The sequence below is a fragment of the Streptomyces sp. NPDC050161 genome (assembly GCF_044460025.1).
In the GTDB taxonomy this organism is placed as follows: domain Bacteria; phylum Actinomycetota; class Actinomycetes; order Streptomycetales; family Streptomycetaceae; genus Streptomyces.
In genome coordinates this window covers 227,361-442,917 of record NZ_JBITJM010000006.1, presented here as the reverse complement: position 1 = coordinate 442,917, position 215,557 = coordinate 227,361, and the positions used below count along the sequence as shown (strand labels likewise).

Here is a 215,557-nt window from a genome sequence, read left to right as displayed (position 1 = left end):
ACGCTACGAGCGCAAGGCTGACCACTTCCTCGCCTTCACCAGCATCGCCTGCACCCTCATCTGCTACCGCAGACTCGCCAAATGAGATGACTTCTTAGAGGTCGTAGTAAAGCTCGAACTCGTGCGGGTGCGGGCGCAGCTGGATCGGGGCGATTTCGTTGGTGCGCTTGTAGTCGATCCAGGTTTCGATCAGGTCGGACGTGAAGACGCCGCCCTGCTGGAGGTACTCGTTGTCGGCCTCAAGGGCGTCCAGGACGGCCGGGAGGGAGGTCGGGACCTGGGCGACGCCCGCGTGCTCCTCGGGGGCCAGCTCGTAGAGGTCCTTGTCGATCGGCTCGGCCGGCTCGATCTTGTTCTTGACGCCGTCCAGGCCCGCCAGGAGGAGTGCGGAGAACGCCAGGTAGGGGTTGGAGGACGGGTCGGGGGCGCGGAACTCGACGCGCTTGGCCTTCGGGTTGGAGCCCGTGATCGGGATGCGCATGGCCGCCGAGCGGTTGCGCTGCGAGTAGACCAGGTTGACCGGGGCCTCGAAGCCGGGGACCAGGCGGTGGTAGGAGTTCACCGTCGGGTTGGTGAAGGCCAGCAGCGACGGGGCGTGCTTGAGGATGCCGCCGATGTAGTAGCGGGCGGTGTCCGAGAGGCCCGCGTAGCCCTGCTCGTCGTAGAAGAGCGGGGTGCCGCCCTGCCACAGCGACTGGTGGACGTGCATGCCGGAGCCGTTGTCGCCGAAGATCGGCTTGGGCATGAAGGTCGCGGACTTGCCGTTGCGCCAGGCGACGTTCTTCACGATGTACTTGAAGAGCATCAGGTCGTCGGCCGCGGCGAGCAGCGTGTTGAACTTGTAGTTGATCTCCGCTTGGCCGCCGGTGCCGACCTCGTGGTGCTGGCGCTCGATCTGGAGGCCGGCCGCCTCCAGCTCAAGGGACATCTCGGCGCGCAGGTCGGCGTGGTGGTCGACCGGCGGGACGGGGAAGTAGCCGCCCTTGTAACGGACCTTGTAGCCGCGGTTGTTGTCCTCGGAGCCGGTGTTCCAGGCGCCGGACTCGGCGTCGATGTGGTAGAAGGACTGGTTCGCCGACGTCTCGAAGCGCACGGAGTCGAAGACGTAGAACTCGGCCTCGGGGCCGAAGTAGGCGGTGTCGGCGATGCCGGTGGAGGCGAGGTACGCCTCGGCCTTCTTGGCGATGTTGCGCGGGTCGCGGCTGTACTGCTCACCGGTGATCGGGTCGTGGATGAAGAAGTTGATGTTCACGGTCTTGTCGCGGCGGAACGGGTCCAGCCGGGCCGTCGACAGGTCGGCGCGCAGCGACATGTCGGACTCGTGGATCGCCTGGAAGCCGCGGATCGAGGAGCCGTCGAAGGCCAGCTCCTCGTTCGGGTCGAACGCCTTCGCCGGGATCGTGACGTGCTGCATCACACCGGGCAGGTCGCAGAACCGGACATCGATGAACTTGACGTCCTCATCCGCGATGTACTTCTTTACCTCGTCGGCGTTCTCGAACATCCCAACTCCTCCTAGCCCGGTCACCGGTCGGCGGACGCGGGGTTGCTACGCGGAGCGCGACCATGTGCGGTGGCGCGCTTGCCCGACCATAGGCAGGCGTGATTTCTCCAGCATGACCCATTTGTTTCGCTGAGGTTAACCGGCGCGCGGCCCTCCGCACCTCCTGGTGTGCCCTGGTGAGCGCCGTTTTCCGGCGGTTCAGGCGCCCCGCGGGGAATCGAACGTATGCGGTCGCAGTACCGTGGTCGGGTGGACAACAGGCAAGCAATCGGATCGTGGATCTCCGGGCCCCGCGCGGCGGCAGAGGACATGGGCGTCGAGTTCGGTCACCGCGGAGCGCAACTGGGGCTGCCGGCGGAAGGCCCCGGCTCGATCGCCCGGCCGGGACGCCGCTTCGTCGCCCTCTTCATCGACTGGGCGCTGTGCATGGTCATCGCGTACGGCCTGCTCAGCGGCGGCCGGGCGCAGTCGGCGAGCAACTGGGCGCTGGTGGTCTTCGCCGTGCTGAGCGTGCTGACCGTCGGCACCGTCGGCTTCACGCCGGGCAAGCGACTGCTCGGCCTGCGGGTGGTGGCCGAGGGCGGCGGACGGCTCTCGCTGCCCCGGGTGGTGCTGCGCACCGTCCTGCTCGTGATCGTCATCCCCGCCGTCATCTGGGACCGCGACGGCCGCGGGCTGCACGACCGGCTCGCGCGGGCGGTGCAGGTCAGGATCTGAGCAGGGAGGCCAGGGTCGGAGCAGGCCAGGGTCGGAGCACGTCAGGATCTGATCAGGTCAGGATCTGAGCCCTGGTGCGGATCCCGACGCCCCGCAGATACGAAGCGCCCCGGAGCCGTGGCTCCGGGGCGTTGTGGTCGGTCGGGGCGCGTCGGGCGGCCCGGCCGGTCAGCGCATCTTGCCGCCGCCCTTGGGCATCCGCATGCCCTTGGGCATCGGGCCCTTCGGCACCGGCATGTTGCTCATCAGGTCGCCGAGCGCGCGCAGCCGGTCGTTCACGGCCGTCACCTGGGCGCCGGGCAGTACCCGCGGCAGCTTCATGAGCGTCGTACGGACCTTCTTCAGCGGCACCTGGCCCTCGCCGTCGCCCACCACGATGTCGTGGACGGGGGCGTCCGCGACGGTGCGCGCCATCCGCTTCTTCTCCGCGGCCAGCAGCCCGCGCAACCGGTTCGGGTTGCCCTCGCCGACCAGGACGATGCCGGCCTTGCCGACCGCCCGGTGGACGACGTCCTGGCTGCGGTTCATCGCCACCGCGGGGGTGACCGTCCAGCCGCGGCCGACGTTCTCCAGCACCGCGGCAGCCGCGCCCGGCTGGCCCTCCATCTGCCCGAAGGCAGCCCGCTCGGCGCGGCGTCCGAAGACGATCGCCATCGCGAGGAAGGCCAGTACGAAGCCCAGGATGCCCGCGTACACGGGGTGGCCGATCGCGAAGCCGATGGCAAGGAGTACGCCGAATACGACGATGCCCACGCCAGCGACGACAAGACCGACCTTGGAGTCGACCCGACGGGTCATCTTGTAGGTCTGAGCGATCTGCTTCAGTCGCCCGGGGTTGCCGGCGCCGGCAGCGCCGTCTGAGTTTGCCTTCCTCGCCATACAAGGAAGTTTACGTGGCCTGCGGGCGGCGGGTCGCCGCGGCCTCCAGTACGTGCTGGGCTTCCTGCCGGTCGCTGGCCCGGCGGCGGTCCTCCAGGACGGATGTCCAGGCGTTCCGGCGGGCGGTGCGCTGTCCGCCGCCGAGCAGCAGCGCCTCGACGGCACGGAGCGCTCCGGTGACGGAGGGGACGGAATGTGCGGTGGCGCGGAGCGGCGCGGCCTGCATGGTGATGGATCTCCCTCGGGAGTGCGGCTGGGGTGCGGGAGCGGTAGGTCCGGACGCGGGGCGTGCCTCCATCGTCACCGAAGGGTGTTTCCAACGGGTGACCTGCCGGTCAAACACGACGAAACGTTGACGCGGCCCGCGCGCCCCCTGCCTGGGGGAGTGCGGGCCGCGTCCTCCCAGCATGTGCCAGGTTTCCCACGTTGGCGCGCCGAGCGGCTCAGACCGCCTGAGTGGACGCCTCGACCTCGCGCCGCTCGATCGCCTGCTGGTATAGGCGTCCCGCACGGTAGGAGGAGCGGACCAGCGGCCCGGACATCACACCGGCGTAGCCGATCTCGTCGGCCTCCTGCTTCAACTCCACGAACTCGGCGGGCTTGACCCAGCGGTCCACGGGGTGGTGGCGCGGCGTCGGCCGCAGGTACTGCGTGATCGTGATCAGCTCGCAGCCCGCGTCGTAGAGGTCCTGGAGCGCCTCGCTGATCTCCTCGCGGGTCTCGCCCATGCCCAGGATGAGGTTGGACTTGGTGACGAGTCCGGCCTCGCGGGACTTGGTGATGACCTCCAGCGAGCGCTCGTAACGGAAACCGGGACGGATGCGCTTGAAGATCCGCGGGACGGTCTCGACGTTGTGGGCGAGCACCTCGGGGCGCGAGGAGAAGACCTCGGCCAGCGCGTCGGGCATCGCGTTGAAGTCGGGGATCAGCAGCTCGACGCCGGTGTCCGGCATCAGGGCGTGGATCTGGCGGACGGTCTCCGCGTACAGCCACGCGCCGCCGTCCTCCAGGTCGTCGCGTGCGACGCCGGTGATCGTGGAGTACTTCAGCCCCATGGTCTGGACGGACTCGGCCACGCGGCGCGGCTCGTCACGGTCCAGGGGCTGCGGCTTGCCCGTGTCGATCAGGCAGAAGTCGCAGCGCCGGGTGCACTGCTCGCCGCCGATGAGGAACGTCGCCTCGCGGTCCTCCCAGCACTCGAAGATGTTGGGGCAGCCCGCCTCCTGGCAGACCGTGTGCAGGCCCTCGCTCTTGACCAGGCCCTGGAGATGGTTGTATTCGGGGCCCATCTTCGCCCTGGTCTTGATCCACTCGGGCTTGCGCTCGATGGGGGTCTGGCTGTTCCGGACCTCCAGGCGCAGCATCTTGCGTCCGTCGGGTGCGACAGCGGACACGTCGGCGCCCCTTTCTGCTATCGCGGCATTCGATTCAGCGGCGTACACCAGGGTACGCCCGGTAATTCGCACGTCGTTACGTGCGCCAACCCCGTATACGAGGCCGGCATTCCTGACGGCCGGGGTCAGGGCGCTTCTAGACCGCGCGGGGGAGCAGCTCGGCGCCCTCCAGGACGTCCCGCAGGTGCTTCTCGACGACGGGCAGCGCCTCGGCGATGGTGACCTCGCGGCCCAGCTCACCGGAGAGCGAGGCCACCCCGGCGTCCCGGATTCCGCACGGCACGATCTTGTCGAACGAGGTGTTGTCCGGGTTCACGTTCAGCGCGAAGCCGTGCATCGTGACGCCCTTGGCGACGCGGATGCCGATCGCGGCGAGCTTGCGGTCCTCGCGGCGCTGGCCGGCGTTGGACGGCGCGTACTCGGGGCCGTTGAGCCGCGGGTCGAACAGCTCGTCCGCGAGCCGCGGGTCGAAGTCCAGGTTCAGGCCGCCCAGGGCGGCGCGCTCCTCGACCGGGTCGCCGAGCACCCACACCCCGCTGCGGCCCTCGACGCGGGTGCCTTCGACGCCGAACTCGGCGCAGACCCGGATCAGGGCATCCTCCAGGCGGCGGACGTGCGCGACGACGTCGACCGGGCGCGGCAGCTTCTGGATCGGGTAGCCCACCAGCTGTCCCGGGCCGTGCCAGGTGATCTTCCCGCCGCGGTCCACGTCGATGACCGGGGTGCCGTCCAGGGGACGCTCGTCGTCGGACGTGCGGCGGCCCGCGGTGTAGACGGGCGGGTGCTCCAGCAGCAGGCAGGTGTCGGGCACTTCGTCGGCGAACCGGGCGGCGTGCACCCGGCGCTGTTCCTGCCAGGCCGACGTGTAGTCGACGGCGTCATCGCCGAAGCCCAGATGCACAAAGCGCAGCCCCTCGGGTGCGGGGGTCTCCCCCCGAGAGATCGCAGTCACGGCAGCTCCTCTTCGAAACCTCTGTTGCAGTGCGCTGCAACGTTTGATGCCACTTCGCGCCCATGCCACTGTACGGCCGCCCTCCGCGGCGGCCACAGGCGGCCGGGGCGGGCGGCCGGGGGCCCGGGGGAGCGGCGCTCCGCAACCGGTGAACGGGGCTTCCCCGGCCGGTGCGCGACCGGTGCGCGCCGCCGTGTGGAGCGCGGGCGCCCTGCTCACACGATCGGATGAACACGGGGCGCAAGCGGCGAGAACGGGGCCGAAGGCCGTTACATTCGCGCCGTTCCACAAGGGCGAGTGCGTGTGCCGGACAGGGTCAGCCGGGCCCGGCGGCCCGGCCCGAAAGGCAGGAGACCGGTAAAGCTGATGACGGAACGACCCCCGCACCGCACGCCCAACCGCCGGCTCGCCGCGCTCATCGCAGAGGCGGGCTTCTCCAACGCCGGACTCGCCAGACGCATCGATCAACTCGGCATCGAACACGGCCTCGACCTGCGCTACGACAAGACCTCGGTCACCCGCTGGCTGCGCGGACAGCAGCCCAGGGGCACCACCCCCGCGCTGATCGCCGAGGTGTTCACCCGGCGGCTCGGCCGCCGCCTCTCCACCCAGGACCTCGGCCTGGACGCCTGTGCGCCCGTGTACGCCGGGCTGGAGTTCGCGGCGACCCCCGCGGAGGCCGTGGACATCGTCAGCGGCCTGTGGCGCAAGGACTCCGGCAGCCACGCCGAGCTGCGCAAGATCGCCTTCACCCCCGCGGGCCTCGTGGTGCCCAGCCGCGACTGGCTCATCGGCCGCGCCGACGAACGGGTCGCCCGCGGCGACCCCGGCGCCGAAGGGCCGGGGCGGGTGCCGCTCCAGGGCCGGATCGCGGTGCCGCGCCAGCGCCGTACCGACCCGCTCGACCGGGCCCACGGCGCCAAGGTGACGGCGGGCGACATCGCCGCCCTGCGCTCGGTCGGCGACCTCTTCCGCGCCCTGGACCACGCCTACGGCGGCGGCCACGCCCGGCAGGCCCTGGTGCGTTACCTGGAGCACGAGGCGGAGCCGATGCTGCGCGGCAGTTACAGCGAGGCGGCGGGGCGCAGGCTGTTCGCCGCGGCTGCCGACCTGACCCGGCTGGCCGGCTGGACCTCGTACGACATCGCCGCGCACGGCCTGGCGCAGCGGTACTTCGTGCAGGCGCTGCGGCTGACGCAGGCGGCCGGTGACCGTGCCTACGGCTCCTACGTGCTGGTCACGATGAGCCGGCAGGCCGTCTATCTCGGGCACGGCAGGGAGGCGGTGCAGCTGGCGCGGGTGGCCCAGCAGGGGGTCGGCAGCAGCGCGCCGCCGGTGGTCCAGGCGCTGCTGCACGCGGCGGAGGCGCGCGGCCACGGCGTCCTGGGCGAGGTGCGCGCCTGCACGGCCGCGCTGGCCCGCGCGGAGCGGGCCCTGGAGAGCGCGCGGCCCGGCGACGAGACGCCGTACTGGGCCCGGTTCTTCGACGAGGCGCAGCTGGCCGACGAGTTGGCGCACTGCCACCGCGATCTCCAGCAGTACCGCGCCGCGTCCCAGCACGCCGAGCGCTCCCTCCAGCTGCGGGCGACCGGCTTCGCCCGCAGCCGGCTGTTCTGCCGGGTGGTGCTGGCGACCGCGCGGCTGGGCCTGGGCGAACTGGACCAGGCGTGCGTCCTCGGCGCCGAAGCCGCCCACCAGGCATCCGAGATGCGGTCCGTGCGGGCCCACGAATACGTCAGGGACTTTGAACGCCGGCTGGAGCCGTACCGCGACGCCGCCGCGGTACGGGGCTACCGCGACCGGGTGGCGGCCCTGGGGTGAGGGCGCACCCCGGGGGCCGCGCCGCGGGCGGGCGGCCCCGGCCGGTCTCAGGCCGCGGTGCGCAGCGTGGCGGGTTCGGCGAGTGCGGGCAGGTCGAAGTCCTGGAGCAGCGCGCGGGCGGCGCGGCGGCCCGAGTGCAGCGCGCCCTGGAGCGTGCTGATGTCGCGGTGGTCGCCGCAGACGTAGAGCCCGGCCAGCACCCGCACCGGCCGTTCCGTGTCGTGCGGCGCGGGCATCGCGGGCACCGCGTACGGGTCATGACGCGCGGTCAGCAGCTGCCACTCGTCGGTTCCGGCGCCGTGCACCCGGGCCAGCTGCGGCCGTACCGCCCTGTCCAGCGCGGACGCCGGGAGCGCGGCGGCGGCGCCCAGTACCACCGTCGTGACCAGCGTGCGTCCGGCGGGCGCACGCGAGGGGTCGACGGCGCCGGCCGCGTAACTCCAGGCGACGGGGCCTTCCGTGGTCAGGATCAGCGGCGTCTCGCGCGGGGCGGCGGGGCGCGGGCCCAGGCCGGCGGGTGCGGTGTGGTGCAGCACGGCCGCCGGGTGGAACGGCGGCACCCGCAGTCCCGGAAGCAGCCCGGCGGCCTCCCGCGCCCCGGTCGCCACCAGCACCGCACGGCAGGGGACCGGGCCGTGCTCCGCCGTGGTGACCGCGGTGGTGGAGACGGAGGTGACGCGGACGGAGGTGCGGACGGTGCCGGGCGGCAGGCCGGCGGCGAGCGCGTCGGGGAGTGCGCCGGCGCCGCCGGCCGGCAGACACAGCCGCCCCTCGGCGAACGCCCGCAGCGCCGGCAGCGCGCCGCGGCTTGAGTCGCTCAGCCGCGGGTCGCCCAGCAGCGCGCCCAACAGCGGGCGCAGGAACGCGTCGTGGGCGCGCGGCGGGAAGACCGGGCGGCTCGCCAGGGCGTCGGCCACCGGACGGTCGGGCGCCGTGCGGTCGCCGTGCCGGTCGGTACGGCGGTCGGGGGAGCGGTCCAGGTGCCGGTCGGCGCGTGACAGGGCGCGCGCTGCCGCCAGTGCGCCCCTTGTGCTTCGGAGGGCGCTGACCCGCTGCGCCCGGCGGCCGTTGTGCAGGCCGAGCCACGGCGCGAACCGGCAGAGCGCCAGGCCCTCGAGGCCGGGTGTCCTGAGCAGTCCCGGTGTCGCGATCAGCGGCCGGCCGCCGTGGTCGAGACGGAACCCGTCGAGGGCGTCGGTCGCCGACCTGCCGCCGGTCCGCGAGGCGGCCTCCAGCACCGTGACGGAGAGCCCGGCGGCGGTCAGGTGGCGGGCGGCGGCCAGTCCGGACGGACCGGCCCCCACGATGACGACGTCCACGGTCGATGCGGTGCGCAGCACGTGCCCTCCCGGAGTCGGCCCCGTCGCCGGCGGCACCGTACCGGTGCCCGGCGCCACCGTGGTGATGCCCGGTGCCGGCGCGGGGGATGCCGAATGATGTGTGCGTGCACGGTAGGGACGGCATCGGGCATGCGGACAGGGTCGTGCGGGGGCGCGTCGGTGCGGCCCGCGCACCGTCCGGCCACCCGGCCCGGCTGACGGACCGTCAAGCAGCCCTGACGGCCGCCTCGATCCCCGGGTCGGTGAAGCGGAAGCCGCTCTCCAGGAGGCGTCGCGGGATCACCCGCTGGCTCCCCAGGACGTCCCCGGCGAATTCACCGAGCGCGAGGCGCAGCGCGGGCGCGGGCACCGGGAACGGCGTCGGACGGTGCAGCACCCGCCCCATCACGGCGGTGACCTCGCGGTTGGTGACCGGCTCCGGCGCGGTGAGGTTGACCGGACCGGTCAGCGCCTCGGTGTCGATGAGGTGGCGCAGCGCGGCGATGTGGTCCCGGAGGGAGATGAAGCTCCAGTACTGGCTGCCGTCCCCGAGCCGCCCGCCCAGCCCCAGCCGGAACAGCGGGAACAGCCGCCCCCACGCGCCGCCTGACCGGGCCACGACCAGGCCGGTGCGGGCGAAGACGGTCCTGATGCCGGCGTCGCGGGCCGCGGTCGCCGCGCCCTCCCAGTCGACGCAGACCGACGGCAGGAAGCCCGCGCCGGGCGGCGCCGACTCATCGGTGCGCCGGTCGCCGGTGTCGCCGTAGTAGCCGATCGCGCTGCCGGACACGAAGACCCGCGGCGGGACGTCCAGAGAGGCGACGGCCTCGGCGACGGCGGCGGTGCCCAGCACCCGGCTGTCGCGGATCTCACGCTTGTAGGCGGCGGTCCAGCGGTGGTCGCCCACCCCCGCCCCCGCCAGGTGCACCACCGCGTCGCAGCCTGCCAGGCCCGCCGCGTCCACCTCCTGGCGCAGGGGATCCCAGCGCACCTCGTCATCGGCCGCGGGCGGGCGCCGCACCAGGCGGACGACGCCGTGCCCGTCCGCGCGCAGCGACCGTACGAGAGCTGTGCCGATGAGACCGGTCGAGCCGGTGATCGCGATCCGCATGGGGCCATACTGCCCGCAGCGCGGCCGGGAGGCGCGGCGGCGGAACGGGGGGCCCTACGCGCGGAAGCGTTCCCACAGCTGCGGGAAGCGCTCCGCCAGAGCCGCGTCGTCGTCGAAGTCGAGGTAGTCGCCCAGGGGTTCGCGCGGCGCGGGGGTCAGCCCGAGGTCGGGCAGTGCGGCGCCGGTCAGTTGCTCGTACGCCTCGTCGGCGGCGTAGCCCAGCTCCTCCGCGTCGCCGTCGGACTCCTCGTCGAACGGGCCCACCAGGGAGGCGAGCTGGTCGGGATCGTGCAGCGCGCCCTCGAACACCTCGCGGCCCTGGCCGATCAGCCAGCAGCGGAAGTAGTCGAAGGCGTCGTCGCTCGCGCCGTCCAGCATCATGGCGGCGGCGGCCCACAGGTCCCACGTGTAGGCGCGGTTGTAGCGGGCCTCGAAGTGGCGGGCGAAGTCCACGACGGCGTCCGGGTCGAGCCCCAGCAGCCGTTCGGTCAGCTCGTCCGCCTGTTCCTCGGGGTCGGCATCGGCGGCCTCGCGGGAGGTGTCGATCAGCTCCCAGAACTTCGTCTCGTCCATCACCGCTCCATGATCGGCCCTGGCGGCCCGCCCTGCACGTGGAATGCCCCGGATGCGGCCCTCTTCTGCCCGGGAATGATCACCCGCGGGTGTGACCGGTGCAAGAATCAGTCGTTGGAAGGCTGGCATCATCGGCACCTTCTCCTTCCTCGTCGGTAGATCCCCCCACCCCCTGAAGGACGCTTCCAGGCCATGCCCATGGATGAACGAACCCGGGCCGATGTCGAACGGGCCGAGGCGGCCATCGTCGAGCACTACCCGCGGCTGGTGCGCCTGGCGTACCTCGTGCTGCCGCCGTCGATGGGCCGCCACCGCCGCGTGCTGACCGCGCACGGACTGGTCCAGCGGGCGCTGCCCACGGGCCGCGGCAGGCCGCAACGCGTACTGCCCGGACAGCGCGCGCCGCAGGCCGAAGGGGGCTACCCGCTGGTGCGGCTGCGCGTCGTGCAGCTCGCGCTCGCCCAGGAGCGGCAGCCGCGCCGCTGGTCAGCGGTGCCGTTCGTCTGGGGGCTGCGGCTCTTCCCCCGGGCCGGCGGCGCCGACGAACTCGCCCTGGACCAGGCACTGTCCGCGCTGACCGCGCCGGAGCGTGCCGCCGTCGGGCTGTGGCATCTGGAAGACATGGACGAGGACGACGTCGTCGCGGTGCTGGACGCCGCGGGCGTCGAGGACCCGGGCGCCGCCCAGCGGGCCGCGGTGGCGCTGGACCGCGAGTCGGGTCCGGCGACCGCGACGCTGCTGGACTCCGGCGAGTTCGACCCCTGCACGCTCCAGACCCGGCCCACCGACCTGCTGCGCCGCAGGCAGCTGACGCGGGCGGCGATGGCCGTCGCCGTGGTGCTCGCGGTGAGCGGGGCGGCGCTCGGGGTCGTCGTCGGCGGCGGATCGGACGGCGGGCGGCGGGGCCGGGCCACGACGGTGGCGCAGCAGGCGCTGGACCCGGACCGGCTGCTGCGCACGCCCAACGACGCCTGGGCCGACACCTCCCGGGTCGACTTCACCGCCTGGTCGCCGCGCGGCAGCGACACCGGCGACCGGGAACTGCTGCGGCGGGCGCTGCGGGTCTGGGCGGAACCCGGCCACGACGTGCACGTCACGGCGTCGGCCGGCACCTCGACCCGGCCGCCGGACCAGCCGCCGCGGCTGCTGTACGCGGGCATGATCGACGACGTCATGGTGGTGGTACTCCACGACGGCGAGCGCCTGGTGCGCTACGCCGAGCCTGCGAACGCCCCGGCCTCGCTGGAGTTCGCGCGGGTCGACAGCGCCGATCTGACGACCGGCGGCGCGCTGGTCATCGGGCGCGGCGACGGCTGGATGCGCTTTCTGATCGCCCCGTGGGTCACCGACGCCACCACACGGGACCTGCTGACGCCGAAGGCCCCCGCGAAGCCGCTGCACGTGGCGCCGGACGGGGTCACCGACCGGGTGCCGACACCGCCGACGGGTGCTTCGTGCGGACAGTGGCCGGTGGCGCAATTCCATTCGTCGGAACGGGTGGTTGAGCGCCACAACTTCCTCATGACCGACCTCGGCGATCTCGCGCCGGTGCACCTCACCTACCTGCCGTCGCCCGCCGCCGGCCACCCGGCGGACGCTCCCGTCGAGGCGACCGGCGCCCCCGCCCTGCAGAACTGGGCGCATTCCGCCTGCTCCCTGCGGGAGTTGCGGGGCGCGGGCGTACGGTCGGTGGACAACTGGGTGTATGCGCAGCAGTCCCTTCCCGAGCACGGCGGTCGCGCCACCTGGGTGTGCAGCCGCGCCGACACCTGGCAGGGCCCCGGCCGCGTCACCGTGCAGTTCCAGCCACCGGCCGCCCGGCCCGCCGATCCCGTACGGATCGTCGGCAGGGCCCGGGACACCGCCGCCTGCAGCCGGTACGGCCGGCAGGTCGTCGGCGACACCCGCTGGCGGGCGAAGTCGGGCACCTGGTACCTCCTGGCCGCCGGCAGCCACGGTATCCAGGGACTCGACGTCACCGGCGCGGTACGCCACGGGGCGGCCGGCGCCACCCTCGCCGTACGGGCCCCGCAGGACGCGCCCGCCCGGGTGGCGGCCCGGCTGCCGGACGGCGGGATGCTGCACGCGTTCCGGCCGTGACGGGAGGCGTGACGGGGGCGTGACGGGGGCGTGACGGGGCCGGGGCGGTGGTGCCGCCGGGCCGCGGACCTGCGCCGGGCGCCGCCGCGGAGGAATCCGCCGTCGAAACCCGACAGAAGGTGTCGGGATTGGCTGTCACCGTCGCTGTGTACCTCTCACACACCGACGGCGAAGGAGTGGCAGCGATGACGGCAGCGGCCGATGTGACGGAACGGTCCCCGCAGGGCGAACTGGCGGGACGGGTGGCGCTGGTGGCCGGGGCCACCAGGGGCGCGGGGCGGGCGATGGCGGTGGAACTGGGCCGGGCCGGTGCGCTGGTGTACGTCACCGGGCGGACGACCCGGGACCGGGCCAGCGAGGTCGGCCGGCCCACGGAGACCATCGAGGAGACCGCGGAGCTGGTCACCGCAGCGGGCGAGGCGGCCCGTAGGGCCTCGATCAAGGGTGGTGGTGGGCGACGGGCGGGCGGCATCGGTATCGGTGTGCCGACCGACCACCTGGACCCGGCGCAGGTCAGGGCGCTGATCGAGCGGATCGACCGGGAGCAGGGGCGGCTGGACGTACTCGTCAACAGTGTCTGGGGCGGCGACCGGTTGATCGAGTTCGACACCAAGCTCTGGGACCTGGACCTGGACAACGGCCTGCGGATGTTCCGGCTGGGCATCGACACCCACATCATCACCAGCCATTACGCGCTGCCGCTGCTGATCCGGCGGCCCGGCGGCCTGGTGGTCGAGATGACCGACGGCACCGCCGTCTCGAACCGCAGGTACCGCGGCAGCCTCTGCTTCGACCTCACCAAGAACGCCCCGCACCGCATCGCCTTCGGCCTCGCCGCCGAGCTGAAGGAGTACGGCGGCACCGCGGTCTCGCTCACCCCCGGCTTTCTGCGGTCCGAGGAGATGCTGGACCACTTCGGGGTGACGGAGGCGACCTGGCGCGACGCGGTGGCCGAGGAACCGCACTTCGCCATCGCCGAGTCACCGGCCCTTGTCGCCCGCGCCGTACGCGCGCTGGCCGCCGACCCCGACGTGCGGCGCTGGACCGGTCAGTCGCTCTCCAGCGGCCAGTTGGCGCGCGCCTACGACTTCACCGACGCCGACGGCTCCCGGCCCGACTGCGACGGCTACTTCGAGGACGTCGTCTTCGGCGGGAAGGACGCGACCGCGGAGGACTACCGGTGACCGGTGGTGGTGACCCGTGACGGTGACCGGTGACGGTGCCGCCGGTCAGGAGTACAGCGCGGCTGTCCGCCGGGCCGCCGCCGCGAACCGGTCGCGCAGCGCCGCGGGGGCCAGCACCTCGGCCTCCGGGCCCAGCGCCAGCAGCTGCGCGTAGGCGACCTCGGCGTCCTCCACGGCCAGGGTGACGGTCCGCAGCCCCTGCCCGTCCGGCTCCCCGGCCGCGGCGACCGCCTCCCGGGCGGCGGCGGGCTCGGTGACGTACGGGAGTTGGCGTATGCCGCGCTCCGACAGACGGAGCACCACCTCCGCCCGCAGGATCGAGCGCTTGAACTGCTCGGCCCGCTCCTCCCAGAAGGCGGGCAGGTCGAAGGCGGTGTCACGGGTGAAGGGCGCGCCGTCCGCCGCCACGGCCGTGAAGCGGTCCACGCGGTAGACGCGGAACGCCGGGGCGGCCCCCGGATCCGCGGGCCCTTCGCCGGACGGCGGCAGGGCGCGGGCCGCCAGATACCAGACCCCCGCCTTCAGCACGAGGCCGTACGGCTCCAGCTCCCGCGTCACCTCCTTGTCCTTGCGGAGGTAGCGGGCGGTGATCCGGCGGTCGTCCCACACCGCGTCGGCGACGGCCGGCAGCAGGGCCGGCGGCTCCGGCTCCTGATACCAGGCGGGCGCGTCCAGATGGAAGCGCTGCGCGGCGCCCGCCGCGGCGTCACGCAGCTCGGGCAGCAGGGCGGCGGAGACCTTCAGCCGGGCGGCGGACGCGGCGTCCGACAGGCCCATCTCGCGCAGTGCGGAGGGGACTCCGGACAGGAAGAGCGCCCCCGCCTCGCTGCGGCCGAGGCCCGTCAGGCGGGTGCGGTAGCCGCCTATCAGGCGGTAGCCGCCACTGCGGCCACGGTCGGCGTAGACGGGCACCCCGGCCTCGGAGAGTGACAGGACGTCCCGCGCGACCGTGCGCTCGGACACCTCCAGCTCCTGCGCCAGCTCGGCGGCCGTCATCGACACCCGCGACTGGAGCAGCAACACCATCTTGATCAGCCGTGCAGCACGCATGTCCTCATCATGCCGGGCACCACTGACAACGGCCCGGCGGCAGCCAACACCGGGCAGGGGCCGGGAAGTTGAACGGCCCCGCCGGGACGCCACCTCGAAGGCGGCGTCCCGGCGGGGCCGGTGGGGTTCCCGTGCGAAGATCCCGGGCGCGGTGGTGATCTCCGCACGGGAGCCGGGTGAGCGGCCCGGCGCGGCGCCGTGGGGCGCGCGCCGCGGACACGCTCGGATCGGGCGGGCGGCTCCCGGTGTCGGCCGGGGCCGCCCACAGCTCACAGGCCGTAGCGCTGCCTGGCCTCCTTGACGGTCTCCGGCTTGACCTCGCCGCGGCGGGCCAGCGCGGCCAGCGCCTGGACGACCACCGACTGCGGGTCGACACCGAAGTGCCGGCGGGCCGCGTCACGGGTGTCGGACAGGCCGAAACCGTCGGTCCCGATGGAGACCCAGTCCTGCTCGACCCACGGCGCGATCTGGTCGGGGACCGCCCGCATCCAGTCGCTGACCGCCACGACCGGGCCGGGCGCACCGGCGAGCGCGCGGGTCACGTACGGCACCCGGTCCTCGCCGTTCAGCCGGGCCTCGTCGCAGGCCAGCGCGTCGCGGCGGAGCTCCGTCCAGGACGGCGCCGACCAGACGGCGGCGGCGACGCCCCAGTCGGCGGCCAGCAGCTGCTGCGCCTCCAGGGCCCAGTGGATCGCGGTGCCGGACGCCAGCAGCTGCATCTTCGGGCTGTCGGCGGCCGGGCTCGCGGCCTCCTGGTAGCGGTAGAGGCCGCGCAGGATGCTCTCCTCGTCCACGCCCGCGGGCATGGCCGGCTGCACCTTGGTCTCGTTGTAGACCGTCAGGTAGTAGAAGACGTCCTCGGGGTTCTCGCCGTACATCCGGCGCAGACCCTCCTTGACGATCACCGCCACCTCGTACGCGAACGCCGGGTCGTAGGAGAGCGCCGCCGGGTTCGTCGAGGCGATCAGGTGCGAGTGGCCGTCCGCGTGCTGGAGGCCCTCGCCCGTCATCGTCGTACGGCCCGCGGTGGCGCCGATGACGAAGCCGCGGCCCAACTGGTCGGCGAGCGCCCAGAATTGGTCGGCGGTGCGCTGCCAGCCGAACATCGAGTAGAAGATGTAGAACGGGATCATCGGCTCGCCGTGCGTCGCGTACGACGTCGCGGCGGCGGTGAAGTCGGCCAGCGAACCGGCCTCGGTGATCCCCTCGTTGAGGATCTGGCCGTCCGTGGCTTCCTTGTACCAGAGGAGCTGGTCGCGGTCGACGGGGTCGTACGTCGCGCCCTTGGGGGAGTAGAGCCCCGCCGTCGGGAAGAGCGACTCCATGCCGAAGGTGCGGGCCTCGTCGGGGACGATCGGCACCCAGCGCCTGCCGGTCTCCTTGTCCCGCATCAGGTCCTTGACCAGCCGGACGAACGCCATGGTGGTGGCGATCTCCTGGCTGCCCGAGCCCTTCTTCAGCGCGTCGAAGATCTTGTCGGCGGGCATCGGCAGCGGCTTGGCCGCCACCGTGCGGGCCGGCGCGGGACCGTCCAGGGCCGCCCGGCGCTCGCGCAGGTAGACCATCTCGGGGGAGTCGTCGGCGGGACGCCAGTACGGGACGAGGTCGCCTTCCAGGGCGCTGTCCGGGATCGGCAGCTCCAGGAGGTCGCGCATGGTGCGGAACTCCTGCATGGTCAGCTTCTTCATCTGGTGGTTGGCGTTACGCGACTCGAAGCCCGTGCCGAGGGTGTGGCCCTTGACGGTCTGCGCCAGGATGACGGTCGGCGCGCCCTTGTGCTCGACGGCGGCCCGGTAGGCGGCGTACACCTTGCGCGGCTCGTGACCGGCGCGTGAGGTCTGGAACAGCTCCAGCAGCGTCGCGTCGGAGAGCGAGTCGCCCAGCGCGCGCAGCGAGGGCTCGGCGCCGAAGAAGTGCTCGCGGAGGTAGGCGGCGTCGCGGGTCGCGTAGGTCTGGAACTGCGCGTCGGGCGTCTCCCGCAGCCGGCGCAGCAGCGCGCCGTCCGTGTCGAGGGCGAAGATCTCGTCCCACGCCTGGCCCCACAGGGCCTTGACGACGTTCCAGCCCGCCGCGCGGAACTGGGACTCCAGCTCCTGCACGATCTTGTAGTTCGGGCGGACCGGGCCGTCCAGGCGCTGGAGGTTGCAGTTGATGACGAAGGTGAGGTTGTCCAGGCCCTCGCGGCCGGCCAGCGCCAGTGCGGCGGTCGACTCGGGCTCGTCCATCTCGCCGTCACCCAGGAACGCCCATACGTGGGAGTTCGCGGTGTCCTTGATGCCGCGGTGCTTCAGGTAGTGGTTGAAGCGCGCCTGGTAGATGGCGGAGAGCGGGCCCAGGCCCATGGAGACGGTGGGGAACTCCCACAGCCAGGGCAGGCGGCGCGGGTGCGGGTACGAGGGCAGGCCCTCGCCGCCGGCCTCCTGGCGGAAGTGGTCCAGCTGCTCCTCGGTCAGACGGCCTTCGAGGAAGGCGCGGGCGTAGATGCCGGGGGAGGCGTGGCCCTGGATGTAGAGCTGGTCGCCGCTGCCGTCCCCCTCCTTGCCGCGGAAGAAGTGCTGGAAGCCGGTCTCGTAGAGCCAGGCGGCCGACGCGAAGGTGGCGATGTGGCCGCCGAGTCCGAGCTTGGAGCCGCGGGTGACCATGGCGGCGGCGTTCCAGCGGTTCCAGGCGGTGATCCTGGCCTCCATCGCCTCGTCGCCCGGGAAGGCGGGCTCGGCGGAGGTCGGGATGGTGTTGGTGTAGTCCGTCTCCAGCGGTGCGAGGTGCGGAGCCGCGGTGTGCTCCAGGGCCCTTCGCATCAGGTACGCGGCACGCTGCGGGCCCGCTGCCTGGGTGACGGCATCGAGCGACTCGCGCCACTCGGCCGTCTCCTCCGGGTCGCGGTCCGGGAGCTGGTCGAGCTGGCTGTACGGCAGGCGCACGGGATCGGGCATGGGTGGCCCCTTTCCGGACAGAGAGGGAATGCGGGTTCGGCAGGCATTCGGCAGGCAGGGGTGTCGCGCCCCACCGAGCGACGATACGCCTCTGATCGATGATCGATCAACGCACTCCGGAGGTATCGCCCAAAGTCGGCACAGCGTGCCCGCGTGACGGGCACCGCGTGCCACGTGAAGGGGCGTCAGGCCCGCGACGGAACGCCCCCGGGACTCCCGCTCAGACCCGCGGGGCGCAGCTCAGTACGTGGGCCTTGAGCAGCGTGCCGATCTTCGGGTCGCGGCGCCGGAACGCGTCCACCAACTCCTGGTGGTCCTGCGCGTGCGACCGCGGCTCGGGGCTGAACCAGCGGATCGACAGCGTCGTCCACACCTCGATGCCCAGCGACTCCCAGGTGTGCAGCAGCACGGCGTTCCCGGCCGCCCGCACGATCTCCCGGTGGAAGGCCACGGTGTGTCTGACCTGCTCCTCCCCGTCGGCCGTCAGGTCCGCCTCGCGCAGGGCCGCCACCTCGCGCTCCAGCCGCGTGGTGTCCGCCGCCAGCCGCCCGGCCGCCAGCTCCGCCGCCACCTGCTCCAGGCCGGCCCGCACCGGGTAGCTCTCCTTCAGGTCGTCGGCGGTCAGATTCCGCACCCGTACGCCCTTGTTGGGCGCCGACTCGATCAGCTGGAGCGACTCCAGCTCGCGCAGCGCCTCGCGCACCGGCGTCTGGCTGACCTCCAGCTCCACCGCGATCCGCCGCTCCACGATCCGTTCGCCGGGCTGCCACCGGCCGCTGACGATCCCCTCAAGGATGTGCTCGCGGATCTGCTCGCGCAGCGAATGGACGACGGGCGGGGTCATGACGTGCTCCTCGCGGGTGGGGTGGTGACGGAGACGATACGGGGCGTGGCCACCGCCCGACCGGGTCCGCGGGCCCGATTCACACGTGGTTCTGCTCACTGCCGGTGCGTCCGGCACCCCGGACTGCCGCCTATTTCCGGGCATTTGACCCGTAAGGGCCGTCCCCGGTGCCGCCCTGCGCGGTCCCGGTACGCGAGTGGCCCCGCCCGGACGGATCCGGGCGGGGCCACTCGTGCGGTGCGCTGTCAGCGCGTCGTTCAGAGACCGATCTCGGTCTCGAACTCGGCGGCTTCCAGGATCTGCTTGACCGTGGTCAGGTAACGGGCGGCGTCCGCGCCGTCCACCAGACGGTGGTCGTAAGAGAGCGCCAGGTAGGTCATGTCCCGGATGGCGATGGTCTCGCCGAGGTCGGGGTGGTTGATGACCACGGGGCGCTTGACGGTGGCACCGATGCCCAGGATGCCGACCTGGTTCGGCGGCACGATGACCGTGTCGAACAGGGCGCCGCGCGAACCGGTGTTGGAGATGGTGAAGGTCGCGCCGGCCAGGTCGTCCGGGGTGATCTTGTTGGAGCGGACCTTGCCCGCCAGATCCGCGGTCTTCTTGGCGATACCGGCGATGTTGAGGTCGCCCGCGTCCTTGATGACCGGGGTCATCAGGCCCTTCTCCGCGTCCACCGCGATACCGATGTTCTCGGTGTCGAAGTAGGTGATCGTGCCCTCGTCCTCGTTGATCCGGGCGTTGACGACCGGGTGGGCCTTCAGCGCCTGGACGGCGGCCTTGACGAAGAACGGCATCGGCGAGAGCTTGACACCCTCGCGGGCGGCGAAGGCGTCCTTGGCCTTGTTGCGCATCCGCATGATCGCGGTGATGTCGACCTCGACGACCGAGGTGAGCTGCGCCTGGCTGTGCAGGGCCTTCATCATGTTGTCGCCGATGACCTTGCGCATCCGCGGCATCTTGACGGTCTGACCGCGCAGCGGGGAGACCTCGAGGGCGGGGGCCTTCGAGACGGCGGCGGCCGGGGCGGCCGGTGCCGGTGCGGCGGCCTTGGCGGCGGCTGCGGCCTCGATGACGTCCTGCTTGCGGACGCGGCCACCGACGCCGGTGCCCTTGACCGTGGCGAGGTTGACGCCGTTCTCCGCGGCGAGCTTGCGCACCAGCGGGGTGACGTACGCGCCGTCGCCCTCACCCGCGGCCGGAGCCGGGGTGACCGGGGCCGGCGCGGGGGCCGGAGCCGGTGCCGGTGCCGGTGCCGGGGCGGCCGGAGCAGCCGGGGCGGCCGGGGCGGCGGGCGCGGGCGCCGGAGCGGCCGGTGCCGGTGCCGGGGCGGGCTCGGGCTGGGCGGCCGGTGCCGGGGCGGCCGGGGCGACGGCGGGGGCCGCGGCCTGGTCCGCCGAACCGATGACGGCGAGCTTGGCGCCGACCTCGGCGGTCTCGTCCTCGCCGACCACGATCTCCAGCAGGGTGCCGGAGACCGGCGCCGGGATCTCGGTGTCGACCTTGTCGGTGGAGACCTCAAGGAGGGGCTCGTCGGCCGAGACCTCCTCGCCGACCTCCTTCAGCCAGCGGGTGACGGTGCCCTCGGTGACGCTCTCGCCGAGCGCGGGGAGCACGACGTCGGTGCCCTGGGCGCCGCCTGCGGGGGCGGCGGCAGGGGCCGGTGCCTCGGCCGCGGGGGCCGGGGCGGGCTCGGGCTGGGCGACCGGGGCCTCGGCGGCGGCCGGAGCCGGCGCCTCGGCGGGCGCGCCGCTGCCGTCGTCGATGAGGGCCAGCTCGGCGCCGACCTCCACGGTCTCGTCCTCGGCCACCTTGATGGAGGAGAGGATGCCGGCGGCCGGCGCGGGGATCTCGGTGTCGACCTTGTCGGTCGACACCTCGAGCAGCGGCTCGTCGGCCTCGACGCGTTCACCCTCGGCCTTGAGCCAGCGGGTGACGGTGCCCTCGGTGACGCTCTCGCCGAGCGCCGGAAGGGTTACGGAAACCGCCATGGTTTCTGTTGCTCCTAACGGATGGGGTTTCCCCTGCCCGAACGGTGTCGGGACGGCGGGGAAGTGCGGATGTGGTCGCGCCCGGGACTGGGGTCAGTCGTGGGAGTGGAGGGGCTTGCCGGCCAGGGCCAGGTGGGCCTCCCCGAGAGCCTCGTTCTGCGTCGGGTGGGCGTGCACGAGCTGCGCCACCTCGGCCGGCAGAGCCTCCCAGTTGTAGACCAGCTGGGCCTCACCGACCTGCTCGCCCATACGGTCACCGACCATGTGGACGCCGACCACGGCACCGTCCTTGACCTGGACGAGCTTGATCTCGCCCGTGGTCTTGAGGATCTTGCTCTTGCCGTTGCCCGCGAGGTTGTACTTGAGTGCGACGACCTTGTCGGCGCCGTACAGCTCCTTGGCCTTCGCCTCGGAGATGCCCACCGAGGCGACCTCGGGGTGGCAGTACGTCACGCGCGGCACGCCGTCGTAGTCGATCGGCACGGTCTTGAGACCGGCCAGCCGCTCCGCCACCAGCATGCCCTCGGCGAAGCCGACGTGCGCGAGCTGGAGGGTGGGAACGAGGTCACCGACGGCCGAGATGGTCGGCACGTTGGTCTGCATGTACTCGTCGACCAGGACGTAGCCGCGGTCCATCGCGACGCCCTGCTCCTCGTAGCCGAGGCCCGCGGAGACCGGCCCGCGGCCGATCGCGACCAGCAGCACCTCGGCCTCGAAGGTCTTGCCGTCGGCGAGGGTGACCTGCACGCCGTCGGCGGTGTACTCGGCCTTGTCGAAGAAGGTGCCGAGGTTGAACTTGATGCCGCGCTTGCGGAAGGCCCGCTCCAGCAGCTTGGAGCTGTTCTCGTCCTCGACCGGGACGAGGTGCTTGAGGCCCTCGATGATGGTCACGTCGGTGCCGAAGGACTTCCACGCCGAGGCGAACTCGACGCCGATGACGCCGCCGCCCAGGACGATCGCGGACTTCGGCACGCGGTCCAGCGTCAGCGCGTGGTCCGAGGAGATGATCCGGTTGCCGTCGATCTCCAGGCCCGGCAGCGACTTCGGCACGGAGCCGGTCGCCAGCAGGACGTGGCGGCCCTGCACACGCTGGCCGTTGACGTCGACGGAGGTCGGGGAGGAGAGCTTGCCCTCACCCTCGATGTAGGTCACCTTGCGCGAGGCGATCAGACCCTGGAGGCCCTTGTACAGGCCCGAGATGACCTCGTCCTTGTACTTGTGGACCGCCGCGATGTCGATGCCCTCGAAGGTGGCCTTGACACCGAACTGCTCGCTCTCGCGCGCCTGGTCGGCGATCTCGCCGGCGTGCAGCAGCGCCTTCGTGGGGATGCAGCCGTTGTGCAGGCAGGTACCGCCGACCTTGCCCTTCTCGATCAGGGCGACGTCCAGGCCCAGCTGCGCCCCGCGCAGGGCAGCGGCGTAACCGCCGCTACCGCCTCCGAGGATCACTAGGTCGAAAACGGTGCTGGCGTCGTTCGCCACGTCACGTCCTCCATGCATGGGTACGCCGGAGCCGGTCTCCGATGACCGGGCGGCGGCTGTGGTTCGGCCGCTTTTAACTTCGGCCCTGGGTAAGGGGGGCCCTGTCCTGCCAAGAACCCATCTTCGCACTTGTTCCACGAAGCTGGGACGGCGGGCCGGGCCAGGAGGCGCCCGACGGGCCGCCTTCCGGGGTTACTCGTGCGTAATGGCGTGCGGATTTCGTTGAGGGCGAACGCGGCCCCCGCGCACACCGGGGGCACACCGACGGCCCCGGGCGGTGCGCCCGGGGCCGTACGGACAAATCAGGCGAGCGGGACGGGTGCCCGTCAGCCGAGGTCGCCCGACGCGGTGCGCTCGGCCAGCCGCACCAGGGTGCGCACGGCGGAGCCGGTGCCGCCCTTGTGGGTGTAGCCGAACGGGGCGCCCTCGTGGAAGGCCGGGCCCGCGATGTCCAGGTGGGCCCAGGTGATGCCCTCGCCGACGAACTCCTTCAGGAAGAGTCCGGCGACCAGGCCGCCGCCCATCCGCTCGCCCATGTTGGCGATGTCGGCGACCGTGGAGTCCATGCCCTTGCGCAGCTCGGCGGGCATCGGCATCGGCCAGGACTGCTCGCCGACCTCTTCCGAGATCTCGTGGATCGTGGTACGGAACGCCTCGTCGTTGGCCATGATGCCGAAGGTGCGGTTGCCCAGCGCCAGCACCATCGCGCCGGTCAGCGTCGCGACGTCCACGATCGCGTCCGGCGACTCCTCCGACGCGCGGGTCAGCGCGTCGGCCAGCACCAGCCGGCCCTCGGCGTCGGTGTTGAGCACCTCGACCGTCTTGCCGCTGTACATGGTCAGCACGTCACCGGGGCGGACGGCGTTGCCCGACGGCATGTTCTCGGCGAGCGCCAGCCAGCCGGTGACGTTCACCTCCAGGCCGAGCCGGGCGGCGCAGGTCACCGTGGCGAAGACCGCGGCGGCGCCGCTCATGTCGCACTTCATGGTCTCGTTGTGGCCGGCCGGCTTGAGCGAGATGCCGCCCGAGTCGTAGGTGATGCCCTTGCCGACCAGTGCGAGGGTCTTGGCCGCCTTGGGGTGCGTGTAGGCGAGGCGCACCAGGCGCGGCGGGGCGTCCGCGCCCTGGCCGACACCGATCAGGCCGCCGTAGCCGCCCTTCTTGAGCGCCTTCTCGTCCAGCACCTCGATCTTGAGGCCGAACTCCTTGGCCGCGGCCTGCGCCTCGGCGGCGAAGGACTTCGGGTTGAGGTCGTTGGGCGCCATGTTGATCAGGTCGCGGGCGCGGTTGATCTCCGCGGCCAGCGCCTGGGCGCGCTCGGCGGCGGCCTTGAACTCCTTGTCGCGCGGCTTGCCGCCGATGAGCGCGATCTCCGCGAGCGGCGCCGACGCGCTGTCGCCGCCCTTCGCGGCCTTCGCGCCCTTCGCGCTCTTCTTCGCGCCGTTGGTGCGGTACGCGGTGAAGGCGTACGCGCCGAGCAGTGCGCCCTCGGCGACCGCGGCGGCGGCCTCGGCGTCCTCCAGGGGCAGCGCGAAGCCGGCCTTCTTGGTGCCGGTCAGTGCGCGGGCCGCGCTGCCCGCGGCGCGGCGCAGCGTTTCGTTGTCGTAGGCGTCGCCCTTGGCGGGCGCCGCGCCGAGGCCGACCGCGATCACGACCGGAGCCTTGAGGCCACCGGCTGCGGGCAGCTTGGTCACCTCGCCCTCGGCACCCGTCGCGCCGAGGGTCTCCAGGACGGCGGCGAGCTTGCCGCCGAACGCCTCGTCCACGGCTTCGGCGCCGGGGGCGGGCACGACGCTTTTGGCGCCCTTGGCCACTCCCACGACGACAGCATCCGCGCGCGCCGTTGCGGCGGAAGAAGTACTGAGGGTCAGTGCAGTCACGGTGATGAAAGTCCTGTTCCGTCCGGGGATCCGTTCGCGCTCGGGGCGCTGCTGCGGCCGAGCCTACGCTCGGCGGGCCCGCGAGGCGCCGGGTGCGGCCGGGCGGGAGCGGTGCGCCGAGGGGGTCGGGGCGGTGCCCGTGGGGCCCAACAGGGCGTCCGGGGCAGGGGAGTTGCGGTGATCCGTACGGATTTGCCACGGGGGTGGGAAGAGGAGGGTTCACCGGGTATCCACCCGGAATGAGACCCGTGCCACAAGGGGTGTCCGGGTGAGGCGGTGTCACCGTGCCTCCTGTGGCGGGCCGGTCGGCCCGGCGCAACCCGGAGTGGCCCCGCCCCCGGCCTGCTTCAGCCCAGCGCCAGGACGACCAGCGCCGTCAGCCCCGCGGTCTCCGCGAGCGCGCCGAACACGTCGCCCGTCACCCCGCCGAACCGCCGCAGGCAGTGCCGCAGCAGCAGCTCGGACGCGGTCAGCGCGAGCAGCGCCGCCACCCCCACGTGCACCGCGCCGTACGGCGAGGACAGTGCGCCGGCCGCCGCGCAGGCGGCGACCGCCAGCGCGGCGCACAGCAGCCCGGCGCGCACCGGTACGGTCCCGGCCACGACGGCGCCCAGGCCCTCGGGGCGGGCGGCCGGTACCCCCCGCCGGGACGCCAGGGTCAGCGCGCAGCGGGCGCAGACCCCGGCGACGGTGGCGGCCACGGCGCCCGGCACCCAGCCCGTCGCGTACAGCTCGGCCAGCGCGGCCACCTGGGCCAGCAGTGTGAACAGCAGCGTCAGGACGCCGAACGGGCCGATGTCGGACTGCTTCATGATGCGCAGCGCCTGCTCGGCGGGTTTCGCGCTGCCCAGTCCGTCGGCGGTGTCGGCGAGGCCGTCCAGGTGCAGTCCGCGGGTGAGTGCGGCGGGCACCGCGGCGCTGCCGACCGCGGCCAGCAGCGGCCCGCCGCCCAGCGCCAGCAGCACCCCGCCGAGTGCGGCGGACAGGAGTCCGGCCACCAGTCCGGCGAGCGGCGCGCAGAGCATCCCGCCGCGCGCGGTCGCCCGGTCCCAGCGGCGCACCCGCACCGGCAGCACCGTCAGCGTCCCGAAGGCGAAGCGCAGCGCGTCACCGGGCCCCGGGGCGGCGGGGGGTGCGGCGTCGGCGGCGGGGTCGGGCGCGTCGGTCATCGCGGCAGGCTATCCCGGCGCACCCGGCGGTAAATTGCCCAAACCCATCAATCGCGACATATGTGGAGCATGTGGCATGGGTCACTGGTGGTTCCGGAACATCGTCGAACCCGGGAAGCTGCCCCTGCTGCTGGCCCTCGCCGCGTTCGTGCTGACCTTCGCCGCCACCCGGGCCGTCACCCGCCTCATCCGCGCGGGGAAAGGGCCGTTCCGCAACGTCACCCCGGGCGGTGTGCACGTCCACCACGTCGTCCCCGGTGTCTGCCTGATGGTCGTCGGCGGCTTCACCGCCATCGCCGGCGGGCGGCAGGGCGTCGGCTCCGGGATCGCCGCCGTGCTGTTCGGCGCGGGCGCGGGGCTCGTCCTGGACGAGTTCGCGCTGATCCTGCACTTCGACGACGTCTACTGGACCGAGGAAGGCACCAAGAGCGTCGAGGTCGTCATCGTCACCGCCGCGCTGGTCGCCCTGATCCTCGGCGGCTTCCTGCCGTTCGGCGTCGACGAACTGGGGCCCGGCGAGGCCCGCGACCGGCTGAACGTCGTCCGCACCGTCGGCCTCAACTTCCTCCTCGCCCTCATCGCCCTCGCCAAGGGGAAGGTCAGGATGGCGGTCATCGGCGTGGTCGTGCCGTTCGTCGCGCTTGTCGGTGCCGTCCGGCTCGCCCGCCCCAACTCGCCCTGGGCCAGGCGCTGTTACCGCCGCCGCCCCCGGGCGCGGGCCCGCGCCGTGGTCCGCGCGCGGCGCCACGACCGGCGCTGGTCGGGACTGCGCCGCAAGGCCGAGCACCTCATCGGGGGTGCTCCGAGCCGCTGACGCACGGGGCGGGCGCCGCCGCGCGCCGCCGGTGGACCAGCTCCCACCCCGCGCACACCAGCAGCATCGCCGCCACCGCCGCGATGTGCTCCTTGCCCGCCAGGTTGTTCTTGATGAACAGCACCTCGCCGACCATCGCCACCACCACCGCCGCACACGTCACCCGCGCGCGGTAGCGCCAGCACACGAACACCGCGAGGCCCACCACGGCCGCCGAAGGACCCGTGTCGACCACCAGCGCCTCCCCGGGCGGCAGCCCGAGCGGATGGCCGGGCCCGAGGGCGATGCCGAGCCGCGCGTACAGCGTCCCGGCGAGCGTCGCCGTGTACGCGAGCGCCAGCGTCCAGCGCCGGCCCAGCGCGATCTCGGCGACGCCGAACACCACAAGCACCTGCGCGAGCGCGCCCCACACCGGCAGGTCGAGCGCCGGGACGAACAGCGACAGCGGGGTGCGCAACAGGGCCAGCCACAGCGGCGCTTCGGCGTACACCGCGCCCAGATCCTGCACCGGCCGATAGCCCCACGGCTGGTTCTGCACGAACTGGAGGACCAGCGTCAGCGCCACCGAGGCGAGCGTCAGCGGGATCGCCCGCAGCTTCCGCGCCGCCAGCGCCGCCCGCACACACCGCAGCAGCGGCCCCCACTCGGCGCGTACGGCGCGACGCAGGGCCGGCTCGCTCATCGGGTGCTCTCCAGGTGCTCACGGCCGCACCACTCCGGCAGGCCGGGCCGCCCGGGAAAGCCGCCGGCGCCGTCGCCGCGCCGCACGGTGCGCTGACCACCGAGCATGGACCGGGGCCCCGGGGACGGCCGGTATTTCGCCGGGGCGCGGAAGAGCGAATCGATGGCACACCACCGGGAGACGGAACGAAGCGGCACGCGCACCGGATGCGCCGCCGGGCCCGCGGGCCGCGCACCGCGTACCAAGACGCCGCCGCGCGCCACCGCGTTCACCCGCCGCCGCGTGACCTCCGCCTCGCCGAAGCCCCCGGCCCCGCCGTCCCCCGTACCCGTCCGGCGCACGCCGACCGCCCCCTCCGTGTCGTGGTCAGGAGGGGCGCAGCTCAGTCACGCACCGGCAGTTCCGCCGCCAGGTCCGCCGCCGCCCGCACCAGCGGCAGCGCCAGCAGGGCGCCGGTCCCCTCGCCCGCTGTGACGCCGTGATCGAGCAGCGGGTTGAGCGCGATCCGGTCCAGCGCCTTGGCCTGGGCCGGCTCCCCGCTGCGCTGCCCGGCCAGCCACCAGTCCGGCGAACGGAACGCCACCCGCTGCGCCACCAGGGCACACGCGGCCGAGACCACCCCGTCCAGGATCACCGGCGTACGGCGCACCGCGCTCTGGAGCAGGAAGCCGGTGATCGCGGTCAGGTCGGCGCCGCCGACGGTGGCCAGCAGCGCCAGCGGGTCGCCGAGCGCAGGACGGGCCCGGCGCAGCGCGTCCCGGATCGCGGCGCACTTGCGCATCCAGGCCAGGTCGTCGAGACCGGCCCCGCCGCGCCCGGTGACCACCGAGGCGTCCGTGCCGCACAGCGCGGCGATCAGGGTGCTCGCCGCGGTGGTGCCGCCGACGCTGAGATCGCCCAGCACCACCATGTCCGTACCGGCGTCCGCCTCCTCGTCGGCCACCGCCATGCCGGCCCGGAACGCGGCCTCGGCCTCCTCGGCCGTCAGCGCGTCCTCGGTGTCGATCCGGCCCGAGCCGCGGCGCACCCGGTGCCGGGTGACGTCCCCGGGCAGCTCGTCGGCGTCGCAGTCCACCGCCATGTCGATCACCCGCACCTGGACCCCGGCGCCACGGGCCAGCACGGCGGTCGCGCTCGCGCCCTCCAGCGTGGCCCGCACCAGGTCAGCGGTGCCGCCCGCGGGACGGCTCGACACCCCGAGACCGGCCACGCCGTGGTCGCCGGCGAACAGCAGCACCCGCGGCTGCCCGAGGGGCCGCACCGGTACCCGCTGCTGGGTGGCGGCCAGCCAGTCACCCAGCTCGTCGAGGCGGCCGAACGCCCCGGGCGGCACGGCCAGGCGCGCCCGCCGCTCCTCGGCGTCGCGGCGCGCACCGCCGTCGGGGCGCTCGATCAGGTGGGCGAAGTCATCGAGGTTCAGGGCGCTCATTGGGCGCAGATTACCGGCAACCGCCCGACGGCGAGCCGGCCGGCAAGGACGCAGCCGCACCGGAGCGGATCACGGGCCGCCGCGCGCACACCGGGCGGGCAGCTCGGACGCCACCGGGCACGCCCTACGCCCTGCCGAACCGCACCTCGCACACCAGGGGCGTCCACGACCGCAGCACCGGGAACCGCTGCCCGTACGCCCCGGCAGCGCCCGGCAGCGCGCCCCGCCCGCCCGGCAGCGGCAGCTCGCGCACCGCGGTGATCGCCGGGTGCAGCGCGGCGACCGCGGCCAGCTGACCGCGGTCCAGGCCCCAGCGCACCGGCGCGGGCCACCGGCCGCCGGACAGCGCGGTGCAGCGGCTGCTGAGGGTGGCCGCCCGGTGCGGCAGCGCGTCGAAGACCAGCGCGCCGCCCGGCAGTTGCCCGGCACACGCCGCCAGCAGCTCCCGCACCTCCTGCGGGGCCAGCCGCACCGGCAGCCCAGGAGCGGTCACGATCACCCCGCGCTCCGGTGCGCACACCGCGTCCAGCCAGCCGTTGCCGTGCTCGGGACGGACCACGGTGCGCCGTCTGGCACCGTCGGGCAGCAGCATCCGGCGCACCGCGGCGGTCCGCGGCGACAGCACCGAGAGCCACTGCAACCGCCCGTTGTCCAGGCGCCAGTAGCCGGTGCCGAGCCCCTCGCCCAGCGCCACCACGGTCGCTTCGGGGTGCCGCGCCACATAGGCCCGTACGGCCGCGTCGAAGCAGCGGGCGCGCGGGCCCGACCGCCTGACCCCCGGCGGGTCGACGGAGTCGGCGCGCCCCGCCCGGCCGAACGGGTCATCGGGGTCGGGGGCCCACCGGCCCGCGTCCGGGCGGGCCCGCAGCACGGTGCGGGACGGGGCACCGGGCGCGGCGGCGCGCCCGTCGGGCGATGCGGTTCCGGTCAGCTCGGATTCGGTCACGGCTCAAGAGCACCTGCAGCCGGGCCCCCGGGCAAGCGGACACGGGCCCCCGCGGCCCTCCGTCATCCGCGCAGCGCAAGCGGCTGGCCCGCGACGACCAGCAGCAGCTGCTCGCACTCGGCCCCGAACGCCGCGTTGAGCCGCCCCAGTTCGTCCCGGAACCTGCGGCCCGCCGCGGTCGCAGGCACCACACCGGAACCGACTTCGTTGCTGACCGCCACCACCGGCCTGCGGGTCGCCCGGACGGCCGCCACCAGCGCGTCCGTGCGCTCCCGCAGCGCCTGCCTGCCGGTCGCCTCCCACGTCGCGTCGTCCCAGGCCCCCACCTCGTCCATGACGTGCGTCAGCCACAGCGCCAGGCAGTCGATGAGCAGCGGCGACGAGTCGAAGACCCGCATCGCCCCGTCGTCGCCGCCCGACCCGGCGCGCCGTCCGGTGCCCGGCTCCCTGACGGGGCCGTGGAGGGGCCCGCCGGACGCGTCGCGCAGGCCGCCGTCGGTCAGCAGCGGCACCAGGTCGCAGGTCTCCGCGGTCCGCCAGCTGCCGGGGCGCCGCTCGCGGTGCAGCGACACCCGCTCCGCCCATTCCGCGTCCCCGTCACGGGTGCCGCCGGTCGCCACGTACAGCACGTCGGGAAAGGCCGCCAGGCGCCGCTCGGCCTCCGCCGACTTGCCGCTGCGCGCCCCGCCGAGCACCAGGGTGCGGCGCGGCAGATCGGGCACCGCGTGGTACTCGCCGACCAGCAGCGTCCCGCCGTCGGGCACCGCACGCGCGCCCGCGGCCGCCAGCCTGCGGTGCAGTTCGGGCCCCGGCGGCACGTCGTGGTCGAGATGCACGGCGACCACGTCCGTCGCCGCGTCCACCGCCCCGCTCGCCCGCAGCCTGGCCAGCGCGTCAGGGCGCCCCAGCACGTCCAGGAGCACCAGGTCGTACGGCCCGGGGCCGCCCATCGCCTCGTAACCGCCGCCCGCCGCCGTGCCGTTGCCGAGGCCCGCGGGCGCCGCGCCGGGCGGCAGGTACAGCAGCCGTTCACCGCCGCTCCCGGTGATCTCGTACCCGGTGCCGGGGATGTCCACGGCGACGGCCCGCACCCGGTGGCCGTCGAGCAGCGCCAGCTCCCGCCCGTCGGCGACCCGGCCCGGCTGCGGCAGCCCGGCCGGCACCTCCAGGACGGGACCGTCGTGCGGGTGCGAGAGCAGCACCTGCCGGACACCGGTGAGCGACCGGCCCGCGCGGGCGGCGGCGAAGGCCGGGCCCGGGGTCAGGTCGATGAGCAGCGCGCCGTCGATGAGCAGTGCCGTCGCCGCCCGCGCCGCATCGCCCACGGCGGTGGCGCAGGCCGCACACGGGCAGCCGGGGCGCGGCAGCCCCTGGGGGGCTCCGGTGCCGAGCAGAGTCAGTTCCACCCGCCGATTTTCCCCCGGCCCGGACGGGGCAGCGCGCCGGGGGACCTCTCGACACGGCCGTTAGGCTGCTGATCAGCACGACAGCACGGCACGGCGGGGCGCGCAGCGCACGGCCCGCCGTGGCCCAGGAACGTACTCGGTGGGATCCAGGAGGCGGACATGGCGTGGACGTGGCGGTTCGAGAAGGCGGACGGTACGCAGACGGCGCCCGCGGTGCAGCCGGAGGAATTCACGACGCAGGGGGACGCCGAATCCTGGGTCGGTGAGGAATGGAAGGCGCTGCTCGACGGCGGCGTGGACCAGGTCAGGCTCTTCGAGGACGACACGGAGGTCTACGCGGGGCCGATGAGCCTGCACGCCGACTAGCTCAGGTCCGCAGAAACGACGCAGAGACGACGGTGCCCGCAGGCCGGAAGGTCTGCGGGCACCGTGCGTTGTGGCGTGTGTGGTGGGGCGTCAGCCGCCCCGTACCCCGCACAGGTGCAGCTGCCCGGCGACCGCGCGGTACGGATCGGTGCGCCCGGCACGGTCCTCGGCGGCCAGCAGCAGCTCCCGCCTGCGGGCGGCGTCCGGGCCGCCCTGCGCCGGAACCTGCGCACCGTCCGGAGCACCGCCGAACACCCGCACGCCGTACCAGCTCTGCAACGGCGCCCCGATCCCGGCGAGCGTCGTGGTCAGCGCGTCCAGCCGGCCGGCCCGCGCGGGGGATTCGAGGGCCGCGAGCGCGGCGTTCCAGTCGCCCGCGAGACCGGGGCGCATCGCGGCTGCGTCGGCGTTCCGCACGACCAGGGACAGCAGCCCGCCGGGGGCCAGCACCCTGGCAAGTCCCGCCAGCAGCGCGTCCGGGTCCTTGGCGTCGCTCAGCACGCCGTGGCAGAGCACGACGTCGAACGACCCCGGCAGGAAGTGCACGCCGGTCTCCCGGCCGTCGGCCTCGACCAGACGCACGCGTTCGCGTATGCCGTCCGGCTCACCGGCCAGCACCGCACGGACCCGTGCCAGCGGCGCGGGGTCGGACTCCAGACCCGTGACGTGATGGCCCGCGCGGGCCAGCCGCAGCGCCTGGAAGCCGTCGCCGACACCGGCGTCAAGCACCCGCAGCCGCTGCCCCACGGGGAACCGCGCGGCGATCTGCTCCTCGACCTGCCGCGCGACCAGCTCCTGGCCCACGCCCCCCGGCACACCCGCGGGCGCGCCGGGCCGTTCGCCGACCTGTCCGACAGGCCGGGCCTCGGTCGCGGTCAGGGCCGCTCTCCGCGCTTGACCTGCGGCTTGGGCAGCCGCAGCCGGCGCATCTGGAGGGTGCGCATCACCGCGTACGCCTTGACGCCCTTGAGGTTCTCCTGGGGGAAGCGCTCCTGCAGCCGCTTGCCGAGCCGGATCCAGATGGTGATCGAGTCCAGCACGATCAGCACGATGATCACGAGCCAGAGCAGCAGTGCGATGTTCTGGATCTGCGGCACCCGCACCATGGTGAGCGCCAGGATGATCACGGCCATCGGCAGGAAGAACTCGGCGACGCACCAGCGCGAGTCGACGAAGTCACGGGCGAACCTGCGCACCGGGCCCTTGTCGCGGACGGGCAGATAGCGCTCGTCCCCACTGGCCATGGCCTCGCGCTGCTTGGCCATGTCGGCACGACGGGCATCTCGCTGGGCCTTCGACGCCTCCTTGCGGTTGGTCGGCGTCTGAGCGCGCGAGCGGCGCTGCGACTGGGCGTCGCTGCGCTTCGGCGTCGGGCGGCCTTTGGGGGCCTGCGGGTCGCGGGGCTGCTGGGGCTGGTCCGCGGTCACCTTGGCGGTCGCGGCCTGCTCATCCTTCGAACGGCTTCGGAACACAACACCCAAGGGTACGGGGTCGGCGGGCGAAGCCGACGGTCCGAGGGGCACGATCCGGCAACGGAGTCGCCCTGTTCCGGGTGCCGTACCGGGACAGAGCGGACCGGATGACGCCCCCCGGGGCACCTTCTACTCCCTGCGCCGGAGAGCCGATCGTCCTGGAGGAGGAGCGCATCCGGGTCCGAACAGTGCGGTAATGGAACCAGGGCCCGTAGTGTGGGGTCTGTAGGTGTGCTGGAGTCCAAGCCCGATGTAACTCGGTCAGAAGGGGGCGCGCGAGGCCCATGAGCGGTGTCATGAAGCGGATGGGGATGATCTTCCGCGCGAAGGCCAACAAGGCCCTGGACCGGGCCGAGGATCCGCGCGAGACCCTCGATTACTCGTACCAGAAGCAGCTGGAGCTGCTTCAGAAGGTACGCCGGGGCGTCGCCGACGTGGCGACCTCCCGCAAGCGCCTGGAGCTGCAGCTCAACCAGCTCCAGGGGCAGTCGTCCAAGCTGGAGGACCAGGGGCGCAAGGCCCTCGCGCTCGGCCGGGAGGACCTCGCCCGCGAGGCGCTGTCCCGCCGCAGCGCGCTGCAGCAGCAGGTCACGGACCTGGAGTCGCAGCACCAGACTCTCCAGGGCGAGGAGGAGAAGCTCACCCTCGCCGCGCAGCGGCTGCAGGCCAAGGTCGACGCCTTCCGTACGAAGAAGGAGACCATCAAGGCCACGTACACCGCGGCCCAGGCGCAGACCCGGATCGGCGAGGCGTTCTCCGGCATCTCCGAGGAGATGGGCGACGTCGGCATGGCCATCGAGCGCGCCGAGGACAAGACCGCGCAGATGCAGGCGCGGGCCGGCGCGATCGACGAACTGCTGGCGTCGGGCGCCCTGGACGACCCGACCGGCATGGCCAAGGACGACATCACCGCCGAACTGGACCGGCTCTCCGGCGGCAGCGACGTCGAGCTGGAACTCCAGCGGATGAAGGCCGAGCTGGCCGGCGGCCCGTCCGCGGGCAAGCAGGCCATCGAGGGCGGCCAGGGTGCCCAGGGGCAGCCCGCGCCGCAGCAGGACCAGCCGCGTTTCGACAAGCAGTGACCCGCACCTGCGGTTAGCCTCACAGCACCGCAGGACCGGACCGAGGGAGACCGTCGTGATCGTACGGATCATGGGGGAGGGCCAGGTGAAGCTGGACGACGCCCACTTCACCGAGCTGAACAAGCTGGACGACGAGCTGCTCGACGAGATGGAGAGCGGCGACGAGACCGGCTTCCGCACCACCTTGGCCGCACTGCTCGACGCGGTGCGCCGGCTGGGCACACCACTGCCCGACGACTCCCTGGAGCCGTCCGAGCTGATCCTGCCGGCTCCCGAGGCCACGCTCGACGAGGTCAGGGAAATGCTCAGCGACGACGGCCTCATCCCCGGCTGAACGGCCCGGCCCGCGACACGCAGGCAGGACCCCGCCGCCACTCCAGCGCACGGCGGACGGCGCCCCGGCTCCCTTACGGGACCGGGGCGCTACCGTTTGCTCTCGTGACCTCCCTCGACCCCGGCCGGGACGCGCGCCGCGCCGCCCGCCCGCGCCGGCACCGGACGCACCCGCTGGCGTTCGACGCCGCCGTGGCCGCCTGCGTCTTCGCGGCCATCCTGGTCGGCGCGGTGGCCGAGCTGCACCGCCCGAACGGCCCGCGCTTCGACCGCGAGCTGTCCCCGGCCACCGTCGTCCTCGCCGCGCTCGCCTGCCTCCCGCTGGTCGCCCGCCGCCGGTGGCCCCGCACGGTGCTCGCCGCGGTCGGTGTGGTGACCATCGTCCAGCTCGTCGGCCAGACGTCCGCACCGCGCGCGCCGGTCGTCGCAGCCGCCGTCGTCGCCCTGTTCACCCTCGCCGCGCGCACCGACCGCTCCACCACCTGGCGGCTCGGCGCCCTGACCGCCGTCGTGCTGACCGCGGCGGCGATGCTCTACGGGCCGCGCCCCTGGTACGCGCAGGAGAACCTCGCGATCTTCGCCTGGGCGGGCATGGCGGCAGCCGCGGGGGACGCGGTGCGCAGCCGCCGCGCCTACATCGACGCCATCCGTGAGCGCGCCGAACGCGCCGAGCGGACCCGCGAGGAGGAGGCCGGGCGCCGGGTCGCCGAGGAGCGGATGCGGATCGCCCGCGAACTGCACGATGTCGTCGCGCACCACATCGCGCTGGTCAACGTCCAGGCAGGCGTCGCGTCCCACGTCATGGACAGCCGCCCCGACCAGGCCAAACAGGCGCTGGCTCACGTCCGCGAGGCGTCCAGGTCGGCGCTCGACGAACTGCGCGCCACCGTCGGCCTGCTGCGCCAGTCCGACGACCCCACGGCCCCGACCGAGCCCGCGCCAGGACTCGGCGTCCTGGACCAGCTCATCGACGGATTCACCCGCGCAGGACTGCCCGTCGAGCTGGAGGCGCCGCAGACCTCCCAGGGGCTGCCCGCGTCCGTCGACCTCACCGCCTACCGCATCGTCCAGGAGGCGCTGACCAACGTCCGCAAGCACGCGGGCGACGGCGCGCGGGCGACCGTCCGCATCATCCGCACCGAGGCCACGCTGACGGTGACCGTGCTCGACGACGGCGCGGGGCGCCCCGCCGTGCCCCACCGGCGCCAGGAGCCCGGCACCGGGGAAGGCGACGGCGCGCCGCGGGAGAGCGGCGGCGGCCACGGTCTGATCGGGATGCGCGAGCGGGTCCACGCGCTGCGCGGCACGGTCGTGACCGGGCCGCGGGCCACCGGAGGTTTCCAGGTGCGGGCGACGCTTCCCCTGCACACCGCCCGTACGGGAGAGTCCACGACATGACGATCAAGGTGCTGCTCGCCGACGACCAGACGCTGCTGCGCAGCGCGTTCAAGGTGCTGGTCGACTCCGAACCCGACATGGAGGTGGTGGGCGAGGCGTCCGACGGCGCCCAGGCGTACGAGATGGCCCGCGCGAGCGCGCCCGACGTGGTCCTGATGGACATCCGGATGCCCGGGGTCGACGGTTTCGCCGCCACCCGCATGATCAGCGAGGACCCGCAGCTCACCGGCGTACGGGTGGTGATCCTGACGACGTTCGAGGTGGACGACTACGTCGTGCAGTCGCTGCGGGCGGGCGCCAGCGGCTTCCTCGGCAAGGGCGCCGAGCCCGACGAGCTGATCGCCGCGATCCGGATCGCGGCGGCCGGCGAGGCGCTGCTGTCACCGGCGGCGACCAAGGGCCTGATCGCCAAGTTCCTCGCGCAGGGCGGGAGTTCGGCCGACGACGGGCCGCCGGGCGCGGGCGCCGAGCGGCTGGCGAGCCTGACCGGCCGGGAGCGTGAGGTGCTGGCGCTGGTCGCGGGCGGTCTGTCCAACGACGAGATCGCCGAGCAGCTGGCGGTCAGCCCGCTGACGGTGAAGACCCATGTGAACCGCGCGATGGCCAAGCTCGGTGCCCGCGACCGGGCCCAGTTGGTGGTCATCGCGTATGAAACCGGACTTGTACGCCCACGGGTGCAGTGAGGGTGCGGACCCCGTACTCCGAACGCTGTACGCACCGGTGAGCGGAAACCGACCTGCGAGCGAGGAAAACCGGCCGGGCCATGGCCGAAGGTGTAGGTGGGCATCGCAGTGCCCGCCCGCCGCCGTTCTCAGAACAGAAGAGAGACCCCACCCATGGCCTGGCTGTCCCGACTCAGCCTCGTACAACGGGGCCTGATAGCCCTGATGGCGGTCGTCGCGATCGCCTTCGGCGCCATCGCGATCCCGCAGCTCAAGCAGCAGCTCCTGCCCTCCATCGATCTCCCCATGGTGTCCGTGATGGCGCCGTACCAGGGGGCTTCGCCCGACGTCGTCGAGAAGCAGGTGATCGAGCCGCTGGAGGACGGTATCCAGGCGGTCGACGGCCTCAAGGGCGTCACCTCGACGGCGAGCGAGGGCTCGGGCGTCGTGATGGCGCAGTTCGACTACGGCAACGACTCCAAGGCGCTGGTCGCCGACGTCCAGCAGGCCGTCAACCGGGCCCGCGCCAAGCTGCCCAAGGACGTCGACCCGCAGGTCGTGGCCGGTTCGACGGACGACCTCCCCACCGTCGTCCTCGCCGTGTCATCCGCCGACCAGGACCAGCAGACGCTCGCCGACAAGCTGGACCGCAGCGTCGTGCCCGACCTGAAGAACATCGACGGCGTCGGCCAGGTGTCGGTCAGCGGCGTCCAGGACCGCGTCGTCGCCGTCACCCCCGACGACAAGAAGCTCGCCGCGGCCGGACTGTCCGCGTCCGCGCTCGGGCAGGCGCTGGAGGCGGGCGGCACGTCGGTGCCCGCCGGCTCGTTCGCCGAGGACGGCAGGAACAAGACGGTCCAGGTCGGCGCGGGCTTCACCTCCGTCCAGCAGATCAAGGACCTGAGCGTCGCCCCGGCCCCCGCGGCCGGCGGCGCGGGCGCGGGTCACGCCGTCCGGCTCGGCGACGTGGCCACCGTCAAGCAGGAGTCGGCCACCCCGACCTCGCTGACCCGCACCAACGGCGAGCGCAGCCTGGCCGTTTCGGTGACGATGGACCAGGACGGCAGCGCCGTCGGCATCTCCGACGCGGTCAAGGACAAGCTCCCCAAGATCCGTCAGGATCTCGGCAAGGCGCAGGTCACGATCGTCTCCGATCAGGGCCCCGCGGTCTCCAAGTCGATCGAGTCGCTGACCACCGAGGGCCTGCTCGGCCTGATCATGGCCGTCGTCGTCATCCTGCTCTTCCTGCTCAGCCTGCGCTCGACGCTGGTGACCGCGGTCTCCATCCCGCTCTCGGTCGTCATCACGCTGATCGTGCTGTGGACCGGCGACCTCTCCCTCAACATGCTCACCCTCGGCGCGCTGACCATCGCGATCGGCCGCGTCGTGGACGACTCCATCGTCGTCCTGGAGAACATCAAGCGGCACCTGGGCTACGGCGAGGAGCGCCGCGAGGCCATCCTCGGCGCGGTCCGCGAGGTGTCCGGCGCGATCACCTCGTCCACTCTCACCACCGTCGCGGTGTTCCTCCCGATCGGTGTGGTCGGCGGCATGGTGGGCGCCCTGTTCGGCTCCTTCTCGCTGACCGTCGCGGTCGCCCTGCTGTCCTCGCTGCTGGTCTCCCTGACGGTCGTGCCGGTCCTGTCGTACTGGTTCCTGCGCACCCCGGAGATCCCCGAGGGCAGCGACCCGGAGCAACTCCGCCGCGAGGCCGAGGAGAAGGAGGCCCGCAGCGCGCTGCAGCGCCTGTACGTACCGGTGCTGCGCTTCGCCACCCGCCGCCGCGCCACCAGCGTGGTCATCGCCGTCGTCATCCTGCTCGGCACCCTCGGCATGGGTCCGCTGCTGAAGACCAACTTCCTCGACCAGGGCAGCCAGGACACCCTCAGCATCAAGCAGGAGCTGAAGCCGGGCACCAGCCTGGACGCGTCCGACGCGCAGGCCAAGAAGATCGAGAAGCTGCTGGCCGGCACGGACGCGGTCGAGGACTACCAGGTCACCGTCGGCTCCGCCGGAATCATGGCGGCGTTCGGCGGCGGCAGCGGCAGCAACCAGGCGACGTACCAGGTGAAGCTGGCCGACGACGCGGACTCCGACCAGGTCACCGACGAGCTGCGCACGGGTCTGGACAAGCTCGGCAAGGGCATCGGCGAGACCACCGTCACCGCGGGCGGCGGCTTCGGCAGCCAGGACCTGAGCGTGATCGTCAAGGCCGGTGACGCGGACGTGCTCAAGAAGGCCGCCGACCAGGTCAGGACCGCGGTGGCGGGCATCGACGACGTCACCGAGGTCCAGAGCGACCTCTCGCAGAGCGTGCCCCGGATCTCCGTCACCGCCAACGCCAAGGCGGCGGCGGCCGGTTACAGCCAGACCACGCTCGGCGCCGCCGTCGCCCAGGCCGTACAGGGCACCACCAGCGGCAAGGCGATCCTGGACAACACCGAGCGGGACGTCGTCATCAAGGCGGCCCACCCGGCCACCACACTCGCCGAGTTGAAGGCGCTGGACATCCCGACGCCGGGCGGCCCGGTCGAGCTGGGTGACATCGCCACCGTCAAGACGGTCCCCGGTCCCGTCAAGATGACCCGGATCGACGGCGCCCGCGCGGCGACGATCACCGCCAAGCCGGTCGGCGACAACACCGGAGCGGTCACCGCCGACCTCCAGAAGACGATCGGCGACCTGAAGCTGCCGCAGGGCGCGACCGCGGAGATCGGCGGCCTCTCGCAGGACCAGTCCGACGCCTTCTCCTCGCTGGGCCTGGCCATGCTGGCCGCCATCGCCATCGTCTTCATGCTGCTGGTGGGCACCTTCAGGTCCCTCGTCCAGCCGCTGATCCTGCTCGTCTCGATCCCCTTCGCGGCGACCGGCGCGATCGGCCTGCTGGTGGTCACCGGCACCCCGCTGGGTGTCCCGGCGATGATCGGCATGCTGATGCTGATCGGCATCGTCGTCACCAACGCCATCGTGCTGATCGACCTGATCAACCAGTACCGGGCCCAGGGGTACGGCGTCGTCGAAGCGGTCGTCGAGGGCGGCAGGCACCGGCTCCGGCCGATCCTGATGACGGCGCTCGCCACGATCATGGCGCTGCTGCCGATGGCCCTGTCCATCACCGGCGACGGAGGCTTCATCTCCCAGCCGCTCGCGGTGGTCGTGATCGGCGGCCTGATCACCTCCACCCTGCTCACCCTCCTCCTCGTCCCGACGCTCTACGCGGTCATCGAACTGCGCAAGGAACGCCGGGCGGCGAAGAAGGCGGCCAGGCACACCGGGAAGACCGGCACACCGGCCGCCGCGGAGGACGGCGACAGGACACCGGAGCCCGCCGGCGTCTGACCGGCGCCCCGCCGGAAGGAAGCACAGCCGGAAACGGCGCCCCCGCGAGCCGTCTCTTGCGGGGGCGTCGGGTGTCGGCAACCGGTGACTCGGCGCCCGTGACGGTGGAGTGCACCGGCTGACGGGACGCGAACGGGCCGCCGCTTCCCGCGAGTTGGGGGAAGCGGCGGCCCGTCGGGCGTCTACGGCAGCGCCAGCATCCGCTCCAGCGCCAGCTTCGCGAAGTGCTCGGTCTCCTTGTCGACCTCGATGCGGTTGACGACCTTGCCGTCCGCCAGCGACTCCAGGGCCCACACCAGGTGCGGCAGGTCGATGCGGTTCATCGTCGAGCAGAAGCAGACCGTTTTGTCGAGGAAGACGATCTCCTTGTCGTCGGCGGCGAACCGGTTCGCCAGGCGGCGGACGAGGTTCAGCTCGGTGCCGATGGCCCACTTCGAACCGGCCGGGGCGGCCTCCAGGGCCTGGATGATGTGCTCGGTCGACCCGACGTGGTCGGCCGCCGTCACGACCTCGTGCTTGCACTCGGGGTGGACGAGGACGTTGACCCCGGGGATGCGGGCCCGTACGTCCTCGACCGACTCCAGGGAGAACCGGCCGTGCACCGAGCAGTGGCCGCGCCACAGGATCATCCGGGCGTCCCGCAGCTGCTCGGCGGTGAGCCCGCCGTTCGGCTTGTGCGGGTTGTAGACGACGCAGTCCTCCAGGGACATCCCGAGGTCACGGACGGCGGTGTTGCGGCCGAGGTGCTGGTCGGGCAGGAACAGCACCTTGTTGTCCCGGCGTCCCCCCTGCTCGAAGGCCCAGTCCAGGGCCCGCTTGGCGTTGGACGAGGTGCAGATCGTGCCGCCGTGCCTGCCGGTGAACGCCTTGATGTCGGCCGACGAGTTCATGTACGAGACGGGCACGACCTGCTCGGCTATGCCGGCCTCGGTCAGCACGTCCCAGCACTCGGCGACCTGTTCGGCGCTCGCCATGTCGGCCATCGAGCAGCCGGCTGCCAGGTCGGGGAGTATCACCTGCTGGCCGTCGCCGGTGAGGATGTCGGCGGACTCGGCCATGAAGTGCACGCCGCAGAAGACGATGTACTCGGCGTCCGGCCGGGCGGCGGCGTCCCGCGCGAGCTTGAAGGAGTCGCCGGTCACGTCGGCGAACTCGATGACCTCGTCGCGCTGGTAGTGGTGACCGAGGATGAAGACCTTGTCCCCGAGCTTCGCCTTGGCGGCGCGGGCACGCTCGACGAGGCCGGGGTCGGACGGGGCCGGCAGGTCGCCGGGGCACTCCACGCCGCGCTCGCTCTTGGGGTCGGCCTCGCGGCCGAGGAGCAGCAGGGCCAGCGGGGTCGGCTGGACGTCCAGGGGCTGGGCGGTGGTCACGACACGCACCCTCTCTTTGTCTTCGGTGAGCACGGCGAGGTGGCCGCACCAGGGGAGCCGGCGCCTCGCACCGGGAACCTTTTCGTCTATTTGACGCTATCTATCATAGCCGCTTCACGTCACTTTGACGATGGGCATCGTGTCGATGTGACGCATCCGTGCGGGGCCGATTTCGGGACGCCGGCCGGGCTCCGCGCGCAGGTGTGCGAGCATGAAGAGGCAATGTCATGAGAGCCCTGCCGGCCGTGCCCGGGAGGTCCCTCGACACCACGCGCCCAGCCGGAATTAATCCGGGACGTCGCCGGTTGCAGTTGGTTGCATCCGTTGACAAGCGGTCCGTACAACCCGGGAGAGATGTAGATGAGCGTTCAGGACGAGAAGGCCGCCGTCAGTGACGGCATCATCCTGTCCGACGCGGCCGCGTCGAAGGTGAAGGGCCTGCTGGAGCAGGAGGGCCGTGACGACCTCGCGCTGCGCGTGGCCGTTCAGCCCGGAGGCTGCTCCGGCCTGCGATACCAGCTCTTCTTCGACGAGCGCTCGCTCGACGGCGACGTCGTCAAGGACTTCGACGGCGTCAAGGTCGTCACCGACCGGATGAGCGCCCCCTACCTCGGCGGTGCCTCCATCGACTTCGTCGACACCATCGAGAAGCAGGGCTTCACGATCGACAACCCCAACGCCAGCGGCTCCTGCGCCTGCGGCGACTCCTTCAGCTGAGGCTGCCGGACGTACGAAGGCGAAGGCGGCGCCCCTCGGAGCGAGGGAGCGCCGCCTTCGTCATGCCGGGCCGCCGTGGCCCCGGGGCTACTGGCTGGGCACCGACGTGCCGGTCGACACGTCGATCACCTTGCGCTCGCCCAGCGGCTTCTCCAGCGTCACCGTCTTCGTGAACTCCTTGGCGATCTTGACGCAGGCCTGTCCCGGCTTCTTGTCCTCGCCGACCACCTTGGTCCGCACCGCCGTCGCCGACTCCTCGGCCGACACCGAGTAATCGCTGCACACCCCGCCCCAGAAGTGCAGCGTCAGCTTCCGGCCGCCGTCCGAGACGCCGTACGCCTCCAGCGCCATCGCGCCGGGCTTCCCCGAGGGCCGGTGCGGCTGCCCGGGAGTCGCCGAAGGGCCGCCGTCCCGCTGCGCGAGATAGCGCGGCTGCACCGCGGGATGCGCGACCGTCGTCGACGCGTCGGGGCCCTGGCCCGCGCCCGGCTGCTCGACCCTGAACAGCCACGAAGGCACCAGCGCCTGCCCGCCGTCCACGTACTGCACGGCCAGCCCGAAGACCGCGCCGGTCACCTCGGACGGCTTCTGTGCCTTCGTCGGCGCCGGCTCGCACGGCGCGATCCCGTCGCCCGGCGTGCCCTTCTCCGTCTGCGGCGCCACACAGCCGCCCGGCCTGCCGCGCCCGTCACGGGAGTTGAGCCGCTCCAGCGTCTTGTCCGCACTCAGCACCGGATAGTCCGCACCCTTGACGGGATGCGCCAACTGCCCGCTGCCGCCCACCACTTGACCGTCCGAGCCGACCTGCAGATCGCTCTGCCACCCGTACGTCGGCAGCTTGCCGAGCACCGGGTCGGCGGTGACCATCCGCACCGCCCCGGACAGCCCGTGCGCGTCGAGCGCGGCGTTCTCCTGGCCCAGCGCCTTCAGCACCGGCCGCACCGCCTGCTTCGCCTTCTCCTGCGACACCGCGCCCTTGCCGCTGCCGTCGTCCTCGGTCGTCGCGTCCGGGCCGCCCCGGTAGGACGGACAGCCGGGCCGGCTCGACGGCGTACCCGAGCCGCCGTCCTGGCCGGATGTCCCCTCGGGGGAGGCGGGCAGCGCACAGTTCGTGCCGCCCGGGGTGCCGTACTGCGAGTACGTCCACGACCCCGCGCCGGTCTTGTTCACCTGGAGCACCGGGCTGCGCGCGTCCCGGGTCAGCCCGCCGACCTTCCAGGTGGTGCCTTCCGAACGGACCTTTCCGGCCACATCCAGGGCCTTCGCCAGCCGCTTCACCGCGTCCTGCTTGATCTGTCCCTTCGGGCGGTAGACCGGCGCCGCGTCCGGCCCGTCGGGCAGCTGGTGCACGGCGCGGTAGTTCGCGCCCTGCGGGTTGGGCTCACCTGCGGCGATACCGCCGCCGGTGTAGCCGTCGAGGGCGAGCGGCGGGGGCTCGCCCGGAGCCCCGGCGGGCGCGCCGGAACCGTCGCCGGAAGCGGACGACGCCCAGTACGCCGCCCCGCCGCCGGCCAGCAGCACCGCGGCGGCCATCGAGGCGGCCACCAACGGGGTGCGCCGCCTGCGCTCCTTGGGGTGTGCCGGATCGGGGGTGTCCTCGGTGTTCACCGCATCGCTCCTTCGGCTCCGCTGGACATCTGACGTGCCATCCTCCGTGAAGGGGGCACCGATGGGACGGAGCGGGGGTGCGGGCGGTTCCCCGCGGGTGCCGCCCGGCGGGCCGCACCCGGGGCCGGCCGGCGGGCCTGGTCAGTCGCCGTACTCGGACATGCCGTCGACCAGCGCGGCGGAGGCGGCGGACACCGTGATCCCGCGCAGATCCGACGCACGGCCTGCGGCCGGCGGGGTACGGTGCACGGCCTTCCAGTGCGGCGCCATCCGCGCGCAGTCGCCGCGCAGCTGGTCCAGCGACTCGGGGTCGGCGACGGACGGGCGCACAGGGGATGTGACGGCTTTCACAGTCTTGGTCATGGGGGAACCGTACGCATCACGCGGCCTGCGAAGAAAGCCCTACTATTGGGTAGTTTCGGCAGGTGGGAGCGGGGCGTGCCGACCGGGTAGCGTTGCTTCACGTCCGTCACGTCCATCCCGCATCCGCAGGAGCAGACCCGTCGTGCGTATCGCAGTCACCGGCTCCATCGCCACCGACCACCTGATGACCTTCCCCGGCCGCTTCGCCGACCAGCTGGTCGCCGATCAGCTGCACACGGTTTCCCTCTCCTTCCTCGTCGACCAGCTCGACGTCCGCCGCGGCGGCGTCGCCGCCAACATCTGCTTCGGCATGGGCCAGCTCGGCGCCGAGCCGATCCTGGTCGGCGCCGCGGGCAACGACTTCGACGAGTACCGCGCCTGGCTCGACCGCCACGGCGTCGACACCCGCTCGGTCCGCATCTCCGAGGTGCTGCACACCGCCCGCTTCGTGTGCACCACCGACGCCGACCACAACCAGATCGGCTCCTTCTACACCGGCGCGATGAGCGAGGCCAGGCTCATCGAGCTGCAGACCGTGGCCGAGCGGGTCGGCGGCCTCGACCTCGTCGTCATCGGCGCGGACGACCCCGAGGCGATGATCCGGCACACCGAGGAGTGCCGCAGCCGCGGCATCCCCTTCGGCGCCGACTTCTCCCAGCAGATCGCGCGCATGGACGGCCCCGCCATCCGCACCCTCATGGAGGGCGCCGCCTACCTCTTCTCGAACGAGTACGAGAAGGGCCTGATCGAGTCCAAGACCGGCTGGAGCGACGAGGAGATCCTCGCCAAGGTCGGCACCCGCGTCACCACCCTCGGCGCCAACGGCGTCCGCATCGAGCGGGCCGGCGAGCCCGCCATCGAGATCGGCACGCCCGAGGAGCACGCCAAGGCCGACCCGACCGGCGTGGGCGACGCCTTCCGCGCCGGCTTCCTGTCCGGCCTCGCCTGGGGCGTCGGCCCCGAGCGCGCCGCGCAGGTCGGCTGCATGCTGGCGACCCTGGTCATCGAGACCGTCGGCACCCAGGAGTACGAGCTGCACCGCAGCAACTTCATGGACCGCTTCACCAAGGCGTACGGCCACGAGGCCGCGGGCGAGATCCAGGCCCACCTGGTCTGACGGGCCACGCCCGCCCCGGGAGCGCGAGGTCAGACGCGGCGCCGCACCACATACGCGGCGCCGCGTTCCGCTTCCCGCTCGCCCACGAACTCCTGCTCGCGCATCGCGCACCACGCGGGAATGTCGAGCCGCGCCGCCTCGTCGTCGGACAGCACGGTGACCGTCGCGCCGACCGGCACCTCGCCGATCACCTTCGCCAGCTCGATGACCGGCAGCGGGCAGCGCTTGCCCAGCGCGTCGACGGTCCGGCCGCCCGCATCGGCCGCCTCACCCGCCCCGGCCGCCTCCGCCGCCCGCGCGGCCCCCGCGCCCGCCGGCACCCCCAGCCGCTCGCGCACCGCCCGCACCGCCCGCGGCAGCACCTCCAGGAACCGGTCCACGTCCGCGTCCCGCGTGCCGCGCGGCAGCGAGACGCGCACATTGCCCTCCGACAGCACCCCCATCGCCCGCAGCACATGGCTCGGCGTCAGCGTGCTGGACGTGCAGGACGACCCGGACGACACCGAGAAGCCCGCCCGGTCCAGCTCGTGCAGCAGGGCCTCCCCGTCGGCGTAGAGGCAGGAGAACGTGACGAGGTGCGGCAGCCGGCGGGCCGGATCGCCGACCACCTCGGTGTCCGGGACCAGCGCGGGCACCCGCCCGCGGATCCGGTCCACCAGACCGCGCAGCCGCGCCGCCTCACCGGCTTCCCCCGCGGCCCGCAACGCCCGCAGGGAGGCCGCGGCGGCGACCTGTGCGGGGATGTTCCCGAAGCCGGGCGCCCGGCCCGACTCCCGCTCGTCCAGGGGGCCCTGAGGCGAGAAACGGGTGCCCTTGCGGACCACCAGCAGGCCGACCCCGGGCGGGCCGCCCCACTTGTGGGCGCTCGCCGTCAGCACCGACCACGCGCCGGCCACCGGACCCCAGGGCAGCGACTGCGCCGCGTCCACCAGCAGCGGCACCCCGGACTCCCGGCACCGCTCCGCCACCTCGTCGACCGGCTGCTCCGTACCCACCTCGTGGTTGGCCGACTGGAGGCAGACCAGCGCCGCGTCAGGGCCCAGCGCGGCGGCGACATCCGCGGCGGCCACCCGCCCGGTACGGTCCACGGCGATCTCGGAGCGGCTGCCGCCCGCCGCCTCGTGGGCCTCGGCCGCGTGCAGCACGGAGGAGTGCTCGACGGCGGAGTGCAGCAGCCGCCGGCCGGCCCGCCGGCGGCCCGCCAGCGCGCCGGAGATGCCCGAATGCACCGCTTGCGTCCCCGAAGGGGTGAAAACCAGTTCGTCGGGCCGGCAGCCCACCGCCTCCGCCGCGGCCTCCCGCGCCGCGTCCAGGAGCAGCCGCGCCCGGCGCCCCTCGCGGTAGAGCCGGACGGGGTCGGCCCAGCCCTCGTCCAGCGAGGCGAGCAGCGCCTCACGGGCGACGGGGTGCAGCGGGGCGGAGGACGCGGCGTCGAAGTAGGGCACGTACGAGACGGTAGAGGACGGGCCGTCGTGCCGCGCCGCGCGCCGGAACCCCGGGCCTCCGGCGGCTGTCGGGCACGGCGTCAGATGCCGGGTGTGAACGGGCATTCGGCGGCCCGGCGGGCCCTTCGAAGGGCCCGCGACCACCCCTTCGGGGAGTGACGCGCCGCGTTGGGCACCCTCCCCGCGCGGCCCCAAATAGCGTCCAGTAGGGTTTGGTCCGCATAAACATCCAAACCCCTGCCCGTGCCAGGGCCGGCGACCGACCAGCGAGACGGCCGCAGCCGGTCTCGCGGGCGAGACTCTCGGGAAGGCGCTACGTGAGTCCCAACGGCTCCGACCGCTCGTCGCGGCGCCCGATGCGGCGGAAGCTGCCGCAGGTGCTTGCTGCGGGCCTGGTTCTGGCGACCGCAACTGGTTGCACATCAAAGGACTTCCCCCGCCTCGGCATGCCAACGCCCGTCACGGACGAGGCACCGCGGATCCTCTCTCTTTGGCAGGGCTCCTGGGCCGCCGCCCTCGCAACGGGCGTGCTGGTGTGGGGCCTCATCATTTGGAGCGTGATCTTCCACCGCCGCAGCAGGACCAAGGTGGAGGTCCCCGCACAGACGCGGTACAACATGCCGATCGAGGCGTTGTACACGATCGTTCCGTTCATCATCATCGCGGTGCTGTTCTACTTCACCGCACGTGATGAGAGCGCAATCCTCAAGACCTCCAAGAAGCCGGACCACGTCGTCAACGTCGTGGGCTTCCAGTGGAGCTGGGCGTTCAACTACATGGAGGACGTGGACGGCGACAAGTCGACCTCGAACCTCGACTCCAAGGCAGTCTCCGGCATCCCGGACAAGTGGAAGAAGAGCGTCCCGGCCGGTGCCGAAGGTGTCTACGACACCGGTACTCCGGGCGAGCGGAACCCGCAGACCGGCAACCCCGGCCCGACCCTGTGGCTGCCCAAGGGTGAGACGGTCCAGTTCATCCTGACCTCGCGTGACGTCATCCACTCCTTCTGGGTGGTGCCGTTCCTGATGAAGCAGGACGTTATTCCGGGCCACACCAATGTCTTCGAGGTGACTCCGAACAAGGAGGGCACCTTCATGGGCAAGTGCGCCGAACTCTGCGGCGTCGACCACTCCCGGATGCTCTTCAACGTCAAGGTCGTCTCCCCCGAGAAGTACCGGGAGCACTTGAAGGACCTGGCGAAGAAGGGCCAGACCGGTTACCTGCCGTCGGGCATCAAGCAGACGGATCACGCCAGGAACGCGGAGACCAAGAACCAGTGAGCATCCTCAACGAACCCCAGGGTGCCGCCGCCGATACGGCCCCGGCAGCACCGCCCGTACGCCAGAAGCAACCCGGCATCGCCGCGGTCAAGTGGCTCACCACCACCGACCACAAGACGATCGGGACGCTCTACCTGGTCACGTCGTTCGCGTTCTTCTGCATCGGCGGCCTGATGGCGCTCCTCATGCGCGCCGAGCTGGCCCGTCCCGGCACGCAGATCATGTCGAACGAGCAGTTCAACCAGGCGTTCACGATGCACGGCACGATCATGCTGCTGATGTTCGCGACGCCGCTGTTCGCCGGATTCACGAACTGGATCATGCCGCTGCAGATCGGCGCGCCCGACGTGGCGTTCCCGCGGCTGAACATGTTCGCGTACTGGCTCTACCTCTTCGGCTCGCTGATCGCGGTGGCCGGCTTCCTCACCCCGCAGGGTGCGGCGGACTTCGGCTGGTTCGCCTACTCGCCGCTCTCGGACGCGGTGCGTTCGCCCGGTGTCGGTGCCGACATGTGGATCATGGGCCTGGCCTTCTCCGGCTTCGGCACGATCCTCGGTTCGGTCAACTTCATCACCACGATCATCTGCATGCGCGCACCCGGCATGACGATGTTCCGCATGCCGATCTTCTGCTGGAACGTGCTGCTGACCGCCGTGCTGGTCCTGCTGGCCTTCCCGGTGCTCGCGGCTGCGCTGTTCGCCCTGGAGGCGGACCGTAAATTCGGGGCGCATGTATTCGATGCGTCAAACGGCGGCGCATTGCTCTGGCAGCACCTCTTCTGGTTCTTCGGCCATCCAGAGGTGTACATCATCGCGCTGCCGTTCTTCGGCATCATTTCCGAGGTCATTCCGGTCTTCTCCCGGAAGCCGATGTTCGGTTACATCGGTCTGATCGCGGCGACGATTTCGATCGCCGGCCTTTCGGTCACGGTCTGGGCGCACCACATGTATGTGACGGGCGGTGTACTCCTACCGTTCTTCTCCTTCATGACATTCCTCATCGCGGTACCGACCGGTGTGAAGTTCTTCAACTGGATCGGCACGATGTGGAAGGGCTCGCTGTCCTTCGAGACACCGATGCTGTGGGCGATCGGCTTCCTGATCACCTTCACCTTCGGCGGTCTGACCGGCGTCATCCTCGCGTCGCCCCCGATGGACTTCCACGTCTCGGACTCGTACTTCGTCGTGGCGCACTTCCACTACGTCATCTTCGGCACCGTCGTCTTCGCGATGTTCTCCGGATTCCACTTCTGGTGGCCGAAGTTCACCGGCAAGATGCTGGACGAGCGGCTCGGCAAGATCACGTTCTGGACGCTGTTCGTGGGCTTCCACGGCACCTTCCTCGTCCAGCACTGGCTGGGTGTCGAGGGCATGCCGCGGCGTTACGCGGACTACCTCGCGGCCGACGGCTTCACGACGCTGAACACCATCTCGACGATCAGCTCGTTCCTGCTGGGCCTGTCGATGCTGCCGTTCCTGTACAACGTCTGGAAGACGGCGAAGTACGGCAAGAAGATCGAGGTCGACGACCCCTGGGGCTACGGCCGTTCGCTGGAGTGGGCGACGTCCTGCCCGCCCCCGCGGCACAACTTCCTCACGCTGCCGCGCATCCGGTCCGAATCCCCGGCGTTCGACCTGCACCACCCGGAGATCGCCGCGCTCGACGCTCTCCAGAACGGCCACGGCTCGGCGGATGACAAGGCTCTCGCCGGCGGCAAGGAGGCTGGCAAGTGAAGATCCAGGGCAAGATGTTCATCTGGCTCTCCGTCTTCGTCCTCGCCATGGCGATCGTCTACGGCGTCTGGTCGAAGGAGCCGGCGGGCACCACCGCGCTGTTCCTCGCGTTCGGCCTGTGCATCATGATCGGCTACTACCTGGCCTTCACGGCCCGACGGGTGGACGCCGGAGCGCAGGACAACGAGAACGCCGAGGTCTCCGACGACGCGGGCGAACTGGGCTTCTTCAGCCCGCACAGCTGGCAGCCGCTCTCGCTGGCCGTCGGCGGTGCGCTCGCCTTCATGGGAGTCGTCTTCGGCTGGTGGCTGCTCTACTTCTCGGCCCCGGTGATCTTCATCGGCCTCTTCGGCTGGGTCTTCGAGTACTACCGCGGTGAGAACCGCACGCAGTAACCGCGGTTCACGCGCCGTATGGGGCGGGCCCGGACACCTCAACTGGTGTCCGGGCCCGCCTCGTTTGCAGTACTCCAGCGCGCTGCACCAGGGGATTCTTCATATTTTTGGTGCATGAGTCACAGACCTCGAACCCGGACGGTGCTGAGCTGCGGCCTCCTGCTCGTGCCCCTCGCGGTGAGCACCACCGCGTGCGGGGGCTCGTCGTCGGAACCGCTCTCCACCAAGCCCTACGACGCGGCCGACCAGATCTCGTCCAACACCCCGGACGGCAAGCAGAAAGCGGATCCCAACAAGCCGCTTGAGGTGTCCGTCAAGGGCGACGAGGCGCGCATCACGGACGTGACCGCCACCGACGCCTCCGGCCGCTCCATCCGCGGCGAACTCACCGCGGACGGCAAGCACTGGCGCACCACGGTGCCGCTGGCGGCCGGCACCCGCTACTCGGTGCGGGTCAGCACCGAGGACGAGGACGGCAACCCCGGTCTGAAGACCCTCGACGTCGAGACCAAGGGCGGCGGCAACCGGCTCCAGGTCACCTTCGGCCCGAAGAGCGGCGAGTACGGCGTCGGCCAGCCGGTCACCGCCGAGTTGAGCAAAGAGGTCAAGGACCCCAAGGCGCGCGCGGTCGTCGAGAGCGCCCTGAAGGTCGACTCCACGCCCCGCGTGCAGGGCTCCTGGCACTGGGTGGACGGCAAGACCCTCCACTTCCGCCCCCAGGAGTACTGGCCCGCGCACGCGAGCATCGCCGTGCACAGCAACCTGGAGGGCCTGAAGATCTCCAAGGGCCTCTACGGAGGGCCCGCCAAACCGGTGAAGCTCACCACCGGGGACAAGATCGTGGCGGTCACCGACGTGGCGACGCACCAACTGACGGTCGCGCGCAACGACAAGGAGATCAACACGATTCCGGTCACCACCGGAAAGCCCGGGTTCGACACCCGCAACGGCATCAAGGTGGTGCTCGGCAAGGAGAGCTTCGTCCGGATGACGAGCGGCAGCATCGGTATCCCGGACGGGAGTTCGGAGTCGTACGACCTGCCGGTCTACTGGGCGACCCGGGTCACCAACAGCGGCGAGTACGTGCACGCCGCGCCCTGGTCCGTCGGATCACAGGGCGCGGCCAACGTCAGCCACGGCTGCACGGGCATGTCCACGGGCGACGCCGAATGGTTCTTCAACGCCGTACGCGTCGGCGACATCGTCAAGGTCGTCAACAGCGGCGGCGCGGACATGGCGCCCTTCGGCAACGGCTTCGGCGACTGGAACATGCCCTGGCAGGAATGGCGGGACGGCAGCGCGCTGAAGAACCAGGCCACCGGCACCACAGGAGCCGCCGAGCAACAGCCGGAATCCGCCGATGCGGCCCGGCTGCGCCCGCAGGTCTGAGGGCGCCTCAGAAGGCCGCTCAGGCCCGCGTGAGGAGCCTTTCGCGCAGCAGCGCGGCCAGGGAGTCGGCGAACGCCACCGGGTCCACCGGATGGGTCACGGCGGCATCCGCGCGGCTCCAGGTGGCCAGCCAGGCGTCCTGCGGGCGCCCGATGAGCAGCAGCACCGGGGGGCAGCGGAAGATCTCGTCCTTGATCTGCCGGCAGACGCCCATGCCGCCGGCGGGCGCGGTCTCGCCGTCCAGCACGCACACGTCGATGCCGCCCGCGTCCAGGGCCGCGAGAACGGCCGGCTGGGTGGCGCACTCCAGGATCTCGACCTGCGGAACATCGGCTGCGGGCCGCCGGCCTGCGGCCAGCCTGACCTGCTCGCGGGTGGTGGCGTTGTCGCTGTAGACCAGCACCGTGGCAGTCGCCTGCATCGTTCCTCCACGCTTCGAAGCGGCACGGATCGGGGCGGCACCTGTGCATGGGGCGTCCCCACCGTAGGTAGGGCTCGGATGCTACTCCCGGAAGGGGCGTCCGCAGGAGGGTCCGAACCGGACCAAGATCTGCCCGATGCCCCGTCAGGACTGGTCGCAGCGCGTCCCGGGGATGCCGGAAGGGCCCGTGCTTCCCTCCTTCGGGCGACCGCGGGGACGGTCCGTACGAGCAGGGCATACGCCCTTGACACACCGAACGGCACCCCCCGGAGTGAGGGCGGGATAAGCGACCGACATAATGTCGGTCGTGGCGACAGCAACGACAGTAGAAACCGGGCACGCGCACCCGTCGGTCAATCGACCGAATCTCACCAGCGTCGGAACCATCATCTGGCTGAGTTCCGAGCTGATGTTCTTCGCGGCCCTCTTCGCGATGTACTTCACCCTTCGATCGGTGACCGGTGCCGAGTATTGGAAGGAAACCTCCGATGCGCTGAACCTTCCGTTCTCAGCGACGAACACGACGATCCTGGTGCTCAGCTCGCTGACCTGCCAGCTCGGCGTATTCGCGGCCGAGCGCGGCGATGTCAAGAAGCTCCGTACGTGGTTCGTGATCACCTTCATCATGGGTGCGATCTTCATCGGCGGTCAGGTCTTCGAGTACACCGAACTGGTCAAGGAAGAGGGCCTCTCGCTCTCCTCCGGCCCGTACGGCTCGGTGTTCTACCTGACCACCGGCTTCCACGGACTGCACGTGACGGGCGGTCTGATCGCCTTCCTGCTGGTCCTGGGCAGGACGTACGCGGCCAAGAGGTTCACCCACGAACAGGCCACCGCGGCCATCGTCGTGTCCTACTACTGGCACTTCGTCGATGTCGTCTGGATCGGCCTCTTCGCCACGATCTACCTGATCCGGTAACCGGTCCCGACCGGAACCGCAGTTCAGACAGACATAGCCAAGCATCGACGCAGAAGATCCTGACACCGGGGTAATCCGTGAAAAAGCTCTCCGCACGACGGCGCCATCCGCTGGCGGCGCTCGTCGTCCTACTCTTCGCGCTGGCGGTCACTGGGGGGCTGTACGCCGCGTTCGCGCCGGCGGACAAGGCTCAGGCCGATGACACCGCCCAGTCTCTTGCCATCAAGGAGGGCAAGAAGCTCTTCGCCGTGGGCTGTGCAAGCTGCCACGGCACCGGCGGTCAGGGCACCTCCGACGGCCCGAGCCTGGTCGGCGTGGGCGCCGCCGCCGTCGACTTCCAGGTGGGCACCGGCCGTATGCCGGCCCAGCAGCCCGGCGCTCAGGTGCCGCGGAAGAAGAACATCTACAACAACGCCGAGATCGACCAGCTCGCGGCTTATGTCGCGTCGCTGGGCGCCGGTCCCACCGTGCCGAGCAAGGACCAGTACAGCCCGGACGGTGCCGACGTCGGCAAGGGCGGTGAGCTGTTCCGCACGAACTGCGCGCAGTGCCACAACTTCACCGGTAAGGGCGGCGCCCTGACCAACGGTAAGTTCGCCCCGACGCTCGAGGGTGTGGACCCGAAGCACATCTACGAGGCCATGGAAACCGGCCCGCAGAACATGCCTTCCTTCGGCGACGGCTCGCTGTCGCAGGAGAACAAGAAGAACATCGTCGCGTACCTCGGCGCCGTCAACAGCGACAGCTCCGAGAGCCCCGGCGGCCTGGACCTCGGCGGTCTGGGGCCGGTCAGCGAGGGCCTCTTCGGTTACATCTTCGGCCTGGGCGCGCTGGTAGCGGTCGCCATCTGGGTCGCAGCCCGGACTACGAAGGCCAAGAAGTCATGAGTGAGACTGGACGACACGCAGACGTGCCAGAAGAAACCCTTCCGAGTGAGCGCCACGACGCTCACGGCGACGCGGTGGCCAAGGGGGAGAACCCCTTCGCCGACCCGGGGCTGCCGGCCCACGAGCACCGCGTCCAGGACATCGACGAGAAGGCCGCCCGGCGCTCCGAGCGCGTGGTCGCCTATCTCTTCCTGCTGTCCATGCTCGCGACGGTCGCGTTCATCGCGTCGTACGTGATCTTCCCGATCGACAAGATCGTCTACATCTGGCCGATCGGTCACATCAGCGCCCTGAACTTCTCTCTCGGTCTGACCCTGGGTGTGGCGCTGTTCTGCATCGGCGCCGGCGCGGTCCACTGGGCCCGCACGCTGATGTCGGACGAGGAGATCGCCGACGACCGGCACCCGATCGAGGCCGAGCCCGAGGTCAAGGCCAAGGTCCTGGCGGACTTCGCACAGGGTGCGAAGGAGTCGGGATTCGGCCGCCGCAAGCTGATCCGCAACACCATGTTCGGTGCGCTGGCCCTGGTGCCGCTCTCCGGCGTCGTGCTGCTGCGCGACCTCGGTCCGCTGCCCGAGAAGAAGCTGCGGACCACCGGCTGGAAGAAGGGCATCCGCCTCGTCAACCAGTCGACCAACCTCCCGCTGCGTCCTGAGGACATCGCGGTCGGTTCGCTCACCTTCGCCAAGCCCGAGGGCCTGGAGGAGGACAGCGAGGACTTCAACGAGAACATTGCCAAGGACGCCCTGATGCTCGTGCGGATCCAGCCGCAGAACATCAAGGACAAGCAGGAACTCGCCTGGTCGCACGAAGGCATCGTGGCGTACTCGAAGATCTGCACCCACGTGGGTTGCCCGATCAGCCTGTACGAGCAGCAGACGCACCACGTGCTGTGCCCGTGCCACCAGTCCACCTTCGACCTCTCTGACGGTGGTCGCGTGATCTTCGGTCCTGCCGGTCACGCCCTGCCGCAGCTGCACATCACGGTGAAGGACGGCTTCCTCGAGGCCGCACGCGACTTCGCGGAGCCCGTCGGCCCGAGCTTCTGGGAGCGCGGATGAGTAACGAGACGAGCGCGACCACCGCGCGTCGCGGCCAGGCGCCGCGGGGCGAGCGGATCGCCGACTGGGCCGACGGCCGGCTGGGTATCTACAGCCTCGCCAAGTCCAACATGCGCAAGATCTTCCCGGACCACTGGTCCTTCATGCTGGGTGAGATCTGCCTCTACAGCTTCATCATCATCATCCTGACCGGCGTCTACCTGACGCTGTTCTTCCACCCGAGCATGGCCGAGGTCACGTACCACGGTTCCTACGTGCCGATGCACGGGATCCGGATGACCCAGGCGTTCGAGTCGACCCTGGACATCAGCTTCGATGTCCGCGGTGGTCTGCTGATCCGGCAGATCCACCACTGGGCGGCCCTGATCTTCCTGGCCGGCATGATGGTCCACATGATGCGGGTGTTCTTCACCGGCGCCTTCCGCAAGCCGCGCGAGGTCAACTGGCTGTTCGGCTTCCTGCTGCTGGTGCTGGGCATGTTCACCGGCTTCACCGGCTACTCGCTCCCCGACGACCTGCTCTCCGGTACCGGTGTGCGGTTCATCGAGGGTGTCATCCTGGCGATGCCGCTGATCGGCTCGTACCTGCAGATGTTCATCTTCGGCGGGGAGTTCCCGGGGCACGACATCATCCCGAGGTTCTTCACGGTGCACGTGCTGCTGCTGCCGGGCATCATGCTCGGTCTGCTGGTGGCGCACCTGATCCTGGTCTTCTACCACAAGCACACGCAGTTCCCGGGTGCCGGCAAGACCAACAAGAACGTCGTCGGCATGCCGCTGCTGCCGGTCTACATGGCCAAGGCCGGAGGCTTCTTCTTCCTGGTCTTCGGTGTCATCTCGGTGATCGCCGCGATCGCGAGCATCAACCCGGTGTGGGCGATCGGTCCGTACCGTCCGGACCAGGTGTCCACCGGCGCCCAGCCCGACTGGTACATGGGCTTCGCCGAGGGTCTGGTGCGTGTCATGCCGGGCTGGGAGTGGAACTTCTGGGGCCACACCATCAACTTCGGTGTGCTGATCCCGATTCTGATCTTCCCGCTGGTCCTGGTCGCCATCGCGGTCTACCCGTTCGTCGAGTCCTGGGTGCGGGGTGACAAGCGTGAGCACCACATCCTGGACCGCCCGCGCAACGTCCCGACCCGTACCGGCTTCGGTGTCGCCTGGCTGATCGCGTACTTCGTGATGCTCATCGGCGGTGGCAACGACCTGTGGGCCACCCACTTCCACCTGTCGATCAACTCGATCACCTGGTTCGTCCGGATCGCGTTCTTCGTCGGTCCGGTGCTCGGCTTCATCGCCACCAAGCGGATCTGCATGGGTCTGCAGCGGCGTGACCGGGACAAGGTGCTGCACGGCCGCGAGTCGGGCATCATCAAGCGCCTGCCGCACGGTGAGTTCGTCGAGATCCACGAGCCGCTGGACCAGGAGCAGCTGCACGTGCTCACCCAGCACGAGCAGCCGACGCCGCTGGAGCTGGGCCCGGAGGTCGACGAGAACGGCGTCGAGCGCAAGGTGTCGCGGTCGAAGAAGCTGCGCGCCAAGCTCTCGAAGTCCTACTACAGCGAGGACAACGTCATCCCGAAGCCGACGGCAGAGGAGTACAAGGAGATCACCAGTGGCCACGGCCACCACTGATCACCACCACGCCGTGTGACACACGGCGGTAAGTGACGCCACCCAGAGGGCCCCGTCCGGCGATCGGACGGGGCCCTCCGGCATTCCGGCGGCTCGGTAGGGTTTGACCACAAGCAGGACACGAACCAGGAGTGTGGACCATGAACGTTGTGACCCCGGTCGGCGGCGACAGCGTGGCGGCCCGCACCTGGCCGGACGTACTGAACGCCCTGCTGGACGGCCGTGACCTCGCCGCCGACGACACCGCCTGGGCGATGGACCGGATCATGCGCGGCGAGGCCAGCGACGCGCAGATCGCCGGTTTCGCGGTGGCGCTGCGGGCCAAGGGGGAGACCGTCGCGGAGATCTCCGGGCTGGTGCGCGCGATGTACGACCACGCGCGGCTGATCGAGGTGCCGGGGCCGAGCGTGGACATCGTCGGCACCGGCGGTGACGGCGCCAAGACCGTCAACATCTCCACGATGTCGTCGATCGTGGTGGCCGGCACCGGCGTGAAGGTCGTCAAGCACGGCAACCGCGCGGCGTCGTCGGCGAGCGGCGCGTCCGACGTGCTGGAGAAGCTGGGTGTCGCGCTCGACCTGTCGCCGCGGCGGGTCGCCGAGGTGGCGAACGAAGCGGGCATCACGTTCTGCTTCGCGGTGAAGTTCCACCCGTCGCTGCGGCACGTGGCGCCCGCCCGGCGGGAGTTGGGCATCAGGACCACGTTCAACGTGCTGGGCCCGCTGACCAACCCCGCCAAGGTGCGGGCGCAGGCGACCGGTGTCGCGGACGCCCGGATGGCGCCGATCCTGGCCGGTGTACTGGCCGAGCGCGGCTCGTCCGCCCTGGTGTTCCGCGGCGACGACGGGCTCGACGAGCTGACGACGACGGCGACGTCCCGGGTGTGGATCGTCCGCAACGGCGCGGTGCGGGAGGTGGCCTTCGACCCGCGGGACGTCGGTATCCCGCTGGTGCCCGTGGCGGCGCTGCGCGGCGCCGACGCGTCGTACAACGCCGACGTGGCGCGGCGGCTGCTGGACGGGGAGCGCGGTCCGGTGCGGGAGGCGGTGCTGCTGAACGCCGCCGCCGCGCTGGTGGCGCTGGAGCTGACCGACGCGCCGCTGACCGAGCAGATCGGGGCGGCGATCGGCAGGGCCGCCGATTCGATCGACTCCGGTGCGGCCAAGCGGGCCCTGGAGCGCTGGGTGGCGGCCAGCAACGCCTGAGCGCGGCGCCGCAGTTGCGGCGTGCGGATGTGAGCCCGGCCCGGTTTGATCTCAAAAACTGGACCGGGCTTGCGCCGTACGGAGCGTGTGGCATGATTCTGCCCAGGTCACGAGTGACAGCGATATGGCCCCGGCCCGCTGTCCGGCAACCCTCCGTCCGTGGCGGGGTGCCCCGGGTGATGACCAGGCCGCAGTCAGCGAGGTCTGCGGCAAGCGCGGATCCCTCGCCAGGGATCCTGGTCTTCGAGGGAGATCTTCCGTGAACCAGCGAATGCGATAGGGCCCGAAGGCCCCTTTTCCGCTTTCTGCTTTTTCCTTTCACACTGCGTCGCCGCGCTGTCGTACGCCCGCACGCAGTGAATTCGCCTTTCTCTCACGGGAGTTCGCCATGCCTGTTTCCGCCGTTGCCGCCGACAGTTCCGTTTGTGCCCCGCTGGCCGTTCTGGGGCGAGATGTCCTGGTGCCGCTGGTCACCGGCGGCGAGGTCGACTACGCCGCGCTGGACTACGCGGCGAGCGCCCCGGCGCTCCAGCGGGTCTGGGACGACGTGGCGGGCTACGCGCCGTACTACGGCAGCGTGCACCGCGGCGCCGGGTACCTCTCGCAGCTCTCCACCGACCTGTTCGAGAACGCCCGCACCACGATCGGGGACTTCCTGGGGTGCCGCCCCGACGACCAGGTGGTCTTCACCCGGTCCACCACCGACTCGCTGAACCTGCTGGCCGCCGTACTGCCGCCGCACACCCGGGTGTTCGTCTTCGAGACCGAGCACCACGCGTCGCTGCTGCCCTGGGAGCAGTGCCCCGGCGCCGAGGTGACGTACCTCAACGCGCCGCGCACCCCGCAGCAGGCCGTCGACACACTGGAGACGGCCCTCGCCGAGCGCGAACCCCACGGCCCCGCCCTGGTCTGCGTGACCGGTGCCTCGAACGTGACCGGTGAGCTGTGGCCGGTGCGGGAGTTGGCCGCCGCCGCGCACGCACACGGCGCCCGGATCGTCCTGGACGCCGCGCAGTTGGCCCCGCACCACCCCGTCGACATCGCCGAACTCGACGTGGACTGGATCGCCTTCTCCGGACACAAGCTCTACGCGCCGTTCGGCTCGGGCGTGCTGGCCGGCCGCGCCGACTGGCTGCGGGATGCCGAGCCGTACCTGGCGGGCGGCGGCGCCAGCCGCAAGGTCGCGCGGCGTACGGACGGCGGCGTGGACGTCGAGTGGCACACCAGCGCGGCCCGGCACGAGGCCGGTTCGCCGAACGTCATCGGTGCCTACGCGATCGCCTCGGCCTGCCAGGCACTGACCGAGGCCGGATTCGACACCCTGGTCGCCCGCGAGCAGGAGCTGATCGCCCGGGTCACGGCGGGGCTGGCCGAGGTGCCCGAGGTCAGGGTGCTGTCGCTGTTCGGCGACGACGCCCCCCGGGTCGGCGTCCTCTCGTTCGTCGTCGACGGCTGGAACAGCTCGCACTTCGCTGCCGCACTGTCGGCCGAGTACGGCATCGGTGTGCGCGACGGCCTGTTCTGCGCGCACCCGCTGGTGCGCACCCTGCTGGGCGGCGAACCGGACGAGCCCGGCGAGTGCGGCGCCCCCGAGGCGGCCCCCGGCGAGCGCTCACTGAACGCCATCCGGGTCAGCTTCGGCGCCGGCACCCCCGACGAGCACATCGACCGCTTCGTACGGGCCGTGAAGGAACTGGTGACGGACGGCGCCCGCTGGAACTACCGCACGGAAGAAGGCCGTTGCGTCCCCGACGCAACCCGCTGAGGAGACAGAGGCGCGCCCAACCGACGACGCGCACCCCCCCATTCCCCCACACACATACGGGAGGGGCCGGACCGCAGGACGAAGTCCGGAGGTCCGGCCCCGCACCCGAACAGCCCCGCGCAGCGCCAACAGCCCGCCGCAGGCGCAACGGCGGAAATCCCCCACGGCGGGAAAGCCGGCAACGTGGGAAACAGCCCAGCGCAGCGCCTACGCGTCGAGCCCGATCGCGAACGCCGCCTCCAGGTCGTGCTGGGAGTACGTACGGAAGGCGATGTGGGTCTCCGTGGAGGCGACACCCGGCACCTTGCTGATCCGGCCGGGAATGACGTCGGCGAGGTCGTCGTGGGCGGCGACGCGGACCATGGCGATGAGGTCGTGGGCGCCCGTGACGGAGTAGACCTCGCTGACGCCTTCCAGCGCGGCGATCTTCTCGGCGATCTCCGGGATCTGGTCCACGCTGGTCTTGATGAGCACGATCGACGTGATCACTGCTGGCTCTCTCCCTCGGTCGCCGGTGCGTTCCCCCTGGTGGCCACCACACTAGCGCCCCGGTAGCGGCCCCACGCGTAGAGGAAGCCGAGGGCGAAGCCCACCACATGGGCGAGGTAGGCGACGCCGGGGCCGCTGGGGTCGCGCTGGGCCGCCAGCCACTGGAGCACGAACCAGAACAGCAGCACGATCCAGGCGGGGAAGCGCAGCGGCAGGAAGAAGAGGAACGGGAAGATGCTGGTCACCCGGGCCTTGGGGAAGAGGTAGAGGAAGGCGCCCAGCACGCCGGAGATCGAGCCGGACGCGCCGACCAGGGTCTGTCCCGACGTGGCGTGCGCGGCTGCGTAGCCGAGCAGGGCCAGGTAGCCGGTGCCGAGGTAGAAGACGGTGAACGGCAGCCGCCCCATCCGGGACTCGGCCATCCCGCCGAAGACGTAGAGGAAGAGGACGTTGCCGAGCAGGTGCAGCCAGCTGCCGTGCACGAACAGGGCGGTGAGCGGGGTGAGCAGGGCGTGCGGTGAGCCGCTCCACAGGTCGCGGGGGATCACGCCCCAGTGCGCGAAGTAGGCGGTCTGTGCCTGGAGCAGGGTGTCGCCGGTGCCGTAGAGGTGGTTGAGGCCCGAGGCGGGGCCGAGGGCGAAGAGCGCGCAGCACAGGCCGATCAGGACGTTCGTCATGCGGGAGAACACCGCGGTCAGGGAGCGTGCGGAGCGGAGCGCGCCGGCGGTCGCGGGCGGGTCCGACCGGGGCCTCGGGGGCCCGGGGGAGTGGGGTGGCGGGGGAGGCAGAGGCGGCGCCATCATGAAGCGATCATGACGTAATGCGGGCAATCGGGACAGACTGCCTCGCCGCACGGCACCTCCTGGACGGTGCCCGCACCGGCCCTTCATCAGGCCGTAGGGTTACGGGCAGTACTTTGCGTTCTTCCGCAGTCCGACGGCGCACCGCGTGAGCCCGCAGCTTCGGTCACCACGCTCGAACAGGAAAGAGGACGATCACGATGGCTGTTCCCGTGCCGACGGACGGAACCCGGTGGCGCTGCACCCTGTGCGGCAACCTCACGCGTTTCGATGTGACCCGCCGGTCGAAGGTCGTGGAGTACCTCCACCTCGACCTCGCCGGGGAGCCGAAGGTGGAGGAGCGCGAGGTGCTCAGTGAGAGCATCGAGTCCGTGCGCTGCCGCTGGTGCAACGCGGTCGACCAGATCGAGCTGGTGGACCGGCCGGGCGCGAGCACCTGAGATCGGAGCGAGACAGCCGTGGTGGAGCGTCCAGCAGGGGAGCCGGGGGCGGAGCACGATGACGCGCCCGGCCGGGCGGCCGAAGAGGCCCTCGACAGTCCGCTGCCCGAGGGCGTGAGGCGCCGTGTTGTGGCGCTCGCCGCGGACGCGTTCGGCGCCCTGACGGTGGCCGAACTCCCGCCGCCGCTGCGGCAGTACGCCCGTTTCACCCCCACCCGCCGGGCCAAGTTCGCCGGCAACGCGATGGCTGCCGCGCTGGAGAGTGACGCGGTGTTCCGGCAGCGGATCGCGGGCAAGGTCCGCGCGGCCCAGCCGGAGCTGGCCGGCGCCCTGGAGAACGGCACCCCGCCCGCCGCCGCCGACCCGCTGGACGTCGCCGCCGCGGCGTACGTGCTCCGCCCCGACGGCTGGGTCAAGCTCGTCGCCGCGGCCGGCGAGGAGGCCCAGCGGGCGCGCGCCGAGCGGGCCGGTGAAGAGGCCGACAGGGAACTGGTCAGGCTGCGCGACGAGCTGGCGCAGGCGCGTACGGATGCCCGCGCCGACGCCGAACGGGTGCGGGCCGACCTGGACGGGCTCCGCAAGGAGAACGAATCGCTCCAGCGCAAGCTGCGCAGCGCCCAGAGCGACGTCAAGCGCGGCGCCGCGACGGTGCGCAAGGCCGAGTCGGCGCTGGAGGCCGAACGCTCCCGGGCGGCTGCGGAGAAGACCGCGGCGGACAGCGAGGTGCGGCGGCTCAAGGCGCGCATCGCCGAGGCCGAGACGGCGCTGGAGACCAGCAGGCGGGCCGCCCGCGAGGGGCGCAGCACCGAGGACATGCGGGTGCGGCTGCTGCTCGACACCGTCCTGGACGCCGCCCAGGGGCTGCGCAGGGAGCTGGCGCTGCCGCCCGCCGACGTGCATCCGGCGGACACCGTCGACGCGGTCGCCCCCGGCCGGATGACGCCCAAGGACATCGCCACCCGCGCGCTGTCGGAGACCGATCCGGCACTGCTCGACCAGCTTCTGGCGCTGCCGCAGGCCCACTTGGTGGTCGACGGCTACAACGTCACCAAGACCGGCTATCCGACCATGCCGCTGGAGAAGCAGCGGCTGCGGCTGCTGGGCGGCCTCGCGGTGCTCGCCGCCCAGACCGGCGCGGAGATGACGTGCGTCTTCGACGGTGCGGAGCTGGCGGCGCCGGTGCTGCTGGCGCCGCCGCGCGGGGTGCGGGTGCTGTTCAGCAAACCGGGCGTGACGGCCGACGAGTTGATCCGTCAGCTGGTGAGGGCCGAACCGCCGGGCCGTCCGGTCGTCGTGGTCTCCACGGACCGGGAAGTGGCCGACGGGGTCGCGAAAGCCGGCGCGCGTCCGGTCGCATCGGCCCTGCTCCTCAAGCGACTTGCCAGGACCTGACGCGGCGGCGATATGTCCGTTGCTTCGTCTCTGGCTGTCAAATCCCCGCTACTGCCTGTGTGATGTTGGTAAAACCTCGGGCTGACGGACCGTTTTTTTCCCCTGAGGATTTGAAGCGATCACAACTCGGTCACTAAGGTCGGGCCTCGAACCTTCATGCAGTTGATCATCCAACCGGGATGAACAGTGAAGGAACCGCCGAGTCCGCGGCGTTCGCGCGGAGCCGGGGTCTCACCCCCCCACTTCCCGGTAGGCGGCTGGAGGAAGAAGGAGCTCGCCTTCGTGGCGTCCCACCGTCGACCCAAGCAGCCGAGCCGTATTCGTGTGACCGTGCTCACCGCGACCGCCGCCGCTGCCGTCGCCCTCTCGTCCCAGGCCGCCCAGGCCGCCCCCGAGCAGTCGAAGAAGGACGTGAAGTCCGAGGTCGACAAGCTCTACGAGCAGGCCGAGCAGGCCACCGAGAAGTACAACGGGGCCAAGGAAGACCAGGAGAAGCTCCAGAAGGAGGTCGCGGACCTCCAGGACAAGGTCGCCCGCGGCCAGGACGAGCTGAACCAGCTGCGCAAGGGCCTGGGCGCGGTCGCTTCCGGTCAGTACCGCAGCGGCAGCATCGACCCCTCGGTCCAGCTGTTCCTCTCCGGAGACCCGGACACCTACCTGGAGAAGGCGTCCACGCTCGACCAGTTGAGCGGCAAGCAGGCCGACCAGCTGAAGGTCATCGAGGACAAGCAGCGCCGCCTCGCGCAGGAGCGCGCGGAGGCCGCGAGCAAGATCCAGGACCTCGCCGACACCCGTAAGGCGCTCGGCGAGAAGAAGGACGAGATCAAGGGCAAGCTCGGCAAGGCCCAGGAGCTGCTGAACACCCTGACGGCCAAGGAGAAGGAAGCGCTCCAGGCCAAGGAGAACCGGGCCGACCGCAGCAACGACCGGGTCAACCTCGGTGACGACGCGCCCGCTTCGCAGCGGGGAGCCGCCGCCCTGGCCGCCGCCCAGTCGAAGATAGGCGCGCCGTACGTCTGGGGCGACACCGGACCGTCGTCCTTCGACTGCTCGGGTCTGACCTCCTGGGCGTACCAGCAGGCCGGCCAGTCGCTGCCGCGCACCTCGCAGGCGCAGGCCAACGCGGGCACCCGGATCGCATCGCAGAGCGCGCTCAAGCCGGGCGACCTGGTGCTCTTCTACGGCGACCTGCACCACATCGGCCTGTACGCGGGCAACGGCACGGTGCTGCACGCCCCCAAGCCGGGTGCGTCGGTGCGCTACGAATCGATCAACAACATGCCGTTCCAGTTCGGCGTGCGGCCCTGACACGGCCCAACCTGCCGCCCGAACGGGCGAATTGCGGTTCGCTCCGCTGACTTCCCGCCCCGCCGGTGACCTGCACAGTCACCGGCGGGGCGGCATTTTGCGTACCGGCAGGGGTTATTGGCCGCCGCGTAGTGGCCCGGTTACTGTCTGCCCTCGCAGCCGCCGGTCACGACCGTCCTCCCGGACGGCAGGGGCTGCACGGAAGGGAGTGCGGCCCGCGTGTCCCATCGCCGTACCTCGCAGCCAGGACCGCTCACCCGCGCACGGGCCGCCGCGCTGTCGGCCGTACTGGCGACCGCGGCGGCCACCCTCTCCGCGGCCCCCGCCACCGCCGACCCGACCGCTGGTCACCGTGCCGCAGCCGCCCGCGTCGACGCGCTCTACGCCCAGGCGGAGCGGGCCACCGAGAAGTACAACGGCGCCGACGAGCGGACCGATGAGCTGCGGGCACGGGCGGCGACCCTTCAGGACCGCACCGCCCGCGCGCAGGAGCGGGTCAACCGGCTGCGCGGCAAGGTCGGCGCGCTGGCCGCCGCCGACTACCGGGCCGGCGGCATCGACCCCACCCTCCGGCTGCTGCTCTCCGAACGCCCCGGCGCCTACCTGGAGAAGGCCGCCACCCTCGACCGGCTGCACCGCAGCAGGGCCGGCGAACTGCGCGCCCTGCTGGCCGCCCGCCGGGTCCTGGACCAGCACCGCAGCGAGACCGCGCACACCCTCGCCGAGCTGGCCGCGGGCCGCGAGGCGATGGCCCGCCACAAGCGGGAGGTCCAGCGCAAACTGGCCGCCGCCCGCCGGATGTTGCAGGACATGCCCACGGACGCCAGGACCGCCTACCGGTCGTCGCGGGACGACGGGCGGGCCGGGGTGGTCCCCGACACCGGCGGGGCCGTGGCGCCGTCGGGGCGGGCCGCGGCGGCCGTCCGGGCGGCGGTCGGCGCACTCGGCGCCCCGTACGTCTGGGGCGCCACCGGGCCCTCCTCGTTCGACTGCTCCGGCCTCACCCAATGGGCCTACGGCCGGGCGGGTGTCTCCATCCCGCGCACCTCGCAGGCCCAGCGGGGCGCCGGACGGCGGGTGCCGCTCGGTCAGGCGCGCCCCGGCGACCTCATCATCTACCGGTCGGACGCGAGCCACGTCGCGCTGTACGTCGGGGGCGGACAGGTCGTGCACGCCCCGCACCCCGGTGCGCCGGTGCGCTACGAGTCGGTGGGCATGATGCCGGTCACGTCCGTGGTGCGGCCCTGACCGGAGCCCCAGCGGTTTTGCCCCCGGGCGCCCGCGCATACGATCGGCCGCATGGCAGGTCAGCGAGGTGCGCGACACCCGTCACGGGCCCGGACGGCGGGCTGCGCCGTGCTGTTCATCGCGCTGCTCGCCTCGCTGGCCGGCTGTGCGGGCGGCGCGCCGCCGCAGTCCCGCCACCCTGACGTCCAGCGGATGCTCGCGGCTCGCGCGCGGGCCGTCGCGCAGCACGACGAGGCCGCCTTCCTCGCCTCCGTCGACCCGCGGCCCAGCGGCTACCGTGACCGTCAGCGCCGGATGTTCGGCAACCTCGCGGGGCTGCCGCTGACCGGCTGGCGCTACGAGCTGGTCGCCACCGACGCCTTCCCGCTGCCGCCCGGCGACGGCGAGCGGCTGGCGGCGAAGGTCGAGCTCAGCTACCGCCTCAAGGGCTACGACGCGGAGCCGGTCACCTCCGTGCAGTACCTCACGCTGACCCGGCGCGGCGGCGGCTGGCGGATCTCGTCGGACACCGACGCGACGGCCGCCGGGCACACCGGCACCCGCCAGCTGTGGGACCAGGGCCCGGTGCGGGTGGTCCGCGGCCGGCACAGCCTGGTGCTGGGCGGCGCGGCGGACCCGGACCGGCTGCGCGATCTGGCGAAGCGGGCGGACGCCGCGGTGCCGGCCGTCTCTTCGGCCTGGAAGGGGGCCTGGGCGGGGCAGGTCGTGGTGGAGGCCCCGGATTCCGTGGCGCAGATGGCGCAGCTGCTGGGCAGCGGCGACGCGTCCGGTTACACCGGCATCGCGGCGGTGACCACCGGCGAGGCGGGCGCGGCGGCCAAGGCGCCCGCGGACCGGGTGATCGTCAACCCGGACGCCTACGAGGAGTTGAACGATCTGGGGCGCGCGGTGGTGCTCACCCACGAGATCACCCATGTCGCCACGCGCACGGACACCACCGGATCGACGCCGCTGTGGCTCTCCGAAGGGTTCGCCGACTGGGTCGCCTACCGCGGCAAGGACCGCAGGGCCGGTATCGCGGCGCCGGAACTCTCCCGCGCGGTGGCGACCGGCCGGCCGCCGCAGCAGCTCCCCACCGACGCGGACTTCGGCTTCACCGGTGGCGCCGACCGGCTGGCGACCGCGTACGAGGGCGGCTGGCTGGCCTGCCGGATGATCGCCGACAAGTGGGGCGAGGCGAAGCTGCGGGCGTTCTACCGGGCGGCGGGACACAGCGCGGCCACCCCGGGCGGCAATGGCCCGGCGGCCCGCCCGGCGGCGCACCCGGCCGCCCCGCCGTCTTCCCGGGACGGCACCGACGACCACCGGCAGCCGGCCGGCCGCAGCACGCGCCTCGACCGGACGATGCGCGCCCAACTCGGCATCGGCATCACGGAGTTCACCCGGCGGTGGCGGGCCTACGTCAAGGGCGAGCTGAGCTGACCGGAGCGCGGTCGGCGGTGGCCTTCCCGGTGGGCCCGCCGTCCGCGCGGCGGGCGGCAGGGGGCGCCGCCGTCGCCCGCCACAGCCGTCGGCAGGCGAGCAGGCAGGCCGCGGCCAGCAGGCCGTTGCGGAGCAGCAGCACCGTCAGGCCCGTGCCGTCGCTCGCCACGACGTGGGCGAAGCCGAGCGGGAACTCCAGGAACGTGACACCGGTGGCGAGCAGGACGAGGACGGCGGGCAGGCCCTGCCGCCCCGCCCGCGCCGTCAGGCACACCGCGGCGAGCCCCACCAGCCACAGCAGGTACTGCGGGCTGAGCACGCGGCTGGTGGTGGTGAACAGCAGCACGGCGGTGAACGCGGCGTCGGCGCACAGGCCGGCGGTCAGCTCCCGCGCCCGCATCCGCCACCGCAGCAGCCAGCCGAACGCGGCGCAGGACAGCGCCAGAGCCACCGCGCTGACCTGCGGGACCAGCGGGCCGACGAACTCCATCGAGCCGTAGTTCAGCAGCACCCGGCCGCTCCAGCCGAACTGCCGGGCGACGTGGAGGACCAGGGCGCCGAGCGACTCGACCTCGGTGCCGCGGCCACGCTGGGCGCCGACGAAGGACAGGGCGCCCGGCGCGGCGGCCACGCAGCACACGGTCAGCGCCGCCGTGCCGAGCGCCGCGGCGCACCACAGCGCCCGCGCCCGCCCGCCGCGCACCGCGGCCCCGCACAGCAGCAGCGCGGGCCACACCTTCAGCAGCGTGCCGCACGCGATGAGGGCACCGGCCACCCGCGGCCTGCGCGCGGCGGCGAACAGGGCGGCGACCGCGACGGCGGTGACCATCAGGTCGTAGCGGGCGTACGCGGTCGGGCCCAGCAGCGCGACCCCGGCGATCCAGGCCCAGGCGCCGGCCGGCCGGTTGCCGGGACGCCGGGCCGCCCGCAGGAACAGCGCGAGGACGGCGGCGTCGACGGCGAGCAGCAGGACGAAGAAGGCGTGCGCGTAGCCGAGGAACGGCAGCAGGGCGGGGGAGAGGACGGCGAGGGCGGCGCCCGGCGGGTACTGCCAGGTGACGTCGTCCACCGGGAAGGTGCCGGTCCGCAGGACGTCGGACCAGCCCTGGTAGATCACCGACACATCACCGGTCACGTCGGGCCCCGGCACCACCAGCACCTTCAGGACGCACAGCAGCAGCACGGCACGGGTCGCCGCCCACACCGCGACGGGGAGCAGCACCGCCCGCGGGGTGCCGCGGGTGCTGCGGGATGTCATCGTCAACGCGTCCTTGCCGCCGGTCCTGCCCTTGCTGCCGTCTGCCCGGGGGCATCCCCGCATGATGCCGGACGGGTGCGGGCGCGGGCCGCCACCGGGCCGCCGCGCGAGCCGAGCCGGTACTGTCGGCGGCGGGCCCTCACGACCCGGCGGGCCCGCCGCCGAGACCGACGCCGAGAGACCAGCGTGCACAAGACCCTCATCGTCACCAACGACTTCCCGCCCCGCCCCGGCGGCATCCAGGCGTTCCTGCACAGCATGGCGCTGCGGCTCGACCCCACCCAGGTCGTCGTCTACGCCTCGACCTGGAAGCGCAGCAGGGAAGGCGTCGAGGCCACCGCGGCGTTCGACGCCGAGCAGCCGTTCCCGGTGATCCGCGACCGTACGACGATGCTGCTGCCGACGCCCCGGGTCACCCGGCGGGCCGTCGGCCTGCTGCAGGAGCACGGCTGCGGGTCGGTGTGGTTCGGTGCCGCCGCGCCGCTCGGTCTGATGGCGCCGGCGCTGCGGTCGGCGGGCGCCCGCCGGATCGTCGCGACCACGCACGGCCACGAGGCGGGCTGGGCGCAGCTGCCGGCCGCCCGGCAGCTGCTGCGCCGGATCGGCGAGGGCTGCGACACCCTCACCTACCTCGGCGAGTACACCAGGTCGCGGATCGCCGCCGCGCTCACCCCCGAAGCGGCCGGGCGGATGGCCCAACTCCCGCCCGGCGTCGACGAGAAGACCTTCCACCCCGGCTCCGGCGGCGACGAGGTACGGGCCAGGCTCGGGCTCACGGACCGGCCGGTCGTGGTGTGCGTCTCACGGCTCGTCCCGCGCAAGGGGCAGGACACCCTCATCGAGGCGATGCCCGCGATCCTGGCGGCGGTGCCGGACGCGGTGCTGCTGATCGTCGGCGGCGGCCCGTACGAGAAGGAGCTGCGGGCGCTGGCGGCGGCCAAGGGGGTGGCGGACGCGGTGCGCTGCACCGGCGCGGTGCCCTGGGATGAGCTGCCGGCCCACTACGGCGCAGGTGACGTCTTCGCGATGCCCTGCCGCACCCGGCGCGGCGGCCTCGACGTGGAGGGCCTGGGCATCGTCTACCTGGAGGCGTCCGCCACCGGTCTGCCCGTCGTCGCGGGCGACTCGGGCGGTGCGCCGGACGCGGTGCTGGACGGCGAGACCGGCTGGGTGGTGCCGGGCGGTTCCCCGGCTGCCGCCGCCGAGCGGATCGTGGCGCTGCTCGAAGATCCGGCGCTGCGCCGCAGGATGGGCGAGCGGGGCCGGGCCTGGGTGGAGGAGAAGTGGCGCTGGGACCTGCTCGCCGAGCGCCTCAAGGAGCTGCTGTAGGCCGCGGGCGGGGCGCTCACCGCGTCCCGCCCGTGCCCGACACCCTTGTCAGCCGCGGTAGATGGCCTCGATCTCCTCGGCGAACTCCTTCGCCACGACGCTGCGCTTGAGCTTCAGCGACGGCGTGACGTGCCCCGACTCCTCGGTGAACTGGGTCGGCAGGATACGGAACTTGCGCACCGATTCGGCCTTCGAGACCGCGGCGTTGCCGTCGTCCACCGCGCGCTGCACGGCGGCCAGCAGCTCGGGGTCGCCGGCGAGCGCGGCGGCGGTGGTGTCCTGCCGGCCGTGCTCCTCGGCCCAGCGGGGCAGGAACTCCTCGTCGAGGGTGATCAGCGCGCCGATGAACGGGCGGCCGTCGCCGACGACCATGCATTCGGCGATCAGCGCGTGCGACCTGATGCGGTCCTCGATGACCGCCGGGGCGACGTTCTTGCCGCCCGCGGTGACCAGTATTTCCTTCTTGCGCCCGGTGATGGCGAGGTAGCCGTCCTCGTCGAGGGTGCCGATGTCGCCGGTGTGGAACCAGCCGTCGGACAGCGCGTCGGCGGTCGCCGTCTCGTTGTTCCAGTACTCCGTGAACAGGTGCTCGCCGTGCAGCAGCACCTCGCCGTCGTCGGCGATCCGCACCACGGAGCCGGGCAGCGGCTGGCCGACGGTGCCGATCTTCTGGCGGTCCCACGGGTTGAACGCGGTGGCCGCGCAGGACTCCGTCAGGCCGTAGCCCTCCAGGGCGGTGAAGCCGATGCCGCGGTAGAAGTGGCCCAGGCGCTCGCCGAGCGGGGCGCCGCCGGAGATGGCGTGGGTGGCCCGGCCGCCGAGCACCGCGCGCAGCTTGCCGTAGACGAGGCGGTCGAAGAGCTTGTACTTCAGCTTCAGGCCGAACTTCGGGCCCGCCGCGGTGTCCAGGGCCCGGCTGTAGGCGATGGCGGTGTCCGCGGCCTTGTCGAAGATCTTGCCCTTGCCATCGGCCTGCGCCTTGGCGCGCGCCCCGTTGTAGACCTTCTCGAAGACCCGGGGGACGCCCAGGATCAGCGTCGGCCGGAAGGACGCCAGATCGTCGGTGAGGTGCTTGATGTCGGGGGCGTGGCCCAGCTTGATGGGGGCCATCACGGACGCCACCTGCACCAGCCGCCCGAAGACGTGCGCGACGGGCAGGAAGAGCAGCACCGATGACTCGCCGGTGGTGAACAGCGGGCGCAGCCGCTCGACGACGTTGCCGCACTCGGCGAAGAAGCTGCGGTGGCTGAGCACACAGCCCTTGGGACGGCCGGTGGTGCCGGACGTGTAGACGATGGTGGCGGGGGTGTCCGCGTCGGCGAGCGCGCTGCGTTCGTCGACCTCCTCGTCGGAGATGCCGTCCCCCGCGGCGTGCAGCCTGGCGATGGCGTCCCGCTCGATCTGCCAGATGTTCTCCAGTCCCGGCAGCCGGTCGCGCACCGACTCGACGGCGGCCTCGTGCGCCGGTGTCTCCACCAGGCAGGCCACCGCGCCGGAGTCGCCGAGAATCCACTGGATCTGCTCGGCGGAACTGGTCTCGTACACCGGGACGGTGATCGCTCCGGCGCTCCAGATGGCGAAGTCCAGCAGCGTCCACTCGTAGCGGGTGCGCGACATCAGGCCGATCCGGTCGCCTGGCCGGATGCCGGACGCCATCAGACCCTTGGCCGCGGCCCTGACCTCGTCGAGGAAGACGGTGGCCGTGACGTCCTGCCACCGGCCGTTCACCTTGCGCCCCATGACCGCAACATCCGGGTGCTGCGCGGCATTTCGGCGGATGAGATCCGTCAGATTGCCGTCTGCTGGGACCTCGTACAGGGCCGGAAGGCTGAACTCGCGCAAGACTGCTGCTCCTCATTGGCGCCGGTGCCACGACGCTGTGTGCTGCACCGGTTGCGGTCCATGATCAGGCAGGGGGCCTGGACTGCCCGGACGTTACCCACCGGTATTGCTGTTGGCATAGAGGGTTACGGCCAGATGTTCGATGCGTCACATGCCTGCGACACGCCATGGGACTGCTGCGCGCAGACTAGACCAGCGCTCCGGTGACCCGAAAGTAACCGCAGGTCCACGGGGCCCTGCCCGGAGCCCGTGACGACGACTTAGGCTGCGCCCATGCGACTGCATGTGGTCAGTGACGTACACGGGAACAGCCAGGACCTCGCCAGGGCGGGCGACGGCGCCGACGCGCTGATCTGTCTCGGGGACCTCGTCCTCTTCCTCGACTACGCCGACCACAGCCGCGGGATCTTCCCCGACCTCTTCGGCGCCGAGAACGCCGGCCGGCTGGTCGCCCTGCGCACCGCCCGCCGCTTCGACGAGGCCCGCGCGCTGGGGCGCCGCCTGTGGGGCGAACTGGACGCCGCCGGACACGACCGCGAGACGGTCATCGAAAGCGCGGTCCGCAAGCAGTACGCCGAACTCTTCGCCGCCTTCCCCACCCCCACCTACGCCACCTACGGGAACGTCGACATCCCGCGGCTGTGGCCCGAGTTCGCCCGCGAGGGCACCACCGTCCTGGACGGCCGGCGGATCGAGATCGGCGGCCGGGTCTTCGGCTTCGTCGGCGGCGGCCTGAGCACCCCCATGCGCACCCCCTACGAGATCTCCGACGAGGAGTACGCGGCGAAGATCGAGGCGGTCGGCGAGGTGGACGTGCTGTGCACCCACATCCCGCCCGACATCCCGGAACTCTGCTACGACACCGTCGCCCGCCGCTTCGAACGCGGCAGCTCCGCCCTGCTGCACGCCATCCGCACCACCCGGCCGCGGTACGCCCTCTTCGGCCACGTCCACCAGCCGCTGGCCCGCCGGGTCAGGATCGGCGGCACGGAATGCGTCAACGTCGGGCACTTCAACGCGACCGGCACGCCGTACGCGCTGGAGTGGTGAGCGCACGGGGCACCGTCCCGCGGCCCGCTGCTCGTGGGCCCGCTGGTGTCCGGCGGCCTTCCGCCGCGCGGTAGCCTTCAGCAGCACAGACACCGGGTTCGACGCGGGTCGGCGGGCCGGCGGGACCGGCAGGGATCGGCATGGAGGAGTCACGGCGATGGCCGAACACACCAGCTCTAGCATCACGATCGCGGCGGCACCCGCCGAGGTGATGGGAGTGATCGCCGACTTCGACCGCTACCCGCAGTGGACGGGTGAGGTCAAGGAAGCGGAAGTGCTGGCCAAGGACGACCACGGCCGCGCCGCGCAGGTGCGGCTGCTGCTCGACGCCGGCGCCATCAAGGACGACCACACCCTCGCCTACACCTGGACCGGCGACCACGAGGTCAGCTGGTCCCTGGTCAAGTCGCAGATGCTGCGGGCGCTCGACGGCTCCTACCGCCTCGCCGCGGTGGACGGCGGCGCGGGCACCGAAGTGACGTACCAGCTCACCGTCGACGTCAAGATCCCGATGCTCGGCATGATCAAGCGCAAGGCGGAGAAGGTCATCATCGACCGCGCGCTGGCCGGACTGAAGAAGCGCGTCGAGAGCGGCCCCGACGGCTCCGCGCCCGCCGACGAGGCCGAGAAGCACTGACCGTGCGCACCCTCCTCGTCACGGGACCGGGCGGCAGCGGTCGCAGCACCCTCGCGGCAGCCACCGCCCTGGCCGCCGCCCGGCGGGGAGCGCGGATCCTGCTGCTCACCACCGAGAGCAGCGCCCCGCAGACGGTGCTCGGCGCGCGGATCGCCGCCGACGCACCCACCGGGATCGCCCCCGGCCTCACGGCCCGCCGCATCGACCCGGGCGACCGCTTCCGGCAGGAGTTCCTCTCCTTCCAGGACCGCGCGGGCGCCGCCCTCGACCTGCTGGGCGCCGCCCCGCTCGACGAGGACGAACTCACCGAACTCCCCGGCTCGGAAGCCTTCGCGCTGCTGCACGCGCTGCGCACCGAGGCCGCGTCGGGCGCCTGGGACGCCGTCGTCGTCGACATGCCGCCCGCCGACGAAACGATCCGGCTGCTCGCACTGCCCGCCCAGGTACGCCGCTACCTGCGCCGCCTGCTGCCCCCCGAACGCCAGGCGGCCCGCGCCCTGCGCCCGGTACTCGCCCAGCTCGCCGGCGTCCCCATGCCGGCGCAGAAGCTCTACGAGGCCGCCGAACGCTGGGAGGCCGAACTCGCCGCCGTCCAGCGGGTGATCGACGCACCCGGCACGACCGTACGGCTGGTCACCGACGCGGGGCCGGTCGCCGCCGGCACCCTGCGCGCGGTGCGCGCGGGCCTCGCCCTGCACGGCCGCCGCACCGACGCCGTCCTCGTCAACCGGCTGCTGCCCACCGGCTCCGCCGACCCGTTCCTCGCCGGACTCTCCGGCAGCCAGCAGGACGCGCTCAAGGCGCTCCGCGAGGAGTTCCCCGACGTCCCCGTGCACGAGATCGGGCACCTGGGGCGCGACCCGCAGGGCATCGACGCCCTGGACGCGCTGGCCGGCGGGTGCGCCGACGGGACCTGGCAGATAGCCGGGGCGGCACCGCAGGACGCCGGGGGCGCGGCCGACCCGTGGGCCGTCGACGACCGGCTGGCCACCGAAGGACTGCTGGTCTGGCGGGTGCCGCTGCCCGGTGCGGCGCGCGAAGGGCTCGGCCTGGTGCGCCGCGGCGACGAGATCGTCGTCACCGTCGGCCGCCACCGCCGCATCCGCACCCTGCCGTCCGCGCTGCGCCGCTGCACCGTCTCGGGCGCCGGTCTGCGGGAGGGTGTCCTGGAGATCCGCTTCACCCCCGATCCCGCGCTCTGGCCCGTGAGCGACTGAACCGGGTACCCCCGTTCGGGTACCGTCGGATGTGAGTCCCGGCTGCCGCTGCGCCCCGCGCCGCCGCAGCCGCCCGCCGCAGGAGTCCACGGAGTTCACCATGAGTGATGCCACCGAGCGACCGGCCGACCGTACGGCCGGCCCCGACGCCGATGCCTGGGAGACGGCCTGCGCCGAAGACCTCGCCGCCGAGCAGGCCAGGCACCGCGCCGAGCACGGCCCGCAGCCCGGCAGCGCCGCCGATGAGCTGCGCAAGCTCGCCGAGGCGGTGACCGACAAGCTCGCCGGGATCCAGTTGCCCGGCGCCTTGGGCGGGATGGCCGCACAGGGCGCGGTCAACCAGCTGTTCAAGCAGGCGAAGGCCGCCGTCGAACCGGTCGTCGAGCGCCATCCCGACGTCTTCGACCACCTCGCGGCGGCCGGCTCCGAACTCCTCGCCGCCTACCGCTCGGCCGTCGAGGGCAGCGAGACCCGGTGGACCCGCGAGGACACCGCCGACCGCCCCGCGGGCACCGGCAGCGCAGGCACCGGACGCACCGACGACCCCCGCGACGACGACGGCCCGTCGGGCACCGAGCGGATCGATCTCGACTGACATCCGGGCCCCAGGTGCTCCGGTACGGTTGGACCCGGCGGGGTTCGAGCGAAAAACTGAGGGACACATGGGACTCACCATCGGCGTCGACATCGGCGGCACGAAGATCGCGGCCGGCGTGGTCGACGAAGAGGGCTCGATCCTGGAGACGTGCACGGTACCGACTCCGCAGGCCACCGACGAGCTGACCGAGGCCATCGCCGACGCGGTGCGCACGGTCGGCGCCGCCCACCCGATCGAGGCCGTCGGCATCGGCGCGGCGGGCTACGTCGACGAGAAGCGGGCCACGGTCCTCTTCGCGCCGAACATCGACTGGCGCCACGAACCGCTCAAGGACAAGGTCGAACAGCGCGTCGGCCTCCCCGTCGTCGTGGAGAACGACGCCAACGCCGCGGCCTGGGGCGAGTACCGCTTCGGCGCCGGCCAGGGCCACAGCGACGTCATCTGCATCACGCTCGGCACCGGCCTCGGCGGCGGCATCATCATCGGCAACAAGCTGCGCCGCGGACGCTTCGGCGTCGCCGCGGAGTTCGGCCACATCCGGGTCGTACCGGACGGCCTGCTGTGCGGCTGCGGCAGCCAGGGCTGCTGGGAGCAGTACGCATCGGGTCGCGCCCTGCTGCGCTACGCACGCCAGCGCGCCTTCGCCACCCCCGAGAACGCCGCGGTGCTGCTCGCGCTGGGCGACGGCACGTCCGCCGGCATCGAGGGCCGGCACATCAGCGAGGCGGCCCGGCAGGGCGACCCGGTCGCCATCGACTCGTTCCGCGAGCTGGCCCGCTGGGCCGGCGCGGGCCTCGCCGACCTCGCCTCGCTCTTCGACCCGTCGGCCTTCATCGTCGGCGGCGGCGTATCGGACGAGGGCGAGCTGGTGCTCGACCCGATCCGCAAGTCGTTCCGCCGCTGGCTGGTCGGCAACCAGTGGCGTCCGCACGCCCAGGTGCTCGCCGCCCAACTCGGCGGCAAGGCAGGTCTGGTGGGCGCCGCCGACCTGGCGCGCCAGGGCTGAGCGCCGCCGCCCGCCGCGCCCTGCGGGGATGCGGCGGGCGCTGTCCTATCGTGGCGGTGACGCCGCCGGCGAGAGGACCCGCATCCGTGATCGCGCTGCCCGATTCCCGTACCGAGCCGGACGGTTCGGCCGTCGTCCGGGTGCTCAGCTACAACGTCCGCTCGCTGCGTGACGACCGGGCGGCGCTGGCCCGGGTGATCCGCGCCTGCGCCCCCGACCTGGTGCTGGTCCAGGAGGCGCCGCGGTTCTTCCGCTGGCGCAAGGCCGCCGAGCGGCTGGCCAGGGCGAGCGGCCTGGTGTACGTCACCGGCGGCGCCACCACCGCGGGGCCGATGATCCTCTCCTCGCTGCGCGCCCGGGTCGAGCGCACCGACGACGTCCTGCTGCCCCGCACCCCCGGCCTGCACCAGCGGGGTCTGGCGACCGCGGTGGTACGGATCGGCGGGGCCAGGCTCGGCGTGCTCAGCTGCCATCTCAGCCTGGCGGCCGGGGAACGCCACACGCAGGCGGGGCTGCTGCTGGAGCAGCTGAAGCGGCTCGACGTGCCGTACGCGGTGGTGGCGGGCGACCTCAACGACCGGCCGCAGGGCCGGAGTTTCCGGCGTCTTGCGGGCGCGCTCACCGACGCGTGGGCGGCGCAGCCGTGGGGCGGGGAGTTCACGTCCACACCCCGCGACCCGCACCAGCGGATCGACGCGGTCTTCACCACCGACGGCATCGAGGTGCTGGGCTGCGGGGTGCCGCACGGCCTGCCGGGTGTGCGCGCCGCCGACCTCACGGCCGCCACCGACCACCTGCCGGTCCTCGCGGCGCTGCGGGTGCCGGCCGACGCGCCCTGAGCCGCGTCAGACCACCGCGCCGCTGCCCGGCGCCGGGCCGTCGTCGTCCTCGTCGTCGCTCTTCATCCGGGCCACGAGGGTGCCGAAGCCGCCGAGGAAACCGCCGACGCCCAGCACCGTGATCCACCACGTCATGGGCTGCTGGAAGAGCACCATCACGAGCAGCAGCAGCGGGCCGCCGAGCACCGCGAGCCAGGCGAACTTCGCGGTCACGTCGGCCTGCGGCAGCGGCGGCGGCTCGGGCGGTGTGAAGTGGCCTTCGTCGTTCTCGTCGAAGTCGTCGTCGGACGGCTGCCCGGCCTCCCAGTCGCGGGGGCCGACCCCCGGCGCGTAGACGACGAAGCTGCCGGGCGAGCCGCCGCCGGGCGCACCCGGGCCGCTGCGCGGACGCTCCTGGATCTCGCCGATGCCGTCGGGACGGGCGTCCGCGGCGGGCCGTTCACCGTCCGCTGCGGGCTTCGCCGGGTCGGGCCCGGTCGGGTCGGGCTTGGCCAGATCCGGCGCTCCGGTCCGGCCGGCCGGGTCGCCGCCGTCCTCGCCCGCGTGCCCTTCGTGGTCCGGATCGCGGGGCAGGTCCTCCCACCCCGGGATGCGCGGCTCCTCGCCGTACCCCGCCACGATCTCGGCCCAGGCGGCCTCTTCGTCCAGCGGATCCCGCGGATCGCGAGGGCTAGGCTCCGCCACGGCCCGCCGTCCTCTCGTCCGCCGCGTCCGTCAGCGCCTCCGGGGCCAGCCGGGAGATGAAGGCCGCGGTGTCGCGGAAGATCTGCTCGGCGTCGTGGTCGAGCGTGGCGACGTGGTAGCTGCGCTCCAGCAGCGTCTGGCGCACGTCGGTGGAGGAGACCCGGCCCAGGATGCGCTCCGAGTCGACGGGCGGCACGACGTGGTCCTGCGGGCTGGTCATCACCAGCAACGGCTGGGTGACCTGCGGGAGTTCGGCGTCCACCACCTGGAAGAAGCGGCGCAGCGAATGCGCGGCGTGCAGCGGCACCCGGTCGTAGCCGACCTCGGCGCCGCCCGGCCTGGCGATGTCGCTGGCCAGGCCCTTGGTGGTGCGGACGAGATGCCGCAGTACCGGCAGCAGCGGCGCCGCCGCGTCGTGCATCTTGTTGGCCGGGTTCACCACGACCACCCCGCTGATCGCGTCGCCGTGCCGGGCGGCGAGCCGCAGCGCCAGCGCGCCGCCCATCGACAGGCCGCAGACGAAGACCTTCGCGCAGCGCTCCCGCAGCGCCCGCAGCTCGCGGTCCACCTCCGCGTACCAGTCCTGCCACGTCGTGACCTGCATGTCCTGCCAGTGGGTGCCGTGACCGGGCAGCAGCGGCAGCGCGACGGTCAGCCCCCGGTCGGCCAGATACCCGGCCCAGGGACGGACGGACTGGGGGGAGCCGGTGAAGCCGTGACACACGAGGACGCCGACCTCTCCGCCGTCACGGCGGAACGGCTCGGCTCCGGGAAGGAGCGGCACCGGGGGACTCCGATCGGTAAAGGGGCCTGGCAGGTCACTTGCAGCGTACGCGGAGTGACGCCGTGCGGGTAGGCCGGAGTGCGGCGACGGGCACCACGGGGCGCCCGGGGCCGTCCGCGGTGCGGCTGCGGCAGGCCCGTTGCGGCGAGCCGGTCGCCGGGGGCAGGTTAAGGTCTTTGCGTCACACACAGGAGGCAGTCGGTTGATCTACGGCGCAATGAAGTTTTCCATCGGCGGCTCGCTCAAGCTCGCGTTCCGGCCCTGGGTGGAAGGCATCGAGAACATTCCCGCCGAGGGTCCGGCGATCCTCGCGAGCAACCACCTGTCCTTCTCGGACTCCTTCTTCCTGCCCGCGGTGCTCGACCGCAAGGTCACCTTCATCGCCAAGGCCGAGTACTTCACGTCCCCGGGTGTGAAGGGCAAGCTGACGGCCGCGTTCTTCAAGGGCGTGGGGCAGCTGCCGGTGGACCGTTCGGGTGGCCGGGGCGCGGGCGAGGCCGCCATCAAGAGCGGGATCGACGTGCTGGAGCGCGGTGAGCTGTTCGGCATCTACCCGGAGGGCACCCGCTCGCCCGACGGCCGGCTCTACCGCGGCAAGCCGGGCGGCCTGGCGCGGGTCGCGCTGGCGACCGGTGCGCCGGTGATCCCCGTCGCGATGATCGACACCGAGAAGGTGCAGCCCCCGGGCAAGGTCGTGCCGAAGATGATCCGTCCCGGCATCCGGATCGGCAAGCCGCTGGACTTCACGCGCTACCAGGGCATGGAGGGCGACCGCTTCATCCTGCGGTCGGTCACCGACGAAGTGATGTACGAGATCATGAAGTTGTCCGGCCAGGAGTACGTCGACATCTACGCGACGGCGGCCAAGCGACAGATCGCCGAGGCGGCCAAGGCGGCCGAGGCGAAGAAGAAGGCCGAGGCCGATCAGCCGGGCAGGGCCGGGCGCGACGGAACGGACGGCGAAGGCAAGGCCGGGGCCGGGGCGTAGCCGTGCCCGGCGAAGGGGTGGGGGCATGACCGACACCGACATGCGGACGGCGGGGCGCGGTGGCGCGCCGGACCGGAGCCGCGGCAAGCCGCCGCAGAAGCTGCGGATGTCGGTCGAACTCCCGCTGTGGCGGGCGCTGACCGGTTACCGCGTCCTGACGCTGATCTACACCCTGTGCCTGGTCGCCTCCCAGTACCGCGAGTACGAGCACCCGCTCGGCGCGGCCGGCTACATGGGGGCGCTCACCGTCTGGATGGCGCTGACCTGGCACCGGACGACCTCGGCCGAGCGCTGCACGCGGCCCTTCCTCCTCGCCGACCTGACCTTCGCGGTGGGCGGCATCCTGCTCACCATGCTGGTCGAGTCGCACGAGCGCATCATGGGCGGCGCGGCGACGCTGCCGTCCATCTGGACCGCGGGCGCCGTCCTGGGCTTCGCGATCAAGGGCGGCTGGCGCTGGGCGATGGCGGCGTCCAGCGCGGTGGCCGTCGCCAACCTCGTCGAACGCGAGGAATTCGCGGGCAACACCATCCACAACGTCGTCCTGGTCTGGGTGGCAAGCGTGGCGATCGGCTATGTCGTCGAGGTGGCCCGCGCCAGTGAGCGCACCCTCGCCCGCGCCCTCCAGATCGAGGCGGCGACCCGGGAGCGGGAGCGGCTGGCCCGCGACATCCACGACAGCGTCCTCCAGGTCCTGGCGATGGTGCAGCGGCGCGGCGCCGCGATCGGCGGTGAGGCCGCGGAGCTGGGCCGGATGGCGGGCGAACAGGAGGTCGCGCTGCGGACGTTGGTCTCCAGCGGCCTGGTGCCCGCGCCCCGTACGGAGGCGGCGGGTGCCCCCGTGGCGGTGCCGGCGCAGGATGGTGCGCAGGCGCGGTCGGGGGAGCCGTGCGACGTCCGCGCGCTGCTCGCGCCGTACGCGGGCCGTGGCGTCACCTTCTCCGAACCGGGCGCCCCGGTGGAGCTGCCGGCCGGCGCCGCCGCCGGTCTCGCGGCTGCTGTCGGTGCCGCGTTGGACAATGTCACGGTGCACGCGGGGGACGGGGCCCAGGCGTGGATCCTGGTGGAGGACGAGCCGGACGCGGTGATCGTGACGGTGCGCGACGACGGCCCCGGCATCCCCGAAGGCCGGCTCGCGGACGCCGAACGCGAGGGCAGGCTCGGGGTCGCCCTCTCGATCCGCGGGCGGCTCACGGAGCTGGGCGGCAGCGCCGCCTGGGTCTCGGTCCCCGGCCAGGGCACGGAAGTGGAGTTGACGGTTCCCAAGGGCGCTGCGTCCGAGGGCGACGACGGGGGAAGGCGGACACGTGAGTGAACAGACCGACCTGAAGGTGATGGTGGTCGACGACCACCCGATGTGGCGGGACGCGGTGGCGCGTGACCTGGCGGCGGCCGGGCTCGACGTGGTGGCCACGGCGGGGGACGGGCCCCAGGCGGTCCGCAGGGCGCAGGCGGCGGCGCCCGACGTGCTGGTCCTTGACCTCAACCTGCCGGGGCTGCCCGGCGTGCAGGTGTGCCGGAAGCTGGTCGGCGGCAATCCCGCGCTGCGGGTGCTGGTGCTCTCCGCGAGCGGCGAGCACGCCGATGTGCTGGAGGCGGTGAAGTCCGGCGCGACCGGCTATCTCCTCAAGTCGGCCAGTACGGAAGAGCTGTTGGACGCGGTACGGCGCACGGCCGCGGGCGAGCCGGTCTTCACGCCGGGACTCGCGGGCCTGGTCCTCGGCGAGTACCGCAGGCTGGCGACGGAGCCGGCGCCCGCGACGGATGACGAGCCGGGCGCACCGCGGCTGACGGAGCGGGAGACCGAGGTGCTGCGGCTGGTCGCCAAGGGCCTCTCGTACAAGCAGATCGCCGAACGGCTCGTCATCTCGCACCGCACGGTGCAGAACCACGTCCAGAACACCCTGGGCAAGCTCCAGTTGCACAACCGCGTCGAGCTGGTCAGATACGCGATAGAGCGCGGCCTCGACGAGGCGTGACCGCCCCGGGGCCGGACGGCCTTCGCGTCCACCGGGCGGCCCGTTCCGCTCGTACGGGTGAACGCTCCGCGTCAACTCCCCGACGGCGCAACGGAATCGGCATCCGCCCCATCCCGGAGTGACCCAGATCACCATTAGCGTGACCGGGTCGGCTCATTCACGGCCGTGCGCGGCCACTGACGGGATGTAGGTGAAGCAGCGATGCGGGTCGGAGTACTGACCGGCGGTGGCGACTGCCCCGGTCTGAACGCGGTGATCAGGGGTGCCGTCCGCAAGGGCACCCAGGAGTACGGATACGACTTCGTCGGCTTCCGGGACGGCTGGCGCGGACCGCTGGAGGGCGACACCGTGCCGCTGGACATCCCCGCGGTCCGCGGCATCCTCCCGCGCGGCGGCACGATCCTGGGCTCCTCGCGGACCAACCCCTTCCAGCGGGACGACGGCATCCGCCGGATCAAGGAGACGCTCGCCAAGGAGGAGGTGGACGCGCTGATCACGATCGGCGGCGAGGACACCCTCGGCGTCGCCGCCCGGCTCTCGGACGAGCACGGCATCCCGTGCGTCGGCGTCCCCAAGACGATCGACAACGACCTCTCGGCCACCGACTACACCTTCGGCTTCGACACCGCCGTGGGTGTCGCCACCGAGGCCATCGACCGGCTGCACACCACCGCCGAGTCCCACATGCGGGTGCTGGTCGTCGAGGTGATGGGCCGGCACGCCGGCTGGATCGCGCTGCACTCCGGTCTGGCCGGCGGCGCCAACGTCATCCTCATCCCCGAGCAGCGCTTCGACATCGAGCAGGTCTGCGGCTGGATCGAGTCCCGCTTCACGGTCCGCTACGCCCCGATCGTCGTCGTCGCCGAGGGGGCGATGCCCCAGGACGGCCAGATGGTGCTCAAGGACGGGAGCACCGACTCGTTCGGGCACGTCCGGCTGTCGGGTGTGGGGGAGTGGCTGGCCAAGGAGATCGAGCGGCGGACCGGCAAGGAGGCGCGCACCACCGTGCTCGGGCACACCCAGCGCGGCGGCACGCCCAGTGCCTTCGACCGCTGGCTGGCCACCCGCTTCGGGCTGCACGCCATCGACGCGGTGCGCGAGCGCGACTTCGGGAAGATGGTCGCGCTGCGCGGCACGGACATCGTGCGGGTGCCGATCGCGGAGGCGACGGCGCGGCTCAAGACCGTCGACCCGGCGCTCTACGCCGAGGCCGGGGTCTTCTTCGGCTGACCCGCGGGCGCCGGTGCCGTCCGCCGCCCGGACGGCACCGGCGCGCCCACAGCCGTATATTCGGCGTATCCGGGATGGTCCGGAACTTCTGCGCACGGAACGGGCCCATACGGCGAAAACGGCGGGAGGCGGACGTGGAGATCCTCGCATTCGGGGTGCAGGCCGACGAGCGGCCCCTGCTGGAGCGGGCGTTCGCCGGCCGGCACCAGCTCCGCAGCCTGGATGTCTTCCTCAACCGCGACACCGCGCCCATCGCCCGCGGCTACGAGATCGTCACGGCCAGTGTGAACGCCGCGCTGAACGCCGAAGTGCTGCAGACCCTCGCGGCCGGCGGCACGAAGATGATCAGCCAGCGCTCCACCGGCTACAACAACATCGACCTGGAGGCCGCGGCCGACCTCGGCATGACGATCGGCCGGGTCTCCTGCTACTCGCCCCACGCGGTCGCCGAATTCGCCTGGGCGCTCGCGCTGGCCGTCGAGCGCGGGATCGTCCGCGCCGTGGGCCGCACCCGCACCTTCGACTTCAGGCTGGACGGCCTGATGGGCCGCGACCTGCACGGCCGTACCGCCGGCGTGATCGGCACCGGCCGGATCGGCGAGGCGTTCACCCGCATCGCCCACGGCTTCGGCATGAACCTGCTGGGCTGGGACCTCGTCGAGAACCCGGCCTGCCGCGACCTCGGCATGCGCTACGTCGACCGGCGGCGCCTGTTCGCCGAGGCCGATCTGGTCTCGCTGCACGTCCCGCTCGTGGCGGACACCCGTCACCTCGTCGACGCGGACGCCCTGGCCGTGATGAAGGACGACGCGGTCCTGATCAACTCCAGCCGCGGCGGCCTGGTCGACACCGCCGCGCTGGTCGAGACCCTCAAGGACGGCCGGCTCTCCGGCGTCGGCCTGGACGTCTACGAGGAGGAGGCCGGGCTGTTCTTCTTCGACCGGTCGCTCGAAGTGGTCCGCGACGACACCCTGGCCCGCCTGATGACCTTCGGCAACGTCCTGGTCACCTCGCACCAGGCGTACTTCACCGCGGACGCGGTCGGCCAGATCGTCGACGCCACCGTCGCCAACGTCGAGGACTACCTGGCCGGCCGCACCGGCGAGAACCTGCTGGTCACACCAGGACAGCGGCCAGCAACTGCGCGGTGAGCGAGGCCCCGTCCAGCGTGAGCACCGACTCGGGGTGGAACTGCACCCCGGCGAACCCGGGCCCCCGCAGCGCGTGCACCTCGCCGCTCGCCGCGTCCCGGCTCACCTCGATGCGATGCATGGCCAGTTCGGCCGCCGCGGCCTCGTCGCAGCGGGCCGAGAAGGTGTTGTAGAAGCCGACCGTCTCCGGGCGCCCGAAGAAGTCGATGCGCTCCTGGGCGCCCTGGAACGGCACGTCCTTGCGCACGATCTCCAGGCCCAGCTCCGCCGCCAGCAGCTCGTGGCCGAGGCAGACGCCGAGGACGGGGCGGTCCGGAGCGCCCCGGTGCCCGGACACCAGGTCAGCGGTCAGCTTCCGCAGGAAGCGCATCTTCGGGTCGGCGGCGTCGGACGGGTCGCCCGGCCCCGGGCCCAGCACGACCGGGCCCCGGTGCGCCAGGGCAGCCGCGCGCAGCCCCGGCTCGTCGAAGCGGCGCACCGTCACCGTGAGACCCGAGGTGCGCAGCAGGTGCGCCAGCATCGAGGTGAAGGTGTCCTCGGCGTCGATGACCAGCGCGTGGCCGTGCAGCGCCGCGGTCGGCGCGGTGGTCTGCATCCGCAGCCAGAACGGCGCGAGGCCGGCCCTGCGGCGCTCCAGCGCGGCCTGCACCCGCGTGTCGTCGGCCAGCTGCGGCGCCCGCCCCGCGGCGGGCCGGTCCGGTGCCTGCCGGACGCCGAGCGCGGTGAGCACCCCGGCGGCCTTGGCGTGTGTCTCGGCGACCTCGCCGTACGGATCGGACGCGCGCACCAGCGTCGCCCCGACCGGTACCCGCAGCCGCCCGTCGGCCGCGATGTCCGCGGTCCTGATCAGGATCGGCGAGTCCAGCGTCTGCGCGCCGGTGGCGTCCCGCCCGATCAGCGCCAGGGCGCCCGCGTAGTAGCCGCGGCCCCGGCCGTCGGGGGCGACCGGTTCGTGGCGCGCGATGACCCGGCAGGCGTTCTGCACCGGCGACCCGGTGACGGTGGCCGCGAACATCGTCTCCCTGAGCACCTCGCGCACGTCCAGGGTGGTGCGACCGCGCAGTTCGTACTCGGTGTGCGCGAGGTGCGCCATCTCCTTGAGCCGCGGGCCGATCACCACGCCGCCCTTGTCGCCGACGGTGCACATCATCTTCAGCTCCTCGTCGACGACCATCGACAGCTCCTCCGCCTCCTTGCGGTCGCCGAGGAAGTCCAGGATGCCGTCGGCGGTGGGGCCACCGGCCGGGTAGCGGTACGTCCCGCTGATCGGATTCATCACGACGGTGCCGCCCACCCGCGCCCCGTCCGCCGCGCGCTCGCCCCGCTCGCCGGTCATCCTGACGTGCACCTCGGGGCTGGCCCCGACCAGCGTGCGCACCCCGGGCCTGTGCACGACGTACGTCCAGTACGCGCCCCGCTCGCCCGCCAGCAGCCGCCGGAACAGGGCCAGCGCGTCGGCGGCCGAGAAGCCCGCGATCTCGCCGTCGAACGTCCTGCGGATGACGAAGTTGGCGCCCTCGCCGTTGCCGATCTCGTCCCTGATCACCCGCCGGACGATCTCCGCGTACGCCGCGTCGTCCACGTCGAAGCCGCCGCCATCGACCCGCACCTCGTGCGCGGGCAGCGCGGCCAGCAGGTCGTCCAGGCCCATCTCGTGGCTCTCGCCGGGGCGCAGCACCGCCAGCGGGGTGCCGTCGTCGTGCACCTGGAAGCCGCGCTCGCGGATCTGCCGGAACGGGATCATCGCCAGCGCGTCGGTGACCGGCGCGCCCGCCGCCGGGGCCGCGCCGTCCGCGCCGAGCGGGATGTCGGCCAGCCGCTCGACCTCGACCACCTCGCCGATCAGCACCTCGACCGTGGCCCCCGACCGCCCCGGCGCCCGGCGGCGCAGCAGGGCGAACGGCGGGCAGTCGGGCGCCAGCAGCCGCCTGACGAGGGCCGCGGCGTCGTCGGGGGCGCCGCTCTCGGCGCGGTCGCCGCGTTCCTCGCGGGGCGTGTCACGGTGCATGTCGGGGGTTCCTTCCGGGTGGGAGGAACGGCCGGTGGAAACACCGAAGGCCGCCCCTCGGGCGGCCTTCGCGGAAATCGGGAGATGTACGCGCGTCTAGCGGGCCGCCGGATGAGCGGTCCACCACCAGTTCCTGGTCGTCGTGCGGGGCGCGTACATGCCGGGCACCCTACCCGACGCCTGGACGGACGCGGGACGGCGTTCCACGGTCCGGACGGGCGGCCCTACGGCAGCCGGTCGACGAACCCCGCGAGCGCCGCGTTGAACTCCTCGGGGCGCTCCAGGTTCGGCAGGTGCGCCGCCCCCTCGATGACGGTGAGCGTGGCGTCCGGGATGTGCCGGTACCAGCCCCGCGTCGCGTCGACCGGCGTGAAGGGGTCGTCGCGGCCTGCCACGACCAGGGCGGGGACGCCGAGCCGCGCCAACGACGCGGTGTGGTCCCGGCGTTCGGCCCGGCCGCGGAGCGCGGCTGCCGCACCCTCGGGCGGTGCGCCGCGCATCATCCGCAGGACGTGCCCCGCCACCTCGGGCAGCGCGGTGACGTTGTACGGCGCGACCATCGCATCCAGCACCTCGTCCGCGTAGCCGGCCATGCCCTCCCGCAGCAGCCGGTCGGCGAGCGCGTGCCGGCCGCGTTTGCCGGCCGCCGTCTCGGCGTACGGGGAGGTGGCGGCCAGCACGAGCCCGCGCAGCCGGCCGGGGAACAGCCGGGCGAACTCCATGGCGATCTGGCCGCCCATCGACAGGCCGCCGAGCACGATCCGCTCCCGGCCGAGGCCCAGCGCGTCGAGCAGCGCGGCGATGTCACGGGCGAAGGTCTCCAGCGTGGTGCGGCGCACCTCAGGGGCGCCGCCGTGCTCCCCGCCGGGCGCCACGTGCGAGGTGCCGTAGCCGCGCAGGTCGGGCGCGATCACCCACCGGCCGCTGCCCGGCGCGCCGAGCGACGCGAGCTGCGGCGCCCACATGGTGCGGTCGAAGGGGTGGCCGTGCACCAGCACCAGCGGGGCGCCGCTGCCCGCTTCCGCGTACCCCATGCCGATGTCGCCGACGATGGCCGTGCCCGGTGCGCTCCACACAACTCGCCTCGTTTTTCTGCTGGTTGGTGCCGTTCCCGTTGACATCACGATGCTAGGAAAGCCACACTCTCGGTGCAATAGCTGCATTGCACTCGGTGCAAAGTGGTGGATTGCTTCACGAGGATCACGGGCCGAGGAGCGTGCCGCCATGACCGCCGAGGAATACCAGCGCATCGCGGACACCGTCGCGGGCGCCATCGCCGCCGGCCGGCTGCGCCCCGGCGAGCGGCTGCCCACCCAGCGCGCCTTCGCCCGCACCCACCGCATCGCCCCCTCCACCGCCACCCGCGTCTACCGCGAACTGGCCCGCCGCGGCCTGACCGTCGGCGAGGTCGGCCGCGGCACCTACGTACGCGCCGCCCAGCACCCGCCGGGCCCCGCGCTCGCCGAACCGCAGGCCGCCGGCGCCGGCCACGTCAACCTCGAACTCAACTACCCCGCCGTCCCCGAGCAGTCCGCACTGCTGGCCGACGGACTCGCCCCGCTGCTGCGCCCCGACACCCTCGCCGCCGCGCTGCGCCCCTCGGCCCCTTCGGGCACCGCGGCGGCCCGCACCGCGGCGGCCGGCCTGCTCACCGGGCTCGGTCTGCGCCCCGACCCCGGCCACCTGCTGTTCCCCGGCAACGGCAGGCAGGCGCTGGCCGGCGCGCTCGCCACCCTGGTGCCGCCCGGCGCCCGCCTCGGCGTCGAAGCGCTCACCTACCCGATGATCAAGGGCATCGCGGCCCGGCTCGGCGTCACCCTCGTCCCGCTCGCCACCGACGAGAAGGGCCTGTGCCCCGACGCCGTACGGGCCGCCCACCGCACCGCCCCGCTCAAGGCCCTCTACGTCCAGCCGACCCTGCACAACCCGCTCGGCACGACGATGCCGCCCGCCCGCCGGGCGGAGCTGGCCGACGCCCTGGAGGACCTGGACATCTGGGCCGTCGAGGACGCGGTGTGGGCCTTCCTGCACAGCGCGGCACCGGGCGCCGGCCGGGCCGCGTCCGGCGGCGCCGCGCCCCGGCCGCTCGCCGCCCACGCGCCCGACCGCACCATCCTGGTCGACAGCCTCTCCAAGCGGCTCGCCCCCGGCCTGACCGTCGGCCTCGCGCTGGCGCCCCCGTCCCACACCGACCGGCTCGCCGCCGCGCTCCGCTCCGGCGGCTGGACCGCCACCGGCTTCGCGCTGGAGGCCGTCACCCGCTGGATGACGGACGGCAGCCTGGAGCGCATCGTCGCGGCCAAGCGCCGTGACGCGGCGGCCCGCCAGGCCCTGGCCGCCGAGCTGCTGGACGGCCAGGACGTGCGGGCCGATCCGCGCGCCTACTTCCTGTGGTGGCAGCTGCCGTCCCGGTGGCGGGCCGAGACGTTCCTGGCAGCCGCGGCCCGGCGGTCCATCGCGGTCACCCCGGCCGCCGCCTTCGCGGTCGCGGCCGAGGGCACCCAGGGCGCAGGACCCGCGCCGAACGCGGTACGGATCGCCCTGGCGGGCGCCACCTTCGACCAGCTCTCCCGGGCGCTGCCCGCCCTCGCGTCGATCGCCCGGGGCACGCCGGACGACACCCTGCCGGAGTGACCTGAACACCCCCGGACGGTGCCCGGATACCGAGTGGGCTGTGTCTCACAGTCCGGGCGGCGCCCGGAGCCCCTCCCGGAACCCCGTAATGTGGGCACTGTGACCGTGAACGCTGAAACCCATGCCGGTGGCAACACCTGGCGAGACCTGCCCGCGGCGCAGCAGCCTGACTGGCCGGACCAAAAGGCTCTGCGCGATGTGATCGCGGAGCTGGAGTCCTATCCGCCGCTCGTCTTCGCCGGCGAGTGCGACCAGCTGCGTGAACGCCTCGGCGCGGTCGCCCGTGGTGAGGCGTTCCTGCTCCAGGGCGGCGACTGCGCGGAGGCTTTCGACGCCGTATCCGCCGAGCACATCCGCAACAAGCTCAAGACGCTGCTCCAGATGGGCGCCGTGCTGACCTACGCCGGGTCCGTCCCGGTGGTCAAGGTCGGCCGGATCGCAGGCCAGTACAGCAAGCCGCGCTCCAAGCCGACCGAGACCCGCGACGGCGTGACGCTGCCGACCTACCGCGGCGACTCCGTCAACGGCTTCGAGTTCACCGAGGCGGCCCGCATCCCGGACCCCGAGCGCCTCAAGCGGATGTACCACGCGTCCGCCGCGACGCTGAACCTCGTGCGCGCCTTCACCACCGGCGGCTACGCCGACCTGCGCCAGGTGCACGCCTGGAACCAGGACTTCGTGAAGTCCTCGCCCTCCGGGCAGCGTTACGAGGCGCTGGCCCGCGAGATCGACCGCGCGATGAACTTCATGAACGCCTGCGGGGTGGACCCGGAGGAGTTCCGGACCGTCGAGTTCTACGCCTCCCACGAGGCGCTCGTCCTCGACTACGAGTCGGCGCTGACCCGCGTCGACTCCCGCACCGGCGACCTCTACGACGTCTCGGGCCACATGGTCTGGATCGGCGAGCGCACCCGTCAACTCGACGGCGCGCACCTGGAGTTCGCCTCCCGCATCCGCAACCCGATCGGCGTCAAGCTCGGCCCGACGACCACGGTGGACGACGCGCTCACGCTCATCGAGCGCCTCGACCCGGACCGCGAGCCCGGCCGGCTGACCTTCATCACCCGCATGGGAGCGGACAAGATCCGCGACAAGCTCCCCGAGCTGGTCGAGAAGGTCACCGCGTCCGGCGCGCAGGTCGTCTGGATCTCCGACCCGATGCACGGCAACACCTTCGAGGCGGCGTCGGGCCACAAGACCCGCCGCTTCGACGACGTGCTGGACGAGGTCAAGGGCTTCTTCGAGGTCCACAAGTCCCTCGGCACGCACCCGGGCGGCATCCACGTCGAGCTGACCGGTGACGACGTCACGGAGTGCGTGGGCGGCGGCGACGAGATCTTCGTCGACGATCTGCACCAGCGCTACGAGACCGCCTGCGACCCGCGGCTCAACCGCAGCCAGTCGCTGGACCTGGCCTTCCTGGTGGCGGAGATGTACCGCGATCAGTGAGACCGGCCGTCGTTGACGGCGAAAAACGCAGGTGGGGCGCGGATCACACGATCCGCGCCCCACGTCGTTGTGCAGCACCCGCGGCGGCAGGTAAGGTAAGGGTAACCTCACTCAAGATCAACGGGATCGACGAGTACGGCGCCACGGAGGTGAACCGCGTGTACGTATGCTCCTGCTTCGGCATCACCGAGCAGCAGGTCCGTGAGCACGCGGACACCGGCGCCTGCACGCCCCGCCAGATCGCCTCCGCCTGCAAGGCCGGCACCGACTGCGGCGGCTGCGTGCGCCGCATCCAGGCCCTGCTGGGCCGCGGTGCCTGCCCCCGCCGCGAGCTGATCGACAACGGCGCGGCCGAACCGCTGGTCGCCGAGCCGGGGCCGGTGCCGGTGCCGCTGGCGCCCCCGGCTCTCCCCGAGGCGGCCTAGGCTCCGGCCTTCCGGCGCCTCAGCTCGGCTGCTCGATCACCTGCGCGATGTACAGCGCCTCGCCGAGTTTCTCGACCAGTTCCAGCTGGGTGTCCAGATAGTCGATGTGATGCTCCTCGTCCGCGAGGATGTCCTCGAAGATATTGGCCGATGTGATGTCGCCCTTGGTGCGCATCATCTCGATTCCGCGCTTGAGGCGGTCGATGGCTTCCACCTCGACCTGCCGGTCCGCCTGGAACATCTCGGTGACGGTCTGGCCGATGCGTACATGGAACAGCCGCTGGTAGTTCGGCAGTCCTTCCAGGAAGAGAATGCGGTCCGTCAGGATCTCGGCATGCTTCATCTCGTCGAACGACTCGGACCTGGTGTACTTCGCGAGCTTCGGCCAGCCGAAGTTCTCCTGCATCTTCGCGTGCAGGAAGTACTGGTTGATCGCGGTCAGCTCGGCAGTCAGCTGCTCGTTGAGGAATTCGATGACCTCGGGGTCGCCCTGCATGGCAGCGGGCTCCTTCCGCGCGAGAACTGGGCAAGTGCCGCGCATCTTTGCACCGCCCGGAGCGTAACGTCCAGTAAGTACACACTTACTCCGCTATGCCCGATTGAGCCGTCTCCCTGGTCATCGGCACCCCTCCCCGTCTGACACCATGGAGGCATGGGTCAGCCGGAAAGCCGCGAAGCGGAGCATCCTCAGCTGCCCCCGGGGCAGCGACTGCAGCGGGGCTGGCCGGTGACGCACTACGGCCCGGTGCCCAAGTTCCGCCCCGAGCGCTGGGAGTTCCGCGCCTTCGGTGCCACGGCGGACGGTGACAAACACTGCTGGACGCATGAGGAATTCGCCGCGCTGCCCTATACGACGGTCGTCTCCGATATGCATTGCGTCACCAAATTCAGCATGCTCGGCGCCGAATGGGGCGGCGTACGGACACGGACGATCCTTGATCTCGCGCCGCCCGCGCCGGAGGTCACTCACGTCATGGTGTGGGCCGAATACGGATTCAGTTCGAACCTGCGCCTGGAAGACTTCGCCGCGGAGAATTGCCTCTTCGCCACCCACCGCTCGGGCGAACTCCTCACCGCAGAACACGGATTCCCGGTCCGGCTGATGGTCCCGCATCTGTACGCCTGGAAGGGCCCCAAGTGGGTCCGCGGCATCGAGTACATGACGGCGGACCGCCGCGGCTTCTGGGAGGAGCGCGGCTACCACAACCTCGGCGACCCCTGGCGGGAGCAGCGCTACTCCTACCAGGAGGAACCGGGCGACGGCCCCGAACTCTGATCCGGGCCCGACCCGGCACGGACCCGGGGCGGTCAGCCGCGCAGCTCCTTCAGCCGCGCCACATCCGCCGCATGCCCCTCCTTGCCACCGGGCGTCTCGATCACCAGCGGCACCCCGTCCGTCGCCGGATGCCGGAACAGCTCGGCGAACGGCTCGGCGCCGATGTGCCCGGCACCGATGTTCGCGTGCCGGTCCTTGTGCGCGCCGACCACGTCCTTGGAGTCGTTGGCGTGGATCAGCCGCAGCCGCCCCTCGCCGGTGACCTCCGTCAACTCGTCCAGCAGCGCCTTCATCCCGCCGGGCGCCGCCATGTCGTGCCCGGCGGCGAACGCATGGCAGGTGTCCAGGCACACACCGAGCTTCGGATGCCGGTCCAGCGCGTCGAAGTACGGGCCGAGATCCTCCGCCCGCGCGCACAGCGACGCGCCCTGGCCCGCCGTCGGCTCCAGCAGCAGCCACGGGTCGTCGTCGTGCGTCAGCTCGTCGAGCAGGGGCCGCATCCGCTCCCTGACCTGCGCGAGCGCCGTGCTGCGCGGACGCCCGCCGGTCGCCGATCCGGTGTGCACCACCACGCCGAGCGCGCCGATCTCCCGGCCGCGCCGCAGTGAATGCCGCAGCGATTCCACGGACTTGTCGACGGTCGCCTCGGTGTGCGAGCCGAAGTTGATCAGATAGGGCGCGTGTACGTACGCCGGGATGCCGTCCCGCGCGCAGCCGGCCCGGAACTCCTCGTCCTGCCCGGGGTTGCCGGGCGGCGTCGCCCAGCCGCGCGGATTGGCCACGAAGACCTGCACGCTCTCGCCGCCCAGCGCACGGGCGTACGGCAGGCCGACCTTGGCCAGGCCGCCGGCCACCGGCACATGGCCGCCGACCGGATTACGGGTACGGGCGGACGCGGCGCCCTGCGGGGACGGGGAAGTACTCACCCCACAAGAGTGCCAGGCGCCCGCGGCCCGCCGCCCCGGGGTCACCACCGCCCGGCTACAGCGCGCCCTTCAGACGGATGGTGACCGTGCTGCCCTTCGGCGCCTTCTTCCCGCCGTCGACCGACTGCGTGTCGACGGTGTCCTGCGGGAACAGGAACGGCTTCTTGACCTCGACGGCGAAGCCGAGATCCGTCAGCTGCTGCTTCGCGTCGTCGACGTTCTGGCCCGTGACGTCCGGAACCGTGATCATCTCCGGGCCCTGCGACAGGGTCAGCGTGACCGTCTCGCCCTTGCCCAGCTTGGCGCTGCCGGGGCCTGGCGACTGCCGTGCGATGGTGCCCTTGTCCTCGGGGGAGTGCACCGGGGCGTCCGCGAACTTCACGTCGAAGCCCGCCTTGCGCAGCTCCGTGACGGCCGCCTGCCGCTCGTCACCGGTCACGTCGGGGACGTCGAGTGCCGTGCCGCGGCTGACGGTCAGCGCCACCGCCGTGTCGGGCCGCCGCTTGCTGCCCGACTCCGGATCCGTGCGGATCACCGAGCCCTTGGCGACCTCGTCGCTGAACTCCTTGCGTTCGGTGCCGGGCACCAGACCCCGGTCCCGCAGCTTGCGCCGGGCGTCCGCGACCGGCGTGCCCGCCAGGTCGGGGACGGTGACGATGTCAGGGCCGCGCGAGACGGTGAGGGTGACCGTGCCCGTCCCGCGGATGCGCGCTCCGATGCCGGGCTCGGTGGCGATGATGTGGCCGCGCCGCACCGTGGAGCTGTAGTCGCGCCGCACCTTCACCCCCAGGCCCTCGTCCCGCAGCGTCCCGGTGGCCTTGGCCTGCGGCATGTCCAGCACCGCGGGCACGGTCGTGAACTGGCCGGAATTGATGTACCAGACGCCCGCGCCGACCCCGAGCGCGATCAGGACGGCCGCGACGAGGGCGGCGATCCTGCGCCGCGGGTCGGCGAAGGGCCCGCGGCGCACCGGCGGCGCGGGACGCAGCCGGGTGGTCCGCCCGTCCGGCGCGGCGGCGTCGGACGGCGGCACCTCCAGGACGCTGGTGCGGTTCAGCTCCGCGTCATCGGCGGTACCGGGCAGCGGCAGTTGGACGCCGGCCCGCGGCAGCACGCTCGTCCGCTCGGCGCCGTCACCGGCCGGTGCCTCCTTGGCCTGCGGCGGCACCGCGTCCAGCTGTGCGTCGGACAGCTCGCCGCGCGCCGTGCGGGCCGAGGAGAGCAGCGCCACCGCGTCCGGTGGCCGCAGCCGCGGGTCGCGGGCGGTGGCCTGCGCCACCAGGGCGTCCAACGGCGCGGCGAGCCCCGGGACGGCCTCGGACGGCGGGCGGACGTCCTCGTGCAGATGCTGGTAGAGGACCTGCGCCGCGGTGCCTCCGGTGTGCGGCTTGCCGCCGGTGAGCATTTCGTAGAGCACCACGCCGCAGGCGTAGACGTCCACGCACGCGTCGGACGTACCGTGCTCGATCTGCTCGGGGGCGAGGTAGGAGACGGTGCCGAGGACCGCGCCCGTGGCGTCGGTGGTGTGCGTGTCGACCGTCCGCACCAGGCCGAAGTCGGCGACCTTGACCCGGCCGTCGTCCCCGATCAGGACGTTCTCCGGCTTCATGTCGCGGTGCACGAGAGCGGCGCGGTGCGCGGCGCCCAGGGCGGCGAGGATCGGCTCCAGGATGTCCAGCGCGGCCCGCGGCTGGAGCGCGCCCCGCTCGCGCAGCACGTCGCGCAGCGTGCACCCGGCGACGTACTCCATGGCCAGATAGACGTACGTGCCGTCCGTCCCCTGGTCGAAGACGCCCACCACGTTCGGGTGCGAGAGCCGGGCGACCGACTTGGCCTCGCGGATGAACCGGTCGACGAACGCGTCGTCCACCGCGAGCGACGGGTGCATCACCTTCAGGGCGAGCACGCGGTCGAGCCGGGTGTCCATGGCCCGGTAGACCGTGGCCATACCGCCGGCGGCGATGCGCGCGTCGACGCGGTAGCGGCCGTCGAGCAACTGCCCGACCAGGGGGTCCTGAAGGGTCGTATCCACGGCAGACGAGTCTACGAGGACCCACCGACACGTCACACGTGCGGCGGCCTTCCCCGGCGTACTGAGGCCGAACGGTGACAGGAACGCGGGCGGCGGCGCCCGCGCCCCGCACGCGCTACCGGAACGCCGGCCGCTCCGGATCCAGCTCCGCCACCCCGTCCGCGGGCGAGGACGCCAGCGCGAAGTGCCGGCGCGGGATACGGCCCGCCCGGTACGCGAGCCGCCCGGCGTCGACCGCGTACCGCATCGCCCCGGCCATCAGCTCCGGCTCCTGGGCCCGGGTCACCGCGGACGCCAGCATCACCGCGGCGCAGCCCAGCTCCATGGCGAGGGCCGCGTCGGACGCGGTGCCCGCGCCCGCGTCCAGCACCACGGGCACCCCGGCCCGCTCGGTGATCAGCTGGAAGTTGTGCGGGTTGCGGATGCCGAGCCCGGAGCCGATCGGCGAGCCCAGCGGCATGATCGCGGCGCAGCCGACGTCCTCCAGCTTCCGGGCCAGCACCGGGTCGTCGTTCGTGTAGGGCAGCACCGTGAACCCGTCGTCCACCAGCGTCTCGGCGGCGTCCAGCAGCTCGATCGGGTCGGGCAGCAGGGTGCGCTCGTCGGCGACGACTTCGAGCTTGACCCAGTCCGTGCCGAGCGCCTCACGGGCGAGCCGCGCGGTGAGCACCGCCTCGCCCGCGGTGAAACAGCCCGCGGTGTTCGGCAGCACCCGGATCGCGTGCCGTTCCAGCACGGACAGCACCGAGCCCTGCACGGTCGGATCGAGCCGCCGCATGGCGACCGTCGTCAGCTCCGTCCCGGAGGCGAGCAGCGCCCGCTCCAGGACGTCCAGGCTGGGCGCGCCGCCGGTGCCCATGATCAGGCGGGAGGTGAAGGTGGTGCCTGCGAGGGTGAGGAGATCGTCGGCCATGGTCGGTTCAGCCTCCCTGGACTGCGGTGAGGACCTCGACGCGGTCGCCTTCGCCGAGCGGGGTGCGGGCCCACCGGGCGCGCGGCACCACGGTCTCGTTGACGGCGGCGGCCAAGCCGCCAGGCGCCCGGGACAACGTCGCCACCAGCAGGTCGAGCGTCAGCCCGCCCGGGATCTCGCGGACTTCTCCGTTGACGGTGACGGAAACGGGGGAGGCGTTCATACGGGCTGCTCCTGGGGGACGCGGGCCGCGGGGGCCGCAACGGGGGCGGCGTCGGTGAACCGCAGGGGGGAGAACGGGCGGGCCTCATCGGGCAGTTGCCCGCAGGTCAGCACCTCGGCCATGGCGTCCCCGGTGACGGGGGTCAGCAGGACGCCGTTGCGGAAGTGCCCGGTGGCCAGGAGGAGCCCTGGCAGCGAGGTCGGGCCGAGCAGCGGCGCGTTGTCCGGGGAGGTGGGACGCAGCCCCGCGCAGGTCTCGGCCAGTGGCAGTTCGGTGATGCCCGGCACCAACTCGTGGGCGTCCCGCAGCAGTTCGTACACGCCGCCCGCGGTGACGGTGGTGTCCCAGCCCAGCTCCTCGCTGGTGGCGCCGACGACCAGCTCGCCGTTCTCCCGCGGCACCAGGTAGAGGGGACCGCCGCGGACGACGGCCCGCACCGTGCGGGAGAGGAAGGCGGGGCTCCCCCGGGGGACGTCCGGCATCCGGAGCCGCAGCACCTGCCCCTTGACCGGGCGCACCGGCGGCAGCACCTCAGACGGCACCCCGGCCAGCCGGCCGCTGTGGCTGCCACCGGCCAGCACGACCCGGTCCGCGGCCGGCCGGCTGCCGTCCGCCAGTTCCGCGCCGACGGCCCGGCCCGCGGTGACCGTCAGCCGCTCGGCCCAGGTGTGGTGGAAGACCACCCCGGCCCGCGCACAGGCCGTCAGCAGCGCGCCCGCCAGCCGGCGCGGATCGACCTGATGATCGCCGTCCACCCGCAGGCCCCCGCGTACGCCGGGCGCCAGCATCGGCTCCAGGCGGCGGCACTCGCGCCCGGACAGCCACTCCGACTCCAGACCCGACCGGCGCTGGAGCGCGTGCAACTCCCGCAGATGGGCCCGGTCGTCGGCGTCCAGCGCCACCGCCAGGGTGCCGCAGGCGCGGTAGCCGACGGCCTGCCCGCTCGCCTCCTCCAGCTCCGCGACGAACCCCGGATAGCGCCGGGCGGACGCGAGGTTGAGGCCCAGCAGGGTCTGCTCCCCGTAGTGCAGCTCGGTGACGGCGGCCAGCATGCCGGCCGCGACCCGGGCGGCGCCGCCGCCCGGCTCCGGGTCGACGACGGCCGTGCGCAGCCCCCGTGCGGCGGCCCGCCAGGCGGTGACCAGGCCGATGATGCCGCCGCCGATGACGAGCACGTCGGGGTGCCGCCCGGCGTGCGGCGGCGGTCCGTGTGGTGCGGCGGACGGTGCGGAAGATGCATGCATGGGCGTCCAGCCCCTCCCTTCGCCGGCATGACCCGGATCAGGTTCGTACGGTCGGAGGCCGCCAGCCTCCCTCTCAGCCCGGTGCGTCCGGGCTCCCGCGAGTGCGTATGACCCTCACCCTAATACCCGCTGCCGACGCCCCGTAAGGGAGCGCCCCCGGCACGGCGGACGGCGCTTCCCGGGCCCCACCGGGCGTGACGCTGTGTCAGAGATCTCCTTGCGCGCTGCTGCGGGCGCCGTCGCGCGCCGTCCTAGAGTGATCGGGTGAGCGAGCAGAGCAAGTCCTCCCAGGACCCTGACCACACGCCGCGCGTCGTGATCGTCGGCGCGGGAATCGCGGGTGTGCAGACCGCTGTCGCGCTGCGCGAACAAGGCTGGCGCGGCGCGATCACGCTGTTCGGCGACGAACCGCACCAGCCCTACGACCGCCCGCCGCTGTCCAAGGCGGTCCTGCTCGGCAAGGCCGAAGGCGCCGCGTTCGACGTGGACTTCGCCTCCCTGGGCATCGAGCTGCACATCGGCCGCCCGGTCACCGCGCTGCGGCCCGAGGCGCACCTCGTCGAGACCGCAGAAGGCCAGGTCCGCTACGACCACGCCGTCCTCGCCACCGGCGCCGAGCCCCTCGCGCTGCCCGGCAGCGCGGGGCTGCCCCACGTCCACCTGCTGCGCACCCTCGACGACGCCGAGCGGCTGCGGCCCGTCCTCGCCGCCCGGCACGAGATCGTGGTCGTCGGCGCGGGCTGGATCGGCGCCGAGTTCGCGACCGCGGCGCGCGAGGCGGGCTGCGCGGTCACCGTCGTCGAGGCCGCCGACCGGCCGCTGGCCGGCGCGCTGCCCGCCGAGGTCGCCGCCCACATGGCGGGCTGGTACGCCGGATCCGGTGCCCGGCTGCGCACCGGCGCGCGGGTCGCCGCCGTCGAAGCGGGCACCGTCCTCCTCGCCGACGGCACCGCGCTGCCCGCCGACGCCGTGGTCGTCGGCATCGGCGCCCGCCCCGCGACCGGCTGGCTGGCCGGCTCCGGTGTCGCGCTCTCACCCGATGACGGCTCGGTGCTCGCCGACGACCGGCTGCGGACCTCGGCCCCGGACGTCCACGCGGTCGGCGACTGCGCCTCCTTCCCGTCGGCCCGTTACGGCCGCAGGCTCCTGATCCACCACTGGGACAACGCGCTCCAGGGCCCCCGTACGGTCGCGGGGAACATCACCGGCGGCCCGGCCGAAGGCGTGGTCTACGACCCGGTGCCGTACTTCTGGTCGGAGCAGTTCGGCCGGTTCGTGCAGTACGCGGGCCACCACGACCGCGCCGACGAACTCGTCTGGCGCGGCGATCCGGAGAGCGCCGCCTGGTCGGTGATCTGGCTGCGGAAGGAGACGGGCCCGGCGGAGGGGCGGCCGGACCGGGGCAGGCTGGTCGCGCTGCTCGCGGTCGGCCGCCCGCGCGATCTGGCGCAGGGCCGCAAGCTCATCGAGCGCGGCGCCGTCCTGGACCGCGCGCGGGCGGCCGACGCGTCCGTGCCCCTGAAGGCGGCGGCTCTCTGAGGCGTGCCGGACGGGCCGCGGCGGGGCGGGCGGAGGCGGGCGGGAGGCGGACGGACGCGGTCCGCGTGCCAGGACCGGCGTCACCCGCCGGTGTGGGTCTCGTCCCGTTGGCGATGCCCGGCTACCGGCTGTCAGTGCGAGGTGGCAGGCTTGTCCTGTGACCGAGATTGACGCAAACATCGATGGACTCGTCCCCGCCTGGCTCACCCTCCCCGACATCGCCGAAGCGTTCGGCGTCGAGGTGACACGTGTCCGGCAGCTGGTCAAGGAGGGCCAGCTGATCGCGGTGCGCCGCGGTGAGAACAGGGCACTGCACGTGCCGGCCGATTTCATTCAGGACGGCAAGGTCGTCAAGGGCCTGGTCGGCACCCTGACCCTCCTGCGGGACGACGGCTTCGCCGACGAGGAGATGCTGGAATGGCTCTTCACCCCGGATGAGACCCTGCCCGGTACGCCGGCGCAGGCGCTGCGCGAGAACCGCGGCACGGAGGTGAAGCGCCGGGCGCAGGCGCTCGCCGTGTGACGCGGCGGGCGGCGCCGACGGCAGGCCCGCCCGCGCCTGAGCAGCTGAATCCGTAACCGCAACCGAGGTGGCGTACGAGCCGGAGAGCCCGGCCCGTACGCCACCGCCCCGGGGGGAACCGCCCGATGACCACCGCGACGACCACCGCCCGCGCAGCCCTGTCCGGCGCCAGGCTCTACCTCTGCACGGACGCCCGCACCCGCCAGGGCGACCTCCCGCAGTTCCTGGACGCGGTGCTCGCCTCCGGCGTGGACATCGTCCAGCTCCGCGACAAGGGCATGGAGGCGGCCGACGAGCTGCGCCACCTGGAGGTCTTCGCCGACGCCTGCCGCCGGCACGGCAAGCTGCTCGCGGTCAACGACCGGGCCGACGTCGCCCACGCCGCGGGCTCCGAGGTGCTGCACCTCGGACAGGGCGACCTGCCCGTCCCCGCCGCCCGCGCGATCCTCGGCACGGACGTCCTGATCGGCCGCTCCACGCACGCCGAGGCCGAGGTGGACGCCGCCGTCGCCGAGCCCGGCGTCGACTACTTCTGCACCGGCCCGTGCTGGCCGACCCCCACCAAGCCGGGCCGCCACGCACCGGGCCTCGACCTGGTCCGTTACGCGGCGGCGCAGGCACCAGGGCGTCCCTGGTTCGCGATCGGCGGGATCGACGCCGGCAATCTGGACGAGGTCCTGGCGGCGGGCGCCCGCCGGGTCGTGGTGGTCCGCGCGATCACCGAGGCGGAGGATCCCGGCGCAGCCGCCGCGTCCCTCGCCAAGCGCATTCGCACCTGGGACGCCTGAGCGGACGCGGCAGCGGCCTCCTGTCCAACCCGTGGACAGGAAGGGCTCTAATCAGGCATAACGTCCGCATCGGTTGGTGCGCGACCCGCCGGTGGTTAACCTGCCCGTATGGCCCTAGGTACAGCTTCCACCAGGACTGATCGTGCACGGACCGTCCGCGACCTGCTGGCTTCCGGCAAGCGGTCGTATTCCTTCGAGTTCGCCGCCCCGAAGACGGAGAAGGGCGAGCGGACCCTGTGGAACGCCATTCGCCGCATCGAGGCCGTCGCCCCGACCTTCGTCTCCGTGACGTACGGCGCGGGCGGCACCTCCCGTGAAGGCACGGTCCGCGCCACCGAACGGATCGCCACCGACACCACTCTCACCCCGGTCGCCCACCTGACCGCGGTCAACCACTCCCTGGCCGATCTGCGCAACATCATCGGCCAGTACGCCGACGCCGGCATCCGCAACATGCTCGCGCTGCGCGGCGACCCGCCGGGCGACCCGATGGGCGAGTGGGTGCGCCACCCCGAGGGCGTCACCTACGCCGCCGAACTGGTCCGCCTGATCAAGGAGTCCGGCGACTTCTGCGTCGGCGTCGCCGCCTTCCCCGAGATGCACCCGCGGTCCGCGGACTGGGACCAGGACGTCGCGCACTTCGTCGACAAGTGCCGGGCGGGCGCGGACTTCGCCATCACCCAGATGTTCTTCTACCCGGAGGACTACCTGCGGCTGCGCGACCGGGTCGCCGCGGCCGGCTGCTCGACGCCGATCATTCCGGAGATCATGCCGGTCACGAACGTGCGCCAGATCGAGCGATTCGCGCAGCTCAGCAACGCGGCTTTCCCGCCCGAGCTCGCGAACCGCATCATGGCGGTCAAGGACGACCCGGCGGCTGTACGCTCCATTGGCATCGAGTACGCCACGGAACTGTGCGCGCGCTTGAGTGCCGAGGACGTGCCCGGGTTGCACTTCATCACCCTCAACCACTCCACGGCGACCCTGGAAATCTACGAAAATCTGGGGCTGCACCAGCGGCCTTGATCACGGTGGCCGCGGCGCGGCGGAAGAGGGGCGTACATGGGCTGGGCGGTCCTCTACATCGCATTCGGCTTCGTTGCCCTGTGGTTGCTCGGAGAGGTGCTGTTCCAGCACAAGGCCCGGCTGCGCTGGCGGTTGCTCGCCTTCACCGGCTTCCTCGGCGTGGCGATCGGCGTCATCATCCCGGCGGTGATCGTGATCGCGCTGGGCGCCATCGCCTTCGCCGTCGGGCAGACGTATGTGACGCTCTCCTTCCGCCGCGGCTTCACCACCGGCTGGTCGCTGCGCAAGCCGCGGGAGAACCGCCGGCGCAGGGCCAGGCCGGGCGGCACCACGCCACCGGCCGCCGAGCCGACCCTGGAGGTCTCCGGCCTCGAAGCGGTCCCCCTGCCCGACGCTCCCGACGACGGCGCCCCGGGCGACCCCGCACCCCACCAGCCCTACCCGCAGGGCCCGTACGGCGACTCCCAGGCCCCGTACGGCACCCAGGACACCTACGACAACCACGACGGCCACCAGGGCGCGTACGCCCCGCAGAGCGGCTACGGCGGCTACGACGGGCACGGCGGCTACGACGCCGGACAGGGCTACCCGTCCCAAGGCGGCTACCCGGAGCAGACGTTCGCCGGGCAGGGCAGCTTCGCCCAGGACGCGACCGCCGTCTATGCCCCGCAGCCGCTGCCCGACGAGACCGGCCAGTACGGCGTCTACAGCCCCGACGCGCGCACCGCGCCGCCCGGCTACGGCGCCTACGCCGCGGCCGACGGCCGGGGAGCCGCGGACCCCAACTCCTATGACCACGGCGGCGGTTACGGCACTCCGGACGGCTACGCCGATCCCTACGCCCCCTACGGCGACCACCAGGGGCAGGCGCCCTACCCCGACCCGTACACCGGAGCCCAGCAGTACCCGGCGTCGTACGAGCCCTACGAGCAGCACGACCCCTACGGCCCGCAGGGGTACGGCGCCCCGCCGTACGACGCCTCGGCGCAGGCGTACGGCGACACCCCGCCCGGCGGTGTGTGGGTGCCGCAGCAGCGCGACGGCCAGCCCCCGGCCGAGCAGCCGCCGTACCCGCCCCACCAACAGCAGGGCTACGACGGGCAGTACCGCTACTGACGGCCGCGCCCGGTCACTTCACCGCCGGGCGCCTCACGTCGAGCCCTGCCAGTCGTCGCCGTTGACGATCAGGCCGGCGACGATGGCACCCGACATCCCGGCGTGCGCGAGCCCGCCGCCCGGATGCGACCAGCCGCCGACCGCGTAAAGCCCCGGTATCCGCGTGCGGTTGGCGGGCCGCAGAAAGCGCCCTCCGGCGCCCGCCAGCGCCGGCCCCGGCACCAGGGCGTCCCCGGACGGCGGCAGCACCTCCCGCCACAGCACCCGCTCCCGCAGGCCCGGCACGGCGGCCTCGGCCAGCTCCGTCATCCGGTCGGCCACCGCCTCCGCACCGGCCGCCGCCCCGCCCTGGCCCGGCGGGGCGACCACGGCGGTCAGCGTCACCGCCTCATGGCCGTCATCGGGCCGGGACGCGGGATCGTCGGGGCGCAGGACCGTCACCGTCGGCCGCGCGGCGCCCGCCGCCCCGCCGTCGAAGACCGCCGCCAGCTCCGCCGCCCGGTCGTCGGTGTGCACCACCGTCCGGTGCGCGGCGTCCCCGGTCCTGGGCCCGCGCAGCGCGAGTGCCACCGTCATCCGGGCCGGGGCGCGCCCGGCCCCCGATCCGGTGGCGGCGTCGTCGGCGCCCCACGGCAGCCCGTCCCGCAGCATCGGCCCCAGCAGTGCGGGCGCGATCCCCGCGACCACGAAGTCCGCGCCGGCCACCCGGCCTTCGGCCAGTTCGACCCCCGCGGCCCGGCCGTCCTCCTCGACGATCCGGGTGACCTCGGCGCCGAAGGTGAACTCCACCTTGCGCTCGACGCAGCGCGCGTACAGGGCGTCCGCGAGCGCCCGTATCCCGCCGGACGGATACCAGCTCCCGAACGTCTGCTCCATGTAGGGCAGCACGGTGGCGCTCGCCGGTGCGCTGCGCGGGTCGTAGCCGTACGCCGTGGCATGGCTCTCCAGGAGCGCGATCAGCCGCGGATCGGCCAGCTCCCTGCGGGCGGCCTCGGCCAGGGTGGCGGTCGTCGGGCCCTTGCCCCGCCCGAACCACCCGCGCCGCCGCACCGCCGGATACGGATCGCGCCCGAGCGCCTGCCGATCCGCCCGCAGCGGCTCCTCCAGGAGCGGCCTGCGGGTGGCGTCCCAGGCTTCCCTGGCGCGGTTGACCAGCGCGCTCCAGCGCTCTCCCGCACCGGCGCCCAGCGCCCCGTCAAGTGCCGCGACCACCCCGGCCCGTGAAGCGTTCGGCAGTGACACCGCCGTGCCGTCGGCGAAGACATGACGGCTCGCCGGATCGACCTGCGTCAGCCCGACACAGCTCTCCAGCGGCTGCCGCCCGGTCTTGACGAACAGGTCGCGGTAGACCGCGGGCAGATGCAGCAGCTGGGGGCCGGTGTCGAACCCGAAGCCGTCCCGCTCGATACGCCGCACCGCGCCGCCGTACGTCGCGTCGCGCTCGAACACCGCCACCCGGTGGCCCGCGACGGCCAGCCGGGCAGCGGCTGCCATCGCGCCCATCCCGGCGCCGATCACCGCAATCCGTGCCATGCCTGCGACTTTATCCGGGCCCACTGACAACGCCCGAACCGCAGCCGCCCACGGCCGCCTCAGCGCGGTGCGGCTGCCGCCCCGCCCGTGGCCGCCGACCGTTTCTCCTCGCGCCGCAGGCGCCTGCGGCGCAGGTACCGGCGGATCCGCGACCAGAGGAGCACCACCAACGCGATACCGCCGGCCAGCAGCACACCGGCGATGACCGCCGCGGCCACCGGATGGAAGACGGCGAACGCGATGAGCCCGGCGACCCCCAGGTCCTCGACGAGGCTCAGCACGATGTTGCTCGCGGGCTCGGGCGAGGTGTTGACCGCGATCCGCGCCCCCGCCTTGACCAGGTGGCTCAGCAGCGCCGTGGAGCCGCCCACGGCGCCCGCCGCCAGCTCGGGCAGCGAGCCGTCGTGCCCGGCCAGCAGCGCCGCCACGACGGCGCCGGCGATCGGCCGGATGACGGTGTGGACCCCGTCCCAGACGGAGTCCACGTAGGGGATCTTGTCGGCGACGGCCTCGCAGAGGAACAGCACCCCGGCGACGATCAGCACATCGGGCCGCTGCAGCGCCGCGGGCACCTCATCGGTGACTCCGGTCGCGCCGAGCAGGCCGAAGAGCAGAACGACGGCGTAGGCGTTGATCCCGCTGGCCCAGCCACTGGTGAATACCAACGGAAGTACGGACACGCCGACGATCGTAGGACAGTGCTGGGGCCAGGTGCTCACGTGTGAGTACACGTACTCAGACGCCGAGATGAGTAGCTACGCGGATGGGCCGCGACCTGCCAGGACGACAAAGTAGAGATCACCGAAGGGACGCGGCGCCGCACCGCCGGCACGGGGCGGCGGTACGGCGCGGCATCCCGGACGTGACGGGGGAAGCACGGGGGAAAGTACGGGGGAGCACGGGGGAGCACGGGGGAAGCGCTGTCCTGGTCGGATCGATGGGGGAACGATCCGCGCCAGGGCAGCGCGCTTTTTTGTCGGCCCCTCCCGGCCGGGCAGGACCGCCGGGCCGTCACGAGGCGGCCGGACTCAGGCCGGGCGCCCGCTGATCCGCCCCTGGAGCAGCCGCGACAGCGCGGCGTGCACCTCGTCGATCGACCGGTCCGGCTGGTACGACTGCCAGTCGAGCGCCGCCACCAGCACCATGCCGAACAGCGCCGACGCGGTGAGCGGAACGTCGATCTCCTCGCTCAGCTCCCCACTGCCGACCGCCTCCCGCAGCACACCCTCCACCACCGCGACGGCCCGCTCCCGCACCACCATCAAGGTCGACTGCCAGGCACGGTTGGTGCGCCACAGTTCGGCCACGTAGAGCTGGGTGAGCGCCGGATAGCGGGAGATGAAGTCCAGGCCGGCCCTGATCATCGCGTCCAGGGCGTCGATCCTGGTACCGCCCCGGTCCGCCACCTCGTCGGCCGCCGCCTGCAACGAGGTCGCCAGCAGCTCGATGCCGTGCCGCAGCAGTTCCTCGAAGAGCACGTTCTTGCTCGCGAAGTTGTAGTAGACCGTGCCCTTCGCGACCCCGGCACGCTCGGCGATCTCGTCCACCGTGGTGGAGGAGAAGCCCTGTTCGGCGATGAGCGTGACCGCGGCTTCGAAGAGCTTGCGCCGAGTGGCGTCGCGGCGCGTGTGGGAGCTGTCCATGAGGGTGATTGTGCCGGTCCTGGCACGTGCCGCGCGCACAGGCTCAGCTCCGGACGCAGGGACGTGAGCACCGCCGCGCCGCCGCACCGACGACGGAACCGGTGCAGCCCTTCCACGGGACAACTCACCGGTGGATACGGGCGGATGACGCCGAAGAACCCGGGGCCCGTCCGCGCAGCCCCCGAGAGTGCCTGTCTGCCCCCTTTTCCCTGACCCTTCGATGGAAAGGGCAGGTCAGGGCCGTTTGTCAGTGGTGTCCCTCACGATGGGGTCAGACGGTTCCGAACCGGTTTGCGACGACAGGAGGTTCGTCATGGCAGCTCGTCCCCTCACGGGCAGCTCCGCTGCGTACGGTCCCCCGAGCGATGTCCACCCCGTCCTGCGGCGCGCGGCAGCTCCACCCGCCGCCCTGAACCTGCTCATCCAGGCCCAGCAGGGCCTCGCGGAGGCAGAAACCCTGGAAACCCCCAACGAGCGCTTCGCCGCCGCGCACCTCGCCGCACTGCGCACCGCGGCGGCCGTGCTGGCCGTCCGCGGCAGACCGGAGGCCACGCTCCGCCGCCGGCGGCGCATCCGCAGCGCATGGGAGGTGCTTCCGGAGGTCGCGCCCGAACTCACCGAGTGGAGCGCCCTGTTCGCCGCGGGCGCCGACCGCCGCGCCAAGGCCGAGGCAGGCATAACCGGCGCGGCCGGCCGCCGCGATGCCGACGACCTCATCCGCGACGCCGGAATGTTCCTGCGCCTGGTGGAACGGATGCTGCTGCTCCAGCCGTCCCTGCCACCCCAGCGGGCGGGATGACGGCAGCTTCGGGAACCCCCGATGGCCGCTGCCGCCTCCGGGCGATCACAGCCCGTCCGGAGGTGGCGGCGACCCGGGGTGACGTCGGGAGACGCCGCAGGCTGCGCAGGTCGTGGGACGCAATAGGGTGGTGGGCGCCTAGATGTTCATGCCCCCGCCGAGGAGCCACCCGCCGTGTCTGACCCGCTGCGCCCGCGCGCATCCCTTCGTACCGCCGTGGTCTGGGAGGTTCTCAAGGACGCCCTGGAGCGCCGGGCCGTGGCCGCCGGGCGCGAGGACCTGGACGTCCTCGACACCGGAGGCGGCACCGGCAACTTCGCCGTGCCGGTGGCCCGCCTCGGCCACCGCGTCACCGTCGTCGACCCGAGCCCCAACGCCCTGTTCGCCCTGGAACGCCGCGCCGCGGAGGCCGGCGTCGCCGACCGGGTGCGCGCGGTCCAGGGCGACGCGGGCGGCCTCTTCGACGTCGTCGACCGCGGCGGCTACGACGCCGTGCTGTGCCACGGCGTGCTGGAGTACGTCGACGACCCGGCGGAGGGGCTGCGGAACGTCGTCGCCGCACTGCGCCCGGCCGGCACCCTCAGCCTGCTCGCCGCCGGTCTCGGCGGCGCCGTCCTGGCGCGCGCCCTGGCCGGTCACTTCAACGAGGCCCGCCAGGCGCTCACCGACCCCTCGGGACGCTGGGGCGAGGGCGACCCGGTGCCCCGCAGGTTCACCGCGGAGCAGCTTTCCGGCCTGGTCACCGACGCGGGCCTGCACGTCGGCGCGGTGCACGGCGTACGGGTCTTCGCCGACCTGGTCCCCGGCGTACTCGTCGACACCGAGCCGGGTGCCATGGAGGCGCTGCTGAAGCTCGAAGCCGCCGCCGCGGAGCAGCCCGCGTTCCACTCCGTCGCCACCCAGCTGCACGTCCTCGCCGAGCGCGGCTGATTCTTCACGGTCCGGCCGACTGCCGGGCGCAGTCGGCCACCGGCCACCCGATCAGCCCCTTCGCCCCGTATGATCGAGGTACGACGTTCCGGCATGACGGATAGGCGGGTGGGGAATGCAGGCAGCATCACCACCGGCCGCCCTGGCGGCCCGGACAGTGGACTGGCGCAGAGGGGCGGGTTTCACGGGGGCGATTCCCTGCCTATCCTGAAAGGGTCGCACCCGGTCGCCCCCCGCGACCGACGAGTAGGAGGACTCCGTGCCGCTCTCGGAGCACGAGCAGCGCATGCTCGAGCAAATGGAGCGAGCGCTGTACGCCGAAGATCCCAAGTTCGCGACAGCGCTTGAAGGAAGCGGGCTGCGTACGTATACCCGGCGACGGGTCTACCAAGCGGTCGTGGGCTTCCTGGTGGGTATCGGCCTGCTCATGGCCGGCATGGTCGCGCAGCAGATCTGGATCAGCGTGGTGGGCTTCCTCGTGATGCTCGGATGCGCGGTGCTGGCCGTCACGGGATGGCGCAAGGCACCGAAGCCGGGTGAGCAGAAGTCCGGCGCGGCTCCGGGCAAAGCGGGCGGGGCCGCCGCGCGTCGGCAGGCCAGGGCACGGCGCTCGATGATGAACCGCATCGAGGACCGCTGGCAACGCCGAAGGGACGAGCAGGGCCACTGAGGCCCCCGCCTCAGCTGACCTTGCGTTTCCCTCTCGCCGAGTCCTTTTTGTCACGTTGCTTCTACGTTGCTTCTCGCTGCGCAAATCTTTCGCGCCCGCACGAACCGGATCGGTTCGTCGGAACTGCCCTCCGTGGACGGACTTGTCGTTCCGTCCACGGAGGGCAGTTCCGTTCAGGCCATTTGAAGGCGTCGACGTGAGCGCCCCGCCCGCCGACCGCACACACCGGCCGGCGCCGAGCAGAGCGCAGCCGTCCCGCCGCCGCGGCTGCCCCGGTGCCGTCGGTCTCCGCCGCGGGACCGGCCGGCAGGTCCGTTCGGATTGGCCGGCTGATCCGAACGGAACCCGCTAGGCCCCCCGTCCCCCCGGCCGCAGCGCTGCCGCCGCGCGTCGGGAGGCGGTCGCCGGGCGGCTGGTGGTGCAGCGGAGACGGAAGGCCGTCCAGCGGGCGGTGAGGGACCACAGCAGCCGGGCGGCTGAGCGGGGGACGAAACGGGCGCGTAGCCGCTGGGCGCGGGAGGCGCGGGCGTGCAGACCGGCGCGGACCAGCCGCACGTCCGCGGCCGGTGCCGGTACGGGGCGGGGGCGCGGGGCGTACAGGGACTCCTCGACCGCGGCGGCCATCCGGTGGGCGGCGTCCGCGGCCTCCGGCTCCAGCTCGCCGACGCGTGCCAGCCGGGTGGCCGTGCCGCGGGGCGTGAGGGCGCTGTCCGGCGGGATACCGAAGTCCCAGCCGGTGTCGATCAGCTCGCTCCAGGCCGCGAGGACGTCGGTACCGGCGCCCCCGCCGAGCCGGCGCGTACGCATCCGGGTCCGCCACAGCAGCGGGGTGGCGAGGAGCAGCAGGACCAGCAGGGCGGCGACCGTGAGGATCGCGACGGTCCAGGGGGAGGTGCCGCCGTCCGACGGGCCGCCGCCCGATTCCGCGGGCAGCGCCGCACAGCCGGTGGCCCCCTGCTGGGTGCCGGGGGCGCAGGTCGGATCCGCCGACGGGCGGTCCGACGGGGCGGCGGGATGCGAGGTCTCCGGGGCGGGGGCGGACGGGTCGTTGTCGCGCGGGTTGTCGGGAAGGGCGTAGTCGGGGACGCTGCCACGGCTCGGCGTCGGCTCGAAACGAGTCCATCCGGCGCCCTCGAAATACAGCTCGGGCCAGGCGTGCGCGTCCTTGAGGCCGACCGACGTCGTGCCGTCCGGCTGCCGGGTGCCCGGGGTGAAGCCGACCGCTACCCGGGACGGTATGCCCAGGGTGCGCGCCATCGCGGCCATCGAGAACGCGAAGTGGACGCAGAACCCCTCCTTCTGCTTCAGGAAGCGGGCGATGGCTTCGGAGCCGCTGCCCGCCCGGACCTCGGTGTTGTAGCTGAACCCACCGTCCAACGCGAACCAGTCCTGCAGCTTGACGGCCTTGTCGTACGGGGAGACCGCGTCCCGGGTCACCTGCCGGGCCGTCGTCCGTACCACGTCGGGCAGCGAAGCCGGGACCTTCGTGAACTCCTGCCGCAGCTTCGCGGGCGGCGGCGGGGCGGTGGCCAGCTGCTGGGCCGTCGGCCGCACCCGCAGGCTCTCCACCTGGTACTGGATGCCGCGGGTGGTCTGGCCGCGGTCCCCGACCAGGGTGCGGCCCTCCGGCTCGAAGCGCCACTGCCCGGAGATGTCGACGCGGGAGGCGGGGTAGGGGAGCGGCAGCCAGTTCTGGCCGTACCACTCGGCGGTCGATATCGAGGTGTTCACGCGGGTGGCGTCCACGTCGTCGGCAAGCCCCGGGGGCGGGGCAGCTCGTCCGGTACGTCCATGACCTTGCGCTCGGACGGTTTCCAGGCCGTGCCGTCGAACTGGTCGAGGGCCACGATCCGCAGATACATGTCGCGGGTGTCGCTCGCGGTGGTGCGGTAGTTGAGGACTTCCTTGTCCTCGGGCTGGTTCAGGCTGTTCTGCAGGGAGACGAGCGGGTTCACCGCCGAGATCGTGCCGCCCTTGTCGCCGGAGCCGTCGCCGCCGGACGGGCCGAGCAGCCCGCCGCCGAGCGAGGGCAGTGCGGCCGGCACGACCAGGGCGATGCCGAGTACCAGGGCCCCGATCCGGCGGCCGGTACGGACCGGGGCCAGGGCGGGGCCGCCGGCGCCGAAGCCGGGCACACCGAGGGGGGAACGGGCCGGGTCGGGGCCGCCGAACACCCGGCCCCACTGGGACAGCCGGTCGCGGCCCTCGGCGAGGAGGAGCAGCAGATAGCCGCCCGCCGCGACGAGGAACCACAGCCAGCCGGCGCCGTCCTGGGCCAGCCCGGCCGCCACCGAATACAGCGCCAGCAGCGGAAGCCCGGCGGGCGCCGCACTGCGGTAGGTGACCGCCAGCGCGTCCACCACCAGGCCGATGAGCAGGACGCCGCCGACCAGGAGCAGCCGGATGCCCGGCGTCACCGGGGCCGGGATGGCGTACCGGCCCACATCCCTGACACCGGACTCCACCAGCCGTACGACCTCCGCCACCGCGTCGGGGCCCGGCAGTACCCCGGCGATCGCCTGGTCGCGGGCGAACAGCAGGGTCAGCAGCAGCACGCCCACCGCGGCCTGCACCACGATGGTCAGCGGCCGGGCCAGCGGCACCCGGCGGGTCGCCGCCCCCACGCCCGTCACGAGCGCCAGCAGGGCCGCCGCCTGGATCATCCACGTGAACGGATCGACCAGCGGCAGCAGCGCACAGGACGCGCAGAGCGTCGCCACCGCCGCGCACAGCGCCAGCCGCGCCCGGCCGCTCATGCCCCGGCCCCGCTCCGCCGCAGGGCCCCGCTCCGCCCGCCGTACGCGGAGCCGTTCCCCCTGCCGTGCGCCCGTCGGCCGTACCCGAGGCCCGTGCGCCCGCTGCTTCCCCGCCTGTTCATGCTCCGCTCCCCGCCCCCGTTGCCGTGCCTGCCGTGCTGTGGTCGGCGGGGCCTGCCGGGGCCGCCGCTGCCGGGTCGTCCGGAGGTATGCCGCCCGTGCGGTTGGTGGAGCGCCACAGGTCGGGCAGGGCGGCGCCGGGGGTCACCGGGAGGGCCGTCCAGCCCGCCTCGCGGAGCAGCCGCAGGCGGTCGGCCAACGGCGCCTGGACGCCGGCGTGCCCGGACCCGGCAGGTCCCCGCGTCCACGCGTCGCCGTCCAGGACGAAGGCGACCGCCGCGCCGCTGCGCCGCCGCATCCGGGCGGCCACCGCCACCCCCTGTGCGTCCAGATCGCCGAAGAACCCGATGAGCAGCCCTTCCTGGCCGGCGCGCAGCGCCTCGTACGCCGGGGACAGGTCCTCCCCGTCGGAGTGCTCCACCATGGCGAGGGTGTCCAGGAGCAGACCGGTGTCGGCGGATTCCGCGCCGCCCGCGAAACCGCCGCTCCCCTCGGTGTGCGATACCGCCGGGCCCGTGTCGGTCAGCAGCCGGACGGAGAAGCCGCGCTCCATCAGATGCACGGCGGTGGAGGCGACGCCGGAGACCGCCCATTCGAACGCCGAATCGGGGCCGCTTCCCTGATGGACCGTCCGCCGGGTGTCGAGCAGGATCGTGCAGCGGGCCTTCTGCGGCTGCTCCTCACGGCGCACCATCAGCTCGCCGTGGCGCGCGGTGGACCGCCAGTGGACCCGGCGCAGGTCGTCGCCGTGGCGGTAGCCGCGCGGGATGACGTCGTCGTCGCCGGCCAGAGCAGGCGAGCGCTGCCTGCCGTCGCCGTACCCGGGGGTCTCGCCCGCCAGCCGGACCGGTGGCAGCGGCTCGGTGCGCGGCACCACGGTCAGGGTGTCCGACGTGCTGAAGGAACTGGTCAGCTCGCACATCCCGAACGGGTCGGAAAGCCGCAGCTGCAACGGGCCCAGGGGGTAGTGGCCGCGCAGGTCGGAGCGGACGCGGTAGGACACCTCGCGCCGGCCGCCTGCCTCCACCCGGTCCAGTACGAACCGGGGCCGCGGCCCCAGGACGTAGGGCACCCGGTCCTGGAGCATCAGCACGCCGGTGGGCAGCCGCGAGATGTTCTCGACGCGCAGCCCCACGCGGGTGGCGACGGCGGTGGGCACCCGGGCGGGGGCGAGCGTACGGCTGCCCGCGACGCGGTAGCGGGTGCGGTGCAGGACCACGACGCACACCAGCGGCAGCGCGGCCAGCAGCAGTCCCACGCGCAGCAGGTCCGCCTGCCCCAGGAGGTAGGAGCACACCGCGGCGGCGATACCGGCGGCCAGGAACGACCGGCCACGGGTCGTCAGGCCACCGAAGGCGGCCCGCAGACCGCCGGGCTCCGGTGTCCCCACGCCGCCCCCGCCGGACATCACAGTCCCCGGACGCCGGGCTGCCGGTCGCCGCCGTGTGGCCACGGCGTGGCCGACGGGGCGGCCGACGGGGTGGGGACCGGCGTGCGGTGCAGGATCTCCAGCACGATCTGTTCGGCAGTCCTGCGGTTCAGCTGCGCCTGGGAGCTGGGCAGCAGGCGGTGCGCGAGGACCGGCACGGCCAGCGACTGCACGTCGTCCGGCAGCGCGTACTCCCGCCCGGCCAGCGCCGCCGCCGCCTTCGCCGCGCGCAGCAGATGCAGCGTCGCCCGTGGCGAGGCGCCGAGCCGCAGCTCCGCGTGGCCGCGGGTGGCCGCCACCAGGTCGACGGCGTATCTCCGCACCGCATCGGCGACATGCACCGTCCGCACCGCGTCGATCAGGTCCACGACGTCCTGGGCGTCCGCCACCGGCCGGAGCGTGTCCAGCGGGGAGGCGCCGCCGTGTACGTCCAGCATCTGCAGTTCGGCGGCCGGGCTCGGGTAGCCGATGGACACCCGCGCCATGAAGCGGTCCCGCTGCGCCTCCGGGAGGGGGTAGGTGCCCTCCATCTCCATCGGGTTCTGGGTGGCCACCACCATGAAGGGACTGGGCAGTTCGTAGGTCTGCCCGTCCATCGTGACCTGCCGTTCCTCCATCGACTCCAGCAGCGCGGACTGGGTCTTGGGCGAGGCGCGGTTGATCTCGTCGCCGATCACGATCTGGGCGAAGATCGCGCCGGGCTTGAACTCGAAGTCGCGGCGCTGCTGGTCGAAGATGCTGACGCCGGTGATGTCGGACGGCAGCAGGTCCGGGGTGAACTGGATCCGCCGCACCGAGCAGTCGATGGACCGGGCCAGCGCCTTGGCCAGCATCGTCTTGCCGACACCGGGAACGTCCTCGATGAGCAGGTGCCCCTCGGCGAGCAGCACGGTCAGCGCGAGCCGTACGACCTCAGGCTTGCCCTCGATGACTTCCTCGACCGAACGGTGGACCCGCTCAGCTGTGGTGGTCAGATCAACGAGGCTCGCTCGCTCGTCATACGTCGTCACCGGCCCTCCTCGGCCCTTCCCCGCGCTCCGGTGAAGCGGGGGATACCCCTGTCAGGGCCGGCGCCCTCCGTACGGACCCGGCCCCACCCCGTATGCGGCGTCGTGCCGGCCAGGGCCGCGACGACGTCACTCAGGCATTCTCACCGCCGATCGCGCCTCACGTCATGGGCTGTGGATAACTGACGGCGATATGTCCCGACCCTCCCGGCTCTCCCCGTCGTTCCGGCCACCCGCGCCGTGCGAGTCGTCCGGAACGGCGGCACACCGGCACGGCCCGGGACAGGACACAGCCGGGTGCGGGGCACCGCCCCGCACCCGGCACTCCTGCGGAGGTCAGCGCTGCGGGTCGATCTCCCGCAGCAGACCGGTGGTGACGTCGAAGACAAAGCCGCGGACGTCGTCCTTGTGCAGCAGGAACGGCGAGGTACGCACCCGTTCCATGGACTGCCGCACGTCCTCGTCGAGGTCCTTGAACGCCTCGACGGCCCAGGTGGGCCGCTGCCCGACCTCGGCCGCCAGCTCGTGGCGGAAGTCCTCGGTGAGGCCCAGCAGACCGCAGCCGGTGTGGTGGATGAGCACCACCGAACGGGTGCCCAGGGCGCGCTGGCTGATGGTCAGGGACCGGATGATGTCGTCGGTGACCACGCCGCCCGCGTTGCGGATGGTGTGGCAGTCGCCGAGTTCGAGCCCCAGCGCGTCGTGGAGGTCGAGCCGGGCGTCCATGCAGGCCACCACGGCGACCTTGAGTACCGGCCGGGCGTCCATGCCGGGATCGGTGAAAGCGGCGGCGTAGTGGGCGTTTGCTTCGACGAGACGGTCGGTGACGGTGTCACCGGCAGGAACGGCGGAGCCGTCGGCGGACGGCGGCAGCGGCTGCGACGCAGATATGGACATGAAGTCACCGTAATAGGCGGCGCCCGATCCGGCTGCATGTAAGGGCGGGCATAGGGGACGACATTGGTCCTTGTGACGTAATCGACAGGAACCGTTACCGTGCCGCCGTCCGGGTGAGAGGCGGGCGGAAAAGCCGCCGCGGGACGCGCGGAACCGGTTGATTGACCGGGGCAGGCGGTGGACTAAAGTGGCGCGAAGTGGGAGGCGTGACGCTCTCCTTGGATCCCGGATCCCTCGCGTGCACCTCACACGTACGGCTCGGCCTCCTCCCGCTCCACCGGCCTTCCGACGCCACTTCCCCGTCGCCGGAGAGCCATTTCCCCTTCAGAGCGGGCGGGGACCAAGCGGTACGTGCGGCACATCCCCCGCCAGCGGCCGGGGAACCCCTCCTGCCGCTCACCCATCGGAAGGCATATGAGCGAGCGCAGCGAGCGAATCAGAATGAGGTGCGCCCTCTGCGGAAGCGGGCCCACCGAGCGAAGCGAGGTCGGCGCATGAGCAGCAACACGCGTCACGTGCCCGTCATGCTCAGGCGCTGCCTGGACATGCTCGCCCCCGCGCTCGCCGAACCCGGAGCGGTCGTCGTCGACTGCACGCTCGGCCTCGGAGGACACAGCGAGGCACTGCTGTCGACCTTTCCTTCGGCCCGGCTCGTCGCGCTCGACCGCGACACGTCGGCGCTGCGGCTCGCGGGGGAGCGGCTGGCCCCCTACGGCGAGCGCGCCACCTTGGTGCACGCGGTCTACGACGAACTTCCCGACGTCCTGGAACGCCTCGGGCTGCCGCGCGTCCAGGGTGTCCTCTTCGATCTCGGCGTCTCCTCCATGCAGCTCGACGAGGCCGACCGCGGCTTCGCCTACGCCCAGGACGCACCGCTGGACATGCGGATGGACCAGACGACCGGCATCAGCGCCGCCGACGTCCTCAACACCTACGCACCCGGTGAACTGGTCCGGATCCTGCGCTCCTACGGAGAGGAGAAGCAGGCCAAGCGGATCGTCGAGGCGGTCGTACGCGAGCGCGCCAAGGAGCCGTTCCGCAACAGCGCGCGGCTGGTCGAACTGATCCGTGACGCGCTGCCGCAGGCCGCCAAGCGGCACGGCGGCAACCCCGCCAAGCGCACGTTCCAGGCCCTGCGCATCGAGGTCAACGGCGAACTGGCCAGCGTGGAGCGGGCGGTGCCGGCCGCGGTGAAGGCACTGGCGGTCGGCGGGCGGATCGCCGTCCTCTCCTACCAGTCGCTGGAGGACCGGATCGTCAAGCAGGTCTTGGCGGCCGGCGCGGCCAACACCGCTCCGCCCGGCCTGCCGGTCGTGCCCGAGCAGTACCAGCCGCGCCTGAAGCTGCTGACCCGGGGCGCCGAACTGCCCACGGAGGAAGAGGTCGCCGAGAACCGCCGGGCGGCGCCGGCGCGGCTGCGCGGCGCCGAACGCATCCGCGAGGACATCGCGTGACCGCCCGGGGGCGTTCGCGCGGGGGGCGCTCACGCCTCTCGGCGCTGTTCCCCTCGGGCGGCTCAGCCGCCGCGCGCACGCCCTTCGTCCTCCTGGTCGTCGTCCTGCTCGGCTCCGGTCTGATCACCCTGCTGATGCTCAATTCGGCGCTCAACCAAGGGTCGTTCGAACTGAGCAAGCTGGAGAAGAAGACCGACGGGCTGACGGACGACCAGCAGGCACTCCAGCAGGAAGTGGACGCCAAATCCGCGCCGGGCGCGCTGGAGAGGCGCGCCCGGGAGCTGGGCATGGTCCCGGGCGGCAACCCGGCGTTCCTCAATCCGGACGGTACGGTCCGGGGCAAGCCGAGCGAGGCGACGGCCGAGCCGGAGCCGATGAGCGCACCCGCCACGCCGTCGCTCCCGGGGACGCAGGCCGCATCCGGCGTCCCCGTGTCGGCGGCCGTCTCCGGCTCGCCGCCGGCCACGCCGTCCCCAACGGCCGCGCCGTCCGTACCCGTCCCGTCCGCCTCGCCTGGCGCGCCCCGCCCGGCGGCCCCGCCCGTCCCGTCCGGCGCCGCGTCCCCGGGCGCCCCCGCCGTCCCCGCGACCGTCCCTTCCCCGACGACATCCGGCAGGTGAAACCCGTGACGTACGAGGCCGCTGCGCCCTACGACGCAGGCGTCCCCCGGCCGCCCGGCGCCCCGCAGGCGTCCGCGACCGCGTCCGCACCGCGTCCGGAGGGGGCGGCATGACGGGGCCGAAGGAACCGCGCCGCCGGGTGCCGCGGCCCGCGCAGCGCGGCCGGAGCGAAGGGCAGCGGCGGCCCGCCGCCCGCCCGTCCGGCAGGCCGGCGGCCGGGAAGGCGACGGCGCCGAAGGGCGGCAGGTCCGGCGCGTCGGGCAAGCCACCGGCGGCCCGCCGCCCCACGTCGGCGCCGCGCCCCGCCCGCCCCCGGCCCGCCGGCCCGATCCGGCTCGGCAGCCCCCGGCCCCGGCTCCGGCTGGTCGCCGTCGCGCTGACGCTGGTCATGCTGGTCTTCGCGGTGCGGCTGTTCCAGGTACAGGCCGTCGACGCCGCCGCGTACGCGGCCAGGGCCAACGTGAACCGCTACGTCCCGGTCAAGCTGGCCGCCGAGCGCGGCACCATCACCGACCGGAGCGGCGTGGACCTCGCCACCACCGTCGACGCGTACGACATCACCGCGGACCCGAGCCTGCTGGCGCCCGACAAGACCAAGATCGACGACGCGCCGCAGCAGGCCGCCGCGCTGCTCGCGCCGATCCTCGGCGAGGACCGGGCCGTCCTCGCCGGGAAGCTCGGCAAGTCCTCGTCCCGTTACGTCCTGCTCGCGCGCCAGCAGACCCCGCAGGTGTGGAAGCGGATCAAGGACCTGCGGGCGAGCCTCAACGCGAAGGCCGCCGCCGCGCCCAGGTCCGCGCCGCGCCCGAACGTCCTGGTCGGCATCTTCGCCGACCGGCACAGCAAGCGGATCTACCCGAACAACGAACTGGCGGCCGGCGTCCTCGGCTTCGTCAACAGCGAGGGCAAGGGCGCGGGCGGCCTGGAGGCCCGGCTCGACACGAAGCTCGCGGGCAAGGACGGCAAGCTCGTCTACGCCCAGTCCGGGGGCCGCCGGGTGCCGACGGCCGACGCCCAGGAACACCCCGCCGTCCCCGGCACCGACGTCCAGCTCACCCTCGACCGCGACATCCAGTGGGCCGCCCAGAAGGCCATCTCCGAACAGGTCACGAAGTCCAAGGCCGACCGCGGCTACGTCGTCGTCCAGGACACCAGGACGGGCAAGATCCTCGCGCTCGCCAACGCGCCCGGATTCGACCCCAACCACATCGCAGGGGCCGACCCGGCGGCGCTGGGCAACGCGGCGCTCACCGACGCCTTCGAACCGGGATCCACCAGCAAGCTGATGTCGATGGCCGCCGTCCTGGAGGAGGGCGCCGCGACCCCGGCGACCCGGGTCACCGTGCCCAACCGGCTGCACCGCGGCGACCGGCTCTTCTCCGACGACATCGACCACCCCACCTGGCACCTCACGCTCAACGGCGTGCTCGCCAAGTCCAGCAACATCGGGACCATCCTCGCCACGGGACAGCTCGGCAAGACCCAGCCCGAGGCCAACCGGGTGCTCCACTCCTACCTCCACAAGTTCGGCATCGGCCGGCCCACCGGACTCGGCTTCCCCGGGGAGACCGACGGCATCCTGGCCAAGCCCCAGGACTGGAACACCTCGCAGCAGTACACGATCCCGTTCGGCCAGGGTCTGTCGCTCAACGCCGTCCAGGCCGCTTCCGTCTACTCCACGATCGCGAACGGCGGCGAGCGCATCGCCCCCACCCTGGTCAGCGGCACCACGGGCCCCGACGGGCAGTACGTACCCGCGCCCACGCCGCAGAAGAACCGCGTGGTGAGCCCGAAGACCGCGGCGCAGCTCGCCACCATGCTCGAATCGGTGGTCGACGACGAGGCGGGCACCGGAGCCAAGGCGAAGATCGACGGGTACCGCGTCGGCGGTAAGACCGGCACGTCCAACCGGGTGGATCCGAAGACCGGCAGGTACCACGGCTACACCGCGTCCTTCGCCGGTTTCGCGCCCGCCGACAAGCCCCGTATCACCGTCTACTGCGCCGTGCAGAACCCCACCAAGGGGAGCTATTTCGGCGGCTCGGTCTGCGGCCCGATCTACCAGCAGGTCATGCAGTTCGCGCTGAAAACCCTGCAGGTCCCGCCGAGCGGCGCGAAGGCGCCGCGGCTGCCCGTCACCTTCACGCCAGGCGAATGAAATCGAGGCAACATCGCCGTGACGACCATCACCCCCCACGGGTCTCCGCACCCCGGCAACCGCCCCTGCGCACACCCCTCACTTCGCCTCAAAGCCGCCGAGCCCGGTACGCTCACCGCCGTGTCACATGCTGATCAGTCCCCCAACGCCCAGAAGGACGCACCCGGTAAATACCCGGGAGCGCCCCGCCCCGAGCAGGTCCGCCCCACCCCCCTGGCGGTACTCGCCGAGCAGCTGGGCACCCCGGCTCCGGCCTCCGGCGCGCATCCCGGTGCAGGCACCGGCTCCACCGGAGCGGCTGACGCCGCGCGGCCCGTTGTGGTCACCGGCATCACCCACGACTCCCGTGCGGTCCGCCCCGGTGACGTCTACGCCGCGCTGCCCGGTGCCCGTCTGCACGGTGCCGACTTCGTCGCGCAGGCCGCCGACCTCGGAGCCGCCGCGGTCCTGACCGACCCGTCGGGCGAGGAACGCGCCGCGGCGACCGGCCTCCCGGTGCTCGTCGTCGACGACCCGCGCTCCCGGATGGGCGCCCTGGCCGTCTCCATCTACGGGGCGCCGGGCGACGACCTCCTCCAGATCGGCATCACCGGCACCTCGGGGAAGACCACCACCGCCTACCTCATCGAGGGGGGCCTGCGCGCGGCGCTGTCCCGTGCGGACGGCGGCGGCCTGCCGACCGCGGCCAAGGGCGACGGCGGGCTGACCGGCCTGATCGGCACCGTCGAGACCCGCATCGGCGACGAGCGGATCAAGTCCGAGCGCACCACTCCCGAGGCCACCGAACTGCAGGCGCTGTTCGCCGTCATGCGCGAGCGCGACGTCCGCGCGGTCGCCATGGAGGTCTCCAGCCACGCCCTGATGCTCGGCCGGGTCGACGGCTGCGTCTTCGACGTCGCGATCTTCAACAACCTCAGCCCGGAGCACATGGAGTTCCACTCCGGCATGGAGGACTACTTCCAGGCCAAGGCCCGGCTGTTCACCAAGGCCCGCAGCCGCGCCGGCGTCGTCAACCTCGACGACGCGTACGGCAAGCGGCTGGCCGACGGCGAGTCCGAGGTCCCGGTGACCACCTTCTCCGCCGAGGGCCACCCCGACGCGGACTGGCGGGCCGCGGACGTCGAGGTCGGCACCCTCGGCTCGACGTTCACCGTCCTCGGCCCCAACGGCGAGCACCTGAAGGCCGCCTCGCCGATCGCCGGTCCTTTCAACGTCGCCAACGCGCTCGCCGCCATCACCTCGCTGGTCGTCGCCGGTGTCGACCCGCAGACCGCGGCCGACGGCGTCGCCGCGGTCCCCGGTGTCCCCGGCCGCCTGGAGCGCGTCGACGCGGGCCAGCCCTACCTCGCCGTCGTCGACTACGCGCACAAGACGGACGCCGTCGAATCGGTTCTGCGGGCGCTGCGCAAGGTGACCGACGGCAAGCTGCACGCCGTGCTGGGCTGCGGCGGCGACCGCGATCCGCACAAGCGCGTCCCGATGGGCGCCGCCGTCGCGCGTCTCGCCGACACGGCCGTGCTGACCTCCGACAACCCGCGTTCCGAAGACCCGCTGGCGATCCTCGCCACCATGCTCTCCGGCGCCGCCGAGGTGCCGATCCACGAGCGTGGCACCGTCCTCGTCGAGGAGGAGCGCGCGGCGGCCATCGCCGCAGCCGTCGCCCGTGCCGAGCCGGGCGACACCGTGATCGTCGCGGGCAAGGGCCACGAGCAGGGCCAGGACATCGCCGGAGTGGTCCGCCCCTTCGACGACCGCCAGGTGTTGCGCGAGGCCATCGAAGCCTCGTTGACCGTGCAGCAGCCGAACCACCAGGGATGACACACCGCCATGCGCGCACAACCCTTCTGTTGGCATTTTCCGCCGCTCACCGGGGGTGACCTGTGATCTCCCTGTCCCTCGCCGAGATCGCGAGCATCGTCGGCGGGCAGCAGCACGACATACCGGATCCTGAACTCCAGGTCACCGGGCCGGTCGTGAAGGACTCCCGCGAGATCCGCCCCGGCAGCCTGTTCGTGGCCTTCGCCGGCGAACGGGCCGACGGCCACGACTTCGCGCAGCGCGCCGTCGGCGACGGAGCGGCAGCCGTGCTGGCCTCCCGTCCGGTCGGCGTCCCCGCGATCGTCGTCGACGACGTGGTCGCCGCGCTCGGCGCGCTGGCCCGCGCCGTCGTCGAACGCCTCGGCACCAACCTCGTCGCCCTCACCGGCTCGGCCGGCAAGACCAGCACCAAGGACCTGATCGCCCAGCTCCTGCAGCGGCACGGGCCGACCGTCTGGCCGGACGGCAACCTCAACAACGAGATCGGCCTGCCGCTCACCGCGCTGCGCGCCGACGACGGCACCCGGCACCTCGTCCTGGAGATGGGGGCCCGCGGCGTCGGCCACATCCGCTACCTCGCGGCGCTCACCCCGCCGAAGATCGGTGTGGTGCTGAACGTCGGCACCGCGCACATCGGCGAGTTCGGCGGCCGTGAGCAGATTGCCCTGGCAAAGGGCGAACTCGTCGAGGCGCTCCCCGCTGCGGCCGACGGCGGTATCGCCGTGCTCAACGCCGACGACCCGTACGTCCGTGCCATGGCGGACCGCACGAAGGCCCGCACGGTCCTGTTCGGCGAGGCACCGGAAGCCGACGTACGTGCCGAGAATGTCCGGCTCACCGGCCTCGGTCAGCCCGCCTTCACGCTTCACACACCCTCCGGGTGCAGCGATGTGACCATGCGGCTGTACGGTGAGCACCACGTGTCGAACGCGCTCGCCGCGGCCGCCGTCGCCCATGAGTCGGGCATGTCCGTGGACGAGATCGCCACCGCGCTCTCCGAAGCCGGCACGCTCTCCCGGTGGCGGATGGAGGTCACCGAGCGCGCGGACGGCGTGACGGTCGTCAACGACGCCTACAACGCGAACCCCGAGTCCATGCGAGCGGCGCTGCGAGCGCTGGTCGCGATGGGCGCAGCCGCCAAGGCGACGGGCGGGCGCACGTGGGCGGTGCTCGGTGAGATGGCCGAGCTGGGCGAGGACGCACTTGCCGAACACGACGCGGTCGGACGCCTGGTCGTCCGGCTCAACGTCAGCAAGCTCGTGGCAGTCGGCGGCAGGGAAGCGGCCTGGCTGCAAATGGGCGCCTATAACGAGGGTTCGTGGGGTGAGGAGTCGGTGCACGTGTCCGACACGCGGGCGGCGGTCGACCTGTTGCGCAGCGAGCTGCGGCCGGGGGACGTCGTACTGGTGAAGGCCTCCAGGTCGGTGGGCCTTGAGCGGGTCGCAGCGGCATTGCTGGACGGCGAGGGCGTGCAGGGCGCCGAGAGCGGGTCCGCGGCCCGATGAACTCGATGAAGCAGATCCTCTTCTCCGGAATGATCGGGCTCTTCCTGACCCTGATCGGTACTCCGGTGCTGATCAAACTGCTGGCCCGGAAGGGCTACGGGCAGTTCATCCGCGACGACGGACCGCGGGACCACCACAGCAAGCGCGGTACGCCCACCATGGGTGGCATCGCCTTCATCCTGGCCACGATCATCGCGTACGCGCTGACCAAGGTCATCACGAGCAGCGACCCCACCTTCTCCGGTGTGCTGGTGCTGTTCCTGATGGCGGGGATGGGCCTGGTCGGCTTCCTCGACGACTACATCAAGATCGTCAAGCAGCGTTCGCTGGGCCTGCGGGCCAAGGCGAAGATGGCCGGGCAGCTGATCGTCGGCATCGCCTTCGCGGTGCTCTCGCTGCAATTCGCCGACCTGCGCGGACAGACACCGGCATCCGACCGGCTGTCCTTCACCCAGGACTTCGGCTGGCAGATCGGCCCGGTGATCTTCGTGATCTGGGCGCTGTTCATGATCCTGGCGATGTCCAACGGCGTGAACCTCACCGACGGTCTCGACGGCCTGGCCACCGGCGCCTCGGTGATGGTCTTCGGCGCGTACACCTTCATCGGCATCTGGCAGCACCAGGAGTCGTGCGCCAACCAGATCACCGCGGGCCCCGGTTGTTACGAGGTACGTGATCCACTCGACCTCGCGGTCGTCGCCTCCGCCCTGATGGGCGCGTGCTTCGGCTTCCTGTGGTGGAACACCTCACCCGCCAAGATCTTCATGGGGGACACCGGTTCGCTGGCCCTGGGCGGCGCGCTGGCCGGCCTGGCGATCTGCTCCCGCACCGAGCTGCTGATGGCGGTACTCGGCGGCCTGTTCGTCCTCATCACCATGTCCGTGGTGATCCAGGTCGGATCCTTCCGCCTGACCGGCAAGCGGGTCTTCCGCATGGCGCCACTTCAACATCACTTCGAATTGAAGGGATGGTCGGAAGTCCTGGTGGTGGTCAGATTCTGGATCATCCAGGGCATGTGCGTGATCGTCGGACTCGGTGTCTTCTACGGCGGTTGGCAGGCGGCCAAGTGACCACGCGGGACTTCGCAGGGCAGCACATCACCGTTGCCGGCCTGGGCGTGAGCGGCAGCAGCGCCGCCCGCGCGCTGGCCGGCCTCGGCGCCCGCGTCACGGTCGTGGACGGCGGCGACGGCGACAAGCAGCGCGCCGCCGCCGCCGAGTTGGCGGCGCCCGGCATCACGGTGCGCCTCGGCGACGGCGAGACCCTGCCCGACGGCACCGACCTCGTCGTCACCTCGCCCGGCTGGAAGCCGGACAGCCCGCTGTTCGCGGCGGCGGCCGAGGCCGGCGTGGACGTGGTCGGCGATGTCGAGATCGCCTGGCGGCTGCGCGGCCCGGACGCCGCGGCCTGGCTCGCGGTCACCGGCACCAACGGCAAGACCACCACCGTCCGGATGCTGGCCGCCATCCTGGAGGCCGAGGGCCTGCACACCGCGGCCGTCGGCAACATCGGCACCCCGATCATCGACCTCGTCCTCGGCCAGGGGCAGCACGGCGAACGGCCCTACGACGTCCTCGCGGTGGAGCTCTCCAGCTACCAGTTGCACTGGGCGCCCTCGCTGCGGGCGCACTCCGCGGCCGTACTCAACCTCGCCCCCGACCACCTCGACTGGCACGGCTCCATGGAGGCGTACGCCGCCGACAAGGGCCGGATCTACGAGGGCAACACCGTCGCCTGCGTCTACAACGTCGCCGACAAGGCGACCGAGGACCTGGTGCGCGGGGCCGACGTCGAAGAGGGCTGCCGCGCCGTCGGCTTCACCCTCGGCACCCCAGGACCCTCCCAGCTCGGTGTGGTCGAGGGACTCCTCGTCGACCGCGCCTTCGTCGAGAACCGGCAGCAACAGGCCCAGGAACTCGCCGAGATCACCGACATCGCGCCCGGCTCCGGCAGCCCCGCCCCGCACAACATCGCCAACGCCCTTGCGGCGGCGGCGCTGGCCCGTGCCTTCGGCGTGCGCCCCGCTTCCGTACGCGAGGGGCTGCGGGCCTTCCACCCGGACGCACACCGCATCCAGTACATCGCGGACATCGCGGACGTCACGTACATCGACGACTCCAAGGCGACCAACACCCATGCCGCCGAGGCGTCGTTGGCCGCGTACGAGCACATCGTGTGGATCGCCGGCGGGCTCGCCAAGGGCGCCACCTTCGACGAGCTGGTGGCGAAGTCGGCGCAGCGGCTGCGCGGGGTGGTGCTGATCGGCGCCGACCGCGCGCTGATCCGCGAAGCCCTGGCGCGACACGCCCCGGATGTCCCGGTGGTCGACCTCGACCGGACCGACACTGGGGCGATGCCCGAGGCGGTACGCGAAGCGACCGGTCTCGCCCAGCCCGGTGACACGGTCCTGCTGGCCCCGGCCTGCGCCTCGATGGACATGTTCGTGAATTACAACAAGCGGGGCGACGCCTTCGCCGAAGCGGTGCGCGAGCTGCGCGCGCGAGCCCAGTAGTCCGCTCGTCCCGCTCGCGTCGACGACCTGCGGCGAGCACCTGTGGAGGGGACGAGGATGACGGCCCGATCGGCGAAGGCGGCTCCGCCGCGTCCGCGGCGGCGGCTCGTCACCGCACCCCGCCCGCCCCGCGGCAGCCGCCGGCCGGGCGGCCTCCGGCGCCTGTACACGCGGGCGAAGCGGGCCTGGGACCGGCCGCTGACGGCGTACTACCTGATCCTCGGCGGCAGCCTGCTGATCACCGTGCTCGGCCTGGTGATGGTCTACTCGGCCTCGCAGATCAAGGCGCTCCAGTCCGGGCTCGCGCCGAGCTTCTTCTTCCGCAAGCAGCTGCTGGCCGCGGTCATCGGCGGCGTTCTGCTGCTGTGTGCCGCGCGGCTGCCGGTACGGATGCACCGCGCCCTGGCCTACCCGCTGCTGGCCGTCTCGGTCTTCCTGATGTGCCTGGTACAGGTGCCGGGGATAGGGGTCGCGGTCAACGGCAACCAGAACTGGATCAACCTCGGCGGCCCTTTCCAGATGCAACCCAGCGAGTTCGGCAAACTCGCGCTCGTCCTGTGGGGCGCCGATCTGCTGGCCCGCAAGCACGACAAGAAGCTGCTGGCGCAGTGGAAGCACCTGCTGGTGCCGCTGATCCCGGTCGCCTTCCTGCTGCTCGGGCTGATCATGCTCGGCGGGGACATGGGAACCGCGATCATTCTCACGGCGATCCTCTTCGGCCTGCTGTGGCTGGCGGGCGCCCCCACGCGGCTGTTCGTCGGCGTCCTGGGCGCCGCGACGGCCATCGGGGCCCTGCTGATCAAGACAAGCGCCAACCGCATGTCCCGCCTGGCCTGCATCGGGGCCACCGATCCCGGCCCCGGCGACCAGTGCTGGCAGGCCGTCCACGGCATCTACGCACTGGCCTCAGGCGGATTTTTCGGTTCCGGGCTCGGTGCGAGTATGGAAAAATGGGGTGAACTCCCGGAACCGCACACCGACTTCATCTTCGCCATCACCGGGGAGGAACTGGGTCTGGCGGGGACGCTGTCGGTGCTCGCCCTCTTCGCGGCTCTAGGCTATGCGGGTATCCGCGTGGCCGGACGCACGGAGGACCCCTTCGTGAGGTATGCCGCGGGAGGCGTGACCACCTGGATCACGGCCCAGGCCGTGATCAACATCGGTGCGGTGCTCGGCCTGTTGCCGATCGCCGGCGTCCCGCTCCCGCTGTTCTCCTACGGGGGTTCCGCCCTGCTGCCGACGATGTTCGCCATCGGGCTGCTGATCGCCTTCGCGCGTGACGAGCCCGCGGCTCGGGCGGCATTGGCCGCACTGGCGACGCGGAAGCCGGTTTTCGCAAGGAAACCGGCTGGGGTGAGATGGAAGACGATGAGACGGCGCGTCAAGAAGCGACCGTCCGGAGAGCGGTGAATTTCGGTGCATGTCGTACTCGCCGGTGGGGGGACCGCCGGCCACATCGAGCCCGCGCTCGCCCTCGCGGACGCACTGCGGAGGCAGGACCCGACCGTGGGGATCACGGCACTCGGCACGGAACGGGGCCTGGAGACCCGGCTCGTCCCGGAGCGCGGCTACGAACTGGGTCTGATTCCGGCCGTCCCGCTGCCCCGTAAGCCCACCCCCGAACTGATCACCGTCCCCGGGCGGCTGCGCGGCACCATCAAGGCCGCCGAGCAGATCCTGGAGCGCACCAAGGCGGACTGCGTCGTCGGCTTCGGCGGCTATGTGGCGCTGCCCGGCTACCTCGCAGCCAAGCGGCTCGGTGTGCCGATCGTCGTCCACGAGGCGAACGCGCGCCCCGGCCTGGCCAACAAGATCGGCTCGCGGTACGCCAAGTTCGTCGCCGTCAGCACCCCCGAGAGCAAGCTGCGCGGGGCCCGTTACGTCGGCATTCCGCTGCGTCGCACCATCGCCACCCTCGACCGCGCGGCGGTCCGCCCCGAGGCGCGGGCGGCCTTCGGGCTCGACCCCAACCTCCCGACGCTGCTGGTGTCCGGCGGTTCCCAGGGCGCCCGCCGGCTCAACGAAGTCATCCAGGCCGCCGTCCCCGCGCTCCAGCGCTCGGGCATCCAGGTGCTGCACGCGGTCGGCCCGAAGAATGAAATGCCGCATGTGGACAACATGCCGGGAATGCCGCCGTATGTGCCGGTACCGTACGTGGACCGGATGGATCTCGCCTACGCCGCGGCCGACATGATGCTCTGCCGCGCGGGCGCGATGACCGTCGCCGAACTGTCCGCCGTCGGGCTGCCCGCCGCCTACGTCCCGTTGCCGATCGGCAACGGCGAACAGCGGCTGAACGCCCAGCCGGTGGTCAACGCCGGCGGTGGCCTGCTGGTCGACGACGCACAACTGACCCCGGAATGGGTGCAGAACACCGTGCTCCCGGTCCTCGCAGACCCGCACCGGCTGTACGAGATGTCCCGCGCGGCCTCCGAGTTCGGCCGCAGGGACGCGGATGAACTGCTGGTCGGCATGGTGTACGAGGCGATCGCCCAGCAGCACAACTAGCGACGAAAGGCAGGGGGAGCGTGGCCGGACCGACGACCGCCCGGAGCGGTGGAGCGAAGAAGTCGTCCGGCCCGCCCGCCGCCGAACCGTCCCGCACCCGGTGGTTCCGCCGGCTGCGGCTGCCGCTCCCCGGGCCGCGCCGCCGTGGTCCGATCATCATTCTGATCCTCGCCGTTCTCCTCGCCGCCTTCGCCATCTGGGCGCTCTACGGCTCGACATGGCTGCGGGTGGAGAGCGTCAAGGCGAGCGGCACCGAGGTGTTGACCCCGCGTGAGGTCGTTGACGCGGCCGATGTGCCGATGAACGCGCCGCTGGCATCGGTCGATACCGACGCCGTGGCCCACAGGCTGCGCAAGCGGCTGCCGCGCATCAGGACCGTGGACGTGGTGCGTTCCTGGCCGCATCGCATCGGTCTGAAGGTGACCGAAAGAACACCTGAACTGATCATGCGATCGGGCCGGAAGTTCGTCGAAGTGGACGTCGATGGCGTCCGTTTCGCCACCGTCGACACCGCGCCGAAGGGCGTTCCGCAACTGGAAATGGCGGCGCAGGACGCTCCGAGTCTGCACCGCTTCGGAAACGACCGGTTGCGTCGTGCCGCGGTCGAAGCCGCAGCCGATCTGCCCGAAGACGTACACAAACAGGTCCGCATCGTTCGCATCCGGTCCTATGACTCGATCACTCTGGAACTGGCCGGGAACCGCACCGTGGTGTGGGGGAGTGGTGAACGCGGCCCGGAGAAGGCCAAGGTGCTCACCGCCCTGCTGAAAGCCGCGCGTGACGCACGCCACTTCGACGTCTCGGTTCCCAGTGCCCCTGCGGTATCCGGGAGTTGACGTACGTCGTCGCAGGCCAGCACCCTGGATGGCTACCACTATGGGTGATCACATAGGGTGAAAAGAAAAACGGGAGGTTCGGCGTGTTCGTTGAACGTGCGCCACTTGTCGACTTAGTGTCTCGTTCCAAAGGGACTTTGCTTCCAAGGAACACAGGCACAGGTAACCCTAAACTCCAACGTTAGGGTTCGGGTCGGCATTACGGACCGTCCCATCGGCATCAGTCGGCGTCCACACGGAATGTGAGGCGACGACACGTAACTCGAGGCGAGAGGCCTTCGACGTGGCAGCACCGCAGAACTACCTCGCAGTCATCAAGGTCGTCGGCATCGGCGGCGGTGGCGTGAACGCCATCAACCGGATGATCGAGGTCGGGCTCAAGGGCGTCGAGTTCATCGCGATCAACACCGATGCGCAGGCGTTGCTGATGAGCGACGCCGACGTCAAGCTCGACGTCGGCCGCGAAATGACCCGCGGACTCGGCGCCGGCGCCAACCCGGACGTGGGCCGCAAGGCGGCCGAGGACCACCGCGAGGAGATCGAGGAGGTCCTCAAGGGGGCCGACATGGTCTTCGTGACCGCGGGTGAGGGCGGCGGCACCGGCACCGGCGGCGCCCCGGTCGTCGCCAACATCGCCCGCTCGCTGGGCGCCCTGACGATCGGTGTGGTCACCCGCCCGTTCACCTTCGAGGGCCGCCGTCGCGCCAACCAGGCCGAGGACGGCATCGCGAGCCTCCGTGAAGAGGTCGACACCCTCATCGTCATCCCCAACGACCGGCTGCTGTCCATCTCGGACCGCCAGGTGAGCGTGCTCGACGCGTTCAAGTCGGCGGACCAGGTGCTGCTGTCGGGTGTCCAGGGCATCACCGATCTGATCACCACGCCCGGCCTGATCAACCTCGACTTCGCCGACGTCAAGTCCGTGATGTCCGAGGCCGGTTCGGCGCTGATGGGCATCGGCTCGGCGCGCGGCGACGACCGTGCGGTGGCGGCGGCGGAGATGGCGATCTCCTCGCCGCTCCTGGAAGCCTCCATCGACGGCGCGCGCGGCGTGCTGCTCTCCATCTCCGGCGGTTCGGACCTCGGTCTCTTCGAGATCAACGAGGCCGCGCAACTGGTCAGCGAGGCGGCGCACCCCGAGGCGAACATCATCTTCGGCGCAGTCATCGACGACGCGCTGGGCGACGAGGTCCGGGTGACCGTCATCGCTGCGGGCTTCGACGGCGGTCAGCCGCCGGCCCGTCGGGACACGGTGATCGGTTCGTCCTCCGCCAAGCGTGACGAGCCGGCGCCCGCGCCGAGCCGTCCGGCGGCCCCCGCCGAACCGCGGTCCTCGTCCTTCGGCGGACTCGGCGCGGTGCCCGTACGGGACGAGGAGCCGGTCTCGGCCGAGACTCCCTCGCTGGGTGAGGTGCCGGCGCAGCCGACCATCACCCCGCAGGTTCCCCCGGCCCGTCCGTACTCGGACACCGCGGCCGAGGAGCTGGACGTCCCCGACTTCCTGAAGTAGCCGAAGAACCCACGTGATAGGGCAACAGCACCACGAGAGCGGCGCGCACTTCGCCTTCACCGACAGGTGGGGCGGGGTGAGCGCCGCTCCGTACGATCAGCTCAATCTCGGCGGTGCGGTCGGTGACGACCCGCGGTCCGTACGGGACAACCGCGCGCTCGCCGCGCGCGGGCTCGGCCTCGATCCGGGCGGCGTCGTCTGGATGAACCAGGTGCACGGCAAGGACGTCGCGGTGGTCGAGGGGCCGTGGCGCACGGACGACATCCCTTCCGTGGACGCGGTGGTGACCGCGCGCCGTGGACTCGCGCTCGCGGTACTGACCGCCGACTGCACCCCCGTCCTGCTCGCCGACCCGGTCGCCGGGATCGCGGGCGCCGCGCACGCCGGGCGCCCCGGTCTGGTGGCCGGCGTGGCACCGGCGGCCGTCGAGGCGATGGTGGGGCTCGGCGCGCGAGCCGACCGGATCGTCGCGTACACCGGACCCGCCGTGTGCGGACGGTGCTACGAAGTCCCCGCGGAACTGCGGGACGACGTCACCGCGGTGGTGCCACAGGCGTGGTCGACGACCGGTTGGGGCACTCCCGCCGTGGACATCGCCGCGGGTCTGACGGCCCAACTCGCCGCAGCCGGCGTGCAGATCCGTGAGCATTCCCACATCTGCACCCTGGAATCGGCGGACCACTTCTCTTATCGGCGCGACCGCACGACCGGGCGGCTCGCGAGCTACGTATGGCTGGACGGCTGACGCTGTGACGGACCGCAGGACTGAACTGGCCGGCAATCTGGCGCGGGTGGAGGAGCGTATCGCCACCGCGTGCGCCGCCGCGGGCCGCAGGCGCGACGAGGTGACCCTGATCGTGGTCACCAAGACCTATCCCGCGAGCGATGTCCGGCTGCTCGCCGAGCTGGGGGTGCGGCAGGTTGCGGAGAACCGCGATCAGGATGCGGCACCCAAAGCTGCCGAATGTGCCGATCTTCCCCTTACTTGGCATTTTGTTGGTCAATTGCAGACCAACAAGGTGCGCTCGGTGGCCGGTTACGCCGGGTTCGTGCAGTCGGTGGACCGCGCCAGGCTCGTCACCGCGCTCTCCAGGGAAGCGGTGCGCGCGGAGCGGGAGATCGGGTGTCTGGTCCAGGTCGCGCTGGACGCCGGGTCGGGGGAGCGGGGCAGCCGCGGCGGGGTGGCACCGGACAGAGTTCCGGCGCTCGCCGAGGAGATCGCCGGAGCCCAAGGGCTGCGCCTGGACGGTGTGATGACGGTCGCACCGCTGTCCGGCAGCTACGCCGGGCGCCAACGCGCCGCTTTTGAGCGGCTGATGGAAATCTCATCCGACCTGCGCGCCGCTTATCCTGCTGCCAACATGGTGTCAGCAGGCATGAGTACGGACCTGGAAGACGCCGTAGCGGCCGGAGCGACACATGTACGCGTCGGCACTGCGGTACTCGGAGTCCGACCACGCCTCGGGTAACGTCGCCAAGAGTCGGACCACAGCACAAAATATGGTCATTACCGCAAGAAGCGGGACAGGCCGAGTGGATCCAAGGCGCCCGGTGACGGAGCCGATCCACCACAGAGCGGAGGACGCAGAGAATGGCCGGCGCGATGCGCAAGATGGCGGTCTACCTCGGCCTCGTGGAGGACGATGGGTACGACGGCCGGGGCTTCGACCCCGACGACGAGTTCGAGCCCGAGCTTGACCCGGAACCGGATCGAGGACGACGGCAACAGCACCAAGTGCAGCCCGAGACACGCCCGGAACGGGAGGAACCGGTCAGATCCGTGCAGCCTCCCGCGCAGCGCGAGCCCGTCTCGCTCCCCGTCGAAAGCGGACGACCCGCCCGAATCGCCCCCGTGGCATCCATCACACCCGACCGTCCGAATCTGGAGAAGAACGCACCGGTGATCATGCCCAAAGTTGTGTCCGAGCGGGAGCCCTACCGCATCACCACACTTCACCCCCGGACCTACAACGAAGCCCGTACCATCGGGGAACACTTCCGTGAGGGCACTCCGGTGATCATGAATCTCACGGAGATGGACGACACGGATGCGAAGCGACTTGTCGACTTTGCGGCCGGTCTTGTCTTCGGTCTGCACGGCAGCATTGAGCGAGTGACGCAGAAGGTGTTCCTGTTGTCGCCTGCTAACGTCGATGTCACGGCGGAGGACAAGGCCCGTATCGCTGAGGGCGGGTTCTTCAACCAGAGCTGAGACGCAACACCGGGCACACCAAGGCCGCGAGGCCAACACAGGGATCAAGGGGAGGGACGCGCGAGATGAGTGTCTTTGGGCAGGTGATCTACATCGCGCTGTATTGCTTCCTGATCGTGTTGATCTTCCGGCTGGTGATGGACTATGTCTTCCAGTTCGCCCGTTCATGGCAACCCGGCAAGGCAATGGTCGTCATTCTTGAGGCCACTTACACTGTCACTGATCCGCCACTCAAGCTTCTGCGGCGGGTCATCCCGCCGCTGCGTCTCGGGGGCGTGGCGCTCGACCTGTCCTTCTTCGTATTGATGATCATCGTGTACATCCTGATCACCGTCGTGAGGTCGGTGTTGTTGGTGTGAACGATACGGTCTTGCCGATTGCCGACGACTACGTTGAGGTGAAGTAGAGATGCCGTTGACCCCCGAGGACGTGCGGAACAAGCAGTTCACGACCGTCCGCCTCCGAGAAGGCTATGACGAGGACGAGGTCGATGCCTTCCTCGATGAGGTCGAAGCCGAACTGACCCGCCTGCTGCGGGAGAACGAGGATCTGCGCGCGAAACTGGCCGCCGCCACGCGTGCCGCCGCGCAGAACCAGCAGCAACAGGGCCTGCGGAAACAGCAGGACCAGCAGCAGGAGCAGCAGCAGCGACCGGGTGCACCGGTGCCCGCCGCCATATCCGGTCCGCAGCCGGTGCCGCCGCAGCAGCAGGGGATGGGTGGACCTCCCCAACTGCCCGGTGGAGCACCCCAGCTGCCGGCAGGCCCCGGTGGGCACGGCCCGCAGGGCGGACCGCACGGTCCCGGCCCGATGGGCCCCGGCGGTCCGATGGGTGGCGGCCCTCTGGGCGGCCCCGGCGGACCGCAGCAGCTGCCGCAGGCGCAGCAGCAGGGCGGTCCCGGTGGTGACAGCGCGGCTCGCGTGCTGTCGCTGGCTCAGCAGACCGCCGACCAGGCGATCGCGGAGGCCCGTTCCGAGGCCAACAAGATCGTCGGCGAGGCGCGCAGCCGCGCCGAGGGCCTGGAGCGGGACGCCCGCGCCAAGGCCGACGCGCTGGAGCGGGACGCGCAGGAGAAGCACCGCGTGGCGATGGGCTCGCTGGAGTCCGCACGCGCCACGCTGGAGCGCAAGGTCGAGGACCTGCGCGGCTTCGAGCGCGAGTACCGCACGCGTCTGAAGTCGTACCTGGAGAGCCAGTTGCGTCAGCTGGAGAACCAGGCGGACGACTCGCTGGCCCCGCCGCGTACCCCGGCGACCGCTTCGCTGCCGCCGTCGCCTTCGATGGCGTCGGCCGGTGCGGGCAGCATGGGCGGCAACCACACCATGGGTGGCGGTCAGTCGATGGGCAGCCACAACGGCGGTTCCAGCGGCGGCCCTTCGTACGGCGGTCAGCAGCAGATGTCGCCCGCGATGACGCAGCCGATGGCTCCGGTCAGGCCGCAGAGCCCGCAGCCGATGGGGCAGGCGCCGTCGCCGATGCGCGGCTTCCTCATCGACGAGGACGACAACTGACGTACTGACGCCCAGGCGTCGGACACGGTCGGCAATCAGGGCCGGGCCCCGAGGGAAACTTCCCTCGGGGCCCGGCCTTTTGTGTGGCCGGATGTGCCCCGGCTTACCGTCCGCGGTGTGTGTCTCGGGGGGCGCAGAGTCCGCACGGTGACGGCGTGTGGGAGCACAAGAGGGGCCCCCGGCGCGGTGTGCGCCGGGGGCCCGGTGGCGTACGGCGGCCGGAGCCGCCCGGGGGTTACGCCTTGCGCAGCCGGAAGGCCAGGGCCAGGGCCTCGTCGGAGAACTGCTCGCCGTAGCCGTCCGCGGCGTCGGTGGCGTCCCCTTCCGCGGCGAAGCCGGTGGCCAGCACCTCGTCGGCGATCAGGCCGGCGTGGTCGGTGAGGGCCAGGCGGACCTCCTCGTCGGAGGACTCCCAGCGCAGCGCGATCCGGTCGGCGACGTCGAGGCCGCTGTTCTTGCGGGCCTCCTGGATGAGGCGGATGGCGTCACGGGCCAGTCCTGCGCGGCGCAGTTCCGGGGTGATCTCCAGGTCCAGGGCGACGGTCGCGCCGGAGTCGGACGCCACCGACCAGCCCTCGCGCGGGGTTTCGGTGATGATGACCTCGTCGGGAGCCAGCGTGACGCGTTCGCCGTCGACCTCGACCGCGGCCTCGCCGCTCCGCAGGGCGAGGGAGAGGGCCGCGGCGTCGGCGCCGGCGATGGCCTTGGCGACCGCCTGGACGCCCTTGCCGAACCGCTTGCCCAGGGCACGGAAGTTGGCCTTGGCGGTGGTGTCGACGAGGGAGCCGCCCACCTCGGAGAGCGACGCCAGGGACGAGACGTTCAGCTCCTCGGCGATCTGTGCGCGCAGGTCGTCGGAGAGGTCCGCGAAGCCGTGCGCCGCGACCAGGGCACGGGACAGCGGCTGACGGGTCTTCACACCGGACTCGGCGCGGGTCGCCCGGCCCAGTTCGACCAGCCGGCGCACCAGCAGCATCTGGCCGGACAGCGTCGGGTCGATCCTGGCCCGGTCGGCGACCGGCCAGGAGGACAGGTGCACGGAGTCCGGCGCGTCCGGGGTGACCGGGACGACCAGGTCCTGCCAGACCCGTTCGGTGATGAACGGGGTGAGCGGCGCCATCAGGCGGGTGATGGTCTCGATGACCTCGTGCAGGGTGCGCAGCGCGGCCGGGTCGCCCTGCCAGAAGCGGCGGCGGGAGCGGCGGACGTACCAGTTGGAGAGGTCGTCGACGAAGGAGGAGAGCAGCTTGCCCGCGCGCTGGGTGTCGAAAGCGTCCAGGGCCTCCGTGGCCCCTTCGACCAGTGTGTTCAACTCGCCGAGCAGCCAGCGGTCGAGCAGCGGGCGGTCGGCCGGCGCCGGGTCGGCGGCGGACGGCGCCCACTGGGAGGTGCGGGCGTACAGGGCCTGGAAGGCGACGGTGTTCCAGTAGGTGAGGAGGGTCTTGCGGACGACCTCCTGGATGGTGCCGTGACCGACGCGGCGGGCCGCCCACGGGGAGCCGCCGGCCGCCATGAACCAGCGGACCGCGTCGGCGCCGTGCTGGTCCATCAGCGGGATCGGCTCCAGGGTGTTGCCCAGGTGCTTGGACATCTTGCGGCCGTCCTCGGCCAGGATGTGGCCCAGGCAGACGACGTTCTCGTAGCTCGACTTGTCGAAGACCAGGGTGCCGACGGCCATCAGCGTGTAGAACCAGCCGCGGGTCTGGTCGATGGCCTCCGAGATGAACTGCGCCGGGTAGCGCTTCTCGAACAGCTCCTTGTTGCGGTACGGGTAGCCCCACTGCGCGAACGGCATCGAACCCGAGTCGTACCAGGCGTCGATGACCTCGGGGACGCGGGTGGCGGTGGCCTCGCAGGTCGGGCAGGGGAAGGTGACCGCGTCGATGAACGGGCGGTGCGGGTCGAGCGATGACTGGTCGGTGCCGGTCAGCTCGGTCAGCTCGGCGAGCGAGCCGACGCAGGTGAGGTGGTCGTCATCGCAGCGCCAGATGGGCAGCGGGGTGCCCCAGTAGCGGTTGCGGGACAGCGCCCAGTCGATGTTGTTCTGGAGCCAGTCGCCGAAGCGGCCGTGCTTGACCGAGTCCGGGAACCAGTTGGTGTTCTCGTTCTCGCGGAGCAGGGCGTCCTTGACCGCGGTGGTGCGGATGTACCAGGACGGCTGGGCGTAGTAGAGCAGCGCGGTGTGGCAGCGCCAGCAGTGCGGGTAGCTGTGCTCGTACGGGACGTGACGGAAGAGCAGGCCGCGGCTGTCCAGGTCGGCGACCAGCGCCTCGTCGGCCTTCTTGAAGAACTGGCCGCCGATGAGCGGCAGTTCCTCGCCGAAGGTGCCGTCCGGGCGGACCGGGTTGACCACCGGCAGGCCGTACGCCTTGCAGGTCTTGAGGTCGTCCTCACCGAAGGCCGGGGCCTGGTGGACGAGTCCGGTGCCGTCCTCGGTGGTGACGTACTCGGCGTTGACGACGAAGTTGGCGTCCTCCAGCTCGACGAGGCCGAAGGGGCGCTCGTAGGACCAGCGCTCCATCTCGCGGCCGGTGAAGGACCGGCCGGTGGGCTGCCAGCCTTCGCCGAGGGCCTTCTCCAGCAGCGGCTCGGCGACGACGAGCTTCTCCGTGCCGTCGGTGGCCTCGACGTAGGTGACGTCCGGGTGCGCGGCGACGGCGGTGTTGGAGACCAGGGTCCAGGGGGTGGTCGTCCAGATCAGCAGGGCGGCATCGCCGGCCAGCGGGCCCGAGGTCAGCGGGAGGCGGACGAAGACGGACGGGTCGACGACGGTTTCGTAGCCCTGCGCCAGCTCGTGGTCCGAGAGGCCGGTGCCGCAGCGGGGGCACCAGGGGGCGACGCGGTGGTCCTGGACGAGCAGGCCCTTGGCGAAGATCTCCTTGAGGGACCACCACACCGACTGGATGTAGTCGGGGTCCATGGTGCGGTACGGGTCGTCGAGGTCGGTCCAGTACCCCATGCGGGTGGTCAGCTCGGCGAAGGCGTCGGTGTGGCGGGTCACCGACTCGCGGCACTTGGCGTTGAACTCGGCGATGCCGTACGCCTCGATGTCCTTCTTGCCGGTGAAGCCCAGCTCCTTCTCCACGGCCAGCTCGACCGGGAGGCCGTGGCAGTCCCAGCCGGCCTTGCGGTCGACGTGGTAGCCCTGCATCGTGCGGAACCGGGGGAAGACGTCCTTGAAGACGCGCGCCTCGATGTGGTGGGCGCCGGGCATGCCGTTCGCGGTCGGGGGACCTTCGTAGAAGACCCACTCGGGCCGGCCTTCGGACTGCTGGAGGGTGCGGGCGAAGACCTTCTGCTCCTGCCAGAAATCGAGCACGGCGTGCTCAAGGGCGGGGAGGTCTACCTGGGCGGGTACCTGGCGGTACTGGGGCTGCGGACTCATCGGGGGCTTCCTCCGGCGGACACCTGCTGTGTTTTCCGTCCGGAGGGACGAGAGCCGTGCTCCCGCGGTACCACCCTCCTTGGCGGTGACACTCCACCGCCCCCTCATTGGGGTCGCGCTGCCGGTTCTACTCACCCCGGGTGTGATCCCGCGGGCTTTCTTCCGGCGGCTCCGGGGTGATCTTCACGTCGTGCACGCCTCCGGGCTCGCACCGTCCCCGGATCGCTGCTGGCTGCGTACGACGCTACTCGTCCCGTCGATGCCTTTCGCTGGGCCCAGTGTACGGGCCCGCGACGACAGCGGCCGACCGGTTTTCCGGCGCCGGGCCCCGGGGCGGCCGGTCACCGGCGTGACCCGAATGCGCGGGGCCGGCCGCGGGGTGCCCGGAGCGGGGCGGGCCTGCGGAGCGTCCCGGGGCGCGGCGGATTACCGGGGCGGGGGCGGGGCACAACCGGGGGCAGAGCGGGGGTACGGGCGGTGCGTCCCGTTGCCGCGGTCGGTGCGGCGATTTATCGTTCCCGTCACGATTCGCGAACAAGATCACATATGTGAAGGGGTCGCGGCCATGGTGGCGAAGAAGACCGCCGCGAAGAAGAGCACGACGCCTGCCGAAGAGGCCGACGCGACGCGGCCGGCTCCGGAGGGAGCGCACGCCGACGCGCCGGACGCCGGGACGCCGGCCCCGAAGAAGGCCGCGGCGAGGAAGACCCCGGCGAAGAAGACCGCGAAGACCCCGGCCAAGAAGACCCCGGCCAAGAAGACCCCGGCCAAGAAGGCGGCGGCCAAGAAGACCGCGAAGACCCCGGCGAAGAAGACGCCGGCGAAGAAGGCCGTGGCCGGGAAGGCCGCGGTGCCCGCGAAGAAGACGGGAGCCAAGACGGTGGTGGCGAAGAAGACCGCGGCGGCACGGGCGGCACACGGCGAGGAGTCGGCGGTGCCCAAGGCCCGCGCGGCGGCGGCCCCCGACGAGCTGGCCGTACGGCCGGGCGAGGAGCCCTGGACGCCGGACGAGGTCGCCGACGCGCGGGCCGGCCTGATGAGCGAGGCGGAGCGGCTGCGTGCGGAGATCGCCGCGTCCGAGGACGCCATCGCCGGGCTGATGCGCGACTCCGGGGACGGCGCGGGCGACGACGAGGCGGACACCGGCACCAAGAACATCACCCGCGAGCACGAGCTGGCCCTGGCGTCCAACGCCCGCGAGATGCTGCTGCAGACCGAGCGGGCGCTGGTCAGGCTGGACGCGGGCACGTACGGGCTGTGCGAGAACTGCGGCAAACCGATCGGCAAGGCGCGGATGCAGGCGTTCCCGCGCGCGACGCTCTGCGTGGAGTGCAAACAGAAGCAGGAGCGGCGCGGCTGAGGGCAGGTCCTGGCGTCTCCCGGCCCGGTCGTGCCCGTATGCCCGTGCCGTACCCTCGTGCTGTGCCAGGCGTGGCCTGGTCACGGACCGACGGGCTGAGGGACGCACACGTGGCAGAGGCGGGACGCACCAGCGGTACGCCGGACTCCGGTACGGGTTCCGGCGGGGAACCCGTTGCGGGGTCCGACGGCGGACGGCCGGCGGAGCCCGGACAGGGCGCGGGCCGCGGCAAGCGGCGGATCTTCGCGCTGCTTCTCGTCGCTCTCGTCGTGTACCTGCTGGACCTGGGCAGCAAGCTCCTGGTGGTCGCGAAGCTGGAGCACCACGCGCCCGTCGAGGTGATCGGGACGCTGCTGCAGTTCGACGTGATCCGTAACCCCGGCGCGGCGTTCAGCATCGGCGAGGCGCTGACGGTCTTCCTCTCGCTGATCGCCGCCGCGGTGATCGTGGTGATCGCCAGGATCGCCCGCAAGCTCTACAGCCTTCCCTGGGCGATCGCTCTGGGGCTGCTGCTGGGCGGCGCCTTCGGCAATCTGACCGACCGCATCTTCCGGTCGCCCGGTGTCTTCGAGGGCGCGGTGGTCGATTTCATCGCCCCGGCGAACTTCGCGGTGTTCAACCTCGCCGACTCGGCGATCGTCTGCGGTGGCGTCCTGGTCGTGATCCTGTCCTTCCGGGGCCTGGATCCCGACGGCACGCTCCACAAGGACTGACCGCCCGCCCCGGCAGGGGTCACGGGCCGCGGATCCACCGCCGGGCAGGTCACCCCCGCCGGACTGCCATACTCGTGGGGTGAGCACCCTTCCCGAGATCCGCACCCTGCCCGTACCGGACGGCCTGGAGGGCGAGCGCGTCGACGCCGCGCTGGCCCGCATGTTCGGCTTTTCCCGTACGAAGGCCGCCGAGCTGGCGGCGGGCGGCAAGGTCCGGGTCGACGGCGCCGAGGTGATGAAGTCCGAGCGGGTGCACGGCGGTGCCTGGCTGGAGGTCGAGATGCCGCAGGCCGCGGCGCCGGTCGAGATCATCGCCGAGCCGGTCGACGGCATGGAGATCGTGCACGACGACGAGGACATCGTGGTGATCGTCAAGCCCGTCGGCGTCGCCGCGCACCCCAGCCCCGGCTGGAGCGGCACCACCGTCATCGGCGGTCTCGCCGCGGCCGGGTACCGCATCTCCACCTCCGGTGCCGCCGAGCGGCAGGGCATCGTGCACCGTCTCGACGTCGGCACCTCGGGGCTGATGGTCGTCGCCAAGTCCGAGCGCGCCTACACGCTGCTCAAGCAGCAGTTCCGCGAGCGCACGGTCGACAAGCGCTACCACGCGCTGGTCCAGGGCCACCCGGACCCGATGAGCGGCACCATCGACGCCCCCATCGGGCGGCACCCGCAGCACGACTACAAGTGGGCGGTCACCGCCGAGGGCAAGCCGTCGGTCACGCACTACGACCTGATCGAGGCGTACCGCGCGGCCAGCCTGCTCGACATCAAGCTGGAGACCGGCCGCACCCACCAGATCCGGGTGCACATGTCCGCGCACCGCCACCCGTGCGTCGGCGACCTCACATACGGCGCCGACCCGACGCTCGCCAAGCGGCTCGGGCTGACCCGGCAGTGGCTGCACGCCATGCGGCTGGGTTTCGAGCACCCGTCGGACGGCCGCTGGGTCGAGTTCGAGAGCGCCTATCCCGAGGACCTCCAGCGGGCGCTGGACACCGTGCGGGACGAGAGTTCCTGACGCCGTAACAGGGCGGCGTCCGCACATCGGGGCGGACCGGCCGAGTCCGGTTGCTGTGCGGACATGGCAGGCTTGGGGCGGAATGTGATCGAAATCGACCCCGGAGTGTAACCCCGTGGACCAGCTCGCCCTGCTGTTCTTGCTTCTTCTCGGGGCTGTGGTCACGGTCCCTGTCGGTGACCGGCTGGGGCTGCCTTCGCCGGTGCTGATGACTCTGGCCGGCGCCGTGCTCGCGCTGCTGCCGTTCGTCCCGAACGTCGACATTCCGCCGGAGTACATCCTTCCGCTGGTCCTGCCGCCACTGCTCTACGCGGCGGTGCAGCGCACCTCCTGGCGGCAGTTCACCGCGAACATCCGGCCGATCTTCCTGCTCGCCGTCGCGCTGGTCTTCGCGACCACCGCGGCCGTCGCCGCGGTCGCCCAGGCCGTGGTGCCCGGCATGCCGCTCGCCGGGGCCGTGGTGCTCGGCGCGATGGTCGCACCGCCCGACCCGGTCGCGGCGACCGCGGTGGCCGGCAAGCTCGGACTGCCCCGGCGGATGGTCTCCATCCTGGAGGGCGAGGGGCTGTTCAACGACGTCACCGCGATCGTGCTCTACCACGTGGCCCTGGCCGCCGCGGTCAGCGGCACCTTCTCCGCGCCCGCCGCGGTCGGCTCGCTGGTGCTCTCCGCCGTCGTCGCCATAGCGGTCGGTCTGGTACTCGGCTGGGTCGCCAACAAGCTGATGGGGCTGCTCGGCGACCCGACGCTCCAGATCGGCCTGACCCTGCTGGTGCCGTTCATCGCCTACGTCATCGCCGAGGAGTTCCACGGCTCCGGCGTGCTGGCGGTGCTGACCACCGCGCTCTTCCTCGCCGAGTACGCGGTCGACGCCGACGACGTGATGGGCAGACTCGCCGGATACACCTTCTGGGAAGTCGTCGACACCCTCGTCACCGGCGTCGCCTTCGGCCTGATCGGTCTGGAGCTGCACAACATCTTCGGCGCCGCGTCGGGCCGTTGGGGCGAGATGCTCGGCGCCGGAGCGGCCGTCGTCGGCGTGGTCGTCGCGGTACGCCTGCTGTGGCTGCTGCCCGCCGCCTGGCTCGCCAAGCGGATGCACAAGCGGCGTGACTTCGACGAGGACATCCCGATGAGCTGGCGGGAGACGCTCATCATGTGGTGGTCGGGGATGCGCGGGGTGGCGTCCGTCGCGCTGGCGCTGGCCATCCCGTACACGGTGGACGGCGGCGGCGACTTCCCCGCCCGCGAGGAGATCCTGTTCATCGCCTTCGCCGTGGTGCTCACCACCCTGGTCGTGCAGGGCCTGACGCTGCCCTGGCTGGTGCGCAAGCTGCGGGTGCGGGCCGACACGGAGGCCGAGGACGAGCTGGAGCGGGCGCTGGCGCTGCGCGTCATCAAGGCGTGCAAGCACCGGCTGCGGGAGATCCTGGAGGTCGAGGAGCTGCCCGAGGAGATCAACGACCAGCTGGCCCGCCGCGCCTACGACATCGGGGCCAGGATCGCGCCCGACATCGTGGACGACGACCGGCGCGAGCACTTCGAGAAGCGCATCACGCGGATGAAGAAGGTGCAGCGCATCCAGGGCGAGATGCTGTCGGCGGCCCGCCACGAGGTGCTCGCCGCCCGCAGCGAGCCCGGTGTCGACCCGGAGATCGTCGACCGGGTGCTGCGCCAGCTCGACATGCGCAGCCTGCGCGGTACGCCGTAGCGGGACGGCGTGGCCGGGGGAGCGGACCGGCCGCTCAGCGGCCGTCCTTGGACAGCGGCGGGGCGGCCCGCTGCTCGATGAGGGCGGCCGGGGTGTGGCCAGGGGCCGGCGCGGTGCTGATCCGCGGCAGCGCGTAGGGATGGTCGGTGCGCAGCCACTCGATCATCCGCTCGCGGACCTGGCAGCGCACCGTGAAGATGGTGTCCGCGTCCCGGGCGGTGACCAGCGCGCGGACCACCATCGTGGACGGCGTGGTGTCGGTCACCACCAGGCTCCAGGCGCGGCCGTCCCACTCCGGGCACTCCTGGAGGATCTCGTGCAGCCGCTGCCGCATCTTCTCCAGCGGCGCGGAGTGGTCGAGGTGGAAGAAGACCGTGCCGGTCATCTGGGCGCCGCCGCGCGACCAGTTCTCGAAGGGCTTGCCGGTGAAGTACGAGACCGGCATGGTGATCCGCCGCTCGTCCCAGGTCCGCACGGTCAGGAACGTCAGGGTGATCTCCTCGATCGTGCCCCACTCGCCGTCCACCACGACCGTGTCGCCGATCCGCACCATGTCGCCGAAGGCGATCTGCAGCCCGGCGAAGAGGTTGCCGAGGGTGGACTGGGCGGCGACACCGGCGACGATGCCCAGCAGACCCGCCGAGGCCAGCACGGAGGTGCCGACCGTACGCATCGCGGGGAACGTCAGCAGCATCGCCGACGCGGCGACGATGATCACCACCGCGGTCACCACCCGCTGGATCAGCGTGATCTGGGTGCGTACTCGCCGCACCCGCGCCCGGTCGTGCGCGTTCGCCGCGTAGCGCGAGTACGACGCCTCGACGATCGCCGCCGACGCGCGCACCGCGAGCCAGGCGGACGCCGCGATCAGCACCAGGGTCAGCGTCCGGCCGATCCCCACCGTGTGGTCGTCGACGAGACCGAGACCGGTCGCGTCGTACGAACCGCGCAACAGGGCCGCGCACAACAGGAGCCGCAGCGGTATCCGGCAGCGGCGGAGCAGTCCCCACAGCGGGGTCTCCGGGTGGGCGGCGTCGATACGGCGCAGGGCCCGGTCGGCGAGCCAGCCCAGGACGAGCGTGATGACGAGCGAGCCGCCGATGACGGTCAGCGGACGCAGCACGTCCTCCATGGACACGTCGGAATCCTCCTTGACAGTGCGGTTTCCCGGCCGTGCCGGAGCGGTCAGTTCCCTGTGCGGGGGTGCGCGGCGCCCGGCGCGAGGCGCGCGTGGCGGTTCCACCGACGGTAACTGGCAGGATGGGCGCAGAGCGATTCAACAACAAGGGTGTGATCTCAGTGCCGGCCTCCACCGAGCCCGTGACCAGCGGTTCTCCGACGATTGTGCTGTTTCATTCGGTGTGCGGGCTGCGTCCTGCGGTGCACGCGGGCGCCGACCGGCTGCGGGCCGCGGGGCACGAGGTGATCGTGCCCGACCTGTTCGACGGCAGGACCGCCGATTCGGTCGCCGACGGCATCGTGATCAAGGACGAGATCGGCAAGGACGAGCTGCTGCGGCGCGCGGTGACGGCGGCGGCACCGTACTCGGACCGCGGCCTGGTCTACGCCGGTTTCTCCTTCGGCGGCTCGGTGGCCCAGAACCTCGCGCTGGCCGACGAGAAGGCCCGCGGCCTCCTGCTGCTGCACGGCACGTCGGACATCGCGGAGGACACCGATGCCGACGAGCTGCCCGTGCAGCTGCACGTCGCCGACCCGGACCCGTACGAGCCGCACGACTGGCTGACCGCGTGGTACCTCCAGATGCGCCGGGCGGGCGCGGACGTCGAGGTCTTCCGCTACGCGGGCGCCGGCCACCTCTTCACCGACCCCGACCTCCCGGACTACGACGCGGAGGCAGCGGAGAGCGCCTGGAAGGTGGCGCTGGGATTCCTCGCCGGTCTGTAGCGGACTCGGGGCGCTTCTGACGGAAGCGCCCCAGGGCGGCGCGTCTCCCGGTGGTGCCGGGTTCCGCGCCGCCTGCGCCGTCTCAGCGCACCGGCGCCCGGCTCCGCTCCACCCGCTGGGTGCCCGAGCGCGTCAGGTACGAGCGCAGCAGGCGGCTGGTGGCCCGCGGGTCGGTCTTGTCGGACACCGCGAAGTAGTCCATCTGCGTCCGCTCGGCGGTGACGTCCAGGACGCCGTAGCCGTGCGCGTCCATGTCCAGCCACTTCACGTGCCGGTTGGCGGCCCGTATCGCGGCGACCCCGGCCAGCGAGACGGTCTGCGGGGCGACGCGCAGGAGGTCGTCGACGTTGTCCGAGGTGACGGACGTGACCACGAACTCGGTCGCCACCGGAGCGGTCGCCGGGTAGGTCGCCGCCCGCATCGGCACGTCGTTGGCCCAGGACATGTGGATGTCGCCGGTCAGGAAGACGGTGTTGCCGATGGAGCGGTCGCTGAGGTGGCCGAGCAGTTCGCGGCGGTCGTCGGTGTAGCCGTCCCACTGGTCGGTGTTGACGGCGATGCCCTCCTTGGGGAGGCCGAGTACCTCGGCGAGCGGCCCGAGCAGGTGCGCGGGGACGGCGCCGAAGGCCACCTGAGAGACCATCACCGAGGTGCCGACCAGCCGCCAGGCGGTGTCCGAGCGTTCGAGTCCGGCCTTGAGCCAGTCCAGTTGGGCCCGTCCGGTGAGCGTGCGGCCCGGGTCGTCGACCGCGCCGCTGCCCGGCTTCGCCTGCTCGTCGCGGAACGACCGCAGGTCCAGCAGGTGCAGATCGGCGAGGGTGCCGAAGCGCAGCCTGCGGTAGGTGGTTCCGGCGGTGGACGGGCGGACGGGCATCCACTCGAAGTACGCCTGCTTCGCCGCCGCCATCCGGGCGCTCCAGGAACCCTCGGTGTCCGGGGTGTGGTTCACCGCGCCGCCCGACCAGGCGTTGTCGGCGAACTCGTGGTCGTCCCACATCGCGATGACCGGGTGCGCGGCGTGCAGCGCCAGCGCGTCCGGGTCGGTCTTGTGGACGCCGTGCCGGGTGCGGTAGTCGGCGAGCGTGAGGAGTTCGTGGGCGGGCGCGTGCGGGCGTACGACGTGGGCGAAGTCCGGGTACTCGCCGGACTTGTACTCGTAGAGGTAGTCGCCGAGGTGCAGCACCGCGTCCAGGTCGGCGCGGGCCGCGAGGTGGCGGTAGGGCGAGAAGTAGCCGGACTCCCAGTTGGCGCAGGAGACCACGCCGAAGCGGACGTTGCCGGCCGCCGCGTCGTGCGCGGGCGCGGTGCGGGTGCGGCCGACGGGGGAGTGCGTGCCGTGCGCGGTGAAGCGGTAGAAGTAGCGGGTGGCGGGCCGCAGTCCGCGCACGTCGGCCTTGACGGTGTGGTCGGCGCTCGCGGTCGCGGTGGCGTGGCCGCGGGCGACGACCTCGGTGAAGTCCCGGTCGGTGGCCACCTCCCAGCCGACCTCGGTGGCCGGTCCGCGGCCCGACCCCGGCACCGCCGATGGCGCCGGGGTGACGCGGGTCCACAGCAGGATGCCGTCCGGCAGCGGGTCGCCCGATGCGACGCCGTGCCGGAACAACTGCCCAGGGTCCGGCGCCTCGTGGGCGGTCGCGGCGAGGGCTGCGGGGGCGCCGGCGAGCGGCAGCAGGGCGGCGGTGGCGGCTACGGCCGTGACGGCGGTGCGGCGGGAGATCTGGTCGTGATCGGTCACGGCGGATCACCTTACTGGCCGGTACGGGCGACGGGGAGAGCGCTCTCCTGGAATTCATCCACCCGTCGCCCGTACGGCAGTTGCGCCGCGGCGGCGCGGACCGCGGGGCTCAGTGCCCGGCCGTCGGGTCCTTCTCGCCCGCGGCGATGCCCTTTCCGCCGCCGTCCTTGCCGCTGTCCTTCCCGCCGTCCTTGCCGGTGTCCTTCGCCGGGCCGAACTCCTTGTCGATCATCTTCCGGAAGTTGGCGTCGGCGTACTCGTTGTACTCCTCCTGCGTCATCCGCTGCTGCGGCACCTCGGGCAGCACCAGCTTCTTGTCGCCGTGCATGAAGGACGGCGTGGCCTTGATGCCCTTGCGGCCGAACAGCGCCGTCATGTCCATCGCCCAGCGGTCGTAGGTGCCCTTCTTGACCGCCGTCTCGAACGCCTTGTTGTGCCGGAGCGCCGGCACCTCGGCCGCGACCTCGATCAGCCTGGCGTCCTTGGCGTACGCGTCGTCCCGCTCGTCGGGGTGGTTCTTCGCCGAGTACAGCGCGGACTTGTACGCGAGGAAGGCGTCCGGGCTGACATTGAGCGCGGCGCCGAGTGCGCTCAGCGCGTTCTTCGAGCCCTCGCCCTGGGTGCCGTCCAGGAAGGTGTAGAGGGTGAAACGGGCCTTGTAGCGGCCGTCCTTGATGTCTTTGAGCAGGGACTTGCCCGAACTCTGCTCGAAGGACGCGCACATGGGGCAGCGCAGGTCCTCGAAGACCTCCAGGGTCTCCTTGGCGTTCTTGTCGCCTATCAGGATCTCGGTGCCGTTCTTGCCCTGGGTGTGCGCGGGCTTGACCAGCTTCGCCTCCTTGGCGGCTTCCCAGCCGGTGGGCTCGGTCGCCTTGACCACCGCGAAACCGATGGCGCCCGCGACGACCAGGACGCCCACCACGGCGCCCGCCACCGTGAGTTGACGGCGCGCCTTCTCCTTCTTCTTCTGCCTCTCCCGCTCGGCGCGGATCCGCTCGCGGGCCGCCGACTTGCCTGCCTGGCTGTTGCGATTGCTCATGGGGGGTTGTCCGATCCTCGTCGTGACTGATGGGCGCGTGTACGGCGTGCTCAGGGAGCGACGGCGGCCGGCGGGCCGCGGCGCGGCAGACAGCGGACCAGGAAGAGGAGGCCGCACACCCGCGGCCGTGGGTCGGGCGGGCCGGTGCGGTGGCGGGGCGGCGGTGGCGCGACGGCCGGCGCGCGGAGGGCGCGCAGCGGCCGGAACGCCTCGGTGGCGGCGGCCCGCAGCAGCCGGTCGAGCGCGGCGTCGCCGCGGCGCAGCCAGGCGGCGGCGAGCAGCCCGGCCGCCAGATGGCCGGCGAGCAGCAGCCAGGGCACGGCACCGGACGCACCCGGCAGCGGACCGCCGGAGTGGGCGGCCACCCCGGCCAGCGGGGTGCCCCACGCGCCGCCCCGGCACAGCAGATCGACGCCGACGGAGTGCAGCGGACCGGTGACGGGCCCGCCGGCCGGGCCGTAGCAGGCGTACTGGCCCGTGGTGAGGACCGTGTCGGCGGCCAACTCCAGCGGCACCAGCAGCGCGGCGATCGCGGCGTACCCGCGCTCCCTGCCGGTCAGCGCGTACGCCGCGGCGAACACGGCGGTGCACAGGGCCGCGAGGATCGCGTACGGCAGCGGGGCGCGGGAGAGCAGGACGTGGGAGGCGGCGGACAGGGTGACGCACAGCGCGGTGAACACCGCGGCGCGCACCGCTCTCGGCCCGGCCCCCGAACGGGCCCGGTGGTCAACTCCGGTCCCCTGCATGCCGGGAGTCTGCCATGAGCACGGCAGACTCCCGGGTCAAGATTTGGCATCGGCCCGCCGACGGGGGGCGGCGGGCCGCGATGCCCCCGAGAACCGGATCCGGTGGCCGGATCCGGCCGGGATCAGGACTTCTCGGCCTCGTCGACCATGCTGGTGAACTGCTCGGGGGTGGTCGGCGCGACCTTGCTGCCCGTCGAGCCGTCGGCGCCGATGACCTTGCCGTTGACCTTGACCGTCGGGGTGTTCTGGACGTCCTTGTGCGAGTTGAACTCGTCGGACATCTCCAGCGCCCACCGGTCGTAGGTGCCCTTCTCGACCGCCTTCTGGAAGGCCGCGTTGCCCTTCAGCGCGGGGACGGTGTCCGCGACCTTGATCAGGTAGCTGTCGTCGGCGAACTTGTCGGGGCCCATCTCGTCCGGGTGGAACTCCTTCGAGTACAGCGCCTCCTTGTACGAAAGGAAGGCGTCGGGGCTGACGTTCAGCGAGGCGCCCAGCGCGCTGAGGGCGTTCTTGGAGCCGGTGCCCTTGAGGTTGGCGTCCAGGAAGGTGGCGAGGTGGAAGTGCGCCTTGTACTTGCCGGCCTTGATGTCCTTGCGGACCGTCTCGCCCACGTTCTGCTCGAAGTTGGCGCAGCCGGGGCAGCGCGGGTCCTCGAAGAGTTCCAGGGTGTTCTTGGCGTCCGGCTTGCCGACGACGAGGGTGGTGCCCTTGTCGCCCGAGGTGTTGGCCGGCTTGACCAGCTTGGCCTTGGCGGCCTTCGCCCACACCTTGCTGTCGCCCGCAGCGGCGGCGGCGCCCCCGCCGTCATCGCCGCCGGAGTTGGCGACCATGACACCGATGCCGCCGGCCACGGCCAGTACCGCGACGATCGCGCCGCCGACCGTCAGCTGCCTGCGGACCTTGTCCTTCTTCGCCTGCCGCTCGCGCTCGGCGCGCAGCCGCTCACGCGCCGCCTGCTTGTTGGCCTGGTTGTTGCGATTGCTCATGACTGATCCTGCTCCGTGGAAGGGATGTGCGTACTGACGTACCGGCGCGGCGACCTCTGTGGGTGCCGCGCGTGGTGCCGGGCCGTGGCCTCAGGCGGCGAGCACGCAGGGCGGTCCACGGCGTACGACGCAGTGCACGAGCAGCGGGACGGCGCGGGCGGGCGGCCCGTCGGCGGCGCGCGGGGCGGCCGGGCGGTCCGTGGCGGACACCCGGGCGACCATCGCCGCGGCGATCAGCAGCGGCCGGAAGGCGAAGCCGGCGACGGCGCCGAGCAGTTGGGCCAGTGCCGCCTCGCCGCGGCGCAGCCAGGCGGCGGCCAGCAGGCCGATGAGCAGATGCGCGCCGAGCAGCAGCAGCCAGGCCGCGGCGGACGCGTCGCGCGGGCCGTGCTCGGGCAGCTGCGCCAGCGGCGTGCCGACGTCGCCGCCGCCGCACAGCAGGTTCACGCCGAGGGAGCGCAGCGGACCGGTCACCGGGCCGCTGCCGTAACAGGTGTGCTGGCCGATGCTGAAGGACGCGTCGGCGGCCAGTTCCAGGGGCACCAGCAGGGCCGCGATCCGGCCATAGCTCCGCTCCTGTCCTGCCAGCGCGTAGGCGAGCGCGAACACGGCGGCGGACAGCACGGCGACGGTGGTCAGCGGCAGCGGCATCCGGGACAGCAGGACGTGGGACGCCGCGGACAGCGTCACGCACAGCGCCGTGAAGAGCGCCGCGCGCACCGCCCGCAGGTGCGCCGCCGAGATGTCCATGGCAGCGAGTGTGCCATGGGCCGGGGCGGGGGCCACGAAAGGGGTGGTGAGGGAGGGTGCGGCGGATACCGCGCGGGAGGCGGGCGGCCCGTGGAGCCGGCTCTTGCCGCCAGGACCGCCCCGGACGGCCCGGCCGCCGCGGGTCACAGCCCCGGGATCCGGCCGTTGCGGAAGAGGTCCACGAAGATCTGGTGGTCGGCGCGGGCGCGGGCGCCGTAGGTGTGCGCGAAGTCCACCAGCAGCGGACCGAAACCGTCCTCGTCGGCGGCGATGGCCGCGTCGATGGCCCGCTCCGTCGAGAACGGCACCAGCGAGTGGCCGCTCTCGTCGTCCGCCGCCGCGTGCATCGTCGCCGTGGCCCGGCCCAGGTCGGCCACCACCGCGGCGATCTCCTCCGGGTCGTCCAGATCCGACCAGTCCAGGTCCACCGCGTACGGCGAGATCTCGGCGACCAGCTGGCCCGCGCCGTCCAGCTCCGTCCAGCCGAGCCACGGGTCGGCGTGCGCCTGGAGGGCGCGCTGCGAGATGACCGTGCGGTGCCCCTCGTGCAGGAAGTACGCGCGGGCCCCGGCGTCGGTGACGTGCCGGGAGACCGCGGGGGTCTGCGCCTGCTTCAGGTAGATCACCACGTCGTTCTCCAGGGCGTCGCTGTTGCCCTCCAGGAGGATGTTGTACGACGGCAGCCCCGCCGAGCCGATGCCGATGCCGCGCCGGCCCACCACGTCCTTGACGCGGTAGGAGTCGGGCCGGGACAGGCTGGACTCCGGCAGCGTCTCCAGATAGCCGTCGAAGGCCGCCAGGACCTTGTAGCGGGTCGCCGCGTCCAGCTCCACGGACCCGTCGCCCGCGGCGAAGCGCCGCTCGAAGTCGCGGATCTCGGTCATCGAGTCCAGCAGCCCGAACCGGGTCAGCGAGCGCGCGTCGCGCAGGGCGCCCAGCAGCGGGCCCTGGGCGGTGTCCAGGGTGAAGGGCGGCAGCTCCTCGCCGGCGGGGCCCCCGGGCGCGGACGCCAGCGCGTGGATCCGCTCGCGGTAGGCCGCGGCGTAGGTGCGCACCAGCTCCGTGATCTGCCCGTCCGAGAGCGCCTTGGCGTAGCCGATCAGCGCCACGGACGCGGCGAACCGCTTGAGGTCCCAGGTGAACGGGCCGACGTACGCCTCGTCGAAGTCGTTGACGTTGAAGACCAGCCGCCCCGTGGAGTCCATGTACGTGCCGAAGTTCTCGGCGTGCAGATCGCCGTGGATCCACACCCGGCCGGTGCGGTCGTCCAGGTACGGGCCGCCGTCCGGCACCGCCTCCAGGTCCTTGTAGAACAGGCACGCCGCCCCGCGGTAGAAGGCGAACGCCGAGGCGGCCATCTTCCGGAACTTGACGCGGAAGGCCGCGGGATCGGCGGCGAGCAGCTCTCCGAAGGCGGTGCCGAAGACAGCGAGGATCTCCTCGCCGCGCTGCGCGGTGTCCTGCGCCGGGGCGTGCTGGGGCGACATCGCTGGGTGCCTCCTGGCTGTGACGGTCGGGACGGATGGCCGGACGGACGAGCGCACCGGTGGCCGGAGGGACGACCGGTGCGGGCGCTCCGCCGGTGACAACGCGCGAGGACGCCCGCGAGTGCCCGGCGGGGCCGCCGTCCGCCGCCCGGCGCACTGCCGGGCCGGCCGCCTTCGCGGCGGCGATGTCAGTGCCGGGTCGTAGACTTCGAGACCGTCCACCCGTCCGCCGGCACCCCCTCGCCGAGGTCGCCGAGCGCCGCGCCGTCCCCGCCGTCCCCGCCGTCTCCGGAGGTCTCCAGCCGTGTCCAAGCCGCCCTTCACGCACCTGCACGTCCACACCCAGTACTCCCTGCTGGACGGTGCCGCGCGGCTGAGCGACATGTTCAAGGCGTGCAACGAGATGGGCATGACGCACATCGCCATGTCCGACCACGGCAACCTCCACGGCGCCTACGACTTCTTCCACTCCGCCCAGAAGGCCGGGGTGACGCCGATCATCGGCATCGAGGCGTACGTCGCGCCGGAGTCCCGGCGGACCAAACGCAAGATCCAGTGGGGCCAGCCGCACCAGAAGCGGGACGACGTCTCCGGCTCGGGTGGCTACACCCACAAGACGATCTGGGCGGCCAACAAGACCGGCCTGCACAACCTCTTCCGGCTCTCGTCCGACGCGTACGCCGAGGGCTGGCTGCAGAAGTGGCCGCGAATGGACAAGGAGACCATCGCCAAGTGGTCGGACGGGCTGATCGCCTCCACCGGCTGCCCCTCGGGCGAGCTCCAGACCAGGCTGCGCCTGGGCCAGTACGACGAGGCCCGCAGGGCCGCGGGCGAGTACCAGGAGATCTTCGGCAAGGACCGGTACTTCCTGGAGCTGATGGACCACGGCATCGACATCGAGCGCCGGGTGCGCGAGGACCTGCTGAGGATCGGCAAGGAGGTGGGCATCCCGCCGCTGGTCACCAACGACTCGCACTACACCTACGCGCACGAGTCCGTCGCGCACGACGCGCTGCTGTGCATCCAGACCGGCAAGAACCTCTCCGACCCGGACCGCTTCCGCTTCGACGGCACCGGCTACTACCTCAAGTCCACCGACGAGATGTACGCCATCGACTCGTCGGACGCCTGGCAGGAGGGCTGCCGCAACACCCTCCTGGTCGCCGAGCAGATCGAGACCGACGGCATGTTCGAGAAGCGCGACCTGATGCCGAAGTTCGAGATCCCGGACGGCTTCACCGAGGTGACCTGGTTCCAGGAGGAGGTCCGGGTCGGCATGAACCGCCGCTACCCGGGCGGTGTCCCCGAGGACCGCCAGAAGCAGGCCGAGTACGAGATGGACATCATCATCCAGATGGGGTTCCCCGGGTACTTCCTGGTCGTCGCCGACTTCATCATGTGGGCCAAGAACAACGGCATCGCGGTGGGTCCGGGCCGTGGTTCGGCGGCCGGTTCGATCGTCGCGTACGCCATGGGCATCACCGACCTGGACCCGATCACGCACGGCCTGATCTTCGAGCGGTTCCTCAACCCCGAGCGCGTCTCCATGCCCGATGTCGACATCGACTTCGACGAGCGCAGGCGCGTCGAAGTGATCCGGTATGTGACGGAAAAGTACGGCGCCGACAAGGTCGCCATGATCGGCACCTACGGCAAGATCAAGGCCAAGAACGCGATCAAGGACTCCGCGCGCGTCCTGGGCTACCCGTACGCGATGGGCGACCGCCTCACCAAGGCCATGCCCGCCGACGTCCTCGGCAAGGGCATCGACCTCTCCGGCATCACCGACCCCAAGCACCCGCGCTACAGCGAGGCGGGCGAGATCCGGGGGATGTACGAGAACGAGCCGGACGTCAAGAAGGTCATCGACACCGCCAAGGGCGTGGAGGGCCTGGTCCGGCAGATGGGCGTGCACGCGGCCGGCGTGATCATGTCCAGCGAGCCCATCGTCGACCACGCCCCGCTCTGGACGCGGCACACCGACGGCGTCACCATCACGCAGTGGGACTACCCCCAGTGCGAGTCGCTCGGCCTGCTCAAGATGGACTTCCTGGGCCTGCGCAACCTCACCATCATGGACGACGCCGTCAAGATGGTGGAGGCCAACAAGGGCATCGACCTGGAGATGCTCTCGCTCCCGCTCGACGACCCGAAGACCTTCGACCTGCTCTGCCGCGGTGACACGCTCGGCGTCTTCCAGTTCGACGGCGGCCCGATGCGCTCGCTGCTGCGCCAGATGCAGCCCGACAACTTCGAGGACATTTCCGCCGTTTCGGCCCTGTACCGGCCGGGCCCGATGGGCATGAACTCGCACACGAACTACGCCGAGCGCAAGAACGGCCGCCAGGAGATCACCCCGATCCACCCCGAGCTTGAGGAGCCCCTGAAGGAGACCCTCGGCCTCACCTACGGCCTCATCGTGTACCAGGAGCAGGTGCAGAAGGCCGCGCAGATCATCGCCGGCTACTCGCTCGGCGAGGCCGACATCCTGCGCCGCGTGATGGGCAAGAAGAAGCCCGAGGAACTGGCGAAGAACTTCGTCCTCTTCCAGGAGGGCGCGAAGAAGAACGGCTACTCCGACGCGGCGATCCAGGCCCTGTGGGACGTGCTGGTCCCGTTCGCCGGCTACGCGTTCAACAAGGCGCACTCCTCCGCGTACGGCCTGGTCACCTACTGGACCGCGTACCTCAAGGCCAACTACCCGGCCGAGTACATGGCCGCGCTGCTCACCTCGGTCAAGGACGACAAGGACAAGTCGGCCGTCTACCTCAACGAGTGCCGCCGCATGGGCATCAAGGTGCTGCCGCCGAACGTCAACGAGTCCGAGCAGAACTTCGCCGCCCAGGGTGACGACGTGATCCTCTTCGGCCTCTCCGCCGTCCGCAACGTCGGCACCAACGTCGTCGACGCGATCATCCGCTCGCGCAAGGCCAAGGGGAAGTACGCCTCCTTCCCCGACTACCTCGACAAGGTCGAGGCCGCCGCCTGCAACAAGCGCACCACCGAATCGCTGATCAAGGCCGGTGCGTTCGACGAGATGGGGCACACCCGCAAGGGCCTCACCGCGCAGTACGAGCCGATGATCGACAACGTCGTCCAGGTCAAGCGCAAGGAAGCCGAGGGGCAGTTCGACCTCTTCGGCGGCATGGGCGACGCCACGGCGGACGAGGGCCCCGGTTTCGGCCTGGACGTCGAGTTCTCGGACATTGAATGGGACAAGGCGTATCTCCTCGCCCAGGAACGGGAGATGCTGGGCCTGTACGTCTCCGACCACCCGCTGTTCGGACTCGAACACGTACTGTCCGACAAGGCGGACGCCGCCATCGCCCAGCTGACCGGCGGCGATTACTCGGACGGCTCGATCGTCACCATCGGCGGCATCATCTCCGGCCTCCAGCGCAAGATGACCAAGCAGGGCAACGCCTGGGCCATCGCGACCGTCGAGGACCTGGCGGGCTCCATCGACTGCATGTTCTTCCCCGCCACCTACCAGCTCGTGTCGACCCAGCTCGTCGAGGACACCGTGGTGTTCGTCAAGGGCCGCCTCGACAAGCGCGAGGACGTACCGCGGCTGGTCGCCATGGAGATGATGGTCCCCGACCTCTCGGAGGCGGGGGCGAACGCGCCGGTGACGATCACCATCCCGACGGTGAAGGTCACCCCGCCGCTGGTCGAGAAGCTGGGCGAGGTGCTGACCAGCCACCGCGGTGCCACCGAGGTGCGGATCAAGCTCCAGGGCACCCGGAAGACGACGGTGCTGCGCCTCGACCGGCACCGCGTCACGGCCGATCCGGCGCTGTTCGGCGACCTGAAGGTGCTGCTCGGCCCGTCCTGCCTGGCCGGCTGAGCGGCAGGCATACACACGCGAGGGGCGCGCCCGCATCGGGCGCGCCCCTCGACTTCGTTGCGGGATACGTCAGTTGTGGCCGAAGCGCCGCTGGTGCTTGCGGGCCACGTCCGCCGGGCTGCCCTGCGCGGACTGCTGCGGCTGCGAGATGGCTTCGATGGTCGACTTCTGGGCCTGCTCGCGGCCGTGTTCGGCCGGGCCGCCCTTCTGCTGCTTACTTCGGTCCTTCTTGTGCTTGGCCATGATCTGCCTCCTGAGGGGGATCCCGGGATCGGGGCCGCGACCAGAGTTACATGCCGGACACCACCCTGCATTTCGGGCAATTACCATGAGTGAGAAGCGCAAGTGTCCGGCACCACCCGCGGAACCGCCGAATCCGCCACGCCGATGATCCAGGTCGGGCAGATAACCCCCGTACGGTCGGGCAGACTCGAAGGTAAACCCGAAGGAAACTCGCGCCGCCAGGCCCGAGTCGGGGGGCGACCGGACTTCAGCACCTCAGGGAAGAGGGTGGAACATGGATCGCTGCGTCGTCCTGGTGGACGCCGGATACTTGCTCGGCGCCGCCGCGAGCCTGCTGGCAGGAGAGCCCGCCCGGTCCCGGATCACCGTCGACCACGCCGCCCTCATCCAGGGCCTGCGTCAACGTGCCGAAGCCGACACCGAACAGCCGCTGCTGCGCATCTACTGGTTCGACGGCGCCCCCGACCGCGTCCCGCAGCCCGAGCACCGCAGGCTGCGCGTGATGCCCCGGGTCACCGTCCGGCTCGGCGCACTGACCCGCAGCGACGGACGCTGGGCACAGAAGGGCGTGGACGCGGCCATGCACGCCGAACTGACCGAACTCGCCCGTAACCGCGCCTGCTCCGACATCGTCCTGGTCACCGGCGACGGCGACCTGCTGCCCGGCCTGATGTCCGCGAAGGAACACGGCGTCGCCGTCCACCTCTGGGCCGTACAGGCCGCCGACGGCGACTACAACCAGTCCGAGGACCTGGTCGCCGAGGCCGACGAACGCCGGGTGCTGGACCGCGCCTGGATCACCCGCGCGGTACGCGCCAAGGAACTCGGCGGCCCCTGCGCCCCGCCGCCGGTGCCCCGCCCGGAGATCGCCGCCATCCTCTCCGCGCCGCTGCCCGAATCCGCCGTCGCGGCAGCCGCGGCAGCGGCCTCCGCCTCCGGGCCCGACACCGCCGAAGGCGGCCACGAACGGAACGGCAACGGCAACGGCAGCGCCAGGCCCGCGGCCGAACGCGACGGGGCGACGGCCGGGAGCGAGAACGGCTCCGGCGGCGCCAAGGTCGTCCCCACCCCCAAGGACCTCGCCGGTCTCGGCCGCGCGCCCGGCGCGTCGCCCGCCGCACCCCAGGTGCCCGCCCCCAGCGCCACCCTGCGCTGGTCGTCGGACAAGGGCTGGGTGGAGCGCGGCGGCCCGGTCGGCGAGCCGTCCGAGACCGCGCTGCTGCCCACCCTCGCCCAGCTGACCAGCGCCGAGCAGCGCTGGGCCGACCGCGAGGAGGACATCACCGCGGTCAGCGGCGACCCCTTCGAGGTCGGCCAGGTCTTCGCCAGGCGCTGGACCGACCGGCTCTCCGGCACCACCCACCTCCAGCTGCTCTCGACGGAATACCCCCGCATCCCGCACCGCATCGACGGTGAACTCCTGCGCTACGCCGCCCGCTTCGGGCTGCTCGCCCACAAGGACGACCAGATCGACGAGCACGACAGGTACGCGATCAGGGCCGGCTTCTGGCGCGAGGTGGACCAGCGCACCGCCGCCGAACACGCACCGGCCGGCGACTGACCCGCCCGCACCCGCAACGCCCCGGCCCGCCACCGCAGCCCCGCGGGCCGGAGGCGGGCCGGGGACGCGTACCCTCATAGCTCGTGAGGACGGGCGCAAAACAGGCGGAGCGCGGCGAGACGGTGTGCGCCGTGCGGGACCTGGTCAAGACGTACCCCGCGATGCGCGGGCGCCGCGGGGCGGCACAGGCGCCGGCCGTACGAGCCAGCGACGGCATCACCCTCGACGTCCACCGCGGCGAGATCTTCGGCCTGCTCGGCCCCAACGGCGCCGGCAAGTCCACCCTGGTACGCCAGCTCACCGGACTGCTGCGGCCCGACTCCGGCAGCGTCCGGATCCTCGGCCACGACGTGGTGCGCCACCCCGAACGCGCCGCCCGGCTGCTCGGCTACCTCGGGCAGGAATCCACCGCCCTGGACGAGATGACCGTCTCCCTGGCCGTGGAGACCACCGGCCGGCTGCGCGGCCTCGACCCGCGCCGGGCACGCGCCGAGCGGGACGCGATCCTCACCGAACTGGAACTCGGCGAGCTGGCGGGCCGCCCCCTGAAGAAACTCTCCGGCGGGCAGCGCAGGCTGGCCTGCTTCGCCACCGTCCTGACCGGCGAGCGGCCCCTGCTGGTCCTGGACGAGCCGACCACCGGCATGGACCCGGTCGCCCGGCGCGCCGTCTGGGCCGCCGTCGACCGCCGCCGGGCCGAGCGCGGCGCGACCGTCCTGCTGGTGACGCACAACGTCCTGGAGGCCGAGAGCGTCCTGGACCGGGTCGCGGTGATCGACAGGGGACAGCTGATCGCCTGTGACACGCCCGGTGGGCTGAAGGAACGGGTGAGCGACGAGGTGCGCCTTGAGCTGGTGTGGCGTGACCGCCCGCCGCTCGGCGTCCCCGAGGTCGCCGCGCTGCGGACGGCGGCCCGCGTGTCGGGGCGCCGCTGGAGCCTGCGGCTGCCCGCCGACGAGGCCCGCGCCGCGGTCGCCGCGGTCACCTCGGGCGCCGCCTTCGCCGCCCTGGACGATTTCACGCTGGCCACCCCGAGCCTGGAGGATGTCTACCTCGCGCTCGGCGGCCGGTCCGATGGACTGGTCAAGGCGTGAGCCGCGGCGTACGCAGGCCCGGCGGCAGCGGGCCGCGGCGCCGTACCGCCGTACCGAGGAAGGCAGGATGAACGCGTGAGTGTGGTGCCCGTGCAGGCGGTGACCGAGGCAGGTGCGGTGCCCCCCGGCGCCGGGGAACGCGCCGGACACGGCCTGGCGGCACCGCTGGCACCGCGCGCCCGGCTGCTGCCCGCGCTCGGCGCCGTCTACCGCGCCCAGCTCTCCCGGGCCCGGGTCGCGCGGATCCCGCTGCTGTTCGTCGCCACCTTCCAGTCCGTCGGGATCATGGTCCTGATGCGCGGCGTGGTCGACAGCCCCGAAGAGGCCCGCGCCGTGGTCTCCGGATCCAGCGTGCTGGTCGTCGCGTTCGTCGCGCTCAACCTCCTGGCCCAGTACTTCGGGCAGCTCAGGGCGGGCGGCGGCCTCGACCACTACGCGACACTGCCGGTGCCGCCGGCCGCCGTGGTGCTCGGCGCGGCCGGCGCGTACGCCTCGTTCACGGTGCCGGGAACGGTGGTGACCGCCCTCATCGGCTGCGGCCTCTTCCAGCTGCCGATGGCCAACCTCTGGGTGCTGGCCGCCGTGCTCCCGCTGGCGGGCGCGGCCCTGTCGGGCCTCGGCGCCTTCCTCGGCCTGCTCGCCCCGCGTCAGGAACTCGCCACCCTCTGCGGCCAGTTGGGCATGTCGGCCGCGCTGCTGCTGGGCGTGCTGCCGGCCGAGCGGATGCCGACGCTGATCGGCTACGCCCGCGATCTGCTGCCGTCCACCTACGGTGTGGAGGCGCTGTCGCGCACCTTCGAGCCCCATCCGGACTGGCTCGCGGTCGGCGCCGACCTGGGCGTCTGCGCCGCCGTCGGACTGCTTTCGCTGGCGCTCGCGACCTGGGCCTTTCGCCGGGCGGCGAGCCGATGACCGGCGCCGCCGGCCCCGACGGCCGTCCTGCTGCCGACACCACCCCGTCCACCTGGCACGATGACGGGGTGACCGCACCGCTGACGCCCGACAACGAACCGTCCGACGAACCGCAGAACCCGGGGGCCGCGCCCGCCACCGGCGCATCGGCCGACCCGTCCGCCCACCCGCCGTCCGCCGCCGACGCACCGCCGTTCGGCCGTGAGCTGCGCGACGCCGCGGTGATCACGCTGGCGGTGGCGGTCAGCGGCGCGCTGCTCGGCGTGCTCTGGGCCTGGCTGGCGCCGCACATCCCGCTGGTCGCCGACACCCGCAACGTCTACCTCAAGAACACCGAGGGCGAGGAGGCGATCGGCGCCGACGGCACCTTCGTGCTGCTCTCCCTCGGCTTCGGCCTGGTCAGCGCCGCCGCGGTCTTCCTCTTCCGCAGGCGCGGCGGCGTCCCGCTGGTGATCGCCCTGGTCGTCGGCGGACTCCTGGGCGCCGTGCTCGGCTGGCAGCTCGGCATGACGCTGGGCCCGACCGACGACGTCGTCGCGCACGCCAAGCAGGCAGGTACCGGAGTGACCTTCGACGGGCCGCTCCGCCTCCAGGCCATGGGCGCGCTGCTGGCCTGGCCGATCGCGGCGATGGTGACGCAGCTGGCGCTGACCGGGTTGTTCGGGCCGCGCGACCCGGAGCCCGAGATGTTCGCGGCGCACTGGCCCGACCCGCACGAGCAGCGGTCACCGGACGCCTGAGGCCGTACGGGCAGGCCCCCGCTCAGCCCCGCGCGATCGGCGCGACCAGCGCCCCGGTGAGGGAGACCAGGTCGGCGGGGGCCAGCTCGACCTCCAGGCCGCGGCGGCCGGCCGACACGCAGACCGTCGCCCGGCCCTCGGCCGACGCGTCCACCACCGTCCGCAGCCGCTTGCGCTGCCCCAGTGGCGAGATCCCGCCGCGTACGTATCCCGTGCTGCGCTCGGCGGCTGCCGGGTCGGCCATCGCGGCGCGCTTGCCGCCCACCGCGGACGCCAGCGCCTTGAGGTCGAGGGCACCGGACACCGGCACCACCGCGACCGTCAGGGCGCCGTCCACCTCGGCCAGCAGCGTCTTGAACACCTGCTCGGGCGCCACCCCGAGCGCCTCGGCCGCCTCCTCGCCGTAGGACGGGGCGGCCGGGTCGTGCACGTAGGAGTGGACGGTGAACGGCACACCGGAGGCGGCCAGGGCGACCGTCGCCGGGGTGCCGCCCGCGGCGCCGGGCCGGTCCTTCTTCGACTTCTTGGACAACGTGAGGTGCCTCGCGTCGGTGGGGTGGCAACGTCGGTACGCCCGCCGGGCGTACGTCAGTTGGGGCTGGTCGGCTGCCGGGTCAGGTCCACGGCCGGCAGCGAGGGGAGCTTACCGAGCACCGCCGACTCCTGGCGAAGGACTTTCAGCTCCTCGCCGAGCCGGGCCGCGGTGTCCGGCGCCTCCAGCAGCCGCTGCTTGGCCGGCACGTCCAGGACGGCCGCCGCGGCGACCAGGTACGACAGCACCGACGGATCGGCCGGCAGGTCCTGCCCGCTGGAGAGCGTCCGCTCGTTCGCCCAGGCGAGACGCTTCTGGTAGGTGCGGAAGGCCCGTACGACACCGGCGGCCAGGGTGCCGGCGCCGTCGCCGGGATCCTCGTCCAGCTCTTCCATCTCGGCGGTCAGGTACGGGCCCGACGCGTCCACCGACAGCAGCCGGAAGCGGGTGGTGCCGGTGGCCAGCACCTCGTAGCCGGTGTCCTCGTCCGACGACTTGGCCCGGATCGTCGCCGCGTCCGCGAGGCAGCCCACGGCGTGGAAGGCGGCCATCGGCTCGTCGCCGAAGCCGGCGGCGGGGCCCTGGGCTGCCGGGACCGTCGCGTCGGGCATGCCCTGGGCGGTGGGCGCCACCTCGCGGCCGTCCCTGATCGCGATCACGCCGAAGCGGCGGTCGTCATCGGGGAGCGCGTCGAGGTCGCGCATCATCGCCCGGTACCGCGACTCGAAGACGTTCAGCGGGAGCACGAGTCCCGGGAACAGCACCGAGTTCAGCGGGAAGAGCGGTAGGCGTACGGAGGTCACAGCCGGTAAGCCTAGAGGAGCGCGTACGGCGCCGTGCCCGCCCCCCGGGCGGAGGCCGTGCCTCCGCGTCCGTGCCCGGACGGCGTACACCGGGGCGCGGCGCCCGGGAGCAGCCGCGCCACCGGCCCCGCTACTGCCGCCGCAGCAGCCGTGAGGCGCCCGCGGCGACCGTCGTGGCCAGGATCCAGCCCGTGATGATCATGACGGCGGCCACCCACTGCGCCCCGCCGCCCGGATTCCACGCGGCGCCCTGATTGAGGTCGATCACCGGCAGCAGCAGATCGAGCGCGTACAGGTACGGGTTCCACGGCGGCGCCTCGTCCGCCTTCAGCGCCGGGGGCGGCGAGTGGGCGAAGTACGCCGTGCCGATCGCCCACAGGATCGCCATCCACACCGCGGCCCGGCCAGGGCGGTAGCCGTAGGCCACCGTCCAGTCCTGGAGGAACCCCCACGCCTTGGCGGCCAGCGGCAGCGTCTCCCGGCGCCGCCGCTGCTTGGCCAGCAGCACCTCCCGCGCGTCGGCGTCCTCGCCGCTGATGCGCAGCGCCGTGGCGAGCATCTCGTACGGCTCCGGGGCGTACTCCGGTGTCGCCGCGGCCACCCACTGGATCCGCAGCGCCAGCGGGAAGTGCCCGCGCGGTATCAGCGTCTCGTAGGTGAAACCGGCCATCCACAGCCCGCCGAGCCCCGGCCAGCTCGCCGCCTTGTCGACGAGGTTGACGACCCGGGCGCCGGAGAGGATCACCCGGCCGCGCTGCGGACGCTCCCCGAGGAACCGCAGCTCGGGCGTCTGGATGCGGCGCAGCGACAGCTCCTGGTCGGACTCCATGATGAAGCGCGCGTGCTCCATGTCGACGGCGTCCCCGAACCGCCCGTCGTCGAGACGCATGCCGCCCTCGCACTCGAAGCGCTGCATCCGGGTGCCGCGCGGGGGCGTGTGCGCGAGGCCGTACGGGGGAGTGGCGCTGCTGGAGAAGGGTGAGTTCGCCAGGCCGGCCGCGGTCAGGTGCAGGGTCCGCTCGACGGTCAGCTGCGGGGCGTTCAGCGCCCGGCGGCCGAACGGATTGCTCAGCCGGCTGCCGCGCAGGCTGAGCGACACGCCGACCGTCGCGCCGCGCAGCGACAGCTCGCCGTACGACTCGATCATCTCGGCCTGGAGGTCCTGGGCGACGGCCAGCCCGTCCGCCATGACCGACCTGCCCTGCCGGTCCTTGTGCACCACGATCTGGTTGAGCAGCAGGTCCGTGCCGATGTGCGCGTCCGTCAGCCGGATGCCGGAGTGGACCACGCAGCGCGGCAGATGCAGATCGCCCTCGGTCTGCAGCCGCGCCGCCTCCACCCGGGGTATCGCGCAGTTCACCAGCCGCAGCGTCGTGAACCGGCTTTCCGGCAGCACCACTTCGCCCTCGAAGCGGCAGTCCCGCAGCTCCACGAATGGCTTGATCGCGCCGCCCGCGAGGTCGAGGATGTCGGTGATGTACGCGCCGGTGAGCTTCAGCGCGGGCACCCGGCCCGGCTGCGGCGGCGGCCCGTCAAGCAGCAGCAGCGCCACCACCCGTGCCCGCACCCGGCGGTCAGGACCCCACAGATGCTGCCCGTGCGGATCGTCCCTGGCCGCGTCCCCGATGTGCAGATCGCAGGTGCTGCCGTTGCGAAACGCCTGCCACATGCTCCATTCCGCCGATGTCAGCTGCAGATCGGCCGGCGCGTCGCCGTCCCCGGGCTCGGTCACCGCGTGTTCCCCCTCTCGTTCTCCGTACGGATCCGGCGCGCCCCGCCGCCCTCCGTACCGGTCGTGTACGGGCCTGCGTCCGCCTGTACCTGGCCCATTCCCGCCCGGTGAACGCCTGAACACGAACAGTCAGGGCCAACTCCGGTCAACTTCGATCGGCAGGTCCGGGCCGTGCGGCGCGTTGTATCACTCAGTGATACGGACAACGGGACGCGGGAGCGGGTCTGAGACACTGGGAGGGTGATCTCCCGAATCGATCTGCGCGGTGACGCCCTTCCCGAGGGCGGCGCCCTGCGCGACCTGCTGCCCCGTGCCGAGTTCGACGTGGAAGCCGCCCTGGAGAAGGTGCGGCCCATCTGCGAGGACGTACGCCATCGCGGCACCGCCGCGCTGATCGACTACGCGCGGCGGTTCGACGGTGTCGAGATCGAGCAGGTACGCGTCCCGGCCGACGCCCTGGACCAGGCCCTGAAGGAGCTGGACCCGGCCGTCCGCGCCGCCCTGGAGGAGTCCATCCGGCGCGCCCGGATCGTCCACCGCGAACAGCGCCGCACGGACACCACCACCAAGGTCGTCCCCGGCGGCACGGTCACCGAACGCTGGGTGCCGGTCGAGCGGGTCGGCCTGTACGTCCCCGGCGGTCTGGCGGTCTACCCGTCGTCCGTCGTGATGAACGTCGTCCCGGCGCAGGAAGCCGGCGTCGACGGCATCGCCGTCACCTCCCCGCCCCAGAAGGAGTTCGGCGGCCTTCCGCACCCGACGATCCTCGCCGCCTGCGCGCTGCTCGGCGTCGACGAGGTCTACGCCGCCGGCGGCGCCCAGGCCATCGCGATGTTCGCCTACGGCACCGACGAATGCCGCCCGGTCAACCTCGTCACCGGCCCCGGCAACATCTTCGTCGCCTCCGCCAAGCGCCTGCTCAAGGGCCGGATCGGCATCGACGCGGAGGCCGGGCCCACCGAGATCGCGGTGCTCGCCGACGCCACCGCCGACCCCGGGCACGTCGCGTCCGACCTGATCAGCCAGGCCGAGCACGACACGCTCGCAGCCGCCGTCCTGGTCACCGACTCGCCCGCGCTCGCCGACGCCGTCGAGGCCGCCCTCGCCCCGCAGGTCGCCGCCACCAAGCACGTCGAACGGATCACCGCGGCCCTGGCCGGGCAGCAGTCCGCGATCGTCCTCGTCGACGGCATCGACGCGGGCCTGAAGGTCGTCGACGCCTACGGAGCCGAGCACCTGGAGATCCAGACCGCCGACGCCCCCGCCGTCGCCGCCCGGGTCCGCAACGCCGGCGCCGTCTTCGTCGGCCCCTACGCCCCGGTGTCGCTCGGCGACTACTGCGCGGGCTCCAACCACGTCCTTCCCACCGGCGGCTGCGCCTGCCACTCATCGGGCCTGTCCGTGCAGTCCTTCCTGCGCGGCATCCATGTCGTGGACTACTCCCGCGACGCGCTCGCCGAGGTCGCCCACCACGTGGTGACCCTCGCCGAGGCCGAGGACCTCCCGGCCCACGGCGCCGCGCTGAAGGCAAGGTTCGGCTGGAAGGTCCCACAGAACAAGTGAGCAGGCACGTGACCCGCACCCCCGCTGCGACCCGCATCGACGATCTCCCCATCCGTGACGAACTGCGCGGCAAATCGCCCTACGGCGCACCGCAACTCGACGTCCCGGTCCGTCTGAACACCAACGAGAACCCCTACCCGCTGCCCGAGCCGCTGGTCCGGCGGATCGCGGAACGCGTCACCGAGGCCGCCAGGAACCTCAACCGCTACCCCGACAGGGACGCGGTCGAACTGCGCACCGGCCTGGCCGCGTACCTCTCCCGCACCGGCGGCCACCACGTCACCGCCGCCCAGGTGTGGGCCGCCAACGGCTCCAACGAAGTCATCCAGCAGCTGCTGCAGACCTTCGGCGGCCCCGGCCGCACCGCGCTCGGCTTCGAACCGTCGTACTCCATGCACGCGCTGATCTCGCGCGGCACCGGCACCGGCTGGATCGCCGGAGCCCGCAACGACGACTTCACCATCGACGTCGACGCGGCCCGCGCCGAGATCGCCGCGCACCGGCCCGACGTGGTCTTCATCTGCTCGCCCAACAACCCCACCGGCACCGCCGTCGACGCCGGGACCGTCCTTGCGCTGTACGACGCGGCCCAGGCCGCCAGGGCGGACACCGCGGGCGCCCTCGTCGTCGTCGACGAGGCGTACGGCGAGTTCAGCCACCGCCCCTCGCTGCTCCCGCTGATCGAGGGCCGCCCCAACCTCGTCGTCTCGCGGACCATGTCCAAGGCGTTCGGCGCCGCAGGACTGCGCCTGGGCTACCTGGCCGCCGACCCCGCCGTCGTCGACGCCGTGCAGCTGGTGCGCCTCCCGTACCACCTCTCGTCGATCACCCAGGCCACCGCGCTCGCCGCCCTGGAGCACACCGATACCCTCCTGAAGTACGTCCAGCAGCTCAAGACCGAGCGGGACCGCCTGGTCACCGAGCTGCGTGCGATCGGCTGCGAAGTCGTCGCATCCGACGCCAACTTCGTGCAGTTCGGCCGCTTCGACGACGCGCACGTCGCGTGGCAGGCCCTCCTCGACCACGGCGTACTGGTCCGGGACAACGGAGTACCGGGATGGCTGCGGGTCACCGCCGGCACCCCGGAAGAGAACGACGCGTTCCTCGACGCGGTACGCGCGCTGTTCAAGGAACGCAGCTTGAAGGAGAACGAGCGATGACCCGCGTGGGACGCGTGGAGCGCACAACCAAGGAAACGTCGGTACTGGTCGAGATCGACCTCGACGGCACCGGCCAGGTCGACGTGTCGACCGGGGTCGGCTTCTACGACCACATGCTCGACCAGCTCGGCCGGCACGGCCTCTTCGACCTCAAGGTCAAGACCGACGGCGACCTGCACATCGACACCCACCACACCATCGAGGACACCGCGCTCGCGCTGGGCGCCGCCTTCCGGGAGGCGCTCGGCGACAAGGTGGGCATCTACCGCTTCGGCAACTGCACCGTCCCGCTGGACGAGTCGCTCGCCCAGGTCACCGTCGACCTCTCGGGCCGCCCCTACCTCGTGCACACCGAGCCCGAGCCGATGGCGCCGATGATCGGCAGCTACGACACGACGATGACCCGGCACATCTTCGAGTCGTTCGTCGCGCAGGCCCAGATCGCCCTGCACATCCACGTACCGTACGGACGCAACGCCCACCACATCGTGGAGTGCCAGTTCAAGGCCCTGGCACGGGCCCTGCGGTACGCCAGCGAACGCGACCCGCGCGCCGCCGGAATCCTCCCCTCCACGAAGGGTGCCCTGTGAACGGCCTGTCGACCGCCTTCATCCTGGTCGGTCTCTTCCTCATCGGCGGCGTCTACTCCTTCTGGAAGCAGAAGCTTCCCAAGAGCCTGATCACGCTGCTCGCCATAGGCTCCGCCATGTGCCTGGTCGCCGGCGTGCTGCGGCTGGAGGTGTGGAATTGACGGCCCCGAAGAAGGTCGTGGTCTTTGACTACGGCTTCGGCAACGTCCGCTCCGCCGAGCGCGCCCTCGCCCGCGTCGGCGCCGACGTGGAGATCACCCGCGACTACGAGCGGGCGATGAACGCCGACGGGCTGCTGGTCCCCGGCGTCGGCGCGTTCGCCGCCTGCATGCGCGGCCTGCGGGACGCCCGCGGCGAGTGGATCATCGGCCGCCGGCTCTCCGGCGGACGCCCGGTCATGGGCATCTGCGTCGGCATGCAGATCCTCTTCGCCCGCGGCATCGAGCACGGCGTGGAGACCGAGGGCCTCGACGAATGGCCGGGCACCGTCGGCCCCCTCAAGGCCGACGTCGTCCCGCACATGGGCTGGAACACCGTCGACGCCGCCGAAGGCAGCCGCCTCTTCGCCGGCCTCGACGCCGGTGACCGCTACTACTTCGTGCACTCCTACGCGGCGCGCGAGTGGGAGCTGGAGACCGGCAACCCGCACATCGCCGCGCCGAAGGTCAGCTGGGCCACTCACGGTGAGCCCTTCGTGGCCGCGGTCGAGAACGGCCCGCTGTGGGCCACCCAGTTCCACCCCGAGAAGTCCGGCGATGCCGGTGCCCAGCTCCTGAGCAATTGGATCGAGACTCTGTAATGCCGCACCCGAAGCTCGAACTCCTCCCCGCCGTCGACGTCCGCGACGGCCAGGCCGTCCGCCTCGTGCACGGCGAGTCCGGCTCCGAGACGTCCTACGGTGACCCCCTCCAGGCCGCCCTGGCCTGGCAGCAGGCGGGCGCCGAGTGGCTGCATCTCGTCGACCTCGACGCGGCCTTCGGCACCGGCGACAACCGCGCCCGGATCGCCGAGGTCGCCCGCTCCATGGACATCAAGGTCGAACTGTCCGGCGGCATCCGCGACGACGCCTCGCTGGCCGCCGCGCTCGCCACCGGCTGCCGCCGCGTCAACCTCGGCACCGCGGCCCTCGAAGCCCCCGAGTGGGTTGCCAAGGTCATCGCCGAGCACGGTGACAAGATCGCGGTGGGCCTGGACGTCCGCGGCACGACCCTGCGCGGTCGCGGCTGGACCCGCGACGGCGGCGACCTGTACGAGACGCTGGCCCGGCTCGACTCCGAGGGCTGCGCCCGCTACGTCGTCACCGACATCAACAAGGACGGCACCCTCCAGGGCCCCAACGTCGACCTGCTCAAGAACGTCTGCGCGGCCACCGACCGGCCGGTCGTCGCCTCCGGCGGCGTCTCCTCGCTCGACGACCTGCGGACCCTCGCGGCTCTGGTGCCCGAAGGTGTCGAGGGCGCGATCGTGGGCAAGGCGCTCTACGCGAAGGCGTTCACCCTGGAAGAGGCGCTGGCAGCAGTGTCGTGACGGTGTAACCGAAAGGCGGCGTGATGACCATCGAGCGCGTACGGACCGGAAGTTCCTGGGAAGAGGCCATCGGCTTCGCACGCGCCGTGGCGGCCGGCGACCGCGTCCTGGTCGCCGGCACCATGCCGCTGGTGGACGGCGTGCTCCAGGGCGAGGGCGACCCCTACGAGCAGACGAAGACCGCCTTCGGCAACGCCCTCGCCGCCCTCACCCCCTTCGGCCTGGGCGCCACCGACGTCCTGCGCACCCGCATGTACCTGACCCACGCACGCGACGTCGACGCCGTCGGCCGCGCCCACCACGAGCTGTTCGGCGCCGCCCCGCCCGCCGCGACCCTCGTCGTGGTCTCCGGCTTCCTGGACTCCCGCGTGCTGGTCGAAGTAGAACTCGAAGCTTTCAAGCAACCCTCCTAAGGAGCCGTGACCATGACCCTGGCGGTCCGAGTCATCCCCTGCCTGGACGTGGACAACGGCCGGGTCGTCAAGGGCGTGAACTTCCAGAACCTGCGCGACGCGGGCGACCCCGTCGAGATGGCCAAGATCTACGGCGACGAGGGCGCCGACGAGCTGACCTTCCTCGACATCACCGCCTCGTCGGGCAACCGCGAGACCACCTACGACGTGGTCCGCCGCACCGCCGAGCAGGTCTTCATCCCGCTCACCGTCGGCGGCGGGGTGCGCACCCCCGAGGACGTCGACAAGCTGCTGCGGGCCGGTGCCGACAAGGTCGGCGTCAACACCGCGGCCCTCGCCCGCCCCGACCTGATCCGCGAGATCGCCGAACGCTTCGGCAGTCAGGTCCTGGTCCTCTCCGTCGACGCCCGCCGCACCGAGAGCGGCTCCTTCGAGGTCACCACGCACGGCGGGCGCCGCTCGGCCGGTGTCGACGCCGTCGAATGGGCCCACCGCGCCGCCGAGTTGGGCGCCGGTGAGATCCTCCTCAACTCCATGGACGCGGACGGCACCAAGGACGGCTACGACGTCGAGATGATCCGGGCGGTCCGCGCGCACGTCAGCGTCCCCGTCATCGCCTCGGGCGGCGCCGGCCGCCTCGCCGACTTCCCGCCCGCCGTCGACGCCGGAGCCGACGCGGTGCTCGCCGCCTCCGTCTTCCACTTCGGCGACCTGCGCATCGGCCAGGTCAAGGACTCGCTCAGGGACGCCGGGCACCCGGTCCGCTGAATCCGGCCGGTGGCCGCCGCGGACCCCGTAGGCTCCGCCCATGAGCCGGGTCAACGATGTGGGCGGGCAGACGGGTTTCGGGGCGCTGGAGATCGAGGCGGACGAACCGCCGTTCCACGCCGACTGGGAGGCACGGGTGTTCGCGCTGAACTCCGCGCTGGTGCGCAACGGCGTCTACCGCCTCGACGAGTTCCGTGACACCGTCGAACGGCTGCCGCCCGCGGAATACCTGGCGGCGTCCTACTACGAGCGCTGGCTGGCCGCCATCGAGACCCTGCTGGAGCGCCGTGGGGTGAGCGCGGGTGACTGAGTTCCGGGCGGGGGAGCGGGTGCGGGTACGCGCCACCGACCCTGTGGGGCACACCCGCGCGCCACGGTACGTACGCGGGCACACCGGGCGGATCGTCGAGGCGCAGGGCCGCTGGGAGCTGGCCGACGAGGTCGCGGCCAGCGCGGCGGCGCCCCGCGTGGAGCCCGTGTACACCGTCGCCTTCGCCGCCCGCGACCTGTGGGGCACCGGAGCGCACGAGGTCACGGTCGACCTCTGGGAGTCGTACCTGGAACGGACGGAGAGGACGCGAGATGAGCGGTGAGCACGCGAGTGTGCCGGTGGCGGCGCGGGTCAGGCGGCTGGAGGAGCGGCTGATCGACGCCGGAGTGGTCGGCCAGGACCAGCTGGACGCGGTCCTCGCCTCGATGCTCAAGGGCGCCACCCCGCTCAACGGCGCCCGGATCGTGGCCCGCGCCTGGAGCGACGACGGCTTCCGCGCCCGGCTGCTGGCCGACGCCAACGCCGCGCTGCCCGAGGTGGGCCTGTCGATGCGGGGCGGCATCCAGGAGCAGCGCCTCAAGGTCGTGGCGAACACCCCGCGCGCCCACAACGTCCTCGTCTGCACCCTGTGTTCCTGCTACCCCATCGGCCTGCTGGGCCCCTCGCCGTCCTGGTACAAGAGCGAGGCGTACCGCTCCCGCGTGGTCCGCGAACCCCGCGCCGTGCTCGCCGAGTTCGGGCTGCACCTGCCCGACGACACGGCGATCACGGTGTGGGACTCCAGCGCGGAGAGCCGCTACCTCGTCCTGCCGCGGCGGCCCGACGGCACCGGCGGGCTGACCGAGGCGGAGCTGGCCGCGCTCGTCACCCGGGAGGGGCTCATCGGCACCGCCGCGGTCTGACACCGGCTCCGGGCGTCAGCGGCGCTTGCGGGCGGCCCGCACGAACTCCCGGTTCATCGACGTGATGCTGAACAGCGGGATCCCCTTCGGGCAGGCCGTCGCGCACTCCCCGGCCAGGGTGCAGCCGCCGAACCCCTCGTCGTCCATCGTGGACACCATGTCCAGGACCCGGGACTCGCGCTCCGGTGCGCCCTGCGGCAGTACGTTGAGATGGTTGACCTTCGCCGAGGTGAACAGCATCGCCGAACCGTTCGGGCAGGCCGCCACGCAGGCGCCGCAGCCGATGCACTCGGCGTGCTCGAAGGCGAAGTCGGCGTCCGGCTTGGGCACCGGCGTCGCGTGGGCGTCGGGTGCCGCCCCGGTCGGCACCGCGACGTAGCCGCCGGCCTGGATGATCCGGTCGAACGACGAACGGTCCACGACCAGGTCCTTGACGACGGGGAAGGCCGCGGCCCGCCACGGCTCCACATCGATGGTGTCGCCGTCCCGGAAGGACCGCATGTGCAGCTGGCAGGTGGTGGTGCGCTCCGGGCCGTGCGCATCGCCGTTGATCACCAGGCTGCACGCCCCGCAGATCCCCTCGCGGCAGTCGTGGTCGAAGGCGACCGGCTCCTGACCGCCGAGTATCAACTCCTCGTTGAGGGTGTCGAGCATCTCCAGGAACGACATGTCAGGCGAGATGCCGTCGACTTCGTAGGCGGCCATGGCGCCGGGGACATCGGGACTCTTCTGGCGCCAGACGCGCAGGGTGAGCTTCATGCGTAGCTCCGCTGGGTGGGATGGACGTACTCGAAGACCAGGTCTTCCTTGTGCAGAACGGGCGCCCCGGGGCCGCCGGCGTCGTCACCCGGCCCTTCACCGGGGCCTTCGCCGTCACCGGCCGCCCGGTACTCCCAGGCCGCCACGTAGGAGAACTCCTCGTCGCGCCGGGCCGCTTCGCCGTCCGGCGTCTGCGACTCCTCACGGAAGTGCCCGCCGCAGGACTCGCTCCGGTGCAGCGCGTCGAGGCACATCAGCTCGGCCAGCTCCAGGTAGTCCACGATCCGGTTGGCCTTCTCCAGCGACTGGTTGAACTCCTCGCCGCTGCCCGGCACCTTGATGCGCCGCCAGAATTCCGCACGGATCTCCGGAATCCGCTCCAGCGCCTTGCGCAGCCCGCTCTCGGTCCTTGCCATTCCGCAGAATTCCCACAGGAGTTCACCGATCTCGCGGTGGAAGGAATCCGGCGTACGGTCACCGTCGACGGCCAGCAGCCGCGCCAGCCGCTCCTGTGTCTGCCGCACCACCGCCACCGCCTGCGGATGCTCCGCGTCCACACTCCCGTCGTGCGGATGCCGCGCGAGATAGTCGTTGATGGTCGACGGCAGCACGAAATACCCGTCCGCGAGCCCCTGCATCAGCGCCGACGCGCCCAGCCGGTTCGCGCCGTGGTCGGAGAAATTGGCCTCGCCGATCGCGAACAGGCCGGGGACGGTCGTCTGGAGGTCGTAATCCACCCAGAGTCCGCCCATCGTGTAATGCACCGCCGGATAGATCCGCATCGGGACCTCGTACGGATTCTCCGCGGTGATCCGCTCGTACATGTCGAAGAGATTCCCGTACTTCTCCTCGACCCCGGCGCGCCCCAACCGCGCGATGGCGTCCGCGAAGTCCAGATAGACGCCCTGTCCGCCGGGCCCGACACCGCGTCCCTCGTCACACACGTTCTTCGCGGCGCGGGACGCGATGTCGCGGGGCACGAGATTGCCGAACGCCGGATAGATCCGCTCCAGGTAATAGTCCCGCTCGCCCTCCGGAATCTCCCGGGCCGGCCGCAGGTCGCCCTTCACCTTCGGCACCCAGATACGGCCGTCGTTGCGCAGCGACTCACTCATCAGCGTCAGCTTCGACTGGTGGTCGCCGGTCCGCGGAATGCACGTCGGATGGATCTGCGTGAAGCACGGATTGGCGAAGTAGGCGCCCCGCTTATGGGCCCGCCACACCGCTGTCGCATTGGAGTTCATGGCGTTCGTCGACAGGTAGAAGACATTGCCGTAGCCGCCGCTCGCCAGGACCACCGCATCGCCGAAATACGTGGCGATCCGCCCGCTGATCAGATCCCGCGCCACGATGCCGCGGGCCCGCCCGTCCACCACGATCAGGTCCAGCATCTCGGTCCGCGGATGCATCTCCACATTCCCCGCGGCGATCTGCCGGGACAGCGCCTGATAGGCGCCCAGCAGCAGCTGCTGGCCGGTCTGCCCGCGCGCGTAGAACGTCCGCGACACCTGCACCCCGCCGAACGACCGGGTGTCGAGCAGCCCGCCGTACTCCCGCGCGAACGGCACGCCCTGCGCCACGCACTGGTCGATGATTTCCACCGACACCTGCGCCAGGCGGTGCACATTCGACTCCCGCGACCTGAAGTCGCCGCCCTTCACGGTGTCGTAGAACAACCGGTGCACGGAATCCCCGTCGTTGCGGTAGTTCTTCGCCGCGTTGATGCCGCCCTGCGCCGCGATCGAATGCGCCCGGCGCGGCGAATCCTGATAGCAGAACTGCACGACGTGATAGCCCTGTTCGGCCAGTGTCGCGCCCGCCGCGCCGCCGGCGAGACCGGTGCCCACCACGAGGACGGTCTGCTTGCGCCGGTTCGCCGGATTCACCAGCTTCGCCTGGAACCGCCGGGTGTCCCAGCGTTCGGCGACCGGCCCGCCGGGAGCTTTCCCGTCGACGAGCGGATCCCCGGTCACGTAATCACTGAAAGTCATCTCAACTCACCCATCCACACAGCACGGCGACGGGCAGCGAAACGAAACCCGCCGTCAGCACCAGCGCAAGAACATCGGCGACGGTCTTCAGCGCACGGTCACGGGCACGACTGCCCGCACCCAGCGTCTGCGCGGCACTCCAGAACCCGTGCCGGATGTGCAGCCCCAGCGCGAGCATCGCCACGATGTAGAAGGCCGCCACGTACCACCGGTCGAAACTCGCGACGAGATTCTCGTACGGATGCCCGGACTCGGCCCGCGGGTTCACCGTCATCGTCGTCAGATCGAGAATGTGCCAGACGATGAACAGCGCGAGAATGACCCCGCCCCACCGCATCGTGCGCGTGGCATAACTCGCCCGGCGCCGCTTGTGCACATATCCCGTCGGCCGGGCCGCGATATCCCGCCGGCTCAGCTGATAAGCGGCCACCCCGTGCGTGACCACACACGCCACGAGCACCACCCGCGCGATCCACAGGAACCACTCGTGGTGCAGGAACGGCTCACCCACCGTCCGCAGCCACCGCCCGTACGCGTTGAATTCACCCGCCCCGAAGAAAATCTTGAGATTGCCCAGCAGATGGGCGACCAGATACAGCAGCATCACCACGCCGCTGACGGCCATCGCCGTCTTCTTTCCGACGGTCGAGCCCCACAGCAGGCCCGCGAAGGACGGCCGTCGGTCCGTCCGAGTGTCCAGTGCCATGAGTCCTGACGGTAGGGACCGCCACCCTCATCAGTCCAAGACATGAACCGGCTGATCTCCATAGCCCATGCCTATCGTCGCCTACCATCCCCACCATGCAGCTACAGCAGCTCCGCTACTTCACCGCGGTCGCCGACACCCGTCACTTCACCCGCGCCGCCGACCGCGAACACGTCGCCCAGCCCTCCCTCTCCCAGCAGATCCGCGCCCTGGAACGGGAGTTGGGCGCCGACCTCTTCCACCGCGCCCGCGGCCACATCACCCTCACCGACGCAGGCGAAACCCTCCTCCCGCTGGCCCGCCGCATCCTGGCCGACACCGAAACCGCCCGCCGCGAGGTCCAGGAAGTCGCCAGGCTCCGCCGCGGCCGGCTGCGCCTCGGCGCCCCGCCCAGCCTCTGCGCGACCCTCGTCCCCGACGTCCTCAGCGCCTTCCACACCCGCTACCCAGGCGTCGAGCTGATCGTCAACGAGGACGGCTCCCAGGACCTCGTCCGCGCCCTGGCCGACGGCGCACTCGACCTGGCCCTGGTCATCACGCCGCTCCCCGTCCAGGCACCCGCCCTGACCACCACCGAACTCCTCCGCGAGGAACTCGTCGTGGTCTCGGCCCCCGGCACCCCCGCCCCGTCGGGCCGCCGCCGCATCCGCGTCGAAGACCTCCGCGACCACCCGCTGGCGATGTTCCGCCGCGGCTACGACCTCCGCGAATTCACCACCGCCGCCTGCCGCGCGGCCGGCTTCGAACCGGCCTTCACCGTCGAGGGCGGCGAAATGGACGCCGTACTCGGCTTCGCCCGCGCGGGCCTTGGCATCGCCGTGGTCCCCAGCATGGTCGCCGAACGCTCCGGCCTGCGCGTCACCCGCTTCGCCACCCCCGGCATGCACCGCACCGTCTCCATGGCGCACCGCGGCGACGTCTCACCCCCGCGCGCCGCCAGAGAACTCCAGAACATGCTCCGGACCCACCTCGCCCCCGCCCCCTCATGAACCCCGGCCGTCACACCCCCAACGCGGCCTTCACCACCCGCCCGACGGCCTCCTGATCCCCCTCCAGCGTCACATCGGCCGCCGCCTGCCGCCCGAACGCGAACAACGTCAGCTCACCCGGCTCACCGACCACCGTCACCACAGGCACCCCACGCCGCGCCACGGCCACCCGCCCGTCCGGCCGCCGCAGCACCAGCCCGACCGGTGACTTCCGCCCCAGCAGCCGCGCCATCTTCTCCAGGCGCGACCACAACGCGTCCGAGAACACCGGATCCAGCTCCCGCCGCACCCAGTCCGGCTGCGCCCGGCGCACGTCCTCGGCATGCACGTAGAACTCCACCGTGTTCGACGCCTCGTCGATCTGCTTCAGGGCGAACGGAGACATCCGCGGCGGCCCGCTCCTGATCAGCCCGATCAGCTCATCGAACGGCTTTTGCGCGTACTCCGCCTGCACCCGTTCAAGACGCCCCGCCAACGGCTTGACGAAAAGACCGCCCGCCGCGTCGGCCCGCCGCTCCCGCACCACGACGTGGGCGGCGAGATCCCGGGCCGTCCAGTCCGCGCACAGCGTCGGCGCCGAGGGGCCCGCGCTCTCCAACAGGTCGGCGAGAAGAAGCCGTTCACGCTTCGCATGGGTCGACATACGGCCAGCCTACGACCGCCCCCCGGCCCCTGCCACGCCACCGCACACACACCTGCAGCACCCGCCACGGCCGCCGCCCCGGCCCCGTCATCCCCCCAGCACGACCCCCAGCACCACCGCCACCACCACGGCCGCCCCGAACACCGCCCCCAGCACCACCACGGCGACCTTCGCCGCCCGGTCCTGATCACCCCACGGGCCCGACCCGGACACCGGCTCAGGACCCGGGCGCCCCGACGGCGGCACGGACGGCTGCTGCGACGACATGCCCAGCAGCATGCCGCACACCCGCCGCCCCCGCACCGCACGCCCCACCCGGAGGCCGGGCCCGGCACGGCACAATGGCCCCATGAGCAGCCCCGCCCCCGGAACCACCGCCACCCCCGGCCCCGCCGCCCCCGGCAGCACCGCCCTCGACCCCGCCGTCGCCGCCCGCCTCAAGCACGGCCCCGACGGCCTCGTCCCCGCCATCGCCCAGCAGCACGACACCGGCGAGGTCCTGATGCTCGGCTGGATGGACGACGAGGCGCTGCACCGCACCCTCACCACAGGACGCTGCACGTACTGGTCCCGCAGCCGCCGCGAGTACTGGGTCAAGGGCGACACATCGGGCCATGTCCAGCACGTCAGGTCCGTGGCCCTGGACTGCGACGCCGACACCGTCCTGGTCACCGTCGACCAGGTCGGCGCGGCCTGCCACACCGGTGCCCGCACCTGCTTCGACGCGGACGTGCTGATCACCGTGCCCCCCGCCGACCAGTAGGCTCCGCTGCCATGACCACGGGAACCACCGGCACCGCCACTCCGGACCTCGACACCTTCCGCACGCTCGCCAAGGACCGCCGGGTCATCCCCGTCACCCGGCGCCTCCTCGCCGACGGCGACACCCCGGTGGGGCTCTACCGAAAACTCGCGGCCGAACGCCCCGGCACCTTCCTCCTGGAGTCCGCCGAGAACGGCCGCACGTGGTCGCGCTACTCCTTCATCGGCGTCCGCAGCGCCGCGACGCTCACCGCACGCGAAGGACAGGCCCACTGGCTCGGCACCCCGCCCGTCGGCGTGCCCACCGACGGCGACCCGCTCGCCGCCCTGCGCGCCACCGTCGAGACGCTGCACACCCCCCGCGACCTCCTGGAGGACGCGGGCCTGCCGCCCTTCACCGGCGGCATGGTCGGCTACCTCGGCTACGACATCGTGCGCCGCCTGGAGAAGATCACCGAGCAGACCGACGACGACCTCGGACTGCCCGAACTGACCATGCTGCTCACCTCCGACCTCGCCGTCCTCGACCACTGGAACGGCACCGTCCTGCTGATCGCCAACGCGATCAACCACAACGACCTCGACACCGGCATCGACGAGGCGTACGCGGACGCGGTCGCCCGGCTCGACGCGATGGCCGACGACCTGGCCAGGCCCGCCCCCGCGAGCGCCGCCGCACTCCCGCCGTCCGCGCTCCCGCCGTTCACCGCCGAGTGGGGCGGCGCGGCGTTCCAGGAGACCGTCGAGGACATCAAGGAGCGCATCCGGGCCGGCGAGGCGTTCCAGGTGGTGCCGTCCCAGCGCTTCGAAACCCCCTGCACGGCAAGCGCGTTGGACGTCTACCGCGTGCTGCGGGCCACCAACCCCAGCCCCTACATGTACCTCTTCCGCTTCGAAGGCGGCGTGGACGTCGTCGGATCGAGCCCCGAGGCGCTGGTCAAGGTCGAGGACGGCCGGGCCACGGTCCACCCCATCGCCGGCACCCGCCCGCGCGGCGCCACCGTCCAGGAGGACCAGGCACTCGCCGACGAGCTGATGGGCGACCCCAAGGAACGCGCCGAGCACCTCATGCTCGTCGACCTGGGCCGCAACGACCTCGGCCGGGTCTGCGCGCCCGGCAGCGTCGAGGTCGTCGACTTCATGTCCGTCGAGCGCTACAGCCACGTCATGCACATCGTCTCGACCGTCACCGGACGCGTCGCCGAAGGACGCACCGCCTTCGACGTGCTCACCGCCTGCTTCCCCGCCGGCACCCTCTCCGGAGCCCCCAAGCCGCGCGCCCTCCAAATCATCGAGGAACTGGAGCCGACCCGGCGCGGCCTGTACGGCGGCTGCGTCGGCTACCTCGACTTCGCAGGCGACTCCGACACCGCCATCGCGATCCGCACCGCCCTGCTGCGCGACGGCACCGCGTACGTGCAGGCCGGCGCGGGAATCGTCGCCGACTCCGACCCGGTCGCCGAGGACACCGAGTGCCGCAACAAGGCAGCCGCCGTACTGCGCGCCGTGCACACCGCCAACCACCTCGGCAGCTGACCAGGACCCGACGCCGCCGGGCGCGGGCCACCCCGCGCCCGGCCACCGCCGGCCGTACGCGATAGTGGTACCCGTGAGTGCCGCACCCCAGCCCCGTACAGACGCCGCGCCCGCGCCGGCCGCCCCGCCCCGCAGCGCCCGGCGCAGCCTCGCCGTCGCGCTGCTGCTCGGCGCCGCGGGCGCCGGACTCGCCCTGCTCGCCTCCGGCCGCACCTGGGCCCGCGGCACCGCGGTACTGGCCCAGGGCGACCTGCCGCGCACCGTGTCCGGCACGGACGTGACCGGCGTGCCGGGCGCCCTCGCCGTCGTCGGCCTCGCCGCCCTGGTCGCCGTCTTCGCGGTACGCAGGGCCGGCCGGTACGCCGTCGCCGCACTGCTCGCCCTCAGCGGCCTGGGCATCGCCGTCGCCGCCGCGCTCGGCAACTCCGACACCGCCGCGCTGCGCGAGAAGGCCGCCACCGCCGTCGGCCTGAGCGGAACCGATGTGCATCACGTCACGCACACCCTGTGGCCCTGGGTGGCCGCGGCCGGCGGCGTGCTGCTGCTGATCGCCGGACTGCTCGCACTGTTCCGCGGGCGCCACTGGCCTGCGATGTCGGGCCGTTACGAGCGCACCGCCGGCGGCGCCCGCGGCCCGCGCCGCGCCGCGCAGGCGCCGGACCCGGACCGCCCCGAGGAGATCTGGAAGTCCCTCGACCGCGGTGAGGACCCGACCCGGTAGCCGTGCCCCGTCCGGCATCGGTGACAATGGACGACGAGGTATCACCGCGCCCCGACCCCGGCGCGAAAGAGCTACGAGGAGCATTCATGTCGAGCAGTGGCCACGGACACACCCCCGCCGCATGGACCGGCGTCATCATTTCGTTCATCGGCTTCTGTGTCGCGGGCGCCTTCATCGTGATGGCGAACGTGCCCGGATTCTGGGCCGGCATGGTCCTGATCGGCCTCGGCGCCGTCGTCGGCGGCGTGATGCGGGTGGCCGGCCTCGGCTCGGTCCCGAAGAGCTCCGCGAAGCCCGCGCCCCAGGTCCAGCCGCAGGAAGGCTGACCGACCGCTCGTCCGGCGCCGCAACCCGGCGCCGGGACCGCACACCTCACCGAAGGCGCCGCTCCCCGGCCCCCGTCCGTACGCCCCGTACGGAGGCCGAGAAGCTGCGCCTTCGCGCATGCCGCAGCACAATCGGCAGCGTGAGTGAACCCGTGGCGCAGACCCGGCAGGAACCCGCCGCACCCCACCGCGAGAGCGTCCCCGCACCCGCCGCGCCCCACCGGCCCTGCGGCCCGCCCGGCGCCCGCCCCGGACCGCTCCGCCGGCTGACGGCGCCCCTCGGCACCCTGGCGGCCGGCCTCACCGCCTTCGGCTACGTCGGCGCCGTCGACCCGAACCACCCGGGCCACTATCCCGTCTGCCCGCTGCTGCACCTCACCGGCATCTACTGCCCCGCCTGCGGCGGCCTGCGCAGCGCGCACGCGGTGGCGCACGGCGATCTCGTCACCGCGCTCGGCGCCAACGCACCGGCCGTCGCCTGCTACGCCGCCTGCGCCGTGTTCTGGGTGGTGTGGACACTCCGCGCGGCCCGCGGCCTGCCCACCGCGGGGCCGCGGCTCCGCGCCGTCCACTGGTGGGCGGCCGGCGCCCTGCTGCTGGTCTTCACAGCCGTCCGCAACCTCCCCTTAGGCACCGCCCTGACGCCGTGACCTGCGGCCATGTGGCACCTCCCGGCCACCCGCCGATGTCCAGGTGGTGGGACCAAGGTCCACCGGATGCGGGACCTGAGCCCCCGGCCGGATACCATCGAAGAGCCTGAGGGGACGTACCCCGCCCCCTGGGCGACTGTCCCCTCCACCGTTCTAGAAGGAGGCCGCTCGCGTGAGTGTGCTCGACGAGATCATCGACGGAGTCCGCGCCGACCTCGCCGAGCGACAGGCGCGCGTCAGCCTCGACGAGCTGAAGGAGCGCGCCCGGAAGGCCCGCCCGGCCCAGGACGGTGTCGCCGCCCTCAAGGGCGAGAGCGTCACGGTGATCTGCGAGGTCAAGCGCTCCAGCCCCTCCAAGGGCGCGCTCGCCGCGATCGCCGACCCGGCAGGTCTGGCCGCCGACTACGAAGCGGGCGGCGCCGCGGTCATCTCCGTACTCACCGAGCAGCGCAAGTTCGGCGGTTCGCTGGCCGACCTCGACGCGGTCCGCGCCAAGGTCGACATCCCCGTCCTGCGCAAGGACTTCATCGTCACCGCCTACCAGCTGTGGGAGGCCCGCGCGCACGGCGCCGACCTGGCGCTGCTGATCGTCGCCGCGCTGGAGCAGGAGGCACTGGTCTCGCTCATCGAGCGGGCCGAGTCGATCGGCCTGACGCCGCTGGTCGAGGCGCACGACGAGGAAGAGGTCGCGCGGGCGGTCGACGCCGGCGCCCGGATCATCGGCGTGAACGCGCGCAACCTCAAGACCCTGGAGGTCGACCGCGGCAACTTCGCCCGGATCGCCCCCGAGATCCCCGACCACATCGTCAAGATCGCCGAGTCGGGGGTGCGCGGCCCGCACGACCTGATCGCGTACGCCAACGACGGTGCGGACGCCGTCCTCGTCGGCGAGTCCCTGGTCACCGGCAAGGACCCCAGGACCGCCGTCGCCGACCTGGTCGCCGCGGGCTCGCACCCGGCGATCCGGCACGGCCGGTCCTGACCGGCGCCGGCACGAGGACACCGACATGACCGCAGCCGCCACCGGCACCCGCCGCCCCGCCCGGGACACCGCCCCGGGCCCGGCCGGTGTGCGCGCCGTGGCGGTTGCCGTCCGGCTGCCGTACCCGGCGCCAGGACCCCGCGCGCGCACGGCGGCATCCCGCCGGTCCTGTGCGCTGCCGAGCCGCTGCGCGCTGCCGCCCTGGCACCGCGGCTGCCGGGCACCCGCCCGCCGTATCCACGGCCGTCGGGTCAGGTACCACATCGGCTCCGAACCGGGCCAGATCAACGGCATGCGATGGCGCCGGGAGACCGCGAGCTGAGACGCGGTGCGCCGCGACGGGCGCTGAACGGCGGTCGCTTCGACTGAGGGCTGCCGGGCCGGTGGGCTCGGCGGGCCCGGTGGCGGACGCTGTGCGGGCCCGAGCTGGGCGCTGTGCGGGAGGGCTGCTGTCCCCCCCCACCCCCGAACCCACCCCCGCCCCCTCCCCCGTAGGGGGAGAGGGGGGAGGGGGCGGGGGAGCACTGGGGACGGCAGCGCCTCGCTCCGGCGCCGGTCAGCGCTCTGCTTCGGCGTCGGTCCCGGCAACCGTCCGGCACAGCCCCTCGGCAACCACCCGGCTCGCCCCCGCCTCCACTCGCCTCTCGCCACTCGTCGGGCCTCGGCCCCCCCGGCGTACCCACACGTTCCCGATATCCCAGACACCCCAGATTTCCGGGGCGGTTGCCCCGGCCTAGGAGCGCGTCAGATGTCCTCCGATTTCTTCCTTCCCGACCCCGAGGGGCAAGTTCCCGGCCCCACGGGCTATTTCGGTGCCTTCGGCGGCAAATTCATCCCCGAAGCGCTGGTCGCCGCGGTCGACGAGGTCGCCGCCGAGTACGAGAAGGCCAAGGCGGACCCCGCGTTCGCCGCCGAGCTGGACGACCTGATGGTCAACTACACGGGGCGTCCCAGCGCGCTCACCGAGGTGCCGCGGTTCGCCCGGCACGCGGGCGGCGCCCGGGTGTTCCTCAAGCGCGAGGACCTCAACCACACCGGCTCGCACAAGATCAACAACGTGCTCGGCCAGGCGCTGCTCACCAAGCGGATGGGCAAGACCCGGGTCATCGCCGAGACCGGCGCCGGCCAGCACGGCGTCGCCACCGCCACCGCCTGCGCCCTCTTCGGCCTCGAATGCACCATTTACATGGGCGAGGTCGACACCGAGCGCCAGGCACTCAACGTCGCCCGGATGCGGATGCTCGGCGCCGAGGTCATCGCCGTGAAGTCCGGCAGCCGCACCCTCAAGGACGCCATCAACGAGGCGTTCCGCGACTGGGTCGCCAACGTCGACCGCACGCACTACCTCTTCGGTACGGTCGCGGGCCCGCACCCCTTCCCGGCCCTGGTGCGCGACTTCCACCGCGTCATCGGCGTCGAGGCCCGCCGGCAGATCGTGGAGCGGGCCGGCCGGCTGCCGGACGCCGCGGTGGCCTGTGTGGGCGGCGGATCCAACGCCATCGGCCTCTTCCACGCCTTCCTGCCCGACGAGAGCGTCCGGCTGGTCGGCTGCGAGCCCGGCGGCCACGGTGTGGCGAGCGGTGAGCACGCCGCCACCCTCACCGCGGGCACCCCCGGCATCCTGCACGGCTCGCGTTCGTACGTACTCCAGGACGAGGACGGGCAGATCACCGAGCCGTACTCGATCTCCGCCGGTCTGGACTACCCGGGCATCGGCCCCGAGCACTCCTACCTCAAGGACATCGGCCGCGCCGAGTACCGCGCGGTCACCGACGACCAGGCCATGCAGGCGCTGCGGCTGCTGTCGCAGACCGAGGGCATCATCCCCGCCATCGAGAGTGCGCACGCCCTCGCCGGGGCGCTGGAACTGGGCCGCGAGCTGGGCCCCGACGGGCTGCTGCTGGTCAACCTCTCGGGCCGGGGCGACAAGGACATGGACACCGCGGCCCGTTACTTCGGGCTGTACGACAACGACGCCACGGGCGCGGGGGAGAAGTGATGGCGGGCAATTCGGGTACACCGGGCAACATCGCGCTGCTGGAGTCGGTGCTGGCGGACGCCCGCGCCGAGAAGCGGGCCGCGCTCGTCGGCTACCTCCCGGCCGGTTTCCCGACCGTGGACGGCGGCATCCGCGCGGTGACGGCCATGCTGGAGGGCGGCTGCGACGTCGTCGAGGTCGGACTGCCGCACAGCGACCCGGTCCTGGACGGGCCGGTCATCCAGACCGCCGACGACATCGCGCTGCGGGCCGGCGTGAAGATCACCGACGTGATCCGCACGGTCCGCGAGGCACACGCGGCCACCGGGGCGCCGGTGCTGTGCATGACGTACTGGAACCCCGTCGACCGCTACGGCGTCGAGCGGTTCGCCGCCGATCTCGCCGCCGCGGGCGGGGCCGGCTGCATCCTGCCCGACCTGCCGGTCGAGGAGTCCGACGTGTGGCGCAAGGCCGCCGAAGAGCACGGCCTGGCCACCGTCTTCGTGGTCGCGCCGAGCAGCCGCGACGCACGCCTCGCCAAGATCACCGCGGCCGGCAGCGGCTTCGTCTACGCCGCTTCGCTGATGGGAGTCACCGGCACCCGCGAGTCGGTCGGCCGCGAGGCACAGGAACTGGTCGGCAGGACCCGGGCCACCACGGACCTCCCGGTCTGCGTCGGACTCGGCGTCTCCAACCCCGAACAGGCCGCGGAGGTCGCGCAGTTCGCCGACGGCGTCATCGTCGGCTCGGCGTTCGTCAAGCGGATGCTGGCAGAGGAGGACGACCTGGAGGCCGGGCTCGCGGGGGTCCGCGCGCTGGCCGGTGAACTCGCGGCAGGTGTCCGCAAGCGCCGCTAGCAGCGCCGCCCGGCCGCCCGCACCGACGCGGTGCGGGCGGCCGGGCACGGGCGTGCGGCACCGGCGGTTCCGTCCCCCGATAGGGCGAACATCGGGCGGAGGGGGGCAGCGGCACCCCTCCGCTTCGTTGTCCCTGGGGTGAGCCAGAAGAATCGAGACGGTAAGAGCAGCGCCCGCGAGCGGCTGCAGGAACAGCGTGCGAAGGAGAAGGCCCGCGCCCGGCGCAGCCGGCAGGCGGTCGTCGCCGGGGCGGTGGTCGCGGTGCTGGCGGTCGGCGGCGGCATCGCCTTCTGGGCGTCGTCGTCCGGGGGGAGCGAGGACAGTGCCGCCCGGGTGACCGTACCGAAGGGGGCGACCGGCGGTGCCAAGCCCGCCGTCCCGGTGGGCGCCCCCGACGCCCCCTCCGGCCTCACGGTCTGGGAGGACTTCCGCTGCCCCGCCTGCCAGCAGTTCGAGACCGGATTCCGGTCGGTCATCCACGAGTTGGAGGACTCCGGCCAGTTGAGGTCCTCGTACCACCTCGCCACGATCATCGACGGCAGCGCGGGCGGCATGGGATCACTCAACGCCGCCAACGCCGCCCTCTGCGCCCAGAACGCCGGCAGGTTCCGCGACTATCACGACGTGCTCTACGCGAACCAGCCGCCCGAGCAGCAGGACAAGTTCGCCGACAAGAAGCTGCTCATCCAACTCGCGGGCAAGGCCAAGGGCCTGCCGTCCGCCGCCTTCAGCGCGTGCGTCAACGACGGGACGTACGACGCGCTCGTCCGCAAGTCCAACGCCGCCTTCACCTCGTCCGGCTACCGCGGCACCCCGACCGTCCTGCTCAACGGCAAGGATCTGGCAAAGGAAAAGAACGGGCAGTTCACACCGGCGGACTTCAAGAAGATGGTGCTGGACGCCAACAAGGGCAAGCAGCCGGGCAAGAGCGCGGCGCCGTCGTCGTAACTCCGCTCCGGGGCGGGGCGGCGCCCGCCGGTGTCGTTACGGAGCCGTTGCCGGGTGGGTTGCCGCCGACCCCGCCCGGCGGGGTAGCGTCGACCCTGCCATGGACCTCGCATTCATTCCCAGCCCGTCGACCGGTGTCGTTCATCTAGGCCCGATCCCGCTCCGCGGCTACGCGTTCTGCATCATCATCGGTGTCTTCCTGGGCGTCTGGCTCGGCAACAAGCGCTGGGTGCAGCGCGGTGGCCGGTCCGGGACGGTCGCGGACATCGCCGTCTGGGCCGTGCCCTTCGGACTCGTCGGCGGGCGGCTCTACCACGTCATCACGACGTACGAGCCGTACTTCGGCAAGAACGGCCATCCGCTCGACGCCTTCAAGGTGTGGGAGGGCGGCCTCGGCATCTGGGGAGCGGTGGCGCTCGGCGCGGTCGGCGCCTGGATCGGCTGCCGCCGCCGCGGTATCCCGCTGCCTGCCTACTGCGACGCGCTGGCCCCCGGCCTCGCCATCGGCCAGGCCATCGGCCGCTGGGGCAACTGGTTCAACCAGGAACTCTACGGCCGGGCGACCGATGTGCCGTGGGCGCTGAAGATCAGCTCCGACCCGGCGATCGGCCGGGTCGGCGGCACGTACCACCCGACGTTCCTGTACGAGTGCCTGTGGTGCCTGGGGGTCGCCGCGCTGGTGATCTGGGCCGACAAGCGTTTCCGGCTCGGGCACGGCCGGGCGTTCGCGCTGTACGTCGCCGCCTACTGCGTGGGCCGCGCCTGGATCGAGTACATGCGCGTCGACGAGGCGCACCACATCCTGGGCCTGCGGCTCAATGTCTGGACCGCGCTGATCGTCCTGGTCCTGGCCCTCGTCTACATGGTGGTCTCCGCGCGGAAGGCGCCGGGCCGCGAGGCGGTCGTGGAGCCGGGTGCGCAGCCCGACGGCGACGGCGGCGTCGACGGTGAGGGGTCGGCCGCCGAGGGCGGGAAGCCCGTGGACGGGAAGCCCGTGGACGGGAAGCCCGTGGACGGGAAGCCGGCGGATGCGTCGGGGAAGGCGTCCGACGGCGACGACGGCCCGGACGTGAAGGACGGTCCTGACGCCGAGGGCTCCGAGGGTGCCAAGGACGCGAAGGACGCCGCGGACGCCGGGGCGAAGGACGGGACCGAGCCCGCGGAGAGCAGCGGCAAGAAGTCCTGAACACCGCCGCCGCACTTGATGCGGCGGCCACCGCCGGACCGTACCGGGCGGGCCCGATGTCTTCGGGCCCGCCCGGTGCCGTGTGCGGGGACGTCAGCGGCGGCGGTGCGCCAGCGCCAGCACCCGGCGGGCCCCGGCGACCACCGCTGCGTCCACGAACCGCCCGTCGGGCAGCGCCACGGCCCCCGCGCCACCGGCCGCTGCCTTCACCACTTCCTCCGCCGCCTCGATCTCCGCCCCCGTCGGCAGATACGCCGCCTCGATCACCGGAAGCTGCCGCGGATGGATCGCGGCCCTGCCCCAGAACCCCAGGTCACGGCCGTGCGCGCAGGAGCGGGACAGCCCGTCCCCGTCGCGTACGTCCGGGTACACCGACTGGGGCGGCGGGGCCAGCCCGGCGGCGCGGGCGGCGATCACCGTACGGCTGCGCGGCCAGAGCAGCCCGCCGTCGTCCCGCAGTCCCAGCTCCGCCCGGAGGTCGGCCTCGCCGATGGCGATGCCGCGCAGCGCCGGGTGGGCGGTGGCGATGGCGAAGGCGTGCTCGATGCCGCGTGCGGATTCGAGCAGGGCGTAGAGGGCGGGTACGGGCGTACGGGCCGCCGCGGGTCCGGTGGCCCAGGTGGCGGCCCGGTGGACGGCGGCGGGGCCGTGCACCTTGGGCAGCCGCAGTCCGGCGAGGCCCGGCAGCCCGGCGAGGGCGCGGATCTCGGTGGCGGCGCGCGGCCCGTCCAGGGCGTTGACGCGGACGTGCACCGGGACGGGTCCTGGCACCGGATCGGCGAGCCGCTCGGCGGTGGCCCGCAGCGCGTGGTCCTTGCGTTCCGGGGCGACCGCGTCCTCCAGGTCGATCAGCACCACGTCGGCGCCGCAGCCCAGCGCCTTGGTGACCACGTCGGGCCGGTCGCCCGGTACGTAGAGCCAGGTCAGGGGCGGCGGGACGGCATCGGCTGCGGGGTCGGGCCGGTCCGCCGTGCCGGTCGGGGCCGCCGCTCCGCCGTCGTCCGGCGGGTGGGACGCGCAGGTCACAGGGCACCTGCCGCCCGCAGCCCGGCGATCTCGTCGGCGGTCAGGCCGAGCCCGGTGAGCACCTCGTCGGTGTCCGCGCCGTGCGGCCGGCCGGCCCAGCGGATGGCGCCCGGCGTCTCGGACAGCCGGAAGAGGACGTTCTGCATCCGGACCGATCCCAGCTCGTCGTCCGGGACCTCGGTGATCGAGCCGAGCGCGCGGTACTGCTCGTCCGCCATCACGTCCCGGATGTCCTGCACCGGAGCGACGGCGGCCTCCGCCTTCTCGAAGACGGCGATCACCTCGTCCCGCTCGTGCCGGGCGATCCAGCCGCCCACCGCCGCGTCCAGCTCGTCGGCGTGCGCCGCGCGGCCCGCGCCCGTGGCGAACCACGGCTCGCCGGCCAGCTCGGGCCTGCCCACCAGCCGCAGCACCCGCTCGGCGACGGACTGCGCCGACGCGGAGACCGCGACCCACCGCCCGTCGGCGGTGCGATAGGTGTTGCGCGGCGCGTTGTTGGGGGAGCGGTTGCCGGTCCGCGGCTGGACGTAGCCGAGCTGGTCGTACCAGAGGGGCTGCGGCCCCAGGACGGTCAGCAGCGGCTCGATGATCGCCATGTCGACGACCTGCCCGCGGCCGGTCGCCTCCCGCCCGCGCAGCGCGGCCAGCACGGCGTACGCGGTGGTGAGCGCGGCGATCGAGTCGGCCAGACCGAAGGGCGGCAGCGTCGGCGGCCCGTCCGCCTCACCGGTGAGCGCGGCGAACCCGCTCATCGCCTCGGCGAGGGTGCCGAACCCCGGCCTGCGGGCGTACGGGCCGAACTGGCCGAAGCCGGTGACCCGGGCCAGCACCAGCCGGGGGTTGGCCGCGGACAGCTCGTCCCAGCCCAGTTCCCACTTCTCCAGCGTGCCGGGCCGGAAATTCTCGACGACGACATCGGCGTCGGCCGCCAGCCGGAGCAGCACCTCGCGGCCACCTGGTGTGGAGAGGTCGAGGGTGAGGTTCTTCTTGTTGCGGCCGAGCAGCTTCCACCACAGGCCCACGCCGTCCTTGGCCGGGCCGTGGCCGCGCGACGGGTCGGGCCGCCGGGGATGCTCCACCTTGATCACCTCGGCGCCGAAGTCGCCGAGCAGGGTCGCGGCGAGCGGCCCGGCGAACAGCGTGGCCAGATCGAGCACCCGCAGCCCCGACAGCGGACCGGGTACGGGAGCGGTGTGCGGCGCGGTCATGGCAGGGATACCTCCGGTCGGTGGGGGCGGGGGACGGCGAGCGCCGCGGTGCGCCGGGCGAGGGTGTCGAAGCCGATGCCGTCCAGACCGCCGACGGTCGTGGCGAGCCGGTTGCCCAGCGGCGCCGTCCAGCGGTCAGGGAGCGCGCCGGGGTCGCCGGCCAGCAGCCCGGCGACCGAACCCGCCGTCGCGCCGTTCGAGTCGGTGTCCCAACCGCCCGACACGGCACGGCAGATGGACCCGGAGAAGTCGCCGTCGGCGTGGGTGAGGGCGGCGGCCAGCAGCGCGGCGTTCGGTACCGCGTGCACCCAGTGGTGGTGCCCGTAGGCGGCGTGCAGGCGGTCGACGACGCCCGTGAAGCCGTCCGGTGTGCCGGTGGGCTCCTCGCGGGCGGCGGCGATGCCGAAGCGGACGGCGCGGGCCAGCCGGGAGCGGGCGGGGACGACGGCGAGGCCGGCGCGCAGGGCACCGTGCACGTCGCAGGCGCCGCCCGCGGCCTCGGCGACGGTGGCGGCGGCGAACATCGCGCCGTACACGCCGTTCGCCGTGTGGCTGAGGACGGCGTCCCGCCAGACCTCGGCGGCGGCGCCGTACGGGTCGCCCGGCCGGGTCCAGCCGAAGACGTCGGCGCGGATCTGCGCGCCGATCCACTCGCGGAACGGATTGCGGTGGCGGGCGGTGTCCGGCGGCTCGATGCCGTTCAGCAGATTGCGGTACGCGACGCGCTCGGCGGTGAAGGCGCGGCCCGCTGGCAGTTCGTCCAGCCACAGCCGTGCCACGTCGGCGGTGGTGAAGTCGTGGCCGTGGCGTTCGATGAGGAGCAGGCCGAGCAGCGGGTAGTTGAGATCGTCGTCCTCGGGCATGCCGTGGATGTTCTCGGCGAGTGAGGTGCCGCGGCTGCGGCGGTTCCAGGGGTGGCGGGCGGTGACCGCCGGATCCGTGCCGGCCTCGGTGAAGTAGGACGCGAGCGGCCAGTTGCCGCTCGCGCGGGCCAGTGCGCGGACGCCGTCGAGTGGCAGTTTCTCCACCGGCTTGCCGAGCAGACAGCCGACGGCCCGGCCCAGCCAGGCGGCTTCGAGGCGGGTGGGCAGGGGGGTGGGGGTGACTGTGGGGGAGAAGGGGGCGGTGGGGGCGGGTGGTGCGGCGCCGGAGCGCTCCCCCCACCCCCGAACCCACCCCCGCCCCCTCCCCCGTAGGGGGAGAGGGGGGAGGGGGCGGGGGGAGCCGCGCCGGGCCTTTGCCTCCCGCCCGCCCCGCCCCTCGCGGGCGCCGGCGCGGGGCGGCCGTGCGGCGGCGATGGCGTCGAGTGCGGTCGGTTCGTCGGTGGTCAACGGTGAGGGGAGCAGGGCGAGTTCGTCGAGGAGGCGGTTGGCGAGGGTGCGGAGCGCGGGGTCGGCGGGGGCGGGGGAGGCGCCGGCGCGTTCGGGGGGTGGTGGGCCGCCGGCGGCCTGCCAGCGGCGGGCGAGTGCGGTGGCGTCCCGTCCGTCCTCGGCCGCCTGGCGCAGTTCGTGTCCGATGAGGTCTTCGGGCTGTACCCAGGTCAGCCGGAGGGGAGGGGGAGGTGCGGCTGAAGGGTGAACTGCGGTGTGGGGAAGGGGAGTTGCTGGAGGGGGAGTGGCCGTGGGGGTGGTGTCTGTGGTTCCGGGTGGTCGTCGTCGTGTCACCACCCGGAACGATCCGTGGCGGCCGTGCCAGAGGTCGCCGGGGCCGCGTCCCGTGCCGGTGGGGCGGCCGGGCATCATGCCTCCGCCAGCGCGCCGAACGCCCGCTCGTGGGCCAGGCGGCGGGCCCGGTCCCGGGCGAAGACCTCGCGGGCCACCGTGGCCAGGGCGTGGGCCGGGGCCGTCAGGTCGAGGCGGCTGGCGCGGGCGACCTCGGCGCTCCATGCGGCGGGTACCGCGGCGGCGCCGTGCAGTGCGCCGGCGAGTGCGCCGCTCATGGTGGCGATCGAGTCGCAGTCCCTGCCGTAGTTGACGGAGCCGAGGACGGCGCGCCGGTAGTCGCCGTCGGCGACCAGCAGCATGCCGAGGGCGATGGGCAGTTCCTCGATGGCGTGCAGCCGGGACGGGCGGCGGGCGCCCAGGGAGGGGGTGCGGTAGTCGGGGCCCACGGTGTCGAATGGTGCGACGGCAGCCCGCAGGGCCATGCGCGCCGCTGTGGTGCCGGTGTGCGGGGCCGCGGCCTCGCAGACCGCTTCGATGGCGGCGCGGGTGCCGTCCTTGGCCAGCCGCAGTGCCGTGTCGGCGACGGATGCCGCGGTGGCGCCCGGGGTGCAGGCGGCGGCCACCGCCGCGGCGAAGACGCCGGCGGCCTCGCGTCCGTAGGAGGACTGGTGGGCGCCCGCGATGTCCAGCGCTTCGGCGTAGGCGCCGGGCGGGTTCCCCGCGTTGACGAGGCCGACCGGTGCCATGTACATCGCGGCGCCGCAGTTGACGATGTTTCCCACGCCGGCTTCCCGCGGGTCCACGTGCCCGTAGTGCAGCCGGGCCACGATCCACTTCTCGGCGAGGAAGAGGCGCTGCAACGGCAGGGCGTCGGCTTCCAGTTCGGGGATCCAGCGGGGGGTGCTGATGAGGTCGGGTACGAGGTGGTCGGCGACGGCGTGGGCGTCGAGGTGGTCGCGGACGGTTGTGTAGACGCGTACCAGGGCGTGTGTCATGAGGGTGTCGTCGGTGACGTGTCCGTCGCCCTTGTGGTATGGCGCGATGGGGCGGGCGGTGCGCCAGTCGGCGTGGAAGGGGCCGACGATGCCCTTGACCCGGCCGCCGTGCCGTGCGGCGATCTGTTCCGGTGTGCAGCCCTCGACGGGCCCGCCCAGTGCGTCGCCGACCGCCGCGCCGACGAGGCATCCGGTGACGCGGTCGGTGAGCGGTTCGGCCGTGGGGGCGGCGGGTGGCGGGGTGGCCGGGGCCGGGTGGTGCGTGGTGGGGGTCATGTGCGGGTGAGTCCTTCCGCGGAGGGTCGGGTGGTGGCGGGCGGTGTCAACGGGCTTTCGGGGGCGGTCAGTTCGCTGCCGGCCAGCAGTGCCGCCAGGTCGACGAGGTCGGTGCCGGCGAGCCGGGGCAGGGCGCAGCCGGACAGCACCCGGCAGGCGTCGCGCCAGCTGTCGGGGATCGCGGGGGCGCCGCCCAGTGCGCCGGTCAGTGCCCCGGCGAGTGCGGGGGCCGAGTCGGCGACGCGGGACAGGCAGGCGGCGGCGGGGACGGCTTCGGTGACCTGGCCGCCGGCGGCGTGGGCCAGGGCGAGGGCGACGGGGACGGTTTCGGCGGCGGCGATGCCGTAGCTGTAGACGTGGTCGACGATTTCGTGTTCCAGCACGGGGACGAGGGCGAACGCGTGCCCGGGGCGGCCGGAGCGGGCGCCGGCGCAGGCGCGGGCCAGGTGCAGGGCGTGCAGAGTGTTGCGCCGGATTTCGGTGCCGTCGGGGAGTTGGTCGACGGCGGCGGTCAGGCAGGTGCCGACGGGGGCGCCGCCGAGTGCCGTGGCGATGGCGGCGGCCATCGCGCGGGCGCCGTGCACGCCGTCGCCGTCCTGGGTGTAGCGGGCGTCGTATGCGGCGAGTGCGGCTGCGGGGCCGGGTGCGCCGGGGTGGACGACGGCGAGTACGGCGGCCCGTACGCAGGCGGCGTCGTCGAAGAAGTGCGGGTTGTCGTGGCCGGTGGCGGGTGGCCGCAGTCCGGCGGCGAGGTTGCCGAGTCCGGCGCGTACGGAGATGCGGGCGCGCAGCGGGAGTACGGCGGATTCCACTTCGGGTGCGCGGTCGGCGGCTGCGGCGATCTCGGCGGCGAGGCCGTTCCAGGCGAGGTCGATGGCGGCGCGCATCCGCAGGTCCCTGCCGAGGTCGCTGAGCGGGGCGCCGGCGGCGGTGAGGACCGAATTCGCGGTGAAGGCGGCCCATTCGGCGTCGTCGGACGGGCCGAGCCGCAGGGGTTCGGGCGGCTGGTTGAGTGCGATCGGGACCGGCAGGGTGGTGGTGGCGTTCTGTTCGGCGAAGGTGTCGAGTTCGCGGGTGAGGCGGCGGGTCCATTCGGGCATCCGTGCGGCGCGGTGGCGGGCGGCAGGCCAGCCCGCCGCGTCGCCCGATGCGAGTCCGATGAGCAGTCCTTCGATGCGGGAGCGGGTGTCGGGGGGCGCCGCCGTCTGTGGTGTGCCGTGCGCGGGTGCGGGGCAGCGGGTGGTGGGTTCGGCGGGGCCGGTGCGGGCTCCGGGGGGCCGGGGAGCTGTGGCGGGTACGGGTGCCGTGCGGGGTGGTTCGTGGGTCATCGGGCCGCCGTCCCGGCTTCGTCGGCCGAGGTGCCGGGTGCCAGCAGGCCGGCGATGTCGAGGACGTGGTAGCCGGCCATCGAGGGCAGGCAGCTGCCGCGTACCGGTCCGATGGCGCGGGCCCAGGGGGCGGGGATGGCCGCGGTGCCGCCGAGTGCGCCGGCCAGTGCGCCGGCGACGGCGGCGGTGGTGTCGGCGTCCCGGCCCATGTTGACGGCGGTGAGCACCGAGGCGGAGAAGTCGCCGCGGGCCGCGGCGAACGCGCCGAAGGCGAGGCCGACGGCTTCGGGTGCCAGGTCCGTCCAGGGGTAGCCGCCGATGACGACGGCGGAGCGCACCGCGCGTTCGGTGCCGAGTTGGGTGAGGTCGGGGTCGTGGCGGGAGCGCTGGGCGGCGCCGACGGCCCGGCGCAGGGAGCGGGCGGTCCAGGAGTCCTCGGGGACGACGGAGAGCGCGGCGGCGATCACGGCGTCGGTGGAGCGGGCGACCATCGCGGTGGCGACCCCGGCGGCGACCGCCCGGCCGCCGTAGATGCCTTCGCCGTCGTGGCTGACGGTGCCGTCGATGGCGACCAGCCGGGCGGCTTCGGCGGGGCGTCCGGCGGCGAACACGCCGAACGGGGCGGCGCGCATGGCGAGGCCGTCGCTCCAGGCGTGCCGGTGCTGGGCGGAGATGGGGGCGGCGAGTCCGCGGCGCAGGTTCTCCAGCGTGCCGCGTTCGCTGAATCCGGCGCCGCGGAACGGGCCTTCGTCGCGGTCGGCGATCCATTGGTGCCAGGCGTTCTCGACGTCGGCGACGGTCAGCGCCGAGCCGTGTGCGGCGAGCAGCAGTCCGGAGAAGATCGCGTATTCGGTGTCGTCGGTGCCGGCCGGGTCCTCTTCGACGAAGCCTTCGATGCGGCCCCAACGGCGGCGGATCTGGGACGGTTTCATGTTTTCCGCGGGGGCGCCGAGCGCGTCGCCGACGGCGAGTCCGAGCATCGCGCCGCGTGCCCGGTCGGGTGCGGCGGCGGGGGTGCGGGGCCGGGGTGCGGGGTCTGCGCCGGCGGGCGGGGGCTTCGCGGGCGGGGGATGGGGAGCGCTCATGGGCGTGCCCTTCTGTGGTGCGGACCGGACCGCTGTCCGGTATCCGTGCCACGCCCGGGGCCCGCTCTCCTGCCCGGGGTGCCAGGGTCACCCGGTCGTGTCACCCGAACGGGCCGTGCGGCGGCCCGCGGTGCTGCCGAGGGGCCCTGGTGACCAGGATCTCAAGGAGATCCTTTAGGAGAAACCGCAGGTCAGAGAGGTAAGTTCGGCCTTCCTTGCTAGCGGCGGACGGGTCTTGCCGCCTACTTTCGATGTGTTGGAGGGGGAAGTGCCGATAGCGGCCCACACCTCGCTGAAGGGAGTAGGTCCCGCATGTCTGTCATAGGAGTCATGGACGCTTCGGCGCCGACCCACGTAGCCCACCGCGACAACCACACGCACCGTGACGTCAATGGCGGCTGGCTGCGCCCCGCCGTCTTCGGGGCGATGGACGGTCTGGTGTCGAACCTCGCGCTGATGACGGGTGTCGCGGGTGGCGCGGTGTCCCAGCAGACGCTGATCATCACCGGCCTGGCGGGGCTTGCGGCCGGTGCCTTCTCGATGGCGGCGGGTGAGTACACGTCGGTCGCCTCGCAGCGTGAACTGGTCCTCGCCGAGCTGGACATCGAGCGGAGCGAACTGCGGGCGCATCCCAAGGACGAGCGGGACGAGCTGGCCGCCCTGTACGAGTCCCGCGGGGTCGAGCCCGCCCTTGCCGGGCAGGTCGCCGACCAGCTGTCGAAGGACCCGGAGCAGGCGCTGGAGATTCACGCGCGCGAGGAATTGGGTATTGACCCGTCGGACCTTCCTTCGCCCATGGTGGCCGCGGTTTCTTCCTTTGGTTCATTTGCATTGGGCGCGCTTTTGCCTGTGCTTCCTTACTTGCTGGGGGCTTCCGCATTGTGGCCCGCGGTGATTCTCGCGCTGGTCGGGCTCTTCGCGTGCGGGGCGGTCGTGGCGCGGGTGACGGCCAGGTCGTGGTGGTTCAGCGGGCTGCGGCAGCTGGCTCTCGGTGGCGCGGCTGCGGGTGTGACGTACATCCTGGGAACGGTGTTCGGAACCGTCGTAGGGTGACGCGCCATGCGGGCCGGCACATAATTAACGCGTTACCCGGCGGTTTCATCGTGTTGACGGCCGGGCATAAGGCCGAGGCGTCACGGGCAATGTCGCTCGGTGCACGCCACGCTTTCGGATCGCTTTGTCCGTCCGCGTCCCTGACTCGCCGCCCCGTGCGGTGTCCGTATGTTGGAAGGCTCTATCCGCTTTTCGAGAAGCGGGCCATCCTGTAACCTGCACGAAATTTCGCGGAGGGCCAACGTCGTCCCTCGGCAATGCCTTTGCCACGACGACGTTGGGAGAGCCGATGCGTTCCGCGTCCACGCACTCCGCGACCACCGGCAGCGCCAGCGCCGCATGGTCGCCCATGGACGGGCGCCCCGCCCAGCAGGGGATGTACGACCCGCGCAACGAGCACGATGCCTGTGGCGTCGGCTTCGTGGCCACCCTCACCGGCGAGGCCAGCCACGCGCTGGTCGAGCAGGCGCTCACCGTCCTGACGAATCTGGAGCACCGCGGCGCCACCGGTTCCGAGCCCGACTCGGGCGACGGTGCGGGCATCCTGCTCCAGGTGCCGGACGCGTTTTTGCGGGAGAACGTCACCTTCGCGCTTCCCGAGGCCGGCGGGTACGCCGTCGGCATCGCCTTCCTCCCGGCAGAGGCCCAGGATGCGGCCGAAGCGGTCTCGCGCATCGAGACGATGGCCGCGGAAGAGGGCCTGGACGTCCTGGGCTGGCGGGTCGTCCCGGTCGCCCCGCAGCTCCTCGGCAACGGCGCCCGCGCCACCATGCCGGCCTTCTCCCAGCTGTTCGTCGCGGACGCGGACGGCGCCGCGGGCACCGGACTCGCCCTGGACCGCAAGGCGTTCGCGCTGCGCAAGCGCGCCGAGCGGGAGGCCGGGGTCTACTTCCCCTCGCTCTCCTCCAGGACCGTCGTCTACAAGGGCATGCTGACCACCGGGCAGCTGGAGCCGTTCTTCCCCGACCTGTCCGACCGCCGCTTCGCCACGGCCATCGCCCTGGTCCACTCGCGGTTCTCCACCAACACCTTCCCGAGCTGGCCGCTGGCCCACCCGTACCGCTTCGTCGCGCACAACGGCGAGATCAACACGGTCAAGGGCAACCGCAACTGGATGCGCGCCCGCGAATCGCAGCTCGCGTCGAAGCTCTTCGGGGAGCGCGACCTGGAGCGGATCTTCCCCGTCTGCACCCCGGACGCCTCCGACTCCGCCTCCTTCGACGAGGTGCTCGAACTGCTGCACCTCGGCGGCCGGTCGCTGCCGCACTCGGTGCTGATGATGGTCCCCGAGGCGTGGGAGAACTCCCCGGCCATGGACCCCGCCCGCCGCGCCTTCTACCAGTACCACTCCACGATGATGGAGCCCTGGGACGGCCCGGCCTGCGTCACCTTCACCGACGGCACCCAGGTCGGCGCGGTCCTGGACCGCAACGGCCTGCGCCCCGGGCGGTACTGGGTCACCGACGACGGCCTGGTCGTGCTCTCGTCCGAGGTCGGCGTCCTCGACATCGACCCCGCCAAGGTCGTCCGCAAGGGCCGCCTCCAGCCCGGCCGGATGTTCCTCGTGGACACCGCCGAGCACCGCATCATCGAGGACGACGAGATCAAGGCGCAGCTCGCCGCCGAGAAGCCGTACCAGCAGTGGCTGGACGAGGGCCTGATCGACCTCGCCGACCTGCCCGAGCGCGAGCACATCGTGCACACCCACGCCTCGGTCACCCGCCGCCAGCAGACCTTCGGCTACACCGAGGAAGAGCTGCGGGTGCTGCTCGCGCCGATGGCCAAGGCCGGCGCCGAGCCGATCGGCTCGATGGGCACCGACTCGCCGATCGCCGCGCTCTCCGACCGCCCCCGGCTGCTCTTCGACTACTTCACCCAGCTCTTCGCGCAGGTCACCAACCCGCCGCTGGACGCCATCCGCGAGGAACTCGTCACCTCGCTGATCTCCTCGCTCGGCCCCCAGGGCAACCTCCTGGAGCCCACCGCGGCCTCCTGCCGCAGCGTGACCCTGCCGTTCCCGGTCATCGACAACGACGAGCTGGCCAAGCTCATCCACATCAACGCCGACGGCGACATGCCCGACATGAAGGCCGTCACCCTCGCCGGCCTCTACCGGGTCTCCGGCGGCGGCGCGTCGCTGGCCGCCCGGATCGCCGAGATCTGCGCCGAGGCGGACGCCGCCATCGACGACGGCGCCCGGCTGATCGTGCTCTCCGACCGCCACTCCGACGCCGAACACGCCCCGATTCCCTCGCTGCTGCTCACCGCCGCGGTCCACCACCACCTCATCGCCACCAAGGAACGCACCCAGGTCGGCCTGCTGGTCGAGGCGGGCGACGTGCGCGAGGTGCACCACGTCGCGCTGCTCATCGGCTACGGCGCCGCCGCGGTCAACCCCTACCTCGCCATGGAATCCGTCGAGGACCTGGTGCGGGCCGGTACGTTCCTGCCGGGCACGGACGCCGAAGAGGCCATCAGGAACCTCATCAAGGCGCTCGGCAAGGGCGTCCTGAAGGTCATGTCCAAGATGGGCATCTCGACCGTCGCCTCCTACCGCGGCGCGCAGGTCTTCGAGGCCGTCGGCCTGGACGAGGAGTTCGTCGGCAGGTACTTCCAGGGCACCGCCACCAAGATCGGCGGCGCCGGGCTCGACGTCATCGCCAAGGAGGTCGCGGCGCGGCACGCCAAGGCGTACCCGGTCTCCGGCATCGCCGCCACGCACCGCGCGCTGGACATCGGCGGCGAGTACCAGTGGCGCCGCGAGGGCGAGCCGCACCTCTTTGACCCGGACACCGTCTTCCGGCTCCAGCACTCCACCCGCTCGCGCCGCTACGACATCTTCAAGCAGTACACGGAGCGGGTGAACGAGCAGTCCGAGCGGCTGATGACGCTGCGCGGCCTGTTCGGCCTGAAGTCGGGGAAGAACGGCACCTCCGAGCGGCCCCCCGTCCCGCTCGACGAGGTCGAGCCGGCGTCCGAGATCGTCAAGCGCTTCTCCACCGGCGCGATGTCCTACGGGTCGATCTCCCGCGAGGCGCACGAGACCCTCGCCATCGCCATGAACCAGCTGGGCGGCAAGTCCAACACCGGTGAGGGCGGCGAGGACCCGGAGCGCCTGTACGACCCGGCGCGCCGCTCGTCCATCAAGCAGGTCGCCTCCGGCCGCTTCGGTGTGACCAGCGAATACCTCGTCAACTCCGACGACATCCAGATCAAGATGGCGCAGGGCGCCAAGCCGGGCGAGGGCGGCCAGCTGCCGGGCCACAAGGTCTACCCCTGGGTCGCCAAGACCCGGCACTCGACGCCGGGCGTGGGACTCATCTCCCCGCCGCCGCACCACGACATCTACTCCATCGAGGACCTCGCCCAGCTCATCCACGACCTGAAGAACGCCAACCCCCGGGCGCGCATTCACGTCAAGCTGGTGTCCGAGGTCGGCGTCGGGACCGTCGCCGCGGGCGTCTCCAAGGCGCACGCCGACGTCGTCCTCATCTCGGGACACGACGGCGGCACGGGCGCGTCGCCGCTCACCTCGCTCAAGCACGCGGGCGGCCCCTGGGAGCTGGGCCTCGCCGAGACCCAGCAGACGCTGCTGCTCAACGGCCTGCGCGACCGCATCGTCGTGCAGACCGACGGCCAGCTCAAGACCGGCAGGGATGTCGTCATCGCCGCCCTGCTGGGCGCCGAGGAGTTCGGTTTCGCGACCGCTCCGCTGGTCGTCTCCGGCTGCGTCATGATGCGCGTCTGCCACCTGGACACCTGCCCGGTGGGCATCGCCACCCAGAACCCGGCGCTGCGCGAGCGGTTCAGCGGCAAGGCCGAATACCTCGTCAACTTCTTCGAGTTCATCGCCGAAGAGGTCCGCGAGCTGCTTGCCGAGCTGGGCTTCCGGAGCCTGGACGAGGTCATCGGCCGCGCCGAGATCCTCGACACCACGCAGGCCGTCGACCACTGGAAGGCCCAGGGCCTGGACCTGGCACCGCTGCTGCACGTGCCGGAGCTGCCCGACGGCGCCGTCCGCCACCAGGTCACCGTCCAGGATCACGGCCTGGCGAAGGCCCTGGACAATGAGCTGATCAAGCTCGCCGCCGACGCGCTGTCCGCCGACACCGCCGAGGCCGCCCAGCCGGTGCGCGCCCAGGTCGCCATCCGGAACATCAACCGGACCGTCGGCACGATGCTCGGCCACGAGGTCACGAAGAAGTTCGGCGGCGCGGGGCTGCCCGACGACACCATCGACCTCACCTTCACCGGCTCGGCCGGCCAGTCCTTCGGCGCGTTCCTGCCGCGCGGTGTCACGCTGCGCCTTGAGGGCGACGCCAACGACTACGTCGGCAAGGGCCTGTCCGGCGGCCGGATCGTGGTCCGCCCGGACCGCGGCGCCGACCACCTCGCCGAGTACTCCACCATCGCGGGCAACACCCTCGCCTACGGCGCGACCGGCGGCGAGCTGTACCTGCGCGGCCGGGTCGGCGAACGGTTCTGCGTCCGCAACTCCGGCGCGACGGTGGTCTCCGAGGGTGTCGGCGACCACGGCTGCGAGTACATGACCGGCGGCAACGCGGTCGTCCTGGGCGAGACCGGCCGCAACTTCGCGGCCGGCATGTCCGGCGGCTACGCCTACGTCATCGACCTCGACCCGGCCCACGTCAACAAGGAACTGGCCGACGCCGTCCACGCGTTGGACGAGGCCGACAAGCAGTGGCTGCACGACGTCGTGCGCCGCCACCAGGAGGAGACCGGCTCGACCGTCGCCGCGAAGCTCCTGGCCGACTGGGATGGAGCCGCGGCCCGCTTCAGCAAGGTCATCCCGCCCACCTACCAGGCAGTGCTCGCCGCCAAGGACGCCGCCGAGCTGGCCGGACTCTCCGAGTCCGCGACCCACGAGAAGATGATGGAGGCGGCGACCCATGGCTGACCCCAAGGGCTTCCTGAACCACGACCGCGAGGTCGCCACGACCCGCCCCGTCGAGGAGCGCGTCAAGGACTGGAACGAGGTCTACCAGCCCGGCTCCCTGCTGCCGATCATCAGCAAGCAGGCGTCCCGCTGCATGGACTGCGGCATCCCCTTCTGCCACAACGGCTGTCCGCTGGGCAACCTCATCCCCGAGTGGAACGACTACGCCTGGCGGGACGACTGGAGCGCGGCCAGCGAGCGGCTGCACGCGACCAACAACTTCCCGGAGTTCACCGGACGGCTGTGCCCCGCGCCGTGCGAGGCGGCCTGTGTGCTGGGCATCAACCAGCAGCCCGTCACCATCAAGAACGTCGAAGTCACCATCATCGACAAGGCGTGGGACAGCGGTGACGTCACCCCGCAGCCGCCCGAGCGGCTCTCCGGCAAGACCGTCGCCGTCATCGGCTCGGGCCCTGCTGGACTCGCCGCCGCCCAGCAGCTGACCCGGGCGGGCCACACCGTCGCCGTCTACGAGCGCGCCGACCGGCTCGGCGGGCTGCTGCGCTACGGCATCCCCGCGTTCAAGATGGAGAAGAGCCACATCAACCGCCGCATCGAGCAGATGCGGGCGGAGGGCACCAAGTTCCGTACCGAGATGGAGATCGGCCGGGACATCGACGCGAAGAAGCTGCGCAAGCGCTACGACGCCGTGGTGATCGCGGCGGGCGCCACCACCTCCCGTGACCTGCCGGTGCCCGGACGCGAACTGAACGGCATCCACGCCGCGATGGAGTACCTGCCGCTGGCCAACAAGGTGCAGGAGGGCGACCTGACCGTCGCCCCGATCAGCGCCGAAGGCAAGCACGTCGTGGTCATCGGCGGCGGCGACACCGGCGCCGACTGCGTCGGCACCGCCCACCGCCAGGGCGCCGCGTCCGTCACCCAGCTGGAGATCATGCCCAAGCCGGGGGATGAGCGGAACCCGGGCCAGCCCTGGCCGACGTTCCCGATGCTCTACAAGGTCACCTCCGCGCACGAGGAGGGCGGCGAGCGGGTCTACTCCGTCTCCACCACCCACTTCGAGGGCGACGAGGACGGCAACGTCCAGTGGCTGCACCTGATCGAGGTGGAGTTCAAGGACGGCAAGCTGGAGCAGAAGCCGGGCACGGAGCGCCGCATCCCCGCCCAACTGGTCACTCTGGCCATGGGGTTCACCGGCACGGACCAGGCCAACGGTATGGTCGAGCAGTTCGGCCTGGAGCTGGACGCGCGCGGCAACGTCGCCCGCGACGCGGAGTTCGCCACCAACGTGCCCGGCGTGTACGTCGCCGGTGACGCGGGCCGCGGCCAGTCCCTCATCGTCTGGGCCATCGCCGAGGGCCGCTCGGCCGCCCGGGGCGTGGACCGCTTCCTCACCGGAGCCAGCGCCCTGCCGGCTCCCATCAAGCCGACGGACCGCGCACTGACCGTGTAGCGATCCGTCCCCCGCTGTCCCGCACAACGTCGTGCGGCGGCATGGGACCGGGGAGAATCCCGGCCCCCGTACCGCGGCGCCTGTCCCCCTCCCCGACCGGAGGGCAGGCGCCGCGCGTCGTTTCCTGGCACGTCCCGGTACCCGCCCCGGTCAGTCCGCGCCCACCTGGCCGATCCGGTCGTCGCCGAGCCGCTGCTGGGCATCGCGCAGCAGGATCCGCAGCAGCCCGGCCAGCTGGTCCTGCTGCTCGTCGGTGAGCGCGTCGAGCAACTCCGTCTCGCGGCCCAGGACTTGGTCGACGGTCGCCTCGACCCGCTCGTGGCCCGCCGCCGTCAGCCGCACCAGCACGCTGCGCGGCCGGCCCTCACCGGGCTCGCGGGTGACCAGGCCCTCGCGTTCGGCGCGTGCCACCCGCTGCGAGACGGCGCCCGCGGTGACCAGACAGCGGTGGGCGAGTTCCCTGGTGGTGAGGGCGTAGGGCTCGCCGCCGCGCCGCAGCACGCTCAGCAGGTCGAGGGTGGCCGGATCCACGCCGGCCCGCGCCAGCACCCGGCGGCGGTCGTCGCCGAACAGCTTGGCCAGCTGCCACAGGGGCGTGACGATCCCGATCGAGGAGACCGGGGTGCCGGGCCGCTCGCGCTGCCAGGCCGTGGCGATCTCCTCGACGGGGTCCGTGCCGGCGCCGGCCGCGGGGTCGCCGCGGCCGTCCTGATTCTTCGGTGTGCTTGCCACCCGACCTCCTGGAAGTGTTATGTTCAGCTCTAAATTTAGCCCTGAATTTAGAGCTGAACGAACAGAGCGGAGCTCATCGTATGACACGCACCATCCTGGTCACCGGTGGCGGTACGGGCATCGGCAGGGCCGTCGCCCACCACTTCGCCGCGGCGGGCGACGACGTCGTCGTCACCGGACGCCGCCCCGGCCCCCTCAAGGAAACCGCGGACCGCGCCGGCATCCGCGCGGTGACCTGCGACCACACCGACCCCGCGGCCCTGGCCGCACTCCTCGACACGCTCCCCGCACACATCGACGTACTGGTCAACAACGCGGGCGGCAACACCGACTTCCAGACCGACGGCGCCGACGACCTCGCCGCCTACGCCCGCGACTTCCGCGCCAACCTCGACGCCAACCTGCTCACCGCCGCCCTGACCGTCCGCGCCCTGGACGCGCGGCTCGCGGACGGCGGCGCGGTGGTGCACATCGGCTCGATCGCCGCCGACACCGGGGCCGGATCCTACGGCGCGGCCAAGGCGGCACTCGCCGCCTGGAACTCAGGACTGGCCGCCGAGCTGGGCCCGCGCGGCATCACCGCCAACGTCGTCTCGCCCGGCTACATCGCCGACACCGAGTTCTTCCACGGACAGCTCCCCGAAGAACGCCGCCGGACCCTCATCGACGCCACACCGACGGGACGCCCCGGCGTGCCCGCGGACATCGCGGGCACCGTCGCGTTCCTCGCGTCCCCCGCGGCCCGGCACCTCACCGGGCAGGTGCTGCACGTCAACGGGGGTGCCCACCGCACCCGTTGACGTGCCGCCGTCACTCCTCGCCCGCCACCAGACGGGCGGGGAAGCCGCCGGTGGCGACCGGGCCCCAGCGCAGCGGCGTCACCCGGATCAGCGACTTGCCCTGGGTACGCATCGCCTCGCGGTACTCGTCCCAGTCCGGGTGCTCGCCGGAGATGTTGCGGAAGTACTCGACCAGCGGCTCGATCGAGTCCGGCACGTCGAGCACCTCGGCCTCGCCGTCGATCTGCACCCACGGCCCGTTCCACTCGTCGGACAGCACGATCACACTGGCCGACGGCGCCCGGCGGATGTTGCGGACCTTGGCGCGCTCCGGATACGTCGACATCACCAGACGCCCGGAGTTGTCCACCCCGCAGGTCAGCGGCGAGCCCTGCGGGGTGCCGTCGGAACGGCGGGTCAGCAGGATGGCGCGGTGGCGCGGGCGGACGAACTCCAGCAGCTCCGGCAGTTCGACGCGGGTGGCACGGGCGATGGAAGGGCTCATGCGGGAAGGGTAGTTGCCGCCAGGGCGAGGACCCGGCGTCCGGGCCTGCCTGTCCGGCCGATTTCCAGAAGTGTCCGCGCACACGGGCCCGTGCGGTGCGGATCGCCGGCCGGAGACGCTTTTTCTTTGTCCGGCACCTTTACGGGCAGTGCCATCGTCCAGGCGAGTTAAATTCACACCATCCGCGTTCGCGAAATATTCGCAAGGGAACCCTCTTCTTGTAAAAAATTCCCGAATGAAGAAGGAGAGATCCGTGGCGAATATTGAAGTGCTGCGCAGTCCCTTTCTGTTCCTTGCGGACGGACAGCAGCAGACATTTGCGCGCGATTTCGGCAAGAATCCGAATGTATTCGCCTGGATTCGGCCGTGCGTGTACTTCCACCCCTTCACCGATGCGCTCTCCCGGCTCCAGTATGTGTCGGAGTACGCATACTGGGAAGGCAACGATCCGATTCCCCCCTTCTGGGGCGTGGAGCTTCGGGCCACCGGAAACACACAGTTCGTTATGTTGCTCATGCTTGTCACCGTGTGAAAAAGAGAGGACGGATCAGTTCATGCGCGTAGAAGCGTCGTTCGGTGAAGACGGGAACATCATCGCCCTTGCGGAAATCGTCGAGGAGGGTGACGAGCGCGTCAGGATTCGTCTTGTTCCCAGCGACGACCGCAGGATCGCAGAACTTGAGGTGCCGCCCGAGTACGACGGCCGGCCCTTTGCGGAACTGGCAGCCCGGTTCACCGTGGTAGAAGCACCCGACGGGCCGAAATTCGCACCTCGGTAGTCGTGCCGGCCAGGGGTTGCAGCGCACCTTGACCGGCACAACCGGCCTCTGTCGGCGCGACGGCCCGCACCGGCCGGCCGGTGCGGGCCGTACGGCCGGGCCGTCTCCCGCCGGGGGTGCGCACGGTCTACGCGGCGGGCAGTTGCTTGCCGGTGGCCGCGTCCACGATCTTGCGGTCGCCGAGCGCGTCCTTCAGTTTCACCTTGACCTTGTCGGTGTCCAGCTGCGCGGTGCACATCTTCTTCGTCTTGCTCTTCTCGCTCCAGCCGGAGATCACCACCAGCTTCTCCGACTCGCGGACGTGCGTGCCGTAATGGGCGTCGCAGGCGCCGTGGCCGACCGTCACCGTCAGCTCCCGCGCCGTGGTGTCCTTCGGCCGGTCCGCGCCGGCCAGCGGCAGCACCGCGTCGTGGTGCCCGGAGACCGGCTTCACCTTCGGCCAGTCCCGTACGACGGTGTCGGCCCGCTGCTCGAACGGATCCTGCTTCTTCGGCGGCGCGTTGCCCACGGTCTGGGACGTGCCGCCGCCGCACCCGGACAGGGCCGCGGTGCCTGCGGCGGCCAGGGCGATCAGAGCGGCCAGAGTGCGGGCCCCGGCGCGCCGGCCGGTGCCGGTCAGGGCCGTGGTCCGCTGCGCGGTGGTTGTTCGCATGACATGCCTCCTCGGGTCACCGATGGGACGGAGCAGGCGCCGTTCGGGTTCCGGTCCGGTTGCGCCGTGCGCGCGATCCGCCGACGGCGCAAGGCGCGGCAGAGCCGCACGAAGCTGTCCAACGTCCAGGACATGGACACCCTCATACCGGTCACCGAGACCATCCGGCACCTCCCGTTCCCCGTCGGACACGTCTACCTCGTCGCCCTGCCGGGGGACGGCTACGCCGCGGTCGACACGTCGGTACCCGGCTCCGCCCCGGCGGTCCTCGACGCGCTGCACCTGCCCGGATCCCGCGTCCTGTTCCCCGGCGACCTCATCGGATTCGTCGAAGGCCGCGCGGTCCTCGGCCCCGGCAACACCGACCGCCACACCGGAGCGCGACTGGCTGTGAGCCGTACGGGCCCGGCGCGCCGTCAGGTGTCGCAGTCCAGCAGCGTGTGACACAGCCCGCAGCGGGCCTGGAGCCGGCCGCGGACCGGAACCCGGACGCGTTGCAGGCAGGCGGGGCAGGGGAACGACACCCGCTGCGGCCCCGGGCCCTCGAAGGCGAAGCCGTACTCCCGGTCGGGCGCGGTGCGCTGCGCGTCGTGCGCCGCGCGGCGCGCCCTGGCGTACCGGCGCCTGGCCGCCCAGCCGGCCGCGGCCAGCGGCGGCCTGCGGGCCTCATCCCTGGCCCGCGCCCGCCCCGCCGTGTACGCGTCGTACGCCTGCGGGCTGGTGAACCACGGCGCGGGGTCCTCGCCGAAGAACTCCGCGCGCAGCGCCAGGACGTAGCCGAACTCCTCCGGGGTGAGATAGCCCAGCTTCTGCGAGAGCGGGCCGTGCTCGCGGTAGGCGTCCAGCAGCAGCCAGCCGGCGCCCAGGTAGGCCGTCGCGGTGTCGGTGAGGATCTCGTTGTCGCGGGTGCCGGGGAAGGCCAGGTCCAGGCGGTGCAGATAGACGTGCATCACCTCGTGCGCCAGGGCCGCGCCGATGTCCTTGCGATGTGACCGGAAACGTTCGTTCAGCTCGATGAAGTACTCGGGCCCCGCGGCGAGTTCGACGGACGCGGCGTGCTCCATCGACCGGAACGACACCACCATCCGGGCATCCGGCAGCCGCAGGTGAAGGACCATCGCGCGGGCCACCCGCTGCACTCCCAGATGCAGGTCATCCGTGTCGTCGAAGGCCACGTCAACGGGGAGCACGCTGGTGCCGAAGGTGCTCACCGTGTCGTACGAGAGGCGGCGGTGCAGCGCCGTGAGGGAGGCCCGCACCGTGTCGAGATGCGGGTAGCCGTGCGCGATCTCCCCGCCGGGGGTGCCCGTTGCCACCGGGCCACTCTACGACCGGGCGGGACCGGCCGGTACGGGACGTACGGGCGGGCGGCGCGGGGGAGTTGGCCGGTTACGGACCCTTGTCACCCTGATCGCATTATCCACATAATCACAGGGCGCTTTACGGACTCATCCCCCACTGGGTCCGGACGCCTTGAAGTGTGCTGCCCTTCTCCACGCGAACCGTCCGGCGGCGCACACCGGCTCCGGTGGGACACGAGCTCGTCATCGACGTGCAACCCCCCACGAAAGGAAGCCCGTTGCGCAGCACCCTGAAGCACCTCAAGAGAACCACAGCCCTCGGTGCGATAGCCCTCGCCGCCTTCAGCCTCCAGCCCGGCACGGCATCCGCCGCCCCCGCGCCCGACCCCTCCGGTGTCCACACCAAGGTCGTCGGCGGCACCAAGGCCGAGCAGGGTGAATTCCCCTTCATGGTCCGGCTGTCGATGGGCTGTGGCGGCGCGCTGTACGCCAAGGACATCGTCCTCACCGCCGCGCACTGCGTCGACGGCAGCGGCCCCAACTCCGACATCACCGCCACCGCCGGTGTCGTCGACCTGGAGGACTCCGCCGCCGTCACCGTCAAGTCCAAGGAAGTCCTTCAGGCCCCCGGCTACAACGGCAAGGGCAAGGACTGGGCGCTGATCAAGCTGGAGAAGCCGATCGACCAGCCCACGCTGAAGATCGCGCAGGACGACAAGCTCAACAACGGCGACTTCACCATCGCCGGCTGGGGCGCCGACAAGGAAGGCGGCGACCAGCAGCGCTACCTCCTCAAGGCGACCGTCCCGTTCATCGACGACGCCACCTGCGGCAAGGCGTACGGCGACTCGCTGACCCCGGGCGACGAGATCTGCGCGGGCAAGCTCGACACCGGCGGCGTCGACACCTGCCAGGGCGACTCGGGCGGCCCGATGTTCCGCAAGGACGACGCGGGCGAGTGGCTCCAGGTCGGCATCGTGTCGTGGGGCGAGGGCTGCGCACGGCCCGGCAAGCCCGGCGTCTACAGCGAGGTGAGCACCTTCGCGGCCGACATCCAGAAGGCCGCCGGCGAACTCGGCAGCTGAGCCGGAACCGCGCCGGGGCGCAGAACGGGCGGCGGCCCGCCCTGTGCCCCGGCGCGGCCCCGCGTCAAGGGAACGCCGGCCCGCATCCGTTAGTCCAACACCTGTCCCTCCTTTGTCCATAGGCGCACCCGCCCCACCGGCCGCACGCTGTCCGGCGACAGCAGTGCAGGTGCCGAGAAGGAGGCGCGCGTGAACGAACAGACAAAGGGCCGCGGCGGACCCAGCCGCCGCGAGATCGTCGCCGCCACCGCCCTCGCCTCGGCCGCCACCGCTCTGCCGCTCGGCGCCGGTCCGGCGTCCGCCGCACCCCGGGCGGGCGAGGCCGTCCTGCGCTCCCGGGAGTTGACGGTCCGCGTCGCCACCGACTTCCCGCGCATCGTCGCCTACACCGACCGCGCCACCGGCGCCGTCCTGCACGGCCAGGAGACCGCCGTGCACCAGGTCCTCATCGACGGCACCGCCCGCACCCCGCAGGTCACCCACCGCACCCGCGCCGACCGGGCCGCCTACACCCTCACCTTCGACGGCGGCACCGAGATCACCGTCGAGATCGCGGTCGCCGGACGGCAGGTCCACTGGCGGGTCACCGGCATCGACGACACCCCCGCACGGCCCGTCGGCACCCTGGAAATCCCCGGCCTCGCGCTGCTCGCCGTCCGCAGCGACCAGCCCGCCCCGACCCTGCTCGCCGCCCGCATCGACCTCGACAAGGCCACCAGCGGCGACACCCTGGTGCAGGTCACGCCGGACACCGAGCCCGACGAGGCACCCACCGGATGCGCGTACGCGGTGGTGTCCACCGGTGAACTCGCCGCCGCCGTCGAGACCAACACCGTCCACGACCTGCCGTCCGGCGCCACCGCCTGGGAGAACGGCAGACTCCGGCACCAGGCCGTGCGCGGCGACGGCTTCGTCACGGCGCAACTCGGCTGCGGCCAGTGGACCCACCGCGCGGCCGGCGCGCCGTGGGACGCCACCGAACCGCTGCCCTACGCGACGGTCGTCGTCACCGGCGACCGCAACGGCGACGGCAGGGCCGACTGGCAGGACGGCGCCATCGCGCTGCGGGACATCATGATCGTGCCGCGCGGCGCCGACGAACAGCACCTCCGCGTCGTCCCGCACATCCCCTTCAACTTCGCAGGCCAGGCCACCAATCCGTTCCTCGCCACCCTCGACAACGTCAAACGGATCGCGCTGGCCACCGACGGACTGCGGCAGTTCACCCTCCTCAAGGGCTACCAGTCCGAAGGACACGACTCGGCGCACCCGGACTACGGCGGCAACTACAACACGGGGGCCGGCGGACTCGACGACCTCAACGCGCTGGTGCGGGCCGGCAAGAAGTGGAACAGCGACTTCGCGGTGCACGTCAACGCCACCGAGTCCTACCCCGTCGCGCACGCCTTCTCCGAGAAGCTGGTGGACAAGAACGACGAACAGTGGGACTGGCTCGACCAGTCCTACCGGATCGACGCCCGCCACGACCTGCTCTCCGGCGGCATCGCCGCGCGCCTCGCACAGCTGCGCGCACAGACCGACCCCGCGCTCAACATGATCTACTTCGACGTCTTCCGCGAATCCGGCTGGAACTCCGACCGCCTCCAGCGCCACCTGCACGACCAGGGCTGGCAGGTCACCAGCGAATGGGGCCACGGCCTGGAACGCTCCTCGCTCTGGTCGCACTGGGCGAACGAGACCGACTACGGCGCCGACACCTCACGCGGCATCAACTCCCGGCTGATCCGCTTCCTGCGCAACCACCACAAGGACGTCTTCGCCGACAAGTGGCCCACCTTGCTGGGTGCGCCCCGGATGGGCAACTTCGAGGGCTGGGTCGGCAAGACCGACTGGCACGCCTTCACCGACGTCATCTGGCGCGACGCGCTGCCCGCCAAGTACCTCCAGGCGTACCCGATCCGCACCTGGGCCGCGCACGAGATCACCTTCGAAGGGCCGACGAAGACCGCCGTATCCGACGCGGACGGCACCCGGAAGATCACCACCGACGGCCGGCTGGTCTACGACGACGGCCGCTACCTGCTGCCCTGGGAGCCGCGCAGGGCCACCGACCCGGACAAGCTCTACCACTACAACCCGCAGGGCGGCAGCACCCGTTGGACCCTGCCACGCGGCTGGTCGGAGACCACCGCGGTGTACGCGTACCGCCTCACCGACCAGGGCAGAACCCAGGAACGGCGACTGCCGGTGCGCGGCGGCGCGGTCACCGTCGACGCGGACCCCGGCCACCCCTACGTCCTTTACCGCACCAAGGCCCCGGCGCAGCAGGACCCGCGGTGGGGCGAGGGCACCGGCATCGGCGACCCGGGATTCCACTCCGGCGGGCTCGACGGCTGGCAGGTGGCGGGGCCCGCCCGCGTCGAGACGAGCACCCTGGGCGACTACGAACTGGTCATCGGCGCGGGCGCCGCCGCCTCGGTCAGCCGGCGCCTCGACCGGCTGGCGCCCGGCAGCTACGCCGCGTCCGTACAGGTCGAGGTCGGCGAGGCGGCGGGGGAGCGGCGCCGGGCCGCCCTGGAGGTGCGCACCGCCGACGGGGTCACCGCGGCCAACTGGACCGAGACCTCCACCGCGGGCAATTACGTCGCCGCCGACCGCAAGCACGGCACCCGCTTCCAGCGGATGTTCACCCCCTTCACGGTGCCCGACGGCGGCGGCCCCGTCACCCTCGCGCTGACCGCGGCGGCCGGAAAGGCGCGGGTGCGCTTCGACAACATCCGGGTGGTGCGCGCCGAGCGCAGCACCGAGCGGGACACGCTGGCGTACGAGGACTTCGAGCACGTCCCGCAAGGCTGGGGCGTCTTCGTCAAGGGCGACGCGGGCGGCTCGACGGACCCGCGCACCCATCTCACCCAGCGGCACGCGCCGTTCACCCGGCGCGGCTGGAACGGCAAGGCGATCGACGACGTCCTGGACGGCGGCCGGTCACTCAAGTCGCGCGGCGAGAACACCGGCGTCGTCCACCGGACCGTGCTGCACACCGTCCGCTTCCTGCCGGGCCGCCGCTACCGCGTCACCTTCCGCTACGCGAACGAGAAGGCCGGCCAGTACGCCTGGATCACCGCCGTCGACGAGCCCGCGGCCCGCGAACTGAGCCGTCGCCCGCTCCCGGTCGCGACCCGACCCGCCACCCTCACCTACGAGTTCACCGCACCCGACCGCGGCGAGGCGTGGGTGGGGCTGCGCAAGGTCGGCGACGACGCGAAGGCGGAGTTCGTCCTGGACGGCTTCGAGGTCAGGGAGGTGTGAGGCAGGCACGCCGGGGTTCCGGGGGCGTCCCGGAACCCCGCACCCGGGCGCTCACGGCACCAGCCGCGGCTCCCCCGGCGTGCCGTCCGGCGGCGGCCCCTCCAACTCCAGCACCAGCACCTCGTTCGCCCCCTCGCGCAGCACCGGGCCCGGCACGTACAGCGCTTCCTGCGGTCCCACCGACCAGTAGCGCCCCAGCGGGAAGCCGTTCACCCACGCGAACCCCCGCGTCCAGCCCGGCAGTTCGAGCATCGCGTCGCCCGCCCCGCCCGCCGGTACGGTGACCGTCCCCCGGTGCAGCCCGCGCGCACCCGGCAGTCCGGGCCCGAACGGCAGCCGCGCCACCGCCGCCGCGTCCTCCAGCGCGTCGAGACGCAGCCCGCGGGCCCGTACGCCGTGCAGGAACTGCCGCTCGTGCAGCACCCCGCCGGTGAGGCCCTTGGACTCGGCGAGACGCGGCCCGTAGTTGACCCGCCCCAGGGACTCCACCCACAGCTCCACCACGGCGGGCCCCGACACCGGCCCGAGCACCGCGTCCTCGGTGTCGACGACCGGGCCCGGCACCCCGTCCACGAACGTCACCGCACGGTCCCGCAGCCCCCGCACCCGCAGCTCGTACGGGCCGCGCGGCCCGGGGACCGTCAGCCGGTAGCGGACCAGGCCCCGGTCCACGTCCAGTTCCTCGAACGTCGGCGGCACCCCGGCGCGCACCTCGGCACCGCCCAGCGCGTCCGTCACCGCGTCGAGCCCGGCCCACCCCGCCGGCCGTACGGCGGCGGGCGCGCCGAGCACCGGGCAGGGGGCGGGCGGCTCGGGCAGCGGGCCCGGTGCGTGCGGGGCCAGCACCTCGCGGAAGCGGTGGAACTTCTCGGTGGGACGGCCGCGTTCGTCGATCGGCGCGTCGTAGTCGTAGGACGTGACCGTCGGCCGGAGCGGGCCTTCGTGCAGCGGGCCCGCGCGGTTGGCGCCCGCCAGACCGCCGAAGCTGGTGCCGCCGTGCGCCATGTAGAGGTTGACCGAAGCCCCCTGGTCGAGGATCTCGCGCAGCGCGCCGGCCGCCTCCAGCGGATCGCGGGCGGCGGGCCCCGCGCCCCAGTGCGCGAACCAGCCGCACCAGAACTCCATGCACATCAGCGGCCCGTCAGGCTGGTGGCGGCGCAGCACGTCGAACGCCTCGCGGGCGCCCGAACCGAAGTTGACGGTGGCCAGCGCCCCCGGCACGCTGCCGCCGGTCAGCATGTGGTCTTCGGGCCCGTCGGACGTGCACAGCGGCACCGTCACACCCAGGTCCCGCAGCAGCCCGGCGAGCCACGCGAGATAGGCCGGGTCGGACCCGTAGGACCCGTATTCGTTCTCCACCTGCACCATCAGCACCGGCCCGCCGTGGGTGCACTGGCGGGCGACGACCTGGGGGAGCAGCCGGCGAAACCACGCCTCGACCGCCCGCAGGTACTCCGGGTCGCGGGTCCGCACCCGGCGGCCCAGCGGCCCGGTCAGCCAGTGCGGCAGCCCGCCGTTCTCCCACTCGCCGCAGATGTACGGTCCCGGCCGGACCAGGGCCCGTAGTCCCGCCCGGTCGGCGGCGTCCAGGAAGCGGCCGAGCGCCCCGGTGTCCCGCAGGTCGCCACGGCGTGGTTCGTGCACGTTCCACGGGACGTAGGTCTCCACGCAGTTGAGGCCCATGGCGCGCAGCATCGTCAGCCGGTGGTCCCACTGGTCCTCGTGCACCCGGAAGTAGTGCAGCGCGCCGGACAGCAGCCGCAGGGGCCGCCCGTCCAGCAGGAAGTCCCGCTCGCCCACCAGGAATTCGCTCACGTCGCCCGCCCCGCCTCTCGTCGGCCCCGCCCGTCCTTGCCGGTCACCTTCGCCCTCTGGCGGTGCGGCGGTCCATGGACAAAGATCGGCGTTGTTTGGACGGAGCGGCGGCCGTGCGGGCGGCGGTGGGAGGTCCCGGGGATGTACCACACCTGGATGCGGTATTTCACGCCGGGCCCGGTGCACCACCGGCTGGGCCTGGTGTGCCTGGGCGTCGGGTTGCAGCACGGCGCGCTGCCCGCGGTGGGGCCGCGGGTCCTGGACCATCACGTCGCCGTCGTCATCAGCGCGGGCCGCGGCTGGTGCACGGGCCCGGACGGGCGGCGGCAGGACGTCACCGCCCCGGCGCTGCTGTGGCTGGTGCCGGGGGTGTCCCACCACTACGGGCCCGACCCGGAGACCGGCTGGGACGAGAGCTTCGTCGACTTCACCGGGCCGGTCGCCGACACGTACACGGAGCTGGGCTACATCGAGCCGGGGCGGCCGGTGGTGCCGCTCACCGACACCGTCGCGGCCCGTACCGCCGTGGGGCGGATCGCGCGGGCGGCGCGGCGTGGCAATCCGCTGCTGGAGGTGGAGGCTTCGGCGGCGGTGCACGAACTGCTCGTCGCGCTGCGGCGGGCGCGGGCCGACACCGACGCGGACGGCGATCCGGTGCTCCAGGCGCTGGCCAGGGACGCGTTCCAGCCGCTGTCGGTGGCCGAGCACGCGGCGCGGCACGGCATGAGCCCGGCCGAACTGCGGGTCGCGGTGCGGCGTGGGGCGGGGTGCAGTCCCAAGGACTACCTGCTGGGGATCCGGCTGGGGCGGGCCAAGGAGCTGCTGGTGGCCACCGAGCTTCCGGTGGCTGCGGTGGCGCGGCGGGTCGGCTACGACGATCCGGCGTACTTCAGCCGGCTGTTCACCCGGCGGGTGGGGACCGCCCCGGTCCGCTTCCGCGCGCGGCAGGGGCGGAGCGTGCCGGGCGGGTGGTCGGACACGGTGCCCGATCCGGATGATCCGCCGGTGGTGAGCGGGCGGGTGGGGTGAGGCGGGGGCCGGTGGGTCGCTTGGTGTTGGTGGGTGGGGTGGGTCGGAGGGGCCGTACCGGGTCGTCTCCTCGACGCATGTGCCCTCGGCTACGCGTCAAGAAGCTGCCGGCATGGGCACCTGTCGCTGCGGGGACGACCCGGTACGGCCCCTCCGACCCACCCGGTCTCGTACGCGGCTGACTGCCGGTGGACCCTTCCGCCGCGCGCCTCGGCCTCCGGCCGCGTTCGTCCCGTACGTGGCTGAATGCTCCCCGCAGGGGGGTCGTTGACGGGAGCGTCCGGGCGTCCGCAGTCGGGTACGCAGGCCGGAGGGGGCGTACCGGGGGCTCCCCGCAGCGACAGGTGCCAACGCCGGCAGTCTCTTGACACGTAGCCGAGGGCACATGCGTCGAGGAGAGACCCCGGTGCGCCCCCTCCGGCCCCGCGGCACCTCACAGAGGCCGCCAGCGGCAGTCCCCACAGACGGCCGGCACGGTGTCCGTCACGGGTAACTCCCCACGCCCCCGGGCCCGTTCAGGGCGAGACCTCCTCCAGCGGCCGGTCGGTGGTTTCCTCCGCGAAGAACGCGGCGGTCAGCGCACCGGCCAGCGCCACGGCGCCCAGCGTGACGAAGACCGCGCTCAGACCGGTGCCTCCGGCGTAGACCGCGCCGACGATCAGGGGCCCGAGGATGACGCCGACGCGGTTGAGCGCACCGCCGACGCTGCATCCGAGCGCCCGCATCCGGGTCGGGTACAGCTCCGGTGTGTAGAGGTACAGGCAGATGTTGGAGCCGAAGAAGCAGACCGCGGCCAGTGAGGTCCAGACGAGGACCTGGACGGGGGTGCGGGCGCCGAGCGCGGCGAGGACGAGCAGGGTGGCGGCGGTGCCGCCGAGGAACAGGGCGAAGAGCCGGCGCCTGCCGACGCGGTCGACGGTGAGCGCCGCCACCAGGCAGCCGAGCAGCCCGGCGACCGAGGTGACGGTGGAGTAGAGCAGCGCGTCGGCCAGACCGAGGTGGAACCGGCTGCCGTAAATGGTCGGCAGCCACGACGAGATGCCGTAGTTCACGAAGTAGCCGGTGAACCAGAGGGCGCCGAGCACGAGCGTACGGCGCCGGTAGCGGCCGGTGAACAGGCCGCGGATGCCGGTGGCGGCGCGCTCGGCGGCGGTGGCGGGGGCCACGGTGCGGGCGCCGGGTGAGGAAGCGGGTGCGGCCGGGGCGTCCGGTGGCGCGTCCGGCAGCGGCTTTCCCGTGGCGGCCTCGACCTTCGCCTCGATCAGCGCCATGGTCGCCTCGGCCTCCCGCATCCGGCCGCGGTCGGCGAGCCAGCGCGGCGATTCGGGGACCTTCCGCTGCACGAGGACGGCGAGCAGTCCGGGGAGCGCGGCCAGGGCGTACATCCAGCGCCAGCCGAGTGCGGGCACGATCCAGGCGGCGCAGAGCGCGCCGATGGTGAGGCCGGCGGGGAAGACCAGTTCGTAGAGGAGGACGAAGCGGCCACGGCCCAGGCTGCGGGTGATCTCGCTGATGAAGGTGGCGGCGACGGGCACCTCACCGCCGATGGCCAGGCCCTGGACGAAGCGCAGCAGCATGAAGGGGGTGGGCCCGGTGCCGGCGGCGAGCGCGAGGGAGGCGACGCCGGAGACGCCGATGCACAGGGCGATGACCTTGACCCGGCCGATCCGGTCCGCCATCCGGCCGGAGAACAGCGCGCCGATGAGCATGCCGATCGATCCGATGGTCAGGACGAGGGCGGACGAGGCCGTCGACAGGCCCCATTCCTGGCGCAGTTCGGGCATCGCGTAGGCGATGAGGAGTTGGTCGAAGGCTTCGAAGAAGGTGACCACGCCGATGAGGACGCGGACGGTGACGTGCCATCGGGACAGCGGGAGTCGTTCGAATCGGGCGGCGATGGCGGCGCGGGCGGCGCCGGTCTCGCGGTCCGGGGAGGCGGCAAGGCTCATCCGGGATTCCTCCAGACCCGCTCGGAAAGCGGGTGAGGGACGAGGGGGAGGGCGGCGGGCGCGGTGTGGGGTGGCCGCTTGATGGCCCGTCCGTAAGTGCAAAGTTTCTAAGCGCTTAAGTTCTACCGATCCGGGGGGTGTGGTCGTCAAGAGGTTGACCAAGGGAACTTTTTCCGTGCTGAGGGGTTGCCAGTAAATAGTTAAGTGCTTAGATTTCTGGCGCTGAAGCAATCAGCGGAACGGGCAGAGCGCTCAAGTCGCCTTCAGGAGGCCGCGGATGACCGTCGAAGAGCCGGCGGGGCACCTGGTGCCCGCACCGGATTACACGCCGGACGAGGTACTGGTCGCGGGGGAGTGGCGGCGCGGCAACGGCGCCCCGGTCGAAACCGTCGACCCGGCCACCGGCCGCACCCTCGCCGTACTGGCCGGAGCCGACGCCGCCGACGTCGGCGAAGCCGCCCGCCGCGCCGCCGTCGCCGCCGCCGACCCCGCCTGGCGCGAGCTGCCCGCCCACCGGCGCGCCCGGCTGCTGCACCGCATCGCCGAACTGATCGAGGACGGCGCCGACCGGCTCTGTGCGCTCCAGACCGCAGACACCGGCAAGTGCCGCGCCGAGACCCTCGCCCTGGTGCACAGCGCGGCCGGCACCTTCCGCTACACGGCCGCCGTCCTGGAGACCGCCGAGGACGCCGTCACCCCGGCCCGCGGCGACTACGTCACGCTCAGCGTCCACGAACCGATCGGCGTCATCGGCGCCATCACCCCCTGGAACTCGCCGATCGCCAGCGACGCCCAGAAGGTCGCCCCCGCTCTGGCGGCGGGCAACGCCGTCCTGCTCAAGCCCGCCGAATGGACCCCGCTCGTCGCCCTCGCGCTCGGCCGGATCGTGCACCACGCCCTGACCGAAGCGGGCCTGCCGGCCGGACTGCTGTCCGTCCTGCCGGGGCCCGGCCGCGTCACCGGCGACGCCATCGTCCGCCACCCCGCCGTCGGCAAGGTCACCTTCACCGGCGGCACCCGCACCGGCCGCGGCATCGCGCGCCTGGCCGCCGACAAGGTCATGCCCGTCTCGCTGGAGCTGGGCGGCAAGTCGCCGACCATCGTGTGCGAGGACGCCGACACCGAACAGGCCCTGGCCGGCGTCCTGTTCGGCATCTTCTCCTCCAGCGGGCAGAGCTGCATCGCCGGCTCCCGGCTGTTCGTCGCCCGCTCCCGCTACGACGCCTTCGTCGGTGAACTCGTCGACCGGGCACGGAAGTTGCGGGTCGGTCCAGGTACCGACCCGGACACGCAGGTCGCGCCGCTCGTGCACCACGCGCACCGCGATCACGTCGCCGGCTACGTCGACCTCGCCCGCAGCGAGGGCGCCCGGGTGCGGTGCGGCGGTGCCCCGCCCGAAGGCGAGCGCTACCGGGACGGCGCGTACTACCTGCCCACCGTCCTGGACGGACTGCCGCACTCCGCCCGCGCCTGCCAGGAGGAGATCTTCGGCCCCGTCCTGGTCGCGCTGCCCTTCGACGACGAGGACGACCTCGTCGCGCAGGCCAACGACACCGTCTACGGCCTGGCCTGCGGCCTGTGGACCCGCAGCGCCGCCACCGCCTGGCGGCTGGCCCGCCGGATCGACGCGGGCACGGTGTGGATCAACACGTACAAGCAGTTCAGCAGCTCCACCCCGTTCGGCGGGATGAAGGACAGCGGACTCGGGCGGGAGAAGGGGCGGGACGGCATCCGCGCCTACCAGCGCCAGAAGAGCCTCTACTGGGGCACCGCAGCCACCCCGCTGCCCTGGGCCGGCAGCTGACCCGCGCCCGCCGCACCCCACCCACCCCGAAGGAGACCGGAACCGATGCCGCACGAGCCCATCGCCAGGCTCCGCGCGCTGCGCGCCGTCGAGCTGCACACCCCCGCCCTCACCGAATCCACCGACTTCTACCGCGAGGTGTGGGGCCTGGAGGTCGTCGCCACCGAACCGGGAAGCGCCGGCTGGCTGCGCGGCACCGGGCCCGAACACCACGTACTCGGCCTCACCCGCGCCGACCGCACCGGGCTCGGCAAGATCAGCTTCGCGGTCGCCACCCCCGCCGACGTCGACGAGGCCGCCCGCCGCCTCGAAGCCCGCGGCATCGTCCCCGTCCACGGCCCCGGGCCGCTCGACCAGATAGGCGGCGGCTACGGACTGCGCTTCGCCGACCCCGAGGGCCGGCTCCTGGAACTCAGCGCCCACGTCGAGGCCGCCGCCCCGCGCGGACGCGACGGCGCACTCCCCGTCGGCGTCACCCACACCGTCCTCAACACCACCGACATCGACGCCTCGGTCGCCTTCTACCGCGACGTCCTGGGCCTGCGGGTCTCCGACTGGTCCGAACACCAGATGGCGTTCCTGCGCTGCAACGCCGACCACCACTGCATCGCCTTCAACCAGGCCGAGTGGGCCTCCCTCAACCACGTCGCCTACGAGATGACCTCCGTCGACCACTTCATGCGCGGCCTCGGACGGCTGCGCCACCACGGCATCACCCCCCGGTGGGGGCCCGGCAGGCACGGTCCCGGCGACAACACCTTCGCCTACTTCACCGACCCGTCGGGGCTGGTCTGCGAATACACATCCGAGGTCGCGCAGATCGTCGAGGACGCCTGGATCGCCCGCGTCTGGCGCCGCACCCCCGAACTCTCCGACCTGTGGGGCACCGCGGGGCCGCCGTCCGCCGACATCCGCCGCCACATGGCAGGCACCCCCGACCCCGGCCCGCTCGCCACCCCGAAGGGAACCGCATGACCGCCGCACCGACCGCAGCCCCCCGCCGCATCGGCCTCATCGGCTGGGGCGCCATCGGCCGGGTCGTCGGCACCGCACTCGCCGACGGCCTGCTGCCCGGCGCCGAACTGGTCTGCGTCATCGACAACCGCCCGCTCGGCGACACCGCCCCGGCCCCCCAACTCGCCATCGGTGAGGCGCTGGAGCGCTGCGACCTGATCGTCGAGGCCGCAGGACAGGGCGTCGTCCGTGCCCACGGAGAGCAGATCCTCACCTCCGGCACCGACCTGCTGATCGCCTCCACCGGCGCGCTGACCGACGACGCGCTGACCGGACGGCTGCGCACCGCGGGCCCCGGCCGGGTGTACTTCACCGGCGGCGCGGTCGGCGGCCTCGACCTCCTCCAGGCCGCCTGCTCCCTCGGCCCGCTCACCGAGGTGCGGCTTACCACCACCAAACTGCCCGCCACCCTCGAACAGCCGTGGATGGACGCGGAGTTGCTGGCCAGGATGCGGACCGCCACCGGCCCCGTCGAGGTGCTGCGCGGCACCGCACGCGAGGTACCGGCGAAGTTCCCCCGGTCGACCAACGTCGCTGCCTCGGTGGCCCTCGCCGTCGGCGACCTCGACGCGGTGCAGGTCAGCGTCGTCGCCGACCCCGCCGCCCGGCACACCAGGCACCTCATCGAGGCGACCGGCGGCCACGGCAGCTACCGCTTCGAAGTGCGGCACCTGCCCGACACCGCCAACCCGGCCACCAGCCGGGTCGTCCCGCACGCGGTGCTGCGCAGCCTCGCCGCCCTGTCGGGACGCAGCGGGATGATCCTGTGAGCGCCCCCTACGACCTCGCGGGACTGCACGTCGAGGAGGCCGGCGACCACGGGCCGCTGCTGCTCTGCCTGCACGGCATCGGCTCCTCGTCCGCCTCCTTCGCCCCGCAGTTCGCCACGCTCGGCGCCCAGCTGCGGCTGCTCGCCTGGGACGCACCCGGATACGGCGCATCGGCCGACCCGCAGGGGCCGCTGGACCTCGACACCTACGCCGACACCGCAGCCGCCCTGATCCGCGCCCGCGGCGGCTGCGCCCACGTACTGGGCGTCTCCTGGGGCGGCGTCATCGCCCTGCGCCTCGCCGCCCGGCACCCCGCACTCGTCGCTTCGCTGATCATCGCCGACTCCAGCGCGGGCTCCGGCACCGACCAGGACAGGGCCGACGCGATGCGCGCCCGTGCCGCCGAACTCGCCGCCGCAGGACCGCGCGCCTTCGCCGAGCGCCGCGGCCCCCGCCTGGTATCCGACACCGCACCCGCCGCACTGGTCCGGCGCGTCGTCGACACCATGGCCCGCTCCGTACGGCTCCCCGGCTACCGCTACGCCGCGGACTCGATGGCCGCCGCCGACCTGCGCGGCGACCTGCCCGGCATCACCGCCCCCACCCTCGTCCTGTGCGGCGACCGCGACCGGGTCACCGGGCCCGACGCCAGCCAGATCCTGGCCGGCGCGCTGCACAGGTCCGCGTACGTGATCGTCAAGGACGCCGGTCACCTCGCCAACCAGGAGCAGCCCGAGGCGTTCGACGCCTGGCTCCTGGCCCACCTCCGGATCGCCGCCCACCCGGACGCCGACCGGTGACCACCGACACCCGCCACACGAAAGGCAGTTCACCCGTGCCGCTCACCACCACCGCCTACGACAACGGCGGCGACCTCGCCGGCTACACCGACTCGCTGATCGCCACCAAGGACTCCCGCGAACCCGACTGGGACACCCTCGCCTTCCAGGCGAAGGCCGGCGACCAGTACCGCCGCGCCCAGATCCGCTACGTCGGATCCGGCGCCACCGGCAACCACGACGGCGACAACCGCATCCTGCCGTCCGGCGGTTTCACCTTCTCCAACATGCTGCTGCCGCCCGGTGCCGAGGGCCCCGAGCACACCCACCACGACGTCGAGGAAGCCTTCTTCGTCCTGGAGGGCGAGGTCCGCGTCGGCATCCACCGCGGAAGCGACGAGGTCGAATACCGCACCCTCGGCTACCGCGACATGATCGTCGTGCCGGCCGGTGTGGCCCGCAGCCTCAAGAACGAGGGCGGGACCGACGCCCTGTTCTGCGTCGTCATCGGCACCCGGAAGCCGCAGGTCCCCACCTACCCCGAGCACTCGCCGATGCACGGCGTGACCCGCGACTGATGGCCGCCACGGCACCCGGCACCGTCGTCGTCACCGGCGCGGGACGCGGCCTGGGGGAGGCCATGGCCCGCCGGGCGGCCGAGGACGGCCACCGTGTCGTCCTCGCCGAACTCGACGAGCGGCGCGGCACGTCGGCCGCCGCCGCGCTGCGCGCCGCAGGACTCGACGCGCACTTCGTCCGCTGCGACGTCGCCGACCCGGCATCGGTCGGCGAACTCGCCGCCCGCACCGAAGAGTTGGGCCCCCTGCGCGGGCTGGTCAACAACGCGGGTCTCGCCGACGGCGTCGGCGGCAAGGAATTCCAGGACATCGACGTCGAGACCTGGGACCGCATCATGACGGTCAACGCCCGCGGCCCCTGGCTCGTCGCCCGCGCCCTGCTGCCGCAGCTCCTCGCCGCCGGTTCGGGCCGCATCGTCAACCTCGCGTCCGACGCCGCCCTCTACGGCTCACCGCGGCTCGCCCACTACATCGCCTCCAAGGGCGCGGTCATCTCCCTCACCCGGGCGATGGCCCGCGAACTCGGCGACAAGGGCGTCACCGTCAACGCCGTCGCCCCCGGCATCACCGAGTGCGAGGCCACCGAGAACGTGCCCGCCGAACGGCACGCGCTCTACCGTCTGAACCGCGCCGTCTCCCGCCCGCAGCGGCCCGACGACCTCACCGGCCTCGTCGCCTTCCTCCTCAGCGAGGAATCCCGCTACCTCACGGGACAGGTCATCGCCGTCAACGGCGGCTTCACCATGCACTGACCGCGCGGCAGCCGCCCCGACCCGCCCGCACCGGCCGGCGCG

General features: G+C 72.3%; 193 protein-coding genes, 1 pseudogene and 2 riboswitches. Of the genes and pseudogenes, 117 read left to right on the top strand and 77 right to left on the bottom strand.

The annotated features are described in order from the left end of the window. Window positions 1-94: 94 nt before the first annotated feature. Window positions 95-1,504, bottom strand: coding sequence for a type I glutamate--ammonia ligase (gene glnA, locus ACIBK8_RS14345; protein ID WP_393679677.1), 1,410 nt, complete (start codon window positions 1,502-1,504; stop codon window positions 95-97). A 249-nt stretch (window positions 1,505-1,753) separates the two neighbouring features. Between glnA and ACIBK8_RS14340 the strand changes: the two genes are divergently transcribed. Beyond that, a complete protein-coding gene (locus ACIBK8_RS14340; RefSeq protein WP_399042063.1) occupies window positions 1,754-2,221 on the top strand; it encodes an RDD family protein in 468 nt (155 codons plus the stop codon). Between the two features lie 168 nt (window positions 2,222-2,389). Here ACIBK8_RS14340 and ACIBK8_RS14335 read toward each other — a convergent pair whose 3' ends face one another. From ACIBK8_RS14335 to lipB, 4 genes are all read right to left on the bottom strand, one after another. After that, window positions 2,390-3,100 (bottom strand): DUF4191 domain-containing protein, encoded by a 711-nt coding sequence (locus ACIBK8_RS14335; RefSeq protein WP_399042062.1) that lies wholly within the window; start codon window positions 3,098-3,100, stop codon window positions 2,390-2,392. A 10-nt stretch (window positions 3,101-3,110) separates the two neighbouring features. Then, entirely contained in the window at window positions 3,111-3,326 is a 216-nt protein-coding gene (locus tag ACIBK8_RS14330) for a hypothetical protein (protein WP_393679672.1), read from the bottom strand. Window positions 3,327-3,543: 217 nt separating this feature from the next. Next, window positions 3,544-4,494, bottom strand: coding sequence for a lipoyl synthase (gene lipA, locus ACIBK8_RS14325; RefSeq protein ID WP_393679670.1), 951 nt, complete (start codon window positions 4,492-4,494; stop codon window positions 3,544-3,546). 136 nt (window positions 4,495-4,630) lie between these two features. Continuing rightward, window positions 4,631-5,446: a lipoyl(octanoyl) transferase LipB gene (lipB, locus tag ACIBK8_RS14320; protein ID WP_399042061.1), complete on the bottom strand. Its 816-nt coding sequence runs from the start codon at window positions 5,444-5,446 to the stop codon at window positions 4,631-4,633. 366 nt (window positions 5,447-5,812) lie between these two features. Between lipB and ACIBK8_RS14315 the strand changes: the two genes are divergently transcribed. Then, window positions 5,813-7,267, top strand: coding sequence for a regulator (locus tag ACIBK8_RS14315; RefSeq protein ID WP_399042060.1), 1,455 nt, complete (start codon window positions 5,813-5,815; stop codon window positions 7,265-7,267). A 47-nt stretch (window positions 7,268-7,314) separates the two neighbouring features. On the opposite strand, the gene ACIBK8_RS14310 is transcribed toward ACIBK8_RS14315, so the two are convergent. The 3 genes from ACIBK8_RS14310 to ACIBK8_RS14300 all read right to left on the bottom strand — a co-directional run bounded on the left by ACIBK8_RS14310 (window position 7,315) and on the right by ACIBK8_RS14300 (window position 10,270). Further along, entirely contained in the window at window positions 7,315-8,607 is a 1,293-nt protein-coding gene (locus tag ACIBK8_RS14310; protein WP_399042059.1) for an FAD-dependent oxidoreductase, read from the bottom strand. A 205-nt stretch (window positions 8,608-8,812) separates the two neighbouring features. Further along, entirely contained in the window at window positions 8,813-9,697 is an 885-nt protein-coding gene (locus ACIBK8_RS14305) for a TIGR01777 family oxidoreductase (protein WP_399042058.1), read from the bottom strand. Between the two features lie 54 nt (window positions 9,698-9,751). Next, window positions 9,752-10,270 (bottom strand): DUF4240 domain-containing protein, encoded by a 519-nt coding sequence (locus ACIBK8_RS14300; RefSeq protein ID WP_393679662.1) that lies wholly within the window; start codon window positions 10,268-10,270, stop codon window positions 9,752-9,754. Between the two features lie 198 nt (window positions 10,271-10,468). Between ACIBK8_RS14300 and ACIBK8_RS14295 the strand changes: the two genes are divergently transcribed. Together ACIBK8_RS14295 and ACIBK8_RS14290 are read left to right on the top strand one after the other, a co-directional pair. Continuing rightward, complete coding sequence (locus tag ACIBK8_RS14295) at window positions 10,469-12,370, top strand: hypothetical protein (protein WP_399042057.1); 1,902 nt, start codon at window positions 10,469-10,471, stop codon at window positions 12,368-12,370. A 185-nt stretch (window positions 12,371-12,555) separates the two neighbouring features. Continuing rightward, a complete protein-coding gene (locus ACIBK8_RS14290) occupies window positions 12,556-13,554 on the top strand; it encodes an SDR family oxidoreductase (protein WP_399042056.1) in 999 nt (332 codons plus the stop codon). A 45-nt stretch (window positions 13,555-13,599) separates the two neighbouring features. Here ACIBK8_RS14290 and ACIBK8_RS14285 read toward each other — a convergent pair whose 3' ends face one another. The 7 genes from ACIBK8_RS14285 to ACIBK8_RS14255 form a co-directional block, all read right to left on the bottom strand. Beyond that, on the bottom strand, window positions 13,600-14,604 hold the full coding sequence (locus tag ACIBK8_RS14285) for a helix-turn-helix transcriptional regulator (RefSeq protein ID WP_399042055.1): 1,005 nt from the start codon (window positions 14,602-14,604) through the stop codon (window positions 13,600-13,602). Window positions 14,605-14,873: 269 nt separating this feature from the next. Continuing rightward, complete coding sequence (gene aceE, locus ACIBK8_RS14280; RefSeq protein WP_399042054.1) at window positions 14,874-17,537, bottom strand: pyruvate dehydrogenase (acetyl-transferring), homodimeric type; 2,664 nt, start codon at window positions 17,535-17,537, stop codon at window positions 14,874-14,876. Between the two features lie 220 nt (window positions 17,538-17,757). After that, on the bottom strand, window positions 17,758-18,381 hold the full coding sequence (locus ACIBK8_RS14275; RefSeq protein WP_393679654.1) for a GntR family transcriptional regulator: 624 nt from the start codon (window positions 18,379-18,381) through the stop codon (window positions 17,758-17,760). 257 nt (window positions 18,382-18,638) lie between these two features. Beyond that, window positions 18,639-20,372: a 2-oxoglutarate dehydrogenase, E2 component, dihydrolipoamide succinyltransferase gene (sucB, locus tag ACIBK8_RS14270; RefSeq protein ID WP_399042053.1), complete on the bottom strand. Its 1,734-nt coding sequence runs from the start codon at window positions 20,370-20,372 to the stop codon at window positions 18,639-18,641. A 93-nt stretch (window positions 20,373-20,465) separates the two neighbouring features. Next, window positions 20,466-21,854 (bottom strand): dihydrolipoyl dehydrogenase, encoded by a 1,389-nt coding sequence (gene lpdA / locus ACIBK8_RS14265; protein ID WP_399042052.1) that lies wholly within the window; start codon window positions 21,852-21,854, stop codon window positions 20,466-20,468. Window positions 21,855-22,180: 326 nt separating this feature from the next. Then, on the bottom strand, window positions 22,181-23,734 hold the full coding sequence (locus ACIBK8_RS14260) for a leucyl aminopeptidase (protein WP_399042051.1): 1,554 nt from the start codon (window positions 23,732-23,734) through the stop codon (window positions 22,181-22,183). A gap of 347 nt (window positions 23,735-24,081) precedes the next feature. Continuing rightward, window positions 24,082-24,903 (bottom strand): adenosylcobinamide-GDP ribazoletransferase, encoded by an 822-nt coding sequence (locus ACIBK8_RS14255; protein WP_399042050.1) that lies wholly within the window; start codon window positions 24,901-24,903, stop codon window positions 24,082-24,084. A gap of 76 nt (window positions 24,904-24,979) precedes the next feature. Here ACIBK8_RS14255 and ACIBK8_RS14250 point away from each other — a divergent pair, with 76 nt between their 5' ends. Next, window positions 24,980-25,717: a hypothetical protein gene (locus ACIBK8_RS14250; protein ID WP_399042049.1), complete on the top strand. Its 738-nt coding sequence runs from the start codon at window positions 24,980-24,982 to the stop codon at window positions 25,715-25,717. On the opposite strand, the gene ACIBK8_RS14245 is transcribed toward ACIBK8_RS14250, so the two are convergent. From ACIBK8_RS14245 to ACIBK8_RS14230, 4 genes are all read right to left on the bottom strand, one after another. Next, window positions 25,692-26,399 carry a hypothetical protein gene (locus ACIBK8_RS14245; protein WP_399042048.1) on the bottom strand — a complete coding sequence of 236 codons (708 nt, stop codon included), beginning with the start codon at window positions 26,397-26,399 and terminating at the stop codon, window positions 25,692-25,694. The two genes, ACIBK8_RS14250 and ACIBK8_RS14245, sit on opposite strands and share 26 nt — an antisense overlap. 382 nt (window positions 26,400-26,781) lie before the next feature. Beyond that, window positions 26,782-27,828 (bottom strand): nicotinate-nucleotide--dimethylbenzimidazole phosphoribosyltransferase, encoded by a 1,047-nt coding sequence (gene cobT / locus ACIBK8_RS14240; RefSeq protein ID WP_399042047.1) that lies wholly within the window; start codon window positions 27,826-27,828, stop codon window positions 26,782-26,784. Between the two features lie 124 nt (window positions 27,829-27,952). Beyond that, window positions 27,953-28,774, bottom strand: coding sequence for a class I SAM-dependent methyltransferase (locus ACIBK8_RS14235; protein WP_399042046.1), 822 nt, complete (start codon window positions 28,772-28,774; stop codon window positions 27,953-27,955). Window positions 28,775-28,836: 62 nt separating this feature from the next. Next, a complete protein-coding gene (locus ACIBK8_RS14230; RefSeq protein ID WP_399042045.1) occupies window positions 28,837-30,180 on the bottom strand; it encodes a bifunctional adenosylcobinamide kinase/adenosylcobinamide-phosphate guanylyltransferase in 1,344 nt (447 codons plus the stop codon). Window positions 30,181-30,339: 159 nt separating this feature from the next. On the opposite strand from ACIBK8_RS14230, the gene ACIBK8_RS14225 reads away from it, so the two are divergent. Continuing rightward, a complete protein-coding gene (locus ACIBK8_RS14225; protein WP_399042044.1) occupies window positions 30,340-30,546 on the top strand; it encodes a hypothetical protein in 207 nt (68 codons plus the stop codon). A 90-nt stretch (window positions 30,547-30,636) separates the two neighbouring features. Here ACIBK8_RS14225 and ACIBK8_RS14220 read toward each other — a convergent pair whose 3' ends face one another. Further along, window positions 30,637-31,350 carry a class I SAM-dependent methyltransferase gene (locus tag ACIBK8_RS14220; RefSeq protein ID WP_399042042.1) on the bottom strand — a complete coding sequence of 238 codons (714 nt, stop codon included), beginning with the start codon at window positions 31,348-31,350 and terminating at the stop codon, window positions 30,637-30,639. 71 nt (window positions 31,351-31,421) lie between these two features. Beyond that, entirely contained in the window at window positions 31,422-32,018 is a 597-nt protein-coding gene (locus tag ACIBK8_RS14215) for a DUF3043 domain-containing protein (RefSeq protein ID WP_393679635.1), read from the bottom strand. A 284-nt stretch (window positions 32,019-32,302) separates the two neighbouring features. On the opposite strand from ACIBK8_RS14215, the gene ACIBK8_RS14210 reads away from it, so the two are divergent. The 5 genes from ACIBK8_RS14210 to ACIBK8_RS14190 all read left to right on the top strand — a co-directional run bounded on the left by ACIBK8_RS14210 (window position 32,303) and on the right by ACIBK8_RS14190 (window position 38,832). Continuing rightward, window positions 32,303-33,100, top strand: coding sequence for a PspA/IM30 family protein (locus ACIBK8_RS14210; protein ID WP_393679634.1), 798 nt, complete (start codon window positions 32,303-32,305; stop codon window positions 33,098-33,100). A 55-nt stretch (window positions 33,101-33,155) separates the two neighbouring features. Then, window positions 33,156-33,434, top strand: coding sequence for a hypothetical protein (locus tag ACIBK8_RS14205; protein ID WP_399042041.1), 279 nt, complete (start codon window positions 33,156-33,158; stop codon window positions 33,432-33,434). Between the two features lie 104 nt (window positions 33,435-33,538). After that, window positions 33,539-34,831, top strand: a complete 1,293-nt coding sequence (locus ACIBK8_RS14200; protein ID WP_399042040.1) for a sensor histidine kinase — start codon at window positions 33,539-33,541, stop codon at window positions 34,829-34,831. Beyond that, window positions 34,828-35,514: a response regulator gene (locus ACIBK8_RS14195; protein ID WP_393679629.1), complete on the top strand. Its 687-nt coding sequence runs from the start codon at window positions 34,828-34,830 to the stop codon at window positions 35,512-35,514. Before ACIBK8_RS14200 ends, ACIBK8_RS14195 begins: the two co-directional genes overlap by 4 nt. Before the next feature lie 153 nt (window positions 35,515-35,667). Continuing rightward, a complete protein-coding gene (locus ACIBK8_RS14190; RefSeq protein ID WP_399042039.1) occupies window positions 35,668-38,832 on the top strand; it encodes an efflux RND transporter permease subunit in 3,165 nt (1,054 codons plus the stop codon). 182 nt (window positions 38,833-39,014) lie between these two features. Here the strand turns inward: ACIBK8_RS14190 and nadA are convergent, their stop codons facing one another. After that, window positions 39,015-40,214 carry a quinolinate synthase NadA gene (nadA, locus tag ACIBK8_RS14185; RefSeq protein WP_399042038.1) on the bottom strand — a complete coding sequence of 400 codons (1,200 nt, stop codon included), beginning with the start codon at window positions 40,212-40,214 and terminating at the stop codon, window positions 39,015-39,017. Window positions 40,215-40,565: 351 nt separating this feature from the next. Between nadA and ACIBK8_RS14180 the strand changes: the two genes are divergently transcribed. Next, on the top strand, window positions 40,566-40,922 hold the full coding sequence (locus ACIBK8_RS14180) for an iron-sulfur cluster assembly accessory protein (RefSeq protein ID WP_227048131.1): 357 nt from the start codon (window positions 40,566-40,568) through the stop codon (window positions 40,920-40,922). Between the two features lie 87 nt (window positions 40,923-41,009). Here ACIBK8_RS14180 and ACIBK8_RS14175 read toward each other — a convergent pair whose 3' ends face one another. Together ACIBK8_RS14175 and ACIBK8_RS14170 are read right to left on the bottom strand one after the other, a co-directional pair. Further along, window positions 41,010-42,530 (bottom strand): hypothetical protein, encoded by a 1,521-nt coding sequence (locus tag ACIBK8_RS14175; RefSeq protein ID WP_399042037.1) that lies wholly within the window; start codon window positions 42,528-42,530, stop codon window positions 41,010-41,012. A 141-nt stretch (window positions 42,531-42,671) separates the two neighbouring features. Further along, on the bottom strand, window positions 42,672-42,893 hold the full coding sequence (locus ACIBK8_RS14170; RefSeq protein WP_393679621.1) for a hypothetical protein: 222 nt from the start codon (window positions 42,891-42,893) through the stop codon (window positions 42,672-42,674). A 142-nt stretch (window positions 42,894-43,035) separates the two neighbouring features. Here ACIBK8_RS14170 and ACIBK8_RS14165 point away from each other — a divergent pair, with 142 nt between their 5' ends. Continuing rightward, complete coding sequence (locus tag ACIBK8_RS14165) at window positions 43,036-44,010, top strand: carbohydrate kinase family protein (protein ID WP_399042036.1); 975 nt, start codon at window positions 43,036-43,038, stop codon at window positions 44,008-44,010. 29 nt (window positions 44,011-44,039) lie between these two features. Here the strand turns inward: ACIBK8_RS14165 and ACIBK8_RS14160 are convergent, their stop codons facing one another. Beyond that, entirely contained in the window at window positions 44,040-45,455 is a 1,416-nt protein-coding gene (locus ACIBK8_RS14160) for a cysteine desulfurase/sulfurtransferase TusA family protein (protein WP_399042035.1), read from the bottom strand. Between the two features lie 317 nt (window positions 45,456-45,772). Here ACIBK8_RS14160 and coxB point away from each other — a divergent pair, with 317 nt between their 5' ends. The 4 genes from coxB to ACIBK8_RS14140 all read left to right on the top strand — a co-directional run bounded on the left by coxB (window position 45,773) and on the right by ACIBK8_RS14140 (window position 50,252). Beyond that, window positions 45,773-46,735 carry a cytochrome c oxidase subunit II gene (coxB, locus tag ACIBK8_RS14155; protein ID WP_399042034.1) on the top strand — a complete coding sequence of 321 codons (963 nt, stop codon included), beginning with the start codon at window positions 45,773-45,775 and terminating at the stop codon, window positions 46,733-46,735. Continuing rightward, window positions 46,732-48,468 (top strand): cytochrome c oxidase subunit I, encoded by a 1,737-nt coding sequence (gene ctaD, locus ACIBK8_RS14150; protein ID WP_399042033.1) that lies wholly within the window; start codon window positions 46,732-46,734, stop codon window positions 48,466-48,468. Before coxB ends, ctaD begins: the two co-directional genes overlap by 4 nt. Next, window positions 48,465-48,863, top strand: a complete 399-nt coding sequence (locus ACIBK8_RS14145; RefSeq protein WP_393679613.1) for a cytochrome c oxidase subunit 4 — start codon at window positions 48,465-48,467, stop codon at window positions 48,861-48,863. The genes ctaD and ACIBK8_RS14145 overlap by 4 nt, the downstream gene beginning before the upstream one ends. A 114-nt stretch (window positions 48,864-48,977) precedes the next feature. After that, window positions 48,978-50,252: an Ig-like domain-containing protein gene (locus tag ACIBK8_RS14140; protein WP_399042032.1), complete on the top strand. Its 1,275-nt coding sequence runs from the start codon at window positions 48,978-48,980 to the stop codon at window positions 50,250-50,252. Window positions 50,253-50,271: 19 nt separating this feature from the next. Here ACIBK8_RS14140 and ACIBK8_RS14135 read toward each other — a convergent pair whose 3' ends face one another. Continuing rightward, window positions 50,272-50,673 carry a hypothetical protein gene (locus ACIBK8_RS14135; RefSeq protein WP_399042031.1) on the bottom strand — a complete coding sequence of 134 codons (402 nt, stop codon included), beginning with the start codon at window positions 50,671-50,673 and terminating at the stop codon, window positions 50,272-50,274. A gap of 298 nt (window positions 50,674-50,971) precedes the next feature. Here ACIBK8_RS14135 and ACIBK8_RS14130 point away from each other — a divergent pair, with 298 nt between their 5' ends. From ACIBK8_RS14130 to ACIBK8_RS14105, 6 genes are all read left to right on the top strand, one after another. Continuing rightward, window positions 50,972-51,592, top strand: a complete 621-nt coding sequence (locus ACIBK8_RS14130) for a heme-copper oxidase subunit III (protein ID WP_030281841.1) — start codon at window positions 50,972-50,974, stop codon at window positions 51,590-51,592. 77 nt (window positions 51,593-51,669) lie between these two features. Then, the gene (locus ACIBK8_RS14125; RefSeq protein ID WP_393679608.1) at window positions 51,670-52,479 is read left to right on the top strand and encodes a c-type cytochrome; all 810 of its coding nucleotides are present in this window, start codon (window positions 51,670-51,672) and stop codon (window positions 52,477-52,479) included. Between the two features lie 74 nt (window positions 52,480-52,553). Beyond that, window positions 52,554-53,540: a Rieske 2Fe-2S domain-containing protein gene (locus ACIBK8_RS14120; protein WP_393680317.1), complete on the top strand. Its 987-nt coding sequence runs from the start codon at window positions 52,554-52,556 to the stop codon at window positions 53,538-53,540. Continuing rightward, a complete protein-coding gene (locus ACIBK8_RS14115; protein WP_399042030.1) occupies window positions 53,537-55,174 on the top strand; it encodes a cytochrome bc complex cytochrome b subunit in 1,638 nt (545 codons plus the stop codon). Before ACIBK8_RS14120 ends, ACIBK8_RS14115 begins: the two co-directional genes overlap by 4 nt. A 140-nt stretch (window positions 55,175-55,314) precedes the next feature. Continuing rightward, on the top strand, window positions 55,315-56,379 hold the full coding sequence (gene trpD, locus ACIBK8_RS14110; RefSeq protein ID WP_399042029.1) for an anthranilate phosphoribosyltransferase: 1,065 nt from the start codon (window positions 55,315-55,317) through the stop codon (window positions 56,377-56,379). 105 nt (window positions 56,380-56,484) lie between these two features. Next, a riboswitch (SAM riboswitch) is annotated at window positions 56,485-56,601 on the top strand. Between the two features lie 166 nt (window positions 56,602-56,767). Next, window positions 56,768-58,144, top strand: coding sequence for an aminotransferase class V-fold PLP-dependent enzyme (locus ACIBK8_RS14105; RefSeq protein ID WP_399042028.1), 1,377 nt, complete (start codon window positions 56,768-56,770; stop codon window positions 58,142-58,144). Window positions 58,145-58,351: 207 nt separating this feature from the next. Here ACIBK8_RS14105 and ACIBK8_RS14100 read toward each other — a convergent pair whose 3' ends face one another. Both ACIBK8_RS14100 and ACIBK8_RS14095 read right to left on the bottom strand, forming a co-directional pair. Beyond that, the gene (locus tag ACIBK8_RS14100) at window positions 58,352-58,633 is read right to left on the bottom strand and encodes an Lrp/AsnC family transcriptional regulator (RefSeq protein WP_136741556.1); all 282 of its coding nucleotides are present in this window, start codon (window positions 58,631-58,633) and stop codon (window positions 58,352-58,354) included. Further along, the gene (locus ACIBK8_RS14095) at window positions 58,630-59,310 is read right to left on the bottom strand and encodes a rhomboid family intramembrane serine protease (protein WP_399042027.1); all 681 of its coding nucleotides are present in this window, start codon (window positions 59,308-59,310) and stop codon (window positions 58,630-58,632) included. Before ACIBK8_RS14095 ends, ACIBK8_RS14100 begins: the two co-directional genes overlap by 4 nt. Before the next feature lie 323 nt (window positions 59,311-59,633). Between ACIBK8_RS14095 and ACIBK8_RS14090 the strand changes: the two genes are divergently transcribed. The 5 genes from ACIBK8_RS14090 (at window position 59,634) to ACIBK8_RS14070 (ending at window position 65,243) form a co-directional block, all read left to right on the top strand. Further along, window positions 59,634-59,873, top strand: a complete 240-nt coding sequence (locus ACIBK8_RS14090; RefSeq protein ID WP_393679600.1) for a hypothetical protein — start codon at window positions 59,634-59,636, stop codon at window positions 59,871-59,873. Between the two features lie 18 nt (window positions 59,874-59,891). Further along, a complete protein-coding gene (locus tag ACIBK8_RS14085) occupies window positions 59,892-61,265 on the top strand; it encodes an NYN domain-containing protein (protein WP_399042026.1) in 1,374 nt (457 codons plus the stop codon). Window positions 61,266-61,547: 282 nt separating this feature from the next. Next, entirely contained in the window at window positions 61,548-62,573 is a 1,026-nt protein-coding gene (locus ACIBK8_RS14080) for an NlpC/P60 family protein (RefSeq protein WP_399042025.1), read from the top strand. Window positions 62,574-62,792: 219 nt separating this feature from the next. Further along, window positions 62,793-63,821, top strand: a complete 1,029-nt coding sequence (locus tag ACIBK8_RS14075; protein ID WP_399042024.1) for an NlpC/P60 family protein — start codon at window positions 62,793-62,795, stop codon at window positions 63,819-63,821. Window positions 63,822-63,872: 51 nt separating this feature from the next. After that, window positions 63,873-65,243 (top strand): hypothetical protein, encoded by a 1,371-nt coding sequence (locus ACIBK8_RS14070; RefSeq protein WP_399042023.1) that lies wholly within the window; start codon window positions 63,873-63,875, stop codon window positions 65,241-65,243. Here ACIBK8_RS14070 and ACIBK8_RS14065 read toward each other — a convergent pair. Then, window positions 65,224-66,501 carry a glycosyltransferase 87 family protein gene (locus ACIBK8_RS14065; RefSeq protein WP_399042022.1) on the bottom strand — a complete coding sequence of 426 codons (1,278 nt, stop codon included), beginning with the start codon at window positions 66,499-66,501 and terminating at the stop codon, window positions 65,224-65,226. The two genes, ACIBK8_RS14070 and ACIBK8_RS14065, sit on opposite strands and share 20 nt — an antisense overlap. Before the next feature lie 186 nt (window positions 66,502-66,687). On the opposite strand from ACIBK8_RS14065, the gene ACIBK8_RS14060 reads away from it, so the two are divergent. Next, window positions 66,688-67,830, top strand: a complete 1,143-nt coding sequence (locus ACIBK8_RS14060; protein WP_399042021.1) for a glycosyltransferase family 4 protein — start codon at window positions 66,688-66,690, stop codon at window positions 67,828-67,830. A gap of 48 nt (window positions 67,831-67,878) precedes the next feature. Here ACIBK8_RS14060 and ACIBK8_RS14055 read toward each other — a convergent pair whose 3' ends face one another. Beyond that, the gene (locus tag ACIBK8_RS14055) at window positions 67,879-69,672 is read right to left on the bottom strand and encodes an AMP-dependent synthetase/ligase (RefSeq protein WP_399042020.1); all 1,794 of its coding nucleotides are present in this window, start codon (window positions 69,670-69,672) and stop codon (window positions 67,879-67,881) included. 273 nt (window positions 69,673-69,945) lie between these two features. Here ACIBK8_RS14055 and ACIBK8_RS14050 point away from each other — a divergent pair, with 273 nt between their 5' ends. The 6 genes from ACIBK8_RS14050 (at window position 69,946) to ACIBK8_RS14025 (ending at window position 75,019) form a co-directional block, all read left to right on the top strand. Continuing rightward, window positions 69,946-70,722, top strand: a complete 777-nt coding sequence (locus tag ACIBK8_RS14050; RefSeq protein WP_399042019.1) for a metallophosphoesterase — start codon at window positions 69,946-69,948, stop codon at window positions 70,720-70,722. A 157-nt stretch (window positions 70,723-70,879) separates the two neighbouring features. Next, window positions 70,880-71,359: an SRPBCC family protein gene (locus tag ACIBK8_RS14045; protein ID WP_399042018.1), complete on the top strand. Its 480-nt coding sequence runs from the start codon at window positions 70,880-70,882 to the stop codon at window positions 71,357-71,359. Between the two features lie 2 nt (window positions 71,360-71,361). Continuing rightward, on the top strand, window positions 71,362-72,576 hold the full coding sequence (locus ACIBK8_RS14040; RefSeq protein ID WP_399042017.1) for an ArsA family ATPase: 1,215 nt from the start codon (window positions 71,362-71,364) through the stop codon (window positions 72,574-72,576). Between the two features lie 100 nt (window positions 72,577-72,676). Further along, window positions 72,677-73,171: a DUF5304 domain-containing protein gene (locus ACIBK8_RS14035; RefSeq protein ID WP_399042016.1), complete on the top strand. Its 495-nt coding sequence runs from the start codon at window positions 72,677-72,679 to the stop codon at window positions 73,169-73,171. Window positions 73,172-73,238: 67 nt separating this feature from the next. Further along, on the top strand, window positions 73,239-74,180 hold the full coding sequence (locus ACIBK8_RS14030) for an ROK family glucokinase (protein ID WP_399042015.1): 942 nt from the start codon (window positions 73,239-73,241) through the stop codon (window positions 74,178-74,180). 86 nt (window positions 74,181-74,266) lie between these two features. Further along, complete coding sequence (locus ACIBK8_RS14025; RefSeq protein WP_399042014.1) at window positions 74,267-75,019, top strand: endonuclease/exonuclease/phosphatase family protein; 753 nt, start codon at window positions 74,267-74,269, stop codon at window positions 75,017-75,019. Window positions 75,020-75,025: 6 nt separating this feature from the next. Here the strand turns inward: ACIBK8_RS14025 and ACIBK8_RS14020 are convergent, their stop codons facing one another. After that, window positions 75,026-75,703 (bottom strand): hypothetical protein, encoded by a 678-nt coding sequence (locus tag ACIBK8_RS14020; protein ID WP_399042012.1) that lies wholly within the window; start codon window positions 75,701-75,703, stop codon window positions 75,026-75,028. Further along, window positions 75,690-76,487 (bottom strand): alpha/beta hydrolase, encoded by a 798-nt coding sequence (locus tag ACIBK8_RS14015; RefSeq protein WP_393679570.1) that lies wholly within the window; start codon window positions 76,485-76,487, stop codon window positions 75,690-75,692. The genes ACIBK8_RS14020 and ACIBK8_RS14015 overlap by 14 nt, the downstream gene beginning before the upstream one ends. A 217-nt stretch (window positions 76,488-76,704) precedes the next feature. On the opposite strand from ACIBK8_RS14015, the gene ACIBK8_RS14010 reads away from it, so the two are divergent. From ACIBK8_RS14010 to ACIBK8_RS13990, 5 genes are all read left to right on the top strand, one after another. Next, a complete protein-coding gene (locus ACIBK8_RS14010) occupies window positions 76,705-77,475 on the top strand; it encodes a lysophospholipid acyltransferase family protein (RefSeq protein ID WP_399042010.1) in 771 nt (256 codons plus the stop codon). A gap of 25 nt (window positions 77,476-77,500) precedes the next feature. Then, window positions 77,501-78,790: a MacS family sensor histidine kinase gene (macS, locus tag ACIBK8_RS14005; protein ID WP_399042009.1), complete on the top strand. Its 1,290-nt coding sequence runs from the start codon at window positions 77,501-77,503 to the stop codon at window positions 78,788-78,790. 19 nt (window positions 78,791-78,809) lie between these two features. Next, on the top strand, window positions 78,810-79,454 hold the full coding sequence (locus ACIBK8_RS14000; protein WP_399042080.1) for a response regulator: 645 nt from the start codon (window positions 78,810-78,812) through the stop codon (window positions 79,452-79,454). A 201-nt stretch (window positions 79,455-79,655) separates the two neighbouring features. Then, complete coding sequence (locus tag ACIBK8_RS13995; RefSeq protein ID WP_393679562.1) at window positions 79,656-80,684, top strand: 6-phosphofructokinase; 1,029 nt, start codon at window positions 79,656-79,658, stop codon at window positions 80,682-80,684. Window positions 80,685-80,818: 134 nt separating this feature from the next. Beyond that, window positions 80,819-81,835 carry a 2-hydroxyacid dehydrogenase gene (locus ACIBK8_RS13990; RefSeq protein WP_399042007.1) on the top strand — a complete coding sequence of 339 codons (1,017 nt, stop codon included), beginning with the start codon at window positions 80,819-80,821 and terminating at the stop codon, window positions 81,833-81,835. Here the strand turns inward: ACIBK8_RS13990 and ACIBK8_RS13985 are convergent. From ACIBK8_RS13985 to ACIBK8_RS13975, 3 genes are all read right to left on the bottom strand, one after another. Continuing rightward, the gene (locus tag ACIBK8_RS13985) at window positions 81,801-83,843 is read right to left on the bottom strand and encodes an anthranilate synthase family protein (protein ID WP_399042005.1); all 2,043 of its coding nucleotides are present in this window, start codon (window positions 83,841-83,843) and stop codon (window positions 81,801-81,803) included. The genes ACIBK8_RS13990 and ACIBK8_RS13985 overlap by 35 nt on opposite strands. Before the next feature lie 96 nt (window positions 83,844-83,939). Then, window positions 83,940-84,002, bottom strand: coding sequence for a trp operon leader peptide (locus ACIBK8_RS13980; protein ID WP_393680315.1), 63 nt, complete (start codon window positions 84,000-84,002; stop codon window positions 83,940-83,942). A 65-nt stretch (window positions 84,003-84,067) separates the two neighbouring features. Then, entirely contained in the window at window positions 84,068-84,877 is an 810-nt protein-coding gene (locus ACIBK8_RS13975; RefSeq protein WP_399042079.1) for an alpha/beta fold hydrolase, read from the bottom strand. A gap of 190 nt (window positions 84,878-85,067) precedes the next feature. On the opposite strand from ACIBK8_RS13975, the gene ACIBK8_RS13970 reads away from it, so the two are divergent. From ACIBK8_RS13970 to ACIBK8_RS13960, 3 genes are all read left to right on the top strand, one after another. Then, a complete protein-coding gene (locus ACIBK8_RS13970; RefSeq protein WP_399042004.1) occupies window positions 85,068-86,477 on the top strand; it encodes a PLP-dependent aminotransferase family protein in 1,410 nt (469 codons plus the stop codon). 105 nt (window positions 86,478-86,582) lie between these two features. Beyond that, on the top strand, window positions 86,583-87,926 hold the full coding sequence (locus ACIBK8_RS13965; RefSeq protein WP_399042078.1) for a class II 3-deoxy-7-phosphoheptulonate synthase: 1,344 nt from the start codon (window positions 86,583-86,585) through the stop codon (window positions 87,924-87,926). Between the two features lie 158 nt (window positions 87,927-88,084). Continuing rightward, window positions 88,085-88,351: a bacterioferritin-associated ferredoxin gene (locus ACIBK8_RS13960; RefSeq protein WP_399042003.1), complete on the top strand. Its 267-nt coding sequence runs from the start codon at window positions 88,085-88,087 to the stop codon at window positions 88,349-88,351. A gap of 19 nt (window positions 88,352-88,370) precedes the next feature. Here the strand turns inward: ACIBK8_RS13960 and bfr are convergent, their stop codons facing one another. Beyond that, on the bottom strand, window positions 88,371-88,847 hold the full coding sequence (gene bfr, locus ACIBK8_RS13955; protein ID WP_399042001.1) for a bacterioferritin: 477 nt from the start codon (window positions 88,845-88,847) through the stop codon (window positions 88,371-88,373). Window positions 88,848-89,003: 156 nt separating this feature from the next. Between bfr and ACIBK8_RS13950 the strand changes: the two genes are divergently transcribed. Beyond that, complete coding sequence (locus ACIBK8_RS13950; RefSeq protein WP_399042000.1) at window positions 89,004-89,627, top strand: sulfite oxidase-like oxidoreductase; 624 nt, start codon at window positions 89,004-89,006, stop codon at window positions 89,625-89,627. 32 nt (window positions 89,628-89,659) lie between these two features. Here the strand turns inward: ACIBK8_RS13950 and ACIBK8_RS13945 are convergent, their stop codons facing one another. From ACIBK8_RS13945 to thiO, 5 genes are all read right to left on the bottom strand, one after another. Then, the gene (locus tag ACIBK8_RS13945) at window positions 89,660-90,553 is read right to left on the bottom strand and encodes a deoxyribonuclease IV (RefSeq protein ID WP_399041999.1); all 894 of its coding nucleotides are present in this window, start codon (window positions 90,551-90,553) and stop codon (window positions 89,660-89,662) included. A gap of 55 nt (window positions 90,554-90,608) precedes the next feature. Beyond that, a complete protein-coding gene (gene pknB, locus ACIBK8_RS13940) occupies window positions 90,609-92,585 on the bottom strand; it encodes a Stk1 family PASTA domain-containing Ser/Thr kinase (protein ID WP_399041998.1) in 1,977 nt (658 codons plus the stop codon). Window positions 92,586-92,700: 115 nt separating this feature from the next. Next, window positions 92,701-93,498 carry a thiazole synthase gene (locus ACIBK8_RS13935; RefSeq protein WP_399041997.1) on the bottom strand — a complete coding sequence of 266 codons (798 nt, stop codon included), beginning with the start codon at window positions 93,496-93,498 and terminating at the stop codon, window positions 92,701-92,703. A gap of 7 nt (window positions 93,499-93,505) precedes the next feature. Continuing rightward, on the bottom strand, window positions 93,506-93,721 hold the full coding sequence (gene thiS / locus ACIBK8_RS13930; RefSeq protein ID WP_393679543.1) for a sulfur carrier protein ThiS: 216 nt from the start codon (window positions 93,719-93,721) through the stop codon (window positions 93,506-93,508). Next, on the bottom strand, window positions 93,718-94,896 hold the full coding sequence (thiO, locus tag ACIBK8_RS13925) for a glycine oxidase ThiO (protein WP_399042077.1): 1,179 nt from the start codon (window positions 94,894-94,896) through the stop codon (window positions 93,718-93,720). The genes thiS and thiO overlap by 4 nt, the downstream gene beginning before the upstream one ends. 66 nt (window positions 94,897-94,962) lie before the next feature. Continuing rightward, window positions 94,963-95,074: riboswitch (TPP riboswitch) on the bottom strand. A 155-nt stretch (window positions 95,075-95,229) separates the two neighbouring features. On the opposite strand from thiO, the gene ACIBK8_RS13920 reads away from it, so the two are divergent. From ACIBK8_RS13920 to ACIBK8_RS13900, 5 genes are all read left to right on the top strand, one after another. Beyond that, window positions 95,230-96,504 carry an NAD(P)/FAD-dependent oxidoreductase gene (locus ACIBK8_RS13920; RefSeq protein ID WP_399041996.1) on the top strand — a complete coding sequence of 425 codons (1,275 nt, stop codon included), beginning with the start codon at window positions 95,230-95,232 and terminating at the stop codon, window positions 96,502-96,504. 157 nt (window positions 96,505-96,661) lie between these two features. Then, on the top strand, window positions 96,662-97,027 hold the full coding sequence (locus tag ACIBK8_RS13915; RefSeq protein WP_399041994.1) for an Rv2175c family DNA-binding protein: 366 nt from the start codon (window positions 96,662-96,664) through the stop codon (window positions 97,025-97,027). Window positions 97,028-97,152: 125 nt separating this feature from the next. Next, window positions 97,153-97,815, top strand: coding sequence for a thiamine phosphate synthase (gene thiE, locus ACIBK8_RS13910; RefSeq protein WP_399041992.1), 663 nt, complete (start codon window positions 97,153-97,155; stop codon window positions 97,813-97,815). Window positions 97,816-97,923: 108 nt separating this feature from the next. Then, window positions 97,924-98,841 (top strand): methylenetetrahydrofolate reductase [NAD(P)H], encoded by a 918-nt coding sequence (gene metF / locus ACIBK8_RS13905; protein ID WP_393679535.1) that lies wholly within the window; start codon window positions 97,924-97,926, stop codon window positions 98,839-98,841. A gap of 36 nt (window positions 98,842-98,877) precedes the next feature. Next, window positions 98,878-99,957 (top strand): hypothetical protein, encoded by a 1,080-nt coding sequence (locus tag ACIBK8_RS13900; RefSeq protein ID WP_399041990.1) that lies wholly within the window; start codon window positions 98,878-98,880, stop codon window positions 99,955-99,957. A gap of 33 nt (window positions 99,958-99,990) precedes the next feature. On the opposite strand, the gene ACIBK8_RS13895 is transcribed toward ACIBK8_RS13900, so the two are convergent. From ACIBK8_RS13895 to ACIBK8_RS13885, 3 genes are all read right to left on the bottom strand, one after another. Then, the gene (locus ACIBK8_RS13895; protein WP_399041989.1) at window positions 99,991-101,490 is read right to left on the bottom strand and encodes a phytoene desaturase family protein; all 1,500 of its coding nucleotides are present in this window, start codon (window positions 101,488-101,490) and stop codon (window positions 99,991-99,993) included. 59 nt (window positions 101,491-101,549) lie between these two features. Further along, complete coding sequence (locus ACIBK8_RS13890; protein ID WP_399041988.1) at window positions 101,550-102,170, bottom strand: DUF4126 domain-containing protein; 621 nt, start codon at window positions 102,168-102,170, stop codon at window positions 101,550-101,552. Window positions 102,171-102,518: 348 nt separating this feature from the next. Next, the gene (locus tag ACIBK8_RS13885) at window positions 102,519-103,133 is read right to left on the bottom strand and encodes a TetR/AcrR family transcriptional regulator (protein ID WP_399041987.1); all 615 of its coding nucleotides are present in this window, start codon (window positions 103,131-103,133) and stop codon (window positions 102,519-102,521) included. A gap of 313 nt (window positions 103,134-103,446) precedes the next feature. Between ACIBK8_RS13885 and ACIBK8_RS13880 the strand changes: the two genes are divergently transcribed. From ACIBK8_RS13880 to ACIBK8_RS13870, 3 genes are all read left to right on the top strand, one after another. Next, window positions 103,447-103,932 (top strand): SAV_6107 family HEPN domain-containing protein, encoded by a 486-nt coding sequence (locus ACIBK8_RS13880; RefSeq protein ID WP_399041986.1) that lies wholly within the window; start codon window positions 103,447-103,449, stop codon window positions 103,930-103,932. 174 nt (window positions 103,933-104,106) lie between these two features. Beyond that, window positions 104,107-104,862, top strand: coding sequence for a methyltransferase (locus ACIBK8_RS13875; protein WP_399041984.1), 756 nt, complete (start codon window positions 104,107-104,109; stop codon window positions 104,860-104,862). A gap of 259 nt (window positions 104,863-105,121) precedes the next feature. Then, window positions 105,122-105,532, top strand: coding sequence for a DUF3040 domain-containing protein (locus ACIBK8_RS13870; RefSeq protein WP_393679521.1), 411 nt, complete (start codon window positions 105,122-105,124; stop codon window positions 105,530-105,532). Window positions 105,533-105,880: 348 nt separating this feature from the next. Here ACIBK8_RS13870 and ACIBK8_RS13865 read toward each other — a convergent pair. The 4 genes and pseudogenes from ACIBK8_RS13865 to ACIBK8_RS13850 form a co-directional block, all read right to left on the bottom strand. Then, window positions 105,881-108,288, bottom strand: a pseudogene (locus tag ACIBK8_RS13865) (transglutaminaseTgpA domain-containing protein). A gap of 118 nt (window positions 108,289-108,406) precedes the next feature. Then, a complete protein-coding gene (locus ACIBK8_RS13860; RefSeq protein WP_399041983.1) occupies window positions 108,407-109,816 on the bottom strand; it encodes a DUF58 domain-containing protein in 1,410 nt (469 codons plus the stop codon). Beyond that, on the bottom strand, window positions 109,816-110,847 hold the full coding sequence (locus tag ACIBK8_RS13855; protein WP_399041981.1) for an AAA family ATPase: 1,032 nt from the start codon (window positions 110,845-110,847) through the stop codon (window positions 109,816-109,818). The genes ACIBK8_RS13860 and ACIBK8_RS13855 overlap by 1 nt, the downstream gene beginning before the upstream one ends. Before the next feature lie 333 nt (window positions 110,848-111,180). Continuing rightward, window positions 111,181-111,741 carry a beta-class carbonic anhydrase gene (locus ACIBK8_RS13850; protein ID WP_399041980.1) on the bottom strand — a complete coding sequence of 187 codons (561 nt, stop codon included), beginning with the start codon at window positions 111,739-111,741 and terminating at the stop codon, window positions 111,181-111,183. 494 nt (window positions 111,742-112,235) lie between these two features. Between ACIBK8_RS13850 and rsmH the strand changes: the two genes are divergently transcribed. From rsmH to ACIBK8_RS13770, 16 genes are all read left to right on the top strand, one after another. Further along, on the top strand, window positions 112,236-113,195 hold the full coding sequence (gene rsmH, locus ACIBK8_RS13845; protein WP_399041978.1) for a 16S rRNA (cytosine(1402)-N(4))-methyltransferase RsmH: 960 nt from the start codon (window positions 112,236-112,238) through the stop codon (window positions 113,193-113,195). After that, on the top strand, window positions 113,192-113,815 hold the full coding sequence (locus tag ACIBK8_RS13840; protein WP_399041976.1) for a septum formation initiator family protein: 624 nt from the start codon (window positions 113,192-113,194) through the stop codon (window positions 113,813-113,815). Before rsmH ends, ACIBK8_RS13840 begins: the two co-directional genes overlap by 4 nt. A 109-nt stretch (window positions 113,816-113,924) precedes the next feature. Next, window positions 113,925-115,973, top strand: coding sequence for a peptidoglycan D,D-transpeptidase FtsI family protein (locus tag ACIBK8_RS13835; protein WP_399041974.1), 2,049 nt, complete (start codon window positions 113,925-113,927; stop codon window positions 115,971-115,973). An 18-nt stretch (window positions 115,974-115,991) separates the two neighbouring features. Continuing rightward, window positions 115,992-117,791 carry a UDP-N-acetylmuramoyl-L-alanyl-D-glutamate--2,6-diaminopimelate ligase gene (locus ACIBK8_RS13830; protein WP_399041972.1) on the top strand — a complete coding sequence of 600 codons (1,800 nt, stop codon included), beginning with the start codon at window positions 115,992-115,994 and terminating at the stop codon, window positions 117,789-117,791. 62 nt (window positions 117,792-117,853) lie between these two features. Then, window positions 117,854-119,296 (top strand): UDP-N-acetylmuramoyl-tripeptide--D-alanyl-D-alanine ligase, encoded by a 1,443-nt coding sequence (gene murF, locus ACIBK8_RS13825; RefSeq protein ID WP_399041971.1) that lies wholly within the window; start codon window positions 117,854-117,856, stop codon window positions 119,294-119,296. Window positions 119,297-119,301: 5 nt separating this feature from the next. Then, the gene (mraY, locus tag ACIBK8_RS13820) at window positions 119,302-120,366 is read left to right on the top strand and encodes a phospho-N-acetylmuramoyl-pentapeptide-transferase (RefSeq protein ID WP_393679501.1); all 1,065 of its coding nucleotides are present in this window, start codon (window positions 119,302-119,304) and stop codon (window positions 120,364-120,366) included. Beyond that, window positions 120,363-121,808 carry a UDP-N-acetylmuramoyl-L-alanine--D-glutamate ligase gene (gene murD / locus ACIBK8_RS13815; RefSeq protein WP_399041969.1) on the top strand — a complete coding sequence of 482 codons (1,446 nt, stop codon included), beginning with the start codon at window positions 120,363-120,365 and terminating at the stop codon, window positions 121,806-121,808. Before mraY ends, murD begins: the two co-directional genes overlap by 4 nt. Before the next feature lie 57 nt (window positions 121,809-121,865). After that, on the top strand, window positions 121,866-123,218 hold the full coding sequence (gene ftsW / locus ACIBK8_RS13810) for a putative lipid II flippase FtsW (RefSeq protein ID WP_399041967.1): 1,353 nt from the start codon (window positions 121,866-121,868) through the stop codon (window positions 123,216-123,218). A 6-nt stretch (window positions 123,219-123,224) separates the two neighbouring features. Further along, window positions 123,225-124,316 (top strand): undecaprenyldiphospho-muramoylpentapeptide beta-N-acetylglucosaminyltransferase, encoded by a 1,092-nt coding sequence (murG, locus tag ACIBK8_RS13805; protein ID WP_227049004.1) that lies wholly within the window; start codon window positions 123,225-123,227, stop codon window positions 124,314-124,316. Between the two features lie 20 nt (window positions 124,317-124,336). Next, on the top strand, window positions 124,337-125,152 hold the full coding sequence (locus tag ACIBK8_RS13800; RefSeq protein ID WP_399041966.1) for a cell division protein FtsQ/DivIB: 816 nt from the start codon (window positions 124,337-124,339) through the stop codon (window positions 125,150-125,152). A gap of 283 nt (window positions 125,153-125,435) precedes the next feature. Further along, the gene (ftsZ, locus tag ACIBK8_RS13795; RefSeq protein WP_393679493.1) at window positions 125,436-126,662 is read left to right on the top strand and encodes a cell division protein FtsZ; all 1,227 of its coding nucleotides are present in this window, start codon (window positions 125,436-125,438) and stop codon (window positions 126,660-126,662) included. Window positions 126,663-126,675: 13 nt separating this feature from the next. After that, window positions 126,676-127,407, top strand: coding sequence for a peptidoglycan editing factor PgeF (pgeF, locus tag ACIBK8_RS13790; RefSeq protein WP_399041964.1), 732 nt, complete (start codon window positions 126,676-126,678; stop codon window positions 127,405-127,407). Between the two features lie 4 nt (window positions 127,408-127,411). Then, entirely contained in the window at window positions 127,412-128,131 is a 720-nt protein-coding gene (locus ACIBK8_RS13785; RefSeq protein WP_399041963.1) for a YggS family pyridoxal phosphate-dependent enzyme, read from the top strand. Window positions 128,132-128,253: 122 nt separating this feature from the next. After that, window positions 128,254-128,874 (top strand): cell division protein SepF, encoded by a 621-nt coding sequence (locus tag ACIBK8_RS13780; protein ID WP_393679487.1) that lies wholly within the window; start codon window positions 128,254-128,256, stop codon window positions 128,872-128,874. 65 nt (window positions 128,875-128,939) lie between these two features. Further along, window positions 128,940-129,233: a YggT family protein gene (locus ACIBK8_RS13775; RefSeq protein ID WP_227049009.1), complete on the top strand. Its 294-nt coding sequence runs from the start codon at window positions 128,940-128,942 to the stop codon at window positions 129,231-129,233. Between the two features lie 49 nt (window positions 129,234-129,282). After that, window positions 129,283-130,386 (top strand): DivIVA domain-containing protein, encoded by a 1,104-nt coding sequence (locus tag ACIBK8_RS13770; RefSeq protein WP_399041962.1) that lies wholly within the window; start codon window positions 129,283-129,285, stop codon window positions 130,384-130,386. Between the two features lie 235 nt (window positions 130,387-130,621). On the opposite strand, the gene ileS is transcribed toward ACIBK8_RS13770, so the two are convergent. Continuing rightward, window positions 130,622-133,771: an isoleucine--tRNA ligase gene (gene ileS, locus ACIBK8_RS13765; RefSeq protein WP_399041960.1), complete on the bottom strand. Its 3,150-nt coding sequence runs from the start codon at window positions 133,769-133,771 to the stop codon at window positions 130,622-130,624. A gap of 565 nt (window positions 133,772-134,336) precedes the next feature. Here ileS and ACIBK8_RS13760 point away from each other — a divergent pair. The 4 genes from ACIBK8_RS13760 to ACIBK8_RS13745 all read left to right on the top strand — a co-directional run bounded on the left by ACIBK8_RS13760 (window position 134,337) and on the right by ACIBK8_RS13745 (window position 138,576). Then, complete coding sequence (locus tag ACIBK8_RS13760; protein ID WP_399041958.1) at window positions 134,337-135,131, top strand: TraR/DksA family transcriptional regulator; 795 nt, start codon at window positions 134,337-134,339, stop codon at window positions 135,129-135,131. 110 nt (window positions 135,132-135,241) lie between these two features. Next, complete coding sequence (lspA, locus tag ACIBK8_RS13755) at window positions 135,242-135,844, top strand: signal peptidase II (RefSeq protein WP_399041957.1); 603 nt, start codon at window positions 135,242-135,244, stop codon at window positions 135,842-135,844. Between the two features lie 79 nt (window positions 135,845-135,923). Next, window positions 135,924-136,865 carry an RluA family pseudouridine synthase gene (locus tag ACIBK8_RS13750; protein WP_393679477.1) on the top strand — a complete coding sequence of 314 codons (942 nt, stop codon included), beginning with the start codon at window positions 135,924-135,926 and terminating at the stop codon, window positions 136,863-136,865. Window positions 136,866-136,980: 115 nt separating this feature from the next. Beyond that, window positions 136,981-138,576: a Na+/H+ antiporter gene (locus ACIBK8_RS13745; protein ID WP_393679475.1), complete on the top strand. Its 1,596-nt coding sequence runs from the start codon at window positions 136,981-136,983 to the stop codon at window positions 138,574-138,576. Between the two features lie 34 nt (window positions 138,577-138,610). Here the strand turns inward: ACIBK8_RS13745 and ACIBK8_RS13740 are convergent, their stop codons facing one another. Next, window positions 138,611-139,708: a mechanosensitive ion channel family protein gene (locus ACIBK8_RS13740; protein WP_393680308.1), complete on the bottom strand. Its 1,098-nt coding sequence runs from the start codon at window positions 139,706-139,708 to the stop codon at window positions 138,611-138,613. 167 nt (window positions 139,709-139,875) lie between these two features. Between ACIBK8_RS13740 and ACIBK8_RS13735 the strand changes: the two genes are divergently transcribed. Continuing rightward, window positions 139,876-140,481, top strand: coding sequence for a dienelactone hydrolase family protein (locus ACIBK8_RS13735; protein ID WP_399042076.1), 606 nt, complete (start codon window positions 139,876-139,878; stop codon window positions 140,479-140,481). 82 nt (window positions 140,482-140,563) lie between these two features. Here ACIBK8_RS13735 and ACIBK8_RS13730 read toward each other — a convergent pair whose 3' ends face one another. The 6 genes from ACIBK8_RS13730 to ACIBK8_RS13705 form a co-directional block, all read right to left on the bottom strand. Continuing rightward, window positions 140,564-142,216 carry an alkaline phosphatase D family protein gene (locus tag ACIBK8_RS13730; protein WP_399041956.1) on the bottom strand — a complete coding sequence of 551 codons (1,653 nt, stop codon included), beginning with the start codon at window positions 142,214-142,216 and terminating at the stop codon, window positions 140,564-140,566. Window positions 142,217-142,325: 109 nt separating this feature from the next. Further along, window positions 142,326-143,255, bottom strand: a complete 930-nt coding sequence (locus ACIBK8_RS13725) for a thioredoxin domain-containing protein (RefSeq protein ID WP_399041955.1) — start codon at window positions 143,253-143,255, stop codon at window positions 142,326-142,328. 50 nt (window positions 143,256-143,305) lie between these two features. Beyond that, entirely contained in the window at window positions 143,306-144,001 is a 696-nt protein-coding gene (locus tag ACIBK8_RS13720; RefSeq protein ID WP_399041953.1) for a hypothetical protein, read from the bottom strand. 122 nt (window positions 144,002-144,123) lie between these two features. Then, a complete protein-coding gene (locus ACIBK8_RS13715) occupies window positions 144,124-144,987 on the bottom strand; it encodes a thioredoxin domain-containing protein (protein WP_399041951.1) in 864 nt (287 codons plus the stop codon). Between the two features lie 90 nt (window positions 144,988-145,077). Beyond that, a complete protein-coding gene (locus ACIBK8_RS13710; RefSeq protein WP_399041949.1) occupies window positions 145,078-145,737 on the bottom strand; it encodes a hypothetical protein in 660 nt (219 codons plus the stop codon). A 143-nt stretch (window positions 145,738-145,880) separates the two neighbouring features. Then, window positions 145,881-147,224, bottom strand: coding sequence for a DUF2252 domain-containing protein (locus tag ACIBK8_RS13705; protein ID WP_399041948.1), 1,344 nt, complete (start codon window positions 147,222-147,224; stop codon window positions 145,881-145,883). A gap of 304 nt (window positions 147,225-147,528) precedes the next feature. Between ACIBK8_RS13705 and dnaE the strand changes: the two genes are divergently transcribed. Next, window positions 147,529-151,071 carry a DNA polymerase III subunit alpha gene (dnaE, locus tag ACIBK8_RS13700; protein WP_399041947.1) on the top strand — a complete coding sequence of 1,181 codons (3,543 nt, stop codon included), beginning with the start codon at window positions 147,529-147,531 and terminating at the stop codon, window positions 151,069-151,071. A gap of 69 nt (window positions 151,072-151,140) precedes the next feature. Here dnaE and ACIBK8_RS13695 read toward each other — a convergent pair whose 3' ends face one another. After that, window positions 151,141-151,314, bottom strand: coding sequence for a hypothetical protein (locus ACIBK8_RS13695; RefSeq protein WP_399041946.1), 174 nt, complete (start codon window positions 151,312-151,314; stop codon window positions 151,141-151,143). A gap of 274 nt (window positions 151,315-151,588) precedes the next feature. Here ACIBK8_RS13695 and ACIBK8_RS13690 point away from each other — a divergent pair, with 274 nt between their 5' ends. From ACIBK8_RS13690 to ACIBK8_RS13675, 4 genes are all read left to right on the top strand, one after another. Continuing rightward, on the top strand, window positions 151,589-152,875 hold the full coding sequence (locus tag ACIBK8_RS13690; RefSeq protein ID WP_399041945.1) for an NYN domain-containing protein: 1,287 nt from the start codon (window positions 151,589-151,591) through the stop codon (window positions 152,873-152,875). An 83-nt stretch (window positions 152,876-152,958) separates the two neighbouring features. Further along, complete coding sequence (locus tag ACIBK8_RS13685; protein WP_399041944.1) at window positions 152,959-153,969, top strand: ABC transporter ATP-binding protein; 1,011 nt, start codon at window positions 152,959-152,961, stop codon at window positions 153,967-153,969. Window positions 153,970-154,044: 75 nt separating this feature from the next. Beyond that, window positions 154,045-154,881, top strand: coding sequence for an ABC transporter permease (locus ACIBK8_RS13680; RefSeq protein WP_399041943.1), 837 nt, complete (start codon window positions 154,045-154,047; stop codon window positions 154,879-154,881). A gap of 68 nt (window positions 154,882-154,949) precedes the next feature. Further along, window positions 154,950-155,621, top strand: a complete 672-nt coding sequence (locus ACIBK8_RS13675; RefSeq protein ID WP_399042075.1) for an ABC transporter permease — start codon at window positions 154,950-154,952, stop codon at window positions 155,619-155,621. A 22-nt stretch (window positions 155,622-155,643) separates the two neighbouring features. Here ACIBK8_RS13675 and ybaK read toward each other — a convergent pair whose 3' ends face one another. The 3 genes from ybaK to ACIBK8_RS13660 all read right to left on the bottom strand — a co-directional run bounded on the left by ybaK (window position 155,644) and on the right by ACIBK8_RS13660 (window position 158,688). Next, on the bottom strand, window positions 155,644-156,153 hold the full coding sequence (gene ybaK, locus ACIBK8_RS13670) for a Cys-tRNA(Pro) deacylase (RefSeq protein ID WP_393679454.1): 510 nt from the start codon (window positions 156,151-156,153) through the stop codon (window positions 155,644-155,646). A gap of 56 nt (window positions 156,154-156,209) precedes the next feature. Further along, on the bottom strand, window positions 156,210-156,956 hold the full coding sequence (locus ACIBK8_RS13665; RefSeq protein WP_399041942.1) for an LON peptidase substrate-binding domain-containing protein: 747 nt from the start codon (window positions 156,954-156,956) through the stop codon (window positions 156,210-156,212). 130 nt (window positions 156,957-157,086) lie between these two features. After that, entirely contained in the window at window positions 157,087-158,688 is a 1,602-nt protein-coding gene (locus tag ACIBK8_RS13660) for an oxidoreductase (protein ID WP_399041941.1), read from the bottom strand. A gap of 240 nt (window positions 158,689-158,928) precedes the next feature. Between ACIBK8_RS13660 and hisD the strand changes: the two genes are divergently transcribed. From hisD to ACIBK8_RS13605, 11 genes are read left to right on the top strand one after another with little or no spacing between them, the layout of a single operon-like run. Further along, window positions 158,929-160,251, top strand: coding sequence for a histidinol dehydrogenase (gene hisD / locus ACIBK8_RS13655; RefSeq protein ID WP_399041940.1), 1,323 nt, complete (start codon window positions 158,929-158,931; stop codon window positions 160,249-160,251). Beyond that, a complete protein-coding gene (locus tag ACIBK8_RS13650) occupies window positions 160,248-161,411 on the top strand; it encodes a histidinol-phosphate transaminase (RefSeq protein WP_399041939.1) in 1,164 nt (387 codons plus the stop codon). Before hisD ends, ACIBK8_RS13650 begins: the two co-directional genes overlap by 4 nt. Then, the gene (gene hisB, locus ACIBK8_RS13645; RefSeq protein WP_393679446.1) at window positions 161,408-162,001 is read left to right on the top strand and encodes an imidazoleglycerol-phosphate dehydratase HisB; all 594 of its coding nucleotides are present in this window, start codon (window positions 161,408-161,410) and stop codon (window positions 161,999-162,001) included. The genes ACIBK8_RS13650 and hisB overlap by 4 nt, the downstream gene beginning before the upstream one ends. Beyond that, the gene (locus tag ACIBK8_RS13640) at window positions 161,998-162,162 is read left to right on the top strand and encodes a hypothetical protein (RefSeq protein WP_393679444.1); all 165 of its coding nucleotides are present in this window, start codon (window positions 161,998-162,000) and stop codon (window positions 162,160-162,162) included. Before hisB ends, ACIBK8_RS13640 begins: the two co-directional genes overlap by 4 nt. Next, window positions 162,159-162,800 (top strand): imidazole glycerol phosphate synthase subunit HisH, encoded by a 642-nt coding sequence (gene hisH, locus ACIBK8_RS13635; protein WP_399041938.1) that lies wholly within the window; start codon window positions 162,159-162,161, stop codon window positions 162,798-162,800. The genes ACIBK8_RS13640 and hisH overlap by 4 nt, the downstream gene beginning before the upstream one ends. Next, complete coding sequence (gene priA / locus ACIBK8_RS13630; RefSeq protein ID WP_399041937.1) at window positions 162,800-163,528, top strand: bifunctional 1-(5-phosphoribosyl)-5-((5-phosphoribosylamino)methylideneamino)imidazole-4-carboxamide isomerase/phosphoribosylanthranilate isomerase PriA; 729 nt, start codon at window positions 162,800-162,802, stop codon at window positions 163,526-163,528. Before hisH ends, priA begins: the two co-directional genes overlap by 1 nt. Window positions 163,529-163,551: 23 nt before the next feature. Beyond that, a complete protein-coding gene (locus ACIBK8_RS13625; RefSeq protein WP_399041936.1) occupies window positions 163,552-163,941 on the top strand; it encodes a RidA family protein in 390 nt (129 codons plus the stop codon). Between the two features lie 12 nt (window positions 163,942-163,953). Next, complete coding sequence (hisF, locus tag ACIBK8_RS13620) at window positions 163,954-164,709, top strand: imidazole glycerol phosphate synthase subunit HisF (RefSeq protein ID WP_393679436.1); 756 nt, start codon at window positions 163,954-163,956, stop codon at window positions 164,707-164,709. Window positions 164,710-164,749: 40 nt separating this feature from the next. Next, a complete protein-coding gene (locus ACIBK8_RS13615; protein WP_399041934.1) occupies window positions 164,750-165,019 on the top strand; it encodes a hypothetical protein in 270 nt (89 codons plus the stop codon). Then, window positions 165,012-165,302, top strand: coding sequence for an SH3-like domain-containing protein (locus ACIBK8_RS13610; RefSeq protein WP_399041933.1), 291 nt, complete (start codon window positions 165,012-165,014; stop codon window positions 165,300-165,302). Before ACIBK8_RS13615 ends, ACIBK8_RS13610 begins: the two co-directional genes overlap by 8 nt. Beyond that, window positions 165,292-165,882 (top strand): nitrile hydratase subunit alpha, encoded by a 591-nt coding sequence (locus ACIBK8_RS13605; protein ID WP_399041932.1) that lies wholly within the window; start codon window positions 165,292-165,294, stop codon window positions 165,880-165,882. The genes ACIBK8_RS13610 and ACIBK8_RS13605 overlap by 11 nt, the downstream gene beginning before the upstream one ends. Window positions 165,883-165,897: 15 nt before the next feature. Here ACIBK8_RS13605 and ACIBK8_RS13600 read toward each other — a convergent pair whose 3' ends face one another. The 3 genes from ACIBK8_RS13600 to ACIBK8_RS13590 are packed head-to-tail and all read right to left on the bottom strand — an operon-like array spanning window position 165,898 to window position 169,338. Continuing rightward, window positions 165,898-166,641 carry a succinate dehydrogenase/fumarate reductase iron-sulfur subunit gene (locus tag ACIBK8_RS13600; RefSeq protein WP_399041931.1) on the bottom strand — a complete coding sequence of 248 codons (744 nt, stop codon included), beginning with the start codon at window positions 166,639-166,641 and terminating at the stop codon, window positions 165,898-165,900. Further along, the gene (locus tag ACIBK8_RS13595; RefSeq protein ID WP_399041930.1) at window positions 166,638-168,632 is read right to left on the bottom strand and encodes a fumarate reductase/succinate dehydrogenase flavoprotein subunit; all 1,995 of its coding nucleotides are present in this window, start codon (window positions 168,630-168,632) and stop codon (window positions 166,638-166,640) included. The genes ACIBK8_RS13600 and ACIBK8_RS13595 overlap by 4 nt, the downstream gene beginning before the upstream one ends. A gap of 1 nt (window position 168,633) precedes the next feature. Continuing rightward, on the bottom strand, window positions 168,634-169,338 hold the full coding sequence (locus ACIBK8_RS13590) for a succinate dehydrogenase cytochrome b subunit (protein ID WP_399041929.1): 705 nt from the start codon (window positions 169,336-169,338) through the stop codon (window positions 168,634-168,636). A 95-nt stretch (window positions 169,339-169,433) separates the two neighbouring features. Here ACIBK8_RS13590 and ACIBK8_RS13585 point away from each other — a divergent pair, with 95 nt between their 5' ends. Continuing rightward, window positions 169,434-170,327: a LysR family transcriptional regulator gene (locus ACIBK8_RS13585; protein ID WP_399041928.1), complete on the top strand. Its 894-nt coding sequence runs from the start codon at window positions 169,434-169,436 to the stop codon at window positions 170,325-170,327. A gap of 10 nt (window positions 170,328-170,337) precedes the next feature. On the opposite strand, the gene ACIBK8_RS13580 is transcribed toward ACIBK8_RS13585, so the two are convergent. Together ACIBK8_RS13580 and ACIBK8_RS13575 are read right to left on the bottom strand one after the other, a co-directional pair. Next, window positions 170,338-170,970 (bottom strand): TIGR03085 family metal-binding protein, encoded by a 633-nt coding sequence (locus ACIBK8_RS13580; RefSeq protein WP_399041926.1) that lies wholly within the window; start codon window positions 170,968-170,970, stop codon window positions 170,338-170,340. A gap of 87 nt (window positions 170,971-171,057) precedes the next feature. Further along, window positions 171,058-171,237, bottom strand: a complete 180-nt coding sequence (locus ACIBK8_RS13575; protein ID WP_399041925.1) for a hypothetical protein — start codon at window positions 171,235-171,237, stop codon at window positions 171,058-171,060. Window positions 171,238-171,319: 82 nt separating this feature from the next. Here ACIBK8_RS13575 and hisI point away from each other — a divergent pair, with 82 nt between their 5' ends. From hisI to lgt, 11 genes are all read left to right on the top strand, one after another. Next, a complete protein-coding gene (gene hisI, locus ACIBK8_RS13570) occupies window positions 171,320-171,733 on the top strand; it encodes a phosphoribosyl-AMP cyclohydrolase (protein ID WP_399041923.1) in 414 nt (137 codons plus the stop codon). Between the two features lie 11 nt (window positions 171,734-171,744). Next, a complete protein-coding gene (locus ACIBK8_RS13565) occupies window positions 171,745-173,268 on the top strand; it encodes an anthranilate synthase component I (protein WP_399041922.1) in 1,524 nt (507 codons plus the stop codon). 73 nt (window positions 173,269-173,341) lie between these two features. Continuing rightward, entirely contained in the window at window positions 173,342-173,989 is a 648-nt protein-coding gene (locus ACIBK8_RS13560; protein WP_399041921.1) for a TIGR02234 family membrane protein, read from the top strand. Window positions 173,990-174,075: 86 nt separating this feature from the next. After that, a complete protein-coding gene (locus ACIBK8_RS13555) occupies window positions 174,076-174,315 on the top strand; it encodes an HGxxPAAW family protein (protein WP_399041920.1) in 240 nt (79 codons plus the stop codon). A gap of 140 nt (window positions 174,316-174,455) precedes the next feature. Beyond that, window positions 174,456-174,965: a DUF2752 domain-containing protein gene (locus ACIBK8_RS13550; protein WP_399041919.1), complete on the top strand. Its 510-nt coding sequence runs from the start codon at window positions 174,456-174,458 to the stop codon at window positions 174,963-174,965. A 172-nt stretch (window positions 174,966-175,137) separates the two neighbouring features. Next, complete coding sequence (gene trpC, locus ACIBK8_RS13545; RefSeq protein WP_399041918.1) at window positions 175,138-175,947, top strand: indole-3-glycerol phosphate synthase TrpC; 810 nt, start codon at window positions 175,138-175,140, stop codon at window positions 175,945-175,947. Between the two features lie 25 nt (window positions 175,948-175,972). Continuing rightward, complete coding sequence (gene trpM, locus ACIBK8_RS13540) at window positions 175,973-176,269, top strand: tryptophan biosynthesis modulator TrpM (protein WP_399041917.1); 297 nt, start codon at window positions 175,973-175,975, stop codon at window positions 176,267-176,269. A 426-nt stretch (window positions 176,270-176,695) separates the two neighbouring features. Further along, on the top strand, window positions 176,696-177,946 hold the full coding sequence (trpB, locus tag ACIBK8_RS13535; RefSeq protein WP_399041916.1) for a tryptophan synthase subunit beta: 1,251 nt from the start codon (window positions 176,696-176,698) through the stop codon (window positions 177,944-177,946). Next, complete coding sequence (gene trpA, locus ACIBK8_RS13530; RefSeq protein ID WP_399041914.1) at window positions 177,946-178,782, top strand: tryptophan synthase subunit alpha; 837 nt, start codon at window positions 177,946-177,948, stop codon at window positions 178,780-178,782. The genes trpB and trpA overlap by 1 nt, the downstream gene beginning before the upstream one ends. A gap of 138 nt (window positions 178,783-178,920) precedes the next feature. After that, entirely contained in the window at window positions 178,921-179,730 is an 810-nt protein-coding gene (locus ACIBK8_RS13525) for a DsbA family protein (RefSeq protein ID WP_399041913.1), read from the top strand. Between the two features lie 100 nt (window positions 179,731-179,830). Continuing rightward, window positions 179,831-180,916: a prolipoprotein diacylglyceryl transferase gene (gene lgt, locus ACIBK8_RS13520; protein ID WP_399041912.1), complete on the top strand. Its 1,086-nt coding sequence runs from the start codon at window positions 179,831-179,833 to the stop codon at window positions 180,914-180,916. A gap of 93 nt (window positions 180,917-181,009) precedes the next feature. Here lgt and ACIBK8_RS13515 read toward each other — a convergent pair whose 3' ends face one another. Genes ACIBK8_RS13515 through ACIBK8_RS13490 form a run of 6 tightly spaced genes read right to left on the bottom strand, consistent with a single transcriptional unit; the run spans window position 181,010 to window position 188,498 of the window. After that, the gene (locus tag ACIBK8_RS13515; protein ID WP_399041911.1) at window positions 181,010-181,942 is read right to left on the bottom strand and encodes an HpcH/HpaI aldolase/citrate lyase family protein; all 933 of its coding nucleotides are present in this window, start codon (window positions 181,940-181,942) and stop codon (window positions 181,010-181,012) included. After that, window positions 181,939-183,150 (bottom strand): CaiB/BaiF CoA transferase family protein, encoded by a 1,212-nt coding sequence (locus ACIBK8_RS13510; protein ID WP_399041910.1) that lies wholly within the window; start codon window positions 183,148-183,150, stop codon window positions 181,939-181,941. Before ACIBK8_RS13510 ends, ACIBK8_RS13515 begins: the two co-directional genes overlap by 4 nt. Next, window positions 183,147-184,889 (bottom strand): ADP-ribosylglycohydrolase family protein, encoded by a 1,743-nt coding sequence (locus ACIBK8_RS13505; RefSeq protein WP_399041909.1) that lies wholly within the window; start codon window positions 184,887-184,889, stop codon window positions 183,147-183,149. The genes ACIBK8_RS13510 and ACIBK8_RS13505 overlap by 4 nt, the downstream gene beginning before the upstream one ends. Next, entirely contained in the window at window positions 184,889-186,085 is a 1,197-nt protein-coding gene (locus tag ACIBK8_RS13500) for an ADP-ribosylglycohydrolase family protein (protein ID WP_399041908.1), read from the bottom strand. The genes ACIBK8_RS13505 and ACIBK8_RS13500 overlap by 1 nt, the downstream gene beginning before the upstream one ends. Further along, on the bottom strand, window positions 186,082-187,413 hold the full coding sequence (locus ACIBK8_RS13495) for an ADP-ribosylglycohydrolase family protein (protein ID WP_399041906.1): 1,332 nt from the start codon (window positions 187,411-187,413) through the stop codon (window positions 186,082-186,084). Before ACIBK8_RS13495 ends, ACIBK8_RS13500 begins: the two co-directional genes overlap by 4 nt. Continuing rightward, window positions 187,410-188,498 (bottom strand): ADP-ribosylglycohydrolase family protein, encoded by a 1,089-nt coding sequence (locus ACIBK8_RS13490; RefSeq protein WP_399041904.1) that lies wholly within the window; start codon window positions 188,496-188,498, stop codon window positions 187,410-187,412. The genes ACIBK8_RS13495 and ACIBK8_RS13490 overlap by 4 nt, the downstream gene beginning before the upstream one ends. A gap of 312 nt (window positions 188,499-188,810) precedes the next feature. Here ACIBK8_RS13490 and ACIBK8_RS13485 point away from each other — a divergent pair, with 312 nt between their 5' ends. The 3 genes from ACIBK8_RS13485 (at window position 188,811) to ACIBK8_RS13475 (ending at window position 195,922) form a co-directional block, all read left to right on the top strand. Then, on the top strand, window positions 188,811-189,551 hold the full coding sequence (locus ACIBK8_RS13485) for a VIT1/CCC1 transporter family protein (RefSeq protein ID WP_399041903.1): 741 nt from the start codon (window positions 188,811-188,813) through the stop codon (window positions 189,549-189,551). Window positions 189,552-189,840: 289 nt separating this feature from the next. After that, the gene (gene gltB / locus ACIBK8_RS13480; RefSeq protein ID WP_399041902.1) at window positions 189,841-194,469 is read left to right on the top strand and encodes a glutamate synthase large subunit; all 4,629 of its coding nucleotides are present in this window, start codon (window positions 189,841-189,843) and stop codon (window positions 194,467-194,469) included. Further along, window positions 194,462-195,922: a glutamate synthase subunit beta gene (locus ACIBK8_RS13475; protein ID WP_399041899.1), complete on the top strand. Its 1,461-nt coding sequence runs from the start codon at window positions 194,462-194,464 to the stop codon at window positions 195,920-195,922. The genes gltB and ACIBK8_RS13475 overlap by 8 nt, the downstream gene beginning before the upstream one ends. Before the next feature lie 150 nt (window positions 195,923-196,072). Here the strand turns inward: ACIBK8_RS13475 and ACIBK8_RS13470 are convergent, their stop codons facing one another. After that, window positions 196,073-196,654 carry a MarR family winged helix-turn-helix transcriptional regulator gene (locus ACIBK8_RS13470; RefSeq protein ID WP_399041898.1) on the bottom strand — a complete coding sequence of 194 codons (582 nt, stop codon included), beginning with the start codon at window positions 196,652-196,654 and terminating at the stop codon, window positions 196,073-196,075. Between the two features lie 80 nt (window positions 196,655-196,734). Here ACIBK8_RS13470 and ACIBK8_RS13465 point away from each other — a divergent pair, with 80 nt between their 5' ends. After that, window positions 196,735-197,454, top strand: coding sequence for an SDR family NAD(P)-dependent oxidoreductase (locus ACIBK8_RS13465; RefSeq protein WP_399041896.1), 720 nt, complete (start codon window positions 196,735-196,737; stop codon window positions 197,452-197,454). Window positions 197,455-197,464: 10 nt separating this feature from the next. Here ACIBK8_RS13465 and ACIBK8_RS13460 read toward each other — a convergent pair whose 3' ends face one another. Beyond that, window positions 197,465-197,938, bottom strand: coding sequence for a PPOX class F420-dependent oxidoreductase (locus ACIBK8_RS13460; protein WP_399041894.1), 474 nt, complete (start codon window positions 197,936-197,938; stop codon window positions 197,465-197,467). A gap of 253 nt (window positions 197,939-198,191) precedes the next feature. On the opposite strand from ACIBK8_RS13460, the gene ACIBK8_RS13455 reads away from it, so the two are divergent. Further along, a complete protein-coding gene (locus ACIBK8_RS13455) occupies window positions 198,192-198,470 on the top strand; it encodes a hypothetical protein (protein WP_393679385.1) in 279 nt (92 codons plus the stop codon). Between the two features lie 22 nt (window positions 198,471-198,492). Beyond that, the gene (locus tag ACIBK8_RS13450; protein ID WP_399041893.1) at window positions 198,493-198,717 is read left to right on the top strand and encodes a hypothetical protein; all 225 of its coding nucleotides are present in this window, start codon (window positions 198,493-198,495) and stop codon (window positions 198,715-198,717) included. 127 nt (window positions 198,718-198,844) lie between these two features. Here ACIBK8_RS13450 and ACIBK8_RS13445 read toward each other — a convergent pair whose 3' ends face one another. Further along, window positions 198,845-199,369, bottom strand: coding sequence for a hypothetical protein (locus ACIBK8_RS13445; protein ID WP_399041892.1), 525 nt, complete (start codon window positions 199,367-199,369; stop codon window positions 198,845-198,847). A 66-nt stretch (window positions 199,370-199,435) separates the two neighbouring features. Between ACIBK8_RS13445 and ACIBK8_RS13440 the strand changes: the two genes are divergently transcribed. After that, the gene (locus ACIBK8_RS13440; protein WP_399041891.1) at window positions 199,436-199,813 is read left to right on the top strand and encodes a hypothetical protein; all 378 of its coding nucleotides are present in this window, start codon (window positions 199,436-199,438) and stop codon (window positions 199,811-199,813) included. Here the strand turns inward: ACIBK8_RS13440 and ACIBK8_RS13435 are convergent. Next, window positions 199,786-200,685 (bottom strand): hypothetical protein, encoded by a 900-nt coding sequence (locus tag ACIBK8_RS13435; protein WP_399041890.1) that lies wholly within the window; start codon window positions 200,683-200,685, stop codon window positions 199,786-199,788. The genes ACIBK8_RS13440 and ACIBK8_RS13435 overlap by 28 nt on opposite strands. A 263-nt stretch (window positions 200,686-200,948) precedes the next feature. On the opposite strand from ACIBK8_RS13435, the gene ACIBK8_RS13430 reads away from it, so the two are divergent. Together ACIBK8_RS13430 and ACIBK8_RS13425 are read left to right on the top strand one after the other, a co-directional pair. Further along, a complete protein-coding gene (locus ACIBK8_RS13430; RefSeq protein ID WP_399041889.1) occupies window positions 200,949-201,755 on the top strand; it encodes a S1 family peptidase in 807 nt (268 codons plus the stop codon). Between the two features lie 189 nt (window positions 201,756-201,944). Further along, on the top strand, window positions 201,945-205,025 hold the full coding sequence (locus tag ACIBK8_RS13425; RefSeq protein WP_399041888.1) for an endo-alpha-N-acetylgalactosaminidase family protein: 3,081 nt from the start codon (window positions 201,945-201,947) through the stop codon (window positions 205,023-205,025). Window positions 205,026-205,076: 51 nt separating this feature from the next. On the opposite strand, the gene ACIBK8_RS13420 is transcribed toward ACIBK8_RS13425, so the two are convergent. Further along, complete coding sequence (locus ACIBK8_RS13420) at window positions 205,077-206,840, bottom strand: beta-galactosidase family protein (protein ID WP_399041887.1); 1,764 nt, start codon at window positions 206,838-206,840, stop codon at window positions 205,077-205,079. Window positions 206,841-206,981: 141 nt separating this feature from the next. On the opposite strand from ACIBK8_RS13420, the gene ACIBK8_RS13415 reads away from it, so the two are divergent. Then, a complete protein-coding gene (locus ACIBK8_RS13415; protein WP_393679372.1) occupies window positions 206,982-207,869 on the top strand; it encodes a helix-turn-helix domain-containing protein in 888 nt (295 codons plus the stop codon). Window positions 207,870-208,384: 515 nt separating this feature from the next. Here ACIBK8_RS13415 and ACIBK8_RS13410 read toward each other — a convergent pair. Further along, the gene (locus ACIBK8_RS13410; protein ID WP_399041886.1) at window positions 208,385-209,818 is read right to left on the bottom strand and encodes an MFS transporter; all 1,434 of its coding nucleotides are present in this window, start codon (window positions 209,816-209,818) and stop codon (window positions 208,385-208,387) included. A gap of 277 nt (window positions 209,819-210,095) precedes the next feature. Between ACIBK8_RS13410 and ACIBK8_RS13405 the strand changes: the two genes are divergently transcribed. Genes ACIBK8_RS13405 through ACIBK8_RS13380 form a run of 6 tightly spaced genes read left to right on the top strand, consistent with a single transcriptional unit; the run spans window position 210,096 to window position 215,515 of the window. After that, entirely contained in the window at window positions 210,096-211,622 is a 1,527-nt protein-coding gene (locus tag ACIBK8_RS13405) for an aldehyde dehydrogenase (protein WP_399041885.1), read from the top strand. 45 nt (window positions 211,623-211,667) lie between these two features. After that, complete coding sequence (locus tag ACIBK8_RS13400; protein WP_399041884.1) at window positions 211,668-212,597, top strand: VOC family protein; 930 nt, start codon at window positions 211,668-211,670, stop codon at window positions 212,595-212,597. Continuing rightward, the gene (locus ACIBK8_RS13395; protein ID WP_399041883.1) at window positions 212,594-213,406 is read left to right on the top strand and encodes an aspartate dehydrogenase domain-containing protein; all 813 of its coding nucleotides are present in this window, start codon (window positions 212,594-212,596) and stop codon (window positions 213,404-213,406) included. The genes ACIBK8_RS13400 and ACIBK8_RS13395 overlap by 4 nt, the downstream gene beginning before the upstream one ends. Next, the gene (locus ACIBK8_RS13390) at window positions 213,403-214,206 is read left to right on the top strand and encodes an alpha/beta fold hydrolase (RefSeq protein WP_399041881.1); all 804 of its coding nucleotides are present in this window, start codon (window positions 213,403-213,405) and stop codon (window positions 214,204-214,206) included. Before ACIBK8_RS13395 ends, ACIBK8_RS13390 begins: the two co-directional genes overlap by 4 nt. A 35-nt stretch (window positions 214,207-214,241) precedes the next feature. Continuing rightward, window positions 214,242-214,763, top strand: a complete 522-nt coding sequence (locus ACIBK8_RS13385) for a cupin domain-containing protein (protein ID WP_399041880.1) — start codon at window positions 214,242-214,244, stop codon at window positions 214,761-214,763. After that, window positions 214,763-215,515, top strand: a complete 753-nt coding sequence (locus tag ACIBK8_RS13380) for an SDR family oxidoreductase (RefSeq protein WP_399041879.1) — start codon at window positions 214,763-214,765, stop codon at window positions 215,513-215,515. The genes ACIBK8_RS13385 and ACIBK8_RS13380 overlap by 1 nt, the downstream gene beginning before the upstream one ends. Window positions 215,516-215,557: the final 42 nt, after the last annotated feature.

Bases quoted from the DNA above. Each gene is read 5' to 3' on its own strand.
- ACIBK8_RS14090 (WP_393679600.1), top strand. From the start codon at position 59,634: ATGGCTGTTCCCGTGCCGACGGACGGAACCCGGTGGCGCTGCACCCTG.
- ACIBK8_RS13500 (WP_399041908.1), bottom strand. From the start codon at position 186,085: ATGACCCCCACCACGCACCACCCGGCCCCGGCCACCCCGCCACCCGCC.
- hisB (WP_393679446.1), top strand. From the start codon at position 161,408: ATGACCCGCGTGGGACGCGTGGAGCGCACAACCAAGGAAACGTCGGTA.
- trpM (WP_399041917.1), top strand. From the start codon at position 175,973: ATGACCGCAGCCGCCACCGGCACCCGCCGCCCCGCCCGGGACACCGCC.
- ACIBK8_RS14245 (WP_399042048.1), bottom strand. From the start codon at position 26,399: ATGAGCGAGCCGGCCCTGCGTCGCGCCGTACGCGCCGAGTGGGGGCCG.
- ACIBK8_RS13705 (WP_399041948.1), bottom strand. From the start codon at position 147,224: ATGTCGCCCCAGCACGCCCCGGCGCAGGACACCGCGCAGCGCGGCGAG.
- ACIBK8_RS13950 (WP_399042000.1), top strand. From the start codon at position 89,004: ATGGGTCAGCCGGAAAGCCGCGAAGCGGAGCATCCTCAGCTGCCCCCG.
- thiS (WP_393679543.1), bottom strand. From the start codon at position 93,721: ATGAACGCCTCCCCCGTTTCCGTCACCGTCAACGGAGAAGTCCGCGAG.
- ACIBK8_RS13835 (WP_399041974.1), top strand. From the start codon at position 113,925: ATGACGGGGCCGAAGGAACCGCGCCGCCGGGTGCCGCGGCCCGCGCAG.
- ACIBK8_RS13970 (WP_399042004.1), top strand. From the start codon at position 85,068: ATGACCGCCGAGGAATACCAGCGCATCGCGGACACCGTCGCGGGCGCC.
- ACIBK8_RS13580 (WP_399041926.1), bottom strand. From the start codon at position 170,970: ATGTCGACCCATGCGAAGCGTGAACGGCTTCTTCTCGCCGACCTGTTG.
- ACIBK8_RS14195 (WP_393679629.1), top strand. From the start codon at position 34,828: ATGACGATCAAGGTGCTGCTCGCCGACGACCAGACGCTGCTGCGCAGC.
- ACIBK8_RS13590 (WP_399041929.1), bottom strand. From the start codon at position 169,338: ATGGCACTGGACACTCGGACGGACCGACGGCCGTCCTTCGCGGGCCTG.
- ACIBK8_RS13505 (WP_399041909.1), bottom strand. From the start codon at position 184,889: ATGCCCGGCCGCCCCACCGGCACGGGACGCGGCCCCGGCGACCTCTGG.
- ACIBK8_RS14070 (WP_399042023.1), top strand. From the start codon at position 63,873: ATGGCAGGTCAGCGAGGTGCGCGACACCCGTCACGGGCCCGGACGGCG.
- ACIBK8_RS13485 (WP_399041903.1), top strand. From the start codon at position 188,811: ATGTCTGTCATAGGAGTCATGGACGCTTCGGCGCCGACCCACGTAGCC.
- ACIBK8_RS14210 (WP_393679634.1), top strand. From the start codon at position 32,303: ATGAGCGGTGTCATGAAGCGGATGGGGATGATCTTCCGCGCGAAGGCC.
- ACIBK8_RS14135 (WP_399042031.1), bottom strand. From the start codon at position 50,673: ATGCAGGCGACTGCCACGGTGCTGGTCTACAGCGACAACGCCACCACC.
- ACIBK8_RS14315 (WP_399042060.1), top strand. From the start codon at position 5,813: ATGACGGAACGACCCCCGCACCGCACGCCCAACCGCCGGCTCGCCGCG.
- ACIBK8_RS13900 (WP_399041990.1), top strand. From the start codon at position 98,878: ATGGGCTGGGCGGTCCTCTACATCGCATTCGGCTTCGTTGCCCTGTGG.
- ACIBK8_RS13395 (WP_399041883.1), top strand. From the start codon at position 212,594: ATGACCGCCGCACCGACCGCAGCCCCCCGCCGCATCGGCCTCATCGGC.
- ACIBK8_RS13935 (WP_399041997.1), bottom strand. From the start codon at position 93,498: ATGGCCGACGATCTCCTCACCCTCGCAGGCACCACCTTCACCTCCCGC.
- ACIBK8_RS14140 (WP_399042032.1), top strand. From the start codon at position 48,978: ATGAGTCACAGACCTCGAACCCGGACGGTGCTGAGCTGCGGCCTCCTG.
- ACIBK8_RS14050 (WP_399042019.1), top strand. From the start codon at position 69,946: ATGCGACTGCATGTGGTCAGTGACGTACACGGGAACAGCCAGGACCTC.
- ACIBK8_RS13490 (WP_399041904.1), bottom strand. From the start codon at position 188,498: ATGAGCGCTCCCCATCCCCCGCCCGCGAAGCCCCCGCCCGCCGGCGCA.
- ACIBK8_RS14095 (WP_399042027.1), bottom strand. From the start codon at position 59,310: ATGACGAACGTCCTGATCGGCCTGTGCTGCGCGCTCTTCGCCCTCGGC.
- ACIBK8_RS13555 (WP_399041920.1), top strand. From the start codon at position 174,076: ATGTCGAGCAGTGGCCACGGACACACCCCCGCCGCATGGACCGGCGTC.
- ACIBK8_RS13860 (WP_399041983.1), bottom strand. From the start codon at position 109,816: ATGTCCGGCGGGGGCGGCGTGGGGACACCGGAGCCCGGCGGTCTGCGG.
- glnA (WP_393679677.1), bottom strand. From the start codon at position 1,504: ATGTTCGAGAACGCCGACGAGGTAAAGAAGTACATCGCGGATGAGGAC.
- ACIBK8_RS14225 (WP_399042044.1), top strand. From the start codon at position 30,340: ATGGCGTGGACGTGGCGGTTCGAGAAGGCGGACGGTACGCAGACGGCG.
- ACIBK8_RS14300 (WP_393679662.1), bottom strand. From the start codon at position 10,270: ATGGACGAGACGAAGTTCTGGGAGCTGATCGACACCTCCCGCGAGGCC.
- ACIBK8_RS14000 (WP_399042080.1), top strand. From the start codon at position 78,810: ATGGTGGTCGACGACCACCCGATGTGGCGGGACGCGGTGGCGCGTGAC.
- ACIBK8_RS14170 (WP_393679621.1), bottom strand. From the start codon at position 42,893: ATGACCAAGACTGTGAAAGCCGTCACATCCCCTGTGCGCCCGTCCGTC.
- ACIBK8_RS13445 (WP_399041892.1), bottom strand. From the start codon at position 199,369: ATGCGAACAACCACCGCGCAGCGGACCACGGCCCTGACCGGCACCGGC.
- ACIBK8_RS13725 (WP_399041955.1), bottom strand. From the start codon at position 143,255: ATGAGCAATCGCAACAGCCAGGCAGGCAAGTCGGCGGCCCGCGAGCGG.
- hisF (WP_393679436.1), top strand. From the start codon at position 163,954: ATGACCCTGGCGGTCCGAGTCATCCCCTGCCTGGACGTGGACAACGGC.
- ACIBK8_RS14330 (WP_393679672.1), bottom strand. From the start codon at position 3,326: ATGCAGGCCGCGCCGCTCCGCGCCACCGCACATTCCGTCCCCTCCGTC.
- ACIBK8_RS13410 (WP_399041886.1), bottom strand. From the start codon at position 209,818: ATGAGCCTTGCCGCCTCCCCGGACCGCGAGACCGGCGCCGCCCGCGCC.
- ftsW (WP_399041967.1), top strand. From the start codon at position 121,866: ATGACGGCCCGATCGGCGAAGGCGGCTCCGCCGCGTCCGCGGCGGCGG.
- ACIBK8_RS13715 (WP_399041951.1), bottom strand. From the start codon at position 144,987: ATGAGCAATCGCAACAACCAGGCCAACAAGCAGGCGGCGCGTGAGCGG.
- mraY (WP_393679501.1), top strand. From the start codon at position 119,302: ATGAAGCAGATCCTCTTCTCCGGAATGATCGGGCTCTTCCTGACCCTG.
- ACIBK8_RS14065 (WP_399042022.1), bottom strand. From the start codon at position 66,501: ATGACATCCCGCAGCACCCGCGGCACCCCGCGGGCGGTGCTGCTCCCC.
- ACIBK8_RS13495 (WP_399041906.1), bottom strand. From the start codon at position 187,413: ATGACCCACGAACCACCCCGCACGGCACCCGTACCCGCCACAGCTCCC.
- cobT (WP_399042047.1), bottom strand. From the start codon at position 27,828: ATGAGCGCCCTGAACCTCGATGACTTCGCCCACCTGATCGAGCGCCCC.
- bfr (WP_399042001.1), bottom strand. From the start codon at position 88,847: ATGCAGGGCGACCCCGAGGTCATCGAATTCCTCAACGAGCAGCTGACT.
- trpB (WP_399041916.1), top strand. From the start codon at position 176,696: ATGTCCTCCGATTTCTTCCTTCCCGACCCCGAGGGGCAAGTTCCCGGC.
- ACIBK8_RS13880 (WP_399041986.1), top strand. From the start codon at position 103,447: ATGGCAGCTCGTCCCCTCACGGGCAGCTCCGCTGCGTACGGTCCCCCG.
- ACIBK8_RS14045 (WP_399042018.1), top strand. From the start codon at position 70,880: ATGGCCGAACACACCAGCTCTAGCATCACGATCGCGGCGGCACCCGCC.
- ACIBK8_RS13975 (WP_399042079.1), bottom strand. From the start codon at position 84,877: ATGGGGTACGCGGAAGCGGGCAGCGGCGCCCCGCTGGTGCTGGTGCAC.
- ACIBK8_RS13775 (WP_227049009.1), top strand. From the start codon at position 128,940: ATGAGTGTCTTTGGGCAGGTGATCTACATCGCGCTGTATTGCTTCCTG.
- ACIBK8_RS13985 (WP_399042005.1), bottom strand. From the start codon at position 83,843: ATGCACCGTGACACGCCCCGCGAGGAACGCGGCGACCGCGCCGAGAGC.
- sucB (WP_399042053.1), bottom strand. From the start codon at position 20,372: ATGGCGGTTTCCGTAACCCTTCCGGCGCTCGGCGAGAGCGTCACCGAG.
- ACIBK8_RS14105 (WP_399042028.1), top strand. From the start codon at position 56,768: ATGCCTGTTTCCGCCGTTGCCGCCGACAGTTCCGTTTGTGCCCCGCTG.
- ACIBK8_RS14290 (WP_399042056.1), top strand. From the start codon at position 12,556: ATGACGGCAGCGGCCGATGTGACGGAACGGTCCCCGCAGGGCGAACTG.
- ACIBK8_RS13995 (WP_393679562.1), top strand. From the start codon at position 79,656: ATGCGGGTCGGAGTACTGACCGGCGGTGGCGACTGCCCCGGTCTGAAC.
- ACIBK8_RS13720 (WP_399041953.1), bottom strand. From the start codon at position 144,001: ATGCAGGGGACCGGAGTTGACCACCGGGCCCGTTCGGGGGCCGGGCCG.
- ACIBK8_RS14030 (WP_399042015.1), top strand. From the start codon at position 73,239: ATGGGACTCACCATCGGCGTCGACATCGGCGGCACGAAGATCGCGGCC.
- ACIBK8_RS13605 (WP_399041932.1), top strand. From the start codon at position 165,292: ATGAGCGGTGAGCACGCGAGTGTGCCGGTGGCGGCGCGGGTCAGGCGG.
- ACIBK8_RS13400 (WP_399041884.1), top strand. From the start codon at position 211,668: ATGCCGCACGAGCCCATCGCCAGGCTCCGCGCGCTGCGCGCCGTCGAG.
- ACIBK8_RS13625 (WP_399041936.1), top strand. From the start codon at position 163,552: ATGACCATCGAGCGCGTACGGACCGGAAGTTCCTGGGAAGAGGCCATC.
- hisI (WP_399041923.1), top strand. From the start codon at position 171,320: ATGAGCAGCCCCGCCCCCGGAACCACCGCCACCCCCGGCCCCGCCGCC.
- ACIBK8_RS14035 (WP_399042016.1), top strand. From the start codon at position 72,677: ATGAGTGATGCCACCGAGCGACCGGCCGACCGTACGGCCGGCCCCGAC.
- thiE (WP_399041992.1), top strand. From the start codon at position 97,153: ATGACCACCGCGACGACCACCGCCCGCGCAGCCCTGTCCGGCGCCAGG.
- ACIBK8_RS13600 (WP_399041931.1), bottom strand. From the start codon at position 166,641: ATGAAGCTCACCCTGCGCGTCTGGCGCCAGAAGAGTCCCGATGTCCCC.
- ACIBK8_RS14275 (WP_393679654.1), bottom strand. From the start codon at position 18,381: ATGACCCCGCCCGTCGTCCATTCGCTGCGCGAGCAGATCCGCGAGCAC.
- ACIBK8_RS13585 (WP_399041928.1), top strand. From the start codon at position 169,434: ATGCAGCTACAGCAGCTCCGCTACTTCACCGCGGTCGCCGACACCCGT.
- ACIBK8_RS13695 (WP_399041946.1), bottom strand. From the start codon at position 151,314: ATGGCCAAGCACAAGAAGGACCGAAGTAAGCAGCAGAAGGGCGGCCCG.
- ACIBK8_RS13405 (WP_399041885.1), top strand. From the start codon at position 210,096: ATGACCGTCGAAGAGCCGGCGGGGCACCTGGTGCCCGCACCGGATTAC.
- ACIBK8_RS13595 (WP_399041930.1), bottom strand. From the start codon at position 168,632: ATGACTTTCAGTGATTACGTGACCGGGGATCCGCTCGTCGACGGGAAA.
- ACIBK8_RS13380 (WP_399041879.1), top strand. From the start codon at position 214,763: ATGGCCGCCACGGCACCCGGCACCGTCGTCGTCACCGGCGCGGGACGC.
- ACIBK8_RS14285 (WP_399042055.1), bottom strand. From the start codon at position 14,604: ATGCGTGCTGCACGGCTGATCAAGATGGTGTTGCTGCTCCAGTCGCGG.
- ACIBK8_RS13460 (WP_399041894.1), bottom strand. From the start codon at position 197,938: ATGAGCCCTTCCATCGCCCGTGCCACCCGCGTCGAACTGCCGGAGCTG.
- trpD (WP_399042029.1), top strand. From the start codon at position 55,315: ATGAACGTTGTGACCCCGGTCGGCGGCGACAGCGTGGCGGCCCGCACC.
- ACIBK8_RS13710 (WP_399041949.1), bottom strand. From the start codon at position 145,737: ATGGACATCTCGGCGGCGCACCTGCGGGCGGTGCGCGCGGCGCTCTTC.
- ACIBK8_RS13885 (WP_399041987.1), bottom strand. From the start codon at position 103,133: ATGGACAGCTCCCACACGCGCCGCGACGCCACTCGGCGCAAGCTCTTC.
- gltB (WP_399041902.1), top strand. From the start codon at position 189,841: ATGCGTTCCGCGTCCACGCACTCCGCGACCACCGGCAGCGCCAGCGCC.
- ACIBK8_RS13465 (WP_399041896.1), top strand. From the start codon at position 196,735: ATGACACGCACCATCCTGGTCACCGGTGGCGGTACGGGCATCGGCAGG.
- ACIBK8_RS14305 (WP_399042058.1), bottom strand. From the start codon at position 9,697: ATGCGGATCGCGATCACCGGCTCGACCGGTCTCATCGGCACAGCTCTC.
- ACIBK8_RS13895 (WP_399041989.1), bottom strand. From the start codon at position 101,490: ATGGCACGGATTGCGGTGATCGGCGCCGGGATGGGCGCGATGGCAGCC.
- ACIBK8_RS13565 (WP_399041922.1), top strand. From the start codon at position 171,745: ATGACCACGGGAACCACCGGCACCGCCACTCCGGACCTCGACACCTTC.
- ACIBK8_RS13615 (WP_399041934.1), top strand. From the start codon at position 164,750: ATGAGCCGGGTCAACGATGTGGGCGGGCAGACGGGTTTCGGGGCGCTG.
- priA (WP_399041937.1), top strand. From the start codon at position 162,800: ATGCCGCACCCGAAGCTCGAACTCCTCCCCGCCGTCGACGTCCGCGAC.
- ACIBK8_RS13760 (WP_399041958.1), top strand. From the start codon at position 134,337: ATGGTGGCGAAGAAGACCGCCGCGAAGAAGAGCACGACGCCTGCCGAA.
- trpA (WP_399041914.1), top strand. From the start codon at position 177,946: ATGGCGGGCAATTCGGGTACACCGGGCAACATCGCGCTGCTGGAGTCG.
- ACIBK8_RS13450 (WP_399041893.1), top strand. From the start codon at position 198,493: ATGCGCGTAGAAGCGTCGTTCGGTGAAGACGGGAACATCATCGCCCTT.
- ileS (WP_399041960.1), bottom strand. From the start codon at position 133,771: ATGAGTCCGCAGCCCCAGTACCGCCAGGTACCCGCCCAGGTAGACCTC.
- ACIBK8_RS13740 (WP_393680308.1), bottom strand. From the start codon at position 139,708: ATGGAGGACGTGCTGCGTCCGCTGACCGTCATCGGCGGCTCGCTCGTC.
- rsmH (WP_399041978.1), top strand. From the start codon at position 112,236: ATGAGCAGCAACACGCGTCACGTGCCCGTCATGCTCAGGCGCTGCCTG.
- ACIBK8_RS13770 (WP_399041962.1), top strand. From the start codon at position 129,283: ATGCCGTTGACCCCCGAGGACGTGCGGAACAAGCAGTTCACGACCGTC.
- aceE (WP_399042054.1), bottom strand. From the start codon at position 17,537: ATGCCCGATCCCGTGCGCCTGCCGTACAGCCAGCTCGACCAGCTCCCG.
- ACIBK8_RS14250 (WP_399042049.1), top strand. From the start codon at position 24,980: ATGGGTCACTGGTGGTTCCGGAACATCGTCGAACCCGGGAAGCTGCCC.
- ACIBK8_RS14130 (WP_030281841.1), top strand. From the start codon at position 50,972: ATGTCGGTCGTGGCGACAGCAACGACAGTAGAAACCGGGCACGCGCAC.
- ACIBK8_RS13690 (WP_399041945.1), top strand. From the start codon at position 151,589: ATGGATCGCTGCGTCGTCCTGGTGGACGCCGGATACTTGCTCGGCGCC.
- ACIBK8_RS14115 (WP_399042030.1), top strand. From the start codon at position 53,537: ATGAGTAACGAGACGAGCGCGACCACCGCGCGTCGCGGCCAGGCGCCG.
- ACIBK8_RS13510 (WP_399041910.1), bottom strand. From the start codon at position 183,150: ATGACCGCGCCGCACACCGCTCCCGTACCCGGTCCGCTGTCGGGGCTG.
- ACIBK8_RS13850 (WP_399041980.1), bottom strand. From the start codon at position 111,741: ATGTCCATATCTGCGTCGCAGCCGCTGCCGCCGTCCGCCGACGGCTCC.
- ACIBK8_RS13475 (WP_399041899.1), top strand. From the start codon at position 194,462: ATGGCTGACCCCAAGGGCTTCCTGAACCACGACCGCGAGGTCGCCACG.
- macS (WP_399042009.1), top strand. From the start codon at position 77,501: ATGACCGACACCGACATGCGGACGGCGGGGCGCGGTGGCGCGCCGGAC.
- ACIBK8_RS13780 (WP_393679487.1), top strand. From the start codon at position 128,254: ATGGCCGGCGCGATGCGCAAGATGGCGGTCTACCTCGGCCTCGTGGAG.
- metF (WP_393679535.1), top strand. From the start codon at position 97,924: ATGGCCCTAGGTACAGCTTCCACCAGGACTGATCGTGCACGGACCGTC.
- ACIBK8_RS14180 (WP_227048131.1), top strand. From the start codon at position 40,566: ATGAGCGTTCAGGACGAGAAGGCCGCCGTCAGTGACGGCATCATCCTG.
- ACIBK8_RS14335 (WP_399042062.1), bottom strand. From the start codon at position 3,100: ATGGCGAGGAAGGCAAACTCAGACGGCGCTGCCGGCGCCGGCAACCCC.
- ACIBK8_RS13415 (WP_393679372.1), top strand. From the start codon at position 206,982: ATGTACCACACCTGGATGCGGTATTTCACGCCGGGCCCGGTGCACCAC.
- ACIBK8_RS14190 (WP_399042039.1), top strand. From the start codon at position 35,668: ATGGCCTGGCTGTCCCGACTCAGCCTCGTACAACGGGGCCTGATAGCC.
- ACIBK8_RS14295 (WP_399042057.1), top strand. From the start codon at position 10,469: ATGGATGAACGAACCCGGGCCGATGTCGAACGGGCCGAGGCGGCCATC.
- lgt (WP_399041912.1), top strand. From the start codon at position 179,831: ATGGACCTCGCATTCATTCCCAGCCCGTCGACCGGTGTCGTTCATCTA.
- ACIBK8_RS14255 (WP_399042050.1), bottom strand. From the start codon at position 24,903: ATGACCGACGCGCCCGACCCCGCCGCCGACGCCGCACCCCCCGCCGCC.
- ACIBK8_RS13575 (WP_399041925.1), bottom strand. From the start codon at position 171,237: ATGTCGTCGCAGCAGCCGTCCGTGCCGCCGTCGGGGCGCCCGGGTCCT.
- ACIBK8_RS14010 (WP_399042010.1), top strand. From the start codon at position 76,705: ATGAAGTTTTCCATCGGCGGCTCGCTCAAGCTCGCGTTCCGGCCCTGG.